Raw genomic sequence first — 230,686 nt, 5'->3', positions numbered from 1 at the left:
GCTGCTGCCCTACCTCGGCGGCGGCACCTCGGGCAGCCTCGTATCCGGCCGGATCGCCTACGCGCTCGGCCTGGAGGGCCCCGCGATCACCGTGGACACGGCCTGCTCGTCCTCCCTGGTCGCCATCCATCTGGCCTGCCAGGCGCTGCGCCGCGGCGAGTGCGCGCTCGCCCTCGCCGGCGGCGGGACCGTCATGTCCACCCCCCACACCTTCCACGCCTTCGCCCACCAGAAGTCCCTCGCCGCCGACGGGCGTTGCAAGCCCTTCGCCGCGGCGGCGGACGGCATGGGGCTGGCGGAGGGCGCCGGCCTGGTCCTCCTGGAGCGCCTCGCCGACGCCCGGGCCAACGGCCACCCGGTGCTCGCCGTCATCCGGGGCTCCGCCCTGAACCAGGACGGCGCCGGCTACGGTCTGGCCGCCCCCAACGGCCCCTCGCAGCAGCACGTCATCCGGGCCGCCCTCGCCGACGCACGGCTCACCCCGGACGAGATCGACGCCGTCGAGGCCCACGGGACGGGCACCCCCATCGGCGACGCCATCGAGGCCCAGGCCCTCATCGCCACCTACGGCGCCCACCGTCCGGAGGAGCGGCCCCTGTGGCTCGGCTCCGTCAAGTCCAACACCGGGCACACCCAGGGCGCCGCCGGGACCGCCGCGCTCATCAAGATGGTCCAGGCCCTGCGGCACGGCGTCCTTCCGCGCACGCTCCACGTCGACCGCCCCACCCCGCTGGCGATGTGGAAGAAGGGAGCGGTGCGGCTGCTCACCGACCCGGTCGACTGGCCCCGCCGGGACCGTCCCCGGCGCGCCGGGGTCTCGGCGTTCGCCACCTCCGGGACCAACGCCCACCTCATCGTCGAGGAGGCCCCGGAACCCGCCGCGGCGACGGCGGGCGCCGCCGAGCCCGTCCCGCCCGGACGGCTCGTGGCCTGGCCGCTGTCCGCCCGTACCCCCGAGGCCCTGCGGGCCCTGGCGCGGGACCTCGTCGTACACCTGACCGGCGCGGACCCGGCGCCCACCCCCGCCGAGGTGGGCTACTCGCTGGCCGCCACGCGGACCACCTTCGAGCACCGCGCCGTCATCGTCGGCCGTGAGCACTCCGGGCTGCTCGCCGCGGCCGAGGCGCTGGCCGCCGGGGACGACCACCCGGACGTGGCCCTGAGCGCCCCCGACGAGTCTCCCAGGAAGACCGCCTGGCACTTCGGCGCCGAGGGGCCCTCCGCGCCCGCCCCGGCCGACGCCGGACTCCCCACGCACATCCCGGCTTTCACCGCCGCCCTCGACGAGGTCCGCGCCCTCCTGGGCACGCACCTCCCGGGCCCGCACCCCGGCCACGCCCCGCTCGGCCGCTTCGCCGCGCAGACCGCGCTCGCCCGGCTGCTCCTCGAGGCCGGGGCCCGCCCCCACACGGTCGCCGGGGAGGGCCTCGGCCACGTCGCCGCCGCGTACGCCGCCGGCGTCCTCACCCTCGACGACGCGTGCCGGCTCGCCGCCGCCCACGTCCGGGCCACGGCCGACGCCGCCCGGCCGCCCGCCGCGGAGGCGTACCGGGAGGCCCTGGAGGAGATCACCTGCCGGCCCGCCGCGCTCACGCTGACCGGCACCGCCCCGGACGACGCCGACGTCACCACGCCCGCCTACTGGCACCACCACCTCGACTCCCCCGCCCCCGCCGCGCTCCCCTCCCCCGACACCCACACCCTGATCCACCTGGGACGCGCTCCCGGGTCCGGAGGGCGCGTCCTGCTCGACGCCGGGCAGGACGCCGGCGAGGCGCTCCTGACCACCCTCGCCGGTCTCCACACCACCGGCACCACCGTCGACTGGGCCCCGGTCCTGCGGTACGCCGCCGAGCCGCGCACCGTCGACCTGCCGACGTACCCCTTCCGCACCACCCGCTACTGGCTGCACGACCACACCACCGTCTGACACCTCACAGGAGCATCCATGACCGCCGGCACCCCGGACCACGGAACCACCGAGATCGAGCGTCGGCTCGCGGAGGCCACTCCCGAGCAGCGCGAGAAACTCCTCACCGAGGTCGTCCGCACCGAGGCGGGCACGATCCTCGACACACAGCTCGACGACGACAGCAACTTCCTCGAGAACGGCCTCAACTCCCTCACCGCCCTCGAACTCACCAAGACCCTCATGGCGTTGACCGGGCTGGAGATCGCCATGGTCGCGATCGTCGAGAACCCCACCGCCGCCCAGCTCGCCCACCACCTCGCCCAGGAGCTCGCACACACGCCGTCGTGACGCGGCGCCGGGCCTCGGGAGCGCCCTCTCGCCGGGCGCTCCCGGCCGCGTCCTGGTGACGCGTCGTCAGCACGCGTCACCGGCGCGCACAATGACCCCATGTCGTCGAACGAGCACACCGACCCGCTGCGCGAGCTCTCCCTCGACCGGCTGCGCCGCCGTACGAGCGCCAAGTGGCGGACGTACCCGCCGGACGTCCTGCCGCTGTGGGTCGCGGAGATGGACGTGCCGCTCCCCGAGCCCGTGGCCCGGGTGCTGACCGAGGCCGTGGCCCTGGGCGACACCGGGTACGCGACGGGCGCGGGCTATGCCGAGGCGCTGGCGGGGTTCGCGCGGGAGCGCTGGGGGTGGGACGGCGTCGCACCGGACCGTACGGCGGTGGTGGCGGACGTGATGCGCGGCGTCGTCGAAGTGCTGCGGCTGGTGACCGGACCGGGCGACGCGGTGGTGCTCACCCCGCCCGTCTACCCGCCGTTCCACGCCTTCGTCGCGCACGAGGGACGGCGGGTCGTGGCGGCGCCGCTGGACGGCGCCGGACGACTGGACGCCGGCGCCCTGGAGGCGGCCTTCCGGGAGGCCGTGGCCGGCGGGCGGCGCGCCGCCCTGCTGCTGAGCAGTCCGCACAACCCGACGGGGACGGTCCACACGCGGCCGGAGCTCACGGCCGTCGCGGAGCTGGCGCGGCGGTACGGGGTGCGGGTCGTCGCCGACGAGATCCATGCCCCGCTGGTGCTGCCGGGGGCCGCGTTCGTGCCCTACCTGTCGGTGCCGGGGGCGGAGGACGCCTTCTCGGTCGTGTCCGCGTCCAAGGCGTGGAACCTGGCGGGCCTCAAGGCCGCCCTGGTCGTGGCCGGGCCGGAGGCCGCCGGTGACCTGCGCCGGATGCCGCCCGAGGCGAGCCACGGCCCCGGCCATCTGGGCGTGCTGGCCCACACCGCCGCCCTGCGGCACGCCGGTGACTGGCTCGACGCCCTGCTCGGCGGGCTGGACGCGAACCGCCGGCTGCTCGGCGACCTGCTCGCGCGGCACCTGCCCGAGGTGGGATACCTCCGCCCGCAGGGCGGCTACCTGGTGTGGCTGGACTGCCGGTCCACCGGCCTGGGCGACGATCCGGCCGCCGCCTTCCTGGAGCGCGGGCGCGTCGCGCTGACCCCGGGCCCGCCCTTCGGCGCGGGCGGCGCCGGCTACGTCCGATTGAACTTCGCCACCTCGCCGGAGGTGCTGGAGGAGGCGGTCCGCCGGATGTCCCGCACGGTCGAGCGGGAAAGCGGTGCGCCATCCGGCGCACAAAGCGGATGATGCGCCTCCGCCCCTGGGTACACTCGCCGCGCGTTGCTCGGCGAGGGAGGCCGTACTCATGGGGTGCGGCGATCCGTCCCGTCGCGCTCTCTTCGTACGGGTCTCCGGGGTCCGGGTGACGCTCACCGGACGGTCCGGAGACGACGACACACGAGGAGAGCAGTCATGGCCGAGGTCAAGCTGGCCGCCGAAACGCGCACCGATTTCGGCAAGGGCGCCGCCCGTCGCATCCGCCGGGAGGACAAGGTACCGGGAGTCATCTACGGCCACGGAGCCGATCCGAAGCACGTGACGCTCGACGGGCACGCCCTGATGATGGCGCTGAAGACGCCGAACGTGCTGCTCCGCCTGCAACTCGGCGGGAAGGGCGGCGAGTTGGTGATCCCCAAGGAGGTGCAGCGCGACCCGCTGAAGGGCTTCCTCGTCCACGCGGACTTCCTGGCCGTCAAGAAGGGCGAGAAGGTCACGGTCGAGGTGCCGGTGCACACCGAGGGCGAACTGGCCCCCGGCGGCAACCTGTTGGAGCACATGCTCAACGCGCTGCCCGTCGAGGCGGAGGCCACGCACATCCCGGAGGGGCTGACGGTGTCGATCGAGGGCCTGGAGGCCGGGCACACCGTCCGGGCGGGGGACGTGCCGCTGCCGCGCGGCACGACGCTGGCCGTCGACGAGAGCACGGCCGTGCTCCAGGTCGTCGCCGCGCAGACCGAGGCGCCGCCCGAGGAGGAGGAAGCGGAGGAGGAGGCGGGAGCGCCCGCCGAGGCGGCAGCGGCGGAGGCCGCCGCTCCGGCCGAGGAGTCCTGAGCCCGCTCACCATCGGACGCCGGACGGGCCCCACCGGCCCGTCCGGCGTTCTCCGCGCCCGAAGCGCCTACGCCGACAGCGCCACCCCGTCCTCCCCCGCGACGGCGCCCTCGTCCGGCTGCGCGGCGGCCGCCAGCGCGTCCAGGGAGATGCCGAGGGCCCCGGCCAGGGCCGCCACCGTGAAGAAGGCCGGGGTCGGGGCCCGGCCCGTCTCGATCTTGCGCAGGGTCTCCGCGGAGACGCCGGCCGCCGCGGCGACCTCCACCATGCTGCGGTCGCCCCGGGCCTGCCGGACCAGCGCGCCGAAGATCTCGCCGCGTCGGCGTTCCCAGGGGGTCAGAGGAGTTCTCACCATGACGGCAATACTAATACCGTGATATCAATACCGGGATACCAATACCGGTATGAGAATCGGGTGAGGGGAGCGTCGGAGGACATGGTCGAGATCAAGAGCGACGGCCAGCTGGAGGCGATGCGCGAGGCGGGCCGGGTGGTGGCCCGCGCGCTGGCCGCCGTACGGGAGGCGGCGGCCGTCGGGGTGAGCCTCCGGGAGCTGGACGAGGTGGCCCGCGGGGTGCTGGCGGAGGCGGGCGCGAAGTCGCCGTTCCTCGGGTACCAGCCGTCGTTCGCGCCGGTGCCGTTCCCCGGGGTGATCTGCACGTCCGTCAACGACGCGGTGGCGCACGGCATACCGACCGGCTACCGGCTGCGCGACGGCGACCTGCTCAGCGTCGACTGCGGGGCCCTGCTGGACGGCTGGGCGGGCGACGCGGCCGTCAGCTTCACCGTAGGGACGGCCCGGCCGGCCGACACCGAGCTCATCGCCCGCACCCAGGAGGCCCTGGACGCCGGCATCGCCGCCGCCCGCGCCGGCGGGCGCGTGGGCGACATCTCGCACGCCGTCGGCACCGTGGCGACGAAGGCGCGCTGCGGCATGCCGGCCGACTTCGGCGGCCACGGCATCGGCCGGGAGATGCACGAGGACCCCCACGTGCCCAACCGCGGCCGCCCGCGCCGGGGTTACCCGCTGCGACACGGGCTGGTGCTCGCGATCGAGCCGATGCTGATGGCCGGCGGGCGCGACGCCTACCGCACCGCCGACGACGGCTGGACGATGGTGACCACCGACGGCAGCCGCGCGGCCCACATCGAGCACACGGTGGCCGTCACGGACGACGGCCCCCGCATCCTCACCCTGCCGTGAGCGAACCCGCCTCGACCCCGGCCTCCGCGGCCCCGCCGAACTCCCGCAGCGCGTCCCGCACGATCGCCTCCAGCCGGGCGTGGTGCGCGCCCCGCCAGTACACGCGCTCGCAGGCCGCGCACTGCGCGAAGACGTCGTAGGTGCGGCGCGTGCCGTGCTCCAGGAGCTCGCCGACGGAGTCCTTGTCGGCGTCCCGGAGCTCCCCGTTGCAGGCGGTGCAGCGGGTCCACGGCGCGAGCGGCGGGGCGAACCGGCCGAGGACGTCGCGCAGTTGGTCGTCGGGCCGGTCGCTGTAGACGTACGCGCCGGCCCACAGCTCCCGGCGGCGCAGCAGGCCGCGGTCGCGGGAGAGCATCACCCGGCGTTCGGCTGCGGAGCGGGCGGCGAGGGCGGGGTCGCCGATGTCCTCGCTCTCGTAGGCGGCGTCGACGCCCAGCAGGCGCAGCCGCCGGGCCAGCGTCCCGAGGTGGACGTCGAGCAGGAAGCGCAGGGGCGCCCCGGGGACCCGCTGCGGGCGTTCGACCGCCCGCACCTCCACCGTCTCGCCCGCCGCCGGTACATGGGACACGGACACCTCGCGGCCGTCGACGAGCAGCCGGCCGGCCTCGGTGAGCGGCATGCCCAGCGACTCGATCACATGCCCGAGGGACGACGATCCGTCGGTGACGACGGTCATCCGCTCGGCCCGGCGTTCGGCGGGGACGAAGAGCCTCAGTTCGGGGGCGAAGGTCACGGTGATCTCGGGTCGGTTCACGGCATCAGCATGCCATGGGCGTCCCGTACGGCCGTACGCGGCCGTACCCGGCCGACCGCGGCCGGCCGCGCCCGCCCGGCCGGCTGTGTACGGTCGTGGCGGAGGGCCCGCAGCGACGCGTCAGGAGGAAGAACGTGAGGAAGCACCGCAGGCTCCGGTCGTCGTTGGCCGCCGCGGCCGTCCTGGCGGCCGTCGCCGGTGGGGCGACGGCGTGCGGCGGCGGGGACGACGGGAAGCCCCGGGACCGTACGGCGGCGTCGGGCCGCCCGTCGCCGGCGGACACCCCGATCGACCAGAAGTCCCCGGAGAAACCGGGCGGCGACCAGGACCCCGCCCGCTATGCCCCGCAGGTGAAGCGGTACGCCAAGGAAGCGGGCGTGAGCGCGCGGCTGGTGATGGCGATCCTCTACAACGAGGCGTACAAACCGCACGATCCGGAGTTCGAGAAGTCCTGGCAGAAGATGAAGCCGGACTCGGCGTTCGGGGTGGCCAACATGCACCGGGCCGCCTACGACGAGACGAAGCGGGGGCGCCCGTTCGCGGACCGCAGCTGGTTCGATCTGCCGGACGACCCGGCGCTGGCCATCCGGGCGGAGTCCTGGCACCTGCGCGACCTGGCCGCGCAGCTCCCGGAGTCCTGGCCGGGGCCGTACACCAAGGAGGAGCTGATGGCCCTCGGGTACAACGCGGGCGCGGGCAACATGGCGGCGTTCGCGCGCGGCGTCAAGCCCGGGCCGCAAGCCGGTTCGTACCTCGCGAACCTGCGCGGGAACTGGCCCAAGGCCGCGGCGGCGCTGCGCGGTTCCGGCTGAGCCGGCGGGCGACGCGCGCTCCGGTCGGTTCGCGGGCCGCCCATGTCCCCCGGCGGCCCTTCCGCGTTGCTCAGGGTGCGTGTCCGAGAGCGGGCGCGCACCGAGCGTCGTCGAGAGGCCGAGAGGGAGTCCGTCAGCCATGCGCCCACGTCCGCACCGGTTCCGCCGCCCCGCACCGGACGGCAAGGACCCGTCCGCCCGGAAAGCCGCGCCGCCCGCGGAGGAGGACGGCAGCCTATGGGCCTACCTGCGCGGCGGCGCACTCCGCCGGGAGGAGGCACGGCACGCCTTCGAGTGGGCCGCGCCGCACCACAAGCGCCTCTCCAAGGCCCACCCCACCGACTGGCTCACCCACCACGGCACCACCGGGGGCACCCTCCGCGTCAATCTCACCTGGAGCATGCACACCGGCCCGAGCGGGGACGGGCCCACGGGGCTGCTGCGCGGCCTGTTCGCCCCGCTCGGCGCGTCGGTGCAGGTGCACGGCCCGGCCGTGGTCTCCGCCGACCTCGACCTGGCCTGCCTCTACGAACTCACCGACGGCACCAAGGGCGTGGTGCAGCCGCTGGGCGGCTTCCACGGCGATCTGTACCGGCCGCCGTACATCTCGCTCAGCGCGGACAGTCGGTTCGGCGGCCCGATGGGCGAGACGCTGTACATCAACCTGGACAAGCGGGACGAGTTCCGGCGGATGCTGGTCTTCGTCTACAACTACGACTGCACGCCCGTCTTCGGCCGGGTGGACAGCGTGCTCACGTTCTATCTGCCGGACGGGCACCAGTTCGCCGTCGAGCTGAGGGAAAGGGTTCCGCAGGCCCGGTCCTGCGCCGTGGCGCTGATCGAGAACCGGCAGGGACACCTGACGGTGCGCCGGGAGGCGACATACGTGTACGGGTTCCAGTCGGACCTCGACCGGTTGTACGGGTGGGGGATGCGGTGGGCCCGGGGGCACAAGCGGCCGTGAGGAAGCCGGACGGGCCTCGCCCCCCGCCCCGCCCTCCGGCTACGGCTCCGCTCCGCCTCCGCTCCGGCTACCGCACGGGCACCGGTTCGAGCAGCCGCCGCCGCAGGGCCGTGACCAGGGCGTCGTCCACGCCGAGCACCCCGGCGGAGTACGCGTGCACGGATCCGTGCCGCCGGGCCAGGCCGTCCAGGAAGAGGCGCATCACGTCGGCGGGTGCCGTGCCGTAGCCGGGCCAGGTGAGTTCGCGTCCCGGGTGGCCGGCGCGCCAGTCGGCGACGAGCCGCTCGGTGGCGCGTGCGGTGAGGGTGAAGTCCTCGACGGCGTCGGCCTCTTCGACGCCCAGCAGGATCAGGACGAGGGCGGCCAGCAGTCCGGTGCGGTCCTTGCCTGAGGCGCAGTGGAAGACCACCGCGCCCTCCCCCGGCTCGGCGATCACGTCGAGGGCGCGGCGCAGCTCGGCGGCTCCGTCGTGGGCGACCTCCAGGTAGCGCTCGGCGAGGTAGGGGCCGGCGGCGACGTCCGGGCCGAGGGCGGCCTGGTCGTAGGGCCGGTGTTCGACGCTGAGGTTGTGCCAGGTGTAGGACGGGTGCTCGGGCGCCCGTCCGGCGGCGTCGATCTCCCAGGGGTAGCGGAGGTCGATGACGGTGCCGACACCCAGTTCCAGGAAGCGGTCCAGGTCCGCCCCGGCGAGCTTGCCGAGCGAGTCGGAGCGGTAGAGCCGGCCCCAGCGCACCACGGCTCCGTCCCGGGTGGGGTAGCCGCCCAGGTCGCGGAAGTTGTGCAGGCGCTCGAACGTCAAATGTCTGTCCATAGGCGGACCTTAGAGGCCCGGGCGCGGGGCCGCCGCGACGTGGATCACTCCCGATCCCTGCGACGTCCCCGCTTCACGTCTCCGCGCGGCGGCGTTCGCGGAGGGCGCGGACGCGGCCCCGGCTGGCGCAGGCCGGTGCGGGGCACCAGCGGCGGCGGCCGGAGGGGTTGGTGAAGAGGCCGCGGCAGTCGTGCTCCGGGCAGACGGCGAGCGTGCCGCGCTGCGGGCCGGTGAGGTGGTCGACGGCCTGGCGGGCGATCCGGGCGAGGGCGGCGCCGGCGTCCGCCGGGGGTTCGCGGCGCAGTCGGCCGGCGACGGTGAGGTGGACGGGGTCGGGCTGGTCCGCGAGGAAGCGGACGGTCTCCTCGACCGCGCCGGCGGGCGGGGTGCCGCCCTCGACGACGGGCAGGGCGAGGAGCCGCAGGTTCTCCCGTAAGGCGTGGGCCCGGGCCACGTCGGCCGACTCAGGGGGCCGGACGGGGATGAGTTCCGCGCGCTCGAACCACTCCCCCAGCCGCTCGGCGGTGGCGATGCGTTCGACCGGCCGGGCGCCGAACGTACGCCCCTTGGTCGCGAGGAAGTCGAGCCAGGTCGCGCCGAGGTCGAACCGGAAGGCCGGGTGCTCTTCTGCGGGCATGCCCCGATCGTAACGGCTGATGCGTTACATTGATCAAGATCAATGACGTAACGGTTCAGCCGTTACGTACTCAGGGGTGGGAGGAACGGAATGACGGAGGACATCGGTACGGAGCCGCGGGGGGCGGCGTTCGACCGTGCCGCGGGCTACCGGCTGCTGGAAGTGCTCCAGGACGAACGGACGCGGGAGGCGACGCTCCCCGCGCTGGAGGCGGTGGCCCCCGGGTTCGCCGACTGGATCGTCACCAGCCTCTTCGGCGGCACGTACCAGCGCGGCGGACTGTCCCTGCGCGACCGGCAGATCGCCAACCTGGCCGCGCTCGCCGCGCTGGGCGGCGTCGAGCCGCAGCTCGCCGGGCACGTCACCACGGGCCTGCGGGTGGGGCTGACGGCGGAGGAGATCGTCGAGGTCTTCGTCCACCTGGCCCCCTACATCGGGGTGCCGAAGGCGCTGGCCGGGCTGCGCGCGGCCGCACCGGCCCTGGCGGCCGCCGAGGCCGCCGAGGCCGCCGAGGCCGCCGAGGCCGCCGAGGCCGCCGAGGCCGCCGAGGCCGCCGAGGCCGCCGAGGCCGCCGAGGGCCCGAACGCCCGGCCCGCGGCGGGGGGTGCCGCGTGAACGCCGTCGTCCGGACGGTGCTCGGCGACGTCCCCGCGGACACGCTGGGCACGGTCGACGCCCACGACCACCTCTTCCTGCGGAGCCCCCTGCTTCCCGGCCAGGAGCTCGACGACCCGGCGGCGGCCGAGGCCGAACTGCGTGCCTTCGCCGCGGCGGGCGGCGACACGGTGGTGCAGTGGACGCCGCGCGGCATGGGGCGCCGGACGGCCGACGTCGTGGCGGCGTCCCGCGCCGCGGGCGTGCACGTCGTGATGGCGACCGGCATGCACCAGGCGGTGCACTACGCGCCCCCGCCGACCCCCGCCGAACTCGACGCTCTGGCGGGCAGGTTCATCGCCGATCTGACCTCGGCCCCGGTCCGCGCCGGGCTGGTCAAGGTCGCCGGCGGGTTCCACGGACTCGACGAGCACGCCCGGCGCACGATGACCGCCGCGGCCGAGGCGCACCACGCGACCGGCGCGCCCGTGGCCGTCCACCTGGAGCTGGGCACGGCGCCGCTGGAGGTGCTCGACCTGCTCTGCGGCACGCTCGGCATGCCGCCCGCGGCCGTCGTCCTCGGCCATCTGGGCCGCTGCCCCGACCTCCGCGTCCAGCGGGAGGCCGCCCGCGCGGGCGCGTTCCTGGCCTTCGACGGGCCCTCGCGCGCCCATCACGCCACCGACTGGCGGCTGTTCGACCAGCTCGCCGCCCTGGCCGACGCCGGGCACGCGGGGCAGCTGCTCCTCGGCGGCGACACCACGACGGCCGCCGCCCGGTCGGTCGACGGGGGCCCGGGCATGCCGTACCTGCTGCGGGTGCTCCGGCCGCGGCTGGCGCGGGAGTTCGGGGAGGAGTTCGTCGACCGGGTGTTCACCCGCAACCCGGCCCGAGCCTTCGCGCTGCGCCGCCCGGGGACGGGCGCGGGCGCGGGCCGCTCCGGCGGAGTGTGAGGGCGGGTTCCAGGGCCGGGGCCACGGAGCCGGCCACGGAACCCGATCGCGGAACCCGATCGCGGAACCCGATCGCGGAACCCGATCGCGGAACCCGATCGCGGACGGGCGGGGTGCCCCCTGCCCGTCCGCGGCCGCCCGCCGGGGGCCCGGGACACCGCGAACCCGCCCGCCCGGCAGGCGTTTCCGCCGGTGATAGCGTTGCGGACCGCGTACGCGGCAGGGCGCGGCGCGGCGCGACATGGCGTACGGACGGGCGGAGGGGGCGGCGTCGGCGCTCTCGGCGCGCGCCTCTTCCGTACGCGGAACGCGTGCGTAGAAAGCGGTGTGGACGACGCGACGGAGCGGGGGCCTGTGGGCGCGGCGGTACGAGGGCGGTTCCGGACACCCGGCCGGGAGGACCGGAAGGACCGGAAGGACCGGGAGGACCGGGAGGACCGGGAAGCCTGGCGGGCGTTCGTCCGCCGCCTCACCGCGTCCCTCCGCTACACGCTCTCCGCCGGGGCGACGGGCCTGCTCGCCCTGGTCTGCTGCGGCCCGTTGCTCGCCGTCGGCGCCCTGAGTCTGGCCGGGCCCGGGCTGTTCGTCCTGCCCTCAATACTGCGCGGGACGCGCCGGTTCGCCGACGTCCACCGCCGGCGGGCGGCGGCCTGGCTGGGCGCCGGCATCCCGTCGGCCGGCGGGACGCCCACCCGGCCGCGGGCCCTCCTGGCGGACCGCGCGACCTGGTCCGGCCTCGGCTGGCTGCTCCTGCACGCGCTCACCGGGACGGCCGTCGGCGCGCTCGCGCTGGGCCTGTGCGGCGGCGTGCTGAGCTGGCTGACGACGCCGCTGTGGTGGTGGGCCGTGCCCCGCGCGGAGTTCGCGGTGTGGGAGATCACCTCCTGGCCGGCGGCGCTGGCCGCCGTCGCCCTCGCCCCGGTGTACGCGGGCCTCGCCGGCCTGTTGCTGCCGGTGCTGGCCCGGGGCCACGCCGGGATGACCCGCGCGCTGCTCGGGCCGCGGCGCGGCCGGGCGTCACTGGCCCGCCGGGTCGAGGAACTGACCGTCTCCCGGGCCGAGGCCCTGGACGCGCACGCCGCCGAACTCCGCCGCATCGAGCGGGACTTGCACGACGGAGCACAGGCGGGCCTGGTCGCGGTCTCCCTGCGGCTGGGTCTGATCCGCCGCGCCCTGGAAGGACGGCCGGAGGCACTGCCCGAACTGGTCGACGCCACCCAGCGGTTGGCGGAGCAGACGCTGACGTCGCTGCGGGCGACCGTACGGGCCATCCACCCGCCCGTCCTCGACGACCACGGCCTGGCCGAGGCGGCCCGCGGACTGGCCGCGGCCTGCCCGGTGCCCACGGACCTCGACGTCGAGACCGTACCCCCGGGCACCCGGGCGCCGGCGGCCGTCGAGGCCGCCGCCTACTTCGTGCTCGCCGAGGCCCTCACCAACGTCGCCCGGCACAGCGGGGCCGCCCGCGCCGCCGTACGGCTGGCCGTCACCCCGCGCGCGATCCGCGTGAGCGTCCGGGACGACGGCCGGGGCGGCGCGGCGGAGGGCCCGGGCACCGGGCTGCGCGGCATCCGGCGCCGCGTCGCCGCCCTCGACGGCGTCACCGAACTGTCCAGCCCGCCCGGCGGGCCGACCCTGCTGCAAGTGGAGCTGCCGTGCGGATCCTGATCGCCGAGGACAACGTCCTGCTGCGGGAGGGGATTTCCCTCCTGCTGACCGGCGCCGGCCACGAGGTGTGCGCGTCCGTCGAGGACGGCGAGGCGCTGCTGCCCGCGCTGCTGCACCACCGCCCGGACGTCGCCGTCCTGGACGTCCGGCTGCCGCCCGGCTTCCGCGACGAGGGGCTGCGCGCCGCCGTCGCGGCCCGGGAGCGGATCCCCGGCCTGCCGGTGCTCGTCCTCTCGCAGTACGTGGAACAGGCGTACGCCTCACGGCTGCTCGCCGCCGGCGCTGGCGGCGTCGGCTACCTGCTCAAGGACCGGATCGGCCGGGTGGACGAGTTCCTGGACGCGCTGGACCGGGTCGCGGCCGGCCAGGCGGCGATGGACCCGGAGGTGATCTCGCAGCTGATGGTGCGGAGCACCCGGGCCGACCCGCTGGCGGCGCTGAGTCCCCGGGAGCGGGAGGTGCTGGCGCTGATGGCCGAGGGGCACGGCAACGCGGCCATCGGGGAGCGGCTGTTCATCGCCGAGACCTCGGTCAACAAGCACATCGGCAACATCTTCACCAAGCTCGGCCTCCCCACGGCGGACGGCGGCCACCGCCGCGTCCGGGCGGTCCTGGCCTGGCTTGAGGCGGAGGCACGATGACGGACGCCGGCAGCCGTGACGGTCCCGGCCGTGCGATTGGCCGATGCCGGCGAGCGCCGGCGTGCGCCGTGACCGTGACCGGCCGGACGGCGACGGGGGCCGCCGGCCCGCTCTCTGCCCCCGCCCTCAGCCGTCAGTGGCCGTGATCGGCGGGCCCCGCCCGGCCGCCACCGACCGGACGACGACCGTGACCACCGCCGGCCGGACGGTGACCGGAACCGACGGGCCGCGGGGAACCCCACCCGGACCGAACGGGACCGGCGCGGGACGCCCTCAAACCCGTAAGGCACTGCCCCCGCCCGCCCCCGCACCGGCCCTCCCCTCCCGCCCGTCCGTCCGTCCGCCACCCGTCACATCCATCCGGAGGACCCGTGCTCCCCGCCGTCGCCCGCCTCGCCCGGCTCGTCCCGCCCCCCGCCCCACCGCGCCCGCACGATTGGTCAGGGGTCGAGGCACGGCTGGGCAGCGCTCTCCCCGCCGACTACCGGCAGCTCGTCGACCTCTACGGAGGCGGCTTCTTCGCGTTCCCGGACGACTGCCGCGACCAGGAGATCCGGCTCCTGGCCCCTGGGCAGGAAGAGCCGCACAACGACCTCGTCGCCCAGTCCGCGGAGCGCGCCGAGATCCTCGCCGACCTGTGGGAGCAGGGCGAGCCCCGGCCGGCCGAGCTGCGGGCGGCGGGCAGTGCCGTCCTGCCCTTCGCCTACGTGGAGGGCAACGGCCACTTCCTCTACTGGCTCCTCCGGCCCGGCACCGCGCCGCACGACTGGACGGTGATCCTCAACGAGGGCCGGGGCCCGGAGTGGGAGCACTACGGCGTCCCGGCCGCCGACTTCCTCCTCGGCGTCCTCACCGGCACGACCGACTCCTCCTACTTCGACCCTCCGACGCGGACCCCCAGGTTCCTCCCCGACAGCGCCCCCCGTCACTGACAGCTCGTCATGGGACAAGTGCCCCGTTCAGCCCAGAGCGGGCCGACGAACTCACGAGATGTCAGCTGACCGACCGACACCTGATGGGGCGTCGGCCAAAGAACCGACGGGCCATCAGCTGACACACCATCGCACCCATCTCTCCGTTTGCGGCCCTCCGGGACCGGTCGCAGGGTGGCGCCAGGATCCCCTCTCCGAAGGAGCACCCGATGGACGCCCTCCGCAGAACCGGTCTTCTCACGGCGGCGGCCCTGTGCGCAGCCCTCGCCGCCGTCCCCGCCCTCGCCGACGCCCCGCCCACCGTCGCCGTCCCCGCGGGCGCGCCCGTGCCGTCCGGCAGTCCGGCGCCCGGCGCCGTCGCGCTGTCCACGGCGCCGCTGCCGGTCGCCGAGGCGGGGGCCGCCGGCGGTCCTGACGCGCTGCGCCGGGTCGCGGCGGACGCCCTGCGGGTGCTGGACCAGGACGCCATCGGGCAGCGCGCCGCCGAGGCCGCCGCCGCGTGCGGGGCCGTGCGGAGCCCGTCGGCCGAGCAGCGCCGGGCCTGCGACGCGGTACGGGAACGGCTCGACGTGCTGATCGCGGCCCGCACGGGACTGCGGGAGCAGGCCGCGGCGGCCGCCCCGGACCGGGCCGCCGTCGCCCGGATCGTGGCGGACGCCCAGCGGGTACGGGACGAGCTCGCCCCGCGCGCCGCCGACGGCGCCGGGGACACCGGCGGCCTGCTGTCGCTGGTCACCAAGCTGCTGGGCGTCCTCGCCAACCTGACGACCGGTCTCATCGGCACCCTGACCGGCCTGGTGACGGGCCTCTTCGGCTGACCGCCCCCGACCCGGCCGACCGCCCCCGGCCCGGCGGGCCGGACCCCCATACCCCCGATCGCCCGAAAAGAACGCCGCCAAATGGCGGGACGGACGGCGTCCGGCAGGTCAACGGCCCTGTGCCGGGTGCATTGTTCAGCTCCGTGAGGGGCCGCGACGGGCGGCCCTCGGCCGGACGGGCCCGCGCGCGCGGTGTGCCGCGGGCCGACGACGAACGGAGCAGCGAACGATGCGTATGCGACACCGGGCCACGACGGCGCTGGCGGTCCTCACCCTCGCCATGGGGCCGGCCGGTACGGCCCTCGCCACGGACGCCCTCGACGACGCCTTCCTCGGCGCGGTGCACCAGGGCAACATGGCCGAGATCGCCGCCGGCGGCGACGCGCAGAAGAACGCCGTGTCGATGTGCGTGCGGGAGACCGGGAAGGTGCTGGTCCGCGACCACACGCTGCTGGACAGGGGGGTCGAGGAGCTCGGCCGCAAGCTGAAGGTGGCGCTGCCCCGCTCGGTCACCCCGAAGCAGGAGCAGGAGCTGAAGGAGATCCGGAAGAAGGCGCGCACCCGCGCCTACGACAACCTCTGGCTGCGGGCCCAGGACACCGCGCACGTCCAGACGCTGGACCTGCTGGACGCCGAGGCGGCGCGCGGCAAGGACGCGACGGTCCGGGAGGCGGCCAAGAAGGCGCGGCCCATCGTCGCCAAGCACCTGGACATGGTGCGCGACTGCATGATGCATATGCCGCCGCGGCACCGGTAGCCGATACGGCCGGTACCTCCGGCACGTCCGGCGACAACCCCCTGACGACCGCGGGGCCCGCGAGGGCGGCCCCGCGGTCGTCGCGTTCCGCGTTCTCTCCGTCAGTCGACGCAGGTGACGCCGCCCATCCGCACGGACGGGCCGTGGAACGCGTCGTCCGGCATCCGGCCGTTCGCGTCCTGGAGGAGCGGCCGGGCGGAGGTGTCGCCCTCCGGCCGCGGGGTGCGGGGGGCGGTGCCGAGGGTGACGACGACGTGCCGGGCGGGGACCGCGGAGTCGCGGAGCGGGTCGGTGCCGAGGCGGGCGGCGATGTGGCGGGCGGCGGCGTCCGCGCCGTCGCCGTGGGTGACGGTGGTGGCGGTGGCGCCGGGGGCGTTGGCGATCCGCCCGGGGGTGTAGCCGAGGGCGGCCAGGGCCCGGGACTCGGCGGCCGCGGCGCCCGGCACCCCGGAGGCGTTGCGCACCTCGACGGTGGTCGAGGACGCGTCGGCCGGGAGGGTGGGGGCGGGAGCGGCGGAGGGGGCGGGCTCGGGGGGCCGCCGGTGGTCGGTCATGGCTCGGACGATGCCGCGGATCCGCTCGGGGTCGACGAGGTTGACGGCCTCCCCCTTGCGGCTGGCGAACCCGGCGATGGGCAGGGTGTGGAACTCGGCGTTGCCGCCGGTGAGATTGGGGACCTGCTGGGCGAAGTCGAGGAGGTCCCACTGGTCGTCGAGGACGACGTCCTTCTTGACGACGTCGAGGAGCCCTTCGAGCTTGTCCAGGTCCCCCCAGGCGCCCTGGGAGGTGAGCTTGTGCATCACGGAGGAGAGGAACGCCTGCTGCCGGTGGGTGCGGTCGAGGTCGCCGTTGACCAGGCCGTGCCGCTGCCGGACGAAGGCGAGGGACTGGCGGGCGTCGAGCTCCTGGCGCCCGGCCGGGAAGTCCGCGCCGGAGTAGTGGTCGTGGACGGCGTGGCGCAGGCACACCGGGATCGGCTGCAGCACCTTGGCGATGTCGTAGAAGCCGAGCAGGTTGACCTCGGCGAAGTGGTCGATGGGGACCCCGAGGAAGTCCTGGACCGTCGCGAGGGTCGTCTCCCGGCCCGCCTCGCGGCTGCGGTGCTCCAGCTCGGCGCCCCTGACACCCTCGGCGGCCAGCCGGTCCTCGGCCTCGGCCTTGGCGATCCCGTACGCCTCCTTGATCTTGTGCTCGCCGCGTCCGCCGGCGACCGTGACGTAGTCGTCGCGGGGGATGGAGAACGCGGTGACGCGGCCGCCGCCGGCCGGGATGTGCATCAGGATCAGGGTGTTGGTGTTGTAGCCGCCGATGGCGCTGGAGCCGGCGTGCAGTTCGTCCTGGACGAACTGCCGGGGCAGGTCGCGGCCGTTCATGTCCTTGCGGCTGTCGAGGCCGATCAGCAGGACGTTGACGGAGTCGTCGAGCTTGCGCGGCGCCTTCTCGCGCAGGGCGTCGAGCGCCCGGGAGGTGGTCAGGCCGTCGCCGATCCAGTGGCCGGCGAGCCAGCCGGTGCCGGCGACCGCGAGGACGGCGGCCGAGGCCAGGCAGACGCCGATCCGGGCGGCGTGGCCCGGGCTGCGGGCGGGCCTGCCCGGGTGCCGGGCGGGTCTCGCCCGGCCGTCGGTTCCCCGGTGCCCGTTCCTGCCCCCGCGGGGTTCGCGGTTGCCGCGGGGGTCGCGCATCGCCCGCCCTTCCTGCCGTGCCGTCGCCGGCGGGCGGTCATCGGCGACCCGTACCCGCCCGCCCGCTCAACGAGCCAGGCGGGGGTCCGGTGACGGCCGCGGCCGGAGCGGCGTGTTCCGGAGGCCGTACGTCCGACAGGCGAGCGGCCGTACGTCCGACAGGCGCCCGCCGAACCCCCGTTCGCGGCGGGGACGGGAGCGGCGCTAGCGTCGGAGGTGGTCGGACACCGCGCCCGGGAGGGCCGGCGCGGCGCGGAGGAGGAACAGGCATGGACGGTCGTCCCGCCCCGCGGGTGCCGCAGCGGCGGCGGCTCCCGGCGGTGCTGTCCGAGGAACGGCCGAGGCCGCGGCGGATACGGGAGCGGCCAGGGGCCTGGCGGCTGGCGGTGGCGACGGTGTGTTTCGGCGCCTTCATGGGGCAGTTGGACGCGAGCGTGGTCACCCTCACGTACCGCGGCCTGAGCGCCGAGTTCCACGCCTCGACGGCCGCCGTGGAGTGGGTGTCGCTCGCCTACTTGCTGACGTTGGTGGCGCTGCTGGTGCCGGTGGGGCGGCTGGCCGACGTCCACGGCCGCAAGCTGTTCTACCTGCACGGGTTCGCGCTGTTCACCGTGGCCTCGGCAGGCTGCGGGCTGGCGCCCTCGCTGGCCGTGCTGGTCGGGGCGCGGGTGGCGCAGGCCGTGGGGGCGGCGATGATGCAGGCGAACAGCGTGGCCCTGGTGACCACCAGCGCGCCGCGCGGCCGGCTGCGGGCGGCGCTGGGTGTGCAGGCGGCGGCCCAGGCGCTGGGGCTGGCCCTGGGGCCGACGATCGGCGGGGCGCTGGTGTCGGCGGTCGGCTGGCGCTGGGTGTTCGCGGTGAACGTGCCGGTGGGCGTCGTCGCGCTGGTGGCCGGGCGGTACCTGCTGCCCCGGACCCGCGGCCGCGCCCCGTCCGGCGGCTTCGACCCGCTGGGCCCGGTGCTGCTGGCCGCCTCCACGACCGCGCTGCTGCTGGGCCTGTCCGCCGCCTCCGGACTGCCGTTCCCCGGCTGGTCGGTGGCCGTGCTGCTGGTCCTGTCGGTGGTCGCCGGCTGGGCCTTCCTGTCGCGCTCGCGCTCCCGGCCCCGGCCGCTGCTCGACCCGGCGCTGCTGCGCTCGCGGACGGTCGCGGCGGGGCTCGCGGGGGCGCTGTGCGACTACCTGGTGCTGTTCGGACCGCTGGTGCTGGTGCCCGCGGCCCTCACGGCCGAGGGGGCGTCGGAACTCCTGGCCGGCCTGGTGCTGACCGCCCTCCCCGCGGGCTTCGCCCTGGCCGCGACCTGCGCGGAGCGCGTCCTGCCGGCCGGGCTGTCGGACCGGGCGCGCTGTGTACTGGGCGCGCTCGTCTGCCTCACGGCGCTGGCGGTGTTGGCCGTCCTGCCGCTGACCGCGTTCCCCCTGGTCCCGCTGCTGGCACTGCTCGGCCTGGGACTGGGCGTCTACACGCCGGCCAACAACGCGACGGTGATGGCGGCGCTCCCCACGCACTCCGCCGGCACCGGCGGCGGCCTGATCAACATGGCCCGGGGGCTGGGCACGGCCCTCGGTATCGCCCTGGTCACTCTGACCCTCCACCTCGCCGGGGAGGCGGGGGCCCGGTGGGCCGTGGTGGCGCTCCTGCCGTTCGCGGGGCTGGCGTTGGCGGCGTCGCTCGGGCCGGCGCGGAAGCGGGCCGGAAGGCGGGGGTAGTCGCCTGCGGCGGGCGGGTGCCCCGGTCCCTCAGAGGGGGCACCCCCATTCACCGTTTCCTGCCGGACGGGCTGGGTGGTGCCTGAGGTGGCACTTTCAGCCCGTCCGGCGTTTGAGGACAACCGCGCGGAGCGCGGTTTCGGGCGTGCGGGGGCTCGCCCCCGCAAGAAACGGTGAATGGGGGTGCCCCCTTTGGGGGAGGGACCGGGGCGCCCCTAAGGCCGGCCCCGCAGCTGCTCCATCTCGCGACGCTCCCGCTTCGTCGGCCGCCCCGCGCCGCGGTCCCGCACGCCCATTGCGGCGATCACCTCGCGTGGCGGCGCCGGCGGGCTGTTGTCGATGTAGCACTCGGCGGCCGCCGGGGCACCGACCCGCTTGCGCACCAGCCGGGAGACGACGACGATCCGCTCCCGTCCGGCGTGGAAGAGCCGTACCTCGTCACCGGTCTTCAGCGGCTGGGCGGGCTTGGCGCGCTCCCCGTTGATCTTGACGTGTCCGGCCCGGCAGGCCGTGGCGGCCAGCGAGCGGGTCTTGGTGAGCCGTACCGACCAGATCCAGCTGTCGACGCGTACGGGGCCCTCGTCTCCTGCAACCATGTCCCCGACTCTATGCCAGCGGCCCGCGGGACGAACGGCCGGACCGGAAGGGCGCGTCAGAGGGACAACGACACGGCCTGCACCGCCAGAACCACGTGCAACAGCAGACACGTCACCCAGTCCGAGGCCCGCCGTATGCCGCCGCGGACCACGCTCACCCAGCCCGCCACCGTCAGCGCGGCGGCCAGCCCCCAGACCGTCCAGGCCGCGGCGAGCCAGGGTGCCGAGCGGTCGGACATGATCCGGATGAGCAGGGCGGGTGCGAGGACGAGCAGGGGGACGGACCACGTCGCCTCGGTGCGTCTGTCGTCACGGATGTCGCCGACCGTCATCGCGGCTCTTCCTTCCGTCCGGGCGTGCGAGGGGCTTCGCCTGAGAGTGCGTCCATGCATACACGGCGTGACCGGCGGGGCGCCGCGCGGGGGTCGGTTGTTTTGGTAGCACAGTCGCGCTACATTTTTTTTGGCATCACTGCGCTAAATAGGAGGTCCTGTGCACGGCTGGCCGCTCGTCGCCCTCATCGCCGTCGTGGTCGTGATCGTCGTCGTCCGGCGGCTGAGGGGAGAACCGCTCAACGCGCGGGACCTGGCGGCCCCGCCGGTGATCCTGCTGACGATCGGCGTCGTCACGCTGGTCAAGGCGGACACGGTGACCGCGGCCGACTACGCCTGGGTGGTGCCGGGCGCCCTGCTCGGCGCCGGGCTCGGCGCGCTGCGCGCGTCCACCGTGCGGATCTTCGAACGGGACGGGGTGCTCTGGCAGCGCTACACCGGCCGCACCTTCCTCGTGCTGGCCGGCTCCCTGGCCGTCATGGCGGCCTACGGCTTCCTGGCCGCGCGGGCCGGCATGCACCCGGAGGCGCGGCCGGCCCAGCTGACGGTGGGGGTGAGCTTCCTCGGGGAGTCGCTGGTGCTGGGCTGCCGGGGGCTGCGGACGGGGATCCCGTTCGCCCCGGAGAAGGAGCGCCGCGCGCGCTGAGCGGCTCCCCCGGTCCGCCGGGCGGGGGACGGCGGGTTCCCCCTGCCCGTCCCCCGCCCGGCGGACCGGCCCGCGGCCGGCCCCCGCCTAGCCTGGACGGTCCCGGTGGCGCGACGGCCCCGGCCCCCGGCGGCGCGGACGCCGCGCCGGGCGCCTCCCCGACCGTCCCACCGGAGCCGATCCCGCGACCTCTCGCACGGAACGGAGAATTCCGATGCCGCCTACGCCCCATACGCCTGGTAAGACCCAGAACCCTCATACGGCCCGGCACCGAGCCCCCGTCGGCACCACCGCCGCCGTGCTCGAGCTCCTGGCCCGCGAGCCGGAACGAGGGGTCTCCTTCCGCCGGCTCACCGCCTCCCTCGGTCTGCCGGACCACACCGTCGTCGACGTGATCAGCGGACTGCGCGCGGAGGGGCTGGTCGAGTACGACGCCGGCTCGGGCACCTGCCGGCCCGGCGAACCGTTCCGCCGGTTCGCCGGCCCGGCGACCGCGACCCGGCCGGACTGCAACGACGTCCGTGCCGCGGCCATGATCTGGGCCGACGGTCTCGCCGCCCGCACCGGCATGAGCGTCCTGCTCGCCGTCGCGCACTCCGAGGGCGCACAGGTCATCCACCACGTCTTCCGGCCGGACAACCGGCCGCAGCGGCTGGCGACCGGAGACGTCCTGCCGCCCACGAGCGCCCCGGCCCGGGTGCTGGCCGGCCCGTGCGACGACCGCTGCGCCTACGAGGAGGGGACCGGCCCGGAAGAGGCCCGGCTGGCCACGTCCGTCCCCTGCCCCGACGGCGTCCGGCACGCGGCGGCGCTGTGCCTGACCGGGCCGCGGCGGCTGCTGGACCCGGAGGGAGCGGGGGGCGCGGCGCTGCGAAGAAGCGCTGCGGGACGCCGCGCGGACGGTCTCCTCCGCGCTGGTGGGCGCACCGGCACGGTGACCGCCCGGCCGGGAGGCCCGGTCGGTCAGCCGGTCAGCCGGTCGACTTCCGTCGGTCAGCCGGTCAGTGGTACAAGGTGCACTTCTGGCTTCCGCTCCGCAGCGTCACACAGGCTCGGACGGTGAGGTTCCGGTCGTTCACCATGGGCGAGTAGGTGGTGGTCCCGGAGGCGACGGCGCGGTGCTGCGTCTCGCCGGTGCCGTTCTGGACGAGGGCGTCGTCCCCGGGGCTCGCGCCCGTGAGTTCGGCCCAGGCCGCCTCGCACGCCCGGCTCCAGCGGAGGTTGACGGTACGGCCCTGGAGCTCCTGGTGTTCGAGGGTCAGCACGTCACCCGAAGCGCACTGCGTGCCGTACGGGTCCTGACCGGAACAGGAGGGACCCTGACAGCCGGCGGCGGACAGGGCCCGCGCGGGCGGCGCGGCGAAGGCGGAGGCAGGGGCAGAGGCAGAGGCGGCGGGCGGGGGCGTCGCCGAGGAGGGCGGTGCCGCCCAGCCGGCCGCGGCGCACGCGAGGACGGCGGCGAGGACGGCCGCCTTGATGTCTTTCCCGAGGTTCATCGACGTTCCTCCCTTATACGGGATATGGAGGTCGTGACGGTATCGCCGGACTGACTCCGTATGGTGGGGGTTCGACACCCATGGGCGCCAGAGCCCGTTCGGCGTACCGGAGGCGGCCGCCCCGCCAGGGCCCGGGCGCCCGGGTTGCGGGCGGACCGGCGGCACCTAGGGTGGAAACAGCCATGAAGCGAGCCCCCGGTCCCGTCGGCCCGTACCCGGCCCCGGCCCTTCCGCGGCCGGCGCGCCTGCTCGTCGTCGCCGCGTACGTCCTGCTGGCCGCGGCGGTGGGCGTCGACCTCGCCTCGGACCCCCGGCTGACGTTCTCGCCCGTGCTGGGCACGGCCCCCGTGCTGGCGAGCATCGGCACGCGGCGCGCCCGGGTCCCGTTGCTGACCGGGGCGGTGGCGCTGCTGCTGGTGGCCCCGCTGACGCTCGCGGACCCCGAAGTGCCCATCACCGTGCACCTCACGGCGGCGTTCACGGTGCTCGCCCTCACCTGTATCAGCGCGGCGAACGTGGTGCTGGTGGCCACGCGGGAACGGGAGTTGCTGCGGTCGCGCTCGGTCGCCTCGGCGGCGCAGCAGGCGCTGTTGCGTCCGGTGCCGGACCGGGTGGACGGGCTGCGTGTCGCGGTGCGTTACCTGGCGGCCGCGGCGGACGCGCAGGTGGGCGGCGATCTGTACGAGGTGCTGACGACGCCGTTCGGCGTGCGGCTGCTCATCGGGGACGTCCGGGGCAAGGGGCTGGGCGCGGTCGAGACGGCGGCGGACGTGCTGGGGACGTTCCGGGAGGCCGCGCAGGTGGAGCCGGAGCTGGGCACGGTGGCCCGGCGGCTGGACGCGGCGGTGCGGCGGCGCGGGGTGGGCGAGGAGTTCGTGACCGCCGCGCTGCTGACCGTGCCGCGCTCCGGGGAGACGGTGGAGCTGGTGAACTGCGGCCATCTCCCGCCGCTGGTGCGCCGGGACGGGCGGGTGAGCGCGGTGGGGACGGGGGACGCCGGGGAGGCGGGGGACGCCGATCCGCCGCTGGCCCTGCGCGAGCTGGCGGAGGGCTCGTACCGCTCGGCCGCCTTCGCCTTCGGCAAGGGCGACCTGTTGCTGCTGTACACGGACGGTGTGACGGAGGCGCGGGACGCGGCGGGCCGATTCTATCCGCTGGAGCGCAGACTGGCCGCGTTGCCCGAGGGCGCGCCGGGCGTGCTGACGGACCGCCTGGTGGCGGATCTGCTGGCGTACGCGGGCGGGGAACTGGCGGACGACGCGGCGTTGTTGGCCGTCCGGCGGGAGTGACCCCCAAACAAGTAAGTCAACCTTGCCAGTTTCTCTGATCGACAGCTAGCCTTCCTTTCTCTTCGGTGCGCGCCACCGCGCGCCGGGATCGAGGGAGGGTTCGCCATGCGATTCGCCGTGCGGTCCGCCATGCGCACATCCGGCGGGGACACCGGGAGGTCCGGCCGGCCACCGGAACAGGGCGACGGCACCGAGGCCGCGCCCCCGGCGCTCGGCGGCCGGTTCGTCGCGGCGGTGGCGGTCGGCTCAATGCTCAACCCGGTCAACTCCAGCATGATCTCGACGGCGCTCGTCCCCATCGGCCGGAGCTTCGGAGCCGGCCCGGCCGCCACGGTGTGGCTGGTCGCGGGGCTCTACCTGGCGAGCGCGGTCGCCCAGCCGGTGATGGGCCGGGTCGCCGACCACCTCGGCGCGCGGCGGGTCTATCTGGCGGGGCTGGTACTCGTCGGGCTGTCGGGGGCGGCCGGGCTGGTGGCGGGCTCCCTGGGGGAGCTGGTCGCCGTCCGGGTGCTGACCGGCGTGGGCACGTCGGCGGCGTACCCGGCGGCCATGGCGATGATCCGGCAACGGTCGGCGCGGGCGCCCGGCGGGCCGCCCTCCGGCGCCCTCGGCGCGCTGACCATCGCCGCCCTCGCCAGCGCGGCGCTCGGCCCGGCGCTGGGCGGGCTGCTCACCGGGCTGGCCGGCTGGCGGGCGGTCTTCGCGGTGAACATCCCGCTCGCGCTGGCCGGCCTGGTCCTCGCCCTGGCCTGGCTGCCGCGGGACGAGCCCCGGCCGCGCGCGGGAGGGGCGCGCGGCGCGTGGTCGGAACTGGACCCGGCGGGCGTCCTGCTGTTCGCCGGCACCCTGCTGCCGCTGATGTTCTTCCTCACCGACCTCACCCGCCCTCGGTGGCCGCTGCTCGCCGCCGGCGGCCTCGTCGCGGGCGCGCTGGCGGCCTGGGAACTCCGGGCGGCCCGGCACCCGTTCCTGGACCTGCGCATGCTGGCGGCGAACCGGCCGCTGGTCCGCACCTACGTCCGCTACGGGGCGTCGTTCCTCGTCGTCTACTGCGTGCTGTACGGCTATACGCAGTGGCTGGAGGAGGTGCGCGGGTACTCCGCCGCCCTCACCGGGGTGATCATGCTGCCCATGTGCGCGGTGGCGGCGCTGTGCTCGTGGGCGGGCGCGCGCCGGGCGACCGTGCGCGGGCCACTGCTGGTCGGCACGGTCGCGATGGTGGCGGCCTCGGCGGCGCTGGCGTTCACCGGGCCGGGGACGCCAATGGTCGTGCTGGTGCTGGTCGGTGTCGTGTTCGGGCTGCCCAACGGGCTGAACGCGGTGGGGAACCAGACCGCGCTGTACGCGCAGGCCCCGGCCGGGGGGACGGGCACGGCCGCCGGGCTGTTCCGCACCGCCCAGTACGTCGGCGCGGTCGCGTCCACCAGCGTGATCGGCCTGGTCTACGGCGACCGCGCGACGACCGGCGGTCTGCGCACGGCGGCCGTCGTCCTCACCGTCCTCGGGGCGCTGCTGCTGCCGGCCACGCTGTTGGACCGGGCCCTGCGCGGGCGGGGACGCTGACCGGCCGGGGCCCGGCGGACCCGGACCGGCACTCCGGGTGCTCCGGGTACGCTGGCCCGGTGAAGGCCCACGACCAGCAGTCCCCCGTTCCGGCCGCCGCTCCCGAGCTCTCCGAGCTGCGCGAGACGGCGTCCCGGATCCGCGTCCTCACCGGGCAGTTGGCCCGCCGGCTGCGCGCGGCGGGGGAACGTACGGACCTGACCCTCTCCCAGTCCGCCGTCCTCAGCCGGCTGGACCGCCGGGGCCCGGCCACCACGGTGGAGCTGGCCCGCGCCGAGGGCGTCCGGCCGCAGTCCATGGGCACCACGCTGGCGGGCCTGGAGGAGGCGGGCCTGATCGAGCGGTCGCCGCACCCCAGCGACCGGCGCCAGATCGTCATCTCCCTCAGCCCGGAGGGCCTGCGCCGGCTCGGCGAGGCACGCGAGGTGCGCGAGGGGTGGATCGCGCGGGCCCTGGAAGAGCGCTTCGACGAGAGGGAACGGGCGGTCGTGACGGAGGCGATCGGCCTGCTGGAGCGACTGACGGACGGCGCTTAGAGGCTGTCGGGGCGTCAGGGGAACTGGGCGTCCGTGTAACAGACATGTCCTCATGTAACAGACATGTACTAGGGAACGGCCAGGCGGAACGATTCGCCGGATCGGGCGCATCCTGGTGATCAGTAACGCTCGCTCGTACCGGCTCGTCCCGACTCGTCCCGAGCGCCCGGCATCCCCGACCGATTGAGGCAGAAACGATGCGTGTTCACAAGCTCACCTTCGCCGCCCTGGCCGTCGCCGCGAGCCTCTCGCTGACGGCCTGTCAGAACGACGACGACGGCAAGGGCCAGAACGACCCGTCGTCCGCCTCCTCGGCGTCGTCCGCCAAGAGCGGCGGCACGGGCTCGGGCGGCTCGGATCAGGGCGGTTCGGAGCAGAGCGGCGGGAAGGACTCCTCCGGCAAGGGTTCCGGCGGCTCCGGCGGCTCCGCCGGGAAGGGCTCCGGTGAGAAGGGCACGGCCGCAGGGGCTGGCTCCCACGAGAACGGCAAGACGGCCAAGTGCCGCACCGCCGACCTGACGATCACGGCGCGGGACCACACCATCGACGGCGACCCCGACGGCACCGTCGCGGTGGAGTTCAAGAACCGCGGCGGCCACGACTGCACCGTCACCGGGTACGCGGGCGTCGACCTGAAGACCACCGCCGGGTCGCTGTCCGCGCGGCGCACGGGCGAGCAGGCCCCGCGGGTCGTCCTCAAGAACGGGCAGTCGGTGGCCTTCGGCATCTCCTACCCGGTCAACAAGTCGGGCGGCTCCGGCGTCCGCGTCACCGGCCTGCTGGTGACCCCGCCCGGCGAGACGAACACGGTCACCCTCCGCTGGCCGGGCGGCGCCACGCTGCCCGTCACTGAGGGCGGCGGCTCGGCGGTGAAGGTCGGCCCGATCGGGAGCGCGGGCCAGGGCGGCTGATCCGCAAGCCCTTCCGCGGCCCGCCTGCCGACCCCGCGTCCCGGTCGCGCTACCGCACGCGGTGACCCGCCACTGGGTCACCGCGTGCGGGCAGACATCACCCCGCACCCGGGGCGTGCACCGCTTCTGAGCGCTGAGCTCGGTCGTTCCGGCGGCCTCGGCGCGGAAGGTCGCGGTGGCACTGCCATCCGGTGCCGTCCTGCCGGGCTCCCCTCCGAGCAGGCGCGGATCGGCGGCCTTGGGCACGCTCCAGGCCCACCGCGCGACGGTGGTCTGCCGTCCGGCGAGGTGGACGGTGATCCGTTCTCCGACGTCCACGGTGACGGGTCCGCGGCTCTGCTCCGTAAGGGCCTCCCCACTCCGCGCCCCAATCCGCATCGCGGCGGGCCCGGTGGTGACGCGGCGCAGACGAGAGCCGCGAGCAGCACCGTCGGCACGGGCCATCGGGCCGTCTTCAATCCCCCACCTCTGTCTGGTACTTCCACGGCGGCACGAGCCGTCGCCTCCCCTTCTCCCTGCCCCGCCCCCGGCCCGCCCCATGCCGGGCGTCCCCTCTGTGAGGGAACGCCCGGCACCGTGAACGCCCGACACCGTGAACGAGCGTCACCGGAAAGCGGGTTCAGCGCACGGCGGGGAGGGACGCCGGCGGGCCGAACCACCACTCCAAGGCGGACCGGACCGCGTCCCCGGCCGCTTCCGCCCCCGCGGCCGGCCCGGCCACCCAGCCGACGTGGCCGTCCGGGCGGACCAGGACCGCGTACGTGCCGGGCAGCCGGCCGGAGGGGACGGTGGCGACCGTGACCCGGCCTGCCCAAGGTGCGGCGGCCTCGCGGACGGCGGCCGGCGCCTCGGCCAGCGCGGTGTCGTCCAGCAGCAGCGCTCCCCCGCCGCTTCGGGCAGCCGGCGGGACGAGGTCGCCGGCGGGGAGCATCCGGCCCTCCCATGGGTGACCGTGCGGATCGTGGGCCGGATAGCGGGTGTTGACCCCGGTGATCGTCTCGGCGACATGGCCCGCGGTGCCCTCCGCCGTGGCCAGTTCGCCCAGGAGGTCGCGCAGGGGCGCCAGCCGCTCCCCTTCGGCGGCGATCAGCGCCTGCGCCCGGGTGTCGCGCAGCAAGCGGGTGCCGGCGGCGTGGCGTTCGGTGTGGTAGCTGTCCAGCAGGCGTTCGGGGGCCAGGCCGCGGGCCACGAGCGCGAGCTTCCAGCCGAGGTTCATCGCGTCGTCGATCGCCGCGTTGACGCCGACCGCCCCGGCCGGCGGATGAATGTGCGCGGCGTCGCCCACGAGCAACACCCGTCCGGCGCGCAGGCGTTCGGCCAGCCGGGCGGCGTCGCCGAACCGGGTGAGCCAGCGGACCTCGGCGATCTCCACGTGCCGGCCCAGCGCCCGGTCCAGCACCTCCTGGAAGAGGGCACGCGTCACCGGCTCGTCGCGGTCCTCCGGCGGATCCGGCTCGGCCGTCACCAGACGGACGTAGCCGGAGCGCGGGATGGTGAACACGGATCCGCCGCCGGGTCCGGCCGTCGTGCCGAAGGGCAGCGCCCCCGGGTCGGCCAGGACGACGTCGCCGAGCAGGGCGAAGCGGCGGGCGGGGGTGCCGGGGAAGGCGATTCCGGCCGCCTTCCGGACCGTGCTGCGCCCGCCGTCGCAGCCGGCGAGCCAGCGGCAGCGCAGCCGGAGCGGGCCGTCCGGGGTCGTGACCTCCGCGGTGACCCCCTCGTCGTCCTCCTCGAACCCGGTGAGCCGGTGGCCGCGGAGGAGTCGGACGCCGAGCTCCTCGGCCCGTTCGGCCAGCAGTTCCTCGACGCGGGTCTGGGCGATGCCCAGGATGTACGGGTGGCGGGCGCGCATGGCGGCCAGGTCGAGGGCGGCCGTCCCGACGAACGCCGTGGCCGGCAGGGTCGGGCCCTCGGCGAGGAAGCGGTCCGCGAGGCCGCGGTGGTCCAGCAGGTCGAGGCTGCGGGCGTTGAGGTTGAAGCCGCGGCAGAAGCCGGGCGGGGCGGGGTTCCGTTCCAGGACCGTCGTCCGGACGCCGGCCAGGCCGAGTTCGCAGGCCAGCATGAGTCCGGCGGGGCCGGCTCCCGCGATGAGGACGTCCGTGTGGGGGTGAGTGTCAGGCACCGGTGTCCTCCCCCGGCCACGGCAGCGCGCCGCGCTCGATCTCGTCGGCGGTCTCCCGCACCCAGCGCAGCTCCGCCTCGGCCATCGCGCGGGCGTACTCGGCCTCGATGACGAACAGCCGGGGTGCCCGGTGCTCCTCCCGTGCCGCCCGGTACGCGTCCGCGTCGGCTGCCATGCGGGCCTCCAGGGCCGCGGCCCGTTCGCGCAGCGCCTCCGCGGCGCGGCGGGGTCCCAGGGCACCGAGGTAGCTGAGGGCGGACACGAATTTGGGGAACTCGCGGGCGGGTTCGCGGATCAGCTCGTCGAGCCAGGCGGTGAAGCGGGTGCGGCCCTCGGGGGTGTGGCGGTAGACGGTACGCGCGGGGCGGCCGCCCACCCGCTCGGTGCCGTCCTCCTCGATCCAGCCGTCGCGGGCCAGCGCCCGGACGGTGTCGTAGAGGGACCCGGTGGTGAGTTTGAAGGTCAGGTCGAGCTGCCGCTCGCGCAGGACGGCGGCCATCGCGTGCGGGTGCAGGGGCCGTTCCAGCAGGAGGCCCAGGACGGCGAGGGCCAGGGGGTTGGCGGGTCTCTTGGCGGAGGGTCGTTTGGCTGCGGCGGATGTGTCCGTAGCCGGGGTGGCTACGGCCGGGCTCTCTGCGGCCAGGCTGTCTGCGGAGGGACTGCTTGCGGCCGGTTCGTCCGCGGGATTCTCGACGGGCATCTCACTCCACGCTTCTCACGGTGTGACGTTTACTCGGATCCAAATGCTCGGATCCGAGCGTAGCGAGTCGGTGCGGTGCGGTCGAGCGCCGACGGGGAGGAGATGCCGCATGTGTGCGAGGCGGGAGCGGCGCGCGGCCGCCGTCGGCCCGGCGTGCGCGGCAGACCGTGACGGCCCGAGCGTGGGGGAAAGTCCGCGAAACGGGAGTCGTTCCGCCGGCGGCAAGGGGGCCAGAGCCGACCGGACCACCGCCGTCGCCTCGGCACACCCGCCGGAGACACGGCCGTGCCGCCCCGCCTCCCCGGCCGCCCTCGCATGGACGCGTCCGTGAGGCCGACCGCGGCAGGCCGTCTTCACCTGCACGGGACGACTCGGCCGGCAGGGCGGCCGGCGCCAGGCGGTCGCCTCCGCGGGCGGAGGGGGGCCGCCGCCGAAGGGGCCTGTCACACGCCCGCGTGACCGCGCCGGCCGAATCCCCCTCCCTCCTGCTCCTACCTCTCCTACCGCTCCTACCCCTCCTGCCGCGCGGGGTCCTCAGCGTCCTCGGCGAGGTCGGACGCGTGATCCGCGGCCCACTGCGCCAGCGTGCGGCCCGGCCGGCCCAGGACCCGTTCGACGTCGGGCCGCACCTCGGGCGGCTCCTCCGCGTACTCGGCCTGGTAGCCCAGCAGGTACTCGGCGATGTCCCACGGCATTCCGGCCTTGATGTACGCGGCGCGGGCCTGGCCGTACGTCACCGTCTCGAAGCGCAGCGGTCTGCCCAGCCCCCGCTCGATCGCCGCGGCTTGTTCCCGCTGGGTGAGGCGCTGGGGCCCGCTGAGCGAGTACGCGCGCCCGGCGTGGCCGTCCGCAAGGAGCGCGGCGGCGGCCACTTCGGCGATGTCCGCCTCGTGGACGGGGACGCCGAGCGCGGCGGGGAAGGCGCTGCGTATTGTGTTCTCCGCGCGGATCGACGGGCCCCACATGTCCAGCTTGTTGCCGGCGAATTCGCCGGGCCGCACGTGCGTCCATGGCAGGCCGGAGGCTTCGATGACCTCCTCGACGTCGCGCAGCATCTCGTAGCTGCCCGGCCGGCGCACGGTCACGGCGAGGCCGGACAGGTCGACGATCCGCCTGACCCCGGCGTGCGTGGCGAGTTCCGTGAAGGCGCGGGCCTGTTGCACCGCGTGCCGTGGGTCGAGCATCCCGGACATGTAGTGAACGGCGCCCACCCCGTCGAGCGCCGCGGCGACTCCCGCGAGATCGGTGAGACTGCCCGCCGCCACCTCGACGGCTGCGGGCAGCCGGGCTCCTTCCGGATTCCTGGTCAGGGCGCGTACACGCCGTCCGGCCTCCAGCAGCCGGTCGACCAGGACGCGGCCGACCTTCCCGGTCGCGCCGGTCACGAGAATGGTCATGGGTTTCCTCCTTGGCTGGTGCCCAAGTCCTCGGCGGGCGGCCGACGATAGGTCGGCGAGGGTCACTCGCGCACATGAGCCCATGTCTCGTTTGGCGGGGTCGGCGGAGGGCCGTCGCGAGTGCGTACGATCACGCGGATGGAGGCACTCGCTCAGCGCCTGGTCCCCGACGAGATGTGGGAAGCGGCGCGCCCGCTCCTGCCGGAGATGCCGCCCAGACCGCAGGGCGGTGGCAGGGCCCCGGCCGACGCGCGCAGGGTCATGGTGGCCGTCGTCTACGTGGTCACCAGCGGCTGCGCCTGGCAGCAACTCCCGTCCTCGTTCGGGGTCAGCGTGCCCACGGCCCACCGCTGGTTCACCCGCTGGAGCAGCGCGGACCTGTGGCGGAACCTGAGCGAGACGACGTCCCGCACCCCGGCCCTCGCCGCCTGGACCAGGGCGGTCCACGAGTGCGCGGCGCGCCGCGCGTACCCCTGAGAAAGTCACCATCCGAGACATGGCACCGCTGCCGCCTGCCCGCGCCCGTCGGAGCGGGGCCGCCGAGTGGCGGTCCACCGCCGAGGCGCATGCCGGTCGCCTCGCCCACACCCGCCCGCCCGCCCGGCAACGACGAGGGCACGGGAGGGCACAGCACGGGGTCGCCGGGGACCCCGGCATGACGGATCGGCGCGGGGCGGGAGTTCAGTTCCCCAGCAGCTTCGCCTCCGTCTCCGGGTCCAGGCCGACCGGCGGGCGGTCCGGGCGCAGCGGCGGTACGCCGCCCAGGGACTCCAGCCAGGTCCAGGAGTCGGCGACGGTCTCCTCGACGGGCCGGCAGCGCAGCCCGGCGGCCAGGGCCTTGCCGACGCCGGCCGTGAAGATCGTGGTGTGGTCCTCGCCCGGCGGCAGCCAGATGGGCAGGTCGGTCCAGGGGGCGACCCCGGCCGCGAGGATCGGTTCGGGGTCCGTCCAGCACAGTTCGGCGGCGGAGCCGGTGACCCGGACGCAGGTTTCCAGGAGTTCGCCCATGGTGGTGTGGCCGGGTGGGCTGACGAGGTTGTAGGGGCCGCTGAGGCCGCGCGCGGCGGCGTCCAGGGTCCAGGCCGCCAGGTCACGGGCGTCGATGTACTGGATCGGCGACGCGGCCGGGCCGGGGGCCAGGACGCGGCCGCCGCGCGCGACGCGCAGCAGCCACCAGGGCAGCCGGCCGACGTTCTCCCCAGGGCCGAGCACCAGCCCGGCCCTGGCCAGCAGCGCCCGGTCGCCGAACGCGTCGCACGCCGCCAGTTCCCCGCCGCGCTTGGCCTCCGGGTAGGGGACCTCGCCGGCGTCCGGGGAGCCCTCCACCAGCGGGCCGTCCTCCGCGAGGCCGGCCGGGCAGGGGTGCCGGTGGACGGAGCGGCTGGAGATGTAGGCGTAGCCCGCGGCCCGGCCGGCCAGCAGCCGGGCGGTGTCGCGGACGGCCGAGGGCGCGCCCGACCAGGTGTCGGCGACCAGGTCCCACGCGCCGCGCTCCAGCGCGGCCAGTCCACCCTCCGCCCGGCGGTCGCCGTGCAGCACCGTCACACCGGGCGGCGCGGGGTGCCGGCCGCGGTGGAAGACCGTCACCTCCCAGCCGCGGACCAGGGCCTCGTCCGTCAGGGCGCGGCCGACGAATTCCGTTCCTCCGAGTATCAGCAGTCTCATGATCGTGACCCTGCCCGTGCGGGGTGCCGGGCGGAAGCCCCGCATGCTCTGGGCGTAATCCGGGGAGGGTCGGATTCCGGAGGGCGGGCGGGGACGCTCGTGGGAAGGCGGGTACGGACGTGACGCGACGGGACGACGTCGGCGACGGCGACAGCGGCGGCTACGGCTACGGCTACGGCGACAGCGCCGGCCGCACGGTGGCGATCGTGGGAGCCGGGGCCGCCGGGACGAGCGTGTTCGCGCATCTGGTGGCGGCCCTGCCCCGCGCGGGCGGCAGGCCCATCGGATCGGTGCTCGTGGTGGACCCGTCGCCGCCCGGCTGGGGACTGGCCTTCGGGGACGACGATCCCCTGCTGATGTGCAACAGCGCCGCCAACATCAACTCCCTGCTGCCCGACCGGCCGGACGACTTCGTCACCCACCTCCGCGCCCGGGGCTGGACGGGCGCCCCCGACACCTGTGTGCCCCGCGCCGCCATGGCCGCGTACTGCGCGGACCGCTGGGCGGACACCCGTGACACGGCCGAGCGAACCGGTGTGACGGTTCGTCATCTTCCCTGCCTTGCCCTGTCCGTAGGGCTCGCCGGCGGTCGTCCCCGGCTGCGGCTGGACGACGGATCGGAGCACACGGCCGACGACGTCATCCTGGCCACCGGGGTGCACCGGCCGCGCGTGCCACGGGGGTTCGCCGCGTTCACCGGCCACCCCCGCTACGTGGACAGCCCGTACCCGTCCGCCCGGCTGCGCGCCTCGCTCGGTACCGGGCGGCGGCGCGTCCTCGCGCTCGGTTCGCGGCAGTCCGCGGTGGACGCCGCGCTGCTGCTGTGCCGGGACGGTCACCGCACCACGCTGACCTCGCCGTCCGGGTCCCTGCCCGCGGTACGGCTCTCGCTGCACGCCCCGCCCCGGGACTTCCCGCCGCTGGAGCGGATGGCCCGGCTGGGCCCCGACGACCCGCTGCTGGACCGGCGGCTGACGCGCTGCGTGGTGGAGGCCGTCCGGCTGCTCGGCGACCGCCCGCTGCGGGCGCAGACGTCCCGGGCCGCCGACCCCGTCCGGCGCCTGGCGGAGGACACGGCGCTGGCCGAGGCGGGGGTGTGCCTGTGGCCCGGGGTGGCGGTGGCCGTGATCGAGGCGCTGACCGCCTTCGCCGACGGTCTGCCGGCCGACCGTACGCTGTCCCTGATGCGGCGCTTCGACTGGTTCGTCGGCCGCTACCTGACCGCGCTCACCGTCGTCAACGCCCGCCGCCTGCTGGAGCATTGCGCGACGGGCGCGCTGCGGGTGGCCCCCGCCTACCCGGAGTCCGTCGCCTTCGCGGACGGGGTGTGGCGGGTGTCCACGCCGGGCTCCGGCCCGCCCGAGACCTACGACTACGTGGTCAACGCGACCGGTTTCCGGCCGCCGGAGGTGAGCTGGCGGGCGGACGGTAGCGAGCTCCTCCTCTCCCCCGCCGGCACCGTCGTCGACCGCCTGGAGGCGGACCTGCGAGTGCGCCGGGCCCCGGACGCGCCGCCGGAGCGTGTCTGGCTGGCCGGGGTCGGCACGCACGTCCGCATCCCGTTCGCCAACCACCTGCGGACGGTGACCCGGCAGGCCCGGTGGGTCGCCGGGCAGGTGGCGGCCCGCGGCTGAACGGGGTGGCGGGTGGCGGGGTGGCGGGATCGCGTCCTTGCCCGCCGGGCCCCCGGCCGGTGGATACTGGCCGCGGCCGGCGCCCGGCCCGCCGGAACGAAACGTTCCGAGCGGCGGGCCGTCGACGCGCCGGAGCGCTGTCCGTCGGGAGGGATGACTCATGGCGATGGTCCGGACACGGCGCGGCGAGGACGGCGTCCTCAACCTTCCCCGGACGGCGACGGGCGTCGACCAGTTCTTCCACGCGGTCCGCGCCCGCCGGCCGCGCCGGCCGCCGGGGCTGCCCGGGGAGCCGCGCTGGCGCGGCGAGTTCGTCGTCCCGGACGCGGACGGGCCGCGCGTCACGCTCCAGGAGTTCGGCTACGCGAGCCGCGAACTCGCCCGCCACGGCGACACGGTGGACGACACCGCGCTCGTCGGCCCGTTCCGCCTCCTCACGGCGGAGGGGCTGGACCGGCTCGCCGAGGTGTGCGACCGGCTGGAACCGGCCGCCGGCTCCAGCCGGTTCATCGCCACCCGCCGGCTGCGCGGCGCCGACCTCGTGTCGCCGTTCCTCCACAACATGATCCGCGACCGTGGCTTCCTGCTCGCCTGCTCCCGGATCGCCGGCGTCCCGCTGATCCCGCACCCGCTGCGCCTGCCGACCGCGCAGATCAACTACTTCGAGGGCCGCGGCCGCCCGGAGATCGTGCGGTGGCACCGGGACGGCATGGACTACGTCTTCACCCTCCAGCTCAGCGACGGCGCCGACTACGAGGGCGGCCGGTTCACCTACTTCCAGGGCCGCACCGGCGAGTTCGACGACGTGACCGCCGACGACCCGCGCATCCGCGAGGCGGACTGCGGGGCCCGCGGCGCGACGCTCTTCCTCCACGGCAGCCGCATCTTCCACGCGGTGACCCCCGTGACGCGGGGCCGCCGCGTCACCCTGGTCGTCTCCCTGTTCTGCCCGTACTTCGCCCGGCGCGACTCCAACACGTTCTGGCACCTGGCCGGCGACGACGGCATCCTCGCCACCGTACCCGGCTGGCTCCGCCTCAAGTGGCCCGTCCGGGACCCGGCCCTGGACTTCGGCCTGCGGGCGGGGAGTCCGGTGGTGACATGGGAGGATCTGCGCCGCTGAGGCGCGGCGGGGGCGTGGCGCGCGGGCGGAGTGTGGCCTGGCCGGCGAAGTCGGCACGGTAAGCGCCGCCTTCCGCGCGCCCCGGACCGTCGCCCGGCCCGTACCGCCTTGACGACGGCGGGCGGATCCGCGCCGTCCACCCCACCGCCGGCCCGCCGCGCGCCGATGCCGTGACGTGAGACCCGCGGGCGATCGGCGGTCGCCGGCCCTTCGGCCCCGCCTCGGTCACGTGGGCAGGTCGGCGGAGAGGAAGGGAGCGAGAAGCGCGGACAACGCGTCGGGGCGGTCGAGGGGGATGATGTGCCCGCAGTCCCGGAGGTGGTGTCCGACAAGGTCGTCGGCGAAGGGACGGAGCTGGCGTTCGAGTCCGGTGCCGACGGGGGTGGGAGCCGACGGTCATGGTGGGCATGGTCAGCCGGGCCGTCGCGACGGCGTCCTCGATCTGCCGCGCGCTGGTGGGCAGGGCCCGGTAGTAGGAGAACGCGCAGCGCAGGGCCTCGGTCCCGGTGTACGCGTGGACGAAGGCCGCCCGGATGTCGTCGGGGACTCCACGCCCGAGCGTTCCCGCGTCGAGGAACCAGTCGACGTACGCGGCCTCGTTGCCGGCCAGGACGGTCTCGGCGAGGCCGGGGACGGCGTGGAAGCCGAACCACCACGGGACGCCGCCCGCGGCGACGTACTCCGCTCCGGGCAGGTCGCCGAGCAGGGCCTCCATCACGACCAGGCGCCGGACGCGGTCGGGCCGGCGCAGCGCGAGCAGGACGGCGGGCGCGGTGCCCGCGTCGATGCCGACCACCGCCGCCGAGGGCTCGCCGAGCGCGTCGAGCAGCCCTTCGGCGTCGGCGGCGAGGGTACCCGCGTCGTACCCCTCGGCGGCACGCTCACTGGCGCCGAAGCCCCGCAGGTCGGGGGCGATGACCCGGTGGTGCCCGGCCAGCCGGTCCATGACGCCGCTCCAGAGCCGCCAGGTGTGCGGGAAGCCGTGCAGCAGGAGGACCGCGGGCCCGTCCCCGGCGATCGCGACGTTGAGCCGGACGCCGTTCGTCGTGACACGGCTCGTCGTGACACGGCTCGTCGTGACACGGCTCGTCGTGACACGGCTCGTCGTGACACGGCTCGTCGTGACGCGGCGCGGGTGGTGTGCGGTGGTGGCGGGCATGACGGCTCCCCGGTGCGGTGACGATCGATGCGGTTACGATTGGTGACCAGACAACGATAGGTAACCGCTGGGCCGCTTCCCAGACGGCACTTTCAGGGAAGGTGGTGAGCCCCAGGTGACCACCCGAGGAGCCCGGGCCGCCGGTCGCGGGGTGCGCGGCGATCTGTTCGATCCGCAGTGCCCGACGCGGCGGTTGCTCGACCGCATCGGTACGAAGTGGACGTCCATGGCCGTCAAGACGCTCGCCGACGCGGCACCGGACGAGGTGCGCTTCGCTGATCTGAGGCGCCGGATGCCCGGCGTCTCGCAGAAGATGCTGTCCGTGACGCTGCGGAACCTGACCCGCGACGGGCTGGTGTCACGCCGGGTCGAACCGGCCGTGCCGCCGCGGGTCTTCTACCGGCTCACCGAGCTCGGGCTGTCCCTGGAGGCCGCGCTCGCGGGGCTGCGGACCTGGGCGGAGGAGCACATGGCCGAAGTCGACCGCGCCAACGAGGCGGCCGGCCGGGAGGCCGACGAGGGGTGAGGCGGGCCGGTTCCCGCGCTCGGCCCCCGGCACCGTGCCGGCCCGCTCCGTCCCGGGCAGCGTGCCGCCCCGGGGCAGTCACACCCCGTGCGCCCCCAGCCGCGCCAGTTCCCCCTCCGTCAGGACGAGGTCGGCCGCCGCCGCCGAGTCGCGGACGGTCTGCGGGCGGGTGGCGCCGGGGATGGGGACGACCGTCGGGGAGGCGGCCAGCAGCCAGGCCAGGCAGACCTGTTGGGGGCTGACGCCGCGTTCGGCGGCGACGGTGTGGAAGGCGGCGTGGGTGTCGTCCGCGGCGATGCCGGAGGTGCCGTCGAGGGAGCTGCGGGAGACGCCGCCGAGGGGGCTCCACGGGAGGAAGGCGATGCCCAGTTCGGCGCAGAGGCGCAGTTCCGGCGCGCTGTCCCGGACGGCGGGCGAGTAGCGGTTCTGTACGGAGACCAGCCGGTCGCCCAGGATGTCGCGGGCCAGCCGGATCTGTGCCGTGTCGACGTTGGAGATGCCGGCGAGGCGGACGGTGCCCGCGTCGAGGAGCTCGCGGAGGGCGCCGAGGGAGTCGGCGAACGGCACGTCCGGGTCGGGCTTGTGGAGCTGGTAGAGGCCGATCGCCTCGGTGCCGAGGCGGCGCAGCGACTCCTCGCAGACGCGCTTGAGGCGGCGCGGGTCACCGTCGACCGTCCAGCCGCCGTCGGGGGTGCGGCCCCGGCCGCCCTTGGTGGCGACGAGGACGGCGTCGCGGTCGCCGCCGTACGTGGCGAGGGCGCGGGCGACGAGCAGTTCGTTGTGGCCGGGCTCCCCGTTGGGGGCGTGATAGGAGTCGGCCGTGTCGATCAGGGTGATGCCGGCGTCGAGCGCGGCGTGCACGGTGGCGACGGCACGGGCCTCGTCGGGGTGGCCCTCGATGGACAGGGGCATCGCCCCGTAGCCGATCGCTCCGACGCGGACGTCGCCGAGTGTGCGGTGGCGCATGTCAGTGGCTCTCCCGGAGTGTGTCGGTGAAGACGTCCGGCAGCCATGCCGAGGCGTCACGGAAGGTGTATCCCAGGCCGGTCGCCCGGGAGTTGTCCATGGCGTAGAAGCGGTCGAAGGCGAAGGGCGAGTACGGGCCTTCGGGCGCGGCCTTCAGGACCGCGTGCCCGCCGGGAATGCGTGCGGCGAGCAGCCGGCACAGCTCGGCGGCGTCGACGAGCCCGTGCGAGCAGGCGTTCACGGGTCCGGTGAATTCCTGTCCGGACGTCCAGAAAAGGAAGTCCGCTATTTCGTCGACGTGAATGAACGTCGACGGATGGGCGGCCGGCGGAACGGCGATCGGGGCGCCCGTCCGGATGCGGTCGGCATAGTGCGCGAGGCGTCCGGTGAAGTCGTCGGCGCCGCCCAGCACATGGGCCGTGCGCACGGCGACGGACGGGAAGGCGGGGTCGGCCGCGAACACGGCCTCGGCCTGGCGCTTGCCCTCGCCATAGCTCCACGGCTCCGCCGGGGCGCGGTCGACCGGCAGGGACGCGGCGTCGAAGGCGGTCTCCGGCAGCGGGCCGGAGGCGTCGGCCACACCGTCGTACACCTCGATCGTCGAGGTCATCACATAGCGCCGGGTGCGGCCGGTGAAGACGCGGCGGGCGATGTCCGCCTGGACGGGCGTGTAGCAGACCTGGTCGAGGACGACGTCGAAGGTGCGGTCGCCGAGGGCCGTCCGCAGGGCCGTCTCGTCGTCGCGGTCGGCGACGGCATGAGCGGCGCCGGGCGGGGGCGTGGCGGAGCCCCGGTTGACGACGGTGACCGTCGCGCCCGCGTCGAGCAGCCGGGAAATCAGCCGTTTCCCGAAATAGCGATTCCCGCCGATGACGCAGACGTCCCGCGGTACACCGTCGCGTGGCATGGCCGAAGTCCTCCCGTTCCGGGGCCGGTCCGGGGCGGATTCCCCGCCCGTTCCCCATTCCGTTTTCCGATGCGGACCAGTGTTACCGTGACTGATCGTTTCCTGAAGGGGGAGTCATGGGAGATCCGGCCGTCCTGCCGAAAGAACCTCGGTATCCGCGCGGCACGGCCAACGATTCATCGGCGGCTTTCGACGCGGTCGACCGGCGCCTGATCGGCCTGCTCCAGGCCGAGGGCCGGATCACCCTCAGTGAACTGGGCCGCCGGGTGCGGCTGAGCCCGGCCGCGGTCGCCGAGCGGGTCCGGCGGCTGGAGGGCGGCGGGGTGATCACCGGGTACGCGGCCGAGGTGTCGCCGGCCCGGCTGGGGTACGGGGTCCAGGCGTTCGTCCGCGTGAACCCGTACCCCGGCTACACGCTGCGCCACCCGGCGGTCACCGTGCTCACGGACCGCCCGGAGGTGCTGGAGGCGCATCACGTCGTCGGCGAGGACTGCTGGATGCTGAAGGTCGCCGTGGTGGACACCGGGCATCTGGAGGAAGTGCTGGAGCGCGTCTCGGCGTTCGGGCGGACGACGACGTCGGTGGTGCTGTCGTCGCCCGTCCCGCGCAAGACGCTGCTGCCGGCCGAGCCGCGCCCGGCCGGCTGAGCGGAGACGGCCGGAGAAGGAGCGGCGGCGGCCCGGTCGGCCGGAGAAGGAGCGGCGGCGGCCCGGTCATCTCCTGGCGCGCAGGCGCTGCATGCGCCAGAACAGCACGAGGAACAGGACGAGCAGCAGGTCGTCGGGGAGCGCGCCCGCCCCGGGATCCCCTCTGGGACCCGCCCCGGACAGGGTGACCACGCGCGGGCGGCTGCCCATCTTGTCGTAGGAGATCTCCAGCGGCCCCACCGTGCGCACCCGGCTGCCGTGTTTGTCGTAGTCGAGACCGTACGGGCCGATGCGCCGAAGCCTGTTGCCGAGTTGGTCGAACTCCAGGTCCCAGGTGCCGACGGCCGTGGGTCGGCTGGTCCACTTGGTGTAGGTGAGCTCGGTGGGGCCGATGCGGCGGATACGCGCGCCCATGCGCTCGCACTCGATGTCCCAGGGGCCGAGCGCCGTCGGCATGCCGCTCCACTTGGTGTACGTGATCTCGGCGGGACCGATGCGGCGCAGCCGCGCGCCCATGGAGTCGTAGGACAGCTCGATCTCCATCCGTCTCACCTCCTCCTCTCCCCTGCCCGTGACGAGGCTCAGTGCCCGCCCGTGACCTTGAACCCGCGCGGTACCAGCCACACCGTCAGGACGGTGACGGCCGCCACGATGCCGGCGGAGACGTACGCGGTGGTGGTCAGCGCGTCGTCGAAGGCGGTGTGCGCCGCGTCGAGGACCCGCCGGCCGGTCTCGCCGCCGGCGCGCCGGGCGACGTCGGCGGCGCCGCCGACCGAGCCGCGGGCCTCGTCCAGGTCGGCGCCGCGGAGCGGCAGTCCGGTCATGTGCCCGGTGAAGACGGCGCCGTGGATGCTGCCGAGGAGGGCCACGCCCAGGCCGACGCCGAGTTCGTAGGCGGTCTCGGAGACGGCGCCCGCCTGCCCGGCGCGGTGCGGGGGCACGGCGGAGACGAGCACGGCGGCCGCGGCGGTCATCGCCAGCCCGTCGCCGAGGCCGAGTAGCGCCAGGACCCCGGCGACGACCGGGTACTCGTTGGGCACGGGGGTCAGGGCGAGCAGCAGGAAGCCCGCGACCAGCGCGCCGAGGCCGGCGGCGAGGACCGTGCGGACGCCGGCGCGGTGCATGACCCAGGGCGACGCGAGCGAGCCCGCGAGCATGGCCGCCGCCGACGGCAGGGTGCGCAGCCCGGCCTGCGACGGCGAGTAGCCGTGCACGTACTGGAGCCACAGCGAGATCAGGAACAGCGCGGCGCCGATCGCGAGCATGGCGAGCAGGGTGGCCAGCGCGGCGGCCAGGAAGGGGCCGTTCCGGAACAGCCGTACGTCCAGCAGGGGATCGTGGGAGGCGAGCTGCCGCCGGGCGAAGAGGGCGAGCAGCAGCACGCCGAGGAAAAGCACGCCCAGGTCGGCCGGGGCGAGGCTGCCCTTGGCGACGTGTTTGACACCCCAGGCGAGGGCCACGACGCCGGCGACGGAGAGCAGGGCGCCGAGCCGGTCGAGGGGCCCGTGCTGGGGCGCGCGGTACTCGGGGAGCAGGCGCAGGCCCGCCGCCACCGTCACGACGACGATGGGGACGTTCACCCAGAACGCGGCCGACCAGCCGTACCGCTCGACGAGGAACCCGCCGATGAGCGGGCCGAGGCAGGCGCCCGCGCCGGCCACCGCCGCCCAGATGCCGATGGCGAGCGCCCGCTCGCGGTCGTCGGTGAAGACCGCCCGGATCAGTGACAGGGTGGACGGCATCACCATGGCGCCGCCGAAGCCGAGCAGCACGCGGCCGAGGATGAGCTGCCAGGAGCTGTCGGCCGTGGCGGCGACCACGGAGGCGAGGCCGAAGAGGACGAAACCGGTCAGGAACATCCGTTTGCGGCCGAAGCGGTCGCCGACCGCGCCGCTGGTGACCAGCAGGCCGCCGAGGACCAGGCCGTAGATGTCGATGATCCAGAGTTGCGCGAGGGGGCCGGGGTGCAGGTGGTCGACGAGCGACGGCAGGGCGACGTTGAGGATGGTGGCGTCCATCGCCACCAGCAGCAGGCTGGCGCACAGCACCGCGAGGACCGCCCAGCGGTCCGCCCTCTTGCCCGGCGCGGGAGCCCTTTCGCCCGGCGCGGGGGCGGCGGCCCGGCGCGGGTGGTCGCCGGTCATTCGAGGAGGCCCCGGCGCATCGCCTCGGCGACGGCGGCGGCGCGGTCGGACACCCCGAGCTTCTCGTAGAGCCGCTGGGTGTGCGTCTTGACGGTGCTCGCCCCCAGGTAGAGCTCGCCGGCGAGCTGCGGGATGCTCTTGCCCTCCGCGAAGCCGCGGAGCACCTGCCGTTCGCGGTCGGAGAGGACCGTCTCGTCGCGGTCGGCGCGCAGCCGGATCTGGTCGACCAGGCCGCCGGAGAGGTCCTCGGAGACGACCTGCCCGCCGCGGGCGACCTTCAGGACGGCGTCAACGATCTCGGAGCGCTTGGCGTCCTTGGCGAGATAGCCCGCGGCGCCCTCCTGGACCGCCCGGTAGACGACCGCGCCGTCGGTGGTCGCGGACAGCAGGAGGGCGCGGGTGGGCAGCCGGTCGCGGACGATCGCGTGCAGCACGGCGAGGCCGTCCAGGCCGGGGAGCCGGTAGTCGATCAGCGCCACCCGTGGTTCCAGCCGGCGGACGGCGTCGAGGGCGGCGGGTCCGTCGCCCACCTCGGCGACCACGTCGATCCGGCCGTCGAGCCGGAGGCCGCGGGTGATGCCCTCGCGGTAGACCGGGTGGTCGTCGGCGACCACCACCGTCACCTGGGTACCGGAATCGGACTCCATGGGCTCGCCACCACTTCCGTGCTCGCGGTCGCCGCCGTCCGGGCCGCGCCGCCGGGGCCCTGCCAGGGCCCGGAGTGCCCCTTTCGTCCACGATAAGCGGGGCGCCGCCCGTCGGCCGCTCCAGCCGGCCGGCCCCGGGCCCTACCGGACCGGCCGCCGATCGGGGGACCCCCGGCTCCCCCGCCCCGCCGCCCGCCCGACGGACCCCGGGCGGGCGAGGCGTCCCGCAGCCTGGAGGGGAAGCGACGGACGAGCGGAAGGAGTGAGCGGCATGGCCACGGAGGCGGAGAAGGAGACGGAGACGGGAACGACGGCGATCGAGCGCGTCGTCGTCGGAGTGGACGGTTCCGCGGGCAGCGTGGCGGCCCTCCGGCAGGGCGCCCGGGAGGCGGCCCGGCACGGCGCGGTCCTCTGCCCGGTGTACGCGTGGGCGCCGCCCGGCGGCGAGGCGGCCGACGCGGTCAGCCCCGCCCCGTCCGACGTGTGCGCGCACTGGGAGCGCGCGGCGGCGACCGTGGTGCGGGAGACCTGCGAGGCGGCGTTCGGCCCGGCCCCGCCGGGTACGGTCCTGCGCCCGCGCGCCGTACGCGCCGCCCCCGGGCCCGCGCTCGTGGCCCTCGCCCGCGACCCCGGCGCCCTCCTCGTGGTCGGCACCGGCGAGCACGGCCCGCTCCACCGCGCCCTGCACGGCTCGGTGAGCCGGCACTGCCTCCGGCACGCCCGCTGCCCGGTCCTCGTCGTCCACCCGTCCCCGGCGGACCACCGCGCGGCGCCGGTCCCGAACGGCAGGCCGTACATGGACGCACCGGCCGGCGGGCCGGGCGAGGCGCCGGCGGGCCCGGTCCCGGTGGCGGCGGAACGCTGAGCGGGGTGCCGGTCCTTCCGGCGTCCCACCCGCCCGTGCACCCGTCACCCCGACGTCCCGACGTCCCGACGTCCCGACGTCCCGACGTCCCGACGCGAAGCGGAACGACCCAGAACCGGCCGTGTTCCGGCGGCGCCACGGCACCGATGGCGCCGCCCGGCACCCACGGCACCCGGGAGGCCACCGCCGACAACCGGCGCCGACGCCTGTTCGACCTTGGCTCACTCCTGGAACCCGCCCTCACCAAGGGTGACATCATGACTACATGACCAGTAGAGGGTGGTGGGCGGCACGTCCGGAAGAGCACCGCGCGCCGGGTTCCGCCGAGGGCGCGCCGCGCGCCGACCGGGGCCCCGGGTCCCTGACCCTGGGGGCCGAGGAGGAGTACCTGCTCGTCGACCCGGTCTCCCGGCGGCTGCGGCCGGACGCGGAGAAGGTGGTGGCCGAGGCCGCCGCGGAGCTCGGCGGGCGGGTCACCCGCGAACTCACGCGTTACCAGGTCGAGGTGCGCACGGAACCGCACCGCGACCTCGCCGGATTCGCCGACGAGATCCGGTCGCTGCGCCGCACGGTGGCCCGGGCGGCCGCGCGCCACGGGCTGGCCGTCGTCTCCAGCGGTACGCCCGTGGTCGCGCAGCCGGGGCCGACGGCGTTCAGCGACGGGGCGCGTTACGCGCGGAGCGTCGCGGAGTTCGGCGCCCTGGACGACGAACAGAGCGTCTGCGCCTGCCATGTGCACCTCGGCATCCCCGACCCGGACCTCGCCCTCCGCGTCTCCAACCACCTCCGTGCCCGGCTGCCCGTCCTGATCGCGCTGGCGGCCAACTCCCCCTTCTGGCAGGGGCGCGACACCGGTTACGCGGGCTGGCGCACGATGACGTGGGCCCGCTGGCCGGCCGCCGGCCCGCCGCCGTACCTCGCCTCCCTCGCCCACTTCGAGGATCTCGTCGCGGAGCTCGCCGCGACCGGGGCGGTCATGGACCGCTCCGGCCTGTACTGGGACATCAGGCCCTCGCACCACGTGCCGACGCTGGAGATCAGGGCCGCCGACGCCGCGTCCTCCGCCGCGGACACCGTCCTGCTGGCGGCGCTCGTCAGGGCGGCGGCCGCCACGGCCCTGGCCGACATCGAGGCCGGGAAGCCCCCGCTCCGGCCGTCGGACGAACTCCTCCGCGCCGCGTACTGGCGTGCGGCGCGCGACGGATTCTCCGGTGCGGGCGTCGACGTGGAGGCCGGACGGCTCGTCCCCGCGACCGCGCTCGTGGAGCGCTTCCTGGCCGGCCTCCGCCCCGACGTGCTGCGCCGCGACGACATGGCGGCGATCCGCGCCGGCTGGGCGCGGCTGCGCGCCCACGGCAACGGCGCGGACCGGCAGCGCGCGGCGTACCGGGTCCGCCGCAGTCTCACCGACGTCGTGGACCACCTGATCGCGGACGCGTCCGGCCCAGGGCCGGAGGATCCGCTTCCGGGCGGCCGGTAAGGCCCTGTCCCCACCCCGGCGCGGAGCCGCCGCCCGCGCATGATCGACTGTCCCCATGCCGCACGCCATCGCCGCCGACGGAACCCGGATCGCCTACCAGGTGCGGGGCTCCGGAGCCCCCCTCGTCCTGCTCGCCGGGCAGGCCAACTCCCACCACTGGTGGGACACCGTCCGCGCCGACTTCCACCCGGCCCGCAGCACCATCACCCTCGACCACCGGGGCACCGGCGACAGCGACAAGCCCGAACGCCCCTACAGCACCGAGGAGTTCGCCGACGACGCCGTGGCCGTCCTCGACGACCTGGGCATCGGACGGGCGGACGTCTACGGGACGTCGATGGGCGGCCGGGTCGCGCAGTGGATGGCGGTCCGGCACCCGCACCGGGTGCGCCGGCTGGTGCTGGGCTGTACGTCCCCCGGCGTCCGGGGCGTGGTGGCCGGCGAGGCGGTCCGTACGGCCCTGGCCGATCCGGACCCGGCGGCGGCCGAACGGACGCTGCTGGACCTGATGTACACCCCCGGCTGGCGGGCCGCGCACCCCGGCCCGTACGCCGTGCTCGGGGACCCGGCCATGCCGGGCCACGCGCGGCGGCGGCACCGCCTGGCAAGCGCGCGGCACGACGCCTGGGACGCCTTGCCGCGCGTCACCGCGCCCACCCTCGTCGTCCACGGCACCGACGACCTCTTCAACCCCACCGAGAACGCGCACCTCCTCGCCGGCCGCATCCCGGGTGCCCGGACGCACCTCGTCCGAGGCGGCCGCCACGCCTACTTCGAGGAGTTCCGGGCGGAGGCGAGCCCGCTGGTGCTCGACTTCCTGACCGCGGGGCCCTGAGGGGTCAGGCCGTGTCGAGCCGGGCGGCGAGGCGCGCGGCGTCCTCCGCGGGCAGGGTGATGCCGAACTCCTCGGCGAGGCACGCCCCGAACTCGTCGGCCTCCACCTTGCGCTCGGTGCGGGAGCCGTCCGTGCGGACGGTGGTCACGGCGGCGGCGTCGAGCACGATCAGCCGGTCGGCGGCGAACCGCTGGGCGAAGGGGCGCCGGACGAACGGGGAGCGGGGGTGGGTGGAGACGTAGTGGTTGCCGACGACGTAGTCGATGGTGTGGTGCGGAGCCAGGGTGAAGGTGTGGCGGTCGAGCCAGCCGTCGGAGCGGTGCTCGTGCAGCCACCAGTCGTCGATCCCCCGTTCCCCCGGGCGCCGTTCCACCCGGAACCGCCGGCCCTCGAAGTCCGCCTCCACGCCGTCGGCCAGCTCGATCGGCTCCAGGGGGCCGGACCCGAAGCCGACGTCGCAGAGCCACGTCCGCCCGTCGTCCTCGGCCTCGACGGCCAGCAGGGCGTGGGTGGCGGGGAGCAGCTTGTCCGCGCCGAGCGTGACCCGGCCCAGCAGACCGGTGAAGCGGAAGCCGAGTCTTTCGAGCGCGGCGGCGAACAGGACGACGTGCTCGAAGCAGTAACCGCCGCGGCGCCGCCGCACCAGCTTCTCCTGGACCGACTCCACGTCCAGCCGGACCGGGACCCCGAGGATCACGTCGAAGTTCTCGAACGGGATCGACGTGACGTGCGCCCGGTGCAGCGCCCGCAGCGCCTCCCGGGTGGGCCGGCGCTCGCCCGCGTACCCGATCCGCTCCAGATAGGCGTCCAGGTCCAGCAGGTCGCCGTGCCATTCCTGGCCGGTCCTCGGCTGACCGCTGCGCGGCGAGGTCATGACTCCACCCTTCCGGACCGTGGGGGTCCGCTGTCGTACGTGCTCGGAGGCCGAGCAGTAGTCGTCTCTTCAACGACCCGGTCAGACCCTACGCGTCCCGGGCCGCGGAACCATCCGCCGCCTGGCGGGGAAGGGACGGAAGCCCCGGCCCCGGGCGGATGGACCCGGGACTTAGGACCGGCCTCCGGCCGGGGGACGGCCGGGTCCCCCGCGCCCTCCCCCGGCCGGCCGGGGCCCGGCGGGCGGGCCGCCGCCTAGCGTGGGCGTCAGGGGAAGGAACGGAGGAGAGCCCATGACCCGGATCAGGACACCGGTCGTCGGCACCGGCAGGGCCGTACGGCACGCCCCGGACGCCCCGCGCCCGCACCTCCGCGACGGTACGGCCGCGCTCTTCGTGGCGGCCCTGGTGGTGCTGGAGGCGCTGGCCCTCCGGCTGACGCCGGTGGCCGACTGGCCGCTGGCCACGGTCGCCCTGGGCGCCGCCCTCGCCGCGGTCGCCGTGACGGCCGGCGTGCTGTGCCACGGCCGCCGGGTGGGCCACCGCGTGGGCCGCGGCCGCCGGTCCCCGCTGCCGGACGACGCCCTGTTCGACGCCGGCACCCGCCGGAGCTGCCCGCTCGCCGCCCTGCGCCCCGCCCTCCCGCCGTCGGACCCGACGGCCGAGAACCGGCTCTACGCGGCGTGGGTCCTCGCCCGGCACGGTCGCGACGCGGCCTGGCTGAGCGCCCATCTGGACCTGCCGGCCGGGGTGGCGGACACCCTCGTCCGCGCGGCGGACGCGGAACGGGCCGGGGACGGAGACGGGCACGGAAACGGACACCGGTGAACAGAGCCCCCGGCCCGCTGCCGCTGCCCGGCCGCACCCTCTCCCGCGGCTGACGGCCTGCCGCTACCGTCCCCCGCCCCCGTGCGTCCGGCAGTAGGCGTCGCGCCCCGCCCGGTACCCCGGGACGCCGGGGACGCCCAGCAGCACCGCCCAGCGCGTGGCGTTCGACTCGATCGCGTCCTCGGCCCGCCGCCGGGCCGCGGGGCTCCCGGCGGCCGCCAGCCGGCGGGCGTGTTCCCAGGCGGTCGCGCGCCACAGGTGGAACAGCTCGTGCGCGGTGGGCCGGGCGACCGGGTTCCAGCGGGCGTCGCCGAGGGCGAGGAGGGGGTCGTAGCGCCGGGCGACGTCCTCGACGGCGGGCTGGTAGGCGCGGTCGAGGACGGCCTGGACGCGCTCGTAGTCCGGTTCGCGCGCGTCGCTCGGGCCGAGCGCGGCGAGGACGTACGGCATGTCGCGCTGGATATGGGCGTTGGCGGCGAGCAGCACGTCCTGGCCGCCGTTGAGGTCGCCCGCGCGGGCGGCGTCGAAGGCGGCGCGCCAGGCGGCCGGGACCGGGCGGCCGGCCCGGTCGGCGTGGTAGGCGGCCAGGTAGCGGTTGACGAAGCCGGTGTTGAGGCTGCCGCCCGCCCAGGCCGGTTCCTCGAACGCGCCCGCGCGCACGGCCGCCCCCAGCGACTCCTCCAGCCGTGTGTAGACGGCGGCGAAGGGCGCCCGGTGGTCGCAGCCGAGGCCGTCGCGGAGGCGGCGGAGCACGCCGGTCGCCTCGTCCACGCAGCCGGCGGGCGGCCCGGCGCAGTGGAGGGCGCGCGGTACGGCGCCGGCCGGGGCCGCCCCGGCGGGGTCCGCGGCCGACGGGCCGAGCAGGAGCGGCAGCGAGGCGGCGAGGACGGCCGCCCGCCGCGCCGTTCCGGATCCGGTCACCGCGACCACTCCCCGTTCCACGAACGCCGTCGACGTCACACCGTGTCAACGACGGCGCGGGGCGGGCGTTGCGGCACGAAGACGGACGTCCCGGCGCCCGGGGGCGGTCGGGGGCCGCCGACGGCGCGGCTCCGGACTTCCCCCCGCGTACCGCCGCGTACCCGGGCGTCCCGCCCGTCGCCGCCGCGCGTCCGAAAACCTCCCCTCCCGGCGTCCGGCGTCTCGCAAGGGCCTTCCTCCCGGCCGCTTTCCCGACAGAATCTCTGGGCACTGCCTGACCATCCGAACCGGCCGACGGGCCTGCGGCGTCATCCGGCGCCCGCGGCCCTGTCGCACGTCGGGCTGGTGCGCATCGTCGGACCGGTGCGCATCGTCGGACCGATCGACCGACCATTCCTGAGACACCAGGGGGGAACGTGCATCGCATGCGGGGCATGAGCCGTAGAGGACTGTTGCGTGCGGGGCTGGGTGCCGGGGGCGCGGCCTGGGCGGCGGCGCACGCGCTGCCGGGGACGGCGTCGGCGGCGACCGCGCCGGGCGCGCCGATGAGAGTGGACTCCGCGCCGTGGGCCGCGCCGGCCGTACGCCAGGGGGTGTTCCCGGAGTGGGCGCGGTACGCGCGGGTCGCGGACGGCACCTTCGACGAGGACGCCGATCCCGTCCGCGACATGAAGCCCGTGATCAACGCCCTCAAGGCGCAGAACGTCAGCGTGATCGAGCTGGACACCATCCTGTCGAACTGGCTGACCCAGGCCGACTTCGACTTCCACGTCAAGCAGGTCGGCCGGTTCACCGAGCAGGCCCACGCCGCGGGGATCCGGGTGGTCATGTACTACCCGTCGCTGGAGCTGATCAGCGTCGGCGGCGAGAAGGGCCGCTCGTTCTACAAGGACGACAAGGGCAAGGACTGGGTGCAGCTCTCCCTCGACGGGCAGCCGAACGTCTTCTACGGCAGCCTCGTCGTCTGGGTGGACCCGGGCGACGAGAGCTGCTGGCTCAGCCCCAACTCGCCCTGGCGCGACTACTACCTGACCCGGGTCAAGGCCCTGGCCGGCTCGGGCCTCGACGCGATCTGGCCGGACGTGCCCATCTACTTCGACGGCAAGGCGAGCTGGTGCGACGCCTCGCCCTGGGCGGCGGCGGCCTTCAAGGCGGACACCGGGCTGCCGCTGCCGAAGAAGGCGGACTTCGGGGACACCACGTTCCGCCGGTTCGTCGAGTGGCGCCACCGCAACCTGCTCCAGTGGCAGCTCGACATCGCCGCCGCGGGCAAGTCGGCCAACAAGGACCTGGTCACCTTCGTCGAGACGGTGAGCATGGACTACCAGTACGCCACCTCCATCGGCCTGGACGGCGCGTACCTGCGGCAGGCCGAGGGCGTCAGCCACGCCTGGGAGGTGGACATCCTCGGCAACTACGACGGCATGCGGCACGCCACCGCGTCCGACTGGACCTGTCTGATCTCCATGTACAAGTACGCCCGCGCCGCCAGCGGCGCCAAGCCGGCCTGGGCGTTCTCGTACGGGTGGAAGGCCGACGACGCCTCGCTGGTGATGGCCGAGCTGCTGGCGGCCGGCTGCAACCCGTACGAGGTGAAGAGCCCGTTCAAGAACGCCACCACCGACGCGAGGATGCGCACCCGGATGTACGGGTTCGTGGCGGCGCACCAGCAGCGGCTCTACGACGCCGTCCCGGCCGCCGAGGTGGGCGTCTACCACTCCACCGCGTCCCGGGACTACGTCAGCCCCTCGGTCGGCACCGGCATGTACGTCAACGCCAAGAAGCCGTCCGGGGTCAAGGAGTGGTGGAGCGAGGGCACCCCGGAGGACAGCTGCGCCACGATGCCGTGGCTCGGCGAGTTCCGGGGCACGGTCAAGGCCCTGGTGTACGGGCACGTGCCGTTCGACACCGTGCCGAGCCAGGGGGTGACGGCGGCGGACCTGGCCCGCTTCAAGGTGCTGATGCTGCCCAACCTGCAGGCCGTCTCGGACGCGGAGGCGGAGGTGCTGCGCGGCTGGGTGGCGGCCGGCGGCACGGCGGTGATCACTGGTCCGGCGCCGACCGCGCTCACCGAACTGGGCGCGGCACGGGACGAGTTCGCGCTCGCCGACGTGCTGGGGTTCCGGAAGCGGGACCCGCTCCCGGCCACTCGGCAGAACCGTTTCGGCGCCGGGACCTGCCACTACGTCAAGGACCTGCCCGGCCGGGCGTTCCTGTCCGCCACCGGGCAGGCCGACCCCGGGCCGCTCCTGGCGCCGGTGCTCGCGGCCGCCCCGCCGGCGGTCACCTACAGCGGCGACCGGCGCGTCCACCTGGAGCTGAGCAGGCTCGGCGACGACACCGTGGTCCAGCTCGTCAACTTCACCTGCTTCGACGACAAACCGGCCGCCTTCGCCGTCAAGCCGGCCGCCTGCTCCGTGACCGTCGCCGTGCCGGAGGGCAAGCGGGTGACGGCCGCCGCGGTGAGCTCCCCGGACGCGGCCTCGCCCGCGCCGCAGCCGGTGACCTGGACGACGTCCGGGGCGACGGCCACGGTCGCGCTCACGGTGGCGCAGTACTCACTGCTGACCGTCACCATGGCCTGACGGGCGGTCCGCCCGGGCCAGTTCACGCAGCACCGCGGCGGTGGGCGAGCCCTCCGCCGCGGTGTACGCCACCATGATCTCCTCCGTGTTGTCGGTGAGCTGGAAGGTCTCCCAGGAGAGCTCCAGCGTCGTCCCGGCCACCGGGCCGCGGAGCCGGCAGGTGGCGTGGGTGATGTCGAGGACCGGCAGCTCGGTCCAGATCCGGTCGAAGTCCGGGCTGGCCGCGCGGAGTTCGGCGACGTGCCGGGCGAGTTCCCGGTCGTGGGGCCAGCGGCCGGTCACCGTGCGCAGATAGGCCACCGTCTCGTGGGCCTTCGACTCCCAGTCGAGGTAGAGCGTCCGGGTCCGCGGGTCGGTGAAGACGATCCAGCCGATGGTCCGCCGTTCCACGGGGTACTCGCCGAAGTCGACGAACACCCGGGTCGCCAGCCGGTTCCAGGCGAGGACGGCGCCGTCGCGGCCGACGAGGTAGGCGGGGCTGCCGTCCAGGGTGTCGAGCAGCCGGCGGACGCTCGCCCGTACCCGGGGCGCGGCCCGCGGGTCGGGGTCCTGCCCGGGGGCCGGCCCGGCGGGCGCCGGGTCGTGGCGCTCCGGCCGCGCCAGGTCGCGCAGGTACCGGCGCTCGCCGGGGCTGAGCCGCAGCGCGTCGGCGACGGCGTGCAGGACGGCGTCGGAGACCAGGGACGCGTTGCCGCGCTCCAGCCGGATGTAGTGGTCGACGCTCACCGCGGCGAGCGCGGCCACCTCCTCGCGCCGCAGGCCGGGCACCCGGCGCGGGCCGTGCGCGGGCAGGCCCACGTCACCGGGGTGCAGCCGGGTGCGGCGGGAGACGAGGAAGTCCCGGAGGGCGATCTTGGCGTCCACTCCCGCATTCTGCGCACCCGGCGGGGTCGCGGGAGAGGCGGCAACCGGCCACTTTCCCGGGCCCCGGACGCGCTGCCAACCCCGCTGCCAGGGCGAGTCCTGCCCTCCCTCGCGGCGCCCCGGCGGGGGATGCTGGTTCCGCTTTCCCCGTACGTCCCGCTGCACCTGTACGTACCGCTTTGCCAGGACGTACCGCTTTGCCGGGCCGTCCCGCCTCGCCGGTACGTCCCGTGCTCCCCGCTCGTCCGGTGCCGGGCCGCGGGTCCGGCGTACCGGCGGCACCGCGCCCGGCCTCGGCGCGGCGTCCGCCGTACGCCGGAACGGCCCCGCGGCCCGGCACCGGCCGGTCCCTCTCCCTCAAGGAGGAGTCGAAGTGTCCCGTCGTCTCCCCGCGTTCAGGATCCGTGGATCACGCGCTCGTGCCGGCGGCGGCGGGCGCCGGCGCACGGGATGGCGGGCCGGGCCCGCCCCACCAGGCCGTGTCGCGGCTCAGCCGCGCGGCGCGGGGACGCGCCACAGGGCGGACGGCCGGTCCTCGCCGCCCTGATGGGACTCGAACGCGATCCACTTCCCGTCCGGCGACCAGCTCGGGGCGCCGTCGTACGAGGAGTCGTGGCGGGTGACCCGCACCGGGCGGCCGCCCGTCACCGGCACGGCGAAGATCTGCGGCAGCTCCAGGCCGCCGGCGGTGGAGGAGAACACCACCCACTTCCCGTCGGGCGACCAGCTGGGGTCGGTGTGCTCGCCGTCCCCCTGGACGGGCAGCTCGCGGAGCCCGCCACCGTCCGCGTCCATGACGTACAGGCGCCACTCGTCGCTGCCCTGCCGGCGGCGCTGGAAGACCAGCCGGTCGCCGGCGGGCGACCAGTTGGGCTGCCGGTTGTCCGTGTGCGTGCCCGGTCCGTCGAGGAGCCGGGTGCGTCCGGTGCCGTCGCGCCGGACCTTCCAGAGGGAGCCGTCACCGCCGGAACCGTCCTCGCGCTCGGTGCTCTCCTGGCCCTCCCGGCTCTCCTGAAAGGCGATCCAGCGGCCGTCCGGGGAGAAGCTGGGCTCCAGGTAGCCGGTGTCGCCGTCGTGCTCCGTCACCCGCTCGGGGCGGCCGCCGGGCCGTAGCACCCATACCTCGTCGCGGCCCGCGCGGTCGGAGGCGAAGGTGACGCCGGCGGACGGGTTCCAGCTGGTCCCCGGCAGGTTGACGGCGGCCCGGTCGGACTCGTCCAGCAGCGTCCGGGGGGCCGTCCGCCGCCGGGCGCCGCCGAGGGGGAGGGTGCGCAGGGCGGCGGCGCCGGCGTTGTAGCCGTCGCGGAAGACCGTGAAGAGGAGGGACGAACCGTCCGGCGAGAAGGCGGGGTTCTGGGCGCTGGCCCGGCCGCCGGGGCGGTGGAGGAGCTCGGCGCCGTCGCGGCGGGTCTCCTCGCGTGGACCGGCGGACCGTGGGGAACGGGGGTTCTCACGGTCGTCGGACCCGGAGTCGGAGCCCGACTCGCAGGCCGTCAGCAGGACGGCGGCGGCGAACAGGGCGGCGGCGAGCGGTCGTCTGCGCACCGGGTGACGGTAACGCAGGCCGGCGCCCAGGGTCCGCCGGAAGGCGGGTTGCCCGGGTTCGCCGCTTTCTCCGGGTGTGCCGGGGGTGGCCGGATCAGTCGTCTTCCACGCTGAGTCCGATGTGCTGGGCCAGGGCGGGAGCCAGATCGAAGAGCTGAGGTGTGCTGATCGTCGCGCCGCCCAGGTCGCCCAGCCCGGCGGTGATGCCCAGGGCGGCGGCGTCGCGCAGGTCCACCTGGGCCAGCCGGGCCCGTTCGAAGCGGGCGCGGTCCAGGGTGGAGCCGGGGAAGCGGACGTCGGTCAGCGTCGCCCCGCCGAAGTCCACGTCCCGCAGCAGGCAGTCGACGAACACCACCTCGCGCAGGGTGGCCGCGCGCAGGTTGACGGAGTCGAGCTTGCACTGGTGGAAGACGACGCGGCGCAGCTCGGCGCCGTGGATCTCGGTGCCGGCCAGGACACCGGCGGTGAACTCGGCGTCCAGCCACGTGGTGTCCGCGAGGTTGGTGCCGACCATGCGGGTGGCGTGCAGCCACACGTCGTCGAACCGGGAGCGCCGGAAGCCGCCGCGCTCGAAGACCGCCGAGGAGAACGCCGCCTCGCTGAACAGGGAGCTGCCGCCCTGGGCCTCCTCGAAGACGGAACCGTCGAAGTGGACGCTCTCGTAACTGCCGCCCCGTTCCATCGGGCCCGTGAAGGGCTCCAGGCGGTGGGCGTAAGGCAGTTCGGTCAGTTCTCGGGAGGCGGGGATGCGCATGCGCCGCGGCCTACGCGGTGCGGCCGGGCGGCCCGCATGCTCGTCGGCCGTCTAGGACGCGGGGGCCGCGGCGGCGGGGGCGCCGAGTGCGTTCAGTACGACGCCGAGGAGCTGCTGGAGGTCGGCCAGGAGCTTGCTCACGTCGGCCGCGACGCCGAGGATGTTGGCCGCGGCCAGGTCCATGAGGAGCTGGTTGAGGTCCTTGACGAGCTGGTCCACCACCTTCTGCACGTCCGCGACCACGTCCCGCTGGGCGGTGCCCGTCTGTCCGGGCTGTCCGGGCTGGGGCTGCGGGACGTGCGCCTTGACGGAGGCGCGCAGCCGCGCGGCCTGCTCCGTGAGCTGCCGCTGCATCTCCCGCAGCTTGGTGAGGTCCGGCTTGGCCGCCTGGGCCTCCTTGCCGATCCGGGCACCCAGCGAGAGGATGTCGCCCAGGCTTCCGACCGTGGTCAGCCGGTCGACGGTGTCCGACGCGGGCACCGACTCCGCCGCCGGGCGCTCCGGCGCCGGGTCCGCCGCGAGGGCCGGTCCGGCGACGGCCAGGACCAGCGAGCAGCAGGCCGCTAGGGCGGTGGTGGTCGTTCTGCTGATGCGCATGCGGGAAACTCCCTCCAGGAACGTCCCTCAGGGGGACGAGGCCCACGGTGTGCCGCGGCGTCGGGGGCCGCAACCGCTCGCCGGGGCGGGGCGGGGCGCTTCCGTTGCGGCCCGCACCCGCTCTGACCTGGGCCCTTGCCGCGGTCGGCCGTTCTTGCCGGGGCCGGCGGGGCGTTCGGCCGGGAGGGTGCCCCGGTCCCGCCCCTTCCCGTTTCTTGCGGGGGCCGGCCCCCGCACCCCCGAAACCGCGCTCCGCGCGGTTGTCCTCAAACGCCGGACGGGCTGAAAGCCAGCCCGTCCGGCGTTTGAGGACCTCGCGGCGAAGCCGCGATGCCGGGGTCCGGGGCGAAGCCCTGGAAGAAACGGTGAAAGGGCGGGACCGGGGCACCCTCCCCGCCGGGGCACAATGCATCACGTGCCCCGAAACACCATCACCCCCACCACCCCCTGCCCCTGCGGCCTCGACGCCGCCTACGGCGACTGCTGCGGCGCCTTCCACGAAGGCGCGAAGCAAGCCCCCACCGCGGAACGCCTCATGCGCTCCCGCTACAGCGCCTTCGCCGTGGGCGACGCCGCGTACCTCCTCCGCACCTGGTACTCCGGCACCCGCCCGCCGTCCCTCGACCTCGACCCGAAGGTCCGCTGGACGGGTCTGGAGATCCTGGCGACCTCGGCCGGTACCGCGTTCCACCAGGAGGGCACGGTGGAGTTCCGCGCCCACTGTGTGGTGCGGGGGCGGGAGGACGCGCAGCATGAGCTGAGCCGCTTCGTCCGGGAGGACGGCGCCTGGGTCTACGTGGACGCCGTCTGAAGAGGCTCCGGCTCCCAGTCGGTCTCGTAGTACTTCACCCGCTCGTCCTCGCCGGCCATCCGCATGCCGGCGGCCGTCATGACGCGGTGGGAGGGGACGTTGTCGTGGTCGGCGTCGCCCTTCACCCGGCGGATGCCGCGGGCCCGCGCCGATTCCAGGGCCGCGCGCAGGGCCTCGGAGGCGTACCCCTTGCCGCGCTCGGCGGGCAGCAGCCCGTAGCCGACGGTCACGGCTCCGTCCTCGTCCGCCGGCCCGTGGAAGTCCAGCCCGCCGACCACGCGCCCGTCCTCCCGGCGCCGTATCTCGTAGGCCCCGGGGTGCCGCCCGGGCCCCTCCCGCTCCGCCGTCAGGAACCGCCGCGCGGCCTGCACGTCGTCGTCCTCCGGATACCCGGGCACCCAGTGCGGTGGCCGCTCCGGGTCCTCGGCGGCGATGTTCTCCGCCTCGGCGACGGTGAGGCGGTGCAGGATGAGCCGGGTCGTCACAAGATCGTCCATGTTCCGATGGCTATCACCCGCCGGCGCGGATCCGCATCGGATTTGCCGGGCCCGCAACCGCAATGACCTGCCGGGTCATCGCGGGCCCGTGCCGTCCGCGGGCAGAGTGGGGGCACACCGAATCACCGGACTCACACGGTCAGGAGACGACGATGCCCGCCTACGCACTCGGTCACTTCCACAGCACTGCCCCGCACCGGGACGTCGTGGAGTACGTCGAGCGGATCCAGGGGACGCTGGACCCCTACGGGGGCCGGTTCGTGGTGCACGGTGGGGAGCTGGAGGTGCGGGAGGGGGTTTGGGAGGGGAGTTTGGTGCTGATCGAGTTCCCCGACCTGGAGCGGGCGCGGGAGTGGTACGAGTCGCCCGCGTACCAGGAGCTGATTCCGCTGCGTACGCCGCACGCCGTGGGGGACGTCGTCCTCGCGGCGGGGGTGCGTTCCGGTTACCACCCGTCGGAGAAGGCGGAGACCCTCCGGGCGGCTCTGGCCTGAAGGTGGCGGGCCGGCGCCGCCGATGAAGCGCCGGCCCGTTGGGGCATCAGGTGTGAGGCGTCAGCGGACGCGGCCGTACCAGACGCTGTTGGACCAGATCTTCTCCAGGCGGACCTTCTTGCCGGTGCCGGGAGCGTGCCAGATCTTGTTTCCACCCGCGTAGATGCCCACGTGGTAGACGTTGCTGCCGGAGTGGAAGAACACCAGGTCGCCGACGGAGCGGGAGCCGCGCGAGATGTGCCGCGTGGCGTTGTACTGGTCGGCGGCGACGCGGGGGAGCTTCTTGCCGGCCTTCTTGAACGAGTAGAGCGTCAGGCCCGAGCAGTCGAAGCGGTTGGGGCCGGTGGCGCCCCACTGGTACGGGGAGCCGCTCTTGGACGCCGCGACCTTGACGGCCTTGGAGCCCGGGGTGGCCGCCTGGGCTTCCCCGGTCATGCCGGGGAGCAGGACGGACGCCGCGACGGTGGCGGCGGTGAGGGCCGATGCGGTTCCGGCCCGGGAGATGAGCGCGGGTATGCGAGGCAGCGCAGACATGCCGAGTAAGCCCTTCGTCATCCGCCTGCGAAAGATGACCTGTCGGGTTCGGGCTGACAAAGTTGCCCGGCCACCATGTGGCTTCACCCCTAGGACCACCGCCATCGTGGTCCGTCGTGCCTGGGTCTCCCGCTCCTGCCGATCCGCGTGTATCCGGTCCGCACCCGGAGCGGCGGCAGGACTCGGCGTCCGCCCGGGTGGCCCGCCTCTGTGACGGGTTCTTGGTTGTTCGGTGCATGATCCTGCACCATCCACCCGCGAAATCCGGTGTCGAAACGGCCGTCTGTGAGGTTCTTCACGCCGGCCGGAAGGTTTCATTCCGGCGGCTTGACCCCCTCTCAGCAGGGACGACGCCAGGAATTGAGACCGAGTTTCTTCTGCATGGAACTGAGCCCCAGATCCTTGGTCCGGCCGCAGAACTCCCCCGGATCCAGCTTGTATTCGACGTGGAACACCGCCTTGCCGCGCTTCACGAAGGGCGACAGTTTGTCGCATTCGCCGAACTCGGCGCACTGTTCGTTCACCGCGAAGTCGAAGTCGCCGACGAGGTCCGGGATCTGGTCGAGGTCGTTCTTGAGGCCGACGGACATGCCGCGGTCATGGGCGAGCCGCGCGATCAGGCGGTTGAACGCCAATTGGTGGGCCGCGGTGAGGGGGAAGCCCGTCTCGTTCCGGAACCCCTCGGTCAGGTCCGGCTCGACGGCGTCGAAGCCCTTCTTCCGGCACATGTCGAAACGTTCCGCCATGATGGGTTCGAGGACGTCCAGCCGCCGGATGTCCAGCCACTTCTCGCCCTTCCAGCCGTCGTTGTCCGCGCCGAGCACCGCCTCCGGGAACTTCTTCGCGTCGGGCCGCCAGTCCTCGTACGCGCCCACGTTGATGTAGCAGACGACCTTGCGGCCGTCGGCGTGCAGCCGTTCCACGGTCGCCGCGTCGTTCTCGAAGCCGTCGATGTCGTAGACGGGGACGTCAACCGAGGTGTCGACCTTCCCGTCGAGCTGCCACTGCCAGCGGGTGCCGGGGCGCGGCCGCCAGCGCGCCGCCCGGTCGGCGGGCTTCCCGGACGACGAGGACGACGGGGAGGCCGATTCCGGTGTGGACGGGTCGGCGGACGCGGCGTCCCGGGACGGCGCCGGGCTCGTGCCGCGCCGGGGTTTCCCGGGCGCCGAGTCCCGATGCCCCGGCCGGGGTTGCGCCGACACGCTGGGCTTGCCGTCCCGCTCGGGACCGTCCGCCTGGTCCTCGTCCTCCGAGCCCGACCCCGAGCAGCCGGCGGCGACGAGCAGGGCCGCGGCCGTCAACGCCCCGGCGCCCAGGGCCCGGCGGGCCCGGCGACGAGGACCGCCCGGTTCCGGGCACTCCGCTTTCAGGCGTACGGATGTCAGGCGCTCGGCGGTGGTGCGGTCTGCCATGGGTTCTCTCCTGTTCCCGGCACCGCGCAGTGCACTCCCGCGCCGCGCAGCCCGGCCGTGCGGGACACATGACCGGCCCGCTCCTGGGGCACACCGTAGACCAAGTGGCAGAAGCGCGAGGGGAGATGGGATCTGGTCCAGTCCGGGACCCCGGCCGTCCGGTACGCCTCCCAGTCGCCCTCGAAGGTCACGAGCAGATCGGCGATCCGCGCGTACCCGGGGTCCGGATGCGTCCCGTGGTTGAACACGACCGTACGGCCCCCCAACGCCCGCGCGCGGACGGCGAGTCGGCGGTAGCGGGCGAGGAACGCGGGGGCCGTGGGCACCTGGTCGAGGAACACCCCGTCGACGCCGTACCAGCCGCGGTGCCTGCGGACGTCCGCCAGCACCGCGCGCGGCGGCCGGCGCCCGTAGCCCGTGTCCACGTACCCCAGCACCGGGACCCCCGCGTCCCGGAGCCGGCCGGCGGCGGTGCGGAAGGCCGGGTCGGGCCGGCGCCCCGGGCCGTCGGCGGCGTTGAGCACCACGCCGCGCAGCGCGGGGGCGGCCCGCAGCAGGGCCGCCCACGCGCCGGGATCCACCGCCGGGTGGACGTACAGCGGCACGAGCAGCCGCCGGTCCCCGGGCGGCGCCGTCACCGCGGCGCCCGCGCCGGCCGGAGCCGGGCGTCGGCCCACAGGTCGGCGAGGGTGGTGTCGAACGCGTACTCCGGCCGCCAGCCGAGGGCCCGTTCGGCGGCCGTGACGTCGGCCTGCTGCCAGGGCAGCGCCGCCGAGCGCGGCGAGCCGTCGCCGCCCTCGTCGACGCGCCCCCGGAAGCCGGCGGCCCGCGCCAGCCCCTCGGCGACCTCCCGGGCCGTGTGCGCCGTCCCGCTGCCGATGTTGAGCACGCCGGTGACCGGCTCGGGGGCGGTGACGGCGAGCACGACCGCGCGGGCCACGTCGCGGGCGTCGACGAAGTCGCGGTGCGCGGAGAGGTCTCCGGTGCGGACGACCCCGTCGGGGCCGGCCTCCCGGATCCCCTCGGCGAGCCGGCCGGGCAGCGACGTGGGCGGTGAGCCGGGGCCCAGCGGGTTGAACACCCGCAGCACGAGCGCGTCCAGCCCCGACCCGGTGACCGCCAGGGTGCCCGCCAGCTTGGCGGCGCCGTAGAGGCCCAGCGGGGCGGTGGGGGCGGACTCGGTGAGCGAACGGGCGCCGTCCCCCGCTCCGTACTCGGCGGCCGACCCGAGGTGCACCAGCCGGGCGGCGGGCGCGGCCAGCCGCAGCGCCTCGCACAGCACCGCCGGGCCGCGCGCGTTGACGGCGGTCAGGGCGGTGGCGCCGCCGCCGGTGACCCCGGCGCAGTTGACGACGGCGTCGGGGGCCGCGCCGCGCAGGGCGACGGCCAGGTCGGCGGGGTCGGCGCCGGCCAGGTCGCAGGGGAGGGCGGCGCCCGGCGACCGGCCGCCGTCGAGCACCCGCGCGCCGGGGAGGGCGCGCAGCCGCTCGGCGGCGTGCCGGCCGAGGAAGCCGGTCGCGCCCAGGACGAGGATCCGCATGCGGGTCGTTCACGCTCCTTTGATCAGCAGGTCGCGGCGGTGGGAGAACTCCGCGTTGGCCCGGTCGTAGTCGTCGGGGCGCCCTATGTCCAGCCAGTAGCCGTCGAACTCGTAGGCGTTCGGCGGCGTCCCGGCGGCGAGCAGGTCGAGGACCAGCTCGTCGAAGCCGAGCGGCAGGCCGGGCGTGTAGCGGGCCAGGGCGTCGCGGGTGACGCCGTAGACGCCCATCGAGACGCGGTAGTCGATGCTGGGCTTCTCGGAGAAGCCGGTGACGCGGCCGGACTCGGTGGTCAGCACGCCGAAGTCGATGCTGACCTTGCGGGCGTAGGTGGCGATGGTGAGCGGGGCGCCGGAGGCGCGGTGGTCGCGCAGGACATCGGCGAAGTCGAGGTCGGTGAGGACGTCACCGTTCATCACCAGGAAGTGCTCGGGCAGCCGGTCCGCCATGGTGAGCAGCGGGCCCATGGTGCCCAGCGGGCTCTCCTCGGTGGTGTAGTCGACGCGCAGCCCCCACTGCGAGCCGTCGCCGACGTAGGCGCGGATGATGTGCCCGAGGTGGCCGATGGCCAGGGTGCAGCTGGTGAAGCCGGCGCCGGCCAGCTGCCGCATCACGATCTCCAGGATCGCGTGCTGGTCGCCGATGGGGACGAGGGGCTTGGGCAGGGCGGTGGTGTAGGGGCGCAGCCGGATGCCCTTGCCTCCGGCCAGGATCACTGCGTGCATGGGTGCCGTTCCTCTCTGGTGAGGTGACTGGCGTACGGGGACGGACCGAACGGTTCGAACGGATCGGACTCGCGGGCGTGGACCGGGGGAAGCGGTCGCACGGTGTGCGGTCGTGTCTGGTGCGGTCGTACGTGGTGCCGTCGTGAGTGGTGCCGTCGTGCGTGGTGCCGTCACACGTTGTGCGGTCACACGTTGTGCGGTCACACGTTGTAGATGCCGGTCTTGTAGCGGGCCAGGTTGGCCGGGTCGCGGAAGAACTCCACGGTGGCGGCGAGGCCGTCCTCCAGGCTGTGCGCGGGCGCCCAGCCGGTGGCGGCCCGCAGCCGGGAGGCGTCGCAGACGAGGCGCATGACCTCGGAGGCGGCGGGCCGGACGCGGGCGGTGTCCTCGCGGACGTCGAGGTCGGTGCCCATGATCTTGCCGATCAGGCCGACCAGGTCGCCGACCGATATCTCCTGCCCGGTACCTGAGTTGAAGGTACGGCCGACGACGCGCTCGGCGGGCGCGGTGCCGACGGCGCGGAAGGCGGCCACGGTGTCCTTGACGAAGCTGAAGTCCCGGGTGGGCCGCAGGTCGCCCAGGGTGATGGTCCGCTCCCCCGCGGCGACCTGCCCGATCACCGTGGGGATGACGGCGCGCATGGACTGGCGCGGACCGAAGGTGTTGAAGGGCCGCAGGGTGACGACGGGCAGCTCGAAGCTGGCGTGGTAGCTGTCGGCGAGCCGGTCGCCGCCCGCCTTCGAAGCGGCGTACGGGGACTGGGTGTTGATCGGGTGGTCCTCGGTGATCGGCACGGTCTGCGCGGTGCCGTAGGTCTCGCTGGTGGAGGTGTGGACCAGGCGGCCGATCCCCAGGTGGCGGACGGCCTCCAGCACGTTGAGGGTGCCGGTGACGTTCGTCTCCACGTAGCTGTGCGGGGCGCGGTACGAGTAAGGGATCGCGATCAGCGCGGCCAGGTGGTAGACGGTGTCCGCGCCCTTGACCAGGTCCTGGACGGAACCGGGGTCGCGGACGTCGCCGAGGACGATCTCGACGGAGTCGAGCACGTCGGCGGGCAGGACCTCCAGCCAGCCGTAGGACGAGAAGGAGTTGTACTGCACCATCGCCCGCACCCGGTGGCCGTCGGCGACGAGCGCCTCGACGAGGTGCGAGCCGATGAAGCCTTCGGCGCCGGTCACGGCGACGCGACCGGTCGCGGTCGCGGAGGCGGTTGTGGATGCGGTGGGGGACGGGGACTGCGGGGTCATGCGGAGTGCTCCTCTGGTGGGTGGACGGTGTTCGGTGGACGGTGTGCCGCCGCACGCGGGTGCGGAGCGGCCGGGGGCGGCTCCCGTGTGGTGCCGTACGGCGGTGGGGGCCGGCCGCCCGGCCTTCCGGTGGTGCGGTGACGGGTGAGCGGTCTGTGCGGGTGCGTACCGCGGTGCGGTGAGCGGCGGCGCGGTGTGCGGTCGTTCGGTAAGCGGTCGTTCGGTAAGCGGTCGTTCGGTGAGCGGTGGTGCGGTGTCTGGTCGTGCGATGGTGCGCGGTGCGGTGCGCCGTGGCGCGGCGCGTGGTGCGCGGTCGTGCGGAGGCTCCGGGGGCCGTCCGGTGGTCGGCGCCGGTGCGGGCTCGGTCGGCGCCGCCCTCCGTTCCCGTCCCTCGCGCCGGCCACCTGCGCCGGGCCGCCCGTGCCGGTGTCCGGCCGCCATCGCCGGACGCGCGTCGGGCGAACCGGCCGCCGGGGCCGGGCCGTCGGCCCCTCGACGGGCCGCCCGGACGTACGGCACCGTCCCGTCCCGCCCGGACCGCCGGCCCCGCCCCCGGTCAGCGGTGCGCCGTGATCCGTCCGAGCCGCCCGATCGCCGTGGCCGCCAGGGCGGCCGACGTACAGGCGCAGACGACGAGTTGGACGGCGGCCGGTGACAGGAGCCGGGCCGCCAGGGCGGCGGCCTCCGCCACGCCGGCCGCGAGACAGAGCAGGGCCGGGGCCCAGGCGATGCCGTACGCCTGGAGCAGCAGCCCCGTCCAGAGGACCGCGCCGAGGGCCAGTAGGGCCGCCGTGCGCAGCGGGGTCGGTGTCGGGCCGCCGGGCCAGACGGCGTCGGCGGCGAGGACCAGCGCCGCGAGGGCGGCGAGGTAGGCGGCGAGGCACAGGCCGAGGACCCGGGCGACGCCGGCCGGCAGTCCGCGGAGCGTGGTGGCGCGGGCGAGGACCTTCAGGGCCCGGCTGCGGAACCGGTAGAGCAGCCATTCGGCGGCTCCCATGCTGAGGGTGAGGGCGATGACGGCGGGGCCCGCGGGGTCGGCGTGACTGCCGTGACGCAGCACGTCTCCGAGCGCGGCGACGCCGGTGAGGACGCCGCAGCCGAGCCCGAAGAGCCCGTAGGGGGCGGAGGCGAGCGGGGGGAGGGCGGGCGGTGGTGTGCCCTCCTCCCGTACGGCGAGGACGTTCTGGTACACCGCGGTGCCGGTGACCCCGGCGAGGGTGGCGAGCAGCAGGCCGAAGGCCAGGGCGCGGGGCGGTTCGGCGACGAGGACGGCCGCTCCCCCGGCGGCGACGGGCAACAGGGTGTACAGCAGGAGGCGTTCACGGCCCAGGACGAGCAGGACGGTCGCGGCGCACAGGTAGAGCGCCTGGCCGACGGCGAACGAGGCGGCTCCTGGGGGCCCGTGGAAGGCGAGGGCCGCCGCGGTGGCGAGGAGCGCGCCGAGCGGGGCGCCGGTGCGGAGGCAGCGGCCGGCGGCGGCCCGGCCGCCGGCGGCGAGCCGGAGGTAGGCGCGGTGGGCGAGGGCCTGGTTCCACGCCCAGGCGGTCAGCGCGGCGGCGACCAGCCCGGCGGTGCCGTCGGGCAGTCCGCCGGCGCCCCGGCCGCCGGTGAGCAGCGGCGCCCCGAGGGCGTATCCGAAGCCGGGGAGGGTGAAGACGAGGGAGCGGAGCAGGACCAGGGCGGGCTTGACCTGCCAGGGGTCGGGGGCGGGCGGGGGTTCGGGGTGGGCGCGGGGGACGCGGGCGAAGAGGTCGGCGGCCAGCTCGAAGGCGTCGCGCCGGCCGTAGCGTCCGGCGATCTGCTCGCTGGTCAGGCCGTCGGCCTCCAGGACGGCGGCGATCTCGTCGGGGTGGACGGCGGCGGCGCACACGTCGTGGAGCTCGCGGGCGAGTTCATCGATAGGACCGTTCCCGGGCCGGGGCCGGGGGACGACGGTGAGGTCGGGGACGGCCTCGGGGTCGGGCGGTACGAGCCGCAGCGGGCCGCTCATCGGACACCGCCGGCGGCCAGGGCCATGGCGGCCATGGTGGGCTGCCCGAAGGGGACGGCCGGGGCGAAGACGACCGAGCGCCGCCGGGAGGCGTCGAGGTCGTGGTAGATCTCACGGAAGGCGCTGATGGTCTGCCGGAGGGTGAACTGCTCGATGACCCGCAGCCGCGCCGACTCCCCCATGCGCGCCCGCAGTTCGCGGTCGCCGAGCAGGGTGAGGGCGGCCTCGGCCATGCTCTCCGGGTCGCGCGGCGGGACGACGAGCCCGCTGTCGCCGACGGCCTCCCGCACCCCGCCCACGTCCGTCGAGACCGTGGCCCGGCCGCAGGACATGGCCTCGATGAGGGTGAAGGGGAAGCCCTCGCTGATGCTGGAGAGCATGACGACGTTGCCGGCCGCGTAGGCGTCGCGGATGTCCTCGACGCGCCCCTCGAAGGTGACGGAATCCCCCACCCCCAGTTCGGCCGCCAGCTTCTCGCAGGCGGTCCGATAGCCCTCGCCACCGCGCGGGGTGCCGCCGAAGAGCCGCAGCCGGGCCTCCGGGACACGCTGTGTGACGAGGGCGAAGGCGCGGATGAGGGTGTCGAGGCCCTTGATGGGGTCGACGCGGCCGGCCCAGCTGAGGGTCGGCACCTCCGGTTCTGGTCCGGCGGGCGGGAACGCGGCGGGGTCCACGCCGTTGTAGACGGTCCGGATGCGGTCGGGCGGGGTGCCGCCGTGCTCCTCCCAGCGGCGGTTGTAGCGGTTGCCGGGGGTGACGAGGGCGGCGCACCGGTAGGACTCGACGGCGAGCTGCCGGAACAGGCCCAGCATCAGCGCCTTGACGGGCCACCGGTAGGGCTCGGTGCGGAACCCGAGGTAGCGCTCGCGCAGGTAGATGCCGTGTTCGGTGAGGAGGAAGGGGGTGCCGTGGCGGTGGTGGGCGATCAGGCCGGGGACGGCCGCGAGGCCGCCGCTGACGGCGTGGGTGATGCCGTCGGCGGGGACGTCGGCGGCCAGCGGGCGCAGCGCGTGTTCCAGCAGGTCGGTGGCGGTGAGGGCGTCGTGGAGGGTGGGCCGGGCGGCCGCGGTGGGCAGCGCGGGCCGGTTCCAGACGCGGACGAGGACCCGGACGGCGTCCTCGCCCTGGAGGAGGGCCGGCAGGGTGCCGGTGGCAGCCTGGTCGGCGAGCCGGTGGAAGGCGGGGGCGAAGTCGTCCTCGTGCGCCGGGTCCAGGAGGGAGAGCAGGAAGCGCTCGTAGCCGGCGAGGAAGGTGCGCAGCGCCCGGCCGCGCGGCGCGCGCCCGGCGGGCGTGGTGCCCCACAGCGGGACGGCGTCCACGCGGCGGACGTTGGCGGGGAGCTGCCAGGCGAGCCCTTCCCGTCCGGTGCCCGTGACGGCGATGATCCGGAAGGGGATGTCGGGCATGCCCTGCACCAGCTGGTCGCACCAGACGCTGACCCCGCCGTGGCTGTGGGGGTAGGTCCCCTCGGTGAGCAGCGTCACCGAGGGGGCGTCGGCCGCGGGTGCGGCAAGGGGTCCGTGCATGGGTATTCGGTTTCTCCGCGAGAGACGGTGTGGCGTGAGGAGGTGCGCACGGAGGTACGGCGGTGCTCAGCGCCGGGGGCCGTCACCGGTGCCGTACGGGACCCGGTGGCCGGCGCCCGGGGGTACGGGCAGGGCGGGGGCGGGCGCCTGGACGCGGGCGGCCTTGCCGGTGGCGTGCGGCGCGGCCGGGGCGCCGGCGGCGGGCAGGGTGAAGACGGCCGCGCTCTGGCCGGCCGCCGGGGTGGCCCAGCCGGAGCGCTGCCCGGCGTAGGCGTCGCCGAACGGCGCCGACGTGCCGTTCTTCACCTGGGTGGTGCCGGTGGGCAGGGTGAGGGTGGCCTCGACCCCGGCGGGCGCGGTGACGGTGACCTGGCCGCCGACGCGGTAGGCGGTGACCTTGCCGGCGTCCACGGCGGCGGACCAGGCGGCGCGCTTGCGCATCTCGGTGCCGATGTCGCTCATGCGGAGGCTGACCAGCGGGGTGTTGTCGGCGAAGAGGGCGGCGTGGTCGGCGAGGACCTTCTCCAGGACCTGGTAGCCGATCCGCTCCTCGGCGAGGTTGGACTGGTGCATGAAGTGCGGGCGCGGGTCGTTGGAGAGGACGTGCCCGAGGGCGATCCGGGCCTCCAGGGGCGCGATGTAGGAGGCGAAGCCGGTCCTGGTGTCGAGCGGGGCCTTCAGGCAGGTGGTGACGGTGGAGTTCTCGCAGATGCCGCTGCCGCCGTCGGCCTTCTTCGTGTAGAGCCAGTTGTACTCGTCGGTCTGCTCGGCGGCCTTGCCCACGTTGTAGTAGACGTTCATCGGGTAGCGCGAGACGGTCAGCGCGGGGCCGGCCTGGCGCTGCTGCGGTTCCCGGGAGCTGTCGCTGGCCAGCCACTTGACGCCGGTGACGGTGAGGGCGGCGGCCAGGTAGGGGTTGTCGTCCTTCTGCTGCGGCAGGGTGCGCAGGCCGGAGTGCTCGCCGGTGACGAGCTCGTCGGGGTCGACCTTCAGCCCCCGGGCGGCGGCCCAGGACAGGTTCTGGGCGATCTCCTGGGTGACCTTCTGGCCGTCCACCCAGCGGATGCGGCCGAGGAGGTCGGTGGAGCACTTCCAGGGGACGACGCCGGTGTTCTGCACGCAGCCGAGGAAGGCGTGGGTGTAGGTGTGGTTGAGCCAGCGGAAGGACTGCTGGTCGGCGACGAAGCGGTCGAGCAGCGGGTCGCGGCCGCCGCCGTCGTTGGCCCGGTACTCCTCGCTGCCGACGCCGTTGAAGGCGAAGTCCAGCGGCAGGTTGTGGCTCTTCGACCACTCCTTGGCGTACGTGGCGTCGGCGGCCGTCATCCGGATCGGCGGGGCGTCGGGGGACGGGTTGCCGGGGCAGTCGACGTCGCCGGGGGTGCACTTGCGCTTGCTGTCCCAGCGGTCGTCGGAGGCGAAGAGGTCGTCGACGTGGACGCCGAGGTAGTTCCGTGAGGCGCCGAGGTGGACGCCCTGGGTGAGCCATTCGACGATGCCGCGGGAGACCAGCCGGAACTGCGTCTGGTACTGGTTGGCGACGAAGGTGACGACGAGTTCGCTGCGGCCGTCGTGCGCGTACTGGCCGATCAGCGAGCCGCGCGAGGAGGTGCCGGGGATGGGCGCGTCGACGTAGGTGGTGAAGGTGGCGCCGTCGTCCTGCTTCTCCAGCGGGGTGGAGAGGTAGCCGTAACTCTCGTTGACGGCCGGGTCGTTGTCCTCGAAGGGGACGTTCTTCTTCAGGTAGCCGAAGGGGCCGGCGCCCTCGGCGGTGACGGTGGCGGTCTTGCCGTCCAGGGGGCCGCTCCAGCCGTGCTCCTGGGCGGCGTTGAGGCCGACGGCGGGGCGGGCGTAGGTGTAGGCGTCCACCTGGCGGATGCCGAATCGTTTCTCGTATCCGGCCAGGGCGGCCATCTCCGGCGAACCGTCGCCGAACGGGTTGTCGTTGGGCAGGACGACGCCCTGGAACCTGGCGCGCGGTCTGCCGTCCACGGTGTCGCTGAGGTAGGCCGCGTCGATCTTCGGCCGGCCGGCGTCCTTGAGGTCGACCTTGGTGTACGGCGTTCCCGCGGTGGCGAGTTCGGCGGCTATCGCCTCGACGGCGGGCCCGCCGTCGTCGACGAGGAGGACCCGCAGGTCGACGCGGGGCGCCGGATCGTCGGCGTGGGCGCCGGCGGTGGGCAGCGCCAGCGCCGTCAGTGTCGCGGCGGCCCAGGCCGCGAGCAGACGTGTGGAACGTGACATGGTGCAACTCCCCCCTGCTGGGACGGCGATGGTCGGCGGCGCCGTCCTCTTGGTGAAGATGTCCGCGCGGGGTGGCCGGGCCCCGGCGCGCACGGGTGGTCGAACCCCGGCTGTTCGGTCGCGCTCGGCCGGCTCCCCACGCCGGCCGTACTGGTCTCCCCGGCGCCCTTGGTCGAGGGCGTGGGAGTGGGGGACCGCCGGGAGGCTCAGCCGCCCCTCGATCGCCCAGCCATATAGTGCGCCATGCCGGAACGCGGCGTATGTCGCACGGCGCAGGAGGCCGCCGGCGTTTACCTGCGCCTGGCCGGAATCCGCCGTAGCGCGGCGGACCCGGGACGGGACGGCGGCCTTCCGCTCGTCCGCCCGGCCCTCCGGGATGACCTGCCGCGACGCCACGGAGCCCGCGTTCCGGACCCGCGTCCCCCGAACATCAGTCCACGCCGCCGGGGTGGCCGCATGTGCCGCGAGATCGGCCTGATGACAACTGTCCGAATTGCCGGGTGTGTTCGGCCTCGCGCGATACCGCACCGGAACCCGGACGGCCGACACCGGAGGGGCGCCTGCGGCCGCCCGGATCCGCCGGGGCCGCCGCGACCCTTGACGCCGAGGTTGCTGTCATGGACATTGCGGCTGCTTGGCATGGACCAACCCCACCGGAAGGCGTCCCATGCGCAGACACCACCACCCCCTCGCCGCCGGCTGCCGCACCCTCCTCGCGGCGGCCCTCCTCCTCACGTCCGCCGCGCTGACGGGCGGCGCGGCGCAGAGCAGCGCCGCCGCGGAGCCGGGTGCCCGGCCCACGGGCACCGCCACGGCGTCCGGCACCCACACCGTTCCCGTGGAGCCCGCCGGCACCACCGCCGCCCGCACCCCCGACCCCGCCGCGCCCCACCGCGGCCGGGTGACCGGAGCCCGTACGCCCGACCGCTCCCCCGCCCGCGACCGGGCCGTCCGCGCCTTCGCCGAGGGCCGCCGCGCCGCCGCTCGCGAGGGCGGACCGGACCGGTCCCGCCGGCCGGCGCGGCCGGACGCCGATCTCACCCACGACTGGTGGGGCGTCTTCCCGCAGCCCGGCACCCACGACGGCATCACGGCCACCCACACCGTCGACCCCGCGTACCGCGTCCGGGACTCCGAGAACTTCACCTACGCGCCCACCACCAAGGCCCAGAACTCGTGCATGGAAGTGGTCACGGCCTACTGGCAGAGCGGCCCCGAACTGTGGGCCTGGGACTGGTGCGGACCGGGCGGCCCCGCCAAGACGCTGCCCGTCGACGCGGCGTTCCTCGCGAAGTACACCCCCGGCGGCGGCGCCCCGGCCGCCTACAGCGTCCAGCTGGTGCGCGAAGGCGGCTCGGGCAACACCTGGGGCGCCTACCTGTACAACCACCGCACGGCGAGCTGGGAGCTGCTCTACCGCCAGTCCGGGAAGGACACGAGCGGGCTGGACCACGGCTGGGACATGTTCGAGATCTACGCGAGCGTCAACCCCGCCACGGGGGTGGGCTGGTACTGCACCGAAGCCCGGAACACCGTCTTCGACAGCTCCGCGATCAGGCTCCGCCGCGGCGGCGCCTGGAACCCCGCGAGCCCGGCGGACTCCCCCTGGACCGACCCCGCCCCCGACGGCCGGGACTTCCTCTGCCCCGGGCTGAAGTTCCTCCGCGCGGGGGCCGACGACCACTGGACCGTCCGGCAGTGACGCGGCCCCCGGAGGGAGATCGGTCCCAGGAGGGGGATCGGTCCCCGGACGGGAATCAGCCCTCGAAGGGGAAGAAGTCGACCAGCAGCATGTCCCGCACGCCCCGTCCGGCCCCCGCGGCCGGACGGATGGGCGTGACGCCGTGGAAGACCCGGCGGTCGTCGAGGACGATGGTCTCGAACGGCGTGGTCAGCAGCGCCTCGTGGACGGGCGTCCGGTCCAGGCCGTAGAGGCGCGAGTCCGCCCCCTCCACGTTCTCGCGCCGGATCAGCACCTGGGCGACGTAACAGTGCCCGTCCTGGTGGACGCCCTCCGGGGCGGGGTGCCCCTCGGCGTCCGCCGTGGCGACGACGCGTATCTGGTGCACCCCGCAGGCGTCCATCCCGTCGCGCGGCCCGGGCAGCCGCTCCCGGAGCGTACGGACGACCGTCTCCAGCGCGGCCCCCGCGGCCACGCCGTCCGACAGCGGGGCGAACATGCGGTCCACGCCGCCGTTCACCCGGTTCACGGCCGCGTCCTGGAAGAAGGCCGCGTGCGGCAGCCGCTCCAGGCCGTCCCGAAGGATCCGGAATCTGCTGTACCGGCGGAAGCGGTACGGGGTGCCGGCGCCCAGGTGGGCGTCGGCGGGCAGGTCGTTCCAGGACTCGGTGAACAGGGTCACCGCCGCCGGCGGCAGGGCCGCGAGGGCGCCCGTCAGCAGTTCGGCGGAGAAGTGGACGAACGGCGGCGGGAGTTGCCCGCCGTCCGTCCCGGGTCGCCCGGAGACGCGCGGGGACGCAGGAATCATCGGTCTGCCTCAGCCTTCCGTGAGCCTTCGTGTGGGCCGGATACCGATGACCGAGCCTACGCAGGAGCGGGGCCGAAGGGCAGCGTCCGACAACTTCCGTCACGCGCGTCACACATGACACACTCGCCACGCGGTGCCGCCTCACACCTCCTTGGCCAGGAAGGCGAGGACGCGCTCCGTGTACTCGGCCGGCTTCTCGGCGGGCACCAGATGCCCCGCGCCCTCGATGAAGGCCGCCTCCGACCCCTTCGACAGCGAGGCCCCGATCCTCGCCAGTCCGGCCTCGTCCAGAACGACGCTCTTGTCCTCGGTGCCGTGCAGGTACAAGGCCGGCTGGACCGGGACCTCGCCCCAGAGGGCGGCGTGCCGGGCGGCCCATTCCGGCGTTCCCATCTCCTTCGGCGCGAAGTTCACGCGGTAGAGGTCGATGGCGGCGCGCAGCCGGGCCGGCTCGCCGAGCGCCTTGCGGACGGCCTCGAAATCCGCCGTGGCGTCATAGGCGTCCGCGGTCCACTTGTCCTGCATGACCCGGCGCACCCACGCCATGTCGTCGGCGGCGAGGACCTCGTCCGCCATGTCCATCTGGAAGAACCAGAAGTGGTTCAGCCGCTCGATGCCCTCGTAGGTGTTCGCGTATTCGCCGAAGAAGGCGAGCGGCGGGACGTCACTGGCCACCACGCGGGCCCAGCGCTCCGGCGCGGTGTGGGCCACCGCCCACGCCGTGGCCGCGCCCCAGTCGTGGCCGATCACGACCGCGTCGGGGCCGCCGCCCAGCGCTTCGTGCAGCGCGTTGGCGTCCGCGACCAGGTCGGCGAGGCGCATGCTGCCGTCCGCGGGCAGGGCCGAGGGGGCGAACCCCCGGATGTTCGGCGCGACGGCGCGGTAGCCGGCGGCCGCGAGGGCCGGTATGACATGGCGGTACGCGGCCTCCCCGGACTCGGGGAATCCGTGGAGGAGCAGTGCGAGGGGGCCTTCGCCCTCCTCCACAAAAGAAATCCCGACGTCGTTGACGACAACGCTGTCGCGCTTCATGCGGGAATTACCTCATTGCCTGACTGCCGGGCCGATGCGTTCCCCGGCTATTCCGCCGGAGTGGTTCCCAGCCTCCGCCCCGGGCCTTTTGCGCACAAGTACCCACTTATTGGTAAGCCCTTACCGCGTGGTAATCTCCCCGGGCGCCGGCTTCGGCGCCTTCCCCGCGGCGGCCGTGAGCGGATGTGCGTGCCGTCAGTGACCGCTATAACATGAGATCGCGGCGTATATACGGAACCGCCCCCGGTCGCCCTCCCTCTCTCTCAGGTGAAAGCACCCTCCAGGAGGAGTTACCACCGTGGGTCTCACGTCCCAGAATCTACTGTTGCTCTTGGTGTTCATCGCGGTCGCGGTGTGCGCCCTGGTTCTGTGGCTGTGGCCGCGCGCCGCCCGCAAGGGGGTGCTGTCCTGGGCCTCGCGCCTGGGCATGCTCGTCGTCTCCCAGGTGAGCGTCCTGGCCGTGCTGCTCGTCGCCGCCAACAACGAGTTCGGTTTCTACTCCACCTGGAAGGAACTGTTCGGGCAGAACTCCAGCCGCCAGGAGCTCCAGCCCGGCAAGGAGGGCGAGAAGCGGCCGCCCGCGCTCGTGGTGAAGGGCCAGGAGTCGGTGGGGCTCGGCCCGCGCGAGAAGGGCGGGCAGGTGGACCGGATATCGATCCACGGACCGGTCACCGGCCTGAGCATGGACGGGTACGCGTACCTGCCGCCGCAGTACTTCCAGAAGGGCCACGAGAAGGACCGCTTCCCGGTGATCGTCGCGGTCACCGGCCAGCCCGGCGTCTCCAGAAACCTGATCACCCAGATCAAGGTCCCCCAGGCCGCGTCCAAGCTCGTCAAGGAGCGCAAGATGCGGCCCACCATCGTCCTGATGGTCCGCCCGTCGGTCGTCGCCGACCGCGACACCAACTGCACCGACGTCCCCGGCGGCCCGCAGGCGATGACCTTCTTCAACCAGGACCTGCCGGTCGCCGTCAACGACAAGTACCGGGCCGACAACTCGCGCGGCGGCTGGGGCGCCGTCGGCAACTCCACCGGCGGCTACTGCGCGTTGAAGATGGCCATGACCAACCCGGCCCGCTACGGCGCCGGCGCCGGCCTCTCCGCCGACTTCTTCGCCCGCCAGGACCGCGAGACCGGCGACCTCTACGCCGGCAACAAGCAGCTCAAGAACGAGGCCGACCTCGTCTGGCGTCTGACCCACATGCCCGCGCCGCCGGTGTCGCTGCTGGTCGGCGTCAGCAAGAAGGGCGAGGAGAAGTACCTCAAGCAGGCCGAGCACTTCGCCGAGAAGGCCAAGTGGCCGACCAAGGTCGACAAACTGATCCGCGACGAAGGCGGCCACAACTTCCAGACGTGGCGCGAGGAGTACCCCGAGGTACTCCGCTGGCTCGACCGCCAGCTCGCCGACCCGCGCTGATCGGGGGGGGTGCCCCGGTCCCGCCCCTTCGCCGCTTCCTGGGGCTGCGCCCCAGACCCCGCTTTTCGCGGCTCCGCCGCTCGTCCTCAAACGCCGGACGGGCTATATAGCCCGTCCGGCGTTTGAGGACAGCGCCCGCAGGGCGCTTCGGGGGTGCGGGGGCTGGCCCCCGCAAGAAACGGTGAAGGGGCGGGACCGGGGCCCCCTCACTGGGAACGGTATGGCACGCCGTCGCGTCCCAGCCGGTGTGGCCCGATTGCGCGGGTGCCCGGAGCGGCCCGGGCTCCCACGGGGGAGGGGGCGGGACGCCATGGACGCCAACGGCGGCGACGAGCGGTTTCCCCTGCTGGCCGGGCGGTACCGGCTGCTGGGCAGGCTCGGCAGCGGCGGCATGGGCGTGGTGTGGCGCGCCTACGACGAGGTGCTGGGCCGCGAAGTGGCCGTCAAGGAGGTCCGGGCCCCCGAGCACCTGCGCGAGGCCGACGTCCGGGTGCTGCACGCCCGGCTGGTCCAGGAGGCCCGGGCGGCGGCCCGCATCAGCCACCCCTACGTGATCACCGTGCACGACGTGGTCGAGGAGCACGGCCGCCCGTGGATCGTCATGGAACTGGTCCGCGGCCGGTCGCTCGCCGACGTCCTGGAGGCCGACGGCCTCCTCTCGCCCAAGGAGGCGGCACGCGTGGGGTCCGCGGTGCTCCTGGCGCTCCGCAGCGCGCACGCCGCAGGCGTCCTGCACCGCGACGTCAAGCCCGCCAACGTCCTGCTCCAGGACGACGGGCGGGTGGTGCTGACGGACTTCGGCATCGCCCTCGTCGAGGGCACGGGCACCCTCACCCGCACCGGTGACGTCATCGGTTCGCCCGACTACCTGGCCCCCGAGCGGGCGCTCGGCAAGCACCCCGGCACGCCCTCGGACCTGTGGTCGCTGGGCGCCACGCTCTACGCGGCCGTCGAGGGGATGTCGCCGTTCCGCCGCGCCTCGGCGCTGGGCACGCTCCAGGCCGTCGTGCACGAGGACCCGCCCGCGCCCCGCCGCGCCGGCCCGCTCGCGCCGCTCCTGCTCGGCCTGCTCCGCAAGGACCCGAGCGCGCGCATGGGTTCGGTGGAGGCGCAGCGGCTGCTGAACGCGGCGGCGGCCGCGCCGGCGGTGGGCGGCCGGACGGGGACGGGCGCGGGGGCCGCCTTCCCGCATCCGGGACGGTCGGGCGGGGGCCCCGGCGAACGTGACGCGCACGGCACCGCCGGGGGCGCGGGCTCCTCTTCCGGGGCGCCGGGAAAGCGGGACCCGGACGGAACCGCGGAGGAACGGCCGGGAGCGCGGGCCACCGCCGACCCGAGGGCGCCTGTGCCCCGGCCGGGCACCGGCACGGCGACGGAACCCTGGAGCACCGGACCCGGGGCACCCGCCCGAGCGGGCACGGCGCCGCCCTCCGCCTCCGCGAACCATGGAACGCCCGTGCCCCCGGGAACGTCCGGGAGCCGGAGCGCGTCCGCCACCCCCCGCACGCCGGACGGCACCCCGCCCGCGCCCTCGTACCACGACCCCGGCACCCCGTCCGGGCACCTCCCGACGTACATCCCCACCTCACCCGACGTCCGCCCCTACTCCCCTTCCCCCTCTCCCTCCCCCGCTCCCGGCACCGGGACGCCCCCCACTCCGTACGCCCCCTACGGCCCTGTCCCCACCCCTGGTTCCCCGGCCGTACCGCGGTCGGCGGGGACGCCGGGGCTCGTCGCCGGCGGTGGCGGGGCGGCGCCGGCCCACGGCGGCCGGTGGTCCGCGCGCAGGCTGACCGCTCCCCTGCTGGCCCTGCTCATCGCGGGCGGGGGCGTCTCGGCCGTCCTGTTCCTCCACGACGGCAAGGACCCGGGGACGAGCCCTTCGGGCGGGACGTCGACCCCGTCCTCGGCGCCGGTGCGGCAGCCGGAGCCCTCCTCCGAGACGAACGGCGACCGTTCGTCGGCGCCCGCGCCGACCGACGACGACAGCTCCGGCGGCTCTGCGGAATCCACGCCCGGCCCCACGACGACCTGTCCGCCCGGCAGCTGGGTGACCACCTGCCGTCCCTACTGACCGTCAGCAAGCCGACCGGCCGTACAGAGCCATCGGCGTCCCGGCCCGCCCACCGGTCCGCCCGCGAGAAGTCCACCGGCAGTCATCAGCAGTCATCGGCAGTGCAAGAACCGGCAATCGGGGGTGCGCACATGCGGCTGATACCCGTCCCCATCCACACGGCGAGCAGGCGGAAGCGACGGCGGTTCCGGACCGTCGCCCTGCTGGCGGTCCCCGTCCTCGCCGTCGGCCCGGCCCTGGCGGCGTGTTCGTCGGACGGATCCGGTGGCGGCGACCGGAAGAAGACGATCGCCCTGGAGGCGGTCGGGCAGACCGGTGACGCGCCGTTCGTCTCCGACCCGCACAGCGACGTCCAGGGCGTCAGTTCGACGGACGGCGGGGGCACGGCGGTCGGCGACGCGCCGGGCGCTTTCGGCGGCACCCGGCAGATCTCCCGCTGCGACAAGGCCCAGTTGCTCAAGGACCTGGCGGGCGACCCGGTCAAGGCGAAGGCGTGGGCCGAGGCCCGGGGCATCCCGGAGCCGGAGATCCAGGCGTACGTCGACGGCCTGACGCCGGCGGTCCTGATGCACGACACGCTCGTCACCAATCACGACTACGACGGCGAGGGCCGGGCGCGGGCCTACCCGGCCGTGCTGCAGGCCGGTGTGGCGGTGCTCGTCGACGCGTACGCGAAGCCGGCGGTCAAGTGCAACTGCGGCAACCCGCTGGGGGAGCCGGACTCCTCGGTGAACGTGCGCGACGCGGCGTTCGACGGGCGGCGCTGGGAGGGCTTCGCGGTGGCGACGGTCACGGTCATCCTGCCGCGGCCCGCCGACAAGGGCCCGCTGAAGGCGATCCCGCTGGTCGACACCGAGCGGAAGGACCGGATGTTCCACCGCGAGGTCGGTGACGACGGCTCGCACGACTCGGCGCCGACGGCCCGGCCGCCGACGCCGTCCCACACCCCCGGCGCCCCGGGAACCCCCGGTACGGGTACGGGCTCGCCCTCGCCGGACGGCTCCGGCGCGCCTTCGGGCCCGTCTTCCGGCCCGTCGGCACCGTCCTCCGACGCGTCCGGTTCGTCCGCCTCCTCGGGTACTTCCCCCCGCCCGCCCTCCGACCGGCCGTCCCCGTCCGCCCACGGCTCCGCGCCGAGCGGCTCCTCCCCCCACGGCACCTCGTCCCGCCCGCCGTCGGCGCCGCACGTCCCCTCCCCACCGCACGTCCCGACGGCTCCCCACCCGCCGTCGAAACGTCCCACGGTCGCCCCGCCCACCCACGCGGCCCCGACGACGGCGCCGCACGAGTCCCAGGTCAAGCCCTCCGCGCCGCTGATGGCCACGCCGCCGCGTCCGCCGCGGACGGTGTCGCCGCCGGCGGCCCGGCCGGCCGAACCGCCCTCGTCGGGCGGCGGGTACTCCGCGCCGCGGGCGCCGTCAGAGGAACGCCAGTCCGATCCCCAGCGCCGCGAAACCGCCCGCGAAGGCACGGCGAACCCACCGCGTGGCACGGGGACTTGAGACCACCCGGTCCCGGAAGGCCGCCGCGAACCGCCCGTAGGCGACGAACACCAGGAAGGTGAGGAGGATGAAGACGGCGCTCAGCTCGACCATGCGCAGCAGGGCGTGCGGCTCGTCCTCGCTCACGAACTGCGGGAGGAAGGCGAAGAAGAAGAGGGTCAGCTTGGGGTTGAGGATGTTGATCAGCACACCGTCGAGGATCGTCCGCGCCGCGGACCGGGGCGCGGCGTCCTCGTCGGCGGCGAGCGACCCCTTGTCGCGGAGCGTCGCCCAGGCCATGAACAACAGGTAGGCCACACCGGCGTACTTGAGGATCTGGAAGGCCAGCGCGCTGGTGTGCAGCAGGGCGGCCAGGCCGGTGACGGCCGCCGCCATGTGCGGCAGCGTGCCGAGCGTGCAGCCGGTCGCGGCGACGAGGCTCGCCCGGGCGCCGCGCGAGAGGCCGGCGGCCATGGTGTAGAGCACGCCGGTACCGGGGGTGGCCACGACGATCAGTGAGGTCAGCAGGAATTCGATGCTCAAGGTGCTCCGTCCGGGACGCGCGTGCCGGGTCCTGTCCGCCCCGGCGTCTTCTCCTCTCCGACCCTGCCGTCACAATGGCCCGATGGACAGGTCCAATGAGCGTGCTGCCAAAGGGTCCATAGCGCCGGGTGCCCCCGGCTCGGGGCCGGGTTCTTCCCATCCGGAAGGGGGTTCCTCCGATGTGAAGACAGGCGGCTCCGGCCCGGAGCCGGGTGCCTCCGGTTCGGACTTCCTCCAGCTCGACGTCGGCGACGCGCCGCCGGGTGGGCTGGCCGACTGGCTGACCCGGCGGCTCCGGGAGGCGATCGCCGACGGGCGGCTGCCGGTGGGCAGCCGGCTGCCGCCCAGCCGGCTGCTGGCCGGTGAACTGCGGCTGTCGCGCGGGGTGGTGATCGAGGCGTACCGCCGGCTGACGGAGGACGGGCACGCGGCCGGGCGCGGCCGGCACGGCACGTTCGTGGTCGCGGCGCCGGCCGTGGCGCGCCCGCCGTCCGGCCGGGCGCCGGCCCCGGCCCCGAACCCGGCCCGGCCCGCCCGTCCGGCCGGTCCCGACGAGCCGTTGCCCGGCGGGCTGTTCACGGCCCCCGGCGCGGACGCGTTCGACGCGCTGCGGGCCGCTCCCGCCCGGATCGACCTGTCGCCCGGGCTGCCCGACCTCACGGCGTTCCCGCGGGCGGCCTGGCTGGGCGCAGAGCGCGCCGTCCTCGGTTCCCTCACCTCCTCGGCGTTCGGCTACGGCGACCCGCGCGGGACGCCGGAGCTGCGGCTGGCCCTGGTCCGCTGGCTCGCCCGGACGCGGGGGATCGTGGCGGACCCGGACGAGGTGGTCGTCGTCGGCGGGGTCGCCCAGGCGATGGGGCTGGTGGCCCAGGTGCTGGTCCGGGCGGGGATCGGCGAGGTGGCGGTGGAGGACCCGGGTTCGCTGGGCGCCCGGCAGCACTTCGCGTACTGGGGCGCGGAGACGCCGCCGGTGCCGGTGGACGCCGAGGGCGTCCGCGTCGACGCGCTGCGGGCCACCGGCGCGCGGGCCGTCCTGCTCACCCCCGCGCACCAGTTCCCGACCGGGGTGGTCCTCGGGGGCGCCCGGCGACGGGCGTTGATGGACTGGGTCACGGACGGCGGTCTGGTCCTCGAGGACGACTACGACGCGGAACACCGCTACGACCGGCCCCCGGTGGCGGCGTTGCGGTCGATGCTCTCGGACGGCGTCTGCTACATGGGGAGCATCTCGAAGCTGTTCGCCCCCGCGCTGCGCGTGGGCTGGCTGCTCGCGCCCCCGCGGTACCGGGAGGCGCTGGTGGACGCGAAGCGGTTCACGGACCTGGGCAACGCGGCACTGCCGCAGCTGGTGCTGGCCCGGCTGCTGGAGTCGGGTGAAATGGAGCGCCACCTGCGGCAGTTGCGGCGGCGGCACCGGAGGCGGCGGGACGCGATGATCGAGGCGATCGGCGCCCGGCTGCCGGGCGCGGTGGTGCACGGCGCCGCCGCCGGCCTGCACCTGATGGTCACCTTCGACGGCGGCCCGGACGACGCGGCCGTGGCCGCGGCGGCCCTGGAGCGGGGCGTGAAGGTGCAGCCGCTGTCCTGGCACAGCCTCCGGTCCCGGCGGCCAGGCCTGGTACTGGGTTACGCGGCGCCGCCCGCGTCCGACATCGCGGAGGGCGTGGCGACGATCGCGGAGGTGATCCGCGACCTGTCCTGAGATCCCCGCCCACCCTGACGCTCCGTCAACTCCCCTTCGCCATCAGGGCCTGCGCCGCCTCCCGCGCGTGCAGCGCGGGTTCGGGGCTCCCGGAGAGCGCCGCCGTGGTGATGGCGCCCTCCGCGAGGAGGAGGAGCTGGTCGGCCAGTGCCTCGGAGCCGCCCGCGGCGGCGGCCAGCCCCGCCAGGTACCGCCGGAAGGCGTCCTTGTGCCGCCGCGCGGCGGCGGCGACACCGGGATGGGTGGCGCCCAGCTCCCCGTAGGAGTTGACGAAGGCGCACCCCCGGAAGTCCGGTTCCCCGAACCACGTGTGGAGCCAGTCGAAGACGGCCAGCACCCGCTCGGCCCCGGCCGGGCGCGCGTCGGCGAACCGCTGCAGGGAGGCGCGCCAGCGCTCGTCGCGGCGGCTGAGGTACGCCTCGACGAGGGAGTCCTTCGAGGGGAAGAGCCGGTACAGCCGCTTGAGCGACACCCCGGACGCGGCCCGGATCGCGTCCATGCCCACCGCCTGCAGCCCGCGGCCGTAGAACAGCTCCTCGGCGGCGTCCAGCACCCTGCCCTCCGGGCTCTCCGACAGCTCCGGCCCCGCCTGTGCCACGGACTCCACCATTCTCTCCCCTTGCACGAGAACCACCGTTCTCCTACGCTACCGCACACCATGGAGAACGATCGTTCTCAACCTTCTCGAAGCCGACAGCCGCACCAGGAGACCGCCATGCCCGAAACCCCGAGGCCCCCGCTGCCGCCGTTCACCGCCGAGACCGCCCTGGAGAAGGTGCGCGCCGCCGAGGCGGCCTGGAACAGCCGCGACCCGGAGCGGGTCGCGCTCGCGTACACCGAGGACTCGGAGTGGCGCGACCGCGACGTCTTCCTCACCGGCCGCGCCGAGATCACCGCCTTCCTCCGCGACAAGTGGCGCCGCGAACTCGACTACCGCCTCCGCAAGGAGCTCTGGGCGTACACCGACGACCGGATCGCCGTGCGCTTCACGTACGAGTGGCACGACGCGGCCGGCCACTGGTACCGCTCGCACGGCAACGAGAACTGGGAGTTCGCCGCGAACGGCCTGATGCGGCGCCGCTTCGCGAGCATCAATGACGTCCCCATCCGACAGCCCGAACGCCGCCTGGCCGCACCGCCCTCCGACCGGGACGCCTGAACCCGGGCCCTCCCCATGCACTCGTCGATGCACGCACTGCGTGCATAATGGCGGCACGAGCGCGCCGGACCACCGGCCACCGGCTGTCCGGCGCGCCCCCATGCCCTGTTCCCCGGGTCGGGCGACCGACATCGAGTCCGGCCCGCGGCCGACGGAAGGACGCATGACCGTGAGCAATCCGCTGGACACCACGGCGCTCGACGCCGCCTTGGAGAACGTCCACCGCGCCGGAATCCCGGGCCTGTTCGCCGAGGTGCGCGACGGCGACCGGACCTGGCGCGGCGCCGCCGGCGTCGCCGACACCGCCACCGGCCGTCCCGTCACCGCCGACATGCGGCACCGCGTCGGCAGCATCACCAAGACCTTCACCGCCGCCGCGGTCCTGCGGCAGGTCGAGAGCGGGACGATCGCCCTCGACGCACCGATCGGGCGGTATCTCCCGGAGCTGGTCCCCGGGGAACGCGGCCGGGCGATCACGGTCCGGATGCTGATCAACCACACCAGCGGCCTGGCCGAGTACCTGCCCTACGCCTACCCGTCCCTCAAATCGTTCCCCGACCTCGCGGCCACCGGCCCGGAGAGCCTGGACGACCACCGGTTCACCCGCTTCGACCCGACCGACCTGATCGGGATGGGCGTCGCCGCCCCTCCCGTCGGCGCCCCGGGCAGCACCCCGGGCCTCTACTCCAACACCAACTACCTGCTCCTCGGCGCCCTCCTGGAGCACGTCACCGGTACCACGGCCGAGCGCTGCGTCACCCGCGACGTCATCGAACGCGCCGGACTCCGGGACACCGAACTCCCCACGGAACCGCACATCCGGGGCCCGCACCCGCGGATGTACGAGGCGTGGTTCGGCATGATCGACCCGCCGCGCGACTACAGCGCCTACGACATGTCCTGGGTGGGACCGGCGGGCGCCCTGATATCGACCGTCGCGGACCTCAACCGCTTCTACCGCCTGCTGCTCGCCGGCGAGATCGTCACCCCGTCCTCGCTGGCGGAGATGCGGCGCACGGTCCCGGTCGTCTCCCAGGAGGGCAGGACGATCCCCTACGGCCTCGGCCTGCACCCGCTGGAGGCCCCCGGCCAGGACACCTTCTGGGGCCACGGCGGCACGGTCTGGGGCGCCGGAGCGCTGTCCGCGATCCGGGCCGACGGCGGCCGGCAGGTGTCCGTCGCGGTCAACCTCCAGCGGTGGAGCGGGTTCGACGCCTCGGGCAGGCCGCGGCCCCACCCGATCGACGACGCGCTGTTGGCGTTCCACCGGCTGGCGATGTACGGCTGACACGCGGGGTACGGAGGCGGACGGGGGCGCGTCTCCGTCCGCCCGCTCCACCCGCTCCGGCGGCGACGAGTACCGGACGCCGTACCGCCACCCCGTCACCGCCGCGCCCGGCGAGCACTCCCCGGGGCGAACTCCCGGCCCCGCCGGGCGTGGCGCCACGCCGCGCCCCCGCCGTCCGGCCCATTCTGGCCCTCGTGCGCACCCCTGAACCGGACCGCCCGTGCGGCGCCTGCTGACGGCCGCCCTCCTGGCCACCGTCGCGCTGACCGGCCCCGCCGCCGGCGCGCAGCCACAGCCGCGGGCGGCCGGCGGCCGGGGCGCGGCGGGAACGCCCATCGTCGCGGCCGACCAGGCGAGCCGGGCCGTGTACGTCCTCCGGTCCGAGCCGCGGAGCTGGGACGTCGGCCGGGGCACGGGCGTCCTGTGGTCGTGGAGCGCCGACGGCCAGGCGGGCCTCGCCGACCTGGACCCCGGCGCGTCGTGGAGCAACCCGAGCGAGGCCAAGCTCCGCGAACTCGGCGGCCGCCGCTACCTGCTGGCCACCGCCTCCGGCGGGCTGGCGGCGGTGGTCGGGTACCCCGGCCGGGACGTGTACTGGGCCGCCCACACCGGGCCGGGCAACGCGCACAGCATCGACCTGCTGCCCGACGGCGACGTCGCCGTCGCGGCCAGCACCGGCGGCTTCGTCCGCGTCTACGCGGCCTCGGCCGGCTCCCGCGCCACCCGCCACGCGGAGGTGCCGCTGCGGGGCGCGCACGGCGTCCACTGGGACCCGGGGACACGGCTGCTGTGGGCGCTCGGGAGCCGGGAGCTCGTCGCCCTGCGGGTGGAGGGGCCGGCCGACGACCCCGGCCTGGTCGTCGTCCACCGCAGCGCCCTGCCGACCCGCGACGGTCACGACCTGGCCCCCGTCCTCGGCACGAAGGGCCGCCTCTGGGTGACCACCGGCACCGCCGTCCACCAGTACGCGACGGGCCGGCACCGCTTTGTCGACTATCCGCTGAGCTCCCGTATCAGCGCCCCCGGCGTCAAGAGCATCGGCGACGACCCCGCCACCGGCCGGATCCTGATGGCCCGGCCCGAACCGGGCCACGCCTGCGTCTGGTGCACGTCCGTCCTGACGTTCCACCAGCCGGACGGCACCAAGCGGATGGTGCGGGGCGCGATGTACAAGGCCCGCTGGTGGACCTCGCGCCGGGACTGACGCCCCCGCCCCCGCACGGCGGGGACCCGCGGCCGTCCTGCACACTTTCCCGGTGACAAAACGCCCGACCGCACCGCCCCGGCCGACGCCCGCCCGCACACCCCGCACGGGAACCGCCCGATGAGCGCTCCCCTGGCCGAGTCCCTCTCCGTCGTCCTCCTCCTGGCGGTGCTGGCCTGCACGGTGGTCCGTCCCTGGGGGCGGTCCGAGGCCGTGTTCGCCGTTCCGGCGGCCGCTCTGGTGGTCCTCGCCGGGGCGGTCTCCCCGGAGCACGCCCGCGCCGAGGCGGGGCGGCTCGGGCCGGTGATCGGTTTCCTGGCGGCCGTCCTGGTCCTCGCCCGGCTGTGCGACGACGAGGGGCTGTTCCGGGCCTGCGGGGCCTGGATGGCCCGTACCGCCGCCGGACGGCCGCACCGGCTCCTCGCGCAGGTCTTCGCCGTGGCCTCACTGATCACCGCGGTGCTCAGCCTGGACGCCACGATCGTGCTGCTGACGCCGGTGGTGTTCGCCACCGTGGCCCGGCTCGGCGCCCGTCCCGGCCCGCACATACACGCCTGCGCCCACCTGTCGAACACGGCGTCGCTCCTCCTCCCCGTCTCCAACCTCACCAACCTCCTCGCCTTCGACGCCACGGGCCTGGACTTCACCCGGTTCGCGGCCCTGATGGCGCTGCCCTGGCTGGTCGCCATCGGGACGGAGTACGTGGTGTTCCGGCGCTACTTCGCCGCCGACCTGGCCACCGGCGCCCAGGCACCGCCCTCCGCGGCCCCGGCCGGGGTGCCGGTGTTCGCCCTGGCCACGGTGGCGGGCACGCTGGCGGGCTTCGTCGTCACCTCCGCGTTCGGGGTCGAGCCCGCCTGGGCCGCCCTCGCCGGGGCGACGGTGCTCGCGGTCCGCGCCCTGGCCCGGCGCCGGACGACGCCCGGCGCCCTGCTGCGGGCCGCGTCGGTGCCGTTCCTCGCCTTCGTCCTGGCCCTGGGCGTCCTGGTCCGCGCGGTCGTCGACAACGGCCTCGCCACCGGCCTCGGCCGGCTGGTCCCGGACGGCACCGGGCTGTGGGCCCTGCTCGCCCTCGCGGCCCTGGCCGCGCTGCTGGCGAACCTCGTCAACAACCTCCCCGCCGTGCTGGTGCTGCTGCCGCTGACCGCCTCCGCCGGCCCCGGCGCGGTCCTCGCGGTACTGCTGGGGGTCAACATCGGCCCCAACCTCACCTACACCGGGTCCCTGGCCACGCTGCTGTGGCGGCGCATCGTGCACGAGCACGACGAGGAGGTCGCGCTGGGCGAGTTCACCCGGCTCGGCCTGCTCACCGTGCCCGCCGCGCTGGTGCTGTCGGTGCTGGCGCTGTGGGCGTCGCTCGCCCTCGTCGGAGCCTGACGCCGCCCGGCCCGCACCCGCCCGCCGATGGCCGGGCGCGGGGAGGCGGACGCGGGGAGGCGGACGCGGGGAGGCCGGGACCGTCCTGACCCGTCACCGCCCCGATCGCCGAGGGCACCCGGCCCGCCTTCGCCGACGCCTCCGCTCGCACGTTCCCGAGACCGCCGACGACCGTTCCCGATCCCGCCGACGGCACCCTGCCGCACCCCACCGGCCCGGCGGCGGCCGACGCCGCCCCCGGCGCCTCCGCCGGGCCGCTCCGCCCGGCCGGGGCCGACGGGCCCTGAGCACCGCGGGGGCCATGGCCGCGCCCCCGCCCGGGCGTTCGCCCCTGCCCCTCACCGGGAGACGGGACGCGGCCCTTCCGCCAGCCGGGCGCGGACGTCCGCGGCGGCGTCGAGGCTGCCGGGCACCTGCTCCCACAGGGCGAGCAGGGCGGGCGCGAGCAGCGACGCCCGGTCCCCGCTGTGCTGCCAGCAGTAGTGGGCGCGTTTGAGGGCCGCGACCGCCTCGGCGTCCGTCGGCCCGCCGCGGGCCAGCCGGTTGGCGGCGGCGGACATCCACAGTTCGGCCGCGCGCGGATGGTCGCCGGCCAGCCGGGCGAGGTCGGCGCGGACCTCGATCCACAGTCCGGCCTCGGCGCTGTGCGGGCCGTGCCGGCGCAGCACCTGCTGCTCCCAGGCGGCGGCCATGGCGGCGGCCTCGTTGTGCCGGCCGGCGTTGGCGGCGGCCAGGATCCGCGGCAGCGCGTCCTCCTCCCGGGCCGGCGCGGGCGGGGGCTCGACGGGGAGGGCGGCCGCCGGAGGGGCGGGCGCGGGAACGGCCGCGGCCGGTGCCGGAGCGGCGTGCGCGGGGTTGGCGAGGACGGGCCCGGGCGTGCCGTGCCGCAGGACCAGCCGGCCGTCGGGCAGCCCCGCCTGGTCCAGGGCGAGTTGGTGCAGCAGGGCCGGGTCGAGGACGGGCCCGGCCGTGGGGTGGCCGAGGTCGAGGGCGGTGAGGAAGGCCCGGCTGTAGGGCGAGGCGTCGGCGGGGGCGCGGTCCGGGCTGGGGGTGACGACGCCGCACACCGCCGGCCCCGCGGTCAGCCGCCCGTCCCGGACGGCGGCGGCGACGTGCGGCCAGGATCTCTGGTCGGCCTCGACGTCGACCACGAGCAGGGTGGGTCCGGCGTGTTCGCCGAGGGTGCGGGTCAGCCACTCCCAGGGCAGTCCGGTGTAGCGGACCGTGCCGGGGGTGCTGTCGCGGAGCGCCAGGTGGACCTCGCCGCCCTTGCGGGCCGGCACCATCAGGTGGCCGGTGACCCACACCAGCAGGGGTCCGGGGACGGTGGCGGCGTCACGGAGGTAGGCCAGGACGCTCTGCGGCCCGGCCATCGCCGGGAGCTGGACCACGTCCGCGGTCGCGGCGGCGAGGAAACCGCGCGGCCCGGCCCCGGCGACGGCGTGCGCGGTCGGGTTCGGCACCAGGCCCCGCCGCCGGTCGGGGGTGCCGTCCAGCAGCAGAACACAGCCATGGGTCAGGTGGTCCAACGCGTTCTTCCTTCCGGCCGATACGGAGGCTCGTGGCCCGGCGCGGTGCCCGGTCCGGACGCCACGCCCGGTGCCGGTCCCACGTCCGTGCGGTACGTTCCGTGCAGTACGTGAGGCAACTGTAGGCGCCACCACTCGTATCGGCTCCGGCAATCACCCCGTGCGCGCGGGGTGGGGGGTCCCGTCCGCGCGCGGACGGGACCCGGTGCGCCCTGCGGCGCGTCAGCCCATGGCGTTGCGCGACTGGGTGCTGTCGTCCATGGCGCTGCGGTTGAGCATCCGGCAGTAGGGGACGTTGGCGGCCTTGTCGTCGATGTACTTGGCCGCGACCCAGGTCTGGCGGTCCCTCAGCTGGTACCAGACGTTGTTGCCGCCGATGTCCTGGGCGCGGACCTTGCACCGCAGCCCGATCTGGATCCGGTGGCGCAGGATGCCGCGCACGGAGGCGTCGGTGCTGGGCAGGGCGCGCTCGTTGACGCCGGTGCGGGCGCTGACCGTGCCGTACGCCCGGGCGGCGCCGTCGGGCGTCGCCTCGGCCGGGACGGCGAGCAGCGCGGTAGCCGCCGCGGTCGCCGCCAGCACGCCGGCGGTGAGCCGGCCGGCACGGGTCGCGAGTCTCCTGTACATGGAACTCCTCTGGTACGAGGTGGGAACAGAGCATTGCCCAGGTTCCACGTGCGATGTCCGGGTAAACGCGGACAATGGGTGATAGGCCCGACTGGCACGCCGTCAGATGGCGGTATCGGTACCCCCCTTGTCCGCCTTCTTCGCCCGGCTGGGCTGGACGCGCTTGGGCTCGCCCTTCATCTTCGGGTGCTCCGGCGGGTACGGCAGGTCGCCGAGCCCGTGCTCGCGCTCGTCGCGGGCCGCGAGCTCCAGGGCGGCGTCCAGGGCGCAGGGGTGGTCCTCCATGCCGGCGTGCACGTCGCCGAGTTCGGCGTAGCGGGCCGGCATGGTGGTGATGTCGAAGTCCTCGGGGACGGCGCTCTCCAGTTCGTCCCAGCGGAGCGGCGCGGAGACGGGGGCGTGCGGGCGGGGCCGGACGGAGTAGGCGCCGGCGATGGTGCGGTCGCGGGCGGTCTGGTTGTAGTCGACGAAGACCTTGGCGCCGCGCTCCTCCTTCCACCAGGCGGAGGTGACGTGCTCGGGCATCCGCCGCTCCAGCTCCCGGGCGACGGCGATGGCGGCCCGCCGTACCTGGACGAAGGTCCAGCGCGGGGCGATCGGCACGAAGACGTGCAGGCCCCGGCCGCCGGAGGTCTTGGGCCAGCCGGTCAGCCCCAGCTCGTCGAGGAGCCCGCGCAGTTCCAGCGCGGCGCGGACGGCGTCGGCGTACCCGGTGCCGGGCTGCGGGTCGAGGTCGATGCGCAGTTCGTCGGGGTGGTCGGTGTCGTCCCGCCGGACGGGCCAGGGGTGGAAGGTGAGGCAGCCGAGGTTGGCGGCCCAGAGGACGGCGGCGGTCTCGGTGGGGCAGATCTCGTCCGCGTACCGGCCGCTGGGGAAGGCGATCCGGCCGGTGGGGATCCAGTCGGGGAGGTTCTTGGGCGCCCGCTTCTGGAAGAACGACTCGCCCTCGACGCCGTCGGGGTAGCGCTCCAGGGTGGTCGGGCGGTCCCGCAGGGCGCGCAGGACTCCGTCGCCGACGCTGAGGTAGTACCGGGCGACGTCGTACTTGGTGTAGCCGCGCTCCGGGAAGTAGACCTTCTGCGGGTTGGACAGCCGTACCGTCCGCTCGCCGACGGTGAGCTCCAGCGTCTCTGCCATGCGGCCACGCTAAGGCGTCCGGGGGCCCGGGCGCCTGTCGGCGGGCGGGCCGGCGCCGCCGCCCGCACAATCGGGATCATGGACCTTCCGGTGATGCCGCCCGTGGAGCCGATGCTGGCCAAGCCCGCCGCGACGATCCCTCCGGGCATGCAGTACGAGGCCAAGTGGGACGGCTTCCGGGCCGTCGTCTTCCGGGACGGCGACGAGCTGGAGCTGGGCAGCCGCTCGGGCCGCCCGCTGACCCGCTACTTCCCGGAGCTGGTCACGTCCCTCAAGGACAACGTGCCGGAACGCTGTGTGCTGGACGGCGAGATCGTCGTCGCCCGCGGCGGCCGGCTGGACTTCGACGCCCTGCTGGAGCGCATCCACCCGGCCGCCTCCCGGGTACGCCATCTGGCCGAGACCACCCCCGCCGCGTTCGTCGCCTTCGACCTGCTCGCCCTCGGCGACGCGTCGCTGCTGGCCACCCCGCAGCGCGAGCGCCGGACGGCCCTGGAGGACGCGCTCCGCGACGCCTCCGACCCGGTGTTCACCGCCCCCGTCACCTACGAACTCGACGTCGCGCACGGCTGGTTCGAGCGGTTCGAGGGCGCCGGCCTGGACGGGGTGATCGCCAAGCCGCCGGACCTGCCGTACCGGCCCGGCGAGCGCGCCATGGTCAAGGTCAAGCACGAGCGGACGGCCGACTGCGTCGTCGCGGGCCTGCGCCCGCACAAGAGCGGGCCGGTGGTCGGCTCGCTGCTGCTGGGCCTGTACGACGCCGCGGGCCGGCTCCAGCACGTCGGCGTGTGCGGCGCGTTCACCATGAAGCGGCGCCAGGAACTGATGGCGGAGCTGGAACCGCTGCGCATGCCCACCGCCGAGGGCCACCCGTGGCAGGACTGGGCGGACGCCGACGCCCAGGCCGCCGCCCGCCTCCCGGGCGGCCCCAGCCGCTGGACGGGCAAGAAGGACCTCTCCTGGGTCCCACTGCGCCCGGAGCGCGTCTGCGAGGTCGCCTACGACCACATGCAGGGCGACCGCTTCCGCCACACCGCCCGCTTCCGCCGCTGGCGCCCGGACCGCGAGCCGGACGGGTGCACGTACGCGCAGCTGGAGGAGCCGGTGTCGTACGACTTGGCGGAGGTGCTGGGGGGTTAGCGCCCGGCCCCTCTCAACACCCGTCCGTCCATACCGATATATGCGATGACATCTGCCCGAAGGGCCTATTCCGGCGGAACATGGGCAGTTCATTCCCAAGAGAGCGATCTGAAGCACCATGACCCTGGGGGGAGTTCATGTCGGACGAACAGGCGGGCAGTCCCGTGCGCGAGGGAAGCCCCGACTCGGCCGTCGACCGGGTGGCCGACTTCTACGGCGCGTACATCGACGCCGTCGACGACGGGACCGACGACCTGGGCTCGGAGCTCCGCGCCCACTACCTCACCGAGGATCTGCGGCAGCGGCTGGCCGCCTGGGAGGAGGCCAACCACGCCGACGGCGTCCTGCGCGCCCAGGACGTGCCCACCCACTGGGAGGTCCGCTACCACGACTCCGGCGCCGGGCATCTGTTCACCACGGTCACCCTCACCTGGGGCACCGGCCCGGACGCCGGGCACACCCGGCTGGCGGTGCAGAGCGATCTGAGCACGAAACTCATCTCGGACATCGAGGACGGCTGACGGGCGTTCGGGGCGGACGGCGGGCGCTGTGGGTGGCTGGTGGGCGCCGCACGAGGCGGCGGGCGGATGGCCCCCGGGACCGCGCCACTCGCGGGGGCGACCGGCCCGCACCGGGGGTGCGCGGCCGCCATCGGCGGACCAGCCGGGCATCGGCAGACGCATGCACGCCAGGCGGGGACCGTCCTTCGCGTCCCGCGCCGATCCCGCACGACGGCGCGGGCGGCGACCGAGGCGGGAGCCCGGCACCGGGTGCCGGGTGGCCCGCGCCCCCGGTTCCCCCGCGGCGTCAGCCGCCCCTCACCCGGCCGGCCCAGCGGCCGACCCACACGGCGCAAGCCCGCGCGACCTGACGGCCCGACACCTTACAGCCTGGTACGACCACGGTTGCCCAGGTGAAGGGTGGAGCCCATGCGCACCACGAGTCCGGCCCGCGTTCTCGTGCACGCCCGTCGGGGTGCCGTTCTGCTGGCGAGCGCGGGGGCGGTGTGCCTGCCGCTGTGTCCGGGGCAGGCGGGGGCCGCGGACGGGGTGACGGCCGGGGCGTCCCCGTTCTGGGTGGAGCCCACCGGTCCGGCGGCGCGTCAGGTGCGGGTCTGGCAGGAGCGCGGGCGGGAGGGGGACGCGGAGGCGCTGCGGCGCATCGCCGACCGCCCCGCGGCCGTCTGGCTGCCGGGGGACGATCCCCGGGCGGCGGCGGAGCGGGTGACGCGTGCGGCGGCCGCCGCCGGACGCGTACCGCTGCTGGTGGCGTACAACGTCCCGCACCGCGACTGCGGCCAGTACTCCTCGGGCGGGGCGCCCGACGCGGCGGCGTACCGCCGGTGGGTGGCCCGGGCCGCGGAGGGCATCGGCGACCGCCGCGCCTGGGTGGTGCTCGAACCGGACGCCCTCGCGCACCTGGCCACGGGCTGCTCGTCCCCACCGGAGGCACTGGCCGAGCGGCCGGTCCTGCTCGCCGAGGCCGTACGGGCCTTCAAGGCGCTGCCCCGGACGTCGGTGTACCTGGACGCGGGCAACGCGGGCTGGGTCTCCGACCTGCCGCGGCTGGCGGACCTGCTGCGCCGGTCGGGGCTGGAGCAGGCGGACGGCTTCGCGCTGAACGTCTCCAACTTCCACACCACGCCCGTCACCCGCGCCTACGGCGACCGGCTGTCCGCCCTCCTCGGCGGGGCCCACTACATCATCGACACCAGCCGCAACGGCAACGGTCCGCTGCCCCGGCAGGAGGGCAAGGAGGACGCCGGCGACGAGGCGTGGTGCAATCCGCCCGGGCGCGCCCTGGGCGCACCTCCCACCACGGTGACGGGCGCCCCGCTGGTGGACGCCCTGGTGTGGGTGAAGCGGCCCGGTGAGTCGGACGGCGCCTGCCGGGGCGCGCCGCCCGCCGGGCACTGGTGGGCGGCGTACGCGCTGGGCCTGGCGACGACGGAGCCGACGCTGCCGGAGACACCACCGGAGGCATCGCCGGGGGCCACCGTGCCGCCACCGGCCACCGCGGCCCCGCCGGCTTCCCCGGCGCCGCCCCCCGCACCCCCGGCCCAGCCCTCGCCTCCGGCCCCGCAGACACCTGCCGCGCAGACACCTGCCGCACAGCAAGCGGGCGCGGCACCCGTACCGCCCGCCGGGCCCCCGGCGTCCCCACCGCCCCCGGCGGCCCCACAGGCGCCGGCCCCACCGCCCGCACCGGCCGCCGCGCCACCACCCCTGGCGCGCCCCCTGCCCGCGACGCCGGGCGGCTGACGCCGTCGCCCCGCCTCAGAGGCGGCGGTCGGCCCCGCCGGGCCGATCCGCGTCGGCCCCCACCATCCGCATCAGCGCCTCGGTCATCTCGCGCGCCGAGAGCTTCCGCGCACCGGAGGGCGCGTCGACCTTCACGGACGTGCTGTCGAAGCCGACCGTCAGCGGTAGCGGGGCCCGTACGTCCTTGTCCAGCGCGGCCATGTCCACGGTGACGGCGGACAGCCGGCCGCCCTTCAAGGCGACGTCGAAGACGACGTCCCGGTCCGGTGCCTTGTCCAGGGCGCCCAGGTCCTTGCCCTTGCCCGCCGCGCGGAGCCGCTTCTCCAGCGGCTTGAGGGCCTCGGAGAGCTGCCCGGCGGCCTTGCGGGCGGGGACGGTGACCTTCATGTGCTCGGCGCCGTTCCTGGTGCCGGCGTCCTTGACCGTGGAGTTGTCGGTGAGCGTCTTCCGGAAGGCGTCGGCGACCCGCTTCCGCGTCGCCGCGTCCAGCTCGCCGGAGGAGTCCGCATCCCCCTGGCCCCCGCCCCGCTCCCTCTTCTTCTTCGCGAGCTCCTCGAACTCCCGCGCGTCGAGGACGACCCACTCCCCCTTGAGCGCGTTCCTGACCGCGGCCAGCGAGTCCGGCATCCGGTCGATCCTCTTCAACGCCTCGTCGAAGTCCCGGCGTTCGGACCGCTCCTCGGCGTTCTTGGGCTTCACCATCCCGGCGAACGCCTTGAGGTCGCCGCGGAGGTACATCTTCCGGTCGACCGACCGCAGCTCCGCCAGGACCGTGCCGTCCTTCTTGGCCAGCCGCCCGGCGGCGGACGCCCGGTGCGCGTCCTCGCCGCCGTCCTGCTCCTTCAGCGGCCTGTCGGACACGACGGCGTACCTCACCTTCAGGCCGGCGAGGATGCCGGCCGCCTCGCGGTCGACCCCGTCCTTGCCGTCCTTCCCGTCCTTCAGCGCGGCGTGGACGGCGTCGGCGTTCGCGTCGAGCGCGAACTCCACGGCGACGGCTCTCTCCTCCCCCAGCCGTTCGAACGCTCTCTCCACCTTGGCCCCGGCGTCGAGCTTCTCCTCCGTGCCGCAGGCCACCGCGGCGCTCGCCAGGACGAGCGCACAGCAGGTGACGGCCAGGCCGGTGTGTTTGGTAGCGATGATGATCCCCCCAGATCGGATACACGCAATCGAATACACGTATGAGTGCACCCAATTACACACAGTGAAGGTCTGTCAACGGGTTTCCGGGCACGACGCCCGGTTCACCCCGCGCCGCGCGGCCCCGCCGCGCGCCCGGACCGACCGCCCGCTACACCGGCGTCCGCTGCCCCACCGGCCGGGCGGACTCCGGCTCCTGGCCGCCGTCCGCCAGGGCGGGCAGCGGCCCGCGGCGGCGCCGCGCCCGCAGGCCCGCCTGCCACACGCCCAGCGGGATGAGCGTCGTCAGCAGCCCCAGGAAGGCCCAGATGCGCATCGCCGTGTGGGCGTGGCTGAGCACGACCGAGGCGAGGAGCGCGAACGCGAGGACGGCGGCCCAGGTCAGGTGGGTGCGGAAGGTCAGCACCCGGTCCGGGCTGGCGGAGTCGCCCTTCGGCGTCACGACGAACCGGGAGCGGCGGCGCAGCAGGGCCTCGCCCAGCGACCGGGCGTACAGCGGCGCCGAGAGGGCGGACATCAGCATGCCCGCGGTGCCGGACGAGCCGGCGGGTTCGTGGGGGCTGACGTTGTGGCGGCGGTTCCAGACGTAGAGGCCGACCTGGAGGGCCGCCGCGTCGCCGTAGAGCATCAGCCAGACCTGGGACTCGACGTTGATGCCGGAGGCGCCGAGGGCCAGGAAGAGGACGCAGGAGACGGCGCCGAGCACCCAGTTGAGCGCCGCCATCGGGTAATAGGCCACCATGAGCGAGTAGTTGACGACCCGTCCGGGCGACATCGTCCAGACGGCGCGCCAGAACTGCCGGAGCAGGGTCTCGTAGGTGCCGCGGGACCAGCGGAGTTGCTGGGAGAAGAAGTCGGTCCAGGAGGAGGGCCCCTCGCCGACGGCGAGCACGTCGGGGGTGTAGACGGAGCGCCAGCGGCGTCCGGTGGCGGGGTTGCGGCGGCGGTGGATCTCCAGGCCGGTGGCCATGTCCTCGGTGATGGAGTCGTAGAGGCCGCCGATCTGGCGGAGCACGCTGACGCGGACGCAGTTGCTGGTGCCGACGAACATGGGGGCGCCGTACGCGTTCCCGGCCCGCTGGATGAGGGCGTGGAAGAGGAACTGCTGGCTCTCGGCGGCCTTGGTGACGGCCGTGGTGTAGTTGCCGTAGACCTGCGGGCCGACCACGAAGGCGACGTCGGGGTCGCGGAAGTAGCCCATCATCCGTTCCAGGAAGTTGGGCAGCGGTACGTGGTCGGTGTCCACGCAGGCCATGAACTCGTAGTCGTCGCCGTGCGCGTCGAGCCAGGCGTTGTAGTTGCCGTGCTTGGTGCGGGCCCGGAAGCTGCCCGAGGGCTGGTTCCAGCGCTCGACGCCCTTGCGGGTGAAGTGCCGTACGCCGAGCCGCTCGCAGAGCCGCTTCACCTCGGGGTCGTCGCCCTCGTCGAGCAGCCAGACGTCCAGCACGCCGTCGTGCCGGACGCGGACCGCGCCCTCCAGGGTGGCGCGGACCATGGACAGCGGTTCCTTGCCCGGGACGAAGCTGGTGAGGAACGCGACCCGGGTGCCCGGCTGGGCGCGGACCGGGACGGGGTCGCGGGCCACCCAGGTGGCGTGGGCGTTGGAGACCACGTTGACGAGGCGGAAGGTCTCGATGAGGCCGATGGAGAGCGTCATCACGGCGTCGGCGGCGCGCTCCCAGCCGTCGATGAACGGGCGCTCGACCCAGTGGTCCGGCTGCATCAGCCACACCAGCAGGGCGAGGGAGACCAGGGGGGCCGCCGTCACCAGCAGCAGCGCCCCGAGCTGCCCGCGGATGCCGCCGGCGACCAGGCGCCGGTAGCGGACCCGGTAGACGCCGGCGGGGGGTTCGGTCAACTCGCCCGCCAGTCTGCTGAATCCGTCGTAGTCGTAGTCCGGCGGGGGTTCGGACGGCGCGGGGGCGACCGGCCCGCCGCGCGGGCCGTCGGGGCCGCCGCCGCCCGGGGTGCCGCCGCCGCCCGGTCCGGGGGTGCCGGGTCCGCCGGGGGCGGAGCCGCCGCGGCCGCCCAGGGCGGGTACGACGTCGGCCGGGCCCCCGTCGAACGGCAGGCCCCCGGCGGCGATCCCGCCCGCCGGGAGGGCGGCGGCGGCCGCCCCCTCGCCGGACACGTTCGCGGCCTTCCCCCGGGCCGCCGCAAGCCGGGTCTCTCGCGCAGAAACCGCCACCACCACACCCCCAGCCGCACAACGGACAGACGGGACTAAGCGGGATCAAGCTAACAAACCGACTCTATGATCATGTGACAAACACACCGGACATGCCCTGCACTCCCTCACATGGCCCCGGACCGATGAGGCCGGAGCGCCCCCACACCGTGACCTACGATGGTCGAACGGTGTTCGACGGGAGCGGGGCATGGCAGACAGCGAGAAGTACGCCGAGAAGGCGATCGGCTGGCGCGTGCTGATCTACATCGTCCTCGGCCACCTGCTGGCCGGTTTCATCTGGCTGCTCTTCTACCTCGGGTCGCACGCCTCGCACTGACCGCGGGCGACGCCGGGCGACCGGGTGTTCACAAGGACAGGTGATTTCCGAACGTACGGAATCCCGTCTTCCCCAACCGTCCGATGCACCGTGAATAAACGCTTGTCCTATGCCCGGCCGGAACGCCGCAGCCACGGCCGTCCGGCGGCGGCCACAGGGCCGCGGGCACATGCCGAAGCGAACCGTACACCCTGGTCAACCCGCAGGTGGGCGCAGTGAGATCATCCTTCGGATCAGGGGTCGGGAGGGCTTCCGCGCTGCTACTGTCCCCCGTCATGGAGGAGCTCTTCAGCCCAGACGAACTCGACCGTATCGAGGCCGCGGCGCATCGAGTCGGCCGCTCCCCGCACGACTGGATCCGCGAGATCGTGCTCAAACGTCTCTCCGGGGACTCCGATCAGACGCACATCTCCCACCGCCGGACCCTGCGCCCCGACTTCGAGGACGCGGTCTGGCCCATCACCCTCTACCGGCGTTCCGGCGGCGTGCTCCAGGAGCTGCACCACGCCGGGTGCTGGGTACCGAAGGGCGGCGAGGACACCCTGACGACCGCCGAGGCGCGGGCCCAGATGGCCACCCACGACGTCCGCCCCTGCGACGCCTGCCAGCCCGAGCGGTTCCTCACGCCGTACGCCTGAGCCTCGCGGGCCCCCCGTGGGCCCGGCCCCCGCACCCGGCCCCCGCCGCGCCCGCGCTCCCGCGCCGTCCCGGCGCCCGGGCACTCGTACACCCGCGCGAGCACACCAACTACGCTGTCCACGTCAAGATCATCAGATGGCTGGGCGGGGTTGTTGGGCATGAGGGCAGGGACACGGCTCACCGGGTGGGCGACCGTGCTCGTCGGGTACGCCACCGCGCTGTTCGCCGTGCTCCCGTACGGGACCGTCCCCCTCGCCGAACAGCCGCCCAAGCGCCACCTGCTCTGGATGATGGGCGCCACGGCGGCCTGCGCCCTCTGCTGGATCGCGGCCTCCCTGGTGGACCGCGCGCGCCGGCGGGCCGCACTGCGCCGCGCGGCCTCCCGCCGACGGGCCGCGCACGGCCGGGCGGCGCGCCGCCGCGCCTCCCGCCGGGGGTACGGAGCCCGGCCCGAGCCGCCCCGGTCGCGCGCCCTCTCCTGGGTGCTGGGCCTCGGCATCGCCCTCACCAGCGCCGCCGCGCTCAGCCAGGCGGTCGGCCCGGACGGCGCGCACGGCCGCTGGCTCGCCGAGGTGAACCAGGCCGGCGGGCGCACCCACCAGCTCACGGTCGCGAAGGTGATCGGCACGCCGCAGTCCACCGGCGCGGCGGAGCGGAACGTCGAGGAGTTCAGCTCGACGATCGTCGTCACCGTCCCCTTCGACTCCGGCCCGCGCCAGGTGACCGTCGACGGCGTGCGGACCCAGGGGGAACTGGAGCAGGGCCGCTCCATCAAGCTGCTGTACGCCCCGAGCCGCCCCGAACTGGGCGTGCGCCCCGCCGGGGACGACGACCTCTCGTCCACCGTCGGCCGGGTCGTGGTCCGGCCGGTGATCTGGATCCTCGCCCTCGTCGCCGGGCTGAGCACCGCCGTCGCCATGCACCGGCGGGAGGCGGGGGTGGCCCGGGCCCGGCGCTTCGAGCCCTGGGTGCACCTGCCCGCCGCGGCGTTCCTGGCCGGCGGGGCGGCGCTCATCGTCCCGCTGCTCACCGGCTTCCCGTCCACCGCGACGGGCTGGGGCCTCGCCGCCGGCGCGGCGGCCGGCCCGTGGCTCGCGCTGGCCTGGGTCGTCCGGACGAGCTGAGCGAAGCCAACTCACCCACACGGGCTAGGCTTTGAACCGATCTTGAGGAAGGGGCGCCGATGGGTACCAGGTTTATCGAGGTGGACGAGTCACGAAAGGGCGAGCCGGGGGTACGGAAGGGGGACCGGACGCTGACGGTGGGAGACCAGTCCGTCACCCAGGAGACGTGGGTGAGAGTCGAGGCGTACGACGACCTCGACCCGGCCGTGACCGAGGACGTCCACACGCACACCTTCGCCGTCCCGGGCATGGACGTCCGCGCCGGGACGGGGAAGGACGACACGGGGACCAGACTCGTCCCGTCCGTGCAGTACTACCGGATCGAGCTGGGCCCCGAGTCGCTGAACAGGCTCCACGAGGCCCTCGAGCCGTTCATCGCCGCCGCCCAGGAGTGCGAGCCGCCGAAGCCCCGCAGGGGCCGCGGGGCGAAGTAGCGGTCCTGGGCGGCGCGGCCGGACGGGGGGTCAGGAGCGCCGGCGGCGGAACGCCTTGCGCACGAAGTGCACGATCAGCCAGATCGCGACGATCACCAGGATGATCACGACGATCAGGATGATGAGCAGGGCGATGCCCAGCTTCTTGAAGAAGCCCTTCTTCTTCTTTTTCTTCTCCTTGGCCAGGACCTGGTCCCCGGCGTCGGCCCGCCGGTCCCGCGTCACCGGACCGGCCTCGGACCGCGTCCCCGCCTCCGCCGCGACGGCCGGACCGGCGGCGGTCACCGTGCGTACCTGCTGTACCGTCCGGGCCTCGGGCCGGGTGCCGGCGGCCGACGCGGGCGTGGCCAGCAGAGCGGTGCCCAGCGCCAGCGCGACGACAGCGGACATCCGGCGGGCGAGACGCCCCCGGTACCGCTTCCCGTGCCGCTGTTCGCTCTTCATCGACGCCCCCATCTTTCGGTGCTGATTCTCTGTCGGACATCCGCCGTCCGGCCGACACCGTCGGCGGCCGTCTTCGCGGAACCCCCTATTATCCGCACACCGCCCGGGGGCCGAGCAGGGCGCGTACGACGAGGGGTGCTCCGAGCGCGGCGGCCGGCGTGTTGCTCCGGACAGGTGTCATCGCGCCGACCGCCCCGCGCGCGTCGGTGATCGTCATACAGGCTGCTTGTTAGGTTGCCGACGCCCCTCCCTTCGGCCCCCGGGCCCTCGGCAGTGAGGAACAGGCATGACGTCTCTCTACGAGCCCATCAGATCCTGCATGGGCCGGTACTTCGACATCCCGACGGAGAGCATCCGCCCCGACAGCACCATGGAAGACCTCGGCATGGACTCGCTCGCCCTGGTGGAGCTGATGTGCGTGCTGAAGGACGACCTGGGTCTGCGGATCCCGTCCGGTGACGACCCGCTCTCCCTGCGCACCACGTTCGCCGAGGCGGTGGCCGCGGTGGAGGCGGCCCAGCGGGCACCCCAGTCGGTCGCCGGACCCTCGGGCCCGTCCGCGTGACCGCCGGTGCGGTCGCGGTCACCGGCCTGGGGCTGGTCACCCCCGCCGGGGTGGGGACCGAGGCGACCTGGCGGGGAGTGTGCTCCGGGAAGCCGACCGCCGCCGTCGACCCCGAACTCGCGGGCATGCCGGTCCCGATCAGCTGCCGGGTCCCCGCCTACGACGTCCGGGCCGTGGTCGGCCGCCAGACGTGGCGCATGGACCGCTTCGCCCACCTGGCCCTGACCGCCGCCCGGGAGGCCGTCGCCGACGCCGGCCTCGATCCGGCGACGTGGGACGGCGCCCGCGTCGGCGTCGTCGTGGGCGTCGGAACGGAGAGCAAGGAGACGGCGGCGCGGAGCTTCACCAAGCTGCTGCGGGCCGACTTCGAGGGCGTCTCACCGCTCACCGTCCCCCGGACCACCGTGAACGCGGCTGCGGGCGAGATCGGCATCGCGCTCCAGGCCCTCGGGCCGAGCATGGCGGTGACCACGGCCTGCGCCTCGGGGGCGACCGCCCTGGGCGCGGCCCGGGACCTGCTGCTGGCGGGCCGCTGCGACGTGGTGCTGGCCGGCGGGGCCGAGGCCCCCTGCCACCCCATGTCGTCGGTGTCGTTCTCGCAGATGAAGGCGCTCTCCACCCGGCTGCACGACCCGGCCGGGGCCAGCCGGCCGTTCGACGCCGACCGGGACGGGTTCGTCCTCGCCGAGGGGGCCGGGATCCTCGTCCTCGAACGGCTCTCCGACGCCCGCGCCCGGCGCGCCCCGGTGCGGGCGCTGCTGGCCGGGCACGGCACCTCCACCGACGGCTACCACCACGCCGCCGCGCACCCCGAGGGGGCCGGTCTTGAACGGGCGTTCAGGGCCGCGCTCGCGGACGCCGGGCTGGAGCCGGCGGACATCGGACACGTCAACGCGCACGGCACCTCGACCCCGATGAACGACCGGATCGAGGGACACACGCTCAGCCGGGTGTTCGGCCGCCGTCCGCCGCCGGTGACCTCCGCGAAGGGCGTGACCGGGCACATGCTCGGGGCCGCCGGGGCCGTCGAGGCGGCGCTGGGCGTGCTGACGCTGGAGCACCAGCTCGTCCCGCCCACCGCCAACCTCGAACGCCTCGATCCGGAACTGGATTTGGATGTGGTGGCGAAGGAGGCGCGGCCGTGCCGCGTCGAGGCCGTGGTCAGCGACTCGTGCGGGTTCGGCGGGCACAACGCCGTCGTGGTGCTGCGACGGGCGTGACGCGCGGGGCCCGGGTGCTCCCCGCGCCCGCCCGTCGACCCCGGGCCGTCCCGCCCGTCAGCCGCTCTTGCGGCGGAACGACCGCTGGCCGCCGGCCTTCCCATGGGTGCCGTGGACCTTCGAGCCGTCCTGGGCGCGGGCGCCGGCGCTCCCTTCGGCCGTCTTGCCCCGCTTGCGGTCCAGCGCCTCCCGGAACCGGCGCTTCACATCGTCCTCCGCGGCCCCGCCTGTGCCGGCGCCGCCCTGCTCTCCCGCTGTTGATTCGGGCATCAATACCTCCTGAAGACACGGGTGTTCGCCACAGCTTCGCACAAAAGGGGCGCGGCGGGGCCTGTCGGGCGCGGATCACCACCGAAACAGGCGCGCCCCGCCCGCCGGGAGCCCCCGGGGGCTCCCGCCCGGTCAGACCGGGGTCGCGTCCGGGCCGAAGCGGTCGCAGGCCGCGGTCTGGACCTCGGCCTCCTCGGCCGGATCGGCGGCGAGCCGGCGGAGCTGGTCCACCACCCGGGAGTCCGCCGTGGCCGCGTGGCGGGCCGCGAGCTCGCGGGTGGTCTCCTCGCAGTCCCACAGGCACTCGACGGCGAATCCGGCGGCGAACGACGGGTCCGTCGCGGCGAGCGCCCGGGCGGCCCGGCCGCGCAGGTGGGAGGAGGACGTCTCGCGGTAGAGGTGGCGCAGGACGGGCGCGGCGCAGCCGATCACGAGGCGGCCCGCACCGTCGACGAGGTCCCAGAGCACGGGGGCGTCGGGGCCCTCGGTGCGGACCACCCGGCGCAGGGCGCCCAGCACGAGTGACGCGTCGTAGGCGGCGCCCCGGCAGGCGAGCATGCCCGCGGCGGCGGCGCCCAGCGCGTCGGTCCGGTGCACCCAGACGCGGGCGCGCTCCAGGGCGGCGGGGCCGCGCATGCGTTCGAAGGCGGTGACGGCGGCGTCCGCCACGGCGCCGGACGGGTCGGCGGCGGCCGCCTCGATGAGCTCCAGGGCCTGCGGGTCGTCGTGTTCGGCGAGGTAGCGCAGCGCGGTGGCGCGGGCGGCCTCCGGGCCGAAGGCGGCGGCCTCGATGATCTCCAGGCGGTCCTCGGGTCCCGCCACGGCGTTGAGACAGCGGGTCGCGGGGACGTGGCGCTGCTGGGGCGGGTGGAGGGCCAGGCCCTCCTGGGCCCAGTCGAGCACCTCGCGCACGCTCCAGCCGGGCCGGGGACCGGCCGGGCGGAGCTGTCGCTGCCAGCGGTCGAAGGAGCCCTGCTCCCGCGCGGCACGCACCCGGGCGGCGGTGGCGGGGGCGTGCGGGTCCTCGGCCCAGATGCGCCAGGGGCGGGGCTCGAAGGCGTCCCGTACGGCGGCGGCCAGGGCGGCCTCGCCCTCGGGGGTCTCCGGGAAGCGGGCGACGACGGCCTCGCCGAGAGCGGCCAGGGCGGCGTCGTCGTCGCGCACGGCCAGCTCGTCCAGGGCCCAGCTCCAGTTGCCGCCGGCGGCGGCGTAGCGGCGGAGCAGCGCCAGGGCGTCGTCGCGTCCGTACGAGGCGAGGTGGCCGAGGACGGCCAGGGCCAGGCCGGTGCGCTCCTCCGCGGGGTCGAGGAGGTCGTCCGGGTGGAAGAGGTGCTCCTCGATCTCCGTCAGGCCGCCGTCGAGATCCAGGTAGAGCCGCGCGTAGTACAGGGACCGGTTCTCGACCTGCCAGTCGCGCCGGGGGTCGCGGAGCACGCACTGGTTCAGCGCCGCGAGGGCCTCGGCCCGCGGCGCCGCGAGGGCGTGCAGGGTCCCGTCGCCGCGGCCTCGCTGGAGGAGGCCGAGCAGGGTGCCGCTGGGCGCTATGTCTGGATCGAACATGAGGTCAGCATCCGGTGCGGGGGGTCGGCTGGCAACGGGATTTCCGTCGTCCGGCATTCTTGCCGGTGTCCACCCGGGCTATGCCTGGTGAACTGTGGGGACTCGGGGACCGAGCGCCCGCAGCCTACCCGGAGTCGGGCGTTCCGCCGAGCCTCTGTCCGATTTACCCCTTCACGCCGCTGGCATATGCCAGAGTCACCACCGGATCGGGTATGGCCAAACGGCTTACGGGCCCTCGCCCCCTGTGCAAGAGTCATCACGCAGTCTTCCGGAGTCGCCACGCGGTCTTCCGGCCGCTCTCGCGGACCACGCCGGCGTCGGCCGCGCCCGCCCCATCGGAGTACCTGATGCCGTCCCCTTCCTCAGCCTCACCCGCGGAGCACCCGGCGGGCAGCACGCCGGGCGGGCCGTCCGCCCCCGGCGCGGTCGACGCCCTCATCTCGCAGACGCGCCGGCTGCGAGGCGGCCTCGACGCCGTCCGCCGCGAGACGGCCGGCGAGGAGCTCTCCGACGACCCGCTCGGACGCTGGCGGCGCGCGCTCTGCGAGCTGGCCGCCCACCAGCTGGACGACCTCGGCACCCACCTCGGCCGGCTGCGGGACGGGACCCCCGGCCCGGGGGACACCGTAGGGGACGGACCCGCGGTCTTATGCCCGGCACCGGCAGCATTCCCGGCACCGGCGGGCAGCGCCGAGTGGAACCTCCTCACCGACGAGGTGACCTGGTCCGACGAGCTGTTCCGGATCCTCGGGCGGCACCCGGAGGACGGCGCCCTCACTCTGGACGAGTTCCCCTCCCTGCTGGTCGAGGACGACCGGGAGCTGCTGACCGCGCTGGTCACCGACTGCCTGGTGGACGGCAAGCCCATCGACGGCGAGTTCCGCGTCGTCCACCCCGACGGCTCCCCCCGCACCCTGCACATGCTGGGCGAACCCGTCCTCGACGACGACGGCTGCACCGCCGCCATGTGGGCCGTCCTGCGCGACGTCACCGCGCTGCGGCGCAGCCGGGACGCCGTGGACGCGACCGGGGACTCGCTCCGGGCGCACACCCGGCGGGCCGACGCCGAGCGGCGGCTGGCGGCCGAGCTCCAGGAGGCCGTGCTCCCGCCCTGGCGGGAGCCGCTGCGGGCCGACGCCGGCGGGACCCTTGACGTGGCCGCCCGCTACCTCCCCGCCACGGACCCCGTCGCCGTCGGCGGCGACTGGTTCGACGCCCTGCCGCTGCCCGACGGCCGCACCCTGCTGAGCGCGGGCGGGCTGACCGGCCGCGGGGTGGCCGCGGCCTCCGCCATGGCCGTCCTGCTGGGCGCCGTCCGGGGCATGGCGGTGGCCGGCACCGAGCCGGGCCCGCTGCTCGGCTGCCTCAACCACCTGGCCGGTGTCTCGGACCGGCCCGCCCTGGGCAGCGCGGTCTGCTGCCGCTACGACGCCGCGACCCGCACCCTGCTGTGGGCGCGGGCGGGCCACCCCGCCCCCCTGCTGTTCCGCGAGGGGCGGGTGGGCGCGCTGCGGCCGCCGGAGGCGGGACTGCTCCTCGGGGCCGTCGCCGGGGCCGGCTACGCCCAGGCCGAGGTGCGGCTGCTGCCCGGGGACGTCCTCGTCCTGCACACCGGCGGCCTGTCGCCCCACGGCGCGGACGCCGACGGCGGGACGGGCCTGCTGCCCGGGCTGGCGGCCCGGTTCACCGCGGCCCGCAGCGCGCAGGAGTGCGTCCGCGCCGTCCTGGAGGAGTGGAGCGGGACGGTACGGGAGGACGACGCGTGCGTGCTCGTCGCCCGGGTCACTTCCTGAAAACCTTTCGGCCTGAAACCCTTTCGGCCGCCTCGGGTGGTGCGCCGCCGCGCGCCCGGGCTCAGGCCGTGGCCGTCCGGCCCCGGCCGCCCGGCGCCTTGGGCAGCGCCCGCTCGATCTCCTGCCGCAGCTCGGCGATCTTCGGGAACCCGGAGTACCTGCCGGTGAGCCGGTACATCTCCCGCAGCCGGTCCCAGGTGCGGTGGGAGGAGTTCTCCCCGATGGACTCCAGCGCCTGCCGGGCGTAGGCGCCGCCCTGCTCGGGGTCGTCGTCGATGAAGCAGGCGGAGGCCATCGAGATGTAGTCGAAGATGAGCGACCGTTTCTGGTTGGTCCCCTCGCGGAGCCGCAGGGCCTCCAGGGCATGGCGCTGCGCCACGGCCGCGGCGGACGGGTCGTGCTCGGCGAGGGTGCGGTACGCCAGGGCCTGCATGCCGTGCATGTCCGCCTCGTTGAACATCTGCATCCAGCTCGGCGGGGGCACGTCCCCCTTGTCCGCGACGAACAGCTCCTCGGCCCGGCCCAGGGTCCGCCGCACGGCCTGGCTCCGGCCCATCGACGCCTGCGCCCAGGCCTCGACGGTGCAGAGCATCGCCCGGGTGCGTGGCAGGGCCTCCTCGCCCGAGCCGGAGGTGGCGAGCTTCATCAGATCGAGCGCGTCGGCCGGGCGGCCGAGGTGGACCATCTGTCGGGCGGCCCGGGACAGCGCCTCCCCGGCCCGGGGCCGGTCGCCGCCCTCCCGGGCCGCGTGCGCCGCGATCACGAAGTACTTCTGCGCGGTGGGTTCGAGCCCCACGTCGTGGGACATCCAGCCGGCCAGCACCGCCAGGTTGGCCGCCACCCCCCAGAGCCTGCGCTGGAGGTGCTCGGGGTGGCGGTACGCGAGCATCCCGCCCACCTCGTTGAGCTGGCCGACGACGGCCTTGCGCTGGAGCCCGCCGCCGCGGGCCGCGTCCCACGCGCGGAAGATGTCGACCGAGCGCTCCAGCTCGTCGATCTCGGACGAGCCCACGGGGGCCGCCTCGTACCGGTCGAAGCCCGCCTGCTCGGCGTGGCCGGGGTAGGAGGCGCGGTGCAGAGGGTCGTCGAAACGGGGGGCGTCCGAGGCGAGCGCCGGATCGGAGTGCAGCCAGTCGTGCATCGCCCCGCTGAGTGCTGAGCCTGCGGCGAGCGCGGCGCCCGCGCCCACCAAGCCGCGTCGGTTGAGCATGAGGTCCATTCCCGTGAATTCGGTGAGGACCGCGGCGGTCCGCTCGGGCGGCCAGGGGAGTCCGTCCTGCGACTGCCCCTTGCCCGCTCGCCCGCGCCGGCCGAACCCGAGGTCCTCGATGGTCACGACACGACCGAGGCGCTCGGTGAAGAGGGCGGCCAGCACCCGGGGCACGGGATCGCGCGGGGACTCCCCCATGTCGATCCAGCGCCGCACCCGTGAGGTGTCGGTCGCCAGCTGCGGATGTCCCATGACCGCCGCCTGCCGGTTGACCAGCCTCGCGAGCTCGCCCTTGGACCATCCGGCCAGTCCGAACAGGTCCGCAAGGCGGGTGTTGGGTTCCCTCGTCACGTCAAGCCCCCAGGTTCCTCGGCTGACTTGAAGGTAGCGGTCCCTCAGATGCCAGGCGACTATTCGCCAGGGTTCGCCAGGGTCCGCCAGATGGTGTGCCACCCATCGACGGGTGTGATGTAGGAACGCGCCACCCCGACCACCCGGCGCGCATTCCCCAGGGTGCGCGACGGCCGGGGGCCGGCCCCGGTTCGTACCGTTCCACCGTGAATGCGACGCGCATTCGGAAGCGGAGCGGCCGTTCCGGGACGGGCCCGGCCTCCGGGTGGCAGGGCCGGTAAGCGTCCCCGCGTCGGCGGGGGCGGTCCGGGGGCGCGCCGCAATTCGCCGGCACACGAAGGGATCTGTTCCGCCCATGTATGCAGCATCGGCCTCCGTGTCCGCTCCGCTCCGGCCCCCGCGGCCGCAGCGGATCCGCCCGCCGCAGGGCGGCGGACCGTACCTCGACCCCTCCCACGCCGTGGGAGCCGCGTTCGGGGGCGGACGGGCGCGGAGGGGTTCGGGGCTCGGCACACCGCCGGTCGGCGGGAGAATCGACCTGTCCGGCCCCGACGGCCCCGAGCTGCGCGCGCTGATCGCCTCGGTGCACCACGTCTGCCCGGAGTTCACCCCGAGTCAGGTACTGCGCCGCAGCGGGCGCTCCGTACTGCTGGTCGGCACCGCCGGCCGCACCGGCGCCGTGGCGAAGTGTTTACTCGACCGCTCCCCCGCGGGCGCCGAGCGGTTCCGGCAGGAGATAGCGGCGTACCGCACGTTCGTGCGGCACCGTCCGCCGGTCCGGGTGCCGCGGATGATCGCCGCGGACCCCGAGCAGGGCATCCTGGTCGCGGAGCGCATGCCGGGCCGTCCGGCCGCCACCCGGCGGCATCCTTCGGACACCCCGCCGCGCGCCGACGTACGGGTGGCGCTCGGCGCGGTCTGCCGGGTCAATCTCTGGCAGCCGCCGGTCGGCATGTTCGACATGCCGCTCGACTACGCCAAGCACATCACCCGCTTCCACGAGCTCGGTCTGCTCACCGACCGGGACATGGGCGACCTGCAGAAGCTGCTGCACGGACTGGCGCACGTCCAGGGGCAGTTCTGCCATGGCGACGCGCAGCTCGCCAATATGCTCCTCTCCCCCGCGGGGCCGGTGCTGGTCGACTGGGGGCAGGCGGGCTGGTACCTGCCGGGGTACGACCTCGCGACCCTGTGGACGGTGCTCGGGGACGCTCCGCTGGCCCGCCGGCAGATCGCCCAGCACGCGCAGGCGCCGGGTACGCCGTTCCGTGACGCCTTTCTGGTGAATCTGATGCTCGTCCTCACCCGCGAGATCCGGACGTACGAGCTGGCCGTCCAGCGGGCCCAGCAGGAGCCGCTTCCGCCGGGTACCCCGGACACCGGCGAGGAGCAGCGGCTCCTGCTCCGGCGGCTGCATGACGACTGCGCGATGGCCCGACGGGCCGTCCGCGCCGCGGTGGGCACCCGCTGAGGCCCGCCGCTCCCTGCCGACACGCCGTGCCCCGGGCGCGGCGTGTCGGCGTTCACCCCTCCGGCTCAGGGGTCCAACAGGTTCCCGCAGCCCAGGCGTTGACGTGCCCATAACACCCGATCCAGTCTGATGAACGGATCGTCTGCTCGGCATCGCCGCTTGGTAGGTTCGGGTCGCCACCACTCCGGCGCACGGTACGGCCCGGCCCGTCCTCGAGGAGGCTGCCTTGCGAGCTGTTTCCCCCGATCCAGAGCACACGCCACCACCGAGACCCTCGCGCGGAGCCCGGGGAAACCGGAGAGGCGGCCATGCCCGCAGGGCGGCCGGCGCGCTCGCGTCGGCCGCCCTGCTGCTCCCGCTGGTCTCCGGCCTGCCCACCGCCGATGCCGCGGCCGGCGCCCCGGGCGCGGCAGCCGCCACGAGCGGCCTGGACGCGCTCCAGCGGGACTTCGCCCGGGCGGCGGCCGAGTACCACGTGCCGCCGAGCGTCCTGCTCGCCGTCTCCTACCTCCAGTCGCGCTGGGACACCCACGCCGGGGCGCCCAGCGTCACCGGCGGGTACGGCCCGATGCACCTCACCGACGCGGCCGGGGCCCTCGCCGCCTCCGCCGGGACCGCGCACCACAGCGCGCCCGGCGAGGACGCCCGGGGCGACACCGCCCGTCCGCACCGGGCCGACGACCGCGCCCTGCCCACGGCCGGCGCGCTCCCCGAGCGGCTCCGCACCCTGGAGCGGGCCGCCGGCCTCACCGGGCTGCGGCCCGAGGCGCTGCGCACGGACCCCGCCGCCAATGTGCGCGGCGGCGCGGCCCTGCTCGCCGACGCCCAGCGGCGGCTGGGCCTGCCGGCCGGGGATGACGCCGCCGACTGGTACGCGGCGGTGGCGCGCTGGTCGGGCGCTTCGGACGCGGTGACCGCGCGGACCTTCGCCGACGACGTCTTCGAGGTGATCCGGACCGGCGCCCGGCGGACGACCGACGCCGGGCAGCGGGTGGCCCTGGCCGCCGCCCCGCGCCTCGTCCCGCACCGCGAGCAGGCCGACCGGCTGGGGCGGGCGACGCCCCCGGCCGAGGGCACCGAGTGCCCCGCAAGCGTCGCCTGCGAGTCCGTCCCCGCCCCCTACCAGCGGCTGGAGGGGTCGGACTACGGCAACCACGACGTGTCCGACCGGCCGCGCTCGCAGAAGGCGGACTTCATCGTCATCCACGACACGGAGGCCACCTGGGAGAAGACCCTCCAGCTGATAAGGGACCCGGCGTACGTCTCGTGGCACTACACGGTCCGCTCGACCGACGGCCACATCGCCCAGCACGTACCGGTCAAGGACGTGGCCTGGCACGCGGGCAACTGGTACATGAACGCCAAGTCGGTGGGCATCGAGCACGAGGGCTTCCTGGCCCGCCCGGACGCCTGGTACACGGAGGAGATGTACCGCACGTCGGCCCGGCTGGTCCGCCATCTGGCGCGGAAGCTGGACATCCCGCTGGACCGGCAGCACATCCTCGGCCACGACAACGTCCCCGGCACCGTCCCCTCGACGATCAAGGGCATGCACACCGACCCCGGCCCCTACTGGGACTGGGCGCACTACTTCGAGCTGATGGGGAGGCCCTTCCACGCGACGGCGAGCCCGTTCAGCGGCATGGTGACGATCCGCCCCGACTACGACGACAACGAGCCCGTCTACACCGGCTGCGAGAAGCCGGGCCAGGAGTGCGCACCGCACGGTTCCGGCGCGGTCCGGCTGCGGGTGGCGCCACGGGACGACGCGCCGCTGGTCAGGGACGTCGGGCTGCGGCCGGACGGCGGCGCGTCGACCACCGACGTCAACGACACGGGTGCCCGGGCGTCGACGGGCCAGCAGTTCGCGGTCGCCGACCGGCTGCCGGGCTGGACGGCCGTCTGGTACCTGGGGCAGCGGGCGTGGTTCCGCGACCCCTGGTGGGAGCCGGTGGCGGTCGGGGCGCGCGGGAAGCTGGTGACGCCGCGTGAGGGCCGGAAGGAGATCCCGGTGTACGGGCGGGCGTACCCGGAGAAGGCCGCGTACCCGGCGGGGGTGCCGGTCCAGGCGGTGACGCCGCTGCCGTACAAGCTGCTCGCCGGGCAGGCGTACGTGCTGGGCCAGACGAGTCCCGCGGAGTATCTGTACGCGAACGACTTCGACCCCGCGAAGCACGTGGTGGTGCGAGGGAAGGACCGGTACTACGAGATCCAGTTCGGCCACCGGGTGGCCTTCGTCCGGGCGGACGACGTGACGGTCCGCTCGTCGAACCGCTGACGGACGCGTGCCTCCCCGGGCCCGGCGCGAAGGGCCGGCCCGGGGAGGCACGCGAGCGGGCTCAGCCCGTCTGGAACATCTCGGCCGGGAGCGGCTTGAGCAGCTGGTAGAGGTCGTCCGTGATCGGGCGGTCCCAGCTGGCGATGGTGACGAGGACGCCGTCGCTGCGGTCGAACTGGGTACAGGAGACGCGGCTCTCGGAGCACTTCAGGCGGCGCACGATCAGCAGGTTGTCCTCGTGCATGACCGGGGTGTCCTCGGTCTCCAGCACGGTGACCGGCTCGTCGTTGCCGAGCGCGGCCAGCAGCTGCGCCACCTCGAAGGGCACCTGGCCCTCCTCCAGCTCCCGGGCCGGGGAGCCCTCGGGCAGATTCCCGATGATCATCGCCGGGCCGCGCCCGCCGAACAGGTCGTACCGGAGGAAGACGCCCTGGCAGCTGCCGTCGGGCGCGGGCAGCAGCCCGGCCCCGAGGTCGCCCGGCCAGTCACCGGGGTCCATGGCGAGGACGTCGAAGTCCGGCCCCGTAGGGGTGGCGGCGCTGCGGCGGCGGAGGAAGGACATGCCCACATCGTACGTGCCCGACGAGGCGCGGCGCCCCCGGGGCGACCCCGACCGGCGGGGCGTGGGCGGCTCCTTGGTACCGTCACCGCCCCCGGGAGGATCGGGGGGCGGGGGGCCGAGGATGCGGACGATACGGAACGGCACACTCGACTACTGGCGGCGCGGACTCGGGCACGTACCCGAGGAGGTCTGGCGGACGGAGGGCCTCCGGACGCTGATCCTCGCGGACAACGGGCTGACGGAGCTCCCGGCCCGGATCGGCCGGCTGACCGGCCTGCGCACCCTCGACCTCGGGCACAACGCCCTGGTCTCGCTGCCGCCCGAGCTGGGCGCGCTGACCGGGCTCGACGACTGCCTCTACCTGCACGAGAACGCGCTCACCGCGTTGCCCGCCACGCTGGGCCGGCTGTCCCGATTGCGCTACCTCAACGTGAGCGGCAACCGGCTGGCGGAACTGCCGGAGGAGATCGGCGGGATGGCGGCCCTCGTGGAGCTGCGGGCCCAGGACGCCCGCCTGACCCGCCTGCCGGACGGCGTCGGACGGCTCACGGCGCTGCGCGAGCTGTGGCTGCGCGGCAACTCCCTGACGGAGCTGCCCGGTTCCCTGACGGCCCTGAGTGAGCTGCGGGAACTGGAGCTCCGCGAGAACGCGTTCACCGCCGTGCCCGGCGCGCTGCGCGGGCTGCCCGCCCTGCGCCGGCTCGACCTGCGGGCCAACCGCCTGACGGAGCTGCCCGGCTGGCTGGCCGAGCTGCCGGCGCTGGAGAAGCTGGACCTGCGGTGGAACGCGCTCGATCCGGCGCCGCGACTGCTGGACGCGCTGACCCGGCGGGGGTGTGTGGTGCTGGCCTGAGCCGGACCGCTCGTCTCGCGCGGCCGCCTGCCCGGACATCCTGTCCCGCCGTGAGTCGCCGTGTGAGGCGGGACCGTTACGTGACGCCGGGCCGGTAATGCGAGGCCGCGCCGCCAGGTGAGGCCGGACTGCTACGTGCGGCCGGATTGTTGTGTGCGGCCGGATCCCTACGTGAGGTCGAACTCCCCCTCGCGCGCGAGGTCGACGAAGGCGCGCCATTCCTCCGGGGAGAAGATCACGGCCGGGACGTCGGGGGTGCGCCGGTCGCGCAGGGCGACGTAGCCGTCGATGAAGCCGATCTGGACGTCCCCCGTGCCCGGAACGCCCGACTGCCAGGTGGCGTTGGCCAGGTCCAGGCGCTGCCGCCGGTCGTCCGCCAGGTGCTCGGTCGCGCTCTTCGCCACGTGCCGTTCCCCTCCCCGTCGCGGGTGTTCCGTCCGGCCACCCTAGCGACCCGGCGGCGTCCGGGACAGGCCGCCGACGGCCGGGGAGGCGGATCGCCCGGACGGGTGGGGGGAATCCCGGGTCCGTCTCTTGACGTCCGTGGCCGGTGGCTGGTTCTTTTGCCCGGAAGGAAGCTACCGAATGATCGGTCGGGACAGTGGGGGTGGGTCATGACGGCAGCCGCGGCGCTCGACGCGGGAGAGCGCCTGTCGCGCGACGGGCTGGCGGCGCTGCAACGGGAGCGACTGCGGGCGACGTTGCGGCACGCCTACGACAACGTCGCCTTCTACCGCCGGGCGTTCGACGAGGCGGGGGTGCGGCCGGAGGACTGCCGTACGCCCGCCGACCTCCCCCGCTTCCCGTTCACCACCAAGGCCGACCTGCGCGCCCACTACCCGTACGGCATGTTCGCCGTGCCCCGCGAGCGGATCCGGCGCCTGCACGCCTCCAGCGGTACGACGGGCGAGCCCACCGTCGTCGGCTACACCGAGCGGGACCTGGACACCTGGGCCGGCCTCGTCGCCCGCAGCCTCCGCGCGGCGGGGGCCCGGCCCGGTGACACGGTCCATGTGGCGTACGGGTACGGGCTGTTCACCGGCGGTCTGGGCGCGCATTACGGCGCCGAGCGGCTCGGCTGCACGGTGATCCCCGCGTCCGGCGGAATGACGGCCCGTCAGGTACGCCTCATCCGGGACCTCCGGCCCGACGTCATCATGGTGACGCCCTCCTACATGCTCACCATGCTCGACGAGTTGGAGCGGCAGGGCGTCGACCCGCGTACCACGTCCCTGCGCGTCGGCGTCTTCGGCGCGGAGCCGTGGACGGCGGAGATGCGCCGTGAGATCGAGGAGCGGTGCGGCCTCGACGCCGTCGACATCTACGGGCTCTCCGAGGTGATGGGCCCGGGTGTCGCGCAGGAGTGCGTGGAGACCAAGGACGGCCTGCACCTGTGGGAGGACCACTTCTACCCGGAGATCGTCGACCCGGTCACGGGTGAGCCGCTGTCCGACGGGGAGCCCGGGGAGCTTGTCCTCACCTCCCTCACCAAGGAGGCCATGCCGGTGGTGCGGTACCGCACCCGCGACCTCACCCGGCTGCTGCCGGGCACCGCCCGGGTGTTCCGCCGGATGGACCGGATCACCGGCCGCAGCGACGACCTGATCATCGTCCGCGGGGTGAACCTGTTCCCCGGGCAGATCGAGGCGGTCCTGCTGCGGGTCCCCGGTGTCGCGCCCCACTTCCAGCTCCGCCTCACCCGGGAGGGCCGGATGGACCGGCTGACCGTCCGGGCGGAGGCCCGCCCGGGGGCGACGCCGGAACAGCGCGCGGCGGCCGTGGAGACGATCGCCCGACGGGTGAAGGACGACGTGGGCGTCTCGGTGGCCGTCGAGATCGTGCCGCCGGAGACGCTGGAGCGGTCGGTGGGCAAGATCCGGCGTCTCGTGGACGAACGCTGACGAGTACAGACGAAATCGCCTCGGCAGTACAGACGTTCGCCTCAACCGTCACTCCATCGTGGGAGTCTTTCGAGTCGTCCCTCAACGATGGGAGTCATCTTGCGCTTGCGTCACTCGCTCCGCGCCCTGGCCGTCGGCGGGCTCGCCCTGCTGACCGGTGCCGGGGCCCTGCCCGCCGCCGCGGCGGCGCCGGACGCCGCCCGTGGTGAACGGCCGTCCGCCGGCGGGCTGTCGGCGGTGATCCGCTACACCGAGTACGGCATCCCGCACATCCTGGCCGACGACTACGCGGACCTCGGGTTCGGCGACGGCTGGGCGCAGGCCGCCGACGCGGTCTGCACGCTGGCCGACGGCTTCGTCACCGTACGCGGGGAGCGCGCCCGGTACTTCGGGCCGGACGCGGCCCCGGACCGCTCGCTCTCCGACGCCTCGACCAACCTCTCCAGCGACCTCTTCTTCCGGGGCGTCCGCGATGCCCGGACCGTCGAGAAGCTGCTCGACCGGCCGGCGCCCGAGGGCCCGTCGCGGCAGGCCAGGGAGCTGATGCGCGGCTGGGCGGCCGGTTACGACGCCTGGCTGCGGCAGAACGAGATCACCGATCCGGCCTGCCGGGGCAAGGACTGGGTGCGTCCGGTCACCGCCACCGACGTCGCCCGGCGCGGTTACGCGCTGACCGTGCTCGGCGGGCAGGGCGCGCTGGCGGACGCGATCACGGGGCCCGTCCCCCGGCCGCCGGGGCCGCCGCCGGCGGCAGGGCGGGCGCCGATCCGGCCGCCGCCGCCCGCGCGTACTTCGCCGCCCGGCACGACGCCGGGATGGGCTCGAACGCCGTCGCGTTCTCGGGCGCCACCACGGCGAACCGGCGCGGTCTGCTGCTGGGCAACCCGCACTACCCCTGGCACGGCGGCCGCCGCTTCTGGCAGTCGCAGCAGACGATCCCGGGTGAACTGAACGTCGCGGGCGCCTCGTTGCTGGGCTCTCCCACCGTCCAGATCGGCCACAACGCGTCCATGGCCTGGAGCCACACCGTCGCCACCGGCGTGCCGATGAACCTGTACGAGCTCAGGCCCGTCTCCGGCGACCCGCGCTCGTACCTGGTCGACGGCAGACCGGAGCGGATGACCGAGCGCAAGGTCACCGTGGCGGTGCGCGGCAAGGACGGGCGGCTCGCGAACGTCACCCGCAGCCAGTGGTGGACGCGTTACGGGCCCGTGGTCACCGGGCTCGGGGACGAGATGCCGCTGCCGTGGACGCCGGGCTCGGTGTACGCCCTGGCCGATCCGAACGCCGCCCAGTTCCGCTTCTTCGACAGTTCGCTGGGCCTCAGCAAGGCGCGCGACGTGCGGGGCGTCCGGGAGGCGCTGCGGCGCACCCAGGGCCTGCCGTGGGTGAACACGGTGGCGGCCGATTCCGCCGGGCACAGCCTCTACACGCAGTCGCAGATCCTGCCGCGCGTCACCGACGACGTGCAGCGGAGCTGTGGTACGGCCCTCGGCCGGCGGACGTACCCCGCGTCAGGGCTCGCGGTGCTGGACGGCTCGCGCGGCGCCTGCGCGCTGGGGAGGGACCGGGACGCCCTGCAGCCGGGCGTCTTCGGCCCGTCGGCGATGCCCACGCTCGTCGACGCGCCGTACGCCGAGAACTCCAACGACAGCGCCTGGCTGGCCAACGCGGACCGGCCGCTCACCGGCTATCCGCGGATCTTCGGTGACATCGGCACCGAGCGGTCGTTCCGGACGCGCGGCGGGCTGGAGGACGTGGCCGCCCTGGCGAAGCGCGGCGGGCTGACCGTGGCGGATCTGGAGCGGCAGCAGTTCGCCGGGCGGGCGCCCACCGGGGACCTGGCCGCGGCGGACGCGGCGGCGGCCTGCGCGAAGCTGCCCGGCGGCACGGCGCCGGGCCCGGACGGGCGGCCGGTGGACGTGTCCGGGGCGTGCGGCGTCCTGGCCCGCTGGGACCGCAAGCTGACCACCGGCAGCAGGGGCGCGCTGCTCTTCGACCGCTTCGTCCGCGCACTGGTCCGCGAGGTGCCGGCGGACCGGCTGTGGCGGGTGCCGTTCGACCCGGCGCGGCCGGTGACCACGCCGAACACGCTGAACACGGCGGAGCCGGGCTTCGCGCGGGCGCTGGCCGCCGCCGTGCGCGAGCTGCGGTCGGCGGGCATCGCGCTCGACGCGCCGCTGGGCGGGCACCAGTTCGTGGTGCGGAAGGGGAAGAGGATCCCCGTGCCGGGCGGTACGGAGGCGCTGGGCGCCTGGAACAAGATCGAGGCCCGCTGGGACGGGCCGCGCGGCGGCTACCCCGAGGTGTCCATGGGCACCAGCTACGTCCAGGCGGTGGGTTTCGACGGCGGCTCCTGCCCGGTGACAGCCCGGACGCTGCTGACGTACTCCCAGTCCGACGACCCCGCGTCGGCCCACGCGAGCGACCAGACCGAGCTGTTCTCGAAGGGCCGGATGATCCGCGGCCGGTTCTGCGAGCGGGACGTCCTCGCGTCGCCGGGGCTGCGGGTGGTGCGGGTCTCCCAACGGTGAGGTAGCACGGGTCTGTTGACGGGGCGCGCCGCGATATCGCGGCGCGCCCCTTGCGCGTCGGGGGCGTTCAGGCGCGCGCCCGGCGGTGCTGGGCCGCCTTGGCGCGGTTGCCGCAGCCCGCCATGGAGCACCAACGCCGCCGGCGTCCGGCGGAGTTGTCGTAGAACCGGGCGCTGCACCGGTCACCCCCGCAGATCCGCAGCCGGTCGCGGTCCGTGCCGCCGAACATCTCCGCCGCGTCGACGGCGATCCGGCTGAGCGCGCCGCGCCCGTCCACCGGCGGGACGCCGGCCGTCAGCACGGGGACGCCGTCGCGTACGTCGAGGCGGGGCGGGTTCTCGACGGCGCGGGCGAGCCACGCGTTGAGGACCCGCTGGGCGGCGGCGGGGAAGGCCGTCCCCTCGACGACGGCGACCAGCCCGGCGTCGACGGCCTCCCGCAGCTCGACGGCCTGCGCCAGCAGGGGTCCGTCGACGGGGATGCAGGCGGGGCCGATCGCGGCCGCCTCGAACCAGGCCGTGAGGTCGGCCGGTTCGCGCAGGAGTTCCCGGCCGCCCGCCCAGCGGTCGCGGCGGGTGTTGACGAAGTCGACGCTGATCCGGGTGCCGTACCAGACCCAGTCGCGGTCCTGACGCTCTTGCTCCGCACTCATAACCCCATGTTAGGTTACCGGCCACGAACGAAGTAACCACACAACCGGTTACTCCGGTGGGTGGGATACGGAGAGGGGTGGGCGCGATGATGGCCATGGCGGAAGGAACCTCGAAGGACAGGGGCGGGGGCGGGGCCCGGATCTGGCTGCTGGCGCTGGGCATGTTCGCCATCGGGACGGACCTGTTCATCGTCTCGGGGCTGCTGCCCTCGATGGCCGGCGACCTGGGTCTGTCCACGGCGGCGGCCGGGCAGTCGGTGACGGTGTTCGCCCTCACCTACGCCGTCGCCGCGCCGATCCTGGCGGGCCTGACGTCGGCCGTCGACCGGAAGACGCTGCTGGTCGCGGTGCTGATCGTGTTCGCGGCCGGGAACGCCCTGTCCGCCTTCGCGACGTCCTACGCCGTCCTGCTGATCAGCCGGGCCGTCGCGGGCGCCGGCGCGGCGATCTACGCCTCGACCGCGTCGGCGGTGGCCGCCGGGATCACCCCGCCCGAACGGCGGGGCCGCTCCCTGGCGCTCGTCTACGCGGGCATGACCACGGCGATCGCCCTGGGCGTGCCGCTGGGCAGCGCGATCGGCGACTTCTCGTCCTGGCGCTGGGCGTTCGGCTTCGTCGCCCTGCTGGCCCTGGTCGCGCTGGCCGGACTCTGGCCCGCCCTGCCGTCGGTGCCGGGCCCGGGCGGGTCGGGGGTACGGCAGCGACTGGCCGTGTTCCGCGTCCGCCACGCGCCCTCGGCGCTGCTCGTCACGGCGTTCTGGGTGGTCGGCACCTTCGTCGTCTACACCTACCTCGGTGCCCTGTTCGACCGCGCCGGGCACGTGGGGACGGGCCTGCGGCCGTGGCTGCTGCTGCTCTTCGGCGTCGGCGGCTTCGCCGGCGTGATGGCCGGCGGCCGGCTCGCGGACCGCGTCAACCCGCGGACCGCCCTCGCGACGTCCGTCGCCCTGCTCGCCGTCGCCCTCGCCGCCCTCTCCCCCGCCCTGCGCTCCACCGCGAGCACGGCTGTGGCGCTCACCGCGTGGGGGTTCGCCCACTGGTGCGCCTTCCCGCTCATCCAGCACCGCCTGCTGCACATCGGCGGCCGGCACGGCGACATGCTCCTCGCCCTCAACCAGAGCGCCCTCTACCTGGGCCAGACCCTGGCCGGCGCCCTCGGCGGCCTCCTGGTGGGCGCGGGCCGGCTGGGGTCGCTGCCGTGGGCGGGGGCGGCGTTCGAACTGCTGGCGCTGCTGGTGCTGGTGGTGGGGGCGACGGGCGCGGCACGCGGCCGCCGCACACGCCCCGCTCGCTCCGGGCGGCTCCCCGGAGCGGGCGTCGCCGCGAACGCACGGGCGGACGCCGGCTCCGTTCCCGCCGCATCCGTCCGCTCCGCCTCGGGCGACGCGGGCCGCGCCCCTGCCGGGCCGGCCGACTGAGCGGCGCGGGCAGGCCGGCACTGATGCGGCACGGCATGGGACGGCATGGGACGGCCGAGGTCTACGCCTGTGGCGCCGGCTTCCGGAGTGTCTCGATCAGCGCCGAGACGCTGTGGTCGCGGTGGCCGTCGGCGATGGCCCGTTCGAGCATCTCGTACATCGGCAGATGCCACGACACGTCGATGTCGGCCTCCCGGCCGAGCTGGAGTTCATGGGCGACCGCCTGGTGGAAGATGCCGACGGTCGCCCGGGGCCGGGTGTAGTCGCCGCTGTCGATCTCCTGGGCGATGGCGGGCAGTTCGGACGCGATCATCTCCAGCCACTTGGTGGTGAACCGCACCAGCGTGCCGGCCTTCAGGCCGCGCGCGGAGACCAACGCGGCTCCCTGGAAGAAGCCGAGGAGGGCGGGCAGCAGAAGGCCGCCCACGGCCTGTTCGTAGAGAGCGGCCAGATCCGGCTCGTCGCCGAGGTGGACGGTGTCCCCGCCCAGCACCCGCAGAGTCGCCTCGTACGTGTCGAACACCTCCTTGTCGCCCCCGTAGTACAGCAGGGTGTCGGGTGCGCCGACGGCCGGCGGCACGTTCTTGACCGCGCCGTCCAGGAAGCGCGCTCCCCGTTCCCGCGCCCAGCCGGCCATCCGGCGGGCGCCGTCCGGCGTCCCGGTGTTGAGGGTGACCAACGCGCGCCCGGCCAGCTCGGCGGAGGCCGGCTCCAGAACCGCGCACGTGGCGTCGTACGTGGTCAGGCAGACGACGACCAGCGGACTCGCGGCCACCGCCTCCTCGACGGCGAGAACGTGCCGCGCCCCTTTGGCGACGAGCGGCGCGGCCTTCTCCGCGCTCCGGTTCCACACGGTCGTCGGGTGCCCCGCCCCGACGAACGCCTCGGCCAGCGCCGTACCCATCGCTCCCAGGCCGATGACGGTCACCGGTGTGCGGTCTTTCACAGACATGTGCTCAACTCCGCGCGTTTTCATGGATATTCCGGCTCCATTCGGGCCGTTGCCACTCCATGCTCCGTCCGGCACGGACTTTTTCTCAAGTACCGTCAATTTTGTCGGGTACTTACCTACGAGTATGTGCGGAGCGTCGATGAGGAAGCGGACCTTCACCTGCGGGTTCGATGCCGCCCTGGCCGTCGTCGGCGGCAAGTGGAAGATTCTCATCCTCTGGGCGCTCCACTGCGGAGGACCGCTGCGCTTCGGAGCGCTGCGGCGCGCGGTCGACGGCATCAGCGAGCGCGTCCTGATCAACCAGCTCAAGGAGATGGAAGCGAGTCAGCTGGTGCACCGCGAGGAGTTCCCCCAGGTGCCGCCGAAAGTGGAGTACTCGCTGACCCCGTTCGGCACATCGCTCCTCGACGTCCTCATGCCGCTCGGCGAATGGGGCACGGCCAACATGGAGCGCATCGCCTCGCTCGGCACCGGAGGGCCCGAGGCCGGTGGGCGGGAGGAGGGTCCCCGTCCGGCTTCTCCCGCACCGAGGTGACGGCCGGGGCGCAGGAGCGGTTCGGGGCGTCGGTGTGCGGGCGGTGGGCTGAGGGCCGCCCTCCTCCGACGGCCGTGGCGCCGGCGGCTCCGGTTGCGGGCCCGGCGGGGCGGGCCGAGGCTGTCAGCAGGACCGGCGGCGGAGCGGGCGGGCCGGCAAGGGCCCGCCGGAACGGGTCGGAGCCGGAAAGGACGCGAGCCGTGATCGATCCCGTACAGGTTCTGTGGTCACCGGCCGGGGAGTCCATGCCCTCCCTGGGCTCCGACGCCCTGGTCGACGTCCATGACGGCGATACGCCGAACATCCGCATGCCCGTTCGCATGCTGTCCGTCGACACCCCCGAGGTGACGGCGAAGTCCGCCGAGGGCGCCAAGCACGTGGACGAGAAGTTCAAGGAGCTCGCCGGGTGGATCGAGAAGGGCAAGGCGCCCATTTCGAAGGAGCTCGCCGCGTTCCTGCTGCCGAAGATCCGTACCGGTCACGCCGGCACGCTCCAGTTCGAACAGGGCACCAAGGCGGCCCAGTTCAACACGGACAACATCAACAAGCGGTTGATCGAAGGCGTTCCGGAGGGCAAACCCCCGCGCGACAAGCCGCGCCGGATCTTCATCCGCACGGCCGACTCGCCCTTCGACGACCACCACCGCCTGCTGGCCTACGTCGCGCCGGACTACTCGAAGGACGAGCGGGCCGTCCTCACCCGGCGGCAGCGCTCCACCTTCAACTTCGACCTCATCGAATCCGGCTGGGCCGCCACGTTCATCATCTACCCCTCCATCCCCGGGGAGCTCGATCTGCCGATGACCCTGGAGGCCGCCGAGAAGGCGGTGAAGGGGAAGAAGGGCATCTGGAAGGAGCCGGCCACCCTGCTGGGGTACGAGTACCGGGCCCTGGAGAGGCTGCACGAGGTCACTCAGAAGATCGTCGACGGCACGCCGCTCCGCCCCGGCGAGTCCTTCTCCTGGCGCGAACGCTACTGCGCCGACCTCCGCACCCGCGAACTCTTCGGCCCCGAGGACTACTTCCGGGTGCCGCCGGTGTACCGGCTGTGGTTCTGGCCGAAGGACGTCAACGAGGCGATCGGGCGGCTTAATCTCGTGCCGTCACGGGAGTTGGGGGGGCGGGCGGCGGGGTGGCGGAGGCTGAGGGGTCCACCGCGCCATTACCTCCGCGGTCATCGCTCTCCCCGCTCCCCCGCTCCACACTGGTGCACAACCGCCCCAGCGCGGCCCGCGTCAAGGAACCAGGAGAGCGCCATGAGCACCGCAGCCCCCGCCACCGGCAACGCCACCGACACCTCCGCCGACACCACCGCCGCCACCCGGGCCGTCGTCGACGAGCTGCTCCGGCGGATCGCCGACGGAGACCCGGAGCGCATCGCGGAGTTGTACGCGGACGGGGCGGACTGGGCGCTGGACTGGCCGGCGGAGGAGCTGGGGCGGGCGGAGACGCCGTGGATCCGGGAGCGGTCGAGCCGGGCGGACGCGGCGGCGCACTACCGGGAGATCGGGGCGCATCACGTGCCCGAGGAGGCGGACACCCGGATCGAGCGGGTGCTCGTCGACGGGGCGGACGCGGTCGTCACCGGCGAGCTGCGGCTGACGGCCCGGCCGACGGGGCGGCGCTACCGGGCGCGGTTCGCCTTCCATCTCACCGTCGGGAACGGTCTGGTGACGCGGCATCACGTGTACGAGGACAGTCTGGCCGTCGCCCGGGCGTTCACCGCCTGAGGCGGGCCGCCCGGGTCTGCTGCAAGGCCGCGACCTGGCGGTACAGCTCCGCCGCCTCCGCCGTGCGGCCGAGCTGCTGGAGGCAGCGGGCCTCGTCGTTGCGGCTGGCGAGCGCGTCGGGGTGGTCCGCGCCCAGGACGCGCTGGCGCGCCTGGGCGACGTCGCGGTAGACGGCCAGGGCGTCCGTCCAGCGGCCGAGCCAGCCCAGGCCGACGGCCACCTCGCGGCGGCTGACGAGGGTGTCGGGATGGTCGGCGCCGAGCACGCGGGCGCGGATGGCGCAGACGTCGCGGGCCTCGGCGAGGGCCTCCTCCCACCGGCCGAGGCGGCCGAGGTTGACGCCCATGCCGTGCCGGGCGCGGAGGGTGTCGGGGTGGGCGGGGCCCTGGACGCGGGTGCGGTCCTCGATCAGCGCGCGGTACAGCTCCAGCGCTTCCGTACTGCGCCCGAGGCGGCCCAGGCAGATGCCGGCCTCGTAGCGGGCGGCCAGGGTGTCCGGGTGGTCCGGGCCGAGGACGCGGGTGCGGGCCGCCGCCACTTCGCGGTACGTGCGGAGGGCGTCGCTCCACCGGTCGAGCTGGCCCAGCGTGTAGGCGACCTCGTAGCGGGTGACGAGGGTGTCGGGATGGTCCCCGCCCAGCACCCGGGCCCGCGCGGCGGCCACGTCGTGCGCCATGCGGTACGCCTCCTCCAGCAGGCCCAGTCTGCCGAGGCTGAAGGCGAGGTTGTGGCCGCAGCGGAGGGTGTCGGGGTGGTCGGGGCCCATGATGCGTTCGCGGGCCGCCAGGACGTCCGCGTACACCTCCCGGGCCTCGAAGTGGCGGCCGAGCCGGCCGAGGACGTACGCCGTCTCCTGCCGGGCGGCGAGCGTGTCGGGGTGGTCGGGGCCGAGGGTGCGGGAGCGGGCGGAGGCGGTACGGGCGAACTCGCGGAGCGCCTCCTCCGGGCGGCCGAGCCGGCTGAGCGAGAACGCGACCTCGTAGCGGCTGGCGAGCGTGTCGGGATGGTCGGGGCCGAGCAGCCGCTCGCGTTCGGCGAGCACGGCGCGGTGCGTCTCGTCCGCCTCCGCCCAGCGTCCGGCGCGGCCGAGGCGGAGGCCGCCGCTGTGCCGGGCGGCGAGTGCGTCCAGCACGTCCGGGGGGACGGGGGCGGGAGCCGTCGGGGACGGGCGTTCCGCCCCGGCGGAACCGGCGGTGGTGCCGTCGGCGGAGGGGAACGCTCCCGAGCCGGCGGACGACCGGCGCGGGTCGGCGCCCGGCTCCCACGCCGAAGCGGTGGGCCCGCGGCGGCCCGTGCCGTCCACTCCGTCCTTCCGGCCGCTCCACGGGACCGTCCAGGCGCCGGTCAGCACGGCGGAGGGGTCCGGCGGGAGCGCCGTGGCACCGGTGCCGGCGGCCTTCGAACCGGTGGTCATGTGCCGCGCCCAGGCCGGGAGCCGGGGCGGCGGTTCGGACAGGAGGCGCGGGTGGGAGGGGGAAGCGCCGCGTGTGGAGGATGCGCCACGGGTGGAGGAAGTGCCGCGAGTGGGAGTGCCGCGGGTGGAGGAAGCGCCGCCGCCGGTGTACGGAGTGTCGGCGGTGTACGAGGAGTCGGCAGGGTTCGGGGAGTCGGCGGTGTACGAAGGGCCGGCCGGGTACGACGCGTCGCCGGCGTACGCGATCCCGCCCGCGCGCGTTCCGGGCCGCGCGCCGGTCAGCCGCCGGACCAGCTCCGCCGCGTCGTCGGGACGGTCGTCGGGCTCCTTGGCGAGCAGGTTGAGGACGACGTCCTCGAACGCCGGCGGCAGCTCCGGGCGGAGGTCGCGCGGGGGCGTGGGCGGGGTGTCGCGGTGGCCGACGAGGACCGCCCAGGCGTCGTCCATGTCGAACGGCGGGGTGCCGGTGGCGATCTCGTACAGCACGCAGCCCAGCGAGTACAGGTCGCTCCGGTGGTCGACGCCGCCCCCACCGATCTGTTCGGGCGACATGTAGTGCGGGGTGCCCATGGCGATGCCGGTCCCCGTCAGCCGGGCCGTGAAACCGATGTCGTGGCCCAGGCGCGCTATGCCGAAGTCGCATATCTTCACCGTGCCGTCCGTCAGCCGCATGATGTTGGCCGGTTTGAGGTCGCGGTGGACGATGCCCTGCCGGTGGGTGTACGCGAGGGCGGCGCCGACCTGTTCGGCGATGTCGACGACCTCGGGGACGGGGAGCGGGTGCTGCTTGTTGTCCTCCAGGAGCTGGCTGAGGTTGCGCCCGTCGAGGAGCTCCATCACCAGGTACAGGACGCCGTCGCTCTCGCCGAAGTCGTGGACGACGGTGATGCCGCGGTGCTGGAGCGCCGCCGCGACGCGGGCCTCGCGGCGGAAGCGCTCACGGAGCACCCGAAGGTAGGACGGTTCGTGCCGCGGGCCGAGCGGTTTGAGGCATTTGACGGCCACGTGCCGGCCCAGGGACTCGTCGCGGGCGCGCCACACCTCTCCCATGCCGCCCCGCCCGATCCGGTCGAGCAGCTGGTACCGGCCCTGGATCAGCCTGGTCTCCGCCATCCCCGCCCCGCCGCCCCCGTCGTTGCCTCCGCGCCGCCCCCGGCCTCCCCCAAGTATGGCGGGCTCCCCCAGCCGCTTGTAGGGCGGCGGCACCGGGGCGGTGCCGCCGCCGTGGGGAACCGGCTCACCCGCCCCGGCTCTCCGCACCCTCGGGCAAAGAGAACATCAGGGCCCACATCGTCGCGAGGGTGCCGCCGGTCCACTCGAGGGTGGCGCCGGTCCATCAGAGGACGCCGGTGAACGCCTCCCGGTTGGCCGCGCCCTGGGACGAGCGAAACACAGCGCTTGGCCCGGAACGGGCACAGGCGGAAGGCGAACAGCGTAAAGGCCTCTCCGGCGTCCGTGCGAAGCGATGACCCACCGGCGGCCCGGCCCGTCCCTCCCGGGCTCGCGGGGGGCCCGGAAAGACCGAGGGCCCGCCGGCTCCGGGTGCGGAGGCGGCGGGCCCTCGGGGGCTCGGCGGGTGGCGGTCAGCGCGCGGCGTGCCTGCGGTGGCGGCCGGGGCGGCGCGGGCCGCCCGGGCCCGGTACGGCGGCGTGGCCGCCCTCCCGGGCCTCCAGCTCGGCGCGCTCCTGCTCCAGGCCGAAGCGGCTCAGCAGCGGCAGCCGGTCCACCCGCGGAAGGATCCAGACGTGCCAGATGCCCGTCACGAAGAAGATCGCCGACCCGGCGACCAGGACCGAGCCGAAGGTGTCGGTCGGGTAGTGGGCGCCGATGTACATCCGCGAGAAGGCGACCAGCAGTACCGCGAGGACGCCGCAGACCGCGACGGTACGGCGGTGGCGGGACTCGCGGAAGAGGAAGTACACGGCGACGGCCACCGCGACGGTGAAGGCCGTGTGGCCGCTGGGGAAGCTGTTGGAGCCGATCTCCGGGTCGAGGGAGAACTGCCGCGGCGGCCGGTCGCGGGCCACGAGGGCCTTGGCGATCTGGGTGCTGTTCCAGCCGACCGCCACCACGAGGAACGTGGCGACGGCCTGGATCGGCCGCCGCCGGGCGATCAGCAGCCAGCCGGTCCACAGCGCGAGGATGATCACGCCCGCGACGGGCGAGGCGAGGTAGCTCACGCCCTCCATCACGTCGTTCAGCCAGCCGGTGCGGGTGTTCGTCTGGATGGTGCGGTCCAGGTCCAGGTCGTGCGGCTGGATCAGCGACGTGTGCGCGGCGGTCATGCCGAGCACGATCGCTGCCACGAACAACAGGACGGAATTGCGCAACCAGTGGCGCACGTAGGGCATGGGTGGGGCGTCCTTCGTATCGGCATGGCGGCGCCGGGGGCGGCAGCACGCGCTTGATGACGAGTACGTGCCGCATGCTCCGGGATGACCGGTGCGGCCGTACTACAAAAACTACACGTGCGGACGGGTGTCTCCCCAAGCGCGGCGGTCACACCGGGGTCCCTTGACCGCTATGCGTGATCGGAACGTCGCTCTCCGCTGCCGGATCCGTCTGGCCCCGCGCCCCGCCCCGACGACAGTGGATCTTGGTCGGCCTAGACTCCCGCGGATGGAGCGCACAAGGAAGTGGCGGCCCGGCCGCCGGACCGTCGTCAGGGCCGGCTGCGGCACCGCGGGGGCGGGAGTGGCGGCGGCGGGTGCCGCGGCGCTGCCCGGTGCCGGGGGGACGGCGGTCGGCACGATGACGGTGTCGGCCCTGCTCACCCTGGCGACGACGGGCTGGTGGCCCCGCGACGCGCGCCGGCTCGCCCTGACGGCGGTGGCCGTGGCGGCGGTGTGCGGGCTCGGCACCGTGCTCGCCGGTCCCGGCGCGACCGCCGAAGGGTCCCCCGCGATCAAGCTGGCCCTCGTCGAGTACGCGTCCGGCACCTGGCTCGTCCTCCTCGTCACCCGGGCGCTTCCGCCCTGGCGGTCGGCCGGGCTCTGGCTGGTTCTGGGGGCGGCCGTGTCCACGCTGCTGCTGCGGGCGGGCGCCTACGACGGGGCGCTGGAGGCCGCCGGGCAGTCCCTGTTCCTGTCGGCCGGCCCGCTGGCCGCCGGCGCGCTCGGCACCGCCCTGTACACGGCACGGGAGCGGCGGGCGCGCGGTGTGCGGGAGGCCCGGCGGGCCCAGCGGCTCGAACTCGCCGCCGATCTCCACGACTTCGTGGCCCATGACGTCTCCGGCATCGTCGCCCTCGCCCAGGCCGCGCAGGTCGTGCACGAGGCACGGCCGGACCAGGTTCCGGCGCTGCTCCGGCGGATCGAGGAGGCGGGGGTGCGGGCGTTGGGGGCCATGGACCGTACGGTGCACATGCTGCGGGACGGGGACGGGCGGCTTTCCGCCGCCGGCGCCGGCAAGGACGCGTCGGTGGCCGACGACGCCGGTGCCCGGGCGGCGGCGTACGGGCTGGACGACGTGCCGGGGGTCGTGGACCGGTTCCGGGCGTCCGGCACGGCGGACATCCGGCTGACGGACGAACTGCCGCCCGAGCGGCGGGCGGACGTGCCGCGCGAGGTCGCGGCGACCGTGCACCGCGTCGTCGTCGAGGCGCTGACCAATGTGCGGCGGCACGCTCCCGGGGCGGAACGGGTGCGGGTCGTCCTGTCCTGCGGGGGCGGCGGGCTCCTCGGGTCCCGCGAGGGCGGCACGGCGGGGCCGTCGTTGTCCGTTTCGGTCACGGACTCCGGGCGCGGCGCGGCCGGGGCACGTGCGGGCCGGCCGTTGGCCGGTGAGCGGCGGGGTGGGTTGGGGCTGGCGGGGCTTGCCGAGCGGGTGGAGACGTTGGGTGGGGTGTTGACGGCGGGGGGGTCCAGTGAGGGTGAGGGGTGGGAGGTGCGGGCGGAGTTTCCGTTGCGGTGGTGAAGGGGTTGCGGTATGGGGGGGCGCCCCGTTCCCCCTGCCCGGCCGAGGCGCTCGCCGGCCCCGAGCGCCCGCCGCGTGCGTACACGCGCGACACGCGAGGGCGGCTCCCACCGGGGGAGCCGCCCTCGCGTGTCGTCGCCTTCCGGCCGGTTCTCGTTCAGGCGCGTCCGCAGCGGGTGCACGCCCCGCGGCGGCGGAGGTGGTAGGCGAGGGTCGCGGCGCCCAGGGCCAGGCCCCAGACGGTCCAGAGGATGCCGGGGCCGTTGGCGCCCCACATCTCGGCGGTGACGTGGCGGGCGTTCATCAGGCCGCCGGGGACGAGGACGAGGGCCACGACGGTGGCGGGAATGACGGCCGTGAGGGGGTGGACGCGCTTGCCCGCCTTCCACCACACCCAGCGGGGCCAGACCTCGCCCCAGCGGCTGATGAGGCCGTGGGTGAGGAGACCGCCGGCGGTGGAGAGGAGACCGAGGCCGAGGCCGATCTCCAGCATGCCGGGAGTGTCCCGCATGTCCTCCAGGAACTCCCGGGTGATGCCGAGGGGCCAGCCGAAGTACCAGGCGAGGCGGGTGAAGTCGTAGGGGACGGAGGAGAGGGCGGCGGTGTACACCGCCCAGCGGCCCCAGCGGCGCGTGGCCTCGGGTGTCGTCCAGCGGGCGGTGCCGTGCCGGGACCGGCCGCAGGCCGTGCAGCGGTGCGCGGTGCGCCACTGGTAGGCGAGGGTGGCGGCGGCCCACAGCAGGCCCCCGGCGAAGATGATGATCAGGTTGCCGCGGTGCCAGTAGAGGACGTCCCCGACCCCGTCCTGCGGACCGGGCACCCCGGTGAAGGCGAACACCACCAGCAGCGGCGCGAAGACCAGCAGTCCGAGGAGGGAGTAGTCGGGGACGGCGAAGGCCATCACGCAGGCCGAGGTCCACCCGTAGGCGAGCAGCCAGGTCCGGGCCCGGCCCTTGCCCACGCCCCGGGCCATCAGCACACCCGCGACGACGCCCGCCGCGCCGACCGCCGCGATCACCGGTCCGACGATCTCCGCCCGGCTGGGTTCCAGCAGGGAGGCGGAGGCGCGGTCGTCCTCGACCTTGGCGAAGGGGTAACCGGCGCCGCCCGCCGCCCAGTAGAGGCCCGCGGCGCCGTACAGCAGGGACCACAGGGCCGCCAGGCAGCCGGACCAGACCGGCCACCGGGACCGCCACCGCTCCCGGGACGCTCCCGGGGGCGGCTCGGTCACGCCGTCCCGGACCGGTTCCGTGGTGGTCACCTGTGCGCTCATGGCGGTCTGTCTCCTCGTCCCCGACCGGCGGTCCTGTCCACCGGTGCGGTGACCACCCTCCCGTCCGGGGCCGGTCCGGCACATCTGCCGATCGGCAGACTCCGGGCGCCGCCGCCGGGCCCGGGGTATGCCGCCCGGCGGAGGGCCGCTACCGTGACGATCATGAGCACCCGCATACTCCTCGCCGACGACCAGGAAGCGGTCCGCATCGGCTTCCGGCTGATCCTCGACTCGCAGCCGGACATGGAGGTCGTCGGTGAGGCCGAGGACGGGCGGCAGGCCGTCGAACTGGCCGGCCGGCTGCGGCCGGACGTCGTCCTGGCGGACATCCGCATGCCGCGGCTGGACGGCCTGGAGGTCACCCGGCTGCTGGCGGGCCCGGACGTGCCGGATCCGCTGCGGGTGGTCGTGGTGACGACGTTCGACCTCGACGAGTACGTGCACACGGCCCTCCGCAACGGGGCCTGCGGCTTCCTGCTCAAGCGGTCGAGCCCGACGCTGCTGGTGGAGGCGGTCCGGGCGGCGATGGCCGGGGACGCCATGGTCAGCCCGTCGGTGACGGTCCGTCTGCTGCGGCAGCTGCGGGCGCCCGAGCCGCCGCGCGCGGAGCCGCCCGCCGAGGCGCTGACCGAACGGGAGGCGGAGATCGCCCGGTTCGTGGCCAAGGGCCTGACGAACGCCGAGATCGGCGCCGAACTCTTCATCTCCCCCGGCACGGTGAAGACACACCTCGCCCACGTCCAGCGCAAGCTCGGCGTCCGCAACCGGGTCGGGATCGCGGCGTGGGCGTGGGACAACCGGGCGGCTTCCTGACGGCGGCCGGAGCGCGGGGCGGCGGTCCCGCCTCCTCGACGGAGCGACCACAGCGGAGGGATCCGGGCATGACGCATCCGAACGACATGAGCGAGCGCGAGTACCTGGGGCTGTTCGCCAAGCGGCCCGGCATGTACCTCGGCCCCCCGTCCCTCGCCGGCGTGACCGCCTTCCTGGCGGGCTACGACCACGCGGCCCAGCGGTACGGCGGGCCGGGCCTGACGGGCTGGCGGGAATGGCTGACGGCGCACCACCAGGCCGGCGCCAACCTCGTCTGGCAAGCGCAGATCCGGCGGATCGCCCTGCCGGGGTGGCACGGCGGTGAGGACCTGACGCCGGATCAGGAGGCCCACGTCCTCCGGGTGCTCTTCGAACTGCTCGACGCGTTCCTCGCCGAACGGGAGGCCGCCGCTCCGGGATCGTGAGGCACCGGGACCGCCACCGCGGGGAACGGCGAGTACGTGCGGTGCGCCACCGGCCGGGCCCCGGTGGCCCGGCCGGTGGAGGTCAGCCCTCCGCGTCCTCCCCTCGGACGCGCAGCAACCTCGCCATGACGTCCGGCAGTTCGCCCGCCCGTGAGCCGTCCGTCGCGCGCCAGGCGATATGCGCGTCCGGCCGGACCAGGACGCAGCCGTCCGGGCCGACCTCCCGGACGCGCGCCCACTGGCCGTACGGGTCGCGCAGGTCGTCGGGCGTGCCGATGGTGCGGACCGTCACCGGGACGCCGGTGCGGCGGCCGGCCTCGTGGGCGGCGGCGTGCCAGGGTTCGCCGCCGGGGCCGGTGAGGAGGACGAACGCGCCGCGTCCGACGACGTCGAGGGTGGAGAGGGCGCGCCGGCCGTCCTCCAGCCAGGCGTGCGGGAGGTGGGCGCCGGGCCAGGTGGTGGGCCGGTAGTAGAGCTCGGGGTCGCGGTCGGCGTCCGGTTCGGGGGTGTCGGGGACGGTGGCGCCGTCCCGGTAGCGGTAGCCGAGTTCGACGCCGTGCGCGTTGACCTGGTAGTTCATCCGGCGGGTGGCGGCGGTCAGGGCCGCCGCGCGGGCCCGGGCCTCCTCCGTGTCGTCGTGCAGCGACTCCAGGATGCGCCGCTGCTCGTCCGCGCTCTGCCCCTCGGTGAAGCCCAGCGCCTCGGGGACGGCCAGCAGGTCGGCCATGCTGCGGAAGGCACGGTCGACGACCTGCTGTCCGACCGGGTGGCGTTCGCTGTGGTACGTGTCCAGCAGCTCGGGGCCGGCCGGTCCGTCGAGGACGAGTTTGAGCTTCCAGCAGAGGTTGAACGAGTCGGCGACCGCCGAGTTGAGGCCGAGCCCGTTGGTGGGCGGCCCCTGGTGGACGGCGTCGCCGACGCAGAACACCCGCCCGGATCCGTACCGTTCGGCGACCGTGCCGTTGACGTCCCAGGGCGAGACGTCCTTGATGCGGACGGTGACGGAGTCGTCGCCGATGCTCTCCAGGATCCGCGCCCGGATCGCCTCGTGGTCGTCGGGGTCGAGGGGCGCGTCCGGGTGCGGGAAGGTGAGGAAGACCCACTCGTCCCAGGGGCGGACGCTGACGAAGACGCGGCCGTCGGTCGGGGGCCGGCCGGGGACCGCGCCGACGTAGAGGATGCCGGGCCGGTGGGCGGCGTAGCGGCTCAGGTCGGCCTCGAACCAGACGGAGACGGCCCGGGCGACGCCCTGCGCGCCGGTGAGGCCGAGGCCGAGCTCCCGCAGGACGCCGCTGCGGGCGCCGTCCGCGCCGATGAGGTAGTCGGCGCGGACGGTGTACTCGCGGCCGGTCCCCCGGTCGCGGACGAGCGCGGTGACGCCCTTCTCGTCCTGCGTCAGGGACAGGAACTCCTGCCCGAACCGGAGCTCGCCGACGCCGGCCTCCTCGACCGCCTCGACGAGGACCGGTTCCAGCAGGTGCTGCGGCAGGTTGCACATCAGGGCGGGGCTGGCCGCCCGGTAGTCCCCGATCCGGTCCGGCCCGTTGCCGTACGCGTCGAGCCGGGCGACCTCGGGGCCGGTGAAGGTGGACATGAACACGTGGTTGGCGAGGAGTTCGGGCGGGGTGGCCCGGTCCAGGACCCGCCGCTCGACGCCGAGATCGCGGAAGATCTCGCCGGTGCGCTGGTTGAGCAGGTGGGCGCGGGGCGTGTGCGCGGTGCCGCGGTGCTTGTTGACGAGGAGGTGGCGGACGCCGTACCGGGAGAGGGCGAGGGACGCGGCGAGGCCGGCCGGGCCGCCGCCCACGACCAGGACCGGTACCCGGACGTCGGCGGCGTCCCCGCCGGGGTCAGAGGCCGGCATCCGTGCTCCCCCCTGCCTTGCGGGCGTACCCGGCGTAGATGACGGAGATGTCGGTGCTGGTGCCGAGCCGGAACTCCCGGCCGAGTTCGCCGTACGAGATGTGGCCGCGCGCCCGACGGCGGAGCAGCCGCAGCACCTCCAGCCGGCCGCGGCTGGAGGAGAAGCCGACCTGGCCCTTGTTGCGCAGGCCGTGCCGGCCGAAGACCCGGTAGAGCTCGTCGGGCTTGATGAACTGCCGCCAGACGTGCAGGTCCTTCTCCGCCCAGCTGACGGACGGCCAGTCCTGCGCCATCTTCACCATGACCAGCCAGGAGGCGAAGGTCCGGTTGATGGTGTCGTAGAGGTAGTGGCCGCCGGGCCGCAGCACCCGGGACGCCTCGGCGACCGCGCGGTCGACGTCGGTGACGTGCTCCAGGGTGTCGCAGCAGTAGACGAGGTCGAAACTGCTGTCCTCGAACGGGAGTTCCTCGGCGGTGCCCTGCCGGTAGGTGATGTCGAGGCCCTGCTCCTTCGCGTGCGCGGCGGCCGCGTCCAGGGACGGCTGGGACGGGTCGATGCCGGTGACGCGACAGCCGGCCCGGGTGAACTCCTCGGCGAGCAGGCCGCCGCCGCAGCCGATGTCGAGGACGTTCAGCCCGTCGAGGTCCATCCGCAGCCGGCGGGTGAGGACGTCGTGGAAGTAGGCGAAGCGGGCGGGGGTGAACTCCTGGAGGGTGGCGAACGGGCGGTCGTCGCGCCACCAGGAGTCCGGGCGGTCGTAGACCGCGTTGTTGACCTTCACGGGGGCGTCCTTCACGGGGATTCCTCAGGGGTCGGGGGCGGGAGGGGCGGAGAGGTGGTGATCAGGTGAGCTTGACGACCGGACGGCGGACGTCCAGCCAGACGGCCAGGTCGAGGACGCGCTCGAACGCGTCGCGCGCGTCGCGCCGGACGGCCTCGGGCGCGCCGTGGGCGGCCTCGCGGAGGGCGGCGCCGTCGAAGAAGCCGACGGCCTGGTGGTCCTCGGCCAGCAGCTCGGAGACCTGCGCCTGGAGGGCGGAGACGTAGCCGAGCTCCTGCGTCCGGGGGTAGAGGGCCTTGACGCGCTCGACGACGGAGCGCGGCAGGACGTCGGCGGTGGCGGCCCGGAGCAGGCTCTTCTCGCGGCCGTCGTGGGTCTTCATGGCCCACGGGGTGTTGTAGACGTACTCGACGATCCGGTGGTCGCAGAAGGGGACGCGGACCTCCAGGCCGACGGCCATGCTCATGCGGTCCTTGCGGTCCAGGAGCATGGGCAGCAGGCTCGTCAGGTGCACGTGGCAGAACTCGCGCATGCGACGCTCGTGCGCGTCCTCCCCCGGCACCTCGGGGACCGCGGCCACGGAGTCGGCGTACCGCTGGGCCCAGTAGCCGGGCACGTCCAGGGTGTGCAGCAGCAGCTCGGGGTCGATGAGCTTGGTGGGGTGGCCGGAGGGGTCCAGGGAGGACGCGGTGACCCAGGGGAACATGGGCTGTTCCTGGACGGCCGGGATGTGGAACCAGGGGTAGCCGCCGAAGACCTCGTCGGCGGACTCGCCGGAGAGGGCGACGGTGGAGTGCTCGCGGATCGCCTTGAACAGCAGGTAGAGGGAGTTGTCGGCCTCGCCGAAGCCGAACGGCAGGTCGCGTGCGGCGACGACGGCCCGGCGCACGGCGGGGTCGGCGAGCTGCCGGTGGTCGAGGCGGATGTCCTGGTGGACGGTGCCGACGTGGCGGACGACGTCCCGGGCGAAGGGGGCGTCCTGGGTTTCGTGGAGGTCGTCGGGGGTGAACTCCGCGCTCTGGACGAAGTCGACGGTGAAGGTGCGGGCCTGCTTGCCCTGGGTGGCGAGGTGGCGGCCGGCCAGGGCGGTGAGCGCGCTGGAGTCGAGGCCGCCGGAGAGCAGGACGCACTGCGGGACGTCGGCGACGAGCTGGCGGGCGACGGTGTCGTCCAGCAGTTCGCGGATCCGGCGGACGGTGGTCTCCGTGTCGTCCCGGTGCTCCTTCGCCTCCAGCGTCCAGTAGACGTGCTCGCGCACGCCGCCGCGGTCGACGGTGACGACGGTGCCGGGGCGCACCTCGCGCAGGTTCGCCCAGACCGACCGGCCGGGGGTCTTGACGAAGCCGAACAGCTCGCGGAAGCCGTCGGTGTCGACGACCGGTTCGACGAGCGGGTGGGCGAGCACGGTCTTGGCCTCGGAGCCGAAGACCACGCCGTCCTTGGTGAGGTGGTAGTGGAGCGGCTTGATGCCGAGCCGGTCGCGGAGCAGGACGAGCCGTTCGGTGCGGCCGTCCCAAATACCCAGGGCGTACATGCCGTTGAGCCGGTCGGCGACGCCGGGGCCCCACTCCAGGTAGCCGCGGAGGACCACCTCGGTGTCGCTGGCCGTGCGGAACTCGTGGCCCCGACGCCGGAGTTCGGCGCGGAGCTCGGTGTAGTTGTACGCCTCGCCGCTGTAGGTGAGGACGACCGGGCCGTCGTCCGTCTCGGCGACCATGGGCTGAACGCCGCCCTCCAGGTCGATGACGGACAGCCGGCGGTGGCCGAGCGCGGCGTGCCGGGACAGCCAGGCGCCCTCCGCGTCGGGGCCGCGGCAGACCATCGTGTCGTTCATGGCCCGCAGCACGGGCCCTTCGCCCTCCAGGTCGCGCTGGAAGGAGATCCAGCCTGCGATACCGCACATGGTTGCCCAGCCCTCGTTTCCGTCGTTCGGTGTCGGTCTTCGGTTGTCGGTCTTCGGTTGTCGTTCAGTGCGTGCGAGTGCCGGAGCCCTTCCTTCCGTGCCGGGCTCCGGCCGGCCCGGCTCAGCGCCGGGTCGTCATGTACGTGCGCAGTCCGTCGATGTGCGACCGGCCCGTCGGCGCGAAGAAGAACCGGTCGAGTGCGTGCCGTACGAGCGGGAGACTCCAGGGGGCGCGCAGTTCGGCGGCCCACCGCCAGCGCAGCCGGGAGCCGTGCGCGGTGGGCTCGACCTCGTAGTCCTCGACCAGCCGCCGGAAGATCGGACGGGAGGCCGCGGTCCCGGTGAAGGTCTTGCGGCGGCCGTCCTCCCAGCGGTAGAAGCGCTCCTTGAGGACGAAGTCGCCGCTCATGCTGATCTCGCGCGTGGTGCCGACGCCGAAGGGCCGTGCGGAGGTCCAGGTCAGCTTCTCCATGCCCCGGGTCCAGCTCGACGCCTCGTCGCCGGTCAGCACCGCCCAGGTCTCCTCGGGCGGGAACGGCAGGTCGACGGTGCGGGTGTGGCGCATGGGCGCCGAGGTGAGGAAGGCGTCGCCCGCCTCCAGGATGGGGTACCAGCGGTGTGCCATGGCCGTGTCCCCCGTGCTCAGGCGGTCGTGCGGGCGCGCCAGAGGCCGACGCAGCCGCGCACGACGAGGTCGTGGTCGGTGAAGTGCTCGGTGAGCTGGTCGCGCAGATCCTCCAGGCTGTCCTCCTGGTTGTGGAAGACCCCCTTGGCGTTGAGCTTGTCCATCAGCGAGCGGCCGGCACGGGTGACCGGGACGCCCTGGGAGAGGATCGTGCTGCCGAAGACGTACCCGCCGGGCTTCACGGCCCGCGCCGCGTGGCGAAGGGCTATGCCCTTCTCGCGCAGGCTGCCGGGGATGCAGTGCAGCAGGAAGCTGAGGGCGACCGAGTCGTAGGAGGCGTCGGGCACGGGCAGCGGTTCGAGGGCGTTGCCCTGGACCTGGGTGACGCGGTAGCGCTGCAGGCGGCGGGCGGTGAACGCGAGGGTGTTGGGGTTCAGGTCGACGAGGGTGATCTCGGGGTCGGGGGTGGGGAACGGGCAGTTGTCGAGCAGGTAGCCCGTGCCGACCCCGACCTCCAGGTGCTTCTCGCCGGCGCAGGTGGCGTACATCCGGTGGAAGTTGCGCGGCGAGCAGCGCCAGAACAGGGGCGCGCTGCCGCGGAAGACGACCAGGTCGTAGAAGGTGAGCGCGCGCCGGTGGTAGGCGGACTGGCCGTCGAGGACGTCCTGGTCGACGGGTTCCGGCCGGCGGACCTGATCGATGCTCATGAGTGCGGTGTCCTTCGCTGTTGTCGGTGGTGCGGGTGGGTGGTGGTCGTGGGGTGTGCGGGGCGTTCGTACGCCGGACCCGGTGCGTCGCGTGGGGCGGCGCCGCCGTGCGGTGTGGCTCGGCGGCTCAGCGGCGCTGCGGTGGCTCGGCGGCGTTCGGACCGGTCGCGTTCGGACCGGTGCCGCTGGGACCGACGGCGTTCGGACCGATGCCGGTCGGACCGGCGGTGTGCGAGCCGACGGCGTGCGGGTCGGTGGCATGCGCCCCGGCGCCGTTCGAACCGGCGGCGTCTGCGTCGGTGGCATCCGCGTCGGCGAGCCGGTCCAGGACGGTACGCACAGTGCCGGCGGCGTGCTCGCCGATCAGGCCGAAGTGGTCGCCGGGTACCTCGCCGGTGGCGTCCGCCGCGGGCCAGGCGGCCTGCCACCGGCCCTCCGGGAAGGCGGCCAGCGGCGCGGCGGCCCGCAGGTGCAGGACCGGAGTGGCGAGCGGCTCCGGCCGCCAGTCGGTGAACAGCCGGTCGTAGCCGCCCATGGCCGTCAGGCAGGTGTCGTCCCAGCGGTCGTCGCCGGGGCCGAGGGAGCCGCCGCCGTCGCGCAGCCGCCGGCCGATCTCCTCCTGGATCGCGGACAGTGCCGGGCTGCCGGGGAGGTAGCTGTCGAGCAGGACGACGGCGCGGGCCGGGGTGCCGAGCGCCTCCAGCCGGGCGGCGACGGCGTGGGCGATCCAGCCGCCCGCCGAGTGCCCGAGGAGGGCGAACGGGCCGTCGGAGGCGCTGCGTCGGACGTCCTCGGCGTGGTGGCGGGCGAGCGCCTCCAGGGTGCCGGGGAGGTCCTCGCCCGGGGTGAAGCCCGGGGCGGGCAGGGCCCACAGCTCGGCCGTGTCGTGGGCCGCCGCGGCGAGCCGGGCGTACTGGTGGGCCCCGGAGCGGCCGGCGAACGACGGGAAGCAGAACAGGCGGGTGCCGGCCGGGCCCCTGGAAAGCCGCACCGGTTCCGGGCTCGCGGCCGGGCGCTCGCCGGCACCGAAGACCGGGCGGTAGCGGGAGGCGGTCCGCAGCAGCTCCTGGAAGGCGGCGAACTCGCCGAGTTCCCCGGCGCGCAGGGCCATCGCGGCGAGGGTGCCGTCGCCGGCCCCCTGCCCGGCGGCGGCCGGCCCCTCCTCCAGGGCGGCCAGCAGGTGGGCGGCGAGCGCCTTGAGGGTGGGGTGGTCGAAGACCAGGGAGGTGGACAGGCTGAGGCCGGTGGCGGTCTGGAGGGCGGCACGGAGCTCGGCGGCGGCGAGCGAGTCGAAGCCCAGCTCGGGCAGGCCGACGCTCGCCTCCACAGCGTCCGTCGTCGGGTGGCCGAGCACGGCCGCGATGTGCGCGGCCACCAACTCGGTGACGATGCGCTCCCGTTCGCCGCCGGAGAGGGGCAGGATGCGGTCCCGCAGAGACGGCCCCTCGGCGACAGGTTCGGCCATCGCAGGAACACGGCTTCCGGTGACGGGAGTTCCCGGCATGGCGGGGGCGACGACGTCGGGCCAGTAGCGCTGCCGCTGGAACGCATAGGTGGGCAACGCGACGCGCCGGGCGCCGCGTTCGGCGTGGAAGCGTGCCCAGCCGGGTCCGGCCGCGCCTCGGGTCCGGGCCCGGGCGAGGGCGGTGACCAGGCTCGTCTCCTCGTCGTGTCCGCGCCGGAGCAGCGGTACGGCGGCGGTGTCGCCGTCCTCGCCGCCCAGGGCGTCGCGGACCAGCGCCGAGAGGACGCCGCCGGGGCCGAGTTCGAGGAACGTCGTCACGCCGTCGGCGGCCAGCCGCCGGACGCCGTCGTGGAACCGCACCGGGCGGCGGATGTGCCGCACCCAGTACTCCGGGGTGCACACCTCCTCGGACTCCAGGATCTCTCCGGTCACATTGGACACGAGGGTGACGCGGGGGGCGCGGTAGTCGATCCCGGCCGCGACAGAACGGAAGGCGTCCAGTACGTCGTCCATCAGCGGCGAGTGGAACCCGCGCGTCACGCGCAGCCGCTTGGTGCGGCGGCCTTGGGCGGCGAGCAGGTCCGCGACCCGCCCGACGGCTTCGCGCCGGCCCGATATGACGGTCGCCCGGGGCCCGTTGACGGCCGCGATCCCCACGCCTTCGTCATCGGCCAGGGCGGCGGTCACCTCGTCCTCGGCGGCCTCGACCGCGACCATGACCCCGTCCGGCGAGGAGGCCGCCATCAGCCGGCCGCGGGCGGCGACCAGGGCGCAGGCGTCCTCCAGGGAGAGCACGCCGGCCACGTGGGCGGCGGTCAGCTCGCCGATCGAGTGCCCGCCGAGCCGGTCCGGGACGACGCCCCAGCCCTCCAGCAGGCGGGCGAGCGCGACGCCCGTCGCGAACAGGGCGGGCTGGGTGTACGCGGTGTCGTCGAGCAGCGCGGCGGCGGGCGTCCCCTCGTCCGCGAACAGCACCTCAATGAGCGGCCGTTCGAGGTGCGCGTCCAGATGGCCGCAGACCTCGTCCAGCGCCTCCGCGTACGCCGGGAACGCCGCGTACAACGCCCGGCCGGCGCCCGGCCGCTGGCTGCCCTGCCCGGGGAAGAGGAAGGCCGTCCGGCCGCCGGCGGCGACGTCGCGGACGACGTGCGGCGCCGGGGTGCCGGCGGCCAGCGCGGCCAGCCCGGCGAGCAGGCCGTCGCGGTCGGCCGCGAGCACGGCGGCCCGGTGCTCCAGCGCTCCGCGCGTGGTGGCGAGGGAGTACCCGACGTCCAGGGGCGTCAGCCCCGGACGCTCGGCGACGTACGCGCGCAGCCGCTCGGCCTGGGCCCGCAGGGCCTGCTCACCGCGGCCGGAGAGGACGCAGGGGATGAGGCCGGGCCCGTTCCCGCGCGCGTCGCTGTTGGCCGCTGCGCCCTTCGCGGGCGCGGACACACGGTCCGAGAGCACCGATTTGCCATCCGCAGCCGCGGACACGGCACCCGCGAGCACGGACGTGCCTTCGGCGGTCGCCGGCTCGCTCTCGGCCGGCGTGGACGCGCGATCGTCCATCGCCGGCTCGCTCTCGGCCGGCGCCGGCTCCCCCACCGCGAGCACGGACACCGCCCCCACGAGCGCCGACTCGTCCCTCGCGGGCGCGGACACGCCCTCGCCCGGCGCCGACTCATCGGTCACGGGCCCGGATTCATCCTGCGCAGGAACAAGCGCGTCCCTGGCGGGCACGGGCTCGTCCTCCGCGCGTGCCGGCACGCCCTCGGCCGACGCCGGCTCCCCCACCGCGAGTGCGGGCATTTCCTGCGCGGGCGCCGACTCGCCCTTCGCGGACGCGAAGGCACCACTGGCGAGCCGCGACTCGCCGCACTCCGGCGCCCTCACGCCCTCCGCCCGCTCCGGCTCGCCCTCCCCCGGCGCCTGTTCCAGGATGACGTGGGCGTTGGTGCCGCTGATGCCGAAGGACGAGACGGCCGCGCGGCGGGGGCGGCCGGGCTCGGGCCAGTCGCGGGGCTCCGTCAGGAGGGCCACCGCGCCGGACGACCAGTCCACGTGGGGGGTGGGCTCTTCGGCGTGGAGCGTTCGGGGCAGGGTGCCGTGTTCCATCGCCTTGATCATTTTGATGATGCCGGCCAGGCCGGCCGCGGCCGCCGTGTGGCCGATGTTGGACTTGACCGAGCCCAGCCACAGCGGCCGGCCGGCAGGCCGCTCCTTGCCGTAGGCGGCGATCAGGGCCTGGGCCTCGATGGGGTCGCCGAGCGGGGTGCCGGTGCCGTGGGCGTCGACGGCGTCCACGTCGGCCGGGGTCAGGCCGGCGTTGGCCAGGGCCTGGGTGATGACGCGCTGCTGGGAGGGGCCGTTGGGGGCGGCGAGGCCGTTGCTGGCGCCGTCCTGGTTGGTGGCGGTGCCCCGGACCAGGGCGAGGACGGGGTGGCCGTTGCGGCGCGCGTCGGAGAGCCGCTCGACGAGGAGCAGGCCGGCGCCCTCGCCCCAGGAGGTGCCGTCGGCGGCGGCCGAGAACGCCTTGCAGCGGCCGTCGGGCGCCAGCCCGCGCTGCCGGGAGAACCCGACGAACGCCTGCGGCGTCGAGAGCACGGTCACGCCGCCCGCGAGGGCCAGCGTCGACTCGCCCGAGCGCAGCGACTGGCAGGCCAGGTGCAGGGCGACCAGGGAGGAGGAGCAGGCGGTGTCCACCGTGACGGCCGGGCCCTCCAGGCCGAACGCGTAGGCCAGGCGGCCGGAGATGACGCTGGCGGCGTTGCCCGTGAGGACGTACCCCTCCAGGCCCTCCGCCGCGCCGGCGGCCAGCGCGGTGTAGTCCTGGCCGCTGGAGCCGGCGAACACGCCGGTGCGGCTGCCGCGCAGCGACGTCGGGTCGATGCCGGCCCGTTCGAACGCCTCCCAGGCGGTCTCCAGCAGCAGCCGCTGCTGGGGGTCCATGGCCAGGGCTTCGCGGGGGCTGATGCCGAACAGCGCGGGGTCGAACCGGTCGGCGCCCTCGATGAAGCCGCCCTCGCGGGTGTAGGTGGTGCCGGGGTGGGCGGGGTCGGGGTGGTAGAGGGCTTCGAGGTCCCAGCCCCGGTTCTCGGGGAACGTGGTGATCGCGTCGCGCCCGTCGGCCACCAGCCGCCACAGGTCGTCCGGGCCCGTGACGCCGCCCGGGAAGCGGCAGGCCATGCCGACGACGGCGATCGGGTCGTCGCCGGCCGCCGTGGTCATGGCGGACGGGGCGTCCGGGGCGTCCTCGCCGAGGAGTCCGGCGAGGATCCTGCGGCTCAGCGCCTCCGGGGTCGGGTGGTCGAAGACCACCGTCGCCGGGAGCGGCAGGCCCGTCGCCGCGCGCAGCCGGTTGCGGAGCTCCACGGCGGTGAGCGAGACGAAGCCGATCTCGTTGAACGGCCGTGCGGGCTCGACCCGTACGTCCTGCCCGAGGACCGCCACGGCGTGCGCGGCCACCAAGTCCACCAGCACGCGCACCCGTTCGGCCTCGGGCAGCCCTTCCAGCCGCCGACGGAGCGCGGTGGCGGCCGTGTCGGGCTCTTCCTCCGGCTCGTCCCGTGCCACGCCCGCGCGTTCGCCGCGCCGGGACCACCAGGCCGACAGGGTCGGCAACAGGGCGTCCAGGCGGGCCAGTTCGTTGGGGTCGGCGAGTTCGAGGAGGGCGGCGAGCCCGTCGTGGTCCTCGTCGGCGACGGCCGTCCAGAACCGCTCCTCCAGCGGGTCCCGGTCGCCGGGGCGCGTCTCGACCCAGTAGCCGCGCCGCTGGAAGGCGTAGGTGGGCAGCTCGGTGAGGCGGCGGGCGGCGGGCGGGAAGGCCGGGGTCCAGTCGACGGCGAGGCCGCGGGTGTGCGCCTCGGCCAGGGAGGTGAGGAAGCGCCGCCAGTCTCCCTCGTCGCGGCGGAGCGAGCCGACGGCGACGGCGGGGACGTCCGCGTCCTGCGCGGCCTCCTCGATGCCGACGGTGAGGACGGGGTGCGGGCTGCACTCGACGAACGCGCCCTGCCCCTGGGCGAGCAGGTCGCGGACGACGGGCTCGAAGCGGACGGTCTCGCGGAGGTTGCGGTACCAGTAATCGGCGTCCAGCCCGGCGGTGTCGACGGTCTCCCCGGTGAGCGTGGAGTGGAAGGGGACGGTCCCGGAGCGTGGCCGGATGCCGGCCAGGTCGGCGAGGACGCGTTCGCGGACGCGTTCGACCTGGGCGGAGTGGGAGGCGTAGTCGACGGGGACCCGTCGGGCCCGGATCTCCCGCGCCTCGCAGCGGGCCAACAGCTCGTCCAGGGCGGTGGGTTCACCGGAGACGACGGTGGACAGCGGCCCGTTGACGGCGGCGACGGACGCCCGGTCGCCGAGACCGTCCAGCAGCTCGGCGACGGCGTCGGCGCCGAGGGTGACGGCCACCATGCCGCCGGTGCCGGACAGGATCTCGCCGATGGCCCGGGAGCGCAGCGCGGCCACCCGGGCGCCGTCCTCCAGTGACAGGCCGCCCGCGACGCAGGCGGCGGCGATCTCGCCCTGGGAGTGCCCGACGACGCCGGCCGGCTCGACGCCCATCGACCGCCACAGCGCCGCGAGCGACACCATCACGGCCCACAGCACCGGCTGGACGACGTCGACACGCTCCAGCCCGGGGGCGCCGGGCGCCCCGCGCAGGACGTCCGTCAGCGACCAGTCGACGAACGGCGCCAGGGCCCGCTCGCACGCCTCGGCGCTCTCCCGGAAGACCGCGCTCGTGTCGAGGAGGCCGACGGCCATGCCGGCCCACTGCGACCCCTGGCCGGGGAACACGAAGACCGCGCCGTCGTGCGTGCCGGCGGCCTCACCGGTGACCAGGCCGGGCGCGGCACCGTCGGCCGCCAGGTCTCGTACTCCGGCGGCGAGTTCGCCGGGGTCGCCGATGACGACGGCCCGGTGGGTGAAGGCGGTGCGGCCGGTGGCCAGCGTCCAGCCGACGGCCGCCGGGTCGGTGTCCGGCCGGGCGTCGAGGTGCGCGGCGAGGCGTTCGGCCTGGGCGCGCAGGGCGCCCGCGCTCTTGGCGGACAGCAGCCAGGGCAGCACCTCCGCGTCCTCGGTACGGGGAGCCGGCTCGTCCTCCGGCGCCTGTTCCAGGATGACGTGGGCGTTGGTGCCGCTGACGCCGAAGGAGGACACGCCGGCCCGCCGGGGGCGGCCGGTGTCCGGCCACTCCCGCCGCTCGGTCAGCAGCTCGACGGCGCCGGCCGACCAGTCGACGTGCGGCGTCGGCTCGTCGACGTGCAGGGTCCGCGGGAGGACGCCGTGCCGCAGCGCCAGCACGGTCTTGATGACGCCGGCGACGCCCGCCGCGGCCTGTGTGTGGCCGATGTTGGACTTCAACGAGCCGAGCAGCAGCGGCTGTTCGGCGGGCCGGTCCTGCCCGTACGTCGCCAGCAGCGCCTGCGCCTCGATGGGGTCGCCGAGCTTCGTGCCCGTCCCGTGCGCCTCGACGGCGTCCACGTCGCGGGCGGAGAGCCGGGCGTCGGCGAGCGCCTGCCAGATGACGCGCTGCTGGGACGGGCCGTTGGGCGCGGTGAGCCCGTTGGAGGCGCCGTCCTGGTTGACGGCCGAGCCGCGGACGACGGCGAGGACCGGATGCCCGTTCCGGCGCGCGTCGGAGAGGCGTTCGAGGACGAGCATGCCGACGCCCTCGCCCCAGCCCGTCCCGTCGGCGCCGGCGGCGAACGCCTTGCACCGGCCGTCGGGGGCCATCCCCCGCTGCCGGCTGAACTCGACGAACATGCCCGGCGACGCCATGACGGCCGCGCCGCCGGCCAGCGCCACGGTGGACTCGCCGCGCCGCAGCGACTGGCAGGCCAGGTGCAGGGTCACCAGCGACGACGAGCAGGCGGTGTCGACGGTGACGGCCGGGCCCTCCAGGCCGAGGACGTACGACAGCCGGCCGGAGAGGACGCTGGCCGCGCTGCCGGAGAGCAGGTAGCCCTCGAAGTTCTCGGTGGCGCGCTGGAGGAGGGCGCCGTACTCCTGGTGGCCGGTGCCGACGAAGACCCCGGCCCGGCTGCCGCGCAGCGTCTCCGGGTCGATCCCGGCGCGTTCCAGTGCTTCCCAGGAGGTCTCCAGCAGCAGCCGCTGCTGCGGGTCCATCGCGAGGGCCTCGCGGGGGCCGATGCCGAAGAACCCGGCGTCGAACCGGTCGGCGTCGCGCAGGAAGCCGCCCTCGCGGGCGTAGCAGGTGCCCGGGTGGTCGGGGTCCGGGTGGTAGAGCGCGTCGAGGTCCCAGCCGCGGTCGGCGGGGAACGGCTCGACGGCGTCCCGCCCTTCGTCGACCAGCCGCCACAGCTCCTCGGGGCTGCCGACGCCGCCCGGGAAGCGGCAGGCCATGCCGACGACGGCGACCGGTTCGCCGGCGACGGCCTCCAGTTCCTCCAGCCGGCGCCGGGTCTCCCCCAGGTCGGCGGTGACGCGCTTGAGGTAGTAGCGCAGTTTGTCCTCGGTGCGCTGTGGCACGCCACCGCCGGCGGCGGCGGTCTTCTCCTCGGTCCCCATGGACGTAACACCCTTCACGGTTCGACTTCGACGGCACGGTTTCCGAGCGGTCAGGAGATTCCGAGTTCCTTCTCGATGTAGTCGAAGACCTCGTCGTCGTCGGCGGCGGCGAGGTCGGTGACGGCCGCCGGTTCGTCGTCGGCCGGGGCGGGCCGGTCGTCGTCCCAGCGGGCGGCGACGGCCCGCAGCCGGGTGGCGACGCGGACCCGGTCCGGGTCGCCCGGCGGCAGCGCGGCCAAGGCGGTCTCCAGCCGGTCGAGTTCGTCGAGGACGGACCGGGCGGCGGGCGCGCCCTCGGCGGGCAGCGCCTCGCGGAGGTGCCGGGCCAGGGCGGCGGCCGTCGGGTAGTCGAAGACGAGGGTGGCGGAGAGCCGGGTGCCGGTGGCGGCGGTGAGCCGGTTGCGGAGTTCGACGGCGGTCAGCGAGTCGAAGCCCAGCTCCTCGAACGGCTGGTCGGGTGCGACCGCGGCGGCGCCGGCGTGGCCGAGCACCTGGGCGGCCTGGGTGCGGACGAGGTCGAGCAGGACCCGGTCGCGGCCGGCGGCGTCGAGCCCGGCGAGGCGCTGCCGCAGGTCCCCGGCGGCGTCCGGCCCGGCGCTCCCGGCCGCCTGGACGGGCGGCGGGACGAGGCCGTGGAAGAGGGGCGGCAGTCGGTCGGAGGCGGCGCGCAGGGCGGCGGTCTCCAGCCGGACGGGCAGCAGCATCGGGCGGTCCCCGGCGAGGGCGGAGTCGAAGAGGGCCAGTCCCTCGTCGGCGGAGAGCGGCAGGACGCCGGAGCGGCGCATCCGCCGCCGGCCCGCCTCGTCGAGGGCGTCGGCCATGCCGCCGGTGCCCTCCCAGGGCCCCCAGGCCAGGGAGAGGGCGGGCAGCCCGGCGGCGGCCCGGTGCGCGGCGAGGGCGTCGAGGTACGCGTTGGCCGCCGCGTAACTCCCCTGCCCGGCGCCGCCGAGGGTGGCGGTGGCGGAGGAGAACAGCACGAACGCGGCGAGCGGCCGGCCGCGGGTGAGCTCGTGCAGGTGGTGGGCGGCGTCGGCCTTGGGGGCGAGGACGGCGGCGGCGCGCTCGGCGGTGAGGGCGGGGACGACGGCGTCGTCGACCACGCCGGCCGCGTGCACGACGGCGGTCAGCGGACGGTCGGCGGGCACGGCGGCGAGCGCGGCGGCCAGGGCCGTGCGGTCGGACACGTCGCAGGCCCGGACGTCCACCCGGGCGCCGAGCGCTTCCAGTTCGGCCACCAGGTCCTTGACGCCGTCGGCGTCCGGCCCGCGCCGTCCGAGCAGCAACAGGCTTCGGGCACCGTGCCGTTCGACCAGGTGCCGGGTGATGAGCGCGCCCAGGGCGCCGGTGCCGCCGGTGACGAGGACGGTGCCGTCGGGGTCGAGTACGGGCGGCGCGGTCTCGGCGTCCGCCGGGAGCCGGGCCGGTGCCAGCCGGGGGACGCGTACGGCGCCTTCGCGCAGGACGAGTTGAGGCTCACCTGAGAGGAGCGCCGTCAGCAGCTCCGGTGTCGCGTCGGTGTCCGGCGGGAGGTCGGCCAGGACGAACCGGCCCGGGTTCTCGGCCTGCGCGGCACCCACCAGGCCCCATACGGCGGCCAGTTCGGGGTGCGGGACGGTGTCGCCGGGTCCGGCGGCCACGGCGCCGCGGGTGAGGACGGCGAGCACGGACGACGTGGTGCGCTCGTCGGCGAGCCACCGCTGGAGCAGGGCCAGGGTCTCGGCTACGGTCTCGCGGACCGGCCGGCCGGGCGCCGGGGCGACCAGCGCGACGTCGGGCACACCGGGGTCGGCGGTATGCGCGACGGGCCGGCCGTCGGCGGGCAGGGCCTCGGCGGCGTCCCCCACCTGCCACCCGGGCGCCGGGGCGGACGCGCCGGCGTCGGCGGCATCCGCGACGAGTCGGTCACCGGCGGACAGAGCCTCGGCGGCAGCGTCCCCCGCCGGCCGCCTTGGCGCCAGGCCGGACACTCCGTCGTCGGCGGGACCCGCGACGGGCCGGTCATCGGCGGACAGGGCCCCGGCGGCAGCGCCCCCCACCGGCCGCCCTGGCACCGGAGCAGCCGGCGCCACATCGGGCGCGCCGGCGCCAGCGACGTACTCGACGAGCCGGTCGCCGGCGGGCAGGACCTCGGCGAGGCCCGGCACGCCGTCGCCGAGCAGCGCCCAGGTGCGGGTCCGGGCCTCGGGCTCGGCGCCCGGGGCGGTGGTCCAGCGGACCTCGTGGAGGGCGTCGTCCCGGCGGGCGGCGCGGAGTTGGCCGAGGGAGACCGGGCGGGCCTGGAGGGAGTCGGCGGTGAGGACGGGGGTGCCGTCGGCGTCGGCGACGGTGAGCCGCATGGCGTCGGGACCGGCGGGGGCGAGGTGGACGCGGAGCGCGGTGGCGCCGGTGGTGTGCAGGCCGACGCGGTTCCAGCAGAAGGGCAGCCGGACGGTGTCGCCGGTGTTGCCGACGAGCCCGGCGTGCAGGGCCGCGTCCAGCAGCGCGGGGTGCACTCCGTAGCCGGCCGCGTCGGAACGGGCCGCCTCGGGGAGGGTCACCTCGCCGAAGACCTCGTCGCCGGACCGCCAGAGCGCCGTCAGGCCGCGGAAGGTGGGCCCGTAGGCGAAGCCGTCGGCGACGACCGACGGGTAGAAGTCGGCGAGGTCGACGGGGACGGCGGCGGCCGGGAGCCAGTCGCCGGCCAGGGCGCGGGCGGGCGCCACAGCGTCAGGGGCGAGGGTGCCGTGGGCGTGCCGGGTCCACTCGGCAGTGTCGTCGGGCCGCGAGTGGACGGCGACGGCGCGCCGGCCGTCGGCGTCGGGGGCGCCGACGGTGAGCTGGACGTCGGCCGGGCGGGAGCCGGTGAGGATCAGCGGCGCCTCCTGGTTGAGTTCCTCGACCGTGCCGCAGCCGACGCGGCGGGCGGCGTCGAGGGCGAGGTCGAGGTAGGCGGTGCCGGGGACGATGACCGTGCCGAGGACGACGTGGTCGGCGATCCAGGGGTGGCTGCGGGTGGAGATCCGGCCGGTGAGGACGAGCCGGTCGTCGTCGGCCGGCCGTACGGCGGCGGTGAGCAGCGGATATCCGGTGGGGTCGAGGCCGAGCGCGGCGGGTCCCGCCGTGCCGTCGCCGGTGTCGGCGGGCCGCAGCCAGTGGCGTTCGCCCTGGAAGGCGTAGGTGGGCAGGTCCAGGTGCGGGGTGGGTCCGGCGGGCAGGGCGGCGGCGAGGCCGGTGCGGGCGCCGCGCGCCCAGGCGTGGGCGAAGGCCGTACGGACGGTGTCGGGCTCGGGCCGGTCCTTGCGCAACAGGGGGACGGCGGTGAGGTCGGCGCCGTCGTCGGCGGCGGTGTCCTGGGCGAGGGCGGACAGCACGCCGGCGGGCCCGAGTTCGAGGCAGGTGCGCACGCCCTGGGCGAGGAGCCGGCGGACGCCGTCCCGGAACCGGATGGTCGCGCGGACGTGTCGCACCCAGTGGCCGGGGTCGCGGGCCTCGTCGGCGGTGAGGGTCCGGCCGGTGAGGTCGGAGACGACCGGGAGGGCGGGCGCGTGGAGGGTGACGCGGTCGAGGACGGCGCGGAAGTCGTCCAGCATGCCGTCCATGCGCGGGGAGTGGAAGGCGTGGCTGACGTCGAGGCGCTTGGTGCGGCGGCCGTCGGCGGCGAAGCGTCCGGCGATCTCGCGGACGGTGTCCTCGTCACCGGAGACGACGACGGCGCGGGGCCCGTTGACGGCGGCGACGGCCGCGAGGTGGGCGCGGTCGGCCAGCAGCGGCAGCACTTCCTCCTCGTCCGCCTGGACGGCCATCATGGCGCCGCCGGGCGGGAGTTGGGCCATGAGACGGCCACGGGCCGCGACGACGGCGGCCGCGTCCTCCAGGGAGAACACCCCGGCGGCGTGCGCGGCGGCCAGCTCGCCGATGGAGTGGCCGAGGACGGCGTCCGGGCGCAGCTCCCACGACTCCAGGAGCCGGAAGAGGGCGGTCTCCAGGGCGAACAGCGTGGTCTGGGCGTGCAGGGTGCCCCGGAGGAGGGCGGGGTCGCCGGTGCCGAGGACGAGGGCGCGGGTCTCGGCGCCGAGGCCGTCGCCCAGGGCCTCGCACACGTCGTCGAGGGCGCGGGCGAAAGCCGGGTGGCCGGCGTACAGCTCCGCGCCGGCGCCGGCGCGCTGGGCGCCCTGGCCGGTGAAGAGGAACGCGGTCTTGGCGGCGCGCCGGACGGTGTCGTGGACGAGTCGCGGCACGGACGCGCCGTCGCGCAGCGCGTCGAGGCCGGCGAGCAGGTCGTCGCGGGTGGTGCCGGTGACGGTGGCGCGGTGCTCCAGGGCGGCGCGGGAGCGGACGAGGACGCGGGCGAGGTCGCCGGGGCGCCACTCGGGGTGGCTGCGGACGGCGTCGCCGAGCCGGGCGGCCTGGGCGCTCAGCGCCTCGGGGCTCCGGGCGGACACGGCCCACAGCAACGGGCCGTCGCCGTCCGGCAGTTCTTCGGAGACGGCCGGGGTCTCGCCTTCTTCGAGGATGACGTGCGCGTTGGTCCCGCTGATGCCGAACGACGAGACGGCGGCCCGCCGCGGGCGTCCGGTCTCCGGCCAGGCGACCGGTTCGGTGAGCAGCGAGACGGCGCCGGAGGACCAGTCGACGTGCGGGGTGGGCTCGTCGACGTGCAGGGTGCGCGGGAGGGTGCCGTGGCGCATGGCGAGCACGGTCTTGATGACGCCCGCGACACCGGCGGCGAGCTGGGTGTGGCCGATGTTGGACTTCACGGACCCCAGCCACAACGGCCGGTCGGCGGGCCGACCTTGACCGTAGGTGGCGAGCAGCGCCTGCGCCTCGATGGGGTCGCCGAGGGAGGTGCCGGTGCCGTGCGCCTCGACGGCGTCGACCTGGTCAAGGGTGAGCCCGGCGTCGGCGAGGGCCTCGCGGACGACGCGCTGCTGGGAGGGGCCGCTGGGGGCGGTGAGCCCGTTGGAGGCGCCGTCCTGGTTGACGGCGGAGCCGCGGACGACGGCGAGGACGGGGTGCCCGTTGCGGCGGGCGTCGGAGAGGCGTTCGAGCAGCAGGACGCCGCCGCCCTCGCCCCAGGCGGTGCCGTCGGCGCCGGCGGCGAACGCCTTGCACCGGCCGTCGGGGGCGAGCCCGCGCTGCCGGCTGAACTCGACGAACATGCGCGGCTCGGCCATCACGGCCATCCCGCCGGCCAGCGCGAGCGTGGACTCGCCGCGCCGCAGCGACTGGCAGGCCAGGTGCAGGGCGACCAGCGACGACGAGCAGGCCGTGTCGACGGTGACGGCCGGGCCCTCCAGGCCGAGGACGTAGGCGAGCCGGCCGGAGGCGACGCTGACGGTGGTGCCGGTCAGCAGGTAGCCCTCGGCGCCGTCGGAGCCCTGCCGGGCGCCGGTGGCGTAGCCGAGCGGGGCGGTGCCGACGAAGACGCCGGTGCGGCTGCCGCGGACGGACTCCGGGTCGATGCCGGCCCGTTCGAACGCCTCCCAGGCGGTCTCCAGCAGCAGCCGCTGCTGGGGGTCCATGGCGACGGCCTCGCGCGGGCTGATGCCGAAGAACGCGGCGTCGAACCGGTCCGCGCCGCGCACGAACGCGCCGTGCCGCACATAGCTCTTGCCGACCCGGTCGGGGTCGGGGTCGTACAGCTCGTCGGTGTCCCAGCCGCGGTCCTCGGGGAACGGGCCGACGGCGTCGGTGCCGTCGGCGAGGAGCCGCCAGAAGTCCTCGGGGGAGCGTACGTCCCCGGGGAAGCGGCAGGCCATGCCGACGATCGCGACGGGTTCGCGGGCGGCGTCGGCGAGCCGCTGGTTCTCCTGCTTGAGCCGGGTCGCTTCCTTGACGGACGCGCGCAGCGCTTCCAGGACCTTCTCGTACGTTGCAGCCATCGTGGTTCTCCGCCGTCCGGGCGCTATCGGATGTCCGTCATGTCCAGGGCCATGTCCACCAGGCTTTCGGCGTCCATGGTGTCGATCGATTCGGTGCCGGTGTCCTCCGGGCCGCCGCCGTCCGGCGACAACTCACCTGTTTCGGCCGCGAGTCGGAGGAGCGGGTCGAGGAGTCCGGCCGCCCGGAGGCGGGCGACCGGGATGCCGGCGAGCAGCGCCCGTACGTCGGTCCCGTCAGCCGTGCCGCCCGGGCCGGCCGCGCCGTCCGGAGCGTCGCCGCCGTCGGGCAGCAGCAGGGTCCGCAGGTGGGCGGCGAGGTCGGCGGGGGTCGGGTGGTCGAAGACGAGGGTGGCCGGGAGCCGCAGGCCGGTGGCGGCGTTCAGGCGGTTGCGCAGCTCGACGGAGGTGAGCGAGTCGAAGCCGAGTGCCTTGAACGGCTGCCGGTCGTCCACGTCCCCGCCCGAGGCGTGGCCGAGGACGGTCGCCGCGTGGCCGCGGACCAGGTCCAGCAGGGCGCCGTCGCGTTCGGCGGCGGGCAGGGCGGCCAGCCGCGCCCGGAGGGCGTCCCGCCCCTCCCCCGCCCCCGCTTCGGCGGTCCGCCGGGCGGGACCGCCGGCCAGGGCGCGGAGCAGCGGCGGGACGCCCCCGGGCCCGGCGGAGGCGCGCAGGGCCGCGGTGTCGAGCCGCAGGGCGACGGGCAGCGGCCGGTCCCCGGCGAGGGCGGCGGCGAACAGGTCGAGCCCCTCCGCGTCGGTGAGCGGGGCGACGCCGGAGCGCCGCATCCGGGTGTGGTCGGCGGCGTCCAGGTGGCCGGTCATGCCACTGGCGGTCTCCCACAGGCCCCAGGCGACCGCCAGGCCGGGCAGGCCGTCGGCCCGCCGCCGCCGGGCGAGCGCGTCGAGGAACGCGTTGGCGGCGGCGTAGTTGCCCTGGCCGGGGCCGCCGAGGGTGGCGGCGGCCGAGGAGAACAGGACGAACGCGCCGAGCGGGGTGTCGCGGGTGAGCTCATGGAGGTTCCAGGCGGCCCGGACCTTGGGGCGGAGGACGGCGTCGACCTGCGCGGGGGTGAGGGCGGTGACGACGGCGTCGTCGAGCACGCCGGCGGCATGGACGACGCCGGTGAGCGGGCGGTCGGCGGGGATCGCGGCAAGGACTGCGGCCAGGGCGTCCCGGTCGGCGGCGTCGCAGGCGGCGACGGTCGCCTCCGCGCCCAACCCGTGCAGTTCTTGGACGAGTTCCGCGACTCCGGGAGCGTCGGCGCCCCGCCGCCCGAGCAGCAGCAGGTGCCGTACGCCGTGCCGGGCGGCGAGGTCGCGGGCGACGAGCCCGCCGAGGACGCCCGTGCCGCCGGTGATCAGGACGGTGCCGGCGGGGTCGAGGGCGTCCGGCATGGTGAGGACGACCTTGCCGGTGTGCCGGGCCCGGCTCATGAAGCGGAACGCCTCGGGGGCGCGGCGGACGTCCCAGGTGGCCGCCGGGAGCGGCCGGAGCACGCCCCGCCCGAAGAGCTCCATCAGTTCGCCCATCATCGCGCCGATGCGCTCGTGCCCGGCGTCGATGAGGTCGAAGTACCGGTAGGTGGTGCCCGGGTGGGCGGCCTCCTCGGTCGCCGCGTCGCGGATGTCGGTCTTGCCCATCTCGACGAACCGGCCACCGGGGGCGAGGAGTCGCAGGGAGGCGTCGACGTACTCGTGGGCGAGGGAGTTGAGGACGACGTCCACGCCGCGCCCGCCGGTCGCCGTCCGGAAGGCGGCCTCGAAGTCCAGGTCGCGGGAGGACGCAATGCGCTCCTCGGGTACGCCGAGGGCGCGCAGCGTGTCCCACTTGGCGGGGCTCGCGGTGGCGTACACCTCGGCGCCGAGGTGGCGGGCGATCTGGAGGGCGGCGATCCCGACGCCGCCGGTGGCGGCGTGCACCAGCAGGGTCTCGCCAGGGCGGACGGCAGCCAGGTCGACCAGCCCGTACCAGGCGGTGAGGAACGCGATGGGGACGGTGGCGGCCTCGGTGTACGTCCAGCCGTCGGGCATCCGGGCCAGCAGCCGCCGGTCGACGACGGCGTGCGGCCCGAACGCGCCGGGCACCATGCCGAACACCCGGTCGCCGGGCGCGAATTCGGTGACGTCGGGGCCGGTCTCCAGGACGACGCCGGCGGCCTCGCCACCCATGACGTCCTGGTCGACCATGCCGAGCCCGAGGACGACGTCGCGGAAGTTCATGCCGGCGGCGCGCACGGCGATCCGCACCTGCCCCGGCCCGGGCGGCCCGGCCGCCTCGGGGGCGGGGACGAGGGCGAGGTTCTCCAGGGTGCCCTTGCTGGTGACGTCGAGCCGCCAGCCGGACCCGTCGTGCGGCGGCTCCAACGACCGTCCGGCGGCGGCCCGGGCGAGCCTCGGGATCAGCAACTTCCCGTTGCGGAGGGCGGCTTCGGGTTCCTCGGAGGCGAGCGCGGCGGGCAGGGCGTCCCGCGAGCCGGGCAGCCCGTCGACGTCCAGCAGCGCGAACCGGCCCGGGTGCTCGGTGCGCGCCGAGCGGACCATGCCCCAGACGGCCGCGTGCGCGAGGTCGTGGACGGTCTCCCCGGGGGCGGCCGGGACGGCGCCGGAGGTGGCGAGGACCAGCCGCGACGAGGCGCAGCGCTCCTCGTTCAGCCAGTCCCGCAGCAGGGCCAGGAGCCGGTGCGTCACCGCCGTGGCGGCCTCGTCGGCGGGGAGGCCGGCGGTGTCGAAGCGGCAGGGGACGACGACGGTGCCGGGGACGGCCGGGGCGGCGGCGAGCGCGGCGAGGTCCGCGTGGACGGACACGCCGGGCCGCCCGTCGGCCAGCCCGAGGACGTCCTCGCCCAGTACCGCCCAGTCCGATTCGCCTTCGCCGGCGGGTATTTCGTTCCACTCGACGTGGAAGAGGGAGTCGTGGTGCCGGGCGGTGCGGGCGGACTCCAGCTGGTCCCGGGTGACGCTCCGGCTGACCAGGGACGCGACGGTGACGACGGGCGCGCCGGAGCCGTCGGCCGCGCGGAGCGTCAGGCCGTCGTCGCCGGCGGGCGCGAGGTGGACGCGGAGGGCGGTGGCGCCGGTGGCGTGCACGGTGACACCGGTCCAGGCGAACGGCAGCCGGACGTCGCCCGTGGAGCGGGCGGCGGCGGGGTGCAGGGCCGCGTCGAGGAGGGCCGGGTGAAGGGCGAACGCGGCGGCGCCGTCGTGCTGTTCGCGGGGCAGCCGGACCTCGGCGTAGAGGTCGTCGCCGCGTCCCCAGAGGGCGTGCAGCCCCTGGAAGGCCGGACCATAGCCGAGGCCGTCGTCGGCCAGGCGCTCGTACAGCGCGTCGACGGGGACGGGGGTGGCGCCCGGGGGCGGCCACGCGGCCAGGTCCCACGTCGGGGCGGGGGCGGTGTCCGGGGCCAGGAAGCCGGTGGCGTGGGCGGTCCAGGCGGCGTCAGGGGCGGCGTCCTCGGGGCGGGAGTGCAGGGCGAGCGGCCGCCGGCCGTCCTCGTCGGCGGCGCCGACGGACAGCTGGGCGTGGATGCCGCCGCGCTCGGGCAGGACGAGCGGCGCCTGGAGCGTCAGCTCCTCCAGCGTGCCATGGCCCGCCAGATCCCCTGCCTGGACGGCGAGTTCGGCGAGGGCCGCGCCGGGGACGAGGGTGGTGCCCCAGACGGCGTGGTCGGCGAGCCAGGGGTGGGTGTCGAGGGACACCCGCCCGGTGAGCAGCAGCCCGTCCCCGCCGGCCACCGGCACGGCCGCGCCCAGCAGCGGGTGCCCGGTGGCGCGCAGGCCGACGGCGGTGACGTCGCCGCCGGCGGCGTCGCCCTCCAGCCAGTAGCGCTCGCGCTGGAAGGCGTAGGTGGGGAGGTCGACGCGGTGGCGGGCGCCGGCCGGGAAGACGGTGGTCCAGTCGACGGCCACACCCTGGACGTACGCCTCGGCCAGGGAGGTCAGGAAGCGACGCCGGTCGCCCTCGTCGCGGCGCAACGAGCCGACGACCACGGCCGGTACGTCCGCCTCCTGCGCGGTCTCCTCCACCCCCACGGTCAGGACGGGATGGGCGCTGCACTCGACGAACGCCCGGTGGCCGGCGGTCAGCAGGCCGTCGACGACGGACTGGAAGCGGACGGTGTTGCGCAGGTTGCGGTACCAGTAGTCCGCGTCGAGACCGGTCGTGTCGAAGACCTCACCGGTGAGCGTGGAATGGAAAGGGACCGAGCCGGAGCGGGGCCGGATGCCGGCGAGTTCGCTGTGGATACGGTCCCGGATGCGCTCCACGTGGGCGGAGTGCGAGGCGTAGTCCACCGGCACGCGGCGGGCGCGGACGTCCTGCGCCTCACAGCGGGCGAGGAGCTCGTCCAGCGCGCCCGCGTCCCCGCAGACGACGGTGGAGCGGGGGCCGTTGAGGGCGGCGACGGATATGCGTCCGTCCCACGCCGCCAGCAGCGCCTCGGTGTCGGCGGCGGGCAGGGCGACGGACACCATGCCGCCCTCCCCCGCGATCTCCAGCAACGCCCGGGAACGCAGCGCGACGACGCGGGCACCGTCCTCCAGCGACAGGCCGCCCGCGACGCAGGCGGCGGCGATCTCCCCCTGCGAATGCCCGACCACGGCGACGGGCTCGACACCCGCCGACCGCCACAGCGCGGCCAGCGACACCATCACCGCCCACAGCACCGGCTGGACGACGTCGACGCGCTCCAGTCCCGGAGCCCCCGGCGTCTGCCGGAGCACATCCGTGAGCGACCAGTCGACGAACGGCTCCAGCGCCCGCTCGCACTCGGCGATCCGGCCCGCGAACACCTCACTGCGGTCCAGCAGCGGAACGGCCATCCCGGCCCACTGCGACCCCTGCCCCGGGAACACGAACACCGGGCCGTCGGCCTCGCCCGAGGCCACCCCGCTCACCACACCCGGGGCGGGCTCACCGGCGGCCAACGCCCGTATGCCATCGAGCAGTTCGTCCCGGCCGTCGCCGATCACCACCGCCCGGTGCTCGAACGAGGACCGCCCCGAGGCCAGCGACCAGCCCACCCGCGCCGCGTCGGCGTCCTCGACGGCGTCGGCGAGCCGCGCGGCCTGCGCCCGGAGGGCGTCGGGGGTGCGGGCGGAGACCACCCAGGGCAGGACGTCCGTGCCGCTGCTCTCGGGAGCGGTGACGGGCTCGTCCTCGGGGGCCTGTTCCAGGATGACATGGGCGTTGGTGCCGCTGACGCCGAAGGAGGAGACGCCGGCCCGGCGCGGGCGGCCGGTCTCGGGCCAGTCGCGGCGCTCGGTGAGCAGTTCGACGGCGCCGGAGGACCAGTCGACGTGCGGCGTCCGCTCCTCGGCGTGCAGGGTCTGCGGCAGCACGCCGTTGCGCAGGGCCATGACGGTCTTGATGACTCCGGCGGCCCCGGCGGCGGCCTGCGTGTGGCCGATGTTGGACTTCAGCGAGCCCAGCCACAGCGGCCGGTCCGCCGGGCGGCCCTTGCCGTACGTGGCGAGCAGCGCCTGGGCCTCGATCGGGTCGCCGAGCCTGGTGCCCGTCCCGTGCGCCTCCACGGCGTCCACGTCGGCGGCGGTGAGTCCGGCGTCCTCCAGGGCGCGGCGGATGACGCGCTGCTGGGCCGGGCCGTTGGGGGCGGCGAGGGCGCTGCTGGCGCCGTCCTGGTTGACGGCGGAGCCGCGCAGGACGGCGAGGACGGGGTGGCCGTTGCGGCGGGCGTCCGACAGCCGTTCGACCAGCAGCATGGCGACGCCCTCGCCCCACGCGGTGCCGTCGGCGCCGGCCGCGAAGGACTTGCACCGGCCGTCGGGGGCCAGCCCGCGCTGCCGGCTGAACTCGACGAAGGTGCTGGGGGTGACCATCACCGTGACGCCGCCGGCCAGGGCGAGCGTGCAGTCGCCGCGGCGCAGCGCCTGCGCGGCGAGGTGGAGGGTGACGAGCGACGAGGAGCAGGCCGTGTCGACGGTGACGGCCGGGCCCTCGAAGCCGAAGGTGTAGGCGATCCGGCCGGAGGCGACGCTGCCGGACGTGCCGCTGCCGAGGAACCCGGCGACGGCCTCGGGCACCTCGATGCCGCGGTTGCCGTACTCGTGGTACATGAGCCCGGCGTAGACGCCGACGCGTTCGCCGCGCAGGCGGCGCGGGTCCACCCCGGCGCGTTCGACGGCTTCCCAGGCGGCTTCCAGCAGCAGCCGCTGCTGCGGGTCCATGGCGACGGCCTCGCGCGGGCTGATGCCGAAGAAGGCCGGGTCGAAGCCGTCGGCGCCGTCGATGAACCCGCCCTCGCGGACGTAGGTGGTGCCGGGGCGGCCCGACTCGGGGTCGGGGTCGTAGAGGTCGTCGATCCGCCAGCCGCGGTCGGCGGGCGGCGCGCCGATGGCGTCACCGCCCTTGACCACCAACTGCCACAGGTCCTCGGGCGAGTTGACGCCGCCGGGCAGCCGGCAGCTCATGCCGACGACGGCGATGGGCTCGTGGCCACCGTCCTCCAGCTCCTTGACGCGGCGGCGGGACTCCTTGAGCTCGGCGGTCGCCCACCGCAGGTGTTCGCGCAGCTTCTCTTCGTTGCTCACTTCGAGCCAGCTCCTCGGGGGGTGTGCGGTCCGGTGGTCAGCCGCGTTCTGCGGTGCGCAGCTCTCGAAGCGCTTCGAAGAGCTCGTCGTCGGTGGCGGTGGCGAAGTCGTCGTGCCCACGGGCGTTCTGGCCGGTCTCCGGGGCGGGGTGGCCGGAGCCGTGGCCGGGTCCTTCCGGGCCGGCCGTGCCCCAGCGGGACAGCAGGTCCTTCAGGCGGCGGGCCACGAGGTCCCTGGTCCCATCGTCGGCGGCGTAGGGGGCGAGGGCGGCTTCCAGCCGGTCGAGTTCCTCGACGACCGGGCCGCCGGGGCCGTCCGGCCCGTCGGGCCCGTCGGCGGGTGCCGCGGCGGCGAACTCGGCGCAGAGGTGCTCCGCGAGGACGGCCGCCGTGGGGTAGTCGAAGATCAGGGTGGTGGGGAGGTCCAGCCCGGTGGCCTCGTGCAGCCGGTCGCGGAGTTCGAGGTCGGCGAGGGAGTCCAGGCCGAGGTCGACGAAGCCGCGGTCGGGGGCGATGTCGGCGGGCGTCGCCTCGCCGAGGACGGCGGCGGCGTGCGTCCGGACGAGTCCGAGCAGAGCCCGACGGCGCTCGGGCTCGGGGAGGGCGGCGTAGCGGTGGCCGGGCGCGGCGGATTCCTGTTCCTGAGCGGCGGCCGGCTCGGCCGGCGGCTCCGTGGTGGGTTCGGCGGTGTGTTCCGCGGTGTGTGCCGTCGCGGGAAGCGCCCGGAGCAGCGCCGGGGGCCTCCCCTGCGCCGCCACCCGCGCGGGGTCGAGCCGGAGCGGCAGCAGCACCGGCTCGCCGTGGGCGCCGGCGGCGTCGAGGAGCGCGAGGGCGTCGTCCGTGGCCAGCGGCAGGACGCCGGTCCGGCCGAGCCGGGCCCGGCCGGTCGCGTCGAGCGCGTCGGTGAGCGTGCTGCTCCGGGCCCACAGCCCCCAGGCCAGCGACTGCGCGGGCAGGCCGCGGGAGCGGCGGTGGTGGGCGAGGGCGTCCAGGTAGGCGTTGGCCGCGGCGTAGCCGCCCTGCCCGGCGGAGCCGAACGCCCCGGCGGCCGAGGAGAACATCACGAACGCCGCCAAATCGTGGCCTTCGGTCAACTCGTGCAGGTGCCAGGCGGCGTCGGCCTTGGGACGGAGGACGGCGTCGAGGCGCTCGGGCGTCTGCGCGTCCAGGACGCCGTCGTCGGTCACGCCGGCGACGTGGTACACGGCCGTCAGCGGGTGCTCCTCCGGTATGCCGGCGAGCAGCGCGGCGAGCGCGGCGCGGTCGGACACGTCGCAGGCGACGACGGTCGCCTCGGCGCCGAGCCCGGCCAGTTCCGCCGTCAACTCGGCGGCCCCGTGGGCGTCCTGGCCCCTGCGGGCGGCGAGCAGCAGCCTGCGCGCCCCGGCGCGGGCCAGGTGGCGGGCGACCTCGCCGCCGAGGGCGCCGGTGCCGCCGGTGAGCAGCACGGTGCCGCGCGGGTCGAGCGGACGGGCGCCCGCCCCTTCCGACCCGGCCGCCACCAGGCGCGGGATCAGGACCTCCCCGTCCCGCACGGCCGCCTGCGGCTCGCCGGCGCCCAGGACGGCCGCGAGCACGCGCCCGTCGATGGACGTGTCGGCGTCGACCAGGACGATCCGGTCCGGGTGCTCGGACTGCGCCGTCCGCAGCAGCCCGAGGGCCGCCGCGGCGGCCGGGTCGGACACGTCCTCACCGGGCCGGACGGCCAGGGCGCCGCGCGTGACGACGACGAGCGTCGCACCGGCGAAGCGGGGGTCTGCCGACCAGGAGCGGGCGAGGCCGAGGGCGCCCCGGGTGGCGGCGCGCAGCCCGTCGGGGCCGGGGGTGCCGGCCGTCAGGACGTGAACCACCGTACGGGGACGGGCCGTTCCGCCGTCGACGGCCGCACCGAGGGAGGCGAGGTCCGCGTGGACGGCGGCCTCCGGCAGGTCGGCCACCGGCACGCCCTCGGGGCCGGGGGGTGCCGATCAGGGCGATGGACGCGCCGAGGGCAGGAGTCCCCTGCCCGGCGGTGGAGGGCGCGTGGGCGTCGGACGCGCCGTAGCCCACCGGCGTGGGGGGCACCGCGTGTGTGACGGGGGTGAGAGCCGGGGCGGTGGGTGCGCCGTGCCCTTCGGCACCGGGTTCACCGCCGGCGCCGGACGCGGCGTGCGCGCCGGCACCGTCGACGGCAGGTGAGAGGGCCGACGCGGCGGGCGCGTCCTGACGCACGCCGGCGGACGCGGGAGCCGAGGCGGGCCCGCCGGCAGCCTCATGCCCCTCGACACCGGTTCCGGTGGGGGCGCCCGCGACGGGTGTGCGAATGGGGGCCCACTCCACGCGGTACAGGGCCGCCGGGGCGCCCTCGCCGGCTTCGGTGGCGGCCTGCTCGTCCCGGACGGTCCTCAGGACGACCGCGCCCGCCGAGGCGACGGGGGTGCCGGCCGGGTCGGCGAGGTCCAGGGTGACGGTGTCCGGGCCGGTGCGGGTGAGGTGGACGCGCAGGGCGCCCGCGCCCGGGGTGTGTACGGCGACGTTCCGCCAGGCGAAGGGGAGTCGCGGCGCGCCGCCGCTCTCCTCCACGAGTACGCCGAGGGCCTGCAGGGCGGCGTCGGCGAGGGCCGGGTGGAGGCGGTAGCGGGCGGCTTCGGCCTGCCGGTCGCGGTCGAGGGCGGCCTCGGCGAAGACCTCGTCGCCGAGCCGGCGGAGGGACCGCAGGCCGCGGAAGGCGGGACCGTAGGCGTAACCGCGTGCGGCGGCGCGCTCGTAGAAGGCGGTGACGTCCGTCGCGGCGGCGGTCTCCGGGGCCGGGTCCATCAGGTCGTACCCGGGCCGCGGCGCGCCCTCGGCCAGGGTGCCGCTCGCGTGGCGGGTCCAGTCGGTGCCGTCGGCGCACGCGTCGAGGGTGAGGCGGCGGCGGCCGGACGCGTCCGGGCCGGTGACGGCCAGCCGGAGGCGGGCGCCGGCGTCGCCGACGACGAGCGGGGCGTGCAGGGTCAGTTCCTCGACCAGGCCGCAGCCCGCCCGGTCGGCGGCCCACAGCGCGAGCTCCAGGCAGGCCGTGCCGGGCAGCAGCGTCCGGCCGAGGACGGTGTGGTCGGCGAGCCACGGGTGGGTACGGGTGGACAGCCGGCCGGAGTACAGCACCCCGTCCCCGTCCGGGAGTTCGACGGCAGCTGCCAGCAACGGGTGGTCGACGGCGCCGAGTCCGGCGGAGGCGACGTCCCCGGTGGCCGGGGCGTCGTCGAGCCAGTAGCGGCGGCGCTGGAACGGGTACGTCGGCAGGTCGACGCGGCGGAGTCCGGTGCCCGGCAGGGCGGCGGACCAGTCCACGGCGGCGGCGCGGACGTGCACGTCGGCGAGCGAGGCCAGCAGCCCCCGGGCGCCACCGTCCGCGCCCAGCGCGGGGACCGCGGACGAGTCCGGGGCGCCGGTGTCCGTCCCCATGACGACGAACACCGTCCGCCCGCTCGCGGCCGAATCGCCGACGGCGGAGTCGAGTCCGCGCGGCGACCGGCCGGCGTCGGGCCGCCAGTCGTCGCCGCCGGAGGTCGTACGGAACGGCACCTCCGCCGGACGCGGCGCCACGGCGTCACCCGCCTCCCCGGCCACGACGCGAGCACCGTCCTCCAGCGACAGCACCCCCGCCGCACAGGCCGCCGCGACCTCGCCGATCCCGTCGCCGACGACGGCCGACGGCCGGACGCCGTGGTGCCGCCAGAGCGCGGTGAGGGAGACGGCGACGGCCCAGCGGGCGGCGCGGGTGCCGGCCCCGGACGGAGCCGCACTACCGGACACGTGATCCTTGTCGGCCCGTCCACCCGTCCCGGGCGTCGTGCCCGCGCCGGTCGCGTCGGAACGGCCCACTCCGGCCACACCGGCATCACCGGTCCCACCGGCCGCGCCCGATACGTCGGATGTCTCGGCCGCACCGGACGGCCGGTTCCGGCCGTCCTCCGCCGCCGGGCGGCCCGCGCCGTCCCCGGCCGGCCCATCGGCCGCCGTGGGCGCGCCGATCGCGTCCGTCAGGTCCCGGAGCACATCCGCCCCGGCCCGGCCGGTGGCGGTGGCGAGCGCACCGGCGCACTGCTCAAGGTGCCGGGCGAACACGGGGGACTCGTCCAGCAGGCGGCGCACCGCGGCGCCCCCGGTTCCGCTGCCGTCGTCCGGGAAGAGGAAGGCGACCTTGGCCGCGCCGTGTGCCGCGCCTGTCGCCGTTCCGGGAGCGGGCTCCCCGGCGGCCAACGCCGCGACGGCCGACCGGAGTTCGTCACGGTCCGCGCCGACGGGCACCGCCCGGTGCTCGAAGACCGAGCGGCCGCGGGCGAGGGCCGCGGCGATGTCGGCGGCCGACTCGTCCGGGTGGGCGTCGAGGTGGGCGAGGAGGCGCGCGGCCTGGTCGCGGAGGGCTTCCGGGGTCTTGGCGGACAGGGGCCAGGGAACGGCCGACACGACGGACGGTAGGGAATCGGCGTCGGCGCTCTCGGTGGCGTCGGCGGCTCCCGAGCCCACCCCGGCGGCCGCGGCCGCGGCTTCCTCCGGCGCGACCTCGCCGGAGCGCGCGACCTCGCCGGAGGGGACGGTCCCGCCGGAGCGCGCGACCCCGCCGAAGGGCACGGCCGCACCGGACGACGCGCCCTTGTCGGAGGGCGCCGACGCCGACGCCGCAGCCTCCTCCGGCGCCTCCTCCAGCACCACATGCGCGTTCGTCCCGCTCACGCCGAACGACGACACGCCCGCCCGCCTGGGCCGCTCCGACGCCGGCCACGGTGCCGGCTCGGTGAGCAGGGCGAGGGCGCCCGCCGACCACTCCACGTGCGGCGACGGCTCGTCGATGTGCAGGGTGCGCGGGAGGACACCGTGCCGCAGCGCCATCACCATCTTGATGACGCCGGCGACGCCCGCCGCGGCCTGCGCGTGGCCCATGTTGGACTTCACCGAGCCGACCCGTACGGGCCGGTCGGCCGGCCGGTCCTGGCCGTAGGTCTCCAGCAGGGCCTGGGCCTCGATGGGGTCGCCGAGGGTGGTGCCCGTGCCGTGGGCCTCCACCGCGTCCACGTCGGCGGCCGCGATCCGCGCGTTGGCGAGGGCGTCGCGGATGACGCGCTGCTGGGCGGGGCCGCTGGGGGCGGTGAGGCCGCTGCTGGCGCCGTCCTGGTTGACGGCGCTGCCGCGGATGACGGCGAGGACGGGGTGGCCGTTGCGGCGGGCGTCCGTCAGGCGTTCGAGGACGAGCATGCCGGCGCCCTCGCCGAGGGCGGTGCCGTCGGCGGCGGCGGCGAACGCCTTGCAGCGGGCGTCGGGGGCCAGCCCGCGCTGCCGGCTGAACTCGACGAGGGCCATCGGGGAGGCCATGACGGTGACGCCGCCCGCCAGCGCGACGCCGCTCTCGCCGAGCCGCAGCGACTGGCAGGCGAGGTGCAGGGCGACGAGCGACGACGAGCAGGCGGTGTCGACGGTGACGGCCGGGCCCTCCAGCCCGAGGGTGTAGGCGACCCGGCCGGAGGCGACGCTGGCGGCGCTGCCGTTGCCGATGTAGCCCTCGAACTCCGGTGGCACGCGCCGCAGTCGGGACGCGTAGTCCTGGTAGATGACGCCGGCGAAGACGCCGGTGCGGCTGCCGGCGAGCCCGGCCGGGTCGATGCCGGCGCGCTCCAGGGCCTCCCAGGACGTCTCCAGCAGCAGCCGCTGCTGCGGGTCCATGGCCAGCGCCTCGCGTCCGCTGATGCCGAAGAAGCCGGCGTCGAACCGGTCGGCGCCGTCCAGGAAGCCGCCTTCGCGGACGTACACCCGGCCGTGCCGGGCCGGGTCCGGGTCGTACAGCTCCGGGTCCCAGCCCCGGTCGGCGGGCAGCGGGGTGATCGCGTCGGTGCCGGCCGCGACCAGTTCCCAGAGGTCCTCGGGCGAGCGGACGCCGCCGGGGTAGCGGCAGGCCATGCCGACGACGGCGATCGGCTCGCGGGCGCCGGCCTCGGCCTCGTGCAGCCGCTGCCGGGTCCTGCGCAGGTCGACGGTCAGGCGCTTGAGGTAGTCGAGAACCTTTTCGTCACTGGTCATGTCGCTTGTGGCCCTTCTCTGGCACGAACAGTTCCCGGGTGCCGGGCGGGGGTGGTCCCGCCCGGCGGTCAGGACCTGCGCAGTTCGTCGTCGACGATGTCGAGGAGCTCGTCGAGGGTCGCCGCGGTCACCGCGTCGTCGTCCCCGGCGGCGGGTTCCGCGTCGTTCTTCAGCTCGGTCAGCAGGTCGCGCAGCCGGGCCGCGATCCCGGCGCGGCCGGGGTCTCCGGCCGGGAGGGCCCGGACGGCGGCCTCCAGGCCGTCGAGTTCCGCGAATCCGGCCGCGGGCGCCGCCTGTTCGTCCGTCTCCAGCCGGGACCGCAGGTGCCGGGCGAGCGCGTCCGGGCTGGGGTGGTCGAAGGTGAGCGTGGCCGGCAGCCGCAGTCCGGTGGCGGCGGCGAGCCGGTTGCGCAGTTCGACGGCGCGCAGCGAGTCGAAGCCCGCTTCGAGGAAGCCCCGGCCGGTGTCGACCTCGTCCGGGGAGCCGTAGCCGAGGACGGTCGCGACATGGGCGCGGACGAGATCGAGCAGGACGCTGCCGCGCTCGGCGGGCGGCAGCGCCGCCAGCCGGTCGGCCAACCCGGTTTCCACAGCGGCAGGTTGGGCGGCCGCAGCCCGCCGCCCGGCCGGTGCCGCCAGCGTCCGCAGCAGCGGCGGCGGGGTGCCGGTCCCGGCCCGGAGGGCGGCGAGGTCGAGGCGGGCGGGGAGGACGAACGCCCGGTCCTGTCCGAGGGCCGCGTCGAACAGGGCGAGCCCCTCGGCGGCGGACAGCGGCAGGACGCCGGAGCGCCGCATCCTGGCCAGGTCGGCGTCGTCCATCGTCCCGGTCATGGCGCTGGTGTCGGCCCAATGGCCCCACGCCATCGACAGGCCCGGCAGGCCGAGCGCCCGCCGGTGGGCGGCGAGGCCGTCCAGGAAGGCGTTGGCGGCACCGTAGTTGGCCTGCCCGCCGTTGCCGAGGGTGCTGCCGGCGCCGGAGAACAGGACGAACATCGACAGTCCCGCGTCCCGCGTCAGCTCGTGCAGGTGCCAGGCCGCGTCGGCCTTCGGCCGCAGGACCGCGCTCATCCGGTCGGGGGTCAGGGCGGTGACGACGCCGTCGTCCAGGACGCCGGCCGCGTGGACGACGCCGGTCAGCGGCGGTTCGGCCGCGGCCACGACCCGCGCCAGCGCGTCCCGGTCGGCGACGTCGCAGGCCACAACGGTCACCCGGGCGCCCAACGCGGCGAGTTCGTCGACCAGTTCGGCGGCTCCGGGCGCGTCCGGCCCGCGCCGGCCGGCCAGCAGCAGGTTCCGTACGCCGTGGACGGTCACCAGGTGCCGGGCCAGCAGGCCGCCCAGCGTGCCGGTGCCGCCGGTGATCAGCACGGTCCCGTCCCCTGGTGCGACGACCTCCGCGCCGCCCGCCGCTACCGCGCGGGACAGCCGGGGGACGAGCACCCGGCCCGCCCGCACGGCCGCCCACGGCTCGTCGGCGAACGGCACCGCCGGCAGCGCGCGGACGGACGCCGCGTCCCCGTCGAGGTCCACGGCGGCGAACCGGCCCGGGTGCTCCACCCGCGCGGACCGCAGCGCACCGTGCACGGCGGCGGCCGCCAGGTCGGTGACGTCCTCGCCGTCGACGACGCTCACCGCGCCGCGCGTCACCCACACCACGCGGGTGTTCTCCAGGGCGGGGGCGGCGAGGCAGCCCTGGAGGACGGCCAGGGCACGGTGGACGGCGGTGTGGGTCGCGGCGGGGACGGGACCGGCGTCCGCTTCCGTCCAGGGGAGCAGCAGGACGTCCGGAGCCGGAGCCGCTTCGGCGAGCAGGGTCGCGACGTCGGCGTGGACGGTGACGGGGGTGCCCGCGTCCGTCAAGGCGGCCGCGAGGGCGTCGGCCTCGGGCGAGGAGCCCAGCACGGCCCAGGTGCCGCCCTGTGCCCCGCCCTTTTCGGCGCGCTCGGTCCAGTCGAGGCGGAACAGCGCGTCCCCCACGCCCGCCGCCGCGTTCCGCAGCTGCTCGGGCCGGACGGGCCGGACGGCGAGCGACGCGACGGAGGCCACCGGACGGCCGGTGGTGTCGGTCGTGGTCAGCGACACCGTGTCCGGGCCGGTCCGGGCGAGCCGGACGCGCAGCGCCGTCGCGCCGGTGGCGTGCACCTCGACGCCCGTCCAGGCGAACGGCAGCCGCACCTGGTCCACACCGTCCAGGAGGGTGGTGTGGAGGGCGGCGTCGAGCAGCGCCGGGTGGACGCCGAACCGGGCGGCGTCCGCCTGCTGTTCGGGGGCCAGCCGGACCTCGGCGAGGAACGCTTCCTCGGTCCGCCACGCCGCGCGCAGCCCCTGGAAGGCCGGGCCGTAGCCGAACCCGTCGCCCGCCAGGCGCTCGTAGAGCCCGTCGAGGTCCACGGGGATCGCCGCGGCGGGCGGCCAGGCGCCGGCGGCCGGGACGGCCGGCTCCGCCGCCGGGGTGGCGGCGAGCGTGCCGGTGGCGTGGCAGACCCAGCCGTCACCGGTGAACTCCCGGGCGGACGCGGCGGGTCGGGAGTGGATGCCGACCGGCCGCCGCCCGTCCGCGTCGGGCGCGCCGAGCCGTACCTGTACGTCGACCGCGCCGCGCTCGGGCAGGACGAGCGGCGCCTGGAGCGTCAGTTCCTCCAGGGCGCCGCAGCCGGCCTGGTCACCCGCGTACACGGCGAGTTCGACCAGTCCGGTGCCGGGCAGCAGGGCCGTGCCCCAGACGGCGTGGTCGGCGAGCCACGGGTGGCTCTCCGTCGACAACCGCCCGGTGAACAGCAGCCCTTCGCCCCCGGCCAGGGCCACGCCCGCGCCCAGCAGCGGATGCCCGGCGTCGGCCAGCCCGGCCTGCCCGACGTCCCCGGCGGGACGCGGGGCGTCGACCCAGAACCGCTCGCGCTGGAAGGCGTAGGTGGGGAGGTCGACGCGGTGGCGGGCGCCGGCCGGGAAGACGGTGGTCCAGTCGACGGCCACACCCTGGACGTACGCCTCGGCCAGGGAGGTCAGGAAGCGACGTCGGCCGCCCTCGTCGCGGCGCAACGAGCCGACGACCACGGCCGGTACGTCCGCCTCCTGCGCGGTCTCCTCGATGCCGACGGTGAGGACGGGGTGGGCGCTGCACTCGACGAACGTCCGGTGGCCCGCGGTCAGCAGATCGCCGATCACCGACTGGAAGCGGACGGTGCTGCGCAGGTTGCGGTACCAGTAGTCCGCGTCAAGTCCGGCCGTGTCGAAGACCTCACCGGTGAGCGTGGAGTGGAAGGGGACCGACCCGGAGCGGGGGCTGATGCCCGCCAGCTCCCGGTGGATCCGCTCCCGGATGCGCTCGACGTGCGCCGAGTGCGACGCGTAGTCGACCGGCACCCGCCGCGCCCGGATCTCCTGGGACTCGCAGTGCGCCAGCAACTCCTCCAGCGCACCGGCCTCACCGGACACCACCGTCGAGCGCGGGCCGTTGAGGGCGGCGACGGATATTCGCCCGTCCCACGACTCCAGCAGCGCCTCGGTCTCGGCGGCCGGCAGGGCGACGGACACCATGCCGCCCTCCCCCGCGATCTCCAGCAACGCCCGGGAACGCAGCGCGACGACGCGGGCACCGTCCTCCAGCGACAGACCACCCGCCACACACGCGGCGGCGATCTCGCCCTGCGAATGCCCCACCACGGCGACGGGCTCAACGCCCGACGACCGCCACAGCGCGGCCAGCGACACCATCACCGCCCACAGCACCGGCTGCACGACGTCAACGCGCTCCAGCCCGGGGGCGCCCGGCGCCTGCCGCAGCACATCGGTGAGCGACCACTCCACGTACGGGCCCAGCGCCCGCTCGCACTCGGCGATCCGCTCGGCGAACTCCTCGGAGGCGTCGAGCAGTTCGACGGCCATGCCGGCCCACTGCGACCCCTGCCCCGGGAACACGAACACCGGACCGTCGGCCTCGCCCGAGGCCACCCCGCTCACCACACCGGAGGCGATCTCACCGTCCGCCAACGCCCGCAGGCCCTCGCGCAGTTCACCGAGACCGTCCCCGATGATCACCGCCCGGTGCTCGAACGCCGAGCGCCCCGACGCCAGCGTCCACCCCACCCGGCCCGGGTCTGCGTCCCCGACGGCCTCGGCGAGCCGGGCGGCCTGGGCCCGCAGGGCCTGCGGGGAGCGGGCGGAGACCGCCCAGGGCAGGACGTCCGTGCAGCTGCTCTCGGGAGCGGCGGCGGACTCGTCCTCCGGCGCCTGTTCCAGGATGACGTGGGCGTTGGTGCCGCTGATGCCGAAGGCCGAGACGCCGGCGCGGCGCGGCCGGCCGTGCGTGTCCGGCCAGGCGCGGTGCTCGGTCAGCACCTCGACGCCGCCCGCCGACCAGTCGATGTGGCGGGACAGCCGGCTGACGTGCAGGGTCTGCGGGAGGACGCCGTGCCGCAGTGCCAGCACGGTCTTGATGACGCCCGCGACGCCGGCGGCGGCCTGGGTGTGGCCGATGTTGGACTTCACCGTGCCGAGCCAGAGCGGCCGGTCGGCGGGCCGGTCCTGGCCGTAGGTGGCGAGGAGCGCCTGGGCCTCGATCGGGTCGCCGAGCTTGGTGCCCGTGCCGTGTGCCTCGACCGTGTCGACGTCGGCCGCCGCCACCCGGGCGTTCGCCAGGGCTTCGCGGATGACACGCTGCTGGGAGGGGCCGTTGGGGGCGGCGAGCCCGTTGGAGGCGCCGTCCTGGTTGACGGCGGAGCCGCGGACGACGGCGAGCACCCGGTGGCCGTTGCGGCGGGCCTCGGAGAGGCGTTCGAGCAGGACGACGCCTGCTCCCTCGGAGAGGCCGAAGCCGTCGGCGTCGTCGGAGAACGCCTTGCAGCGGCCGTCCCTCGCCAGCCCGCGGAGCCGGCTGAAGCCGACGAACGCGTCCGGGGTGGGCATGACGACGCTGCCGCCGGCGAGCGCCATGGAGCAGTCGCCGGCACGGAGGGCCTGGCAGGCGAGGTGCAGGGCGACGAGGGACGACGAGCAGGCCGTCTCGACGGTGACCGCCGGGCCCTCCAGGCCGAACGCGTAGGCGAGGCGGCCGGAGACGACGCTGGTGACGCTGCCCGTCACCACGTAGTCGCCGATCTCGCGCGGCGCGTCCTGGGGGCGCGGCCCGTAGCCGTTGGTCATGGCGCCGATGAACGAGCCGGTGGCGCTGGAGCGCAGGGCCTCGCGGCCGATACCTGCCCGCTCGAACGCCTCCCAGGCGGTCTCCAGCAGCAGCCGCTGCTGCGGGTCCATGGCGAGGGCCTCGCGGGGGCTGATGCCGAAGAAGCCGGCGTCGAAGCGGTCGGCGCCGTGGACGAAGCCGCCCTCGCGGACGTAGCTGGTGCCGAGCCGGTCGGGGTCGGGGTCGTAGAGGTCGTCGAGGCGCCAGCCGCGGTCGGCGGGGAAGCCGGACACGGCGTCGCCGCCGGTGGCGACGAGCCGCCAGAGGTCCTCGGGGGTCTCGACGCCGCCGGGGAACCGGCAGGCCATGCCGACGATCGCGATCGGGTCGTCGTCGGCCGCCGGGAGGGCGGGGACCGGGGCCGCGGGCGCGGCGGGGGCCGGGGTGTCGCCGAGGATCAGGCCGGCGAGGTGGCCGGCGAGGGCGAGGGGGGTCGGGTAGTCGAAGACGAGGGTGGCGGGGAGCCGCAGTCCGGTGGCGGAGGCCAGCCGGTTGCGCAGCCCGACGGCCGTCAGCGACTCGAACCCGAGCTCCTTGAAGGCGCGTTCGGCGCCGATGGCGTCGGGCGCGGAGTGGCCGAGGACGGCCACGGCGTGCGTCCGGACGAGATCGAGGAGGGCGCGCCGGCGGTCGGCCGGGGGCAACGCGGCGAGACGGGCGCGGAGTTCGGCGCCCTCGCCGGCGGGCGCGGCGGGGGCCTTCCCGTCGTCCTTGGCCGGGCGGGCCTGCGGCAGGTCGCGCAGCAGGGCGCTGGGGCGGGCCGAGGTGAAGAGGGGGACGAAGCGGTCCCAGTCGATGTCGGCGACCGCGATGAAGGTGTCGCGGTGGTCGAGGACCTGCTGGAGCGCGGCGAGGGCGAGTTCGGTGCGCATCAGGGGCAGGCCCTGTTCGCGGACGCGCCGGCGCCGGTCGGCCACGTCCAGGCCGTGGTCCTCCCAGGTGCGCACGGCGTCCTCCCAGACGCCCCAGGCCACGGTGGTCAGCGGGAGGCCGCGGGCCCTGCCGTGCTCGGCGAACGCGTCGAGGGCGGCGTTGGCGGCGGCGTACGCGGCGTGCTCACCGCTGCCCCAGACGCTGGCGATCGACGAGAACATGACGAAGGCGTCGAGCTCGGCCGGGTCGAGGAGGTCGGCCAGGTGCCGGGCGCCGGCCATCTTGGCGGCGACGGCGTCGGCCAGGGCGTCGTACGTGGTGGTGTCGACGCGGTCCAGCTCGATGTGCGCGGCCGTGTGCAGCACGGTTCGGACCGTACGGCCGTCCTCCGCGAGCCCGGCGAGCAGGGCGGCGACGGCGTCCCGGTCGGCGAGGTCGCAGGCGGCGAGGGTGACGTCGGCGCCCAACGCCGTGATCTCGTCGCGGAGTTCGCGCGCCCCCGGGGCTTCGGCCCCACGACGGCTGACGAGGACGAGGTGCTCGGCCCCGGAGGCGGCCAGCCACTGGGCGAGCCGCCGGCCGAGGACGCCCGTGCCGCCGGTCACCAGGACGGTGCCGCGCGGCTTCCAGTCCCGGGCCGGCCGGGCGTCGCCCAGCGGCGCGGAGAGCATCCGCCGGGCGAACAGCCCGGCGGGACGGACGGCGAGCTGGTCCTCGGCGTCCGCGGCGGGGCCGGTGTGCGGACGGGCGATTCCGGCGGCGGGTACGGCCTCCTCGGGAGCCGGTCCGGCGGTTCCGGCGGCCGACTCGGCGGTCGCGACGGCCGACCCGGTGCCACCGGCCACCGATCCAGCGTCCCCTGAGGCGGGTGCGCCCGTACGACGGCCCACCCCCGCGCCGCCCGCCAGCGCCCCGCAGAACCGGTCGAGCGTCCGCTCGTCCGGGTCCACGCCGCCCGGCAGGTCCAGCAGACCGCCCCAGCGTTCCGGGTGCTCCACCGCGACGACCCGGCCGAGGCCCCAGACCTGGGCCTGGACGGGATCGGCCGGCGGGTCGGAGGGGCCGGTGGCGACCGCGCCGCGCGTGGCGCACCACAGGGGCGCGGTCACGCCCGCGTCGCCCAGGGCCTGGACCAGGCCGAGCGTCAGGAAGACGCCGGTGCCCGTGTCGGGGCGGCCGGCCCACGGCCGGGTGTCCAGGGCGAGGAAGGACAGCACGCCCGCCGGTTCCGCGCCGGCCAGGGCGGTGCGGAGGGAGTCGGCGAGGGAGTGCCGGCCGGCGTCCGCCGCGGGCGGCGAGACGGTGACGACGGAGACGCCGCGGGCCGTCAGGGCGTCCACGACCGCCGCCGGCCACGGGTCGTCCGCGTGCCCCTCGGGCAGGACGACGAGCCAGGTGCCGGAGGGTCCGGCGCCCACGGCGCCGACGGGTTTCCAGCCGATCCGGTAGCGCCAGCCGTCCACGGCGTCGCGCTCGCGGCTCCGCCGCCGCCAGGAGGACAGGACCGGGAGGAGGGAGGCCACGGAGGTGCGCTGTTCGTCGTCCTCCACCCGCAGGGCGGCGGCGAGGGCGTCGGCGTCCCCGTCCTCGACGGCGCTCCAGAAGCCGGCCTCCGGTCCGTCGGCGGGCCCGGCCTCCTCCGGCGCGGTCTCCTCCAGCCAGTAACGGCGGTGCTGGAACGCGTAGGTGGGCAGGTCGACGAGGCGGCGGGCGCCGCCCGAGAAGAGCGAGGGCCAGTCGACGGCGAGGCCCTGGGTGTACGCCTCGGCCATGGAGGTCAGGAAGCGCCGCCAGTCGCCCTCGTCGCGGCGCAGCGAGCCGACGACGACGGCCGGGACGTCCGCCTCCTGCGCGGTCTCCTCGACCCCGACGGTCAGCACCGGATGGGCGCTGCACTCGACGAACGCCCGGTGCCCGGCGGCCAGCAGCCCCTCGATCACCGACTGGAAGCGGACGGTGCCGCGCAGGTTGCGGTACCAGTAGTCCGCGTCAAGACCGGCCGTGTCGAACACCTCGCCGGTGAGGGTGGAGTGGAACGGCACCGAGCCCGAGTGCGGCCGGACGTCCGCCAGTTCGCCCCGGATCCGCTCGCGGATGCGCTCGACGTGCGCCGAGTGCGACGCGTAGTCGACGGGCACGCGCCGGGCCCGGATCTCATCGGCCTCGCAGTGGGCCATGAGCTCGTCCAGCGCGCTCGCGTCCCCGCAGACCACCGTGGACCGGGGGCCGTTGAGGGCGGCGACGGATATGCGGCCGTCCCAGGCCGCGACCAGCGTCTCCGTCTCGGCGGCGGGCAGGGCGACGGACATCATCCCACCCTCGCCGGCGATCTCCAGCAGCGCCCGCGACCGCAGCGCCACCACCCGGGCGCCGTCCTCCAGCGTGAGCCCGCCCGCCACGCACGCGGCGGCGATCTCGCCCTGCGAGTGCCCCACGACGGCGGCGGGTTCCACGCCCACGGACCGCCACAGTTCGGCGAGCGACACCATCACGGCCCACAGCGCCGGCTGCACGACGTCCACCCGGTCGAGCCCGGGGGCGCCTTCCGCGCCGCGCAGCACGTCCACCAGGGACCAGTCCACGAACGGTGCCAGCGCCCGCTCGCAGTCGGCCATCCGCCCGGCGAACACCTCGCTGGAGCCGAGGAGTTCGACGGCCATGCCGAGCCACTGCGAGCCCTGGCCGGGGAAGACGAAGACGGGCCGGCCGAGGGAACCGCCGCCGGTCGCCCCGGTCACCAGGGTGGGGGCGGCGTCGCCGGTGGTGAGGGCGGTGAGGCCGGTGAGGAGTTCCTCGCGGTCGCCGCCGATGACGACGGCCCGCTGTTCGAGGGCCGCGCGCCCGGTGGCGAGGGACCAGCCGACCTCGCCGGCGGGCCACTCGGCGTGGCCGGTGACCTCCGTGCGCAGCCGGGCCGCCTGCTCGCGCAGGGCCTCGGGCGTACGGGCGGAGAGCAGCCAGGGCAGGACGCCGGAGCCGTCGGCCACCGCGCCGGCGCCGGTGGGCTCGTCGGCGCCGTCGGCGGGGGCCTGTTCGATGATGACGTGGGCGTTGGTGCCGCTGATGCCGAAGGAGGAGACGGCGGCCCGGCGCGGCCGGGCGGCCTCGGGCCAGGGCCGCTCCTCGGTGAGCAGGGCGACGCCGCCGGCCTCCCAGTCGACGTGCGGGGTGGGCGCGTCGACGTGGAGGGTGCGCGGGAGGACGCCGTTGCGCAGCGCCATCACCATCTTGATGACGCCGGCGACGCCCGCGGCAGCCTGGGTGTGGCCGAGGTTGGACTTGAGCGAGCCGAGCCACAGCGGCCGGTCCGCCGCACGTCCCTTGCCGTAGGTGGCGAGGAGCGCCTGGGCCTCGATCGGGTCGCCGAGCTTCGTCCCGGTGCCGTGTGCCTCCACGGCGTCCACGTCGGCGGGGGTCAGCCGGGCGCCGGCGAGGGCGTCGCGGATGACGCGCTGCTGGGCGGGGCCGTTGGGGGCGGAAAAGCCGCTGCTGCCGCCGTCCTGGTTGACGGCGGAGCCGCGCAGGACGGCGAGGATCCGGTGGCCGTTGCGGCGGGCGTCGGAGAGCCGTTCGAGGAGCAGGACGCCGGCGCCCTCGGCCCAGCCGGTGCCTTCCGCGCCGGCGGCGAACGAGCGGCAGCGGCCGTCCGGGGACAGCGCGCGCTGCCGGCTGAACTCGACGAAGCCGAGGGTGTCGGCCATGACGGTGACGCCGCCGGCCAGGGCGAGGGTGCACTCCTGGCGCCGGAGGGACTGGCAGGCGAGGTGGGCTGCCACCAGGGACGAGGAACAGGCGGTGTCGACGGTGACGGCGGGGCCTTCGAGGCCGAGGGTGTAGGCGATGCGGCCGGAGACGACGCTGCCCTGCCCGCCGGTCATCAGATAGCCCTCGAGGTCCTCGGGGGCCTTGCGCAGCCGGGACGCGTAGTCCATCTGCATCACGCCGGCGAACACGCCGGTGCGCGTGCCGCGGACGGACGACGGGTCGATGCCGGCCCGTTCGAACGCCTCCCAGGCGGTCTCCAGCAGCAGCCGCTGCTGCGGGTGCATGGCCGTGGCCTCGCGGGGGCTGATGCCGAAGAAGTCGGCGTCGAAGCGGCCGGCGTCGTGGACGAAGCCGCCCTCCCGGACATAGGTGCGGCCGGGGGTGTCGGGGTCCGGGTCGTAGAGGGCGTCGACGTCCCAGCCGCGGTCCTCGGGGAACGGGGTGATGGCGTCGGTGCCGGTGGCGACGAGCCGCCACAGGTCCTCGGGGGACCGGACGTCACCGGGCAGGCGGCAGGCCATGCCGACGATGGCGATGGGCTCGGACTGCGCCTCGGTCAGCTTGCGGTTCTGCTGCCGGAGCTGTTCCGCCTCCTTGAGGGAAACCCTCAGCGCCTTGATGACTTCTTCGCTGGATGCGGTCACAGCTCACTCCGAAGGTCTGTTCCGTGCCGGTCGGTTGTCGTCGAGTCGGTTGTCATCAAGTCGGATGTCGGCAAGTCGGTTGCCGCCGCGTCGGTCGCCGGCAGGTCAGGTGTCACCGAGCGCCACCCGTACGAGGCTCTGGAGGTCCATGCTGTCCAGGTCGTCCCCGTCGCTCCCGCCGTCGCCCTCACCGTCGGACGTGCCGCCCTCCTCGCCGACGGGGACCCCGGCGGCCTCGGCGAGCCGCAGCAGTTCCGGCAGCAGGCCGGCGTCCCGGAAGCGGTCCAGCGGGACGGCCGCGAGGGCGCGGCGGAACTCCCGCTCTTCGGGGAGGCTTTCGGGCGGTCCGTCGGCGGGGCCGGCGGCGTCGGTGGGACGGAGTTCCTCGTGCAGGTAGCGGCCGACCGCGGCCGGGGTGGGGTGGTCGAAGATCAGGGTGGGGGGCAGCCGGCGGCCGGCGGCGGCGCCGAGCCGGTTGCGGAACTCCAGGGCCGTGAGGGAGTCCAGGCCGAGCTCCAGGAAGCCCCGGTCGAGGTCGAGGGTGTGCGGGGCGGAGTGGCCGAGGACGTCGGCGAGCCGGCCGCGGACGAGTTCGAGGAGGACGCGTTCGCGTTCGGCGTCCGGGAGCCCGGCGAGCCGCTGCTCCAGCGGCTCCTCCCGGACCGTCTCGGCGGGCCGCCGGGCGGGGGCCCGGACGAGGCCGCGCAGCAGGGCGGGCACCTCGGCCCGGGCCCGGGCGCCGGCGGTGTCCAGCCGGGCGGGCACGAGCAGGGCGCGGCCCTCGTCCCCGCCGGCCGTGAGGGCGGCGTCGAAGAGGGCGAGGCCCTGGTCGACGGCCATGGGCAGCAGCCCGGCGCGGCTCAGCCGGCGGACGTCGGCGTCGTCCAGGTGGCCGGTCATGCCGCTCGCCTCCGCCCACAGGCCCCAGGCGAGGGAGAGGGCGGGCAGGCCCTGGGCGCGCCGGTGGTGGGCGAGGGCGTCCAGGAAGGTGTTGGCGGCGGCGTAGTTGGCCTGTCCGGCGGTGCCGAGGAGCCCCGCAGCCGAGGAGAACAGGACGAAGGCGTCCAGCTTCTGATGCCTCGTCAGCTCGTGGAGGTGCCAGGCGGCGTCCGTCTTGGGGCGGGTGACGGCGTCCATCCGGTCGGGTGTCAGGGAGGCGACGACGCCGTCGTCCAGGACGCCGGCGAGGTGCACGACGGCCGTCAGCGGCGGCTCGGCGGCGGCCACGACCGCGGCCAGGGCGTCCCGGTCGGCCGCGTCGCAGGCCGCCACGGTCACCCGGGCGCCCAGGGCGGTCAGTTCGTCCGTCAGCTCCGTCGCGCCGTCGGCGGCGGGGCCGCGCCGGCTGACGAGCAGCAGGTCGCGGACGCCGTGGGCGGTGACCAGGTGGCGGGCGAGCGTCCCGCCGAGGAGGCCGGTGCCGCCGGTGAGGAGGACGGTGCCTCCGCCTCCGAAGCCGGACGCGCCGTCGGCGACGGTGGCCCGGGCCAGCCGGGGCACCCGTATCTCGCCCGCGCGGACGGCGAGTTGGGGCTCGTCGTCGGCCGTCAGGGCGCGCAGCAGGGCGGGGGCGGCGGCCGGGCCGGTGTCGTCGGTGTCCAGCAGGGTGAGGCGGCCGGGGTTCTCGGTCTGCGCCGAGCGGGCCAGGCCCCAGACGGGGGCGTGCGCCAGGTCGGGGACGTCCTCGTCGGGGGCGGCGGCGACCGCGCCCCGGGTGAGGAGGACCAGGCGGGAGGCGGCGAACCGCTCGTCGGCGAGCCAGGACCGCACCAGGTGCAGGGCGTGGTGGCCGGCCGTGCGCGCCGCCCCGGCGGCGTCCTCGCGCTCCGGCGCGCCGGGCTCGGGGAGCAGCGGGACGAGGACGACGCGGGGGGCCGGGGTGCCGTCGGCGACGGCCCGGGTGAGGGCCGCGAGGTCCGGGTGGGCGGCGGCGCGGGCGCCGGCGGCGGTCAGGGTGCCGGCGAGGGCGTCGGCCCCGGGCCCGGCCACGGCGAGGGGCGCGGCGGGGGCCGGCGCGGCGTCGTCGGGCAGGGTGGTCCAGGCGAGTTCGTGGAGCGGCGGGCGGGTGCCGTGGGCGGCGGCGCGCAGCTGCTCCGGGGTGACGGGCCGGAGCGTCAGCGAGGCGATGCGGGCGGCCGGGCGGCCGCCGGCGTCGGTCGCCTCCAGGGACAGGGTGTCGGTCCCGGTGCGGGAGAGGCGGACGCGGAGCGTGGTGGCCCCGGCGGCGGCCGCCGTCACGCCCGTCCAGGCGAAGGGCAGGCGGACGCCGTCGGTGCCGTCGAGCAGGCTCGCGTGCAGGGCCGCGTCGAGGAGGGCGGGGTGGACGGCGTAGGCGCCGGCGTCCCCGTGCGCGTCCTCGGGGAGCCGGACCTCGGCGAGGAGGTCGTCACCGTGCCGCCAGGCGGCGGTCAGGCCCTGGAAGACGGGCCCGTACTCGAACCCGGTGGCGGCGAGCCGGTCGTAGGCGCCGTCCAGGTTGACGGGGGTGGCACCGGGCGGCGGCCAGGCGGCGGGGTGGGGGGCCGGGAGGGTCCCGGAGGCGGCGGAGGTGCCGGTGGCGTCCCCGGACCACGCCTCCCCCACACCCGCGACGGGCGGGCCGGAGGTACCGGCGCCGCCGGCCCGCGCCTCCCGCGCGTTGTACTCCGGCGAGTCGCCCACGGGGGCGAGCACGCCCGAGGCGTTCCGCGTCCACGCTTCGCCCGCCTCGTCCGACCCACCGGACCTGCCAGGCCCATCAGGCTCATGAGACCCATCAGACCCACCGGACACGCCGCGCTCCGGGCGTGAGTGGACCGTGACGGGCCGGCGGCCCTGCTCGTCCGCCGCCCCGGCCCGGATCTGGACCGCCACCGCCGCGTCCGCCGGGTCCGCCGGCAGGACCAGTGGCGCCTCCAGCGTCAGTTCCTCGACGGTGTCGCAACCGCCGCCGGCGCCTGCCCGCAGGGCCAGTTCCACGAGAGCGGTACCCGGGAGCAGGATGGTGCCCCGGACGGCGTGGTCGGCGAGCCAGGGGTGGGTGGCGAGGGAGAGCCGGCCGGTGAGGACGGTCTCGTCGCCGCCGGCGAGGGTGAGGCCGGCGCCGAGCAGGGGGTGGCCGGCGTCGGCGAGTCCGGCCGCCCGGAGGTCGCCGGCGGGCCGGGGCGCGGTGGCCCAGAACCGCTCGCCGCGGAACGGGTACGTGGGCAGCTCGGGCGTGAAGCGGCGCGCGTGCTCGGGGAACAGCCCGGCCCAGTCCACCGGCAGGCCGCGGGTGTACGCCTCGGCGAGCGAGGTGAGGAACCGGCGCGGCCCGCCCTCGTCCCGGCGCAGCGAGCCGGTGACGACGGCCGGCCGCCCGGCCTCCTCGGCGGTCTCCTCGACGCTCACGGTGAGCACGGGGTGCGGGCTGCACTCGACGAACGCGTGCCGGCCGCGCGCGGCGAGCTCCCGGACGACGGGCGCGAACCGCACGGTGGTCCGCAGGTTGGTGTACCAGTACGCGGCGTCGAGCCGGGCGGTGTCGGTGACCTCGCCGGTGACGGTGGAGTGGAAGGGGACGGTCCCGGTGCGGGGCCGGAGGTCCGCCAGGTCGGCGAGGATCCGGTCGCGGACGCGTTCGACCTGGGCGGAGTGGGAGGCGTAGTCGACGGGGATGCGCCGCGCCCGGATCCCCCGTTCCTCACTGCGGGCCAACAGGTCGTCAAGGGCGGCGGGTTCGCCGGAGACGACGGTGGACAGCGGCCCGTTGAGCGCGGCCACCGACACGCGTCCGTCGTAGGCGGCGATGAGCTCGGCGGTGGCGTCGGCGCCGAGGGAGACGGCCACCATGCCGCCGTCGCCCGCCAGTTCCTCGCGGATGACCCGGGAGCGCAGGGCGACGACGCGGGCGCCGTCCTCCAGGGACAGGCCCCCGGCGACGCAGGCGGCGGCGATCTCGCCCTGGGAGTGCCCGACGACGGCGACCGGTTCCACGCCCGCCGAGCGCCACAGCCCGGCCAGCGAGACCATGACCGCCCACAGGACGGGCTGGACGACGTCCACCCGGTCGAGGCCGGGGGCCCCGGGACGCTGTCGCAGCACGTCGGTCAGGGACCAGTCGACGAACGGGTCGAGCGCGCGTTCGCAGTCGGCGATCCGGTCGGCGAACTCGGCTTGGTCGTCGAGGAGTCCGACGGCCATGCCCGCCCACTGGGAACCCTGTCCGGGGAAGACGAACACGGCCCCGGCGAGCGGCGCGGCCGTGCCGGTGACGGCCTCGGGGGCGTCCTCGCCCCGGGCGACGGCCTCCAGGCCGCGCAGCAGTTCGTCGCGGCCGTCGCCGACGACCACCGCGCGGTGCGCGAACGCCGACCGCCCGGCCGCCAGCGACCAGCCGGCCGCCGCCGGGTCGTCCGGGGCCCCGGCCGCGAGGCGTCCGGCCTGCTCCCGCAGGGCCTCCGGGGTACGGGCGGAGAGCACCCACGGCACGACGCCCGGGCCGGCGTCGCGGGCCGCCGGCGTCCCGTCCTCCGGTGCCTGCTCGACGATGACGTGGGCGTTGGTGCCGCTGATGCCGAATCCGGAGACGCCCGCGCGGCGCGGCCGCCCGGTCTCGGGCCAGGGCCGCTCCTCGGTCAGCACCTCGACCGCGCCCGCCGACCAGTCGACGCCCGGCGACGGCTCGTCGACGTGCAGGGTGCGCGGCAGGACGCCGTGCCGCAGGGCCATCACCATCTTGATGACGCCGGCCACGCCGGCCGCCGCCTGGGTGTGCCCGATGTTGGACTTGAGCGATCCGAGCCACAACGGCCGGTCGGCGGGCCGCCCTTGGCCGTAGGTGGCGAGCAGCGCCTCCGCCTCGATCGGGTCGCCGAGCCTGGTGCCCGTCCCGTGCGCCTCGACGGCGTCGACCTCGTCGGCGTTCAGTCCCGCGTCGGCGAGGGCCTCCCGGACCAGGCGCCGCTGGGCGCGGCCGTTGGGGGCGGTGAGGCCGTTGGAGGCGCCGTCCTGGTTGACGGCGGAGCCCCGGAGGACGGCGAGCACGGGGTGGCCGTTGCGGCGCGCCGCGGAGAGGGGTTCCAGCAGCAGGAGCCCGACGCCCTCGCCCCACGCCGTGCCGTCCGCCGCCGCGGCGAACGCCTTGCACCGCCCGTCGGGGGCCAGCCCGCGCTGCCGGCTGAACTGGACGAACAGGCCGGGCGCCGACATCACCGTCGCGCCGCCGGCCAGGGCGAGCGAGCACTCACCGCGCCGCAGCGACTGGCAGGCGAGGTGCAGGGCGACCAGCGACGAGGAGCAGGCGGTGTCCACGGTGAGGGCGGGCCCGTCCAGCCCGAGCACGTACGACAGCCGCCCGGAGAGGACGCTGCCCTCGGTGCCGGTGAGCAGGTGGCCCTCGATGCCCTCGGCCGGCTCGTACAGGCGGGGGCCGTACTCCTGCCGCATGGCGCCGACGAACACGCCGGTCGCGGAGGAGCGCAGCCCGGCCGGGTCGATCCCCGCGCGTTCGCACGCCTCCCAGGCGGTCTCCAGCAGCAGCCGCTGCTGTGGCTCCATGGCCAGCGCCTCGCGGGGGCTGATGCCGAAGAAGTCGGCGTCGAAACGGTCGGCGTCGTGCAGGAACGAACCATGCCGGACGTAGGTGGTGCCGGGCCGGTCGGGGTCGGGATGCTGGAGGGCGGCGAGGTCCCAGCCGCGTCCGGCGGGGAACTCCGAGCGGGTCTCCCGGCCCTCCGCGACCAGCCGCCACAGCTCCTCGGGCGTGCGGACGCCCCCGGGGAAGCGGCAGCCCATGCCGACGACGGCGATGGGCTCGTCGGCGGCCGGCCGGCCGGAGGTGCGGCGCGCGGCGGTCCGGCGGGCGGCGGGCTCGGGGCGCGGGTCGAGCAGCAGCGCGCGCAGGTGCTCGGCGAGGGCGGCGGGTGTCGGGTGGTCGTAGAGCAGGCCGGTGGGCAGCGGGAGCCCGGTGGCGTCCCGGAGCCGGTTGCGGAGGGCGACGCCGGCGGCGGAGTCGAGGCCGAGCTCGCGGAAGGTGCGGTCGTCCCCGGCGTCGGGCCCGGCGCCGTCGAGGAGGGACGACGCGTGCGTGCGCACCAACTCCTGCAGCGCGCGCCGCTGTTCGGGTACGGGCAGGGGGGCGAGGCGGCGGGCGAGGGCGGACCCGGCGTCCGGCTCGGGGGCGGCGCACCGGAAGGGGTACGAGGGCAGTTCCACGCGCCGCGCCCCGGCGAGGGCGGGCAGGGCCGTCCAGTCGGCGTCCACGCCGTGCGCGTGGAGTTCGGCGAGGGCGGCGAGGAAGCGGCCGGGCCCGCCGTGGTCCCGGCGCAGCGTCTCCACGACCACGCCGCCCGCGCCCGCCCCGGCGTCGTCGAGCGTGTCCTGGAGGCCCACGGTGAGGACGGGGTGCGGGGAGACCTCTGCGAACGCCCGGTGGCCGTCCCGGACGAGCGAGCGGGCCGCCGCGTCGAAGCGGATCGGCTCGGTGATGTTGCGGCACCAGTAGGCGCCGTCCAGCTCGCGGGTGTCGAGGCGGTCGCCGGTGAGGGAGGAGTAGAACGGTATGCGGGACGGGCCCGGGGCGAGGTCCCGCAGGTCGGCCAGCAACCGCTCGTGCTGCGACAGCAGTTGGGGCGAGTGGGCGGCGAGGCCGTTGCTCAGCCTGCGGGCGCGGACGCCGTCCGCCGCGAGTTCGTCCAGCAGCTCGGCGACGGCCGGGCGCTCCCCGGAGACGAGGGTGGCGCGCGGGCCGTTGGCGCCGGCGAACACCAGCCGGTCGCCGAACCGGGCGAGCCGGGAGGTCAGTTCGTCCGGGGGCAAGAGGACGGAGGCCATGTCGCCGCGCCCGGCCAGGCGGGCCTGCGCCGCGCTCCAGGGCACGACGACGCGGGCCGCGTCCTCCAGGCTCAGCGCCCCGGCGACGTGCGCGGCGGCGATCTCGCCCAGACTGGCGCCGACGACGGCGGCGGGCTCCACGCCGTGGGCGCGCCAGAGGGCGGCGAGGGAGACCATGACGGCGAACAGCACCGGCTGGACGACGTCGGCTCGCCCGGCGTCGGGGCCGCCCTCCGCGCCGCGCAGGACGTCCAGCAGGGACCAGCCGGTCAGCGGGTCGAGCACGGCGGCGCAGGCGTGCAGCCGGACGCGGAACTCCGGTGAGCCTTCGAGGAGTTCGCGTGCCATGCCGGGCCACTGGGTGCCCTGCCCGGGGAAGACGAACACGGCCCGGCCACCGTCCGTCCCGCCGGGCGCGGCCGTGCCCCGGACGATCCCGGGGGCGCCGTCGCCCGCCGCCAGGGCGGTCAGGGCCCGCACGGCGTCCGCGCGGTCGGCGACGAGCAGGACGGCGCGGTGCGGGAGCAGCGGGCGGGTGGCGGCCAGCGAGAGACCGATGTCGCCGAGCCCGTCCTCGGGGTGCTCCTCGACGTGCCGCAGCAGCCGCCCCGCCTGGGCCCGCAGCGCGCCTTCGCCGCGCGCGGAGATCCGCCAGGGGGTGAGGGCGGGAGAGTCGGCGGCGGGCGCCCGGCCGGCCACGGGCTCCGGGCCGCCCGTCTCGGCGGCCGCCGCCGCGAAGCCGTCCGGCACCTCCAGCCGGACGCCGTCCACGGTCACGCCGTCCCAGTCGCCGCCGGCCGCGCCGGTCAGCGCGGCGAGGAAGTCGACGACATGGACCCCCTCCGCACCGGCCTCCGCACCGGCCTGGTCCGACGGACCGTCACCCGCGGCCCCACCCCCGGCGGCGAGCCGCAGCACGCGGTGGATCCGGTCCCCGTCCCGCACCGCGTGCGACCACGGCTTGAGGACGACGGCGAAGGCGCCGGCCGCGGCGGACGGGCCGAGGCGCGCGGCCCCGGCCACGGCGAGGCCGTACCGGCCGGCGCCCAGCGCACGGACCGCCCGGGCGACGGCGGCACCGGGCTCCTCGTCCGGCGGCGTCGCGGCGTCGGGCCCGGCCAGGCCGAGGGCGGAGACGACGACGTCCGTCGCCCCGCCGGACGGAACGGCGGCGGATGCGCCCTCGGGAACGCCGGGGAAGCCGGGCGCGTCGAGGAAAAGGCCGGCCGGTACGCCGCCCGCCCCCGGCACGATGCCGGCGTTCTCCAGCGCCGCCCAGCCGAGCTCCGTCAACAGCCGCGACTCCGCGCCGAGTCGGTCCGCCTCTTCCACGGAAAGGCCGAAGAATTCCGCGTCGAACAATGCCGGGTCGCACCAGGAAACGGCGTGCGGAGCCGGCTCCCCGCCCATCTCCCGGCCTATTCCGTCACCCGGGCCGCCGACGAGCGTCCGCCGTATGTCCGCCGGGTCCAGGGCCCACGGTGTGCGCCCGGCCATTCCGATGACGGCCACCGCCTCACCCGGGGCGAAGGGCGGTTCCGGCGCAAGGCGTTCGGAATTGCTCATCGGTCTGCTCCCCGTTACCCGGCTGCGCTCTCGGACATGAATAGGACGCGGCCCTTCACCGCTTTCTTTCCGGACTTCTCCGGACGACTCCGGGCACCCTAGCGCGGCCGTCTTGGTGGCGACTTGAAGCCGTCTTGGATCGCTCTTGGACGACGAACGGGTGACGTGGGAAACAAGAAAGAAACAATGGGGTTCACGGAATTACGTCGCCGAAATCCACCGCACACCGTCGGCGGCGTGAACCTTTTCCGAACGAGGGCCGACGGAAGCGTCACGCCCGCGGCCGCCCGGAAGGCGCCGGGCGACTTTCCGGAAGGGGTCCGACCGGAGGGGCGGGGTCCGGCACCGCTGCCGGTTCCCGTGCGCCGCACCAGCGGTCTTGCGTCCCGCACGTGTTGTTCGTCACGTTTATGCGAGGCCATTACGTGTCAATGGGACCCCTCTCGTCGATCATGCCCGGAAGACACTGGTGCGTACGGAGGCGTCCTGTTGGATCATCTGCCGTCCGGGAACGGAAGCCCGACTGCCCACGTCAGGAAAAAAGGGGCACACTTGGCCGCGGAGGTGCGAACGAACGTGCGCCTCGGATCGTCATGCACGGAAACGGTCTCGGAGCCGGCGGGGGCGACCATTCCCGGGTGCCGGCCGCCGTCAGGAGTCGTGACAGGAGGAAAGTGTCGATGTCCATAACTGCCGGGTTACAGATCAGCGTTCTGGGTCCGCTGGAGGTCCGGGCGGGAGGGCTGCCGGTGGATCTGGGGCCGGCCCGCCAACGCGCCGTACTGGCCGCCCTTTTGTTGACACCGGGTGAAGCGGTCACCACCGAACGGCTGACCGAGGCCGTATGGCCGCGCAACCCGCCCAGTGCCGTGATGACGACTCTGCACAGCTATGTGTCCAATCTGCGAAGGAAATTGGAACCAAGCAGTCCACCACGGTGCCGTAACCGGATTCTGCGCCGGGAGGCTTCCGGATACGTCCTCGCCGTGGAACCCGAACGCATCGATGTCTGCCGTTTCGAACAGCTGCTCCGCGACGGCCGCCGGCTCCTCCTGGAGGGCCGCCACCAGGCCGCCGGCCACACCCTGGAGTCCTGCCTGGCCCTGTGGCGCGGCACGCCCTACCCCGAGATGTGCGACGACGCACTGGGCACACAGGCCGCGGCCCGCCTGGAGGAGCTGCGGCTGCTGGCCCTGGAGAGCCGCTGGGAGGCCGAACTGGCCCAGGAGCAGGACTACTCCGTGATCGCCGCCGACCTGGCGACGCTCAGCATGAAGTTCCCGACCCGGGAGCGCCTGAGCTGGCTGCACATGCAGGCCCTCTACCGGGCGGGCCGCCAGGCGGAGGCGCTCAAGGTCTACCACCAGACGCGGCGCCTGCTGGCGGACGAGTACGGCGTCGACCCGTGCCCGGAGCTGCAGGACCTGTTCGGCTCCATCCTCCGGGGCGCCTCGGCCGTCGGACGGGCGCGCCCGGGCGCGATGCTCTAGCGGCCGCCGCCGATCACGGTCCGACCCGAGCGGTCCCGCAACGCCCGTGTTCCGGGCGGGCGTTCACCCTCGCCCTGCCGGCCGTACCGGCTGCCTGCCCCGATGCCCCGTCGCAGCGCCGCCGCCGCTCGCGCTCCTTCCCCGGCACTCATCCCCTGTGACCGGGCAGGCGCACCGGCATGCCGGCCGGAGCGCGCCCGTGCGGCGGAACGGGGGCGTCGGGCCCCGGGAGCGGTGGTGGCCGACCGCCGCCGCGCGCGGTCCGGGGCGGCGGGCGCCCGCGCGGGGGCGCGCCGCCGGATTCCGCGCGCCGGGCGGATCCGGCCGTTTCGCGCCACGTCCCACGTGGCCCGTCCTGTTGCCGCATCCTGGAGTCCGGACTTCCGGCCGGGAGCGAAGGAGTTCAGGTGGGGAAACCGCGACTGCCACTCGCCGAGTACGTCGCCGGCCTGCCCAAGGCGGCCGTGTACGGGGCACTGTTCTTCACCGACACCGAGGAACGCCCGCTGCAGCTGCGGTCCTCGGTGAAACAGGGGCTGTGGCAGTTCCCGGGCGGGGACATGGACCCCGGCGAGACGCCGTTCGGCACGGCCGTGCGGGAGTGCCGGGAGGAGACGGGCATCGTCTTCACCGGCCGGCCGCGGCTGCTCGCCGTGGACTTCGCCCCGCCGGGGCCGTGGCCGGTGGCGAAGACCGGGTTCGTCTTCGACGGCGGCCGCCTCGGCCGGGAGGCGCTGTCCCGCATCGTCCTGGACCCCGGCGAGCACGACGCCTGGGAGGTGCGGCCGATGGACGACTGGGCCCGGACCATGGACAGCCGCTCCTGGCGGCGGCTCGCGGCCGTCAACCGGGCGCGGCGCACCGGCACCACGGTCTACCTGGAGAACGTCCCGGACCCCGCCTGCTGACGCGCCGCCCCCGACGGCCCGGCGGGTTCCGTGCCGTCAGCGGCGTACATGCCCGTACCGGGCGGCGGGCCCGTCGAGTTCGGGCTCGCCGAACCGCTCCCGCAGCGCCCGGAACACATCGGCCTTCTCCGGCCCGAACAGCCGGGCGAGCCCGGCGGCGTAGGTCTCGGCGGAGAGGAACGCCGGCGGGTCGCTCTTGGTGTGGAACTTGTCGGCGTACATGACCAGTTGCTCCTCGACCGTCGACGCGACGTAGTCCGCCTCCGGCAGCGGCAGCCCCTGCCGGCGGATGTCCTCCCGGGTGAGGCCGACGCCGGTGTGGCACGAGCAGAAGCGGCACAGCCGCTCCGGGAACCCCTCCCGGCGCAGGAGCTCGTGCCCGATCACCCCGTGCCGCACGTACTCCCCGTGCCGCGGCCGGCCGTCCGCGTCCAACAGCTCGTAAACCCCGATGTCGTGCAGCAGCGCCCCCGCCCGCACCAACTCCGCGTCCGCCTCCGGCGCCGCCTCGTCCCGCAGCCGCTCGGCGAGTTCCGCCACGATGAGGCAGTGGGTGTAGACGAGCTCGAACGCCTCGGGGGTGGGCGCGTACTTCTCGTGGAGGGCGCGGATGTCGTCGGGCGTCGGCAGGGAGGACATCCTCGCAGCGTAACAATCCAGGGGAGGAAGGGCGACGGGCGTGGGACGGCGTACGGGGCGCGAGGCGCGGGGGCGCGGGCGGACGCGGGACGGGCCCGGCCCGTGCGCCCGCGCGGCCGCCCCGGCGGATCGGGCGGGGGGGGCGTCGGGCGGGTGTGGCGAGGGAGAGGGCCGAGCCCGGACACGGGCGGGCCGGACACGAGCGGGCCGGGCACCTCGCCGGCAGCCGCACGCCGGGAACCGGGAGCGCCACGCCGAGAAGGCGCCCACGCCCGGCGGACGTCACCGGCCGTACGGTGTCACACTCCCGACGCCGCTGATACGCGGCGCCCCCGCGCGGGCGGGTGTGGTGAGGGAGAGGGCCGAGCCCGGACGCGGGCGGGCCGGACACCTCGCCAGGAGCCGCACGCCGGGAACCGGGAGCGCCACGCCGAGAAGGCGCCCACGCCCGGCGGACGTCACCGGTCGTACGGTGTCACACTCCCCGCGCCGCTGACACGCGGCGCCCCCGCGCGGACGACCGCGGGCCCGCTCTCCCCGCGCGACGCGGCGGCTCCACCTCCGCCGGCCGGACGACCGGGACGCGGACGTCGGGTGGAGTCCACGAGCGGTGACCAGCCGGGCGTCAGACAGTAGTCGCGACAGCCTGCGCCGCGCGGTCCACCTGCCGCGCGCGGCGTGCACGGCCTGCTCGTCCGCGGCGTCGAACTGCCCGGCGAGGCCGCGGGCATGGGCCGGCACCGTACGCGCTCGCCCGGCGCGGTGCCCTCCGCGCGCCGGGCGGCAGCGGAAGTCGCACCGCCCGCCCATCCCCGGCGGCCGCCCGGGAACCGCCCCACCCCCGCCCGGCGTTCTCAGGAGCGGGACGTGGGGGCCGGTACGGGTCCGGTGTGGGCGGCGTCCCGTTCCCGTACGGCGAGGACGTGATGACCGATGAGCACGCTGGTCCCCGGAGCCACCCTGGAGCTGCCCGACGGCGCCCTGACCGTGGAGGTGACGGGCCCCTACGACGTGTCGGTGCTGATCACCGGCGCGGACGGGAAGGTGGCGGGCGACGCCGACTTCCTCTTCTACAACCAGCCGTCGGCGCCCGGCGTCCGGCTGGGTTCCGGCCGGGTCGTGGTGGACCGTTCGGCCCTCCGCCCGGGGGCGAGCCGGCTGACGGTCGTCGTGAGCCCCGAGGACCCCGGGGCCCGGCCGGCCGCGCTGCCCGTCCCGGGCCTGCGGGTCACCGGGCCGGGCGGCCGGGCCCTCGCCCGGTTCGCGCCGCCGCGGCCGACGGACGAGACGGTGCTGCTCCTCGCCGAGGTCTACCGCCGCGGTCCGGGCTGGAAGCTGCGTGCCCTGGGCCAGGGGTACGCGGACGGCCTGGCGGGCGTGGCGCGGGACTTCGGCGTCGAGGTGGCGGACGAGCCCGGCTCCCCCGTCACAACGGCCACCCCCGGTCCCGGAACGACCGCCCCCGGCCCCGGCTCCCCCACCGCGACGGCCACCCCCGGCCCCGCCCCGGACGACGCGCGCTCCTTCGCCGCCCTCGTCAACGCCGAGCGCGCCCGGGCCGGTGTGCCGCCGGTGGCGGCGGACGCGCGGCTCGCCGAGGCCGCGCGCCGGCACGCCGACGGTATGGCCCGGCAGGGCCGGCTGGACTCCGAGGGCCCGTCCGGCATCTCGGTGTTCCAGCAGGTCACGGCGTGCGGTTACGCCTACCTCGGGCTGGCGGAGCAGCTGGTGTCGGGGCCGCGGTCGCCCGCCGGGTTCCTGGAGTTCTGCCTGGGGGACGCCCGTTCGTCGGGCCCGGTGCGGGACCCCGCCCTCACGGCGGTGGGGCTGGCCCGCGCGGTGGACGGGCGCTCGGGCGACACGTTCTGGACGGCGCTGTGGGCCCGACCGTTCACACCCGACGGGCTGGCCCGCACGGCCGCCGCCGTCCTCGCCCTCACCAACACCCACCGCACCGCCTCCGGACTGCGCCCCCTCTCCCCCGATCCCCGGCTCACGGCCGCGGCCCAGGCGCACAGCGCGGACATGGCGGCGCGCGGCTACCACTCCCACGTCTCCCCGGGCGGCGGGCGGCCCTGGGACCGCGCCGTCGCGGCGGGCTGCGTCCACCGTTCCATAGGTGAGAACATCGCGTGCGGCCAGCGCTCGCCCGCCGAGGTCGTCGAGGGCTGGATGAACAGCCCCGGCCACCGCGCCAACATCCTCACCCCGTCCTTCACCCACCTGGGCACGGGCTTCGCGGGCGGCGGCCCGGCGGGCACCTACTGGACCCAGCTCTTCGGCGGCGCCGCCTGACCGGCCGTACGGCCACGGGCGACGAACTCCGCCGCGACCGCCGCGGCCCGCGCCTGGACCACCGCGCGGCCGCACCTGCCGCTGTCCTCGCGGAGCCGGCCCGGCAGCACGTCCGGCGCGCGCCGGCTGCCGGAGACCACCGATCTGCCGGTGGACCGGATCACCCTCACCGCCGCGTCCGGTCTCGGCACCGGCGCCTCCCTCCGCCGGCACCTGTCCGCCGAGGCGGGGGTGCCCCCGGCGGCCTACCGCCCGACGTTCCGGGCGTATGGGGATCCCGAGAAGCAAACCCTCACCGCGACGCGGAATTTGAGACATCCGCGCCATGACTTTCCGTCACCGGACGCACACCGTCCGGCCGCTTCACCGCCGCGGACGCCGCCGGACGAGGATGCGGAGGGTGGCCCGGGCGTCCCGGCGGCGTTGGGGGCTGCGGGCGGCGACCGAGGCGACGACGACCGCCAGCAAGGTGACGGCGCCCGTGAGTCCCGTGGCGGCGGCCAGCAGGGCCGCGCTGTTCAGTGCGGGGGGAAGCAGGGACATGGCAGAACCTCCTGGGCGGACGGCCCGGTGGTCCGGGTCACCGGTCCGTGCTCCCTCGGGAACCTCTACGCCGGATTTCCAGCGACCTCCGGGCGATTGAGGAGCCCGTCGTTACGCTGATACGAAGCATCGGAAAAAGTGTCCGGCGAAGTCTCGCGTCACGTACGGCGTGAACGGATTCACCACGCGGATGGCGCAACGTTCGCGCCTCACAAGCACACTGACGGACCTGTCCGGGGAAGAAGAGGACCGGAAAGGACCCGTCCGTCGTCTCCGTTCGTATAACACCGGAAAAACCCCGGAAAGACACGTTCGCGACCGCCGCGAGAACGGCCCCGCCACGCAGCCCTTCGCCTCACTCGCGTACTTGAGCGAAAGCACGCGGAATCAGCAGCGCGCACACCGCCGATGAGTCCGTGGACGGCACGGATTTCGTCGTCAGGTTCAAGTCGCCCGTCCTCTCGCCCGGTTCTCCGCCCGCCGGAGGACCCGTCCCCGAAGTCCCGTGCGCGGCCGCCCGCCTCCGCCGGGGGACGCCTCCCGTCCGCTCACCCCTGGGCATCGGACGTCCCATATGCCAAGATCACCCGACGAAGAGACGCATGTCGCGAAGTACCGGCATGCGGCCGAGCACTGCTCTGGGAACGGTGACCCATGTCCGTGCAGATGGTGGCGGGGCTCGCGGCCCGTGACGAGGAAGCCGGTTTCCGGGAACGGGCGGCGGCGGACGACACGGCCGCGCTGCGGCTGCGGGTCCTCGGGCCGATGTCGGCCCAGTACGACGGCGTCGAACGGGCCCTCGGCCCCCGGCGCCACCGCGCGCTGCTGGCCCTGCTCCTGCTCCGGCTCGGCCGGGTCGTGCCCACGGGCGTGCTCGTCGACGACCTGTGGGGCTACGCTCCCCCGCGCCGCGCGGTGGCCACCCTGCAGTCGTACGTCTGCCATCTCCGCCGCGCCCTGGACTCTCCGGCAGGCCGCACCGGCCCGTCCCTGCTGCACTACCGCGCGCCCGGCTACGTCCTGCGGCTGGCCCCGGAACAGGTGGACGTCCAGCGCTTCGAACTGACCGTGGCCGCCGGCAACCGGCTGCTGGACCGCCGGAACCTGCCGGGCGCGCGGGACGTCTTCACGGAGGCGCTCGCCCTCTGGCAGGGCTCCCCTTACGAGGAGTTCGAGGAGATCGGCGCGCTGGCCGACGAGAGCGGACGGCTGGAGCAGATACGTCTGACGGCCGTCGAAGGACTGGCCGAGGCCCGGCTGGCGCTCGGCGAGGAGGCCGTCGTCGCCGCCGAACTCGCCCCCGAGGCACGGCGGCACCCCACCCGCGAGCGGCTGGTCGGCCATCTGATGACCGCGCTGTCCGCGCTCGGACGGCAGGCCGAGGCGCTGCGCGTGCACGAACGGACCCGGGCCTGCCTCGCCGAGGAGTTCGGGGTGGACATCGGCGTGGAGCTGCGGCGCGTCCACGCGGCCGTCCTGCGGCAGGAACCGCTGGAGAGACCGCCCGCACCACCGGCGTCCCTCGCTCCCCCGGCCCCCGCCGCCGGCCCCGGACTGCTCCTCGGCCCAGGTGCCTGGCCGCCGGAGGCGTGGCCCGCCGGCAGCGTCCCGCGCGTCCCGGGCGAACTCCGCGTCGCCACCCTCCAGTCGATCAGCATCGGCGTCATCCCGCCCGCGCTGCGCGTCTGGTACCAGGAGAACCCGGCCTCCCAGGTCGTCCTCACCGAGTACATGAACGCCGCCGAACTCCAGGCGGCCGTCACCTCGGGAGCGGCCGACGTGGCCGTCGGCCCGCTCCCCGACTCATGGCCGCACCCGGTACGCCTGCTGGGCACCGAGGAGTTCGCCATCGTCCTGCCGCCCGACGACCCGGCCGCCGCCGCTTCCGGCGCCCGGATGCCGTTCACCGCCCTGCGCGACCGCGCCTGGGTGCGGCTGGCGCCCCGCAACGGGCTCGCCCGGTTCCTCGACGAGGGCTGCGCCGCGGCCGGGTTCCATCCGCGGACGGCGATGCTCACCGAGCTGAGCGCCGCCGCCCCGATGCTCACCCACTCCGGGCTGGGACCCGCCCTCATCCCCGCGAACATGGTCCCCCGGCACTTCGCCGGCCGGGTGATCCTCCCGGATCCGCCCATCCGCCGCACCCTGGCCGCCTACGCGAACGGTCCGCTCGACGCGGTGGCCGCCTCCTTCGTGGAGACCCTCGCCGCCCGGGCCAGCGTCGGCCCGTGACGCCGCCGCGCGGGGACCGTCCCGCCGGTACGCGGTGACGGCCGCGGCCATCCGCTCCACGACCCGGGTCAGGATCGCCTCCGTGGTGGCGAAGTTGATCCGGACGAACCCCTCGCCCGCCGTGCCGCAGTCGCGCCCGTCGACGAGCGTCACCCCGGCCCGGTCCGCGAAGAAGCCCGCGAGGTCCGCCTCGGGCAGACCGAGGCCGCGGAGGTCGGCCCAGCCGAGGTACGTGCCCTCGGGCGGGACGTATCCGGCCTCCGGCAGGTGCGCGGCCAGCAGCTCGCCGAGCAGCCGCCGGTTGCGGTCCAGCCGGGCGAGCACCGCGTCCAGCCACGGTCGCCCCTCGCGGTAGGCGGCGACGGCGGCCACCGCGCCCAACGTGGCCGTCCCGTCGGTGGCCAGCCGGCCGAGCCGCGCCCACCGCTCCCGGTCGGCGTCGTTGTGGAGCAGCATCTGGGCGCACTTCAGACCGGCGAGGTTCCACGCCTTGGACGCCGAGGTGGCCGTCAGGGTGTGCAGCGCGGCGGCCTCCGACAGGGAGGCGTACGGGGTGTGCCGCCGCCCGGCGAGCACCAGCGGGGAGTGCACCTCGTCGGAGAACACGCGTCCCTGACGCAGCGTCACTAGGTCGCATACCGCGCGGAGTTCGTCGGGTTCCATGACCCGGCCCGTCGGGTTGTGCGGGTTGCACAGCAGGAGCAGGTGTCCGCCGGCGGCGAAGGCGGCGTCCAGCGCGTCGAGGTCGATCGCGTACCGGCCGCCGGCCGTCCGGGCCATGGGGACCTGGAGGACGTCGCGGCTCAGCAGCCGCGGGACGACCAGGAACGGCGTGTAGGCGGGCACCGGCACGATCACCGGGGAGCCCGGGCGGGAGAAGTGCTCGACGGCGACGTGCAGCGCCCGGACCACGTCGGGCAGCAGCCGGACGTCGTCCCCGGACACGTCCCAGCCGTGGCTCTCCCGCTGCCAGTCGGCGCAGGCCGCGCCCGCCTCGGCGGCCAGGGACGGGGTGAGGTAGCCGAGCACGTCCCGGTCGACGGCGGCGCGCAACGCGGCGAGGACCGGCGGGGCGGTGCCGTAGTCGGTCTCGGCGGCGCAGGCGCCGAGACCGTCCGGTCCGGCCGTCTCCCACTTGAGCCGGCCGGGGCGGCGGAGCGCGTCGGCCTCCGCGTCGGCGTCGGCCCCGGCCGCGTACCGGACGCTCATTCGGTCAGGACGTGCTGTCCGGCGGCCATGCTCGCCTCCCAGTTCCGCCCGTCGAACTCCACGAACTCGATGTGTTCGGCGGCCTCCAGGTCGAGGCAGCGCGCGTTGACGCTGAAGTACCCGGTGGGGTGCGAGCGGGGGCGGTAGAACGGCATGATGCCGCAGACCGCGCAGAAGGTGTGGTCCGCGATCCGGTTGCCGAACCGGTACGGCTTGAGGAACTCCTGTCCCCGGTGCAGCTCGAACCGCTCCTCCGGGACCATCAGTTCCTGGTGCCCGGACTTGTAGCAGATGCCGCAGTTGCACAGGGTGATGGTGAGAGTGCGGCTGGCGGCGGCGGAGAAGGCCACGCCCCCGCAGTGGCAGGAGCCCTCGTACCAGACGCGCTCGATCTCGCGCGCGGCGTCCGCCGTGGAACCGGTCGGGGCGTCGTGATCAGCCGGCACGGTGGTCCACCCCCGCCAGGGCGTGCGCGCCGGCGGTCCCGGCCAGGGCGTCGAGCGAGGGCAGGGCCATGGTCATCGGCAGGTCCGGGTGCGGGCGCAGCGAGTCGTGCGCGTGCGAGACGTGCCCCGGTCCGGCGGGCTTGCGGGTGAAGAAGATCAGCATGTCCCGGGTGGCGGGCTGTTCGGGGTCGACGGCGATCACGGGCGAGACGCTGTGCTTCCGCTCGTGGTCGACGAGGAGGAGGGTGTCGAGGAAGTGGCGGTGCCGCTCCTCGCCGAGCAGCAGCCCGGGGTCGGCCTCGTGCCAGCGGGCGGCGTTGGCCTCGCGCATGTCGTGGAGGAACGTCGCCGCGCTGTCGTCGGTCATATTGGTGCTGCCGAGCAGGGTGGTCATGGTGTGGTCCACGCCGTCGCTGTGCACACCCTCCAGCGCCGGCTCGCCCCGGAGCCGGGCGTCGGTGATGGTTCGCAGGTTGAACAGGGTGCAGATCCACTGCGGTGACGCGTAGTCGAGATACGGGCGGTGGGCCATCGCGACGTCCTCGATCACCAGGAACTTGAAGGCGAGCAGCGCCTGGAAGGCGGTGTTCTGCTGGAGGTCGTCGCGCACCTCCTCGAAGACCCGCAGTTCGCCCGAGTCGTGCCGGACGAAGTCCTCCTCCTTGGAGAGGACGAACGGCTGGAACTCCAGCCGACGCGCCCGCCGTTCGACCGGGTCGAGGCAGAACCGGCCGTTGCGCGACTTCCGGAACGGCAGGGTGGGGTCGTCCCGCAGGCCGTCGCTCACGTGCTTCAGCCGTTCCAGGTCCGCGTCGGAGGCGCCCAGGAAGCTGAGGATCTCCGTCATCCGCGCGCCCTCGACGAAGACCGCCCGGTCGCGTACGTACCGGGATCTGATCTCCGCTATTTCGGAGACGGCGTCGACGGTGAATTCCGAGGTTGTCACTCGACCTCCATGGTGATGGGTCGGACGAGGGCAGGCCGTCACCATGACCGCGGCCCCGCATTCCGCGGTCAACGTAGGGAGCGCGGGAATGCCGTGTCAAGTGCCGTCATATTCCGCGCGGTTATCGGGAAGCGTCCGGGAAACGGCGTCGACGAGCGCGTCGACACCGCGTCCACAACGCGTTGACGTTTCGTCGACGGGCCGCTGCTAGCTTTTCGGACCGACAGCGAAATTGCCGTCCGTACCGGAGAAAAGCTAGGGGTGCTCGTGGCGAAAGAGAGCCGTACGGCGATCGGCTTCGAAGAAGGCCGCAACGACGGCGCCAAGTGGTTCGGCGACCTCACCCGCTCGCGGTTCGCGGGGCCCGTCACCCCGCACCACCGGGTCCTGTCCCGTGACATCTCGCCGGAGACGCTCGCCGTGCACGCGGGGACGTACGAGGACCCGGTGACGGGCGCGGTGGGCACCCCGGTCTTCCAGACCAGCACCTTCCTGCTGGACGACGCCAGCTACGCGGCCTTCTCCGACGGGACCTCCCGCGACGTCCCCATCTACACCCGGTACGGCAACCCCTCGCAGTGGTCCGTGCAGGAGAAGATCGCCGCCCTGGAGGGCAGCCGCAGCGCGCTGGTGACGTCCTCCGGGATGAGCGCCACGGCCAGCACAATCTACGCCCTGACCAACGCGGGCAGCCACATCGTCTCGGCCTACGACGTCTACGGCGGCACCTACAACCTGCTGCGCGAGGACATGCCGTCGGCCGGCCGCGAGGTGACGTTCGTCGACCCCTGCGACCTGGACGCGGTCCGGGCGGCGATCCGTCCGGAGACCCAGCTGCTGTTCTTCGAGACGCTGACCAACCCGCTGCTGAAGGCGCCGTCGGTACGCGGTCTGGCGGAGATCGCGAAGGAGGCCAACGCCCTCCTCGTGGTGGACAACACCTTCCTCACCCCGGTCAACATGCGCCCCTTGGAGCTGGGCGCGGACGTCGTCGTGCACAGCGCCACCAAGTACCTCGCCGGGCACAGCGACCTGACCGCCGGCGCGGTCGTCGGCCGGCGGAAGTTCCTGGACCGGATCTGGGCGCAGGCGCTGCGCTTCGGCGGCACCCTGGAACCGCTCGCCGCCTTCCTCCTCGAAAGGGGAATGAAGACCCTTCCGCTGCGCGTCCGCGCGCAGAACGCCAACGCCTCGGAAGTGGCGCGTTTCCTGGCCGGGCACGAGCGCATAGCCGCCGTTCACCACCCGGAGCTCGGCGGCCCCCGCTATGCCGGCCTGGAAAACGCGGACTACGGCGGTTTCGGCGGCATGGTGAGTTTCGAGGTGCGCGGCGGTGACGAGGCCGCCCTGGAATTCATGAAGAGACTCCGGATTCCCTATGTGGCGACGAGCCTGGGCGGCGTCGAATCCCTGGTGAGCATGCCGAGCAATACCTCGCACAGTTCGCTCACCGCCCGCCAGCGGTCCCGGATCGGTATCAATCCCGGCCTGGTCCGGTTCTCGGTGGGCATCGAGAACGTCCGCGATCTGGTCCGGGACCTGGACGAGGCGCTCGGCGCACCGGCAGAGGAGGACATGCGATGAGGAACAGCTTCAACACGGCCGGCTTCAGCGAAGTGGTCCACGAGATCCGCAACGACCCCGCCGAGGCGGCGTTCCGCTACGCGGCCGAGGCGCAGTCCTCGCCGTACCGGGGGCTGTCGGCGAAGATCGGCCCGGCGCTGTTCGGCACGGTGAAGTCCGCGCGCCGCTTCTCGGTGGAGCTCCGGGACGTCGCCCTCCCGGACGGTACGGACGCGCCCGGCGCCGACGGTCCGCTGCCGATGCACCTGGCCCTCACCGGCGTCGCCTCCTGTGCGCTGACCACGCTGGTCGGCGGCGGCAGCGCCCAGTCGGTGGTCTTCGAGAGCGCCGACATGGACATCGCCTGGGACGGCGGCGCGGTGGCGAGCCGGATCGACGTCGGCGGGGTGCCGGACGACGAGACGGTCGCCGAACTCGTCGGCCAGGTCGAGCGGTTCAGCCCCAACTACACCACCCTGACCCGCCCGGTCCCGGTCGCCCTGCGCTACGGGCCGGACGCCGCCCCGGCGCACGCCGCCACGGCGGAGGGCGCACCGGCCGCCGGCCGCCCGGCCGCGTGCCGGGTGCGCTGGATCAGCGGCACCCAGCTCGCGTCCATGCCCCTGGGCCAGCAGCCGGCCGACGAGTTGCGCGTGGACGCCCCCAAGCAGCTCACCGGCGTCGACTGGGGTCCGAACCCGCAGGAGTACCTGCTGATGGGCCTCGCCGCAGACGTCGCCTCGCACCTGGGCCGGACCGCCCGCGAGCTGACCGGGCGGGCGACGACCTGGCGGGTCACGGTCAGGGGCACGGAGGACGTCGGGGGGCTGCTCCAGGCGGACCCGTCGGCCGTCGTCCAGCTCCAGGACATGGAGTGCGCGGTCCCGGACCCGGCGGGGCTCTCCGGCGCCGAGCTGGAGAAGGTCGTCGCGGCGGCGTGGGCCGCGTCCGAGGTGCGGTACCTGATCGAGGCGGCCCCGGCCGTCCGGCTGACCTCGCACCGGGTGGAGTCGTGTCCGGCATGAACCCAGACGGCGCCCTCCGCGTCCTCGCCGTCGGCGCGGGACCGGCCAATCTGAGCCTGGCCGCCCTGGCCGAGCCGGTCGACGGCCTCCGCGTCACCGCCCTGGAGGCCCGCGATTCCGTCGCCTGGCACCCCGGCCTGCTCTGGCCCGACTCCCGGCTCCAGGTGAGCCCCGTCAAGGACCTGGTCACCCTGGTCGACCCGCGCAGCCGCTTCGGCTTCCTCAACTTCCTGCACGAGCGGGGCCGGCTGTACCGGCACCTGATCGCCGCCGCCGACCACGTCAGCCGCAAGGAGTTCGACCAGTACGTCACCTGGGCCGCCCAGCAGTTGGACGTACGGCTCGGCGAGCGGGTCGAGGCGGTGGAGCACGACGGCGACGGGTTCGCCGTCCGCACCGGCCGCCGCGTCCACCGGGCGGACCACGTCGTGCTCGGTGTCGGCCGGACCCCGTACGTCCCCGACTGCGCCCGCGGCGTCACCGGCCGCCGCCTGTGGCACGCCGCCGACCACCTCCACCGGGACGACCGGCTGGACGGCCGGGACGTGCTGCTGGTCGGCGGCGGGCAGAGCGCGGCCGAGGTGGCGCTCGACCTGATGTCCGGCCGGGCCGGGCTGCCGCGCCGGCTGACCTGGGTCACCGGGCGCGAGGGCTTCGCCCCGCTGGACGACTCGCCGTTCGCCGACGAGTGGTTCAACCCGCGCTACGTCGAGTACTTCCGCGAGCTCCCGGCCGGCCCGCGCGCCGCCCTGCTGGAGCGGCAGCGGTCCGCCGGGACCGGGATCACCCGCGCGCTGCTGGCCCGGGTGTACGAGCGGCTGTACGCGCTCGACTACCTCACCGACCGCCCGTTCACCCACGACCTGCTGGCCGGGGTGCGGCTCACCGGGCTCGCGGACGCCGACGGCGGGTTCCGCGCCGAGCTGGAGGACACCGTCACCGGCGGCCGGCGCGCCCTGTCCTGCGACACGGTCGTCCTGGCCACCGGCTACCGCACCGAACTCCCCTCCTGCATGGACGGGTTGCGCGACCGGATGCCCGTCACCGACGACGGCTACGCGGTGGAGGCCGACTACCGGGTGCGCTGGGACGGCCCCGACCGGCACCGCATCTACGTCCAGGGCGCGGCGCGCCACACCCACGGCGTCGCCGACCCCAACCTGTCGCTGGCCGCCTGGCGTTCGGCCGTGATCCTCAACAGCCTGCTGGGCCGGGAGCACTACGACCTCAAGGCGGACGAGTCGGCCCTCGGGCCCCAGGACCGCGTGGGGGCCCGCCCGTGACCGCCGAAGCGCGCCCGCGCCTCTACCGCGAGGTGTTCGCCGTCCCGGGCATGGCCCGCTCGGTGCTGCTGATGTTCGTGGCCCGGCTGCCGGTCACGGCGATGGGGCTGACCCTGACCCTGCACGTGGTGAACGGCCTGCACCGGGGCTATGTGGCCGCCGGTCTCGTCGCGACCTCCACCACCGTCGGCACGATGGTGGGCGCCCCGGCGGTCGGCCGGGCCCTGGACCGGCACGGCTTGCGGCCGGTGGTCGCGGTCTGCGCCACGGTCGCCACCGCGTACTGGATCGGCGTCCCCTGGCTGCCGTACGAGGCCCTGCTGGTCGCCGCGTTCCCGGCGGGCGCCCTGGTGATCCCGGTGAGTTCGCTCTCCCGGCAGGTCATCACGGCACTGGTGCCGGAGGACCGGCGGCGGACGGCGTTCTCGGTGGACGCCGTCGCGATGGAGACGTCCTTCATCGTCGGACCGGCCGTCGGCATCTACCTGGCGACCCAGTTCTCCAGCCGGCTCGCCCTGACGGTGATCGGCGCGGTCGTCGCCGTGACGGCGGTGCTGCTGTACGTCCAGAACCCGCCGCTGCGCGGCAAGAAGGAAGCGGCGGCGCCCGCCCCGGACGGGCCGCGGACCTGGCTCGACGGGCGGATGACGGCCACGCTGCTGATCTCCATGGGCGTGCTGTTCGTGCTCGGCGGGACGGAACTGGCCCTGGTGGCCGTGCTCCGGGCCGGCGGCGAGACCGCCTGGACCGGGGTGGCGGTCGCCATCCTAGCCCTGGGGTCCATCGTCGGCGGCGTCGTCCACGGCGCCCTGCCCCGCGCACTGCCGCAGTCCGCCCTCATGGGCCTGCTGTCCCTGCTGGTGATCCCGGCCGGCCTGGTCTCCGGACCGTGGTGGCTGCTCGGACTGGCCCTGGTACCCATGCAGTTGGTGTGCGCGCCGACGCTGGCGGCCATCGCCGAGAGCGTCAGCCGGCTCGCGCCGCCGCACGCCCGCGGCATGGCCATGGGCCTCCAGGACTCGGCCACCCGGCTCGGCGGCGCCCTCAGCTCCCCCGCGATCGGCTTCGTCATGGACCGCTCGTCGCCCGGCTGGGGCTTCGCGGCCTCCGGCGCCGGCGGACTGCTGCTCGTGGCCGCCGCCGGGGTGTGCGCGGGCGGCGCGCGGATCCGTACCCGCCGCCCGGCGGCCGAGCGGCCGCCCACCGACCTCCCCACCACTGAACCCTCCATCGGAATGGACAGGTGACGACAATGACGACGACGGACACGGACGCCGCGTCCTGGGCGACCTCCGCCCGCATCTACAACTCTGCCGTCGCCGCGTGGGCGATCGGCGCGGCCTGGGAGGTGGGCGCGCTCGACGAGCTCCAGGAGCGGGGCTCCCTGGACACGGCCGAGTTCGCCGCCCGCCACGACCTCGACCCGGCGTCCACGCTGGGCATGTTCCGGGCGCTCGCCTCGGTCGGCGTCGTCCGCCGCGACGGCACCCGGGTGGTGCCGGCGGAGGACTTCGCCGAGATCCACCGCACCCGCTCCCTCTTCCACTGGCTGATGAACGGCAGCGGCGAGCTGTTCCGCCAGATGCCGTCGGTGCTCCGCAACGAGAACCGCGCCGGCACCTTCTACCAGCGCGACCCCGTCGCCATCGCCCGCTCCTGCAAGGAGATCAGCGTCTTCTGCTACGACCCGTGGTTCTGGCGGGCGATGGAGGGCCTGGATTTCGACGTCCGGGTGGCGGCCGACCTCGGCTGCGGCAGCGGCGAGCGGCTGATGCAGATCCTGCGCCGCCACCCCGACGCCCGCGGCCTGGGCGTGGACATCGCCGGGGACTCGCTGAAGGTGGCGGCGGCCGACGCGGCGGACGCCGGTCTCGCCGGCCGGCTGTCCTTCGTCGAGGCGGACATGCTGACCATGGACCCGCGCCCCGAGTTCACCGAGGTCGACCTGCTCACCTGCTTCATGGCCGGGCACGACTTCTGGCCCCGCGAGCAGTGCGTGGCGACCCTCGCCCGACTCCGTGAACTCTTCCCGAACGCCCGCCGGTTCCTGCTCGGCGACGCCACCCGCTCGGTGGGCGTGCCCGACGCGGAGATGCCGGTGTTCATGCTCGGCTTCGAGGTCGCACACGACCTGATGGGCACCTTCATGCCCACCATGGCCGACTGGGAGGGCGTCTTCGCGGAGAGCGGCTGGCGGCTGCGGCACAAGCACGACATCGGCATGGTCGCCAACGAGGTCATCTTCGAACTCGAACCCCGGTGACGGCCGGGGCGACCACGGCGTGACGGGATGACGACGGCCGGCGGGCCACCAGGGCCACCAAGGCGAACAAGCGTGAACTGGCGTGAACAGGCGTGAAGCGAGGGCCGATGACGGCGAAGAGTGACGGGACGACGGGCGGCGGGGTGCGCGAAGTACCCCTCGTACACGAGGCGTTCGAGGAGCGGGCCCGCCGGTACCCGGGCGAGCGGGCCGTGGTCTGCGGCACCGACGCACTCACCCGGGCGGAGCTCAATGCCCGGGCCAACCGGCTGGCCCGGCACCTCATCGCCCGGGGCGTGGGCCCGGAGGCCCGGGTGGCCGTGGTGCTGCCCCGCTCGGCGGACGCACTGGTGGCACTGTTCGCGGTGCTCAAGGCCGGTGGCACGTACGTCCCGGTGGACCCCGCCCAGCCGGCCGGCCGGATCGCGTCCGTGATCCGGGCGGCGGACTGCGCGGTGGTGCTCGACGGCCCGGTGGACCTCGACGGCCTCCCGGACACCCCCGTCACCGACGCCGACCGCCGCGCGCCCCTGGACCCCGCCCACGCCGCGTACGTCGTCCACACCTCGGGCTCGACCGGTACACCCAAGGGCGTCGTCGTGGAACACCGCGCCCTGGCCGCCCTGTTGCACCACCACGTCACCCCGCAGTACGCGGAGGTGGCGGCCGGCGACCGGCTGCGTGTCGCCCTGGTCTCGCCGCTCGCCTTCGACGCGTCCTGGGACCCGGTCCTGGCCATGGTGGCCGGCCACGAGCTGCACCTGCTGGACGACGACACCCGCCGCGACCCGGCCGCGCTCACCGCGTACGTGACCCGGCACGGCGTGGACGTCGTCGACCTCACCCCGTCCCACCTGGAACAGCTGCTGCCGCACGGCCTGGTCCGCGACCCGGCCGCCCGGCCCCGTCTCGTCGTCCTCGGCGGCGAGGCGTTGCCCGAACCGCTGTGGCGCGAGCTGCGCACCACCCCCGGCGTCACCGCGCACAACCTGTACGGCCCCACCGAGTGCGTCGTGGACGCGCTGTGGGCGGCGTCCGACGCGGCGGAGGACGTGGTGATCGGCCGGCCGGTCGCGCACGGCGACGCCTATGTGCTGGACGCCCGGCTGCGGCCGGTCCCGGACGGCGAGACGGGCGAACTCTACGTGTCCGGCGCCGGGTTGGCGCGCGGCTACCTGGGCCGTTCCGGCGCGACGGCGGCCCGGTTCGTCGCCGACCCGTTCGCGCCCGGACGGATGTACAGGACCGGCGACCTCGTCCGGCGGGGCACCGACGGCCTCGTGCGCTACGCGGGCCGGGCCGACGACCAGGTGAAGGTCCGGGGCTTCCGGATCGAGCCGGGCGAGGTGGAGGCCGTCCTCCGCGCGCATCCGGCGGTGGCGGTGGCCGCCGTCCGCGCGCACCGGGTCGGGGAGGGCGACCGGCGGCTGGTGGCGTACGTCGTGCCGGCCGGGGAGGTCACGGCCTCCGATGTACGCCGGTTCGCGGCCGACCGGCTGCCGGAGCACCTGGTCCCGGCCTCGGTCACCCTGTTGGACGCGCTGCCGCTGACCCCCAACGGCAAGCTCGACCGGGCGGCGCTCCCCGACCCCGGGCCGGTGGCGGCGGCCACCGGTGGCCGGGAGGCGTGCACCGACGCCGAGCGGGTGCTGTGCGCGCACTTCGCGGCGGTGCTGGGGCTGGAGCGGGTGGGCGCCGACGCCTCGTTCTTCGAGCTGGGCGGCGACTCGCTGCTGGCGATGCGGCTGGTCGGCCGGGTCGGCACCGCCCTCGGCGCGCGTCCGTCCGTCCGCGACGTCTTCGACGCCCCGACCCCGGCCGGGCTCGCCGCACGGCTCTCGGACGCCCCCGAGCGGCCCGCCGCCCCGCTGACGGCCGGCCCCCGCCCGGATCCCGTCCCGCTGTCGTCCGCGCAGCGGCGGCTGTGGTTCCTCGACCGCCTGGAGGGCCCGAGCCCGACGTACAACGTGCCGCTGGTCTCGCGGCTTTCGGGTCCCCTGGACGCCGGTGCCCTGCGGGCGGCGCTGCGGGACGTGGTGGCGCGGCACGAGAGCCTGCGGACGGTCTTCCCCGAGCTGGACGGGCAGCCGGTCCAGCGGATCCTGCCCCTGGACGAGGCGGTCCCGGCGCTGGAGACCGTGCGGGTGGACACCGCCGCCCTGGACGCGCGACTGGAGGAGGACTCCCTGCGGACGTTCGACCTCTCCCGCGACCTTCCGGTGCGGGCGTGGCTGTACGAACTCGGCCCCGACGAGCACGTGTTGCTACTGCTGGTACACCACATCGCCACGGACGGCTGGTCGCTGGACCCGCTCGTCCGGGACCTGGGCGAGGCGTACGCCGCCCGCGTCCGGGGCGAGGCGCCGCACCGGCCCCCGCTGCCCGTCCAGTACGCCGACTACACGCTCTGGCAGCGCGAGCTGCTGGGCGACCCCGCCGATCCCGACAGCCCGGCCTCCCGCCAACAGGCGTTCTGGACCCAGGCGTTGGCGGGAATACCCGACGAGCTGGGCCTCCCCTTCGACCGGCCGCGCCCGGCTGTCGCCTCCTACCGGGGCGGGACGGTCGACTTCCACCTGGACGCCGAGGTCCACCGGCGGCTCGCCGGGCTGGCGCGGCGGCGCGGGGTGACGACGTTCATGGTGTTCCAGGCGGCCCTGGCCCTGCTGCTGGCGAAGCTCAGCGGCGGCACGGACATCCCCGTCGGCACGCCCGTCGCCGGACGCTCCGACGAGGCGCTCGACGATCTCGTCGGCTTCTTCGTCAACACCCTCGTCCTCCGCACCGACCTGAGCGGCGACCCGTCCTTCGACGAGCTCCTCACCCGCGTCCGCGACACCGACCTCGCCGCCTTCGCCCACCAGGACATCCCCTTCGAGCAGGTCGTGGAGGCGGTCAACCCGGTCCGCTCGCTCGCCCGCAACCCGCTGTTCCAGGTGTCGCTGACGATGAACGAGCCGGACACCGCGCTGTCCCTGCCCGGGCTCGCGGTGACCGGGCGGCGGCCGGTGCTCGGTGTGGCCCGGTTCGACCTGAACGTCAACTTCCATGAGCGGGAAGGCAATCAAGGGGTCACCGGGCAGATCGAGTACAACGCCGACCTCTTCGACGCCTCCACGGTCGAAGCCATGGCCGCCCGGCTCGTCCGCGTCCTGGCGGCGGTGACGGCGGAGCCCGGCCGTTCGTGCGGCGCGGTCGACGTCCTCTCCCCCGGGGAGCGCACGCGGATCCTCGTCGAGTGGAACGCCACCGCGCTCGACGTGCCGGACACCACCCTGCCCGCGCTGCTGGAGGTCCAGACGGCCCGCACGCCCGACGCGCCGGCCGTCCAGGCCGCCACCGGCACCCTGACCTACGCGGAGCTCAACGCCCGGGCCAACCGGCTCGCGCGGCACCTCGTCGGCCTCGGCGTGGGCCCGGAGGCGCTGGTCGCGCTGCGGCTGCCGCGCTCGGCGGACCTCGTGGTCGCCGTCTGGGCGGTCCTCAAGGCCGGCGGCGCCTACCTGCCGATCGACGGCGAGTACCCGGCCGAGCGGAACGCGTTCATGCTGGAGGACGCCCGCCCGACGACGGTCCTCTCCGAGCTCCCCGACGTGTCCCACCTGCCGTCCGGCGACCTCACCGACGCCGAGCGGACCGCCCCGCTGCTGCCCGCGCACCCCTGCTACGTCATCTACACCTCCGGCTCGACCGGCGTGCCGAAGGCCGTGTCGATGCCCGGCGGCGCGCTCGTCAACCTGGTCACCTGGTGGGCGACCGTCGAACCGCCCGCCCGCATCGCCCTGTTCTCGGCGACCAGCTTCGACGTCTCGCCGATGGAACTCCTCATCGCCACCACCTCCGGCGGCTGCGTGCTGATCCCGGACGACGCGATCCGCAAGGACGCCGAGAAGCTGGTCGCCTGGCTCGCCGAGCACGAGGTGAGCGACCTGACCGTCGTCCCGAACCTGGTGCTGAACTCCGTCTGCGAGGCGGCCCGCGCCGCCGGCACCCGCCTCCCGGCGCTGCGCCACGTGGGCCAGGGCGGCGAGGCGCTCGTCCTCTCGTCGGCCGTGAAGGACCTCTTCGCCGGGGCGGACGGGCGGCGCCTGGACAACTGCTACGGGCCCACCGAGACGCACATGGCCACCGGCTACCGGATGCCCGCCGACCCGGCGGACTGGCCGGCGGACCCGCCGATCGGCCGGCCCATCGGCAACACCACGGTGTACGTCCTCGACCGGTGGCTCCAGCCGGTAGCCCCGGGCGTGATCGGCGAACTGTATATCGGCGGCGCCCAGTTGGCGCGCGGCTACCTCAGCCGGCCCGCGCAGACCGCCGGACGCTTCGTGGCCGACCCGTTCGGTCCGCCCGGCTCCCGCCTGTACCGCACCGGCGACCTCGTACGCTGGCGGGCCGACGGGGAGCTCCTGTTCACCGGCCGGGCCGACCACCAGGTGAAGATCCGCGGCTTCCGCATCGAGCTGGGCGAGATCGAGGCGCTGCTGCGGCGCCACCCGGACGTCGCCCAGGTGGCGGTCCTGGCGGTGGCGGACCGGCCGTCGGTGAAGCGGCTCGTCGCGTACGTCGTCCCGAACGGCCCGGTGGCCGGGCCGGAGGAGCTGCGCCGGTACGTCGCCGCGTCCCTGCCGGATTACATGGTGCCGTCGGCGTTCGTCACCCTGGACCGGATGCCGCTGAGCCCCAACGGCAAGCTGGAGCGCCGGCACCTGCCCGCGCCCGCCGCCGAGGCGTCGCGGCGGCCCCGCACCTGGGTGGAGAAGGTGCTGTGCGAGATCTGGTCCGAGGTACTGGACGCGCCGGGGGCCGGGATCGACGACGACTTCTTCGCGCTGGGCGGGCACTCGCTGACCGCGACCAAGGTGATGAGCCGGGTGCGCGGCAGGCTCCGCGCCGACCTGCCGGTCCGCGCCCTCTTCGAGCGGCCGACGCCGGCCGGGCTCGCCGAGCTCGTCGGCACGGCGGGCGCCGCCGGGCACGCCCTGGCGGCGGGGCCGCGCCCGGAGCGGATCCCGCTGTCGTCCGCGCAGCGGCGGCTGTGGTTCCTCGACCGCCTGGAGGGCCCAAGCCCGACGTACAACAACCCGCTGGTCTCGCGGCTTTCGGGCCCACTGGACGCCGACGCGCTGCGGGCGGCGCTGCGGGACGTGGTGGCGCGGCACGAGAGCCTGCGGACGGTCTTCCCGGAGGTCGACGGACAGCCTGTCCAGCGGATCCTGGCGCCGGAGGAGGCGGTTCCGGCACTGGAGACCGTACGCCTCGACGCCGCCACGCTGGACGCGCGACTGCGGGAGGACGCACGGCGGACGTTCGACCTGACGCGGGAGATCCCGGTGCGGGCGCGGCTGTACGCGCTCGGCCCGGACGAACACGTGCTGATGGTCGTGGTGCACCACATCGCCTCCGACGGCTGGTCGCTGGAGCCGCTCGTCCGCGACCTGGGCGCGGCGTACACCGCGCGCGGCCGGGGCGGGGCGCCGGAGTGGGCGCCGCTGCCCGTCCAGTACGCGGACTACACCCTCTGGCAGCGCGACCTGCTCGGCGACCCCGCCGACCCCGACAGTCGGGCCGCCGCGCAACTCGCCTTTTGGAAGGGTGCGTTGCTGGGCATCCCCGACGAGATGGGACTTCCCTTCGACCGGCCGCGCCCGGCCGCCGCCTCCTACCGGGGCGGGACCGTGGACCTGTTCGTCGACGCCGGCGCGCACGCGGGCCTGGCGGAGCTGGCGCGGCGGCGCGGGGTGACGACGTTCATGGTGTTCCAGGCGGCCCTGGCCGTCCTGCTGGGGAAGCTGACCGGCGGTACGGACATCCCCGTCGGCACGCCGGTCGCCGGGCGCTCCGACGAAGCCCTCGACGACCTGGTCGGCTTCTTCGTCAACACCGTCGTCCTCCGCACCGACCTGAGCGGCGACCCCGCCTTCGACGACCTCCTCACCCGCGTCCGCGACACCGGTCTCGCCGCCTTCGCCCACCAGGACGTCCCCTTCGAGCAGCTGGTCAGGGAGCTCAACCCGGCGCGTTCGGCGGGGCGGCACCCGCTGTTCCAGGTGATGATGCCGTTCAACAGCAACCTGGCCGACACCGCGGTCCGGCTGCCCGGCCTGGCCGCCGAGCCGCTGGACGAGCCGCTGGAGGTCGCCAAGTTCGACCTCTCGGTGAACCTGCGCGAGGAGTTCGGGCCGGACGGCGAGCCGCTCGGAGTGCGGGGGAACATCGACTACAGCACCGACCTGTTCGACCACGCGACGGTCGTCGCCGTCGCCGAGCGCCTGCACCGCGTCCTGGCCGCCGTCCTCGCCGCCCCCGGCACCCGGCTGTCGGAGATCGACGTGGTCGGACCGGAGGAGCGGCGGCGGCTGCTGACCGACGGGAACGGCGGCCCGGCCCCCGAACCGGTCGGTGAGAGCGAGCTGTTCGCCCACCGGATGATCGAGAAGCGGGCCGGCGAACGTCCCGCCGCGCCGGCCGTCGTCCACCGCGACGCGTCCCTCACCTACGCCGAGCTCAACCGCCGCGCCAACCGCCTGGCCCGGTACCTGATCGCCCGGGGCGCGGGCCCGGAGGACCGGGTGGCGGTGGTGCTCCCCCGCTCCGCCGACCTGGTCGTGGCCCTGCTCGCGGTGTGGAAGGCCGGGGCGGCGTACGTGCCGGTGGACCCGGCGTACCCGGCCGAGCGGATCGCCTACCTGCTCGCCGACGCGGCGCCGCGCGTCGTCCTCGACGGGCCGGTGGACACCGGCGCGTACGCCGATGACGACGTCACCGACGCCGAGCGGACCGCCGTCCTGGACCCGGCCCACCCGGCGTACGTCATCCACACCTCCGGCTCGACCGGCCGCCCGAAGGGCGTCGTCGTCGAACACCGCGCCCTGGCCGCCTACTTGCGCTACCTCCGCACGGCCTATCCCGGCATCCCGGGGACGAGCACCGTGCACTCGTCGGTGGCCTTCGACCTGACGGTGACGGCGCTGTACGGCCAGCTCGTCAGCGGCGGCCGTGTCCACCTGGGCGAGCTGGGCGACGACGACGCGCCGCGGCCCGGCTTCGTCAAGGCCACCCCCAGCCACCTGGAGCTGCTGGCGTCGCTGCCCGAGCAGGCGTCCCCGAGTGCCTGCCTGGTGATCGGCGGCGAGGCGCTGCACGGCAGGGCGCTCCGGGGGTGGCGGGAGCGGCACCCGGACGCCTGGGTGGTGAACGCGTACGGGCCGACCGAGTCGACCGTCAACTGCTGCGACCACCGGCTGCCGCCGGGTGCGCCGACGCCGTCCGGGCCGGTGCCGATCGGCCGGCCGTTCCCCGGGGTCAGGGCGTACGTCCTGGACGGCCGGCTGCGGCCCGCGCCGACGGGCACGGTCGGCGAACTGTACATCGGTGGCGCCCAGTTGGCGCGCGGCTACCTCAACCGGCCCGCGCTGACCGCCGCCCGCTTCGTGGCCGACCCGTACGGCCCGCCCGGCTCCCGCCTGTACCGCACCGGCGACCTGGCGCGCCGGCGGACCGACGGCGTGCTGGAGTTCGCCGGGCGCGCCGACGGCCAGGTGAAGGTGCGCGGGCACCGGATCGAGCTCGGCGAGATCGAGGGCGTGCTCCGCGAGCGGCCGGGCGTGGCCCGGGCCGCGGCGGCGGTGCACGGGTCCGGGTCCGAGGACGGCGACCGGCGGCTGGTCGGCTATGTGGTGCCCGAGCCGGGTGCCGCCGTCGACCCGGAGGAGGTGCGGCGGGACGTCGCACGGTTCCTGCCCGCCCCGCTGGTCCCGGCCGCCGTGGTCGTCCTCGGCGCGCTGCCGCTGACGCCCAACGGCAAGCTCGACCGGGCCGCGCTCCCGGCGCCCGACTTCGCCGGGGCGGCCCGGGGCGGCGTGCCGCGCACCGCGCGCGAGGAGCTGCTGTGCGCGCTGTTCGCCGAGGTGCTGGACGTGGAACGGGTGGGTCCCGACGACTCGTTCTTCGACCTGGGCGGGCACTCGCTGCTCGTCGTCCGGCTCGCCGGCCGGCTCCGGGCGGCGTGCGGCGTCCACGTCACCATCCGCGACCTGCTGGACGCGCCGACGCCGGCCGCGCTCGCCCGGCGGACGGCCGCGGGCGAGGCGGGCACGGCGGATCCGCTGGCGCCGCTGCTGCGGCTGCGCGGCGGCACCGGCACCCCGCTGTTCTGCGTCCACCCGGCGGCCGGCACCGGCTGGGTCTACACCGGCCTGCTCCGCTTCCTGGCCCCCGGCCGGCCGGTGTACGCCCTCCAGGCGCCCGGTCTGGGCACGCCGGAGCACGCGGCGGGCACGCCGGACGACGTGGTGAAGGACTACCTGGCCCGGATCCGCGAGGTGTGCCCGGACGGGCCGTACGCCCTGCTGGGCTGGTCCGTCGGCGGGCTGATCGCGCACATGCTGGCGGTCCGGCTGCGGGAGGAGGGCGCGGAAGTCCCGCTGCTGGCCCTGCTGGACGCCTACCCCCGGACCCCGGAGGACGCGGGCGAGGAGCAGGACGCCGACGAGGCCGCCGCGCTCCGGGCGCTGGCCGCCTCGCTGGGGCGGGACGTCGCCCCGGACGGCAGCCTCGCGGGCCCGGCGGACGTGGACGTGGCGTCGCTGGTCCGGGTCTACCGGGAGATGAGCCGGGTGTACGCCGATCCGGTCCTGGGCCGGTTCGACGGAGACGCGGTGCTGTTCCGGGCGGCGGCGGACAAGCCGGACGGCTCGCCGTACACCCGGGAGCTGTGGCGCCCGTACCTGGCCGGCCGGCTCGACGTCCACGCCGTGGACTGCGACCACGGCGGCATGACCCGGCCGGCGCCGCTCGCCGCGATCGGGCCGGAGCTCGACCGGCGGCTGGCCGCCCTGACCGCACCGGACGCCCCGCCCGCACCTCCCGCACCGGCCACCTCGGCCTCCCCGGCCGGGCCGGACGCGCCGTTCGCCCCCGCCGCTTCGGCCACCCCGGCCGCCCTGATCACCGCGCCCGGCGCCACCGCCGCGTCCGGCGCGTCCGACGAGAACGACCACCGCGGAGGAATCCGGTGACGACACCCACCGTGCCCACGGCACACCTGCACCACGTCGGGGTCCAGACCTTCGACCTGGACAACTCCCTCGCCTGGTACCGGGACTTCCTCGGCTGCCGGCCGACCTGGACCGCCGAGACCTTCTCGGAGCTGACGCTCAGCCGGCTGCCCGGGGTGTCCCGGATCACCGAGATCGTCGCCGGGGGCGTCCGGCTCCACCTGATCGAGCGCACCACCCGCGTACGGGAGCGCGGGCCCGAGGACCGCGTCCAGTTCCAGCACGTCTGCCTCGCCGTGGACACGCCGGAGGAGCTCGCCCGCCGCCGGGAGCTGTGGCAGGAGCTGTACGCGTCCGGGCGGTACGACTTCCTGCTGCCCGACCCGCCGTCCGGGATCGTCACCGACGCCGAGGGGGTCCAGAGCTTCTACTGCCTGGATGTCAACGGCCTCGAGCTCGAGTTCACCTACGTACCGGAGCCCACCCGATGAGCCGCAACGCGACCGCGGTCGCCCTCTCCCTGCCCGGCGCGCGCGGCTGGGACTTCGGCGACTACCCCTACGCCCTCGAACCGCTGACCCTGCCGCACCCCGGCGACCCGTGGCCGCTCGCCCCGGACGCGGGCCCGGAACTCCGGGAGGCGTGCCGGGAGTTGCTGGCCGCCGCCGACGAGGGCGAACTGTTCACCGAGCCGGTGACCGAGGAGGGCCTGGAACGCCTCTTTTGGTTCCGGTGGATCACCGGGCACCACATCTCGTTCGTCCTCTGGCGGCTCGTCGCCGCCGCCCTCGACCGGCTCGGCGCGGGCGAGGAGGAGGACCTGGCGACGGCCCGGGAGATCCACCACCACGTCCGGGCGTACAGCGCCATGATGCTGTACACCGGATCCAGCACCCCGGAGATCTACAACGCGGTCATCCGGCCGAGCATGTACCGGCTGCACAGCACGTTCAGCGGCACCTGGGCGGCCGACTTCCCGGCCGTGCGCAGCCTGTTCCGCGGCCGGAAGGTGCCGCCGGTGCCGGCCACCGAGGCCGACGCGCTGGTACGAGAGGTGGCGCTCGGCCACCGGATCCACCTCGGGACCGCCGCCAAGCTGGTCGCCGACGGCCGGTCGCTGCTCCAGCACCTGGTCGACAACCCGCCCGAGCGGCAGCCCCGGATGTGGACGAGCGTCTTCGACTGCTACTTCCTCACCCTGCGCGCCCCGGTCGCCGGCCAGGAGGTGCTGGCCCAGCTCCTGCGCCGCTGCAAGGCGGTCGCGATGGACCTGACGACGAACGGCCTCTACCCGTCCGTCGCCCACTACCCCGGGCCCGCCCCGGACGAGCTGTGCACGCCGGACGTCCTGGCCTGCGAGAACGAGCTCACCGACATCGTGCTCCGCACGGCCGCGCTGGCCACCGCCGTCGGCGCCGAGCCGACGGGTACCGGACCGACGAGCCCCCGAAGGAACGGCTGAGAACATGGCTGAGACGATGCGCCACGGAATCATCATCCTGCCCGAACAGCGCTGGCAGCAGGCCCGGGACCGCTGGGTGACGGCGGAGCGGCTGGGCTTCGACCACGCCTGGACCTACGACCACCTGATGTGGCGCTGGTTCCGCGAGAAGCCGTGGTTCGCGACCATGCCCACCCTGACGGCCGCCGCCACGGCGACCTCCCGCATCGGCATCGGCACCATGGTGGCCAGCCCCGGCATCCGCCACCCCGTCGCCTTCGCCAAGGAGATCATGACGCTGGACGACATCTCCGGCGGCCGGGCGATCTGCGGGGTCGGCGCCGGGGCGGGCGGGTTCGACGACGAGGCCCTCGGGCTGCGGCGGCTCGACCCGCGCGAACGGGCGGACCGCTTCGCCGAGTTCGTCGACCTCACCGACCAGCTGCTGCGCGAGCCCGAGACCACGTACCGCGGCGACTGGTTCACCACCACCGGTGCCCGGCTGCACCCCGGCTGCGTCCAGCGCCCGCGCGCGCCCCTCGCCGTCGCCGCCACCGGGCCGCGGGGCATCCGGCTGGCCGCCTGCCACGCCGACATCTGGGTCACCATCGCCTGGCCCGGCCACGGCGAACCGGTCCGCTACGACCAGGCGCTGCCCGTGCTCCGCGAGCAGTCGGCGCTGCTCGACAAGGAGTGCGAGGCGATCGGCCGCGACCCGGCCTCCGTCCGCCGGCTGGTGGTCACCGGCGCGATGATCGACGGCGTCATGGAGTCCGTCGAGACCTACCGCGACGCCTGCGGCCTCCTCGGCGGCATCGGGATCACCGACCTCGTCGTGCACTGGCCGCGCCCCGACTTCCCGTACCAGGGCGACTTCTCCGTGCTGGAGGACGTCGCGAACGAGGTCCTGCTGCCCGGCCGCGCCGCGTAACCCCCTCCCCTCCCCCGGCCGTCCGGCCCGTCCCGAAAGGGTTCTCCTCCTGTGCTGTTCCGTCCCGAGCTCCACGGCACGCAGGGCGCCGTCTCCTCCACCCACTGGCTCGCGTCCGCCGCGGGGCACGCGATGTTCGACCGCGGCGGCAACGCCTTCGACGCCGCGGTGGCCGCCGCGTTCGTGATCCAGGTCGTCGAGCCCCACCTCAACGGTCCGGCCGGCGACGTACCGATCATGGTGCACGACGGCGCGACCGGCGAGGTGACGGTCGTCTGCGGGCAGGGGCCGATGCCCGAGGCCGCCACCGTCGACGCCGTCCGCGCCCTCGGCCTGGACGCGATCCCCGGCTCCGGCCTCGTCGCGGCCTGCGTCCCCGGCGCCTTCGGCGCGTGGATGCGGGTCCTGCGCGACCACGGCCGGCTGCGCGTCGCCGACGTCCTCGAACCGGCCATCGGCTACGCCGAGCACGGCTACCCGCTGCTGCCCCGCGCCGCCCTGATGATCGAGGCGCTGGCGCCGCTGTTCCGCGACCACTGGACCGCGTCCGGGGCCACCTACCTGCGGAACGGCGACGTCCCCAAGGCCGGCTCCCGGATGCGCAACCCCGACCTGGCCCGCACCTACCGCCGGCTCGTCGCCGAGGCCGAGGCCGCCGGGTCCGGCCGCGAGGCCCAGGCCGACGGCGCGACCACGGCGTTCTACGAGGGGTTCGTCGCCGAGGCGATCGACGCGTTCGTCACCACCACCGAGGTCGTCGACTCCACCGGCGTCCCGCACAAGGGCCTGCTCACCGGCGCCGACCTGGCCCGCTGGCGGCCGGGCGTCGAGCGGGCCGCCACCCTGGACTACCGGGGCATGCTGGTCCACAAGCCCGGCCCCTGGTCCCAGGGCCCGGTCTTCCTCCAGCAGTTGTCGCTGCTGGCCGGCTACGACCTGGGCGCGATGGGCTTCGGCAGCGCCGACCACCTCCACACCGTCGTCGAGTCCGCCAAGCTGGCGTTCGCGGACCGCGAGGCGTGGTACGGCGACCCGGAGCACGCGGACGTCCCCCTCGCCGCGCTCCTCGACCCCGCCTACGCCGACGCCCGCCGGGCGCTCATCGGCCCCGAGGCGTCGGCCGTCCTCCGGCCCGGCGCCCCCGGCGGCCGCGAGCCGTGGATCCCGCCCGTCCTCGACGCCACGGACGGCCCGGTCGAGCCCGAGTGGCGGGCCGAGCTCCACAACGGCATCCCCACCGTCGTCCGCAAGACCGCCGGCAAGGGCGATACCACCTGCGTCAGCGCCACCGACAAGGACGGCAACATGGTGGTCGCCACGCCCAGCGGCGGCTGGCTCAAGAGCTCGCCCGTCGTACCGGGGCTCGGCTTCCCGCTCGGCACCCGCGGGCAGATGGCCTGGCTCGCCGAGGGCCACACCAACCAGCTCGCCCCCGGCAAGCGGCCGCGCACCACCCTCAGCCCCACCATCGTCCGCACCGACGACGGCCGGCCGCACCTCGCCTTCGGCACGCCCGGCGGCGACCAGCAGGACCAGTGGACGCTCAACTTCTTCGTCAACCACGTGGACTTCGGCATGTCCCCGCAGGAGGCCGTCGAGGCGGCCACCTTCCACACCGAGCACGTGCCCACCTCGTTCCACCCCCGCCAGGCCCGCCCGCTCGGCGTGGTCGTCGAGGAGGGCGGATTCCCGGAGGCCACCCTCACCGAACTGGAGCGCCGGGGGCACGAGATCAGGAAGGCGCCCGCGCTGAGCCTGGGCAAGGTCTGTGCCACCGGCCCCGACGGCGACGGCGGCGTGCTCGCCGCCGCCAGCCCGCGCGGCGGCCAGGCGTACGGCGTGGTGCGGTGACCGGATGACCACCCGACACTCAGGAGGACCGGCCGTGCCGAGGATCGTGCTGCTCAACGTCGGGACCGCGGCCCCGCGCGCCGTCCACCGCCAGCTGTGGCTGCTCCGCGAGGGCGACGTCGTGGTGAGCCCCCTCGTGCCGGACGAGGACTTCCTCCGGTACGTCTGCGGCGAACTCGGCGTCGACCGGGCCGCGCTGCGCTTCGTGTCCGCCGGGGAGAACCTGACGGACGAGGCCCTGACCGCGCCCGCGCTGATCCACGAGGTCCGCGCGCTGCTCGCGGAGCACGACGCCTGGGAGCTGCTGCCGGCCCACCACACCGAGGGCGTTGCCGCCTTCGCGGACCTCTGCGGCCTGCCGGGCGACACCGGGCTGCGGTTCGCGGCCCAGCGCGGACCGGTGCTGCTCAACCGCAAGTCGCACTTCCGGCAGCTGGCCGTGGGCGCGGACGTCCCGGTGCCGGACGGCACCGTCGTCACCGGGCCCGCCGCCCTGGCCGCCGCAGTCGAGCGGTACCTGCCGCGCACCGGCACGGTGGTGGTGAAGCGGGACGACGACCTGGGCGGCCAGGGGAACGTGGCCCTCACCCTCAAGGAGACCCGGCCGCTCCCCGGCACCCGCGCGACCCTCGCCGCACGCGCGCCCGAGGCCGCCGCGGACGTCCTGTGGGCGGAGCTGACGGACGCACAGAACCCGGTGCTGGCCGTCGAGTCGTACCACCGGTCCACGCACAGCTTCTACGCCGAGTACCTGATCGGCCCGGCCGGGGACGTCACGTTTCTCAACAGTGGGACGATCCGGCGGCGCGCCGACATCGACCCGGCCGCCAGCGAACTCGTCTGGGTGGGACTGGAGTTGCCCGCCGAGCTGCCGCCGGGCGCCGGCGCCCGGGCCCTGACCGCGTCGGCCCGGATGGTCGCGCTCGCGGCGGCGATCGGCTACCGCGGGCACATCAACGTCGACGGCATCGTCACCGACACCGGCGAGGTCCTCTTCAACGAGGCCAACGCCCGGTGGGGCGGCAGCCTCGCGCTGCACGCCGCCGGCGAACGGCTGCTGGGGCCGGCCTATCTGGACACGCATGTGCTGTCCGGGCTGCGGGACGTGCCCGCGCTGCCGCTGCCGGCCGCGCTGGACACACTCCGCCGGCACGGGCTCGCCTTCTCGCCGGAGATCGGGGAGGGAACGGTCGTCCTGGGCTACGACCCGTCCGGGGAACGGCCGTTGGAGTGCGTGGTCCTCGCCCCCACGCGGGAGCGGGCCCGTGCCGTCGAGGCGGCGGTCCGCGACGCCGTCGGGGAGGTACGGCCGTGAGCGACACCCAGGGTGTACGGCAGGAGACCGGTGACCGCCCGTACCGCCAGGGGCTCGACAAGGCCCTGCTGATGAACCTGGCCCGGGCGGACCGGCGGCGGGTCGCCGCGCGCACGGCCGTCCTGGCCGTCGTCTACGCCGCGACGGCGACCGTGGCGCTCCGGCCGGGCGTCGGCTGGTGGGGCCTGCTGGGCTCCGCGTTCCTCGGCTTCGTCCTCGCCGGCTTCATCAACGCCGCCCACGACTGCGTCCACGGCACTCACCTGGGATCCAGGAAGGCCAACCGGATCGCGGGCGCGGCCTGGTCGACACCGATCCTCCTCAACTACACCATCTACCGCCACCAGCACCTCGTCCACCACCGCTACACCGGGGTGGAGGGGGACAGCGAGCCCGCCGAGCACTACGCGACGCTGCGCGCCTACCTCTACAACCTGTCCGGGCTGCCGTTCTGGCCGGGCTTCCCGCGCCGGATCGTGAAGACCTGGCGCGGCGACTTCCCGGCGAGCGTCCGGACGGACGACCGCCGACGCGACGCGAAGCGGGACAACTGGGCGATCTTCGCCTGGATCATGGCGATGGCCGTCCTCACGGCCCTCTTCCCGTTCGCGCTGCTGATCGCCTACTGGGTGCCGCTGGTGCTCTCGCTGCCCGCGAGCGTCTTCCTCAGCCTGCCCGAGCACTACGGGCTGTGGGGCGTGCCGGAGGTGTCGCGCAACACCCGGACGGTCCGGTCCAACCGCTTCGTCCGCTACTTCATGTGGAACGCCAACTACCACGCGGAGCACCACCATTACCCGGCGGTCTCCTCACTCAACCTGCACCGGCTGCACCGGTCCATGCCTGTCCCGCACCCGATCCAGGAGAAGTCCTACGTCCGCTTCCACGCGGGCCTGGTGGGGGCGCTACGCAAGGGCAGACAGGACTACGGGCGGGCGGCCGGAAGATGAGTGCTCTTCTTTCGAACGACCCCATGACGACCGGGAGGTCACCGATGAGCAACCCGTTCGAGGACGAGACCGGGACGTACCGCGTCCTCGTCAACGACGAGAACCAGCACTCCCTCTGGCCGGACTTCGCCGAGGTGCCCGCCGGGTGGGCCGTGGCGCACGGCCCGGCCCCCCACGGCGAGTGCGTCGACTACGTCGAGCGCCACTGGACGGACATGCGGCCGGCGTCGCTGTCCCGACGGGCGTCCGCCGCGTGAGCTCCGGCGGCTACGGCGCGCGGGCACACGCCGTGGGACGGGTGCCCGCCGCGGGCCGGCGGCCGGCCGAGGCGGAGCTCGACGGGGCCGTGGCCGGCGCCGGTGCGCAGTTCCCGCTCGACGTCGCGGACGCTGCGGCGCGGGTCGGCCAGCAGCCGGGCCGCCGCGGCCCGCAGCGCCGCCGGCCGGTACGCGCAGGTGGACACCAGCCGCGCGGACGGCTCGGCCTCCTGCCGCAGCCGCTCGTGACCCACGACCGCGCCCAGCAGCTGGAGCGCGTCGGCCAGGGTGAGTCCGTCCAGTGCGAACCCCTGGCCCGGCGGCTGGAGTTCGCCGGGCGGGCGGCGGCCCACCAGCAGGGCCGCGCTGCCGGGTGACACCGGGAGCAGCGGGTCCGGGCGGGCGCCGGCCACGGCGTCGTCCAGGACGAGCAGCAGCCGTCGGCCGTCGGTCATCCGCCGCCAGAGCGCGGCGCGTTCGGACGCCGGCCCGGGGACGGCGGCGGCCGGGACGCCGAGGCCCGTCAGCAGCTCCCCCAGCACGTCCTCCGGTGGCCGTGGTGTGCCATCGGGCGCGCCGAGGCGCGCGTAGAGGCGGCCGTCGGGGAAGTGGGACCGCAGACCGTGTGCCGCGCGGAGGGCCAGGGCGGTCTTGCCGATCCCGGCGGGACCGGTCAGAGACATGACAACCGGCGCCCCGGAGGCGTCACCGGGGGCGGTCAGCCGCTCGGTCAGGGCGGTCAGTTCGGCGGCCCGGCCCACGAAGTCCGCGGGAAGCCGGGGCAGTTCCTCGGAGCGTACCGCCGGGCGGATCTCCGGGGCCGTCGGCTCCAGGGCGAGGATGCCGCGGTGCAACTCGCGCAGGGCGGGTCCGGGTTCCAGGCCGAGTTCGGTGTGCAGGAGGCGGCGGGCGTCCCGGTAGGCCGCGAGGGCGTCGGCCCGGCGGCCGAGGCCGGCGAGCGCCCGGACCCGGAGCTCCCACAGTTTTTCCCACAACGGCCGTCCGGCCAGCGCGGTTTCGAGCATCGCCACGGCCTCGGCGTACCGGCCGAGCCCGATCTGGACGGCGGCCAGCTCCTCGGTGGCGGCGGACCGCAGCTGCTCCCAGCGCTCCCGTTCGGCGGCGAAGTAGGGGGTGTCCGCCTCCCCGAAGGGGGTGCCGCGCCAGAGCGCGAGGGCGTCCCGGAGGTGTCCGAGGGCGGTGCCGGGGTCCGTCCGGTCCCGGGCCTCGCGCCCCCGCGCCAGGAGGTCCCGGAAGAGTTCGGTGTCGAGCGTCGCGCCGCCGGCGGTGAGCAGGTAACCGCCGCCCTGCTTCCGGATCTCCGGGGCGTCGCCGGCGAGGTCGCCGAGGAGCCGGCGGAGCCGGTACACGTAGGTGCGTACGGTGGTGTCGGCCGACCGGGGGGCGGTGTCGCCCCACAGCGCGCGGACGGCGTGTTCGCACGGGACGGGCTGGTCCCGGCGTAACAGGAGGATCGCGAGCAGGGCGCGCTGCTGTGGGGAGCCGAGGTCGATCTCGGCCGTCCCCGACCATGCGCGGACCGGGCCCAGCAGGGAGAACCGGGGGGCCGTGGCCGCGGTGGCGGCGGGGGCGTCCGGTGCCGGCCAACGTCCTGGGAAGGTGTTCTCGGGCGTCACGCGCACAGAGTCGACGGCTCCGCTTGCAGTTCGTTTGACGACTCGCTTGCGCCGCCCCCATGGGCCCCGGGGCCGTGATCTGTCCGGATACCGCCGTCCCGGCGGCGCTTCCTGGTGTTCTCCGCCCCCTTCCGGCGTTTTCCGGCCATCGACAGGGCCGCCCGCACAGGAATGACGGCGAAAGAAATCGGGAAATTACCGCACCGGGGCGCGCTTTTGATAACCGTCTCCATTGCAGCCTTTGAAATCACGGAAACAATGCGCTTCACTTTCCCTGCCCAGCCCGGAACGAGGGGGTTTCATGCAGCAGGCGCACCGACACGCCGGGGACACACAGGCGGACGGGGAGGGACACCGCCACGATTCCCATGACGGCCACGACCACGCCCATGGACACGACCATGGACACGGTCACGGCCATGGGCATCACCACGGACACGGCCACGGTCACGGCGGGCACAGCCACGGGGTGGCCGCCGACGCGGACCGCCGCTGGCTGAGCATCGCGCTCGGGCTGATCCTCGCCTATATGGCGGTGGAAGTCGTCGTCGCTTTCCTCGCCCATTCCCTGGCCCTGATTTCCGATGCCGCGCACATGCTGTCGGACGCCGGTTCGATCGTGCTGGCCCTGGTCGCGATGCGGCTGGCGGCCCGCCCCGCCAAGGGCGGCTACACCTACGGTCTGAAGCGGGCGGAGATCCTCTCGGCCCAGGGCAACGGGCTGACGCTGCTGCTGCTGTCCGCCTGGCTGGCGTACGAGAGCGTGGAGCGGCTGATCGACCCGCCGGAGGTCGGCGGCGGGCTGGTGCTGGGCACGGCCGTGTCGGGCGTGGTGGTGAACATCGTCGCCGCGTGGTGCATGTCGAAGGCCAACCGCTCCTCGCTCAACGTGGAGGGCGCCTTCCAGCACATCATCACCGACCTGTACGGCTTCATCGCCACGGCGGTGGCCGGCGCGGTGGTCATGCTGACCGGGTTCACCCGCGCCGACTCCATCGCCACCCTGGTCGTCGTGGCCCTGATGCTGCGGTCCGGGATCTCCCTGGTCCGCGCCTCGGGCCGGATCTTCCTGGAGGCCGCGCCCCCCGGTATGGAGCCGGACGAGGTGGGCGCCCGGATGGCGCGTCAGGACGGTGTGGTGGAGGTCCACGACCTGCACATCTGGGAGATCACCTCGGGTGAGGTGGCGCTCTCGGCACACGTCCTGGTCGAGCCGGGCGGCGACTGCCACGCGGTGCGGACCGCCGTCCAGGGCGACCTCCGCGCGGGCTACGGCATCACCCACGCGACGCTGGAGGTCTGCGAGGCGCCCGGCGAACTGGTGGGCGTCGGCTCCGGCGAGGGCGGGCGGCACTGCGAGGACCCGCACGGCACGGTCCACCGGCGCGCGGCGGAGGCCGGCTGAGCACGGCCGGCCCACCCCATGAACAGGAACCGCCCCCGCCCCCGCCGGGGGCGGTTCCTCATTTCCCGGGAGTTTTACGGCTTGAGCCGTCGCCCGGACCCCAGCAGCCAGGTCAGCGGCCGCTCCACCCCCGCGTACATCGCCCAGGACACCGCCACCGAGACGGCGAGGAGGGCGACGGCGCAGAGCGCCCGGAAGCCGTCGCACCGCCCGTGCGGTCCTCGTCCACCAGCCGGTATCCGTAGGTGAGGACGAGCATGTGGACCATGTAGAAGGCGAACGAGATGTCGCCTCCCGCACCCAGGGCAGGGCGAGGGTGGCGGTCTCGACGGCGGCGCCGAACGGGGTGCCGCGCAGGGCGTCGAGGGCGCCGGGCGCGGCCCGGTCGGCGCGCAGCAGGCGGGCCCCGGCGGGCGGTTCGCCGCCGGTGCCGCGGGCCACGCAGGTCACGTCGTGGCCGCGGGCGACGGCCTCGCGGGCGATGGTGCCGGAGACGAAGCCGGTACCGCCCAGGACCAGGAGGCGCAGCGGGGAGGTGCGGCCGGACGAAGGCATGCACGGGACTCCTGGTGGGGGGAACGGGCTGGGGGCTCAGGCCGGTTCGGGTTCGGCCTTGCCCGGGGTCTTCTCCGGTTCGGGGGCGCCGGTGAGCAGGTCCTTCTTGCGGACGAGGGTGAGCGCGACGGCCGCGGTGCCCACGCAGATGATCGCGGCCCAGGTCATCACGTTGGACGCGCCGTCGGACACGGCCGTCTCCAGCGTGCGGCGGACCTGGCCGGTCACGGCGTCGGGGACGTGCTCCAGGGCACGGGAGATGTCGCCCTGCGCGGCGGCGGAGACGATCTCGTCGTGGTCGGCGCCGGCCAGCACGGCCTCGCCGCCGGCCTTGTCGGAGATGCGGTCGCGGAAGAGGATGCCGAAGATCGCGGCGCCGGCGCCGGCGCCGAACATGAAGAGGCTGTTGATGGCCCCGGACGCCATGCCCGCCCGCTGCTTGGGCACCACGTTGACGGCGAGGGACATCGACGGGCTGCCGGCCAGTCCGCCGCCGACGCCCCAGAGGAGCAGGCCGGGCAGGGCGGCCCAGATGGTCGTGGAGCGGTCGAAGGACCAGGCCATGGCGAGGCCGCCGATCGCGAGGATGCCGAAGCCCGCGGCGATGATGTGCGACGGCGAGTACTTGGCCTGGAGCTTGCCGGCCACCAGGCCCATGCCGAGCTGCGGGGCGAAGATGGCCATCATCAGCAGGCCGTTCTGCAGCGGGCTGAGTCCCCGGGCGCTCTGGAAGTACAGGATGTAGTACACCGAGCCGCCGACCGTGGCGAAGCGGGAGAAGAAGGCGATCAGGGTGGCCGCGACGAAGGTGGGCACCTTGAACAGCGACAGGTCGAGCGTGGGCGCCTTCACCCGCCGTTCCAGGACCAGGAATCCGGCGAGCAGCACCACGCCCACCGCGAGCTGGACGAGGGTCGCGGCGCTCGCCCAGCCCTGCTCCTCACCCTGGGTGAGGGCGAAGTTGACGACGCCGAGGGTGAGGACGAGCAGGGCGGCGCCGGTCCAGTCGATGCCGGCCAGGGAGGTGCGCGGCGGGTCGGCGGGCAGCCGGGTGCGGCAGAGGAAGAGGGCTATCGCGCCGATGGGCACGTTGATCAGGAACAGGTAGCGCCACTGGGTGAGGTCGACGAGCAGGCCGCCGATGACAGGCGCGACCGCGCCGCAGGCGCCGAGGGTGGTGCCCCAGACGGCGATGGCCATGTTGCGGGCCTGGCCCTCGTAGACCTGGGCGATCAGCGGCATCGCGTTGGCGAGGACGAAGGCCGCGCCGACGCCCTGCACGCCGCGGGCCAGGTCCAGCGTCAGCGCGTTGGGGGCGACGCCGCAGGCGAGGGACGAGAGGGTGAACAGGGCGATGCCGCTCATGAACATCGCCCGGCGGCCCAGCCGGTCGGACAGCGAGCCGGCCGCCTGCTGGAAGGCGCCGAACGTGACCGTGTAGCCGATGATGATCCACTGCAGCGCGGCGAGTGAACCGCCGAGGTCCGACTGGATCGAGGGCAGCGCCACGGAAACGATAGTGATATCGATGACCAATAGCGCCGAGGCGACGACGGTGATGATGAGCACGATGCGGGCCTGCCGGCCCACCGCGGTATCCGTGGCGCTCACTAAAGCCTCTCCGTTGGGTTGCTGCGGCGGCCGACGGGGCCATGAGCGGTGCATTGACAATCGTTTCCGAATTCATTTCCGGCATACCGCCGCCTCATCGAGTAAGGGTCACCTTACCGCGCATGGTGGCCGCGAGTTTAGCACTCGATTTCCGGTTATTCGGAGGGCGGCCGAGAATTTTGGCCGCCCTCCGTTCCCGGGGAATTCCCCGCCCCGACGGCACATCAGCCGGGCGGCTCGGGGAGGGCGTTGACGTCGATTTTCCCGGTGACGGTGAGCGGCAGGGAGGCCAGCAGGTCGAGGAGGAGGCTGGGGACGGTGTTGACGAGGGTGACGGGCCGCCGGGCGGCGGCCACCGGCAGGTGGAAGACCGTCTCCGCCAGGACGACCGTGCCGCCGCACGCCAGCGGCGTGAACAGCTCGAAGACCGACAGGTCGAAGCAGAGCGAGGTGGACGCCAGGGTGTACCGCAGCTCCTGGGGCGTGAACTCGCCCAGCGCCCACTCCACGAAGGCCGCCGCGCTGCGGTGTTCGACGGCCACGCCCTTCGGCCGGCCCGTGGAGCCGGAGGTGTAGAGGGCGTAGGCGAGGTTTCCGGCGTCGGGGCCGGGGACGGGTGCCGGGTCGGCGGCGGCGATGCGGGACCAGTCGCGGTCCAGCGACACCACCGTGCCGGGGGCGCCCTCCAGCCGGCCGCGGTACGCGTCCTCGGTGACGACCAGCCGCGCGCCGCTGTCCCGCGGCATGAACTCCATGCGGTCGGCGGGGAACGCCGGGTCGAGCGGCACGTAGGCCGCCCCGGCCTTGAGCACGCCGAGCACCGCGACCACGAGCCAGGGGGTGCGGCCCAGGCAGACGCCGACGGGCGTCTCGGGCCCGGCGCCGAGCCGCCGCAGGTGGGCGGCCAGCGCCTCGGCGGACTCCTCCAGCTCCCGGTAGGTCAGCCGCTCCCGGCCGGCCGTCACCGCCTTGGCGTCCGGGGTCAGCGCCGCCTGGCGGGCGACGCGCTCGTGCGGCAGGAGCAGTACCTGACGGTCACTCACCTTCACGCGCCCGCACCGTCCTTCACCACGGCCCGGCGGGCGGACAGCTCGCGGGCGACCTCCTCCGGGGTCATCCGGGAGACGCGCAGGTGGATCCCGGCGACCGCCTCCGAGCGGCCGGGGACGTCTTCCCCCGCCGTGATCGCCTCGGCGAGCCCGGCGACCGTCGGCGACAGGAACAGCGTCCGCAGCGAGATCCCGTCGGGCGTGAACACCTGCCGGAGCTGGGTGACGATCCGGGTGGCAAGCACCGAATCCCCGCCCAGGGCGAAGAAGTTCTCGTGCTCGCCGACCGCCGGGCGGTCCAGCACCTCGGCCCAGACGCCGGCGCAGACCTCGGCCACCGCCGAGCGCGGCGCGTCCGGGGAGCCGGTGGGTTCGGCGGCGGGTTCGGGCAGGGCCGCCCGGTCCACCTTGCCGTTGGCGTTGAGCGGCAGCGCGTCGAGGACGGCGAACGCGGACGGCACCATGTGGCCGGGCAGCGTGGCGCGCAGGTGCTCCCGCAGGCGGCCCGGTCCGCGCCGGCGGCCGGCACGACGTACCCGGTCAGACCCCGGTGGCCGGGTCCGGCCGCCGCCCGGCGCCCGGTGACCACGGCGGCGGTCACGTCCGGGTGCGCCAGGAGCGCCGCCTCCACCTCGCCGGGCTCGATCCGGTGGCCGCCCACCTGGATCTGGAAGTCGGCGCGGCCGACGAACTCGATCGTGCCGTCCGGCAGGAAGCGGCCCAAGTCACCGGTGTGGTACAGGTGTTCGCCGGTCTCCGGGTGGGTGACGAAGGAGGCGGCGGTGCGCTCGGGGTCGTCCCAGTAGCCGCGCGCGAGGCCGACACCGGCGACGTACATCTCGCCCGTCGCCCAGACCGGCCGGTCGCGCAGCCGCTCGTCGAGGATCCGGTAGCGGGTGTTGGCGATCGGCGTGCCGTGCGGGACGGTGCGCCGGCCCGGCTCCAGCCGGCGGACGCGGTGCCAGATGTTCCACAACGTGGTCTCGGTGGGGCCGACGCTGACCACCTCGACGTCCGCCTCCTCGGTGAGCCGGCGGACGGCGGGCACGGACAGCCAGTCGCCGCCCAGGAAGGCCAGCCGCAGCGGCTCCAGCACCCCGAGGCCCCGGCCACCACACCGGCCGACACCCCCGCCACTCCGGCCACCCCCGCCTTGGACCGCGCCGCCCGCCGCCGGGCGGCCCGGACCGCGGGGCGCAGGCGGCGCTGATCCGGGCGGCACCCCGGCGTCGCACCATCCGTTCGGGTGAGAGCGCGTGACAAGCCTTCCAAGGCCGACGCGGGCGATGGACTCTCTAGGCGCGAGCCGCCCGGAGAGTCCGCGCGGCTCAACTCCCAGGAGGGGACGACATGGTGGTCAGATCGGTGAGACTCATGTGGGGAGCACTGGGAACGGCGGCCCTGGCGCTCGCGGCAGGCAGCACATTCGTCATCTCGGCGGCGTCGGCCGACCCGAAGCCACGAGCCGCCGCCCCGGCGGCCACGACGCCGCACTGGGCCCGGGTGAGCGCGGGCGGAACCCTGTTCGCCGGCGAAGGCATCACCAGTGTGGTCAGGTTCGGCAACGGCCGCTACAACCTCGACACGAACTTCAACGCCCAGGACTGCGCCCTCACCGGCACCGTCAACAACGCCAACTTCACCGACCCGGGCCCCGGGACCTCGTCGATCCTGGTCGGGCTGGTGAGCTCCAACCGCATCTTCGTGCGCACCGCCACCCCGTCGAGCGGGAGCGTGGACGACGACCGGCCCTTCTCCGTCGTCATCGCCTGTCACTAGTGCTTCATCGCCCGTCAATAGCGCTTCAGCGCCTGTACTAGTGCTTCAGCGCGACCTCGGGGCTCTTCGCCGTGGGCACCGGGTGGGCGGGGCAGGTGCGGAGGACCTTGGTCATCGCGTCGTGCTCGGCCGGCGTCACCCACAGCTTGTACTGGCGCTTCACCGCGATCTGCCGGGCGACGTAGTCGCAGGCGTACGTCTTGTTCGCGGGCAGCCAGTCGGCGGCGTCCTTGTCACCCTTGCCCATGTTGGCCGGGCCGTCGGCGGCGACGAGGTTCAGCGGGTCGTTGGCGAGGGCCTCGCGCCGCGCCTGGGAGAGCTTCTGGGCGCCGGTCTGCCAGGCGTCGGAGAGGGCGACGATGTGGTCGATCTGCACCGCCGAGGACTGGGCGCCGCGCCGGAAGCGGATGGTCTTGCCGGTGTAGGGGTCCGCGAGAGTGCCGGAAGTGACGGTGCATCGCGCGGTGCCGTCGAGCTTCGGGTTCTTCAAGTCGCGTCGCAGGATGTCGTTGCGGGTGTCGCAGCCGTTGCCGGAGCCGGGGGCGTCGGTCCGGTCCGACCAGGCCCGGCCGAAGTGCTTGTTCCGGTCGTAACCGGCCTTCGGCGCCGCCTTCTTCACCGGCAGTTCCGCCAGCGCCGCCTTCACCGAGCCCGGCTTGCCGTCGGAGGAGCCGCCGGAGTCGCCGTCCCGGTCCTGCGAACACGCCGTCAGGAACACCGGCAGCAGCAGGGTGGCGGCGACGGCGCCTATGCGTCGGGGGCTGGTCTGGTACGGCACCGGCGTCTCGTTTCATGCGATAGGGGGCGCGTGGGGCGGTTGCCGGAAAACCGTAGATCATGGAGGAAATGGGTGCGCGACCGGCCCCCTGCGCCTCGCTTCACGCCTTGCCGTACGCCCTCAGGAGGGGCGGTTGCCGGGCGACCCGACCGATGAGCGACGGCGAAGGACGCGTCTCCTTCGCCCCTCCCCGCCACTCCCGTCACCCTCGCCGCCGCCCAGGACGAACGTCAGCCACAAGTCCGCGCCGCGGGCCGCCAGGAAGCGCCGGCGCTCCCGGCGCGAGCGCGGGCGTGCGGAGCGCGCGCCCCGCGCGCCCTGCGACGGGAGCGCGGCGGAGGCGAGGCGGTGGCCCGCCCGGGCGAGGTCGGCCAGGACGCGGTCCCGGGGCCGCTCGCCGCGCCCGCCGAGCAACTCCGTGTACAGACCCTCGATTTCGGCCACGGCGGCACCGACGAACAGGTCGCCGCCGGCCGTCGGTGTCGTCCTGTCCCGCGCCATCCGCAGCCCCCTTCGGACGAGTCGTCGCGACGCGTGGTGGCGACGAGTGGTCGCCGGGTCGCGCACATGACTTGCCCCACTGCGCAACCGGGCAACCACACGGGCCGGAGATCGTCCTGACGCGCGGGCGGTTCGCGAGGGGAAGGGGTTACGGGCTGGCCGGGTCGAAACCGTAGCGGAGCGGCTCTTCGTCCACGCGCAGATCGCGCCGGTAGACGTACAGCCCGTCCACGCGCACGTTATCGAAAGGGACTTCGACGACGCACGGACGGGTGACCTGCAGCACCGCCGGCCGGTCGGCCACCGTGATCCTCATGCCGTCGGCCGGCCCGCCGGCCAACACCGCCGTCTCCTGCCCCCGCACGCCGTCTCCCGCCATGCGGACACTTTACGCATTGCGCAAGTGGGGAACAAACGGCGGCGGCCGGAGGACGGCGGCAGGCCGTCAGTCCTCGTAGTAGTTGTTGACGACCACGTCCGGCTCGTCGTCGTCGAACGCCTCGTTCAGCAGCGCACCGCCGACCAGTCCGGCGGCACCGGCACCGATGAGCGCGCCCGCGCCGAACCGGCGCCCGCCCTGCTGTCCGCCGCCCTGCTGCGGGTCGGCGTGCGGGGCCGGGTAGCCCTGCTGCTGGGGCTGCGGGTAACCCTGCTGCTGCGGCTGCGGGTAGCCGGCCTGCGGGTACCCCTGCTGGGGGTAACCCTGCTGCTGCGGGGTGTAGTACGGGGGCGGCGTGGTCTGCACACGGTGCGCGCAGCCGCCGCACGCCTGGACCGGCCGGGGCACGCCCCACTGCGGCGACCAGGACACCGTCGTCATGCCGGGGCCGTGGCTGGGGTCGAAGAAGCAGGTCACGGAAGGACTCCCTGGGGGTTGCTGGGGTGCCGCCGCAATCGTCGGCGCGGTGTGGGGCGTCGAGGGGACGACGACCGTCGGGGTCGGCGCGGAGGGCGGGGCCGGCGCGGGTGGCGGGGTCTGCGCCGGGGCCGGGGCGCCGTCGGCGGCTTTCAGGATCGACGCGGACGCGGCGGGCCCGGCGGACGTGGCCGGTGTCAGGGTCGCGGCAGGCGCCGCCGGCGCCGCGTCCCGCAGCACGTCCACCCCGTAGTCCGCGGCGATCCCCGCGAGCCCCGAGGCGTACCCCTGCCCCACCGCCCGGAACTTCCACTCGGCGCCGTGGCGGTACAGCTCCCCGAAGACCATCGCGGTCTCGTCCCCGGCGTCCCCGGCCGCGAGCTCGTAGCGGGCCAGTTCGGCCCCGCCTTCCTGGTCGGTGACCCGGATGTGGGCGCCGCGGACCTGCCGGAAGTCCTGGCCGCGCGACTCGGCCTCGTACAGGGACACCGGAAAGACGATCTTCATAACGTCCGCCGGGACCCGTCCGAGGTCGACGTGGATCCGCTGGGCGTCACCCGCCGGACCGGCGCCGCCGGCGTCCCCGGCGTGCCGGACGGAACCGTCCGGGCTGGTCAGGTTGTTGAAGAAGACGAAGTGCCCGTCGGAGAGCACCTTCCCGGACCCGCCGCACAGCAGCGCGCTGGCGTCCAGGTCGCATCCCGGGGCCGCCTGCCAGCCCAGTCCGACCGTCACCGCGGTCAGCCCGGGGGCCTGCCTGCTCAGCGAGACGTTGCCGCCCTTGGTCAGGGCCACACCCGCCACACCCCTCTCCCTTCCCTCACAGCCGCTCCGGTCCCACGCGGCGCACCGCACGGGATGCGCCCGGGGCCCGGCTCGACCGTTTCCGTCGATTCCCTTGGTTCTTGCTGACACGACGGCTCTCACCTGGGGGAACGTCATGTCGCCCCGGCTCGTCGCCATGTCACCGCCTGACGCGCATACTTTAGCGCTTGCGCAACAGGGGAACCGTAGGGGTGGCTCCGACCGTTCTCCTACCCGACCGTTCTCACCATCGACGACCGACGGCGGCGCGTGCGCCGGCCACCCCGGAAAGGGCGGAGGAACACACATGGGCATCATCGGCTGGATCGTCCTGGGCCTGCTGGCCGGAGCGATCGCGAAGATCCTGCTCCCGGGCCGGGACCCGGGCGGCCTCATCGGCACCACCCTGATCGGCATCGCGGGCTCGTTCATCGGCGGCTGGCTGTCGGCGAAGTTCCTGCACCGGTCGGTCACCCACCACTTCTTCGACGCGGCCACCTGGGCCGCCGCCATCGGGGGCTCGCTGGTCCTGCTGATCGGATACCGCATCCTGTTCGGCAACTCGCGCGACTGAGCGCCGTCGACGCGCCGCGACGCGCCCGGCGATGCCCGGCGACGCTCGGCGTCACCCCACGACGACGGTCCACGGCCGCACGGACCACCGCGTGACCAGCCCCTGCCGCACATACGGGTCCCGCTCGGCGAACTCCTCGACGACCGACGGGTCATCGACCCGCCACACCAGCAACGCCCGGTCCATCGGCCCGTCGAGAGCTCCGGCCAGGACCAGCGCGCCCTGCTCGTGCGCCTCCCGCGCGAGCCCCAGGTGCTCCTCGCGCAGGGGCGCCCGGCGCTCGACGTAGTCGTCGACGAGCGCGTATTCCAGTACGTAGTACGCCATGTCCATCCTCCGCCGTCCGGTGGCCGGGCCCTGAGGGCCGTCCGGTGGCCGGCCCCGAAGCCGCACCCTACTGCCGGTCCACGTACGGACGGCCGTCGGGACGCCCGGCCCGCGGCCGCGACCGCGCGGGCAGCCCTCTCCCGAGCTCACCGCGCACCGGAGTACGCGGCGCTGCCGACGGGCGCCAGGGGGCGGGCGGGGAGCCGGTCGGGGAAGAGCGGCGGCCGCTACCATGTGAAGCCATGTGAATGCCCTGCGTCATGCCCGTCCCGGTGGCCGACCGCGTTCGCCGGAGGGGCGGAGAGGACCGAGCGCGTATGACGGTCGAGCGCGACGACCGCGGCGAGAGCAGGGACCTGGAGGTCAATCCTGTCTTCAGCAGGGAGCCCGTCCGGGTGCCGCGCTACGCGCTGCCGGACGGGGAGATGCATCCGGACACCGCCTATCAGGTGGTGCACGACGAGCTGATGCTCGACGGGAACGCCCGGCAGAACCTGGCGACGTTCGTCTCCACGTGGGCCGAACCGCAGGCGCGGCGCCTGATGGCGGAGTGCGCCGAGAAGAACATGATCGACAAGGACGAGTACCCGCAGACCGCGGAACTCGAGAACCGGTGCGTGCGCATGCTCGCCCGGCTCTGGCACGCCCAGGACCCCCGCCACGCGATCGGCTGCTCGACCACCGGGTCGAGCGAGGCGGCGATGCTCGGCGGGCTGGCGCTCAAACGGCGGTGGCAGCACCGGCGCCGCGCCGAGGGCAGGCCCACCGACCGGCCCAACCTCGTCATGGGTATCAACGTGCAGATCTGCTGGGAGAAGTTCGCCGACTACTTCGAGGTCGAGCCCCGCTACGTGCCCATGGAGGGCGACCGCTACCACCTCACCCCCGAGACGGCGGTGGAGCTGTGCGACGAGAACACCATCGGCGTGGTCGCCGTCCTCGGCTCCACCTTCGACGGCGGCTACGAGCCCGTCGCCGGCATCGCGGCGGCCCTGGACGGCCTGCGGGACCGGACCGGCCTGGACATCCCCGTCCACGTCGACGCGGCGTCCGGCGGGATGATCGCGCCATTCCTCGACCCCGACCTGGAGTGGGACTTCCGGCTGCCGCGGGTCGCCTCGATCAATACCTCCGGGCACAAGTTCGGCCTGGTCATGCCCGGGGTCGGGTGGGCGCTGTGGCGCGACCGGGAGGCCCTCCCCGACGACCTGGTCTTCCACGTCAACTACCTCGGCGGAGACATGCCCACGTTCGCGCTGAACTTCTCCCGGCCGGGCGCCCAGGTCGTCGCGCAGTACTACAACTTCCTCCGCCTCGGCTTCGACGGCTACCGGCGGGTCCAGCGAACCTGCCGCGACGTGGCCACCCGCCTGGCCGCCGAGATCGCCGGGCTCGGGCCGTTCGAGCTGCTCACCGACGGTGGTGACCTCCCCGTCTTCGCCTTCCGGATCCGGGACGGCATCGACCACTTCAGCGTCTTCGACGTCTCCGCCGCCCTGCGCGAACGCGGCTGGCTGCTGCCCGCCTACACCTTCCCGAAGAACCGCACGGACCTCGCCGTCCTGCGCGTCGTGGTCCGCAACGGGTTCAGCCACGACCTGGCCGACCTGCTCCTGGAGGACCTGGGCCGGGTCCTGACCCGGCTGGACAAGCAGCACGAGCCGCACCGCGACGCCGACGACGCGGGTGGCTTCGCCCATGGCGCGGAGACCAAGAACCCCCGCCGCCCCGGCCGTCACTGACCACCCACCACCACCGGACGGCCGGCTCTCGCGGGCGCGGGGGCCGGCCGCCTGGCGACCAAGGAGAAGGACCATGTGTCGCCTGTTCGGTCTCAGCAGTGCCCCGCAGCGCGGTTCCGCGACGTTCTGGCTGCTGGACGCCCCCGACAGCCTCAGCCGGCAGAGCCGCAGGGACCCCGACGGCACCGGCCTGGGCCACTTCGCGGCGGACGGGACCCCGCACGTCGACAAGGCGCCCATCGCCGCCTACCGGGACCGCGCCTTCGCCGAGGAGGCCCGCCGGGTGCGGTCGGCCACCTTCGTCGCCCATGTGCGCTACGCCTCCACCGGCAGCCTGGACACCCGCAACACCCACCCCTTCGCACAGGACGGGCGGCTGTTCGCCCACAACGGCGTCGTCGAGGGCCTCGACGCGCTCGACGCCCACCTGGGCGAGGACCGCTCCCTCGTCAAGGGCGACACCGACTCCGAACGGTTCTTCGCCCTGATCACCCGTGAAACGAGGGAGAGGGGCGGCGACGTCGGCGCCGGCATCGAGCACGCCGCCCGCTGGATCGCCCGCAACCTGCCCGTCTACGCCCTCAACCTCGTCCTCGTCACGCCCACGCACCTGTGGGCACTGCGCTACCCGGACACCCACGAGCTGTACGTCCTGGAGCGCCTGGCGGGCGGCCCGCACGGCGGACGCCATCTCGACCACAGCGGCAGCCGGGGGCGCCTGCGCGTCCACTCCGCAGACCTGGCCGGCCACCCGGCCGTCGTCGTCGCCAGCGAGCGCATGGACGACAACCCCCACTGGCGCCTGATGGAGCCGGGCGAACTCCTCCACGTCGCCCCCGGCCCCCACACCACCCGCCGCGTGGTCCTCCCCGAGGCCCCGGCCCACCGCCTGAGCCTCACCGACCTGAACCCGGACGCCGCCGCCTCCCAGAAGGCCGCCTAGCGCGGGCCCGTTCCCGGTTCTTCCGTCACCGCGCCAGGGCCGCGCGGAGGAACGCGAGGATCTCCGCCCGGGCGGCCGCGGCCTGCGGTTCCACGCCGGGCAGGGTGAGGAACGCGTGCCGCGCGCCCGGGTATTCGGTGAGCCGCACGGGGGTGCCGGCCGCCCGGAGCCGCTCGGCGTAGCGGCGGCCGTGGTCGGCGAGCGCGTCCCGGGTGGGCACCACCACGAGCGCCGGGGCGAGACCGCCCAGGCCCTCGACGTACAGCGGCGAGACGGCGGCGGCGTCGGCCCCCGGCGGGACGGCGAGCCGCCGGATGAGCCGCAGTGGGGGCAGGGCCCGGGTCGGGGTGTCCGCGTACATGGTCATCGAGGTGTGGTCGAACATCGTCCCGGTCACGTCGGTGAGGGGGTTGACCAGGACCTGGGCGGTAAGTTCCAGGCCGGCCTCCCTGGCCCGGACGGCCGTCAGCGCGCTGATCAGGGCGCCGCAGCTCTCGCCGAAGACGGCGACGCGCGCCGGGTCGGCGCCCCACCGCGCCGCGTGCCGCACCACGTGCCGGAGCACGTCCCAGCCGTCGTCGACGGCGTCCGCGAGGGTGCTGCCGGGGGCGAGGAGGCGGTGCTCCACCGAGACGACGAGGGCCGGCAGTTCGACGGCCAGGCGGCTGTTGGTCCAGTCGCACTGCGTCGCCGTGCCCACGAAGCCGCCTCCGTGGACGTGGACCACGAGGGGCAGGCCGGAGGCGGCCGCGGCTCCGCCGTCGCCCGGCGGGGCCGGCCGGTGGACCCGGACCGGGAGGTCGCGGCCGGGCAGCGCGATCTGCTGCCAGGCGGTCACGGCGCCGGCGTCCGGCTCCCCGAGGAGCGTACGGGCGTCGTCGGAGGCCCGGAAGCGGTTCTCCGCGACGCGGTAGGCGCGCAGTTCGTCGGCCGTGACCGTCGAGAAGTCCGGCTCCGGCGGGCGCGGCGCGATGGTGGTCTCGGTCATGTTCTCCCCCTGCTGTGACGGATGCCTTGATGGCTGCCTTGAAGGGCGCCTTGACGGTTGCCGCCATTATGCACGCGGTGCGTGCAACAGCAAGTGCATGAGTTAGGGTGAGTCCGGACGAGAGGGGCGTCATGACGGGCCGCAGACGATGGTCGACCGAGGAGATCCTGGAGACGGCGGCGGAACTGCTGCGCACGGGCGACGCCGAGTCGTTCAGCGTGCGCCGGCTCGCCGCGGCGCTCGAAACCGATTCCTCCAGCCTCTACCGGCACTTCCGTAACAAGACCGAGCTGATGCGCGCGGTCGCCGACCGGATCCTGCTGGCCGCCATGGACGGCTACCGTCCCGAGGGCGACTGGAAGCAGCGGATCACCGCGCTGGCCCTGCGCCTGCGGGAGGCGTTCGGCGAGCAGCTCCAGATCGCCGCCGTGTGGGGCCGCTACGGGTCCGGCGGCGCCGGATCCCGGCTGGTCATGGAGGAGTTGCTGCAGGCCCTGCGCGCGTCCGGCCTGCCCGACGAGGAGATCCCGGCGCGCTACCACCGCATCGTGATCCTCCTCTCCGCGCTGATCACCTCCGAGGCCGGCATCACCGCCACCAGCCCCAAGGAGTACGAACAGGGCATGGAGCAGTTCCGCGTCGCCGTGCTCGGCGCCGACCCCGAACGCTTCCCCGCTCTGGCCCACTTCGCCCGCGACATCCGCCCCCTCGGGGCGGACCGCCGCGCCGCGTTCGAGGAGCTCCTCGCCGCCCACCTCGCCCAGATCGAGGCCCGGATCCCCTGACGTCCCGGCGGTGCGTCCTCAGCCGAGGCCGGAGGCGCGCCCGGGGAAGAAGTCGGCGCTCTGGACGTACTCCATCGCCTCGGTGAACTCCGGGTCGCAGAGGCGGCGTTCGATCTCCTCCGGGCCCGGCTCCTCCACCCGCGTCTGGATCCAGTACAGGTTGCCGAGCGGATCGCGCACCCGTCCCACGCGGTCGCCGAAGAACAAGTGGGTGACCTCGGTGACCGAGGTGCCGCCGGCCGCGACGGCCCGCCGGTGGACGGCGTCGGCGTCCTCGACGTAGAGCCGGAGGAAGCCCGGCGTCGGCGGCCACTCCGGCCGCGCGTCGAACATCATCACCACCGAGTCGCCGATCCGCACCTCCGCGTGCGCGATGCTCCCGTCCCGGCCGGCCAGGCACGCGAGCTCCTCCGCGTCGAACGCCCTCTTCATGAAGCCGATGAGCCGCACCGTGTCACGGGAGATGATCCACGGCGTCACGGTGTGGTAGCCCTGGGGAACCGGGTGGACGGACATCCTGCTGCCTCCTGGAGTGCGCGTGCTCGCCTCGACGTGGTGGCCACGCTAGAACCCCTCTAGGCCAATTCCTGTCCTACAAGGCGCTGTCGCCCTCCGAGGGCGTCGGCGGGCCTGAGCGCCGCCGTCAGCTGCCGGTGGCCTCCCGCCACGCCGCGACGTAGGAGGCGAGGTTTTTGTCGATGCCGGCCCAGTCGGGGCGGAAGACCTCCACGTCCTTCATGACGCGGGCGAGGGAGGCGGCGTTCGGGTCCGTCGCCTTGACGTCCGTACGGGCGGAGAAGCCGCCGCCGACGGCCGAGACGTCGCGCCGCGCACGCTCGCCGAGGAGGTGGTCGAGGAACTTCTTGGCGTTCTCGGTGTGCGGGGCGTTCTTCACCAGCCCGGCCGCGTACGGGAGGGCGAACGTGGTGGGCTTTCCGTCGTCGCCGGCGGGGAAGAAGATGCCCTGGTTCGGCATCGTCTTCATGTTGGCGAAGTTCATCTGCACGTCCCCGTTGGCGACGAGGAGTTCGCCCTTGTCGACCTTCGGGGCGAGCTGGCCGGTGGACTTGGAGGGGCCGACGTTGTTCTTCTGCAGCTCCTTGAGGTAGGCCATGGCGGGTTCCCTGCCGCCGAGGTCGTGCATCGCCTTGATGAGGACGGCCGTGCCGTCGCCCGCGACTCCGGGGGTGGAGTACTGGAGCTTGCCCTTGAACCTGCCGTCCAGGAGGTCGCGCCAGGTCTTCGGTGGGCCGTCCTTGAGCTCCTTGGAGTGGTAGATGAAGCAGAAGTAGTTGTTGACGACCGCCGTCCACTTGCCGGCCGGGTCCTTGTCGCCGTCCGCGACCTTGTCAAGCCCGCGGGCCGGTAGGCCGTCAACAGTCCCTTGCCATCGGCCTGTTGGACGAAGGGCGGCAGGCCGAGAGCGGCTCGTCGAAGAGGAGCACGCCGGGCCGGATGGCCAGGGCCCGGGCGATGGCGACGCGCTGCTGCTGGCCGCCGGAGAGTTCGCGCGGGTACCGCTGGGCGTAGCCGGTCATGCCGGTCGCCTCCAGCGCCTCCGCGACGCGCGCGGCGGTCTCGTCCCGCGGTGTCCTGCGGGCCTTGAGGCCGAACGCGACGTTGGCGTCGACACGCAGGTGGGGGAAGAGCGCGTACTGCTGGACGACCATGCCGATGCCCCGCCGGTGCGGCGGCACGTCGGTGACGGCGTCGCCGCCGATGAGGACGCGTCCGGCGGCCGGCCGGACGAAGCCGGCGACCGCGCGGAGGGCGGTGGTCTCGCCGGAGCCGGACGGCCCGAGCAGGGCCATGACCTCGCCGGGCTCGACGGTGAGGTCGAACGCGTCGAGGACGACGTTCCCGTCGTAGGCGACCGTCACGCCGTCGAAGCGGATGCCGGTGCTCAACGGCCGTCCTCCAACCGTGCGAGGAGGGGCGAGAGTTCGGCCACAGAGCCGAGGACGTGGGTCGCCCCGGCGGCGCGGAGCGCGGCCTCGTCGTGGGCGCCGGTCAGCACGCCGGCGACGACGGCCGCCCGGCCCGGGTGCCGGAGAGCATGTCGGAGGAGGTGTCGCCCGCGACGGCGATCCGGCGTACGTCGTCCGCGGCGCGGGTGCGCAGCAGGGCGGTGAGGACCAGGTCGGGGCACGGGCGGCCGCGCCCGCCGGCGTCGGCCGGGCAGAGGGTGAGGTCGGCGAGGTCCGTCCAGCCGAGGGCGGCGAGGATGGCGTCCTGGGTGACGCGGGCGAAGCCGGTGGTGAGGACCACCGTACGGCCGTCGGCGCGGAGCCGTTCGATCGCCTCGCGGGCGCCGGGGAGGGGCCGGCAGTGGCCTTCGGCGACCGACTGTCCGTAGGCGGACTCGAAGGCGGCGTTGGCGCTCCGGGCCCGTTCCTCGTCGCCGTCGGCGAGCCGGCCAGCAACAGCTCGCGGAGGGCCTGCCGGACGGTCTCCCGGGACACCTCGAAGCGTGCGGCCAGCTCCCGTTCGGTGGGCAGCAGGCCGCCCTCCCCCAGCTCGTCGAGCAGGCCGGCGACATGCGTCTTGACCGCGTAGTACTTGGGAATCCGCCCGTGCTCGGGGATGCCGGCCCGGACCGGGGCGCCGGGCGGCCGGCCGGACTCGTCGCGCGTATGCGTGTTCACGCCGCGATCTTCGCACCCGGGGACGGCCTGTGGTGCCGCGCGTTCCGCACCCGCGCGAGGGGAATCAGGTACACGACGGCACCCAAGGGAAAGAGGTTGACCCATGAGACGTGTACGCGGGCGGCGGTCGGCCGTCGCCGCGGTGGCGCTGGTGGCGACGGCGGCGTTCTGCCTCCCCTCGGACGCCGCCACCGGTCCGGCACCCCGGATCGTGGAGGTGGCGCGGGGAACGCAGACCGGTCCGGTGAAGGTGGCGGTGGACGGCCCGCTCCAGGTCGACTTCCGCACCATCACCATCCCGCCGGGCGGTGGCACGGGAAAGCACTGCCACCACGGCCAGTTGGTCGGTGTCGTGAAGGCCGGCACGCTCACCCACTACGCGCCCTTGTACCCCGGCGGGGTCCACGTGTACCGGACGGGCGACTCCCTCACGGAAGGCAAGGGCTACGTCCACGAGGGGCGCAACGAGGGGACCACTCCCCTGGTGCTCTGGGCGACGTACGTGACCCCGAAGGGGAAGCCACTGGCGGAGACGGACCTCTCGCGCTGCGACGCCCCGTGATGCCGTATCGCTACCGTGTGAACACCGGCAGGGCCTCCAGCCCCCGCATGAGCCGCGTGCGGCGCCACCGCAGTTCGTCGGCCCCCACGGCGAGGCGCAGCCCGGGGAACCGGGCGAGCAGCGCGCGCACGGCGGTCTCCGCCTCGGCCAGGGCGAGCGACGCGCCGGGGCAGCGGTGGACGCCGTGGCCGAACGCCAGGTGCCCCCGGGCGCCGCGGTCGGGGTCGGGGCGATCGGGACGCGGGTACCGGGCCGGGTCCCGGTTGGCCGCCCCGGGCGAGATGAGCACGGGGACGCCGGCCGGGATCTCGGTCCCGCCGAGGGTGACCGGCCGGGTAGTGTAGCGGAAGGTGGCGATGCCGACCGGCGAGTCGTAGCGCAGCAGTTCCTCCAGCACCTCGCCCGTCCGGTCGGGTTCGGCCCGCACCCGGTCGACGAGTTCGGGGTGCCGGAGGAGGGCGAGGACGGCGTTGCCGATGAAGTTCGTGGTGGTCTCGTGGCCGGCGATGAGCAGGAGGACGGCGAGGGAGACCAGTTCCTCCTCGCCGAGCCGGTCGCCGTCGGTGTCCCGGACGGCGACGAGGCCGGACAGCAGGCTGTCGTCCGGGGCCCGGCGCTTGGCCTCGACGAGGCCGGCCAGATAGCCGGCCACGGCATGCGAGGCGGCGTCGATCCGCTCGGGCCGGCCGGCGGCGAAGAGGTCGTCCGACCAGGCCCGGACCCGGGCCCGGTCGGCCTCGGGCACGCCGAGCAGCCGGCAGATCACCGCGACCGGCAGCGGGACGGCGAGCCCGGCGACCAGGTCGGCCTCACCGCCGTCCGGGAGGGCGTCGAGGAGCCGGTCGACGGTGTCGCGGAGGTACGGGCGCAGGCGGTCGACGGCGCCCGCGGTGAACGCCTCGGTCACGAGGCGGCGCAGCCGGGTGTGCTCGGGCGGATCGGTGGCGAGCATGGTGCGGGCGACCGCGGGGTGGAGGTCGCGGCCGGAGGGACGGCCGGCGAAGAAGCGGGCGGTGTCCTTGGACAGCCCCGGCTCCGTGAAGGCCGCCTTCGCCTCGGCGTAGCCGGTCACGAGGTAGCCGGGTCCGCCACCGGGCCCGGTGGCCGTCCGCCGCACCGGGGACGCCGCCCGGAGCTCGTCGTAGAAGGGGTAGGGATCCCGGAGGAACTCCGGGGACGACAGCGGGTCGCTCATGGTGTCGGGCCTGCTTCCTTCTTCCGGTCCCGGGCGGTCGGTCGCGCTCCAGGCTCTCAGGTCGCCGCCGCGTGCGCCGGAACAGGGCCGCCGCAGGAGCAGTCAAATGACTCAAGCCACCCGCACATCTCCGGCGGCACAGTGGTGTTGCTCGCGAGCGGAGGCCTCGGAGCAACCCCCTGACAGGAGAAGGAGACCAAGATGACCCTGCGGAGAACACTGTCGAGGCTCACGGTGGGCGCGGCCGCGCTGGCCGGGGCGGTCGTCGCCACGACGACGGGCGCGAGCGCCGCCATCCTCACCGACATCCAGACCGGACCCGGCAAGTGCCCCGCCAACTG

168 protein-coding genes, 11 pseudogenes and 1 riboswitch (2 of these 180 only partly in view) are annotated in these 230,686 nt (G+C 75.1%); of the genes and pseudogenes, 88 read left to right on the top strand and 91 right to left on the bottom strand.

Annotated elements, in window-relative coordinates:
* The 4 genes from K7I03_RS31105 to K7I03_RS31090 form a co-directional block, all read left to right on the top strand.
* Positions 1–1,930, top strand: the 3' portion of a protein-coding gene (locus K7I03_RS31105) for a type I polyketide synthase (protein ID WP_185941075.1). It extends 485 nt beyond the left edge of the window; the window shows 1,930 of its 2,415 coding nt (coding positions 486–2,415); its start codon lies beyond the left edge, outside the window; its stop codon occupies positions 1,928–1,930.
* Between the two features lie 18 nt (positions 1,931–1,948).
* Entirely contained in the window at positions 1,949–2,260 is a 312-nt protein-coding gene (locus K7I03_RS31100) for an acyl carrier protein (RefSeq protein ID WP_185941076.1), read from the top strand.
* Between the two features lie 99 nt (positions 2,261–2,359).
* Positions 2,360–3,559: a MalY/PatB family protein gene (locus K7I03_RS31095; RefSeq protein ID WP_185941077.1), complete on the top strand. Its 1,200-nt coding sequence runs from the start codon at positions 2,360–2,362 to the stop codon at positions 3,557–3,559.
* A 165-nt stretch (positions 3,560–3,724) separates the two neighbouring features.
* Entirely contained in the window at positions 3,725–4,363 is a 639-nt protein-coding gene (locus tag K7I03_RS31090; RefSeq protein ID WP_185941078.1) for a 50S ribosomal protein L25/general stress protein Ctc, read from the top strand.
* A gap of 67 nt (positions 4,364–4,430) precedes the next feature.
* Here K7I03_RS31090 and K7I03_RS31085 read toward each other — a convergent pair whose 3' ends face one another.
* Positions 4,431–4,718 carry a helix-turn-helix domain-containing protein gene (locus K7I03_RS31085; protein ID WP_185941079.1) on the bottom strand — a complete coding sequence of 96 codons (288 nt, stop codon included), beginning with the start codon at positions 4,716–4,718 and terminating at the stop codon, positions 4,431–4,433.
* A gap of 81 nt (positions 4,719–4,799) precedes the next feature.
* Here K7I03_RS31085 and map point away from each other — a divergent pair, with 81 nt between their 5' ends.
* Complete coding sequence (gene map / locus K7I03_RS31080) at positions 4,800–5,567, top strand: type I methionyl aminopeptidase (RefSeq protein WP_185941322.1); 768 nt, start codon at positions 4,800–4,802, stop codon at positions 5,565–5,567.
* Here map and K7I03_RS31075 read toward each other — a convergent pair.
* Positions 5,554–6,321: a Mut7-C RNAse domain-containing protein gene (locus K7I03_RS31075; protein ID WP_185941080.1), complete on the bottom strand. Its 768-nt coding sequence runs from the start codon at positions 6,319–6,321 to the stop codon at positions 5,554–5,556. The genes map and K7I03_RS31075 overlap by 14 nt on opposite strands.
* A 134-nt stretch (positions 6,322–6,455) precedes the next feature.
* Between K7I03_RS31075 and K7I03_RS31070 the strand changes: the two genes are divergently transcribed.
* Both K7I03_RS31070 and K7I03_RS31065 read left to right on the top strand, forming a co-directional pair.
* Entirely contained in the window at positions 6,456–7,133 is a 678-nt protein-coding gene (locus K7I03_RS31070) for a lytic transglycosylase domain-containing protein (protein ID WP_185941081.1), read from the top strand.
* A gap of 139 nt (positions 7,134–7,272) precedes the next feature.
* Entirely contained in the window at positions 7,273–8,097 is an 825-nt protein-coding gene (locus tag K7I03_RS31065; RefSeq protein ID WP_185941082.1) for a Tellurium resistance, read from the top strand.
* Positions 8,098–8,164: 67 nt separating this feature from the next.
* Here the strand turns inward: K7I03_RS31065 and K7I03_RS31060 are convergent, their stop codons facing one another.
* Both K7I03_RS31060 and K7I03_RS31055 read right to left on the bottom strand, forming a co-directional pair.
* Positions 8,165–8,908, bottom strand: a complete 744-nt coding sequence (locus K7I03_RS31060; protein ID WP_185941083.1) for a tyrosine-protein phosphatase — start codon at positions 8,906–8,908, stop codon at positions 8,165–8,167.
* 73 nt (positions 8,909–8,981) lie between these two features.
* Positions 8,982–9,545 (bottom strand): CGNR zinc finger domain-containing protein, encoded by a 564-nt coding sequence (locus tag K7I03_RS31055; protein WP_185941084.1) that lies wholly within the window; start codon positions 9,543–9,545, stop codon positions 8,982–8,984.
* Between the two features lie 90 nt (positions 9,546–9,635).
* Between K7I03_RS31055 and K7I03_RS31050 the strand changes: the two genes are divergently transcribed.
* From K7I03_RS31050 to K7I03_RS31020, 7 genes are all read left to right on the top strand, one after another.
* A complete protein-coding gene (locus K7I03_RS31050) occupies positions 9,636–10,160 on the top strand; it encodes a carboxymuconolactone decarboxylase family protein (RefSeq protein WP_224347300.1) in 525 nt (174 codons plus the stop codon).
* Positions 10,157–11,092 carry a phosphotriesterase family protein gene (locus K7I03_RS31045; RefSeq protein ID WP_185941085.1) on the top strand — a complete coding sequence of 312 codons (936 nt, stop codon included), beginning with the start codon at positions 10,157–10,159 and terminating at the stop codon, positions 11,090–11,092. The genes K7I03_RS31050 and K7I03_RS31045 overlap by 4 nt, the downstream gene beginning before the upstream one ends.
* 327 nt (positions 11,093–11,419) lie before the next feature.
* Positions 11,420–12,760, top strand: a complete 1,341-nt coding sequence (locus K7I03_RS31040) for a sensor histidine kinase (RefSeq protein ID WP_224347299.1) — start codon at positions 11,420–11,422, stop codon at positions 12,758–12,760.
* Entirely contained in the window at positions 12,748–13,401 is a 654-nt protein-coding gene (locus K7I03_RS31035; protein ID WP_185941086.1) for a LuxR C-terminal-related transcriptional regulator, read from the top strand. The genes K7I03_RS31040 and K7I03_RS31035 overlap by 13 nt, the downstream gene beginning before the upstream one ends.
* Positions 13,402–13,772: 371 nt before the next feature.
* Positions 13,773–14,333, top strand: a complete 561-nt coding sequence (locus tag K7I03_RS31030) for an SMI1/KNR4 family protein (protein WP_185941087.1) — start codon at positions 13,773–13,775, stop codon at positions 14,331–14,333.
* A 209-nt stretch (positions 14,334–14,542) separates the two neighbouring features.
* Positions 14,543–15,151 (top strand): hypothetical protein, encoded by a 609-nt coding sequence (locus K7I03_RS31025; protein WP_185941088.1) that lies wholly within the window; start codon positions 14,543–14,545, stop codon positions 15,149–15,151.
* A 229-nt stretch (positions 15,152–15,380) separates the two neighbouring features.
* Positions 15,381–15,908, top strand: a complete 528-nt coding sequence (locus K7I03_RS31020; RefSeq protein ID WP_185941089.1) for a DUF4142 domain-containing protein — start codon at positions 15,381–15,383, stop codon at positions 15,906–15,908.
* Positions 15,909–16,009: 101 nt separating this feature from the next.
* Here the strand turns inward: K7I03_RS31020 and K7I03_RS31015 are convergent, their stop codons facing one another.
* Positions 16,010–17,590: an LCP family protein gene (locus K7I03_RS31015; protein ID WP_185941090.1), complete on the bottom strand. Its 1,581-nt coding sequence runs from the start codon at positions 17,588–17,590 to the stop codon at positions 16,010–16,012.
* Positions 17,591–17,859: 269 nt separating this feature from the next.
* Between K7I03_RS31015 and K7I03_RS31010 the strand changes: the two genes are divergently transcribed.
* Positions 17,860–19,299: an MFS transporter gene (locus K7I03_RS31010; RefSeq protein WP_185941091.1), complete on the top strand. Its 1,440-nt coding sequence runs from the start codon at positions 17,860–17,862 to the stop codon at positions 19,297–19,299.
* Between the two features lie 215 nt (positions 19,300–19,514).
* On the opposite strand, the gene K7I03_RS31005 is transcribed toward K7I03_RS31010, so the two are convergent.
* Positions 19,515–19,895, bottom strand: a complete 381-nt coding sequence (locus K7I03_RS31005; protein WP_185941031.1) for an RNA-binding S4 domain-containing protein — start codon at positions 19,893–19,895, stop codon at positions 19,515–19,517.
* Between the two features lie 56 nt (positions 19,896–19,951).
* On the bottom strand, positions 19,952–20,227 hold the full coding sequence (locus K7I03_RS31000) for a hypothetical protein (protein WP_185941030.1): 276 nt from the start codon (positions 20,225–20,227) through the stop codon (positions 19,952–19,954).
* A gap of 160 nt (positions 20,228–20,387) precedes the next feature.
* Between K7I03_RS31000 and K7I03_RS30995 the strand changes: the two genes are divergently transcribed.
* Both K7I03_RS30995 and K7I03_RS30990 read left to right on the top strand, forming a co-directional pair.
* A complete protein-coding gene (locus tag K7I03_RS30995; RefSeq protein ID WP_185941029.1) occupies positions 20,388–20,873 on the top strand; it encodes a DUF1453 family protein in 486 nt (161 codons plus the stop codon).
* Between the two features lie 298 nt (positions 20,874–21,171).
* Positions 21,172–21,936: an IclR family transcriptional regulator gene (locus K7I03_RS30990; RefSeq protein ID WP_224347298.1), complete on the top strand. Its 765-nt coding sequence runs from the start codon at positions 21,172–21,174 to the stop codon at positions 21,934–21,936.
* On the opposite strand, the gene K7I03_RS30985 is transcribed toward K7I03_RS30990, so the two are convergent.
* Positions 21,875–22,369, bottom strand: a complete 495-nt coding sequence (locus tag K7I03_RS30985; RefSeq protein WP_185941028.1) for a DUF2690 domain-containing protein — start codon at positions 22,367–22,369, stop codon at positions 21,875–21,877. The two genes, K7I03_RS30990 and K7I03_RS30985, sit on opposite strands and share 62 nt — an antisense overlap.
* A gap of 182 nt (positions 22,370–22,551) precedes the next feature.
* Between K7I03_RS30985 and K7I03_RS30980 the strand changes: the two genes are divergently transcribed.
* The 4 genes from K7I03_RS30980 to K7I03_RS30965 all read left to right on the top strand — a co-directional run bounded on the left by K7I03_RS30980 (position 22,552) and on the right by K7I03_RS30965 (position 26,668).
* A complete protein-coding gene (locus K7I03_RS30980; RefSeq protein WP_185941027.1) occupies positions 22,552–23,658 on the top strand; it encodes a PP2C family protein-serine/threonine phosphatase in 1,107 nt (368 codons plus the stop codon).
* A 105-nt stretch (positions 23,659–23,763) separates the two neighbouring features.
* A complete protein-coding gene (locus K7I03_RS30975; protein WP_185941026.1) occupies positions 23,764–25,221 on the top strand; it encodes an MFS transporter in 1,458 nt (485 codons plus the stop codon).
* A 59-nt stretch (positions 25,222–25,280) separates the two neighbouring features.
* A complete protein-coding gene (locus tag K7I03_RS33965; RefSeq protein WP_263457561.1) occupies positions 25,281–25,757 on the top strand; it encodes a MarR family winged helix-turn-helix transcriptional regulator in 477 nt (158 codons plus the stop codon).
* A 197-nt stretch (positions 25,758–25,954) separates the two neighbouring features.
* On the top strand, positions 25,955–26,668 hold the full coding sequence (locus tag K7I03_RS30965; RefSeq protein WP_185941025.1) for a DUF4232 domain-containing protein: 714 nt from the start codon (positions 25,955–25,957) through the stop codon (positions 26,666–26,668).
* Between the two features lie 619 nt (positions 26,669–27,287).
* On the opposite strand, the gene K7I03_RS30960 is transcribed toward K7I03_RS30965, so the two are convergent.
* The 3 genes from K7I03_RS30960 to K7I03_RS30950 all read right to left on the bottom strand — a co-directional run bounded on the left by K7I03_RS30960 (position 27,288) and on the right by K7I03_RS30950 (position 30,887).
* Positions 27,288–28,790 carry an FAD-dependent monooxygenase gene (locus K7I03_RS30960; RefSeq protein ID WP_185941024.1) on the bottom strand — a complete coding sequence of 501 codons (1,503 nt, stop codon included), beginning with the start codon at positions 28,788–28,790 and terminating at the stop codon, positions 27,288–27,290.
* Positions 28,783–29,490, bottom strand: a complete 708-nt coding sequence (locus K7I03_RS30955; RefSeq protein ID WP_224347297.1) for a PadR family transcriptional regulator — start codon at positions 29,488–29,490, stop codon at positions 28,783–28,785. Before K7I03_RS30955 ends, K7I03_RS30960 begins: the two co-directional genes overlap by 8 nt.
* A 509-nt stretch (positions 29,491–29,999) precedes the next feature.
* Positions 30,000–30,887 carry an SDR family oxidoreductase gene (locus tag K7I03_RS30950; RefSeq protein ID WP_185941023.1) on the bottom strand — a complete coding sequence of 296 codons (888 nt, stop codon included), beginning with the start codon at positions 30,885–30,887 and terminating at the stop codon, positions 30,000–30,002.
* Between the two features lie 138 nt (positions 30,888–31,025).
* On the opposite strand from K7I03_RS30950, the gene K7I03_RS30945 reads away from it, so the two are divergent.
* On the top strand, positions 31,026–31,364 hold the full coding sequence (locus K7I03_RS30945; protein ID WP_185941022.1) for a transposase: 339 nt from the start codon (positions 31,026–31,028) through the stop codon (positions 31,362–31,364).
* Positions 31,365–31,568: 204 nt separating this feature from the next.
* On the opposite strand, the gene K7I03_RS30940 is transcribed toward K7I03_RS30945, so the two are convergent.
* Positions 31,569–32,552 (bottom strand): NAD-dependent epimerase/dehydratase family protein, encoded by a 984-nt coding sequence (locus K7I03_RS30940; RefSeq protein WP_185941021.1) that lies wholly within the window; start codon positions 32,550–32,552, stop codon positions 31,569–31,571.
* A 119-nt stretch (positions 32,553–32,671) separates the two neighbouring features.
* Here K7I03_RS30940 and K7I03_RS30935 point away from each other — a divergent pair, with 119 nt between their 5' ends.
* Entirely contained in the window at positions 32,672–34,186 is a 1,515-nt protein-coding gene (locus K7I03_RS30935; protein WP_185941020.1) for an FAD/NAD(P)-binding protein, read from the top strand.
* 160 nt (positions 34,187–34,346) lie between these two features.
* On the top strand, positions 34,347–35,309 hold the full coding sequence (locus tag K7I03_RS30930; protein WP_185941019.1) for a 2OG-Fe(II) oxygenase: 963 nt from the start codon (positions 34,347–34,349) through the stop codon (positions 35,307–35,309).
* A 225-nt stretch (positions 35,310–35,534) separates the two neighbouring features.
* On the opposite strand, the pseudogene K7I03_RS30925 reads toward K7I03_RS30930, so the two are convergent.
* A pseudogene (locus K7I03_RS30925) lies at positions 35,535–36,468 on the bottom strand (alpha/beta fold hydrolase).
* A gap of 115 nt (positions 36,469–36,583) precedes the next feature.
* Here K7I03_RS30925 and K7I03_RS30920 point away from each other — a divergent pair.
* Positions 36,584–36,994 carry a winged helix-turn-helix transcriptional regulator gene (locus tag K7I03_RS30920; RefSeq protein ID WP_185941017.1) on the top strand — a complete coding sequence of 137 codons (411 nt, stop codon included), beginning with the start codon at positions 36,584–36,586 and terminating at the stop codon, positions 36,992–36,994.
* Between the two features lie 78 nt (positions 36,995–37,072).
* Here the strand turns inward: K7I03_RS30920 and K7I03_RS30915 are convergent, their stop codons facing one another.
* Together K7I03_RS30915 and K7I03_RS30910 are read right to left on the bottom strand one after the other, a co-directional pair.
* Positions 37,073–37,960, bottom strand: coding sequence for an aldo/keto reductase (locus K7I03_RS30915; RefSeq protein ID WP_185941016.1), 888 nt, complete (start codon positions 37,958–37,960; stop codon positions 37,073–37,075).
* A 1-nt stretch (position 37,961) separates the two neighbouring features.
* Positions 37,962–38,867, bottom strand: coding sequence for an NAD-dependent epimerase/dehydratase family protein (locus tag K7I03_RS30910; RefSeq protein ID WP_185941015.1), 906 nt, complete (start codon positions 38,865–38,867; stop codon positions 37,962–37,964).
* A 116-nt stretch (positions 38,868–38,983) separates the two neighbouring features.
* On the opposite strand from K7I03_RS30910, the gene K7I03_RS30905 reads away from it, so the two are divergent.
* Positions 38,984–39,514, top strand: a complete 531-nt coding sequence (locus tag K7I03_RS30905) for an Lrp/AsnC family transcriptional regulator (protein ID WP_185941014.1) — start codon at positions 38,984–38,986, stop codon at positions 39,512–39,514.
* A gap of 66 nt (positions 39,515–39,580) precedes the next feature.
* On the opposite strand, the gene K7I03_RS30900 is transcribed toward K7I03_RS30905, so the two are convergent.
* From K7I03_RS30900 to K7I03_RS30890, 3 genes are read right to left on the bottom strand one after another with little or no spacing between them, the layout of a single operon-like run.
* Entirely contained in the window at positions 39,581–40,057 is a 477-nt protein-coding gene (locus K7I03_RS30900; RefSeq protein WP_185941013.1) for a hypothetical protein, read from the bottom strand.
* A gap of 38 nt (positions 40,058–40,095) precedes the next feature.
* A complete protein-coding gene (locus tag K7I03_RS30895; RefSeq protein WP_185941012.1) occupies positions 40,096–41,658 on the bottom strand; it encodes an MFS transporter in 1,563 nt (520 codons plus the stop codon).
* Entirely contained in the window at positions 41,655–42,305 is a 651-nt protein-coding gene (locus tag K7I03_RS30890) for a response regulator transcription factor (RefSeq protein WP_185941011.1), read from the bottom strand. Before K7I03_RS30890 ends, K7I03_RS30895 begins: the two co-directional genes overlap by 4 nt.
* Positions 42,306–42,576: 271 nt before the next feature.
* Here K7I03_RS30890 and K7I03_RS30885 point away from each other — a divergent pair, with 271 nt between their 5' ends.
* The 3 genes from K7I03_RS30885 (at position 42,577) to K7I03_RS30875 (ending at position 45,485) form a co-directional block, all read left to right on the top strand.
* A complete protein-coding gene (locus K7I03_RS30885) occupies positions 42,577–43,170 on the top strand; it encodes a universal stress protein (RefSeq protein WP_185941010.1) in 594 nt (197 codons plus the stop codon).
* Between the two features lie 265 nt (positions 43,171–43,435).
* Positions 43,436–44,650 carry a carboxylate-amine ligase gene (locus tag K7I03_RS30880; protein ID WP_185941009.1) on the top strand — a complete coding sequence of 405 codons (1,215 nt, stop codon included), beginning with the start codon at positions 43,436–43,438 and terminating at the stop codon, positions 44,648–44,650.
* A 55-nt stretch (positions 44,651–44,705) separates the two neighbouring features.
* On the top strand, positions 44,706–45,485 hold the full coding sequence (locus K7I03_RS30875; protein WP_185941008.1) for an alpha/beta fold hydrolase: 780 nt from the start codon (positions 44,706–44,708) through the stop codon (positions 45,483–45,485).
* 4 nt (positions 45,486–45,489) lie between these two features.
* Here K7I03_RS30875 and K7I03_RS30870 read toward each other — a convergent pair whose 3' ends face one another.
* Complete coding sequence (locus K7I03_RS30870) at positions 45,490–46,359, bottom strand: arylamine N-acetyltransferase family protein (protein ID WP_185941007.1); 870 nt, start codon at positions 46,357–46,359, stop codon at positions 45,490–45,492.
* Positions 46,360–46,651: 292 nt separating this feature from the next.
* Between K7I03_RS30870 and K7I03_RS30865 the strand changes: the two genes are divergently transcribed.
* Positions 46,652–47,185: a hypothetical protein gene (locus tag K7I03_RS30865; protein WP_185941006.1), complete on the top strand. Its 534-nt coding sequence runs from the start codon at positions 46,652–46,654 to the stop codon at positions 47,183–47,185.
* 63 nt (positions 47,186–47,248) lie between these two features.
* On the opposite strand, the gene K7I03_RS30860 is transcribed toward K7I03_RS30865, so the two are convergent.
* Positions 47,249–48,106: a DUF5995 family protein gene (locus K7I03_RS30860; RefSeq protein ID WP_185941005.1), complete on the bottom strand. Its 858-nt coding sequence runs from the start codon at positions 48,104–48,106 to the stop codon at positions 47,249–47,251.
* Positions 48,107–48,540: 434 nt separating this feature from the next.
* On the opposite strand from K7I03_RS30860, the gene K7I03_RS30855 reads away from it, so the two are divergent.
* The gene (locus K7I03_RS30855) at positions 48,541–50,691 is read left to right on the top strand and encodes a type 1 glutamine amidotransferase family protein (protein ID WP_224347296.1); all 2,151 of its coding nucleotides are present in this window, start codon (positions 48,541–48,543) and stop codon (positions 50,689–50,691) included.
* Here K7I03_RS30855 and K7I03_RS30850 read toward each other — a convergent pair.
* From K7I03_RS30850 to K7I03_RS30835, 4 genes are all read right to left on the bottom strand, one after another.
* Positions 50,665–51,555 carry a helix-turn-helix domain-containing protein gene (locus K7I03_RS30850; RefSeq protein WP_185941004.1) on the bottom strand — a complete coding sequence of 297 codons (891 nt, stop codon included), beginning with the start codon at positions 51,553–51,555 and terminating at the stop codon, positions 50,665–50,667. The genes K7I03_RS30855 and K7I03_RS30850 overlap by 27 nt on opposite strands.
* Positions 51,556–52,044: 489 nt before the next feature.
* A complete protein-coding gene (locus tag K7I03_RS30845) occupies positions 52,045–53,100 on the bottom strand; it encodes a TolB-like translocation protein (RefSeq protein WP_185941003.1) in 1,056 nt (351 codons plus the stop codon).
* A gap of 94 nt (positions 53,101–53,194) precedes the next feature.
* Complete coding sequence (locus K7I03_RS30840; RefSeq protein ID WP_185941002.1) at positions 53,195–53,854, bottom strand: pentapeptide repeat-containing protein; 660 nt, start codon at positions 53,852–53,854, stop codon at positions 53,195–53,197.
* A gap of 51 nt (positions 53,855–53,905) precedes the next feature.
* Positions 53,906–54,451 carry a hypothetical protein gene (locus tag K7I03_RS30835; protein WP_185941001.1) on the bottom strand — a complete coding sequence of 182 codons (546 nt, stop codon included), beginning with the start codon at positions 54,449–54,451 and terminating at the stop codon, positions 53,906–53,908.
* Between the two features lie 406 nt (positions 54,452–54,857).
* Here K7I03_RS30835 and K7I03_RS30830 point away from each other — a divergent pair, with 406 nt between their 5' ends.
* Positions 54,858–55,262: a YchJ family protein gene (locus K7I03_RS30830; RefSeq protein ID WP_185941000.1), complete on the top strand. Its 405-nt coding sequence runs from the start codon at positions 54,858–54,860 to the stop codon at positions 55,260–55,262.
* Here the strand turns inward: K7I03_RS30830 and K7I03_RS30825 are convergent.
* Positions 55,244–55,759 (bottom strand): GNAT family N-acetyltransferase, encoded by a 516-nt coding sequence (locus tag K7I03_RS30825; RefSeq protein ID WP_185940999.1) that lies wholly within the window; start codon positions 55,757–55,759, stop codon positions 55,244–55,246. The two genes, K7I03_RS30830 and K7I03_RS30825, sit on opposite strands and share 19 nt — an antisense overlap.
* Positions 55,760–55,911: 152 nt before the next feature.
* Here K7I03_RS30825 and K7I03_RS30820 point away from each other — a divergent pair, with 152 nt between their 5' ends.
* On the top strand, positions 55,912–56,253 hold the full coding sequence (locus K7I03_RS30820) for a DUF1330 domain-containing protein (RefSeq protein WP_185940998.1): 342 nt from the start codon (positions 55,912–55,914) through the stop codon (positions 56,251–56,253).
* Between the two features lie 60 nt (positions 56,254–56,313).
* Here K7I03_RS30820 and K7I03_RS30815 read toward each other — a convergent pair whose 3' ends face one another.
* The 9 genes from K7I03_RS30815 to K7I03_RS30775 form a co-directional block, all read right to left on the bottom strand.
* Complete coding sequence (locus K7I03_RS30815) at positions 56,314–56,787, bottom strand: C40 family peptidase (protein ID WP_185940997.1); 474 nt, start codon at positions 56,785–56,787, stop codon at positions 56,314–56,316.
* Positions 56,788–56,794: 7 nt separating this feature from the next.
* Positions 56,795–56,945, bottom strand: a riboswitch (cyclic di-AMP (ydaO/yuaA leader).
* A 180-nt stretch (positions 56,946–57,125) separates the two neighbouring features.
* On the bottom strand, positions 57,126–58,199 hold the full coding sequence (locus tag K7I03_RS30810) for an endo alpha-1,4 polygalactosaminidase (protein WP_185940996.1): 1,074 nt from the start codon (positions 58,197–58,199) through the stop codon (positions 57,126–57,128).
* Positions 58,169–58,837 carry a spherulation-specific family 4 protein gene (locus K7I03_RS30805; protein ID WP_185940995.1) on the bottom strand — a complete coding sequence of 223 codons (669 nt, stop codon included), beginning with the start codon at positions 58,835–58,837 and terminating at the stop codon, positions 58,169–58,171. The genes K7I03_RS30810 and K7I03_RS30805 overlap by 31 nt, the downstream gene beginning before the upstream one ends.
* Positions 58,834–59,739: an NAD-dependent epimerase/dehydratase family protein gene (locus tag K7I03_RS30800; RefSeq protein WP_185940994.1), complete on the bottom strand. Its 906-nt coding sequence runs from the start codon at positions 59,737–59,739 to the stop codon at positions 58,834–58,836. The genes K7I03_RS30805 and K7I03_RS30800 overlap by 4 nt, the downstream gene beginning before the upstream one ends.
* Positions 59,740–59,748: 9 nt before the next feature.
* On the bottom strand, positions 59,749–60,462 hold the full coding sequence (locus tag K7I03_RS30795; protein WP_185940993.1) for a nucleotidyltransferase family protein: 714 nt from the start codon (positions 60,460–60,462) through the stop codon (positions 59,749–59,751).
* Between the two features lie 200 nt (positions 60,463–60,662).
* Positions 60,663–61,709: an SDR family NAD(P)-dependent oxidoreductase gene (locus K7I03_RS30790; RefSeq protein WP_221902540.1), complete on the bottom strand. Its 1,047-nt coding sequence runs from the start codon at positions 61,707–61,709 to the stop codon at positions 60,663–60,665.
* A 556-nt stretch (positions 61,710–62,265) separates the two neighbouring features.
* On the bottom strand, positions 62,266–63,699 hold the full coding sequence (locus K7I03_RS30785; protein ID WP_185940992.1) for a hypothetical protein: 1,434 nt from the start codon (positions 63,697–63,699) through the stop codon (positions 62,266–62,268).
* The gene (gene pelF / locus K7I03_RS30780) at positions 63,696–65,225 is read right to left on the bottom strand and encodes a GT4 family glycosyltransferase PelF (protein WP_185940991.1); all 1,530 of its coding nucleotides are present in this window, start codon (positions 65,223–65,225) and stop codon (positions 63,696–63,698) included. Before pelF ends, K7I03_RS30785 begins: the two co-directional genes overlap by 4 nt.
* Positions 65,226–65,291: 66 nt before the next feature.
* Positions 65,292–67,466 carry a hypothetical protein gene (locus K7I03_RS30775; protein WP_185940990.1) on the bottom strand — a complete coding sequence of 725 codons (2,175 nt, stop codon included), beginning with the start codon at positions 67,464–67,466 and terminating at the stop codon, positions 65,292–65,294.
* A gap of 667 nt (positions 67,467–68,133) precedes the next feature.
* On the opposite strand from K7I03_RS30775, the gene K7I03_RS30770 reads away from it, so the two are divergent.
* Complete coding sequence (locus K7I03_RS30770) at positions 68,134–69,168, top strand: carbohydrate-binding protein (RefSeq protein WP_185940989.1); 1,035 nt, start codon at positions 68,134–68,136, stop codon at positions 69,166–69,168.
* A gap of 55 nt (positions 69,169–69,223) precedes the next feature.
* On the opposite strand, the gene K7I03_RS30765 is transcribed toward K7I03_RS30770, so the two are convergent.
* Both K7I03_RS30765 and K7I03_RS30760 read right to left on the bottom strand, forming a co-directional pair.
* A complete protein-coding gene (locus tag K7I03_RS30765) occupies positions 69,224–69,955 on the bottom strand; it encodes a 2OG-Fe dioxygenase family protein (protein ID WP_185940988.1) in 732 nt (243 codons plus the stop codon).
* Positions 69,956–70,096: 141 nt separating this feature from the next.
* The gene (locus K7I03_RS30760) at positions 70,097–70,987 is read right to left on the bottom strand and encodes an alpha/beta fold hydrolase (RefSeq protein WP_185940987.1); all 891 of its coding nucleotides are present in this window, start codon (positions 70,985–70,987) and stop codon (positions 70,097–70,099) included.
* A gap of 298 nt (positions 70,988–71,285) precedes the next feature.
* Here K7I03_RS30760 and K7I03_RS30755 point away from each other — a divergent pair, with 298 nt between their 5' ends.
* The 3 genes from K7I03_RS30755 (at position 71,286) to K7I03_RS30745 (ending at position 75,980) form a co-directional block, all read left to right on the top strand.
* Complete coding sequence (locus K7I03_RS30755) at positions 71,286–72,404, top strand: alpha/beta hydrolase (RefSeq protein ID WP_185940986.1); 1,119 nt, start codon at positions 71,286–71,288, stop codon at positions 72,402–72,404.
* A 310-nt stretch (positions 72,405–72,714) separates the two neighbouring features.
* A complete protein-coding gene (locus K7I03_RS30750) occupies positions 72,715–74,478 on the top strand; it encodes a serine/threonine-protein kinase (protein WP_221902539.1) in 1,764 nt (587 codons plus the stop codon).
* A gap of 131 nt (positions 74,479–74,609) precedes the next feature.
* Positions 74,610–75,980, top strand: a complete 1,371-nt coding sequence (locus tag K7I03_RS30745) for a DUF6777 domain-containing protein (protein WP_185940985.1) — start codon at positions 74,610–74,612, stop codon at positions 75,978–75,980.
* Here K7I03_RS30745 and K7I03_RS30740 read toward each other — a convergent pair.
* Positions 75,897–76,502, bottom strand: coding sequence for a LysE family translocator (locus tag K7I03_RS30740; protein ID WP_185940984.1), 606 nt, complete (start codon positions 76,500–76,502; stop codon positions 75,897–75,899). The genes K7I03_RS30745 and K7I03_RS30740 overlap by 84 nt on opposite strands.
* An 82-nt stretch (positions 76,503–76,584) precedes the next feature.
* Between K7I03_RS30740 and pdxR the strand changes: the two genes are divergently transcribed.
* Complete coding sequence (gene pdxR, locus K7I03_RS30735; protein WP_398858268.1) at positions 76,585–78,204, top strand: MocR-like pyridoxine biosynthesis transcription factor PdxR; 1,620 nt, start codon at positions 76,585–76,587, stop codon at positions 78,202–78,204.
* A 25-nt stretch (positions 78,205–78,229) separates the two neighbouring features.
* Here pdxR and K7I03_RS30730 read toward each other — a convergent pair whose 3' ends face one another.
* On the bottom strand, positions 78,230–78,814 hold the full coding sequence (locus tag K7I03_RS30730) for a TetR/AcrR family transcriptional regulator (protein WP_185940982.1): 585 nt from the start codon (positions 78,812–78,814) through the stop codon (positions 78,230–78,232).
* A gap of 105 nt (positions 78,815–78,919) precedes the next feature.
* On the opposite strand from K7I03_RS30730, the gene K7I03_RS30725 reads away from it, so the two are divergent.
* The 4 genes from K7I03_RS30725 to K7I03_RS30710 all read left to right on the top strand — a co-directional run bounded on the left by K7I03_RS30725 (position 78,920) and on the right by K7I03_RS30710 (position 83,232).
* Positions 78,920–79,363: a nuclear transport factor 2 family protein gene (locus K7I03_RS30725; RefSeq protein ID WP_185940981.1), complete on the top strand. Its 444-nt coding sequence runs from the start codon at positions 78,920–78,922 to the stop codon at positions 79,361–79,363.
* Between the two features lie 163 nt (positions 79,364–79,526).
* Positions 79,527–80,651, top strand: a complete 1,125-nt coding sequence (locus K7I03_RS30720; protein WP_185940980.1) for a serine hydrolase domain-containing protein — start codon at positions 79,527–79,529, stop codon at positions 80,649–80,651.
* 220 nt (positions 80,652–80,871) lie between these two features.
* Positions 80,872–81,855, top strand: coding sequence for a DUF6528 family protein (locus K7I03_RS30715; protein ID WP_185940979.1), 984 nt, complete (start codon positions 80,872–80,874; stop codon positions 81,853–81,855).
* Between the two features lie 120 nt (positions 81,856–81,975).
* Complete coding sequence (locus tag K7I03_RS30710) at positions 81,976–83,232, top strand: SLC13 family permease (RefSeq protein ID WP_185940978.1); 1,257 nt, start codon at positions 81,976–81,978, stop codon at positions 83,230–83,232.
* A 338-nt stretch (positions 83,233–83,570) separates the two neighbouring features.
* Here K7I03_RS30710 and K7I03_RS30705 read toward each other — a convergent pair whose 3' ends face one another.
* The 3 genes from K7I03_RS30705 to ligD form a co-directional block, all read right to left on the bottom strand.
* A complete protein-coding gene (locus K7I03_RS30705; RefSeq protein WP_185940977.1) occupies positions 83,571–84,761 on the bottom strand; it encodes a hypothetical protein in 1,191 nt (396 codons plus the stop codon).
* A 222-nt stretch (positions 84,762–84,983) separates the two neighbouring features.
* Positions 84,984–85,388 carry an SH3 domain-containing protein gene (locus tag K7I03_RS30700; protein ID WP_224347294.1) on the bottom strand — a complete coding sequence of 135 codons (405 nt, stop codon included), beginning with the start codon at positions 85,386–85,388 and terminating at the stop codon, positions 84,984–84,986.
* Between the two features lie 102 nt (positions 85,389–85,490).
* Positions 85,491–86,525: a non-homologous end-joining DNA ligase gene (gene ligD, locus K7I03_RS30695; RefSeq protein WP_185940976.1), complete on the bottom strand. Its 1,035-nt coding sequence runs from the start codon at positions 86,523–86,525 to the stop codon at positions 85,491–85,493.
* 78 nt (positions 86,526–86,603) lie between these two features.
* Here ligD and K7I03_RS30690 point away from each other — a divergent pair, with 78 nt between their 5' ends.
* From K7I03_RS30690 to K7I03_RS30680, 3 genes and pseudogenes are all read left to right on the top strand, one after another.
* Positions 86,604–87,665 (top strand): ATP-dependent DNA ligase, encoded by a 1,062-nt coding sequence (locus tag K7I03_RS30690; protein WP_185940975.1) that lies wholly within the window; start codon positions 86,604–86,606, stop codon positions 87,663–87,665.
* A 137-nt stretch (positions 87,666–87,802) separates the two neighbouring features.
* Positions 87,803–88,186 carry a hypothetical protein gene (locus K7I03_RS30685; protein ID WP_185940974.1) on the top strand — a complete coding sequence of 128 codons (384 nt, stop codon included), beginning with the start codon at positions 87,803–87,805 and terminating at the stop codon, positions 88,184–88,186.
* Positions 88,187–88,594: 408 nt separating this feature from the next.
* Positions 88,595–89,608 (top strand): annotated as a pseudogene (locus K7I03_RS30680) (glycoside hydrolase family 6 protein); the annotation flags it as partial.
* A 333-nt stretch (positions 89,609–89,941) separates the two neighbouring features.
* On the opposite strand, the gene K7I03_RS30675 reads toward K7I03_RS30680, so the two are convergent.
* Positions 89,942–91,105, bottom strand: coding sequence for a hypothetical protein (locus tag K7I03_RS30675; RefSeq protein ID WP_185940972.1), 1,164 nt, complete (start codon positions 91,103–91,105; stop codon positions 89,942–89,944).
* A gap of 112 nt (positions 91,106–91,217) precedes the next feature.
* Positions 91,218–93,197 carry a glycosyltransferase family 2 protein gene (locus K7I03_RS30670; RefSeq protein WP_185940971.1) on the bottom strand — a complete coding sequence of 660 codons (1,980 nt, stop codon included), beginning with the start codon at positions 93,195–93,197 and terminating at the stop codon, positions 91,218–91,220.
* Between the two features lie 247 nt (positions 93,198–93,444).
* On the opposite strand from K7I03_RS30670, the gene K7I03_RS30665 reads away from it, so the two are divergent.
* The 4 genes from K7I03_RS30665 to K7I03_RS30650 all read left to right on the top strand — a co-directional run bounded on the left by K7I03_RS30665 (position 93,445) and on the right by K7I03_RS30650 (position 95,770).
* Positions 93,445–93,573, top strand: a complete 129-nt coding sequence (locus K7I03_RS30665; protein WP_221902538.1) for a DUF6126 family protein — start codon at positions 93,445–93,447, stop codon at positions 93,571–93,573.
* Between the two features lie 275 nt (positions 93,574–93,848).
* Positions 93,849–94,211, top strand: a complete 363-nt coding sequence (locus K7I03_RS30660; RefSeq protein ID WP_171166688.1) for a DUF6233 domain-containing protein — start codon at positions 93,849–93,851, stop codon at positions 94,209–94,211.
* A 159-nt stretch (positions 94,212–94,370) separates the two neighbouring features.
* Positions 94,371–95,336, top strand: a complete 966-nt coding sequence (locus K7I03_RS30655) for a hypothetical protein (protein WP_185940970.1) — start codon at positions 94,371–94,373, stop codon at positions 95,334–95,336.
* A 59-nt stretch (positions 95,337–95,395) separates the two neighbouring features.
* Positions 95,396–95,770, top strand: coding sequence for a hypothetical protein (locus tag K7I03_RS30650; RefSeq protein WP_185940969.1), 375 nt, complete (start codon positions 95,396–95,398; stop codon positions 95,768–95,770).
* A 30-nt stretch (positions 95,771–95,800) separates the two neighbouring features.
* Here the strand turns inward: K7I03_RS30650 and K7I03_RS30645 are convergent, their stop codons facing one another.
* Positions 95,801–96,214 carry a hypothetical protein gene (locus K7I03_RS30645; RefSeq protein ID WP_185940968.1) on the bottom strand — a complete coding sequence of 138 codons (414 nt, stop codon included), beginning with the start codon at positions 96,212–96,214 and terminating at the stop codon, positions 95,801–95,803.
* Between the two features lie 88 nt (positions 96,215–96,302).
* On the bottom strand, positions 96,303–96,431 hold the full coding sequence (locus K7I03_RS33960) for a hypothetical protein (protein WP_260630066.1): 129 nt from the start codon (positions 96,429–96,431) through the stop codon (positions 96,303–96,305).
* A gap of 69 nt (positions 96,432–96,500) precedes the next feature.
* Between K7I03_RS33960 and K7I03_RS30640 the strand changes: the two genes are divergently transcribed.
* Both K7I03_RS30640 and K7I03_RS30635 read left to right on the top strand, forming a co-directional pair.
* A complete protein-coding gene (locus K7I03_RS30640) occupies positions 96,501–96,779 on the top strand; it encodes an acyl carrier protein (RefSeq protein ID WP_185940967.1) in 279 nt (92 codons plus the stop codon).
* Positions 96,776–97,999, top strand: coding sequence for a beta-ketoacyl-[acyl-carrier-protein] synthase family protein (locus K7I03_RS30635; protein WP_185940966.1), 1,224 nt, complete (start codon positions 96,776–96,778; stop codon positions 97,997–97,999). Before K7I03_RS30640 ends, K7I03_RS30635 begins: the two co-directional genes overlap by 4 nt.
* A 57-nt stretch (positions 98,000–98,056) precedes the next feature.
* Here K7I03_RS30635 and K7I03_RS30630 read toward each other — a convergent pair whose 3' ends face one another.
* Entirely contained in the window at positions 98,057–98,269 is a 213-nt protein-coding gene (locus tag K7I03_RS30630; RefSeq protein ID WP_185940965.1) for a DUF5302 domain-containing protein, read from the bottom strand.
* 132 nt (positions 98,270–98,401) lie between these two features.
* Positions 98,402–99,829, bottom strand: a complete 1,428-nt coding sequence (locus K7I03_RS30625) for a HEAT repeat domain-containing protein (RefSeq protein ID WP_185940964.1) — start codon at positions 99,827–99,829, stop codon at positions 98,402–98,404.
* Positions 99,830–100,176: 347 nt separating this feature from the next.
* Here K7I03_RS30625 and K7I03_RS30620 point away from each other — a divergent pair, with 347 nt between their 5' ends.
* A complete protein-coding gene (locus tag K7I03_RS30620; protein WP_185940963.1) occupies positions 100,177–101,622 on the top strand; it encodes a PP2C family protein-serine/threonine phosphatase in 1,446 nt (481 codons plus the stop codon).
* A 61-nt stretch (positions 101,623–101,683) separates the two neighbouring features.
* Here the strand turns inward: K7I03_RS30620 and K7I03_RS30615 are convergent, their stop codons facing one another.
* A complete protein-coding gene (locus tag K7I03_RS30615; protein ID WP_185940962.1) occupies positions 101,684–103,183 on the bottom strand; it encodes a DNA-binding protein NsdB in 1,500 nt (499 codons plus the stop codon).
* A 355-nt stretch (positions 103,184–103,538) separates the two neighbouring features.
* Here K7I03_RS30615 and K7I03_RS30610 point away from each other — a divergent pair, with 355 nt between their 5' ends.
* The gene (locus tag K7I03_RS30610; RefSeq protein WP_185940961.1) at positions 103,539–104,654 is read left to right on the top strand and encodes an aminoglycoside phosphotransferase family protein; all 1,116 of its coding nucleotides are present in this window, start codon (positions 103,539–103,541) and stop codon (positions 104,652–104,654) included.
* 226 nt (positions 104,655–104,880) lie between these two features.
* Positions 104,881–106,932, top strand: a complete 2,052-nt coding sequence (locus K7I03_RS30605; RefSeq protein WP_185940960.1) for an N-acetylmuramoyl-L-alanine amidase — start codon at positions 104,881–104,883, stop codon at positions 106,930–106,932.
* Positions 106,933–106,993: 61 nt separating this feature from the next.
* Here the strand turns inward: K7I03_RS30605 and K7I03_RS30600 are convergent, their stop codons facing one another.
* Positions 106,994–107,494, bottom strand: coding sequence for a hypothetical protein (locus K7I03_RS30600; RefSeq protein ID WP_185940959.1), 501 nt, complete (start codon positions 107,492–107,494; stop codon positions 106,994–106,996).
* Between the two features lie 121 nt (positions 107,495–107,615).
* Here K7I03_RS30600 and K7I03_RS30595 point away from each other — a divergent pair, with 121 nt between their 5' ends.
* Positions 107,616–108,347: a leucine-rich repeat domain-containing protein gene (locus K7I03_RS30595; protein WP_221902537.1), complete on the top strand. Its 732-nt coding sequence runs from the start codon at positions 107,616–107,618 to the stop codon at positions 108,345–108,347.
* A gap of 167 nt (positions 108,348–108,514) precedes the next feature.
* Here the strand turns inward: K7I03_RS30595 and K7I03_RS30590 are convergent, their stop codons facing one another.
* A complete protein-coding gene (locus K7I03_RS30590; protein WP_004942602.1) occupies positions 108,515–108,751 on the bottom strand; it encodes a DUF397 domain-containing protein in 237 nt (78 codons plus the stop codon).
* 210 nt (positions 108,752–108,961) lie between these two features.
* Here K7I03_RS30590 and paaK point away from each other — a divergent pair, with 210 nt between their 5' ends.
* Both paaK and K7I03_RS30580 read left to right on the top strand, forming a co-directional pair.
* The gene (gene paaK / locus K7I03_RS30585; RefSeq protein WP_185940958.1) at positions 108,962–110,248 is read left to right on the top strand and encodes a phenylacetate--CoA ligase PaaK; all 1,287 of its coding nucleotides are present in this window, start codon (positions 108,962–108,964) and stop codon (positions 110,246–110,248) included.
* A 105-nt stretch (positions 110,249–110,353) separates the two neighbouring features.
* Positions 110,354–112,782, top strand: a pseudogene (locus K7I03_RS30580) (penicillin acylase family protein).
* Between the two features lie 67 nt (positions 112,783–112,849).
* On the opposite strand, the gene K7I03_RS30575 reads toward K7I03_RS30580, so the two are convergent.
* Positions 112,850–113,434, bottom strand: coding sequence for a CGNR zinc finger domain-containing protein (locus K7I03_RS30575; protein ID WP_185940957.1), 585 nt, complete (start codon positions 113,432–113,434; stop codon positions 112,850–112,852).
* A gap of 95 nt (positions 113,435–113,529) precedes the next feature.
* On the opposite strand from K7I03_RS30575, the gene K7I03_RS30570 reads away from it, so the two are divergent.
* Entirely contained in the window at positions 113,530–114,852 is a 1,323-nt protein-coding gene (locus K7I03_RS30570; protein ID WP_185940956.1) for an MFS transporter, read from the top strand.
* A gap of 61 nt (positions 114,853–114,913) precedes the next feature.
* Here K7I03_RS30570 and K7I03_RS30565 read toward each other — a convergent pair whose 3' ends face one another.
* Positions 114,914–115,804, bottom strand: a complete 891-nt coding sequence (locus K7I03_RS30565) for an NAD(P)-dependent oxidoreductase (RefSeq protein ID WP_185940955.1) — start codon at positions 115,802–115,804, stop codon at positions 114,914–114,916.
* 139 nt (positions 115,805–115,943) lie between these two features.
* Here K7I03_RS30565 and K7I03_RS30560 point away from each other — a divergent pair, with 139 nt between their 5' ends.
* Together K7I03_RS30560 and K7I03_RS30555 are read left to right on the top strand one after the other, a co-directional pair.
* Positions 115,944–116,339, top strand: coding sequence for a winged helix-turn-helix transcriptional regulator (locus K7I03_RS30560; protein ID WP_185940954.1), 396 nt, complete (start codon positions 115,944–115,946; stop codon positions 116,337–116,339).
* A 1,256-nt stretch (positions 116,340–117,595) separates the two neighbouring features.
* On the top strand, positions 117,596–118,069 hold the full coding sequence (locus K7I03_RS30555; RefSeq protein ID WP_185940952.1) for a nuclear transport factor 2 family protein: 474 nt from the start codon (positions 117,596–117,598) through the stop codon (positions 118,067–118,069).
* On the opposite strand, the gene K7I03_RS30550 is transcribed toward K7I03_RS30555, so the two are convergent.
* Together K7I03_RS30550 and K7I03_RS30545 are read right to left on the bottom strand one after the other, a co-directional pair.
* Positions 118,059–120,596 (bottom strand): serine/threonine-protein kinase, encoded by a 2,538-nt coding sequence (locus K7I03_RS30550; protein WP_185940951.1) that lies wholly within the window; start codon positions 120,594–120,596, stop codon positions 118,059–118,061. The genes K7I03_RS30555 and K7I03_RS30550 overlap by 11 nt on opposite strands.
* A 470-nt stretch (positions 120,597–121,066) precedes the next feature.
* Positions 121,067–121,834 (bottom strand): phosphatase PAP2 family protein, encoded by a 768-nt coding sequence (locus tag K7I03_RS30545; RefSeq protein ID WP_185940950.1) that lies wholly within the window; start codon positions 121,832–121,834, stop codon positions 121,067–121,069.
* 268 nt (positions 121,835–122,102) lie between these two features.
* On the opposite strand from K7I03_RS30545, the gene K7I03_RS30540 reads away from it, so the two are divergent.
* Positions 122,103–123,398: a sensor histidine kinase gene (locus K7I03_RS30540; protein ID WP_185940949.1), complete on the top strand. Its 1,296-nt coding sequence runs from the start codon at positions 122,103–122,105 to the stop codon at positions 123,396–123,398.
* A 157-nt stretch (positions 123,399–123,555) separates the two neighbouring features.
* On the opposite strand, the gene K7I03_RS30535 is transcribed toward K7I03_RS30540, so the two are convergent.
* Positions 123,556–124,671, bottom strand: a complete 1,116-nt coding sequence (locus K7I03_RS30535) for an NYN domain-containing protein (protein WP_185940948.1) — start codon at positions 124,669–124,671, stop codon at positions 123,556–123,558.
* A 162-nt stretch (positions 124,672–124,833) separates the two neighbouring features.
* On the opposite strand from K7I03_RS30535, the gene K7I03_RS30530 reads away from it, so the two are divergent.
* Positions 124,834–125,484: a response regulator gene (locus K7I03_RS30530; RefSeq protein ID WP_185940947.1), complete on the top strand. Its 651-nt coding sequence runs from the start codon at positions 124,834–124,836 to the stop codon at positions 125,482–125,484.
* A gap of 68 nt (positions 125,485–125,552) precedes the next feature.
* Positions 125,553–125,909: a hypothetical protein gene (locus K7I03_RS30525; protein WP_185940946.1), complete on the top strand. Its 357-nt coding sequence runs from the start codon at positions 125,553–125,555 to the stop codon at positions 125,907–125,909.
* Between the two features lie 82 nt (positions 125,910–125,991).
* Here K7I03_RS30525 and K7I03_RS30520 read toward each other — a convergent pair whose 3' ends face one another.
* The 12 genes and pseudogenes from K7I03_RS30520 to K7I03_RS30465 all read right to left on the bottom strand — a co-directional run bounded on the left by K7I03_RS30520 (position 125,992) and on the right by K7I03_RS30465 (position 177,023).
* On the bottom strand, positions 125,992–127,773 hold the full coding sequence (locus K7I03_RS30520) for an FAD-dependent monooxygenase (protein ID WP_185940945.1): 1,782 nt from the start codon (positions 127,771–127,773) through the stop codon (positions 125,992–125,994).
* Positions 127,760–128,569: a bifunctional 2-polyprenyl-6-hydroxyphenol methylase/3-demethylubiquinol 3-O-methyltransferase UbiG gene (gene ubiG, locus K7I03_RS30515; protein ID WP_185940944.1), complete on the bottom strand. Its 810-nt coding sequence runs from the start codon at positions 128,567–128,569 to the stop codon at positions 127,760–127,762. The genes K7I03_RS30520 and ubiG overlap by 14 nt, the downstream gene beginning before the upstream one ends.
* A gap of 46 nt (positions 128,570–128,615) precedes the next feature.
* Positions 128,616–130,457 carry an asparagine synthase (glutamine-hydrolyzing) gene (asnB, locus tag K7I03_RS30510; protein WP_185940943.1) on the bottom strand — a complete coding sequence of 614 codons (1,842 nt, stop codon included), beginning with the start codon at positions 130,455–130,457 and terminating at the stop codon, positions 128,616–128,618.
* Between the two features lie 121 nt (positions 130,458–130,578).
* On the bottom strand, positions 130,579–131,082 hold the full coding sequence (locus K7I03_RS30505; RefSeq protein WP_185940942.1) for an SRPBCC family protein: 504 nt from the start codon (positions 131,080–131,082) through the stop codon (positions 130,579–130,581).
* A gap of 17 nt (positions 131,083–131,099) precedes the next feature.
* Positions 131,100–131,789, bottom strand: coding sequence for a class I SAM-dependent methyltransferase (locus K7I03_RS30500; RefSeq protein ID WP_185940941.1), 690 nt, complete (start codon positions 131,787–131,789; stop codon positions 131,100–131,102).
* Between the two features lie 337 nt (positions 131,790–132,126).
* Positions 132,127–139,764: pseudogene (locus tag K7I03_RS30495) on the bottom strand (beta-ketoacyl synthase N-terminal-like domain-containing protein); the annotation flags it as partial.
* A gap of 50 nt (positions 139,765–139,814) precedes the next feature.
* The gene (locus K7I03_RS30490; protein ID WP_224347293.1) at positions 139,815–145,625 is read right to left on the bottom strand and encodes a type I polyketide synthase; all 5,811 of its coding nucleotides are present in this window, start codon (positions 145,623–145,625) and stop codon (positions 139,815–139,817) included.
* Between the two features lie 23 nt (positions 145,626–145,648).
* On the bottom strand, positions 145,649–152,167 hold the full coding sequence (locus K7I03_RS30485) for a type I polyketide synthase (RefSeq protein ID WP_224347292.1): 6,519 nt from the start codon (positions 152,165–152,167) through the stop codon (positions 145,649–145,651).
* A gap of 37 nt (positions 152,168–152,204) precedes the next feature.
* A complete protein-coding gene (locus K7I03_RS30480; protein ID WP_398858593.1) occupies positions 152,205–153,974 on the bottom strand; it encodes a type I polyketide synthase in 1,770 nt (589 codons plus the stop codon).
* Entirely contained in the window at positions 153,856–158,202 is a 4,347-nt protein-coding gene (locus K7I03_RS30475; protein WP_224347291.1) for a type I polyketide synthase, read from the bottom strand. Before K7I03_RS30475 ends, K7I03_RS30480 begins: the two co-directional genes overlap by 119 nt.
* Positions 158,203–158,270: 68 nt before the next feature.
* Positions 158,271–168,665 (bottom strand): type I polyketide synthase, encoded by a 10,395-nt coding sequence (locus tag K7I03_RS30470; protein WP_185940938.1) that lies wholly within the window; start codon positions 168,663–168,665, stop codon positions 158,271–158,273.
* Positions 168,666–168,770: 105 nt separating this feature from the next.
* On the bottom strand, positions 168,771–177,023 hold the full coding sequence (locus K7I03_RS30465; protein WP_185940937.1) for a type I polyketide synthase: 8,253 nt from the start codon (positions 177,021–177,023) through the stop codon (positions 168,771–168,773).
* A gap of 680 nt (positions 177,024–177,703) precedes the next feature.
* Here K7I03_RS30465 and K7I03_RS30460 point away from each other — a divergent pair.
* Together K7I03_RS30460 and K7I03_RS30455 are read left to right on the top strand one after the other, a co-directional pair.
* The gene (locus tag K7I03_RS30460; RefSeq protein ID WP_185940936.1) at positions 177,704–178,513 is read left to right on the top strand and encodes an AfsR/SARP family transcriptional regulator; all 810 of its coding nucleotides are present in this window, start codon (positions 177,704–177,706) and stop codon (positions 178,511–178,513) included.
* 407 nt (positions 178,514–178,920) lie between these two features.
* Complete coding sequence (locus K7I03_RS30455; RefSeq protein ID WP_185940935.1) at positions 178,921–179,421, top strand: NUDIX domain-containing protein; 501 nt, start codon at positions 178,921–178,923, stop codon at positions 179,419–179,421.
* A 36-nt stretch (positions 179,422–179,457) separates the two neighbouring features.
* Here K7I03_RS30455 and K7I03_RS30450 read toward each other — a convergent pair whose 3' ends face one another.
* Positions 179,458–180,060: an HD domain-containing protein gene (locus K7I03_RS30450; protein WP_185940934.1), complete on the bottom strand. Its 603-nt coding sequence runs from the start codon at positions 180,058–180,060 to the stop codon at positions 179,458–179,460.
* Positions 180,061–180,993: 933 nt separating this feature from the next.
* On the opposite strand from K7I03_RS30450, the gene K7I03_RS30445 reads away from it, so the two are divergent.
* The gene (locus K7I03_RS30445; protein WP_185940933.1) at positions 180,994–182,355 is read left to right on the top strand and encodes a CAP domain-containing protein; all 1,362 of its coding nucleotides are present in this window, start codon (positions 180,994–180,996) and stop codon (positions 182,353–182,355) included.
* Here the strand turns inward: K7I03_RS30445 and K7I03_RS30440 are convergent.
* Both K7I03_RS30440 and K7I03_RS30435 read right to left on the bottom strand, forming a co-directional pair.
* Entirely contained in the window at positions 182,322–182,546 is a 225-nt protein-coding gene (locus tag K7I03_RS30440; RefSeq protein WP_185940932.1) for a hypothetical protein, read from the bottom strand. The genes K7I03_RS30445 and K7I03_RS30440 overlap by 34 nt on opposite strands.
* A 172-nt stretch (positions 182,547–182,718) precedes the next feature.
* Positions 182,719–182,898, bottom strand: coding sequence for a hypothetical protein (locus K7I03_RS30435; RefSeq protein ID WP_185940931.1), 180 nt, complete (start codon positions 182,896–182,898; stop codon positions 182,719–182,721).
* Positions 182,899–183,552: 654 nt separating this feature from the next.
* On the opposite strand from K7I03_RS30435, the gene K7I03_RS30430 reads away from it, so the two are divergent.
* Positions 183,553–185,130, top strand: a complete 1,578-nt coding sequence (locus K7I03_RS30430) for a BTAD domain-containing putative transcriptional regulator (RefSeq protein ID WP_185940930.1) — start codon at positions 183,553–183,555, stop codon at positions 185,128–185,130.
* Positions 185,131–185,193: 63 nt separating this feature from the next.
* Here K7I03_RS30430 and K7I03_RS30425 read toward each other — a convergent pair.
* From K7I03_RS30425 to K7I03_RS30415, 3 genes and pseudogenes are all read right to left on the bottom strand, one after another.
* Positions 185,194–186,339: pseudogene (locus K7I03_RS30425) on the bottom strand (MalY/PatB family protein); the annotation flags it as partial.
* Entirely contained in the window at positions 186,336–186,785 is a 450-nt protein-coding gene (locus K7I03_RS30420; RefSeq protein WP_185940929.1) for a GFA family protein, read from the bottom strand. The pseudogene K7I03_RS30425 and the gene K7I03_RS30420, both read right to left, overlap by 4 nt.
* On the bottom strand, positions 186,775–187,731 hold the full coding sequence (locus K7I03_RS30415) for a 2OG-Fe dioxygenase family protein (protein ID WP_185940928.1): 957 nt from the start codon (positions 187,729–187,731) through the stop codon (positions 186,775–186,777). The genes K7I03_RS30420 and K7I03_RS30415 overlap by 11 nt, the downstream gene beginning before the upstream one ends.
* Positions 187,732–187,998: 267 nt before the next feature.
* Here K7I03_RS30415 and K7I03_RS30410 point away from each other — a divergent pair, with 267 nt between their 5' ends.
* The 13 genes from K7I03_RS30410 to K7I03_RS30350 all read left to right on the top strand — a co-directional run bounded on the left by K7I03_RS30410 (position 187,999) and on the right by K7I03_RS30350 (position 209,609).
* On the top strand, positions 187,999–189,315 hold the full coding sequence (locus K7I03_RS30410) for a trans-sulfuration enzyme family protein (RefSeq protein WP_224347290.1): 1,317 nt from the start codon (positions 187,999–188,001) through the stop codon (positions 189,313–189,315).
* Positions 189,312–190,319: an OsmC family protein gene (locus K7I03_RS30405; protein WP_185940926.1), complete on the top strand. Its 1,008-nt coding sequence runs from the start codon at positions 189,312–189,314 to the stop codon at positions 190,317–190,319. Before K7I03_RS30410 ends, K7I03_RS30405 begins: the two co-directional genes overlap by 4 nt.
* Entirely contained in the window at positions 190,316–191,602 is a 1,287-nt protein-coding gene (locus K7I03_RS30400) for a lysine N(6)-hydroxylase/L-ornithine N(5)-oxygenase family protein (protein WP_185940925.1), read from the top strand. Before K7I03_RS30405 ends, K7I03_RS30400 begins: the two co-directional genes overlap by 4 nt.
* Positions 191,599–192,849 carry an MFS transporter gene (locus K7I03_RS30395; RefSeq protein ID WP_185940924.1) on the top strand — a complete coding sequence of 417 codons (1,251 nt, stop codon included), beginning with the start codon at positions 191,599–191,601 and terminating at the stop codon, positions 192,847–192,849. The genes K7I03_RS30400 and K7I03_RS30395 overlap by 4 nt, the downstream gene beginning before the upstream one ends.
* A gap of 5 nt (positions 192,850–192,854) precedes the next feature.
* On the top strand, positions 192,855–193,865 hold the full coding sequence (locus tag K7I03_RS30390) for a class I SAM-dependent methyltransferase (RefSeq protein ID WP_185940923.1): 1,011 nt from the start codon (positions 192,855–192,857) through the stop codon (positions 193,863–193,865).
* 107 nt (positions 193,866–193,972) lie between these two features.
* Positions 193,973–202,885 carry a non-ribosomal peptide synthetase gene (locus tag K7I03_RS30385; RefSeq protein ID WP_185940922.1) on the top strand — a complete coding sequence of 2,971 codons (8,913 nt, stop codon included), beginning with the start codon at positions 193,973–193,975 and terminating at the stop codon, positions 202,883–202,885.
* A complete protein-coding gene (locus tag K7I03_RS30380; protein WP_185940921.1) occupies positions 202,882–203,355 on the top strand; it encodes a VOC family protein in 474 nt (157 codons plus the stop codon). The genes K7I03_RS30385 and K7I03_RS30380 overlap by 4 nt, the downstream gene beginning before the upstream one ends.
* The gene (locus tag K7I03_RS30375) at positions 203,352–204,326 is read left to right on the top strand and encodes a hypothetical protein (RefSeq protein ID WP_185940920.1); all 975 of its coding nucleotides are present in this window, start codon (positions 203,352–203,354) and stop codon (positions 204,324–204,326) included. Before K7I03_RS30380 ends, K7I03_RS30375 begins: the two co-directional genes overlap by 4 nt.
* A 4-nt stretch (positions 204,327–204,330) precedes the next feature.
* Positions 204,331–205,236 (top strand): LLM class flavin-dependent oxidoreductase, encoded by a 906-nt coding sequence (locus K7I03_RS30370; RefSeq protein ID WP_274390182.1) that lies wholly within the window; start codon positions 204,331–204,333, stop codon positions 205,234–205,236.
* Between the two features lie 51 nt (positions 205,237–205,287).
* Positions 205,288–207,087, top strand: coding sequence for a gamma-glutamyltransferase family protein (locus K7I03_RS30365; protein WP_185940919.1), 1,800 nt, complete (start codon positions 205,288–205,290; stop codon positions 207,085–207,087).
* Positions 207,088–207,121: 34 nt separating this feature from the next.
* Positions 207,122–208,402 (top strand): preATP grasp domain-containing protein, encoded by a 1,281-nt coding sequence (locus tag K7I03_RS30360; RefSeq protein WP_185940918.1) that lies wholly within the window; start codon positions 207,122–207,124, stop codon positions 208,400–208,402.
* A complete protein-coding gene (locus K7I03_RS30355) occupies positions 208,399–209,352 on the top strand; it encodes a fatty acid desaturase family protein (protein ID WP_185940917.1) in 954 nt (317 codons plus the stop codon). Before K7I03_RS30360 ends, K7I03_RS30355 begins: the two co-directional genes overlap by 4 nt.
* Before the next feature lie 44 nt (positions 209,353–209,396).
* Positions 209,397–209,609 (top strand): MbtH family protein, encoded by a 213-nt coding sequence (locus K7I03_RS30350; protein WP_185940916.1) that lies wholly within the window; start codon positions 209,397–209,399, stop codon positions 209,607–209,609.
* On the opposite strand, the gene K7I03_RS30345 is transcribed toward K7I03_RS30350, so the two are convergent.
* Together K7I03_RS30345 and K7I03_RS34445 are read right to left on the bottom strand one after the other, a co-directional pair.
* Complete coding sequence (locus tag K7I03_RS30345; RefSeq protein WP_185940915.1) at positions 209,543–211,246, bottom strand: AfsR/SARP family transcriptional regulator; 1,704 nt, start codon at positions 211,244–211,246, stop codon at positions 209,543–209,545. The two genes, K7I03_RS30350 and K7I03_RS30345, sit on opposite strands and share 67 nt — an antisense overlap.
* Before the next feature lie 265 nt (positions 211,247–211,511).
* Entirely contained in the window at positions 211,512–211,706 is a 195-nt protein-coding gene (locus K7I03_RS34445) for a hypothetical protein (protein WP_185940914.1), read from the bottom strand.
* Between the two features lie 9 nt (positions 211,707–211,715).
* Between K7I03_RS34445 and K7I03_RS30340 the strand changes: the two genes are divergently transcribed.
* On the top strand, positions 211,716–212,651 hold the full coding sequence (locus K7I03_RS30340; protein WP_185940913.1) for a cation diffusion facilitator family transporter: 936 nt from the start codon (positions 211,716–211,718) through the stop codon (positions 212,649–212,651).
* Positions 212,652–213,242: 591 nt separating this feature from the next.
* Here K7I03_RS30340 and K7I03_RS30335 read toward each other — a convergent pair.
* The 4 genes and pseudogenes from K7I03_RS30335 to K7I03_RS34440 all read right to left on the bottom strand — a co-directional run.
* Entirely contained in the window at positions 213,243–214,817 is a 1,575-nt protein-coding gene (locus K7I03_RS30335; RefSeq protein WP_185940912.1) for an MFS transporter, read from the bottom strand.
* A 224-nt stretch (positions 214,818–215,041) separates the two neighbouring features.
* A complete protein-coding gene (locus K7I03_RS30330) occupies positions 215,042–215,866 on the bottom strand; it encodes an AMP-binding protein (RefSeq protein ID WP_224347289.1) in 825 nt (274 codons plus the stop codon).
* Entirely contained in the window at positions 215,863–216,330 is a 468-nt protein-coding gene (locus tag K7I03_RS30325; RefSeq protein ID WP_224347288.1) for a phosphopantetheine-binding protein, read from the bottom strand. The genes K7I03_RS30330 and K7I03_RS30325 overlap by 4 nt, the downstream gene beginning before the upstream one ends.
* A 395-nt stretch (positions 216,331–216,725) precedes the next feature.
* Positions 216,726–216,914, bottom strand: a pseudogene (locus K7I03_RS34440) (hypothetical protein); the annotation flags it as partial.
* Positions 216,915–217,216: 302 nt separating this feature from the next.
* On the opposite strand from K7I03_RS34440, the gene K7I03_RS30315 reads away from it, so the two are divergent.
* A complete protein-coding gene (locus K7I03_RS30315) occupies positions 217,217–217,645 on the top strand; it encodes a hypothetical protein (RefSeq protein WP_185940911.1) in 429 nt (142 codons plus the stop codon).
* Positions 217,646–217,682: 37 nt separating this feature from the next.
* Here K7I03_RS30315 and K7I03_RS30310 read toward each other — a convergent pair whose 3' ends face one another.
* The 4 genes and pseudogenes from K7I03_RS30310 to K7I03_RS30295 all read right to left on the bottom strand — a co-directional run.
* The gene (locus K7I03_RS30310) at positions 217,683–218,423 is read right to left on the bottom strand and encodes an HNH endonuclease family protein (RefSeq protein WP_224347287.1); all 741 of its coding nucleotides are present in this window, start codon (positions 218,421–218,423) and stop codon (positions 217,683–217,685) included.
* 120 nt (positions 218,424–218,543) lie between these two features.
* The gene (locus K7I03_RS30305; protein WP_185940910.1) at positions 218,544–218,924 is read right to left on the bottom strand and encodes a hypothetical protein; all 381 of its coding nucleotides are present in this window, start codon (positions 218,922–218,924) and stop codon (positions 218,544–218,546) included.
* A 148-nt stretch (positions 218,925–219,072) separates the two neighbouring features.
* A complete protein-coding gene (locus K7I03_RS30300; RefSeq protein WP_185940909.1) occupies positions 219,073–219,303 on the bottom strand; it encodes a hypothetical protein in 231 nt (76 codons plus the stop codon).
* 714 nt (positions 219,304–220,017) lie between these two features.
* A pseudogene (locus tag K7I03_RS30295) lies at positions 220,018–220,584 on the bottom strand (TerD family protein); the annotation flags it as partial.
* A gap of 307 nt (positions 220,585–220,891) precedes the next feature.
* Between K7I03_RS30295 and K7I03_RS30290 the strand changes: the two are divergent.
* On the top strand, positions 220,892–221,158 hold the full coding sequence (locus K7I03_RS30290) for a GlsB/YeaQ/YmgE family stress response membrane protein (RefSeq protein ID WP_004940892.1): 267 nt from the start codon (positions 220,892–220,894) through the stop codon (positions 221,156–221,158).
* 51 nt (positions 221,159–221,209) lie between these two features.
* On the opposite strand, the gene K7I03_RS30285 is transcribed toward K7I03_RS30290, so the two are convergent.
* Positions 221,210–221,485, bottom strand: coding sequence for a YciI-like protein (locus K7I03_RS30285; protein ID WP_185940907.1), 276 nt, complete (start codon positions 221,483–221,485; stop codon positions 221,210–221,212).
* 317 nt (positions 221,486–221,802) lie between these two features.
* On the opposite strand from K7I03_RS30285, the gene K7I03_RS30280 reads away from it, so the two are divergent.
* Together K7I03_RS30280 and K7I03_RS30275 are read left to right on the top strand one after the other, a co-directional pair.
* The gene (locus K7I03_RS30280) at positions 221,803–223,227 is read left to right on the top strand and encodes a glutamate decarboxylase (RefSeq protein ID WP_185940906.1); all 1,425 of its coding nucleotides are present in this window, start codon (positions 221,803–221,805) and stop codon (positions 223,225–223,227) included.
* Positions 223,228–223,300: 73 nt separating this feature from the next.
* Positions 223,301–224,170, top strand: a complete 870-nt coding sequence (locus tag K7I03_RS30275) for a class II glutamine amidotransferase (protein ID WP_185940905.1) — start codon at positions 223,301–223,303, stop codon at positions 224,168–224,170.
* 25 nt (positions 224,171–224,195) lie between these two features.
* Here K7I03_RS30275 and K7I03_RS30270 read toward each other — a convergent pair whose 3' ends face one another.
* Positions 224,196–225,158 (bottom strand): alpha/beta hydrolase, encoded by a 963-nt coding sequence (locus K7I03_RS30270; RefSeq protein WP_185940904.1) that lies wholly within the window; start codon positions 225,156–225,158, stop codon positions 224,196–224,198.
* 131 nt (positions 225,159–225,289) lie between these two features.
* On the opposite strand from K7I03_RS30270, the gene K7I03_RS30265 reads away from it, so the two are divergent.
* The gene (locus K7I03_RS30265) at positions 225,290–225,943 is read left to right on the top strand and encodes a TetR/AcrR family transcriptional regulator (RefSeq protein ID WP_185940903.1); all 654 of its coding nucleotides are present in this window, start codon (positions 225,290–225,292) and stop codon (positions 225,941–225,943) included.
* An 18-nt stretch (positions 225,944–225,961) separates the two neighbouring features.
* On the opposite strand, the gene K7I03_RS30260 is transcribed toward K7I03_RS30265, so the two are convergent.
* The 5 genes and pseudogenes from K7I03_RS30260 to K7I03_RS34435 form a co-directional block, all read right to left on the bottom strand.
* Positions 225,962–226,459: a VOC family protein gene (locus K7I03_RS30260; RefSeq protein WP_185940902.1), complete on the bottom strand. Its 498-nt coding sequence runs from the start codon at positions 226,457–226,459 to the stop codon at positions 225,962–225,964.
* A gap of 127 nt (positions 226,460–226,586) precedes the next feature.
* Positions 226,587–227,359: pseudogene (locus tag K7I03_RS30255) on the bottom strand (2-aminoethylphosphonate ABC transporter substrate-binding protein); the annotation flags it as partial.
* Positions 227,359–227,850, bottom strand: a pseudogene (locus K7I03_RS30250) (ABC transporter ATP-binding protein); the annotation flags it as partial. The pseudogenes K7I03_RS30255 and K7I03_RS30250, both read right to left, overlap by 1 nt.
* Positions 227,847–228,346 (bottom strand): annotated as a pseudogene (locus K7I03_RS30245) (HAD family hydrolase); the annotation flags it as partial. The pseudogenes K7I03_RS30245 and K7I03_RS30250, both read right to left, overlap by 4 nt.
* 65 nt (positions 228,347–228,411) lie before the next feature.
* Positions 228,412–228,693 (bottom strand): annotated as a pseudogene (locus K7I03_RS34435) (hypothetical protein); the annotation flags it as partial.
* Here K7I03_RS34435 and K7I03_RS30235 point away from each other — a divergent pair.
* Positions 228,692–229,150: a cupin domain-containing protein gene (locus K7I03_RS30235; RefSeq protein WP_185940901.1), complete on the top strand. Its 459-nt coding sequence runs from the start codon at positions 228,692–228,694 to the stop codon at positions 229,148–229,150. The pseudogene K7I03_RS34435 and the gene K7I03_RS30235 sit on opposite strands and share 2 nt — an antisense overlap.
* A gap of 10 nt (positions 229,151–229,160) precedes the next feature.
* On the opposite strand, the gene K7I03_RS30230 is transcribed toward K7I03_RS30235, so the two are convergent.
* Positions 229,161–230,345 (bottom strand): cytochrome P450 family protein, encoded by a 1,185-nt coding sequence (locus tag K7I03_RS30230; protein ID WP_185940900.1) that lies wholly within the window; start codon positions 230,343–230,345, stop codon positions 229,161–229,163.
* A gap of 201 nt (positions 230,346–230,546) precedes the next feature.
* Between K7I03_RS30230 and K7I03_RS30225 the strand changes: the two genes are divergently transcribed.
* Positions 230,547–230,686, top strand: partial view of a peptidase inhibitor family I36 protein gene (locus K7I03_RS30225; protein ID WP_185940899.1) — the 5' end (the start) only. 304 nt of this gene lie beyond the right edge of the window; the window shows 140 of its 444 coding nt (coding positions 1–140); it begins with the start codon at positions 230,547–230,549; the stop codon falls past the right edge of the window.

The organism is Streptomyces mobaraensis (genome assembly GCF_020099395.1).
Lineage (GTDB): Bacteria > Actinomycetota > Actinomycetes > Streptomycetales > Streptomycetaceae > Streptomyces.
This window is presented reverse-complemented; position numbering and strand designations above follow the sequence as displayed.

Coding starts and splice junctions, on each gene's coding strand:
- K7I03_RS31100 (WP_185941076.1), top strand. CDS start 1,949: ATGACCGCCGGCACCCCGGACCACGGAACCACCGAGATCGAGCGTCGG.
- K7I03_RS31095 (WP_185941077.1), top strand. CDS start 2,360: ATGTCGTCGAACGAGCACACCGACCCGCTGCGCGAGCTCTCCCTCGAC.
- K7I03_RS31090 (WP_185941078.1), top strand. CDS start 3,725: ATGGCCGAGGTCAAGCTGGCCGCCGAAACGCGCACCGATTTCGGCAAG.
- K7I03_RS31085 (WP_185941079.1), bottom strand. CDS start 4,718: ATGGTGAGAACTCCTCTGACCCCCTGGGAACGCCGACGCGGCGAGATC.
- map (WP_185941322.1), top strand. CDS start 4,800: ATGGTCGAGATCAAGAGCGACGGCCAGCTGGAGGCGATGCGCGAGGCG.
- K7I03_RS31065 (WP_185941082.1), top strand. CDS start 7,273: ATGCGCCCACGTCCGCACCGGTTCCGCCGCCCCGCACCGGACGGCAAG.
- K7I03_RS31060 (WP_185941083.1), bottom strand. CDS start 8,908: ATGGACAGACATTTGACGTTCGAGCGCCTGCACAACTTCCGCGACCTG.
- K7I03_RS31055 (WP_185941084.1), bottom strand. CDS start 9,545: ATGCCCGCAGAAGAGCACCCGGCCTTCCGGTTCGACCTCGGCGCGACC.
- K7I03_RS31050 (WP_224347300.1), top strand. CDS start 9,636: ATGACGGAGGACATCGGTACGGAGCCGCGGGGGGCGGCGTTCGACCGT.
- K7I03_RS31025 (WP_185941088.1), top strand. CDS start 14,543: ATGGACGCCCTCCGCAGAACCGGTCTTCTCACGGCGGCGGCCCTGTGC.
- K7I03_RS31020 (WP_185941089.1), top strand. CDS start 15,381: ATGCGTATGCGACACCGGGCCACGACGGCGCTGGCGGTCCTCACCCTC.
- K7I03_RS31015 (WP_185941090.1), bottom strand. CDS start 17,590: ATGCGCGACCCCCGCGGCAACCGCGAACCCCGCGGGGGCAGGAACGGG.
- K7I03_RS31010 (WP_185941091.1), top strand. CDS start 17,860: ATGGACGGTCGTCCCGCCCCGCGGGTGCCGCAGCGGCGGCGGCTCCCG.
- K7I03_RS31005 (WP_185941031.1), bottom strand. CDS start 19,895: ATGGTTGCAGGAGACGAGGGCCCCGTACGCGTCGACAGCTGGATCTGG.
- K7I03_RS31000 (WP_185941030.1), bottom strand. CDS start 20,227: ATGACGGTCGGCGACATCCGTGACGACAGACGCACCGAGGCGACGTGG.
- K7I03_RS30985 (WP_185941028.1), bottom strand. CDS start 22,369: ATGAACCTCGGGAAAGACATCAAGGCGGCCGTCCTCGCCGCCGTCCTC.
- K7I03_RS30980 (WP_185941027.1), top strand. CDS start 22,552: ATGAAGCGAGCCCCCGGTCCCGTCGGCCCGTACCCGGCCCCGGCCCTT.
- K7I03_RS30975 (WP_185941026.1), top strand. CDS start 23,764: ATGCGATTCGCCGTGCGGTCCGCCATGCGCACATCCGGCGGGGACACC.
- K7I03_RS30965 (WP_185941025.1), top strand. CDS start 25,955: ATGCGTGTTCACAAGCTCACCTTCGCCGCCCTGGCCGTCGCCGCGAGC.
- K7I03_RS30955 (WP_224347297.1), bottom strand. CDS start 29,490: ATGCCCGTCGAGAATCCCGCGGACGAACCGGCCGCAAGCAGTCCCTCC.
- K7I03_RS30950 (WP_185941023.1), bottom strand. CDS start 30,887: ATGACCATTCTCGTGACCGGCGCGACCGGGAAGGTCGGCCGCGTCCTG.
- K7I03_RS30945 (WP_185941022.1), top strand. CDS start 31,026: ATGGAGGCACTCGCTCAGCGCCTGGTCCCCGACGAGATGTGGGAAGCG.
- K7I03_RS30940 (WP_185941021.1), bottom strand. CDS start 32,552: ATGAGACTGCTGATACTCGGAGGAACGGAATTCGTCGGCCGCGCCCTG.
- K7I03_RS30930 (WP_185941019.1), top strand. CDS start 34,347: ATGGCGATGGTCCGGACACGGCGCGGCGAGGACGGCGTCCTCAACCTT.
- K7I03_RS30915 (WP_185941016.1), bottom strand. CDS start 37,960: ATGCGCCACCGCACACTCGGCGACGTCCGCGTCGGAGCGATCGGCTAC.
- K7I03_RS30910 (WP_185941015.1), bottom strand. CDS start 38,867: ATGCCACGCGACGGTGTACCGCGGGACGTCTGCGTCATCGGCGGGAAT.
- K7I03_RS30905 (WP_185941014.1), top strand. CDS start 38,984: ATGGGAGATCCGGCCGTCCTGCCGAAAGAACCTCGGTATCCGCGCGGC.
- K7I03_RS30900 (WP_185941013.1), bottom strand. CDS start 40,057: ATGGAGATCGAGCTGTCCTACGACTCCATGGGCGCGCGGCTGCGCCGC.
- K7I03_RS30895 (WP_185941012.1), bottom strand. CDS start 41,658: ATGACCGGCGACCACCCGCGCCGGGCCGCCGCCCCCGCGCCGGGCGAA.
- K7I03_RS30890 (WP_185941011.1), bottom strand. CDS start 42,305: ATGGAGTCCGATTCCGGTACCCAGGTGACGGTGGTGGTCGCCGACGAC.
- K7I03_RS30885 (WP_185941010.1), top strand. CDS start 42,577: ATGGCCACGGAGGCGGAGAAGGAGACGGAGACGGGAACGACGGCGATC.
- K7I03_RS30880 (WP_185941009.1), top strand. CDS start 43,436: ATGACCAGTAGAGGGTGGTGGGCGGCACGTCCGGAAGAGCACCGCGCG.
- K7I03_RS30875 (WP_185941008.1), top strand. CDS start 44,706: ATGCCGCACGCCATCGCCGCCGACGGAACCCGGATCGCCTACCAGGTG.
- K7I03_RS30870 (WP_185941007.1), bottom strand. CDS start 46,359: ATGACCTCGCCGCGCAGCGGTCAGCCGAGGACCGGCCAGGAATGGCAC.
- K7I03_RS30865 (WP_185941006.1), top strand. CDS start 46,652: ATGACCCGGATCAGGACACCGGTCGTCGGCACCGGCAGGGCCGTACGG.
- K7I03_RS30855 (WP_224347296.1), top strand. CDS start 48,541: ATGAGCCGTAGAGGACTGTTGCGTGCGGGGCTGGGTGCCGGGGGCGCG.
- K7I03_RS30840 (WP_185941002.1), bottom strand. CDS start 53,854: ATGCGCATCCCCGCCTCCCGAGAACTGACCGAACTGCCTTACGCCCAC.
- K7I03_RS30835 (WP_185941001.1), bottom strand. CDS start 54,451: ATGCGCATCAGCAGAACGACCACCACCGCCCTAGCGGCCTGCTGCTCG.
- K7I03_RS30830 (WP_185941000.1), top strand. CDS start 54,858: ATGCATCACGTGCCCCGAAACACCATCACCCCCACCACCCCCTGCCCC.
- K7I03_RS30825 (WP_185940999.1), bottom strand. CDS start 55,759: ATGGACGATCTTGTGACGACCCGGCTCATCCTGCACCGCCTCACCGTC.
- K7I03_RS30820 (WP_185940998.1), top strand. CDS start 55,912: ATGCCCGCCTACGCACTCGGTCACTTCCACAGCACTGCCCCGCACCGG.
- K7I03_RS30815 (WP_185940997.1), bottom strand. CDS start 56,787: ATGTCTGCGCTGCCTCGCATACCCGCGCTCATCTCCCGGGCCGGAACC.
- K7I03_RS30810 (WP_185940996.1), bottom strand. CDS start 58,199: ATGGCAGACCGCACCACCGCCGAGCGCCTGACATCCGTACGCCTGAAA.
- K7I03_RS30800 (WP_185940994.1), bottom strand. CDS start 59,739: ATGCGGATCCTCGTCCTGGGCGCGACCGGCTTCCTCGGCCGGCACGCC.
- K7I03_RS30795 (WP_185940993.1), bottom strand. CDS start 60,462: ATGCACGCAGTGATCCTGGCCGGAGGCAAGGGCATCCGGCTGCGCCCC.
- K7I03_RS30790 (WP_221902540.1), bottom strand. CDS start 61,709: ATGACCCCGCAGTCCCCGTCCCCCACCGCATCCACAACCGCCTCCGCG.
- K7I03_RS30785 (WP_185940992.1), bottom strand. CDS start 63,699: ATGAGCGGCCCGCTGCGGCTCGTACCGCCCGACCCCGAGGCCGTCCCC.
- pelF (WP_185940991.1), bottom strand. CDS start 65,225: ATGCACGGACCCCTTGCCGCACCCGCGGCCGACGCCCCCTCGGTGACG.
- K7I03_RS30775 (WP_185940990.1), bottom strand. CDS start 67,466: ATGTCACGTTCCACACGTCTGCTCGCGGCCTGGGCCGCCGCGACACTG.
- K7I03_RS30770 (WP_185940989.1), top strand. CDS start 68,134: ATGCGCAGACACCACCACCCCCTCGCCGCCGGCTGCCGCACCCTCCTC.
- K7I03_RS30765 (WP_185940988.1), bottom strand. CDS start 69,955: ATGATTCCTGCGTCCCCGCGCGTCTCCGGGCGACCCGGGACGGACGGC.
- K7I03_RS30760 (WP_185940987.1), bottom strand. CDS start 70,987: ATGAAGCGCGACAGCGTTGTCGTCAACGACGTCGGGATTTCTTTTGTG.
- K7I03_RS30750 (WP_221902539.1), top strand. CDS start 72,715: ATGGACGCCAACGGCGGCGACGAGCGGTTTCCCCTGCTGGCCGGGCGG.
- K7I03_RS30745 (WP_185940985.1), top strand. CDS start 74,610: ATGCGGCTGATACCCGTCCCCATCCACACGGCGAGCAGGCGGAAGCGA.
- pdxR (WP_398858268.1), top strand. CDS start 76,585: ATGGACAGGTCCAATGAGCGTGCTGCCAAAGGGTCCATAGCGCCGGGT.
- K7I03_RS30730 (WP_185940982.1), bottom strand. CDS start 78,814: ATGGTGGAGTCCGTGGCACAGGCGGGGCCGGAGCTGTCGGAGAGCCCG.
- K7I03_RS30725 (WP_185940981.1), top strand. CDS start 78,920: ATGCCCGAAACCCCGAGGCCCCCGCTGCCGCCGTTCACCGCCGAGACC.
- K7I03_RS30720 (WP_185940980.1), top strand. CDS start 79,527: ATGACCGTGAGCAATCCGCTGGACACCACGGCGCTCGACGCCGCCTTG.
- K7I03_RS30710 (WP_185940978.1), top strand. CDS start 81,976: ATGAGCGCTCCCCTGGCCGAGTCCCTCTCCGTCGTCCTCCTCCTGGCG.
- K7I03_RS30700 (WP_224347294.1), bottom strand. CDS start 85,388: ATGTACAGGAGACTCGCGACCCGTGCCGGCCGGCTCACCGCCGGCGTG.
- ligD (WP_185940976.1), bottom strand. CDS start 86,525: ATGGCAGAGACGCTGGAGCTCACCGTCGGCGAGCGGACGGTACGGCTG.
- K7I03_RS30690 (WP_185940975.1), top strand. CDS start 86,604: ATGGACCTTCCGGTGATGCCGCCCGTGGAGCCGATGCTGGCCAAGCCC.
- K7I03_RS30685 (WP_185940974.1), top strand. CDS start 87,803: ATGTCGGACGAACAGGCGGGCAGTCCCGTGCGCGAGGGAAGCCCCGAC.
- K7I03_RS30665 (WP_221902538.1), top strand. CDS start 93,445: ATGGCAGACAGCGAGAAGTACGCCGAGAAGGCGATCGGCTGGCGCGTG.
- K7I03_RS30660 (WP_171166688.1), top strand. CDS start 93,849: ATGGAGGAGCTCTTCAGCCCAGACGAACTCGACCGTATCGAGGCCGCG.
- K7I03_RS30655 (WP_185940970.1), top strand. CDS start 94,371: ATGAGGGCAGGGACACGGCTCACCGGGTGGGCGACCGTGCTCGTCGGG.
- K7I03_RS30650 (WP_185940969.1), top strand. CDS start 95,396: ATGGGTACCAGGTTTATCGAGGTGGACGAGTCACGAAAGGGCGAGCCG.
- K7I03_RS30645 (WP_185940968.1), bottom strand. CDS start 96,214: ATGAAGAGCGAACAGCGGCACGGGAAGCGGTACCGGGGGCGTCTCGCC.
- K7I03_RS33960 (WP_260630066.1), bottom strand. CDS start 96,431: ATGACGATCACCGACGCGCGCGGGGCGGTCGGCGCGATGACACCTGTC.
- K7I03_RS30640 (WP_185940967.1), top strand. CDS start 96,501: ATGACGTCTCTCTACGAGCCCATCAGATCCTGCATGGGCCGGTACTTC.
- K7I03_RS30630 (WP_185940965.1), bottom strand. CDS start 98,269: ATGCCCGAATCAACAGCGGGAGAGCAGGGCGGCGCCGGCACAGGCGGG.
- K7I03_RS30625 (WP_185940964.1), bottom strand. CDS start 99,829: ATGTTCGATCCAGACATAGCGCCCAGCGGCACCCTGCTCGGCCTCCTC.
- K7I03_RS30620 (WP_185940963.1), top strand. CDS start 100,177: ATGCCGTCCCCTTCCTCAGCCTCACCCGCGGAGCACCCGGCGGGCAGC.
- K7I03_RS30610 (WP_185940961.1), top strand. CDS start 103,539: ATGTATGCAGCATCGGCCTCCGTGTCCGCTCCGCTCCGGCCCCCGCGG.
- K7I03_RS30600 (WP_185940959.1), bottom strand. CDS start 107,494: ATGTCCTTCCTCCGCCGCCGCAGCGCCGCCACCCCTACGGGGCCGGAC.
- K7I03_RS30595 (WP_221902537.1), top strand. CDS start 107,616: ATGCGGACGATACGGAACGGCACACTCGACTACTGGCGGCGCGGACTC.
- paaK (WP_185940958.1), top strand. CDS start 108,962: ATGACGGCAGCCGCGGCGCTCGACGCGGGAGAGCGCCTGTCGCGCGAC.
- K7I03_RS30575 (WP_185940957.1), bottom strand. CDS start 113,434: ATGAGTGCGGAGCAAGAGCGTCAGGACCGCGACTGGGTCTGGTACGGC.
- K7I03_RS30570 (WP_185940956.1), top strand. CDS start 113,530: ATGGCGGAAGGAACCTCGAAGGACAGGGGCGGGGGCGGGGCCCGGATC.
- K7I03_RS30565 (WP_185940955.1), bottom strand. CDS start 115,804: ATGTCTGTGAAAGACCGCACACCGGTGACCGTCATCGGCCTGGGAGCG.
- K7I03_RS30560 (WP_185940954.1), top strand. CDS start 115,944: ATGAGGAAGCGGACCTTCACCTGCGGGTTCGATGCCGCCCTGGCCGTC.
- K7I03_RS30555 (WP_185940952.1), top strand. CDS start 117,596: ATGAGCACCGCAGCCCCCGCCACCGGCAACGCCACCGACACCTCCGCC.
- K7I03_RS30550 (WP_185940951.1), bottom strand. CDS start 120,596: ATGGCGGAGACCAGGCTGATCCAGGGCCGGTACCAGCTGCTCGACCGG.
- K7I03_RS30545 (WP_185940950.1), bottom strand. CDS start 121,834: ATGCCCTACGTGCGCCACTGGTTGCGCAATTCCGTCCTGTTGTTCGTG.
- K7I03_RS30540 (WP_185940949.1), top strand. CDS start 122,103: ATGGAGCGCACAAGGAAGTGGCGGCCCGGCCGCCGGACCGTCGTCAGG.
- K7I03_RS30535 (WP_185940948.1), bottom strand. CDS start 124,671: ATGAGCGCACAGGTGACCACCACGGAACCGGTCCGGGACGGCGTGACC.
- K7I03_RS30530 (WP_185940947.1), top strand. CDS start 124,834: ATGAGCACCCGCATACTCCTCGCCGACGACCAGGAAGCGGTCCGCATC.
- K7I03_RS30525 (WP_185940946.1), top strand. CDS start 125,553: ATGACGCATCCGAACGACATGAGCGAGCGCGAGTACCTGGGGCTGTTC.
- K7I03_RS30520 (WP_185940945.1), bottom strand. CDS start 127,773: ATGCCGGCCTCTGACCCCGGCGGGGACGCCGCCGACGTCCGGGTACCG.
- asnB (WP_185940943.1), bottom strand. CDS start 130,457: ATGTGCGGTATCGCAGGCTGGATCTCCTTCCAGCGCGACCTGGAGGGC.
- K7I03_RS30505 (WP_185940942.1), bottom strand. CDS start 131,082: ATGGCACACCGCTGGTACCCCATCCTGGAGGCGGGCGACGCCTTCCTC.
- K7I03_RS30500 (WP_185940941.1), bottom strand. CDS start 131,789: ATGAGCATCGATCAGGTCCGCCGGCCGGAACCCGTCGACCAGGACGTC.
- K7I03_RS30490 (WP_224347293.1), bottom strand. CDS start 145,625: ATGGCTGCAACGTACGAGAAGGTCCTGGAAGCGCTGCGCGCGTCCGTC.
- K7I03_RS30475 (WP_224347291.1), bottom strand. CDS start 158,202: ATGACCAGTGACGAAAAGGTTCTCGACTACCTCAAGCGCCTGACCGTC.
- K7I03_RS30465 (WP_185940937.1), bottom strand. CDS start 177,023: ATGAGCAATTCCGAACGCCTTGCGCCGGAACCGCCCTTCGCCCCGGGT.
- K7I03_RS30460 (WP_185940936.1), top strand. CDS start 177,704: ATGTCCATAACTGCCGGGTTACAGATCAGCGTTCTGGGTCCGCTGGAG.
- K7I03_RS30450 (WP_185940934.1), bottom strand. CDS start 180,060: ATGTCCTCCCTGCCGACGCCCGACGACATCCGCGCCCTCCACGAGAAG.
- K7I03_RS30445 (WP_185940933.1), top strand. CDS start 180,994: ATGAGCACGCTGGTCCCCGGAGCCACCCTGGAGCTGCCCGACGGCGCC.
- K7I03_RS30435 (WP_185940931.1), bottom strand. CDS start 182,898: ATGTCCCTGCTTCCCCCCGCACTGAACAGCGCGGCCCTGCTGGCCGCC.
- K7I03_RS30430 (WP_185940930.1), top strand. CDS start 183,553: ATGTCCGTGCAGATGGTGGCGGGGCTCGCGGCCCGTGACGAGGAAGCC.
- K7I03_RS30405 (WP_185940926.1), top strand. CDS start 189,312: ATGAGGAACAGCTTCAACACGGCCGGCTTCAGCGAAGTGGTCCACGAG.
- K7I03_RS30400 (WP_185940925.1), top strand. CDS start 190,316: ATGAACCCAGACGGCGCCCTCCGCGTCCTCGCCGTCGGCGCGGGACCG.
- K7I03_RS30390 (WP_185940923.1), top strand. CDS start 192,855: ATGACGACGACGGACACGGACGCCGCGTCCTGGGCGACCTCCGCCCGC.
- K7I03_RS30385 (WP_185940922.1), top strand. CDS start 193,973: ATGACGGCGAAGAGTGACGGGACGACGGGCGGCGGGGTGCGCGAAGTA.
- K7I03_RS30375 (WP_185940920.1), top strand. CDS start 203,352: ATGAGCCGCAACGCGACCGCGGTCGCCCTCTCCCTGCCCGGCGCGCGC.
- K7I03_RS30370 (WP_274390182.1), top strand. CDS start 204,331: ATGGCTGAGACGATGCGCCACGGAATCATCATCCTGCCCGAACAGCGC.
- K7I03_RS30350 (WP_185940916.1), top strand. CDS start 209,397: ATGAGCAACCCGTTCGAGGACGAGACCGGGACGTACCGCGTCCTCGTC.
- K7I03_RS30325 (WP_224347288.1), bottom strand. CDS start 216,330: ATGGTGCCGTCCGCGTTCGCCGTCCTCGACGCGCTGCCGCTCAACGCC.
- K7I03_RS30315 (WP_185940911.1), top strand. CDS start 217,217: ATGGTGGTCAGATCGGTGAGACTCATGTGGGGAGCACTGGGAACGGCG.
- K7I03_RS30305 (WP_185940910.1), bottom strand. CDS start 218,924: ATGGCGCGGGACAGGACGACACCGACGGCCGGCGGCGACCTGTTCGTC.
- K7I03_RS30300 (WP_185940909.1), bottom strand. CDS start 219,303: ATGGCGGGAGACGGCGTGCGGGGGCAGGAGACGGCGGTGTTGGCCGGC.
- K7I03_RS30290 (WP_004940892.1), top strand. CDS start 220,892: ATGGGCATCATCGGCTGGATCGTCCTGGGCCTGCTGGCCGGAGCGATC.
- K7I03_RS30285 (WP_185940907.1), bottom strand. CDS start 221,485: ATGGCGTACTACGTACTGGAATACGCGCTCGTCGACGACTACGTCGAG.
- K7I03_RS30280 (WP_185940906.1), top strand. CDS start 221,803: ATGACGGTCGAGCGCGACGACCGCGGCGAGAGCAGGGACCTGGAGGTC.
- K7I03_RS30275 (WP_185940905.1), top strand. CDS start 223,301: ATGTGTCGCCTGTTCGGTCTCAGCAGTGCCCCGCAGCGCGGTTCCGCG.
- K7I03_RS30270 (WP_185940904.1), bottom strand. CDS start 225,158: ATGACCGAGACCACCATCGCGCCGCGCCCGCCGGAGCCGGACTTCTCG.
- K7I03_RS30265 (WP_185940903.1), top strand. CDS start 225,290: ATGACGGGCCGCAGACGATGGTCGACCGAGGAGATCCTGGAGACGGCG.
- K7I03_RS30260 (WP_185940902.1), bottom strand. CDS start 226,459: ATGTCCGTCCACCCGGTTCCCCAGGGCTACCACACCGTGACGCCGTGG.
- K7I03_RS30235 (WP_185940901.1), top strand. CDS start 228,692: ATGAGACGTGTACGCGGGCGGCGGTCGGCCGTCGCCGCGGTGGCGCTG.
- K7I03_RS30230 (WP_185940900.1), bottom strand. CDS start 230,345: ATGAGCGACCCGCTGTCGTCCCCGGAGTTCCTCCGGGATCCCTACCCC.